Annotated in this window: 236 protein-coding genes and 2 pseudogenes (1 of these 238 only partly in view); 118 read left to right on the top strand and 120 right to left on the bottom strand. The window is 63.5% G+C overall.

Features of this window, described 5'->3' with window-relative positions; all coding sequences use genetic code 11:
• The 3 genes from F600_RS0118700 to F600_RS28945 all read right to left on the bottom strand — a co-directional run.
• Nucleotides 1-626, bottom strand: partial view of a metallopeptidase TldD-related protein gene (locus F600_RS0118700; protein ID WP_018162173.1) — the beginning only. Its footprint begins 721 nt before the window's first position; the window shows 626 of its 1347 coding nt (coding positions 1-626); its start codon is at nt 624-626; its stop codon lies off the left edge, out of view.
• The gene (locus tag F600_RS0118695; RefSeq protein ID WP_018162172.1) at nt 626-2125 is read right to left on the bottom strand and encodes a TldD/PmbA family protein; all 1500 of its coding nucleotides are present in this window, start codon (nt 2123-2125) and stop codon (nt 626-628) included. Before F600_RS0118695 ends, F600_RS0118700 begins: the two co-directional genes overlap by 1 nt.
• 69 nt (nt 2126-2194) lie before the next feature.
• The gene (locus F600_RS28945; RefSeq protein ID WP_018162171.1) at nt 2195-2875 is read right to left on the bottom strand and encodes a hypothetical protein; all 681 of its coding nucleotides are present in this window, start codon (nt 2873-2875) and stop codon (nt 2195-2197) included.
• A 158-nt stretch (nt 2876-3033) separates the two neighbouring features.
• Between F600_RS28945 and F600_RS0118685 the strand changes: the two genes are divergently transcribed.
• From F600_RS0118685 to F600_RS0118675, 3 genes are all read left to right on the top strand, one after another.
• On the top strand, nt 3034-4602 hold the full coding sequence (locus F600_RS0118685) for an amidohydrolase (RefSeq protein ID WP_026306695.1): 1569 nt from the start codon (nt 3034-3036) through the stop codon (nt 4600-4602).
• Nucleotides 4592-6103 carry an apolipoprotein N-acyltransferase gene (gene lnt / locus F600_RS0118680; protein WP_018162169.1) on the top strand — a complete coding sequence of 504 codons (1512 nt, stop codon included), beginning with the start codon at nt 4592-4594 and terminating at the stop codon, nt 6101-6103. Before F600_RS0118685 ends, lnt begins: the two co-directional genes overlap by 11 nt.
• A gap of 76 nt (nt 6104-6179) precedes the next feature.
• On the top strand, nt 6180-6926 hold the full coding sequence (locus tag F600_RS0118675) for a polyprenol monophosphomannose synthase (protein WP_051090873.1): 747 nt from the start codon (nt 6180-6182) through the stop codon (nt 6924-6926).
• Nucleotides 6927-7054: 128 nt separating this feature from the next.
• Here F600_RS0118675 and F600_RS30655 read toward each other — a convergent pair whose 3' ends face one another.
• The gene (locus F600_RS30655) at nt 7055-7630 is read right to left on the bottom strand and encodes a COG4315 family predicted lipoprotein (protein WP_018162167.1); all 576 of its coding nucleotides are present in this window, start codon (nt 7628-7630) and stop codon (nt 7055-7057) included.
• 30 nt (nt 7631-7660) lie between these two features.
• Entirely contained in the window at nt 7661-7999 is a 339-nt protein-coding gene (locus tag F600_RS0118665) for an RNA polymerase-binding protein RbpA (RefSeq protein WP_018162166.1), read from the bottom strand.
• A gap of 201 nt (nt 8000-8200) precedes the next feature.
• Between F600_RS0118665 and F600_RS0118660 the strand changes: the two genes are divergently transcribed.
• Complete coding sequence (locus tag F600_RS0118660; protein WP_018162165.1) at nt 8201-8467, top strand: hypothetical protein; 267 nt, start codon at nt 8201-8203, stop codon at nt 8465-8467.
• A gap of 552 nt (nt 8468-9019) precedes the next feature.
• Here F600_RS0118660 and F600_RS0118650 read toward each other — a convergent pair.
• From F600_RS0118650 to F600_RS0118630, 4 genes are all read right to left on the bottom strand, one after another.
• Entirely contained in the window at nt 9020-9220 is a 201-nt protein-coding gene (locus tag F600_RS0118650; RefSeq protein WP_018162163.1) for a three-helix bundle dimerization domain-containing protein, read from the bottom strand.
• Between the two features lie 107 nt (nt 9221-9327).
• A complete protein-coding gene (locus F600_RS0118645; protein WP_018162162.1) occupies nt 9328-9555 on the bottom strand; it encodes a three-helix bundle dimerization domain-containing protein in 228 nt (75 codons plus the stop codon).
• Nucleotides 9556-9895: 340 nt separating this feature from the next.
• Entirely contained in the window at nt 9896-10336 is a 441-nt protein-coding gene (locus F600_RS0118635; protein WP_018162160.1) for an SRPBCC family protein, read from the bottom strand.
• Nucleotides 10337-10340: 4 nt separating this feature from the next.
• Nucleotides 10341-10688, bottom strand: coding sequence for a GatB/YqeY domain-containing protein (locus F600_RS0118630; RefSeq protein ID WP_051090872.1), 348 nt, complete (start codon nt 10686-10688; stop codon nt 10341-10343).
• Between the two features lie 65 nt (nt 10689-10753).
• Here F600_RS0118630 and F600_RS0118625 point away from each other — a divergent pair, with 65 nt between their 5' ends.
• The 5 genes from F600_RS0118625 to F600_RS28935 all read left to right on the top strand — a co-directional run bounded on the left by F600_RS0118625 (nt 10754) and on the right by F600_RS28935 (nt 16028).
• Nucleotides 10754-12421, top strand: coding sequence for a SulP family inorganic anion transporter (locus tag F600_RS0118625; protein WP_018162158.1), 1668 nt, complete (start codon nt 10754-10756; stop codon nt 12419-12421).
• Nucleotides 12422-12487: 66 nt separating this feature from the next.
• Nucleotides 12488-13855: a ferredoxin reductase family protein gene (locus tag F600_RS0118620; protein ID WP_211220089.1), complete on the top strand. Its 1368-nt coding sequence runs from the start codon at nt 12488-12490 to the stop codon at nt 13853-13855.
• Complete coding sequence (locus F600_RS0118615; protein WP_018162156.1) at nt 13852-14286, top strand: FMN-binding protein; 435 nt, start codon at nt 13852-13854, stop codon at nt 14284-14286. Before F600_RS0118620 ends, F600_RS0118615 begins: the two co-directional genes overlap by 4 nt.
• Entirely contained in the window at nt 14283-15029 is a 747-nt protein-coding gene (locus tag F600_RS0118610) for an FAD:protein FMN transferase (protein WP_018162155.1), read from the top strand. Before F600_RS0118615 ends, F600_RS0118610 begins: the two co-directional genes overlap by 4 nt.
• A gap of 9 nt (nt 15030-15038) precedes the next feature.
• Nucleotides 15039-16028: an adenylate/guanylate cyclase domain-containing protein gene (locus tag F600_RS28935; protein ID WP_018162154.1), complete on the top strand. Its 990-nt coding sequence runs from the start codon at nt 15039-15041 to the stop codon at nt 16026-16028.
• Here F600_RS28935 and F600_RS0118600 read toward each other — a convergent pair whose 3' ends face one another.
• From F600_RS0118600 to F600_RS0118575, 6 genes are all read right to left on the bottom strand, one after another.
• Nucleotides 16029-17294 carry a M23 family metallopeptidase gene (locus F600_RS0118600; protein WP_040631835.1) on the bottom strand — a complete coding sequence of 422 codons (1266 nt, stop codon included), beginning with the start codon at nt 17292-17294 and terminating at the stop codon, nt 16029-16031.
• A 9-nt stretch (nt 17295-17303) separates the two neighbouring features.
• Entirely contained in the window at nt 17304-18173 is an 870-nt protein-coding gene (locus tag F600_RS28930) for a universal stress protein (protein ID WP_018162152.1), read from the bottom strand.
• A 127-nt stretch (nt 18174-18300) separates the two neighbouring features.
• A complete protein-coding gene (locus F600_RS0118590; protein WP_018162151.1) occupies nt 18301-18567 on the bottom strand; it encodes a hypothetical protein in 267 nt (88 codons plus the stop codon).
• 112 nt (nt 18568-18679) lie between these two features.
• On the bottom strand, nt 18680-19288 hold the full coding sequence (locus tag F600_RS28925) for a DUF4389 domain-containing protein (protein WP_245541566.1): 609 nt from the start codon (nt 19286-19288) through the stop codon (nt 18680-18682).
• A 225-nt stretch (nt 19289-19513) separates the two neighbouring features.
• Entirely contained in the window at nt 19514-20242 is a 729-nt protein-coding gene (locus tag F600_RS0118580) for a neutral zinc metallopeptidase (protein ID WP_018162149.1), read from the bottom strand.
• Nucleotides 20243-20332: 90 nt separating this feature from the next.
• Nucleotides 20333-20956: a TetR/AcrR family transcriptional regulator gene (locus F600_RS0118575; protein WP_026306691.1), complete on the bottom strand. Its 624-nt coding sequence runs from the start codon at nt 20954-20956 to the stop codon at nt 20333-20335.
• Nucleotides 20957-21085: 129 nt separating this feature from the next.
• Here F600_RS0118575 and F600_RS0118570 point away from each other — a divergent pair, with 129 nt between their 5' ends.
• On the top strand, nt 21086-21511 hold the full coding sequence (locus F600_RS0118570; RefSeq protein WP_081628950.1) for a pyridoxamine 5'-phosphate oxidase family protein: 426 nt from the start codon (nt 21086-21088) through the stop codon (nt 21509-21511).
• Here F600_RS0118570 and F600_RS0118565 read toward each other — a convergent pair.
• The gene (locus F600_RS0118565) at nt 21508-22353 is read right to left on the bottom strand and encodes a universal stress protein (RefSeq protein WP_018162146.1); all 846 of its coding nucleotides are present in this window, start codon (nt 22351-22353) and stop codon (nt 21508-21510) included. The genes F600_RS0118570 and F600_RS0118565 overlap by 4 nt on opposite strands.
• 125 nt (nt 22354-22478) lie before the next feature.
• Between F600_RS0118565 and F600_RS0118560 the strand changes: the two genes are divergently transcribed.
• Together F600_RS0118560 and F600_RS0118555 are read left to right on the top strand one after the other, a co-directional pair.
• Nucleotides 22479-23456 carry a lysylphosphatidylglycerol synthase transmembrane domain-containing protein gene (locus F600_RS0118560; RefSeq protein ID WP_018162145.1) on the top strand — a complete coding sequence of 326 codons (978 nt, stop codon included), beginning with the start codon at nt 22479-22481 and terminating at the stop codon, nt 23454-23456.
• A gap of 159 nt (nt 23457-23615) precedes the next feature.
• Nucleotides 23616-23984, top strand: a complete 369-nt coding sequence (locus F600_RS0118555; protein WP_018162144.1) for a VOC family protein — start codon at nt 23616-23618, stop codon at nt 23982-23984.
• A gap of 1 nt (nt 23985) precedes the next feature.
• Here F600_RS0118555 and F600_RS0118550 read toward each other — a convergent pair whose 3' ends face one another.
• A complete protein-coding gene (locus F600_RS0118550) occupies nt 23986-24174 on the bottom strand; it encodes a hypothetical protein (protein WP_018162143.1) in 189 nt (62 codons plus the stop codon).
• Between the two features lie 80 nt (nt 24175-24254).
• Here F600_RS0118550 and F600_RS0118545 point away from each other — a divergent pair, with 80 nt between their 5' ends.
• Nucleotides 24255-24890 carry a hypothetical protein gene (locus tag F600_RS0118545; RefSeq protein ID WP_018162142.1) on the top strand — a complete coding sequence of 212 codons (636 nt, stop codon included), beginning with the start codon at nt 24255-24257 and terminating at the stop codon, nt 24888-24890.
• Here F600_RS0118545 and F600_RS0118540 read toward each other — a convergent pair.
• Nucleotides 24887-26215: a DUF1254 domain-containing protein gene (locus tag F600_RS0118540; RefSeq protein ID WP_018162141.1), complete on the bottom strand. Its 1329-nt coding sequence runs from the start codon at nt 26213-26215 to the stop codon at nt 24887-24889. The two genes, F600_RS0118545 and F600_RS0118540, sit on opposite strands and share 4 nt — an antisense overlap.
• A gap of 311 nt (nt 26216-26526) precedes the next feature.
• Here F600_RS0118540 and F600_RS0118535 point away from each other — a divergent pair, with 311 nt between their 5' ends.
• Nucleotides 26527-27591, top strand: a complete 1065-nt coding sequence (locus F600_RS0118535; RefSeq protein ID WP_018162140.1) for an NAD-dependent epimerase/dehydratase family protein — start codon at nt 26527-26529, stop codon at nt 27589-27591.
• On the opposite strand, the gene F600_RS32575 is transcribed toward F600_RS0118535, so the two are convergent.
• A complete protein-coding gene (locus F600_RS32575) occupies nt 27588-29381 on the bottom strand; it encodes a cyclic nucleotide-binding and patatin-like phospholipase domain-containing protein (RefSeq protein ID WP_018162139.1) in 1794 nt (597 codons plus the stop codon). The two genes, F600_RS0118535 and F600_RS32575, sit on opposite strands and share 4 nt — an antisense overlap.
• A gap of 75 nt (nt 29382-29456) precedes the next feature.
• On the opposite strand from F600_RS32575, the gene F600_RS0118525 reads away from it, so the two are divergent.
• Nucleotides 29457-30398, top strand: a complete 942-nt coding sequence (locus F600_RS0118525) for an adenylate/guanylate cyclase domain-containing protein (RefSeq protein WP_018162138.1) — start codon at nt 29457-29459, stop codon at nt 30396-30398.
• On the opposite strand, the gene F600_RS28920 is transcribed toward F600_RS0118525, so the two are convergent.
• Nucleotides 30374-30946 (bottom strand): YceI family protein, encoded by a 573-nt coding sequence (locus tag F600_RS28920; RefSeq protein WP_018162137.1) that lies wholly within the window; start codon nt 30944-30946, stop codon nt 30374-30376. The genes F600_RS0118525 and F600_RS28920 overlap by 25 nt on opposite strands.
• A gap of 52 nt (nt 30947-30998) precedes the next feature.
• Between F600_RS28920 and F600_RS30650 the strand changes: the two genes are divergently transcribed.
• Both F600_RS30650 and F600_RS0118510 read left to right on the top strand, forming a co-directional pair.
• Nucleotides 30999-31751, top strand: coding sequence for an HD domain-containing protein (locus F600_RS30650; protein ID WP_018162136.1), 753 nt, complete (start codon nt 30999-31001; stop codon nt 31749-31751).
• A gap of 46 nt (nt 31752-31797) precedes the next feature.
• On the top strand, nt 31798-32976 hold the full coding sequence (locus F600_RS0118510) for a TDT family transporter (RefSeq protein ID WP_018162135.1): 1179 nt from the start codon (nt 31798-31800) through the stop codon (nt 32974-32976).
• A 3-nt stretch (nt 32977-32979) separates the two neighbouring features.
• Here F600_RS0118510 and F600_RS0118505 read toward each other — a convergent pair whose 3' ends face one another.
• Nucleotides 32980-33756, bottom strand: a complete 777-nt coding sequence (locus F600_RS0118505; RefSeq protein WP_018162134.1) for an enoyl-CoA hydratase-related protein — start codon at nt 33754-33756, stop codon at nt 32980-32982.
• A gap of 187 nt (nt 33757-33943) precedes the next feature.
• On the opposite strand from F600_RS0118505, the gene F600_RS0118500 reads away from it, so the two are divergent.
• The 3 genes from F600_RS0118500 to F600_RS30645 all read left to right on the top strand — a co-directional run bounded on the left by F600_RS0118500 (nt 33944) and on the right by F600_RS30645 (nt 35365).
• Entirely contained in the window at nt 33944-34234 is a 291-nt protein-coding gene (locus F600_RS0118500; protein WP_156024673.1) for a hypothetical protein, read from the top strand.
• Between the two features lie 98 nt (nt 34235-34332).
• Nucleotides 34333-34701 (top strand): helix-turn-helix domain-containing protein, encoded by a 369-nt coding sequence (locus tag F600_RS0118495; RefSeq protein WP_018162132.1) that lies wholly within the window; start codon nt 34333-34335, stop codon nt 34699-34701.
• Nucleotides 34702-34813: 112 nt separating this feature from the next.
• Nucleotides 34814-35365, top strand: coding sequence for an ester cyclase (locus F600_RS30645; RefSeq protein WP_018162131.1), 552 nt, complete (start codon nt 34814-34816; stop codon nt 35363-35365).
• 4 nt (nt 35366-35369) lie between these two features.
• Here F600_RS30645 and F600_RS0118485 read toward each other — a convergent pair whose 3' ends face one another.
• From F600_RS0118485 to F600_RS0118455, 7 genes are all read right to left on the bottom strand, one after another.
• Nucleotides 35370-35570 carry a ferredoxin gene (locus tag F600_RS0118485; protein ID WP_018162130.1) on the bottom strand — a complete coding sequence of 67 codons (201 nt, stop codon included), beginning with the start codon at nt 35568-35570 and terminating at the stop codon, nt 35370-35372.
• The gene (locus F600_RS0118480) at nt 35567-36796 is read right to left on the bottom strand and encodes a cytochrome P450 (RefSeq protein ID WP_018162129.1); all 1230 of its coding nucleotides are present in this window, start codon (nt 36794-36796) and stop codon (nt 35567-35569) included. Before F600_RS0118480 ends, F600_RS0118485 begins: the two co-directional genes overlap by 4 nt.
• 34 nt (nt 36797-36830) lie before the next feature.
• Nucleotides 36831-37538, bottom strand: coding sequence for a RibD family protein (locus F600_RS0118475; protein ID WP_040632036.1), 708 nt, complete (start codon nt 37536-37538; stop codon nt 36831-36833).
• A complete protein-coding gene (locus tag F600_RS0118470) occupies nt 37531-38400 on the bottom strand; it encodes a lysylphosphatidylglycerol synthase transmembrane domain-containing protein (RefSeq protein ID WP_018162127.1) in 870 nt (289 codons plus the stop codon). Before F600_RS0118470 ends, F600_RS0118475 begins: the two co-directional genes overlap by 8 nt.
• Entirely contained in the window at nt 38397-39467 is a 1071-nt protein-coding gene (locus F600_RS0118465; protein WP_018162126.1) for a glycosyltransferase family 4 protein, read from the bottom strand. The genes F600_RS0118470 and F600_RS0118465 overlap by 4 nt, the downstream gene beginning before the upstream one ends.
• A gap of 115 nt (nt 39468-39582) precedes the next feature.
• On the bottom strand, nt 39583-39981 hold the full coding sequence (locus tag F600_RS0118460; RefSeq protein ID WP_018162125.1) for a 6-pyruvoyl trahydropterin synthase family protein: 399 nt from the start codon (nt 39979-39981) through the stop codon (nt 39583-39585).
• Nucleotides 39982-39987: 6 nt separating this feature from the next.
• Complete coding sequence (locus F600_RS0118455; RefSeq protein WP_156024672.1) at nt 39988-40971, bottom strand: zinc-dependent alcohol dehydrogenase; 984 nt, start codon at nt 40969-40971, stop codon at nt 39988-39990.
• Nucleotides 40972-41039: 68 nt separating this feature from the next.
• Between F600_RS0118455 and F600_RS0118450 the strand changes: the two genes are divergently transcribed.
• Nucleotides 41040-41750, top strand: a complete 711-nt coding sequence (locus F600_RS0118450; RefSeq protein WP_018162123.1) for a CDP-alcohol phosphatidyltransferase family protein — start codon at nt 41040-41042, stop codon at nt 41748-41750.
• Here the strand turns inward: F600_RS0118450 and F600_RS0118445 are convergent.
• Nucleotides 41734-42330: a CGNR zinc finger domain-containing protein gene (locus F600_RS0118445; RefSeq protein WP_018162122.1), complete on the bottom strand. Its 597-nt coding sequence runs from the start codon at nt 42328-42330 to the stop codon at nt 41734-41736. The genes F600_RS0118450 and F600_RS0118445 overlap by 17 nt on opposite strands.
• Before the next feature lie 112 nt (nt 42331-42442).
• On the opposite strand from F600_RS0118445, the gene F600_RS0118440 reads away from it, so the two are divergent.
• From F600_RS0118440 to F600_RS32570, 4 genes are read left to right on the top strand one after another with little or no spacing between them, the layout of a single operon-like run.
• Complete coding sequence (locus tag F600_RS0118440; RefSeq protein WP_018162121.1) at nt 42443-42982, top strand: carboxymuconolactone decarboxylase family protein; 540 nt, start codon at nt 42443-42445, stop codon at nt 42980-42982.
• Nucleotides 42983-43001: 19 nt separating this feature from the next.
• The gene (locus F600_RS0118435; protein WP_018162120.1) at nt 43002-43940 is read left to right on the top strand and encodes a pyridoxamine 5'-phosphate oxidase family protein; all 939 of its coding nucleotides are present in this window, start codon (nt 43002-43004) and stop codon (nt 43938-43940) included.
• Nucleotides 43941-43949: 9 nt separating this feature from the next.
• On the top strand, nt 43950-44411 hold the full coding sequence (locus F600_RS0118430) for a nuclear transport factor 2 family protein (RefSeq protein WP_018162119.1): 462 nt from the start codon (nt 43950-43952) through the stop codon (nt 44409-44411).
• Between the two features lie 53 nt (nt 44412-44464).
• Nucleotides 44465-44587, top strand: coding sequence for a hypothetical protein (locus tag F600_RS32570; protein WP_018162118.1), 123 nt, complete (start codon nt 44465-44467; stop codon nt 44585-44587).
• Nucleotides 44588-44599: 12 nt separating this feature from the next.
• On the opposite strand, the gene F600_RS0118420 is transcribed toward F600_RS32570, so the two are convergent.
• Together F600_RS0118420 and F600_RS0118415 are read right to left on the bottom strand one after the other, a co-directional pair.
• Complete coding sequence (locus F600_RS0118420; protein ID WP_018162117.1) at nt 44600-45466, bottom strand: alpha/beta fold hydrolase; 867 nt, start codon at nt 45464-45466, stop codon at nt 44600-44602.
• A gap of 70 nt (nt 45467-45536) precedes the next feature.
• Nucleotides 45537-47237 carry an AMP-binding protein gene (locus tag F600_RS0118415; RefSeq protein ID WP_018162116.1) on the bottom strand — a complete coding sequence of 567 codons (1701 nt, stop codon included), beginning with the start codon at nt 47235-47237 and terminating at the stop codon, nt 45537-45539.
• Between the two features lie 62 nt (nt 47238-47299).
• On the opposite strand from F600_RS0118415, the gene F600_RS0118410 reads away from it, so the two are divergent.
• Entirely contained in the window at nt 47300-48151 is an 852-nt protein-coding gene (locus F600_RS0118410) for a LuxR C-terminal-related transcriptional regulator (RefSeq protein ID WP_018162115.1), read from the top strand.
• 3 nt (nt 48152-48154) lie between these two features.
• Here F600_RS0118410 and F600_RS0118405 read toward each other — a convergent pair whose 3' ends face one another.
• The 3 genes from F600_RS0118405 to F600_RS0118395 all read right to left on the bottom strand — a co-directional run bounded on the left by F600_RS0118405 (nt 48155) and on the right by F600_RS0118395 (nt 51074).
• Nucleotides 48155-48784 (bottom strand): DJ-1/PfpI family protein, encoded by a 630-nt coding sequence (locus F600_RS0118405; protein WP_018162114.1) that lies wholly within the window; start codon nt 48782-48784, stop codon nt 48155-48157.
• 92 nt (nt 48785-48876) lie between these two features.
• On the bottom strand, nt 48877-49986 hold the full coding sequence (locus F600_RS0118400; RefSeq protein WP_018162113.1) for a fatty acid desaturase family protein: 1110 nt from the start codon (nt 49984-49986) through the stop codon (nt 48877-48879).
• An 11-nt stretch (nt 49987-49997) separates the two neighbouring features.
• Nucleotides 49998-51074 (bottom strand): ferredoxin reductase, encoded by a 1077-nt coding sequence (locus tag F600_RS0118395; RefSeq protein ID WP_018162112.1) that lies wholly within the window; start codon nt 51072-51074, stop codon nt 49998-50000.
• 87 nt (nt 51075-51161) lie between these two features.
• Between F600_RS0118395 and F600_RS0118390 the strand changes: the two genes are divergently transcribed.
• The 6 genes from F600_RS0118390 to F600_RS32725 all read left to right on the top strand — a co-directional run bounded on the left by F600_RS0118390 (nt 51162) and on the right by F600_RS32725 (nt 59196).
• Nucleotides 51162-52352, top strand: coding sequence for a PucR family transcriptional regulator (locus F600_RS0118390; RefSeq protein WP_018162111.1), 1191 nt, complete (start codon nt 51162-51164; stop codon nt 52350-52352).
• Nucleotides 52353-52447: 95 nt separating this feature from the next.
• Nucleotides 52448-53839 (top strand): cytochrome P450, encoded by a 1392-nt coding sequence (locus F600_RS0118385; RefSeq protein ID WP_018162110.1) that lies wholly within the window; start codon nt 52448-52450, stop codon nt 53837-53839.
• A gap of 46 nt (nt 53840-53885) precedes the next feature.
• Complete coding sequence (locus F600_RS0118380) at nt 53886-56510, top strand: PEP/pyruvate-binding domain-containing protein (protein ID WP_040632032.1); 2625 nt, start codon at nt 53886-53888, stop codon at nt 56508-56510.
• A gap of 35 nt (nt 56511-56545) precedes the next feature.
• Nucleotides 56546-56917 (top strand): VOC family protein, encoded by a 372-nt coding sequence (locus tag F600_RS0118375; protein ID WP_018162108.1) that lies wholly within the window; start codon nt 56546-56548, stop codon nt 56915-56917.
• Nucleotides 56918-57039: 122 nt separating this feature from the next.
• On the top strand, nt 57040-58344 hold the full coding sequence (locus F600_RS28905) for a condensation domain-containing protein (protein ID WP_018162107.1): 1305 nt from the start codon (nt 57040-57042) through the stop codon (nt 58342-58344).
• Nucleotides 58345-58770: 426 nt separating this feature from the next.
• A complete protein-coding gene (locus tag F600_RS32725) occupies nt 58771-59196 on the top strand; it encodes a DUF4158 domain-containing protein (protein WP_081628913.1) in 426 nt (141 codons plus the stop codon).
• Here the strand turns inward: F600_RS32725 and F600_RS0118365 are convergent.
• Nucleotides 59080-59712 carry a TetR/AcrR family transcriptional regulator gene (locus F600_RS0118365; protein ID WP_018162106.1) on the bottom strand — a complete coding sequence of 211 codons (633 nt, stop codon included), beginning with the start codon at nt 59710-59712 and terminating at the stop codon, nt 59080-59082. The two genes, F600_RS32725 and F600_RS0118365, sit on opposite strands and share 117 nt — an antisense overlap.
• Before the next feature lie 87 nt (nt 59713-59799).
• Here F600_RS0118365 and F600_RS0118360 point away from each other — a divergent pair, with 87 nt between their 5' ends.
• Genes F600_RS0118360 through F600_RS0118350 form a run of 3 tightly spaced genes read left to right on the top strand, consistent with a single transcriptional unit; the run spans nt 59800 to nt 64047 of the window.
• Nucleotides 59800-61350: a 4-hydroxyphenylacetate 3-hydroxylase family protein gene (locus F600_RS0118360; protein WP_018162105.1), complete on the top strand. Its 1551-nt coding sequence runs from the start codon at nt 59800-59802 to the stop codon at nt 61348-61350.
• Nucleotides 61347-62987, top strand: coding sequence for an acyl-CoA dehydrogenase family protein (locus F600_RS0118355; protein ID WP_018162104.1), 1641 nt, complete (start codon nt 61347-61349; stop codon nt 62985-62987). Before F600_RS0118360 ends, F600_RS0118355 begins: the two co-directional genes overlap by 4 nt.
• A gap of 13 nt (nt 62988-63000) precedes the next feature.
• Nucleotides 63001-64047 (top strand): crotonase/enoyl-CoA hydratase family protein, encoded by a 1047-nt coding sequence (locus tag F600_RS0118350; RefSeq protein WP_018162103.1) that lies wholly within the window; start codon nt 63001-63003, stop codon nt 64045-64047.
• Between the two features lie 175 nt (nt 64048-64222).
• On the opposite strand, the pseudogene F600_RS32190 reads toward F600_RS0118350, so the two are convergent.
• A pseudogene (locus F600_RS32190) lies at nt 64223-65056 on the bottom strand (DUF4158 domain-containing protein).
• A gap of 365 nt (nt 65057-65421) precedes the next feature.
• Here F600_RS32190 and F600_RS0118335 point away from each other — a divergent pair.
• Together F600_RS0118335 and F600_RS0118325 are read left to right on the top strand one after the other, a co-directional pair.
• Entirely contained in the window at nt 65422-65973 is a 552-nt protein-coding gene (locus tag F600_RS0118335; RefSeq protein ID WP_018162100.1) for a DUF2231 domain-containing protein, read from the top strand.
• A gap of 462 nt (nt 65974-66435) precedes the next feature.
• Nucleotides 66436-66846, top strand: coding sequence for a VOC family protein (locus tag F600_RS0118325; RefSeq protein WP_018162098.1), 411 nt, complete (start codon nt 66436-66438; stop codon nt 66844-66846).
• Nucleotide 66847: 1 nt separating this feature from the next.
• On the opposite strand, the gene F600_RS0118320 is transcribed toward F600_RS0118325, so the two are convergent.
• From F600_RS0118320 to F600_RS0118305, 4 genes are all read right to left on the bottom strand, one after another.
• Nucleotides 66848-67033, bottom strand: a complete 186-nt coding sequence (locus F600_RS0118320) for a hypothetical protein (RefSeq protein WP_026306682.1) — start codon at nt 67031-67033, stop codon at nt 66848-66850.
• 471 nt (nt 67034-67504) lie between these two features.
• Nucleotides 67505-67975: a hypothetical protein gene (locus F600_RS28900; protein ID WP_018162097.1), complete on the bottom strand. Its 471-nt coding sequence runs from the start codon at nt 67973-67975 to the stop codon at nt 67505-67507.
• The gene (locus F600_RS0118310; RefSeq protein ID WP_026306681.1) at nt 67975-69051 is read right to left on the bottom strand and encodes a molybdopterin-dependent oxidoreductase; all 1077 of its coding nucleotides are present in this window, start codon (nt 69049-69051) and stop codon (nt 67975-67977) included. The genes F600_RS28900 and F600_RS0118310 overlap by 1 nt, the downstream gene beginning before the upstream one ends.
• A complete protein-coding gene (locus F600_RS0118305) occupies nt 69048-69692 on the bottom strand; it encodes a methyltransferase domain-containing protein (protein WP_018162095.1) in 645 nt (214 codons plus the stop codon). Before F600_RS0118305 ends, F600_RS0118310 begins: the two co-directional genes overlap by 4 nt.
• 184 nt (nt 69693-69876) lie before the next feature.
• Here F600_RS0118305 and F600_RS0118300 point away from each other — a divergent pair, with 184 nt between their 5' ends.
• Nucleotides 69877-71187, top strand: a complete 1311-nt coding sequence (locus F600_RS0118300; protein ID WP_026306680.1) for a hypothetical protein — start codon at nt 69877-69879, stop codon at nt 71185-71187.
• A gap of 87 nt (nt 71188-71274) precedes the next feature.
• On the opposite strand, the gene F600_RS0118295 is transcribed toward F600_RS0118300, so the two are convergent.
• The 4 genes from F600_RS0118295 to F600_RS0118275 form a co-directional block, all read right to left on the bottom strand.
• Nucleotides 71275-72558, bottom strand: a complete 1284-nt coding sequence (locus tag F600_RS0118295) for an SAM-dependent methyltransferase (RefSeq protein WP_026306679.1) — start codon at nt 72556-72558, stop codon at nt 71275-71277.
• A gap of 425 nt (nt 72559-72983) precedes the next feature.
• Nucleotides 72984-73628, bottom strand: coding sequence for a fasciclin domain-containing protein (locus F600_RS0118285; RefSeq protein WP_018162091.1), 645 nt, complete (start codon nt 73626-73628; stop codon nt 72984-72986).
• A gap of 153 nt (nt 73629-73781) precedes the next feature.
• Entirely contained in the window at nt 73782-73988 is a 207-nt protein-coding gene (locus F600_RS0118280) for a hypothetical protein (protein WP_026306678.1), read from the bottom strand.
• A gap of 500 nt (nt 73989-74488) precedes the next feature.
• Nucleotides 74489-75958, bottom strand: coding sequence for a molybdopterin-dependent oxidoreductase (locus F600_RS0118275; RefSeq protein WP_060934607.1), 1470 nt, complete (start codon nt 75956-75958; stop codon nt 74489-74491).
• 237 nt (nt 75959-76195) lie between these two features.
• On the opposite strand from F600_RS0118275, the gene sigK reads away from it, so the two are divergent.
• Together sigK and F600_RS0118265 are read left to right on the top strand one after the other, a co-directional pair.
• Nucleotides 76196-76879 (top strand): ECF RNA polymerase sigma factor SigK, encoded by a 684-nt coding sequence (gene sigK, locus F600_RS0118270; RefSeq protein ID WP_245541565.1) that lies wholly within the window; start codon nt 76196-76198, stop codon nt 76877-76879.
• On the top strand, nt 76876-77586 hold the full coding sequence (locus F600_RS0118265) for an anti-sigma factor (protein ID WP_018162087.1): 711 nt from the start codon (nt 76876-76878) through the stop codon (nt 77584-77586). The genes sigK and F600_RS0118265 overlap by 4 nt, the downstream gene beginning before the upstream one ends.
• 70 nt (nt 77587-77656) lie before the next feature.
• Here the strand turns inward: F600_RS0118265 and F600_RS0118260 are convergent, their stop codons facing one another.
• Nucleotides 77657-78523 (bottom strand): cyclopropane mycolic acid synthase family methyltransferase, encoded by an 867-nt coding sequence (locus F600_RS0118260; RefSeq protein ID WP_018162086.1) that lies wholly within the window; start codon nt 78521-78523, stop codon nt 77657-77659.
• Nucleotides 78524-78541: 18 nt separating this feature from the next.
• On the opposite strand from F600_RS0118260, the gene F600_RS31285 reads away from it, so the two are divergent.
• The gene (locus F600_RS31285) at nt 78542-78964 is read left to right on the top strand and encodes an alpha/beta fold hydrolase (protein ID WP_081628911.1); all 423 of its coding nucleotides are present in this window, start codon (nt 78542-78544) and stop codon (nt 78962-78964) included.
• Between the two features lie 393 nt (nt 78965-79357).
• Nucleotides 79358-79582, top strand: coding sequence for a winged helix-turn-helix transcriptional regulator (locus F600_RS28895; protein ID WP_156024670.1), 225 nt, complete (start codon nt 79358-79360; stop codon nt 79580-79582).
• A gap of 17 nt (nt 79583-79599) precedes the next feature.
• Here the strand turns inward: F600_RS28895 and F600_RS31705 are convergent, their stop codons facing one another.
• Complete coding sequence (locus F600_RS31705; RefSeq protein ID WP_018162084.1) at nt 79600-79737, bottom strand: hypothetical protein; 138 nt, start codon at nt 79735-79737, stop codon at nt 79600-79602.
• A gap of 35 nt (nt 79738-79772) precedes the next feature.
• On the opposite strand from F600_RS31705, the gene F600_RS0118240 reads away from it, so the two are divergent.
• Nucleotides 79773-80009 (top strand): type II toxin-antitoxin system Phd/YefM family antitoxin, encoded by a 237-nt coding sequence (locus F600_RS0118240; RefSeq protein WP_018162083.1) that lies wholly within the window; start codon nt 79773-79775, stop codon nt 80007-80009.
• Nucleotides 80006-80416, top strand: coding sequence for a type II toxin-antitoxin system VapC family toxin (locus F600_RS0118235; protein WP_018162082.1), 411 nt, complete (start codon nt 80006-80008; stop codon nt 80414-80416). Before F600_RS0118240 ends, F600_RS0118235 begins: the two co-directional genes overlap by 4 nt.
• Nucleotides 80417-81101: 685 nt before the next feature.
• Here the strand turns inward: F600_RS0118235 and F600_RS0118225 are convergent.
• Together F600_RS0118225 and F600_RS0118220 are read right to left on the bottom strand one after the other, a co-directional pair.
• A complete protein-coding gene (locus F600_RS0118225) occupies nt 81102-81965 on the bottom strand; it encodes a metal-dependent hydrolase (protein ID WP_018162080.1) in 864 nt (287 codons plus the stop codon).
• Nucleotides 81966-82056: 91 nt separating this feature from the next.
• Nucleotides 82057-82353: a putative quinol monooxygenase gene (locus F600_RS0118220; protein WP_018162079.1), complete on the bottom strand. Its 297-nt coding sequence runs from the start codon at nt 82351-82353 to the stop codon at nt 82057-82059.
• A gap of 357 nt (nt 82354-82710) precedes the next feature.
• Between F600_RS0118220 and F600_RS0118215 the strand changes: the two genes are divergently transcribed.
• Nucleotides 82711-84162 carry a wax ester/triacylglycerol synthase domain-containing protein gene (locus F600_RS0118215; RefSeq protein WP_156024669.1) on the top strand — a complete coding sequence of 484 codons (1452 nt, stop codon included), beginning with the start codon at nt 82711-82713 and terminating at the stop codon, nt 84160-84162.
• Here the strand turns inward: F600_RS0118215 and F600_RS0118210 are convergent.
• The gene (locus F600_RS0118210; RefSeq protein ID WP_018162077.1) at nt 84139-85395 is read right to left on the bottom strand and encodes a PucR family transcriptional regulator; all 1257 of its coding nucleotides are present in this window, start codon (nt 85393-85395) and stop codon (nt 84139-84141) included. The genes F600_RS0118215 and F600_RS0118210 overlap by 24 nt on opposite strands.
• 211 nt (nt 85396-85606) lie before the next feature.
• Here F600_RS0118210 and F600_RS0118205 point away from each other — a divergent pair, with 211 nt between their 5' ends.
• From F600_RS0118205 to F600_RS31700, 7 genes are all read left to right on the top strand, one after another.
• Nucleotides 85607-87175 carry an AMP-binding protein gene (locus F600_RS0118205; RefSeq protein WP_370670697.1) on the top strand — a complete coding sequence of 523 codons (1569 nt, stop codon included), beginning with the start codon at nt 85607-85609 and terminating at the stop codon, nt 87173-87175.
• A gap of 51 nt (nt 87176-87226) precedes the next feature.
• Nucleotides 87227-87625 (top strand): SCP2 sterol-binding domain-containing protein, encoded by a 399-nt coding sequence (locus tag F600_RS0118200; RefSeq protein ID WP_018162075.1) that lies wholly within the window; start codon nt 87227-87229, stop codon nt 87623-87625.
• Nucleotides 87622-89142, top strand: coding sequence for an aldehyde dehydrogenase family protein (locus F600_RS0118195; protein WP_018162074.1), 1521 nt, complete (start codon nt 87622-87624; stop codon nt 89140-89142). Before F600_RS0118200 ends, F600_RS0118195 begins: the two co-directional genes overlap by 4 nt.
• On the top strand, nt 89139-90242 hold the full coding sequence (locus F600_RS0118190) for an NAD(P)-dependent alcohol dehydrogenase (protein ID WP_018162073.1): 1104 nt from the start codon (nt 89139-89141) through the stop codon (nt 90240-90242). The genes F600_RS0118195 and F600_RS0118190 overlap by 4 nt, the downstream gene beginning before the upstream one ends.
• The gene (locus tag F600_RS0118185; protein ID WP_018162072.1) at nt 90239-90667 is read left to right on the top strand and encodes an ester cyclase; all 429 of its coding nucleotides are present in this window, start codon (nt 90239-90241) and stop codon (nt 90665-90667) included. The genes F600_RS0118190 and F600_RS0118185 overlap by 4 nt, the downstream gene beginning before the upstream one ends.
• A 198-nt stretch (nt 90668-90865) precedes the next feature.
• Complete coding sequence (locus F600_RS28890) at nt 90866-92425, top strand: carboxylesterase/lipase family protein (protein ID WP_040631828.1); 1560 nt, start codon at nt 90866-90868, stop codon at nt 92423-92425.
• A 213-nt stretch (nt 92426-92638) separates the two neighbouring features.
• Nucleotides 92639-92782, top strand: a complete 144-nt coding sequence (locus F600_RS31700) for a hypothetical protein (protein WP_156024668.1) — start codon at nt 92639-92641, stop codon at nt 92780-92782.
• A 155-nt stretch (nt 92783-92937) separates the two neighbouring features.
• Here F600_RS31700 and F600_RS0118170 read toward each other — a convergent pair whose 3' ends face one another.
• The 7 genes from F600_RS0118170 to F600_RS0118140 all read right to left on the bottom strand — a co-directional run bounded on the left by F600_RS0118170 (nt 92938) and on the right by F600_RS0118140 (nt 99633).
• Nucleotides 92938-93696, bottom strand: coding sequence for an SDR family oxidoreductase (locus F600_RS0118170; RefSeq protein WP_018162070.1), 759 nt, complete (start codon nt 93694-93696; stop codon nt 92938-92940).
• Nucleotides 93697-93707: 11 nt separating this feature from the next.
• On the bottom strand, nt 93708-94925 hold the full coding sequence (locus F600_RS0118165; RefSeq protein WP_018162069.1) for an acetyl-CoA C-acetyltransferase: 1218 nt from the start codon (nt 94923-94925) through the stop codon (nt 93708-93710).
• Nucleotides 94926-94986: 61 nt separating this feature from the next.
• Nucleotides 94987-96459: a class I adenylate-forming enzyme family protein gene (locus tag F600_RS28885; protein WP_040632023.1), complete on the bottom strand. Its 1473-nt coding sequence runs from the start codon at nt 96457-96459 to the stop codon at nt 94987-94989.
• Between the two features lie 51 nt (nt 96460-96510).
• Nucleotides 96511-96948, bottom strand: a complete 438-nt coding sequence (locus tag F600_RS0118155; RefSeq protein WP_018162067.1) for a tautomerase family protein — start codon at nt 96946-96948, stop codon at nt 96511-96513.
• A gap of 56 nt (nt 96949-97004) precedes the next feature.
• Entirely contained in the window at nt 97005-97448 is a 444-nt protein-coding gene (locus tag F600_RS0118150; protein ID WP_026306673.1) for a tautomerase family protein, read from the bottom strand.
• Between the two features lie 12 nt (nt 97449-97460).
• Nucleotides 97461-98411: an alpha/beta hydrolase gene (locus F600_RS0118145; RefSeq protein WP_018162065.1), complete on the bottom strand. Its 951-nt coding sequence runs from the start codon at nt 98409-98411 to the stop codon at nt 97461-97463.
• Between the two features lie 223 nt (nt 98412-98634).
• Complete coding sequence (locus F600_RS0118140) at nt 98635-99633, bottom strand: AraC family transcriptional regulator (RefSeq protein WP_040632021.1); 999 nt, start codon at nt 99631-99633, stop codon at nt 98635-98637.
• A gap of 106 nt (nt 99634-99739) precedes the next feature.
• Here F600_RS0118140 and F600_RS0118135 point away from each other — a divergent pair, with 106 nt between their 5' ends.
• Both F600_RS0118135 and F600_RS0118130 read left to right on the top strand, forming a co-directional pair.
• Entirely contained in the window at nt 99740-100723 is a 984-nt protein-coding gene (locus F600_RS0118135; protein ID WP_026306671.1) for an AraC family transcriptional regulator, read from the top strand.
• Nucleotides 100724-100876: 153 nt separating this feature from the next.
• Complete coding sequence (locus F600_RS0118130; protein ID WP_018162062.1) at nt 100877-101809, top strand: MBL fold metallo-hydrolase; 933 nt, start codon at nt 100877-100879, stop codon at nt 101807-101809.
• 235 nt (nt 101810-102044) lie between these two features.
• Here F600_RS0118130 and F600_RS0118125 read toward each other — a convergent pair whose 3' ends face one another.
• The 6 genes from F600_RS0118125 to F600_RS30640 form a co-directional block, all read right to left on the bottom strand.
• The gene (locus F600_RS0118125; RefSeq protein WP_018162061.1) at nt 102045-102812 is read right to left on the bottom strand and encodes a lipase family alpha/beta hydrolase; all 768 of its coding nucleotides are present in this window, start codon (nt 102810-102812) and stop codon (nt 102045-102047) included.
• Nucleotides 102812-103336 (bottom strand): GNAT family N-acetyltransferase, encoded by a 525-nt coding sequence (locus F600_RS0118120; RefSeq protein WP_018162060.1) that lies wholly within the window; start codon nt 103334-103336, stop codon nt 102812-102814. Before F600_RS0118120 ends, F600_RS0118125 begins: the two co-directional genes overlap by 1 nt.
• Complete coding sequence (locus F600_RS0118115; protein ID WP_018162059.1) at nt 103333-104412, bottom strand: alpha/beta fold hydrolase; 1080 nt, start codon at nt 104410-104412, stop codon at nt 103333-103335. The genes F600_RS0118120 and F600_RS0118115 overlap by 4 nt, the downstream gene beginning before the upstream one ends.
• Nucleotides 104402-104701 carry a hypothetical protein gene (locus F600_RS0118110; protein WP_018162058.1) on the bottom strand — a complete coding sequence of 100 codons (300 nt, stop codon included), beginning with the start codon at nt 104699-104701 and terminating at the stop codon, nt 104402-104404. Before F600_RS0118110 ends, F600_RS0118115 begins: the two co-directional genes overlap by 11 nt.
• A gap of 34 nt (nt 104702-104735) precedes the next feature.
• Entirely contained in the window at nt 104736-105263 is a 528-nt protein-coding gene (locus F600_RS0118105) for a QsdR family transcriptional regulator (protein ID WP_018162057.1), read from the bottom strand.
• Nucleotides 105264-105550: 287 nt separating this feature from the next.
• On the bottom strand, nt 105551-106015 hold the full coding sequence (locus tag F600_RS30640) for a type II toxin-antitoxin system Rv0910 family toxin (protein WP_162141448.1): 465 nt from the start codon (nt 106013-106015) through the stop codon (nt 105551-105553).
• Nucleotides 106016-106118: 103 nt separating this feature from the next.
• On the opposite strand from F600_RS30640, the gene F600_RS0118095 reads away from it, so the two are divergent.
• The 6 genes from F600_RS0118095 to F600_RS0118070 all read left to right on the top strand — a co-directional run bounded on the left by F600_RS0118095 (nt 106119) and on the right by F600_RS0118070 (nt 112669).
• Entirely contained in the window at nt 106119-106829 is a 711-nt protein-coding gene (locus tag F600_RS0118095; RefSeq protein ID WP_018162055.1) for a TetR/AcrR family transcriptional regulator C-terminal domain-containing protein, read from the top strand.
• A gap of 80 nt (nt 106830-106909) precedes the next feature.
• Complete coding sequence (locus F600_RS0118090) at nt 106910-108232, top strand: amidohydrolase family protein (protein ID WP_245541564.1); 1323 nt, start codon at nt 106910-106912, stop codon at nt 108230-108232.
• A 12-nt stretch (nt 108233-108244) separates the two neighbouring features.
• Nucleotides 108245-109066: an alpha/beta fold hydrolase gene (locus tag F600_RS0118085; protein ID WP_018162053.1), complete on the top strand. Its 822-nt coding sequence runs from the start codon at nt 108245-108247 to the stop codon at nt 109064-109066.
• Complete coding sequence (locus tag F600_RS0118080; protein ID WP_018162052.1) at nt 109066-109950, top strand: alpha/beta fold hydrolase; 885 nt, start codon at nt 109066-109068, stop codon at nt 109948-109950. The genes F600_RS0118085 and F600_RS0118080 overlap by 1 nt, the downstream gene beginning before the upstream one ends.
• Nucleotides 109947-111446 (top strand): FAD-dependent monooxygenase, encoded by a 1500-nt coding sequence (locus F600_RS0118075; RefSeq protein WP_018162051.1) that lies wholly within the window; start codon nt 109947-109949, stop codon nt 111444-111446. The genes F600_RS0118080 and F600_RS0118075 overlap by 4 nt, the downstream gene beginning before the upstream one ends.
• Nucleotides 111443-112669, top strand: coding sequence for an MFS transporter (locus F600_RS0118070; RefSeq protein WP_255222402.1), 1227 nt, complete (start codon nt 111443-111445; stop codon nt 112667-112669). Before F600_RS0118075 ends, F600_RS0118070 begins: the two co-directional genes overlap by 4 nt.
• 179 nt (nt 112670-112848) lie before the next feature.
• On the opposite strand, the gene F600_RS28875 is transcribed toward F600_RS0118070, so the two are convergent.
• The 4 genes from F600_RS28875 to F600_RS28860 all read right to left on the bottom strand — a co-directional run bounded on the left by F600_RS28875 (nt 112849) and on the right by F600_RS28860 (nt 117229).
• Nucleotides 112849-114447 carry a phytoene desaturase family protein gene (locus F600_RS28875; protein ID WP_018162049.1) on the bottom strand — a complete coding sequence of 533 codons (1599 nt, stop codon included), beginning with the start codon at nt 114445-114447 and terminating at the stop codon, nt 112849-112851.
• A gap of 2 nt (nt 114448-114449) precedes the next feature.
• Entirely contained in the window at nt 114450-115337 is an 888-nt protein-coding gene (locus tag F600_RS30635) for an oxygenase MpaB family protein (RefSeq protein WP_018162048.1), read from the bottom strand.
• A 141-nt stretch (nt 115338-115478) separates the two neighbouring features.
• The gene (locus tag F600_RS28865) at nt 115479-116075 is read right to left on the bottom strand and encodes a TetR/AcrR family transcriptional regulator (protein WP_162141447.1); all 597 of its coding nucleotides are present in this window, start codon (nt 116073-116075) and stop codon (nt 115479-115481) included.
• Nucleotides 116076-116452: 377 nt separating this feature from the next.
• A complete protein-coding gene (locus F600_RS28860) occupies nt 116453-117229 on the bottom strand; it encodes an alpha/beta fold hydrolase (protein ID WP_040631823.1) in 777 nt (258 codons plus the stop codon).
• A gap of 117 nt (nt 117230-117346) precedes the next feature.
• On the opposite strand from F600_RS28860, the gene F600_RS0118045 reads away from it, so the two are divergent.
• The 3 genes from F600_RS0118045 to F600_RS0118035 all read left to right on the top strand — a co-directional run bounded on the left by F600_RS0118045 (nt 117347) and on the right by F600_RS0118035 (nt 119468).
• Nucleotides 117347-117775, top strand: a complete 429-nt coding sequence (locus tag F600_RS0118045) for a MarR family winged helix-turn-helix transcriptional regulator (RefSeq protein ID WP_018162045.1) — start codon at nt 117347-117349, stop codon at nt 117773-117775.
• A gap of 70 nt (nt 117776-117845) precedes the next feature.
• A complete protein-coding gene (locus F600_RS0118040) occupies nt 117846-118526 on the top strand; it encodes a hypothetical protein (protein WP_018162044.1) in 681 nt (226 codons plus the stop codon).
• 144 nt (nt 118527-118670) lie between these two features.
• Nucleotides 118671-119468 (top strand): SDR family NAD(P)-dependent oxidoreductase, encoded by a 798-nt coding sequence (locus F600_RS0118035; protein WP_018162043.1) that lies wholly within the window; start codon nt 118671-118673, stop codon nt 119466-119468.
• Nucleotides 119469-119622: 154 nt separating this feature from the next.
• Here the strand turns inward: F600_RS0118035 and F600_RS28855 are convergent, their stop codons facing one another.
• Entirely contained in the window at nt 119623-120405 is a 783-nt protein-coding gene (locus F600_RS28855; RefSeq protein ID WP_081628908.1) for an SDR family NAD(P)-dependent oxidoreductase, read from the bottom strand.
• Between the two features lie 18 nt (nt 120406-120423).
• The gene (locus tag F600_RS0118025; protein WP_026306668.1) at nt 120424-121491 is read right to left on the bottom strand and encodes an oxygenase MpaB family protein; all 1068 of its coding nucleotides are present in this window, start codon (nt 121489-121491) and stop codon (nt 120424-120426) included.
• A 324-nt stretch (nt 121492-121815) separates the two neighbouring features.
• On the opposite strand from F600_RS0118025, the gene F600_RS0118020 reads away from it, so the two are divergent.
• The 5 genes from F600_RS0118020 (at nt 121816) to F600_RS0118000 (ending at nt 126600) form a co-directional block, all read left to right on the top strand.
• Complete coding sequence (locus tag F600_RS0118020) at nt 121816-123255, top strand: DUF445 domain-containing protein (protein WP_018162040.1); 1440 nt, start codon at nt 121816-121818, stop codon at nt 123253-123255.
• A 56-nt stretch (nt 123256-123311) separates the two neighbouring features.
• Nucleotides 123312-123941 (top strand): TetR/AcrR family transcriptional regulator, encoded by a 630-nt coding sequence (locus tag F600_RS0118015; RefSeq protein ID WP_026306667.1) that lies wholly within the window; start codon nt 123312-123314, stop codon nt 123939-123941.
• Between the two features lie 45 nt (nt 123942-123986).
• Nucleotides 123987-125087: an oxygenase MpaB family protein gene (locus F600_RS0118010; protein ID WP_245541562.1), complete on the top strand. Its 1101-nt coding sequence runs from the start codon at nt 123987-123989 to the stop codon at nt 125085-125087.
• A gap of 255 nt (nt 125088-125342) precedes the next feature.
• Complete coding sequence (locus tag F600_RS28850) at nt 125343-126329, top strand: alpha/beta fold hydrolase (RefSeq protein ID WP_162141446.1); 987 nt, start codon at nt 125343-125345, stop codon at nt 126327-126329.
• A 64-nt stretch (nt 126330-126393) separates the two neighbouring features.
• On the top strand, nt 126394-126600 hold the full coding sequence (locus F600_RS0118000) for a dodecin (protein ID WP_018162023.1): 207 nt from the start codon (nt 126394-126396) through the stop codon (nt 126598-126600).
• A 30-nt stretch (nt 126601-126630) separates the two neighbouring features.
• On the opposite strand, the gene F600_RS0117995 is transcribed toward F600_RS0118000, so the two are convergent.
• From F600_RS0117995 to F600_RS0117985, 3 genes are all read right to left on the bottom strand, one after another.
• A complete protein-coding gene (locus F600_RS0117995) occupies nt 126631-128241 on the bottom strand; it encodes an AMP-binding protein (RefSeq protein WP_018162036.1) in 1611 nt (536 codons plus the stop codon).
• A gap of 127 nt (nt 128242-128368) precedes the next feature.
• Entirely contained in the window at nt 128369-130933 is a 2565-nt protein-coding gene (locus F600_RS0117990) for a helix-turn-helix transcriptional regulator (RefSeq protein ID WP_081628947.1), read from the bottom strand.
• A 78-nt stretch (nt 130934-131011) separates the two neighbouring features.
• Nucleotides 131012-131878, bottom strand: a complete 867-nt coding sequence (locus tag F600_RS0117985; protein ID WP_018162034.1) for a GNAT family N-acetyltransferase — start codon at nt 131876-131878, stop codon at nt 131012-131014.
• A 363-nt stretch (nt 131879-132241) separates the two neighbouring features.
• Here F600_RS0117985 and F600_RS0117980 point away from each other — a divergent pair, with 363 nt between their 5' ends.
• Nucleotides 132242-132874 (top strand): class I SAM-dependent methyltransferase, encoded by a 633-nt coding sequence (locus F600_RS0117980; protein ID WP_162141445.1) that lies wholly within the window; start codon nt 132242-132244, stop codon nt 132872-132874.
• A 62-nt stretch (nt 132875-132936) separates the two neighbouring features.
• Here F600_RS0117980 and F600_RS0117975 read toward each other — a convergent pair whose 3' ends face one another.
• A complete protein-coding gene (locus F600_RS0117975) occupies nt 132937-133704 on the bottom strand; it encodes an SDR family NAD(P)-dependent oxidoreductase (RefSeq protein WP_026306665.1) in 768 nt (255 codons plus the stop codon).
• A 77-nt stretch (nt 133705-133781) separates the two neighbouring features.
• On the opposite strand from F600_RS0117975, the gene F600_RS30630 reads away from it, so the two are divergent.
• Nucleotides 133782-134381 (top strand): TetR/AcrR family transcriptional regulator, encoded by a 600-nt coding sequence (locus F600_RS30630; RefSeq protein ID WP_018162031.1) that lies wholly within the window; start codon nt 133782-133784, stop codon nt 134379-134381.
• On the opposite strand, the gene F600_RS0117965 is transcribed toward F600_RS30630, so the two are convergent.
• A complete protein-coding gene (locus tag F600_RS0117965) occupies nt 134378-135019 on the bottom strand; it encodes a TetR/AcrR family transcriptional regulator (protein WP_040632007.1) in 642 nt (213 codons plus the stop codon). The two genes, F600_RS30630 and F600_RS0117965, sit on opposite strands and share 4 nt — an antisense overlap.
• Nucleotides 135020-135083: 64 nt before the next feature.
• Between F600_RS0117965 and F600_RS0117960 the strand changes: the two genes are divergently transcribed.
• Nucleotides 135084-136904, top strand: coding sequence for an acyl-CoA dehydrogenase (locus F600_RS0117960; RefSeq protein ID WP_018162029.1), 1821 nt, complete (start codon nt 135084-135086; stop codon nt 136902-136904).
• 90 nt (nt 136905-136994) lie between these two features.
• Here the strand turns inward: F600_RS0117960 and F600_RS0117955 are convergent, their stop codons facing one another.
• A complete protein-coding gene (locus F600_RS0117955) occupies nt 136995-137579 on the bottom strand; it encodes a TetR/AcrR family transcriptional regulator (RefSeq protein WP_026306664.1) in 585 nt (194 codons plus the stop codon).
• A 106-nt stretch (nt 137580-137685) separates the two neighbouring features.
• Here F600_RS0117955 and F600_RS28840 point away from each other — a divergent pair, with 106 nt between their 5' ends.
• The 4 genes from F600_RS28840 to F600_RS0117935 all read left to right on the top strand — a co-directional run bounded on the left by F600_RS28840 (nt 137686) and on the right by F600_RS0117935 (nt 142348).
• Nucleotides 137686-138930: a serine hydrolase domain-containing protein gene (locus F600_RS28840; RefSeq protein ID WP_156024665.1), complete on the top strand. Its 1245-nt coding sequence runs from the start codon at nt 137686-137688 to the stop codon at nt 138928-138930.
• Between the two features lie 93 nt (nt 138931-139023).
• The gene (locus F600_RS0117945) at nt 139024-140184 is read left to right on the top strand and encodes an FAD-dependent monooxygenase (protein WP_018162026.1); all 1161 of its coding nucleotides are present in this window, start codon (nt 139024-139026) and stop codon (nt 140182-140184) included.
• Between the two features lie 36 nt (nt 140185-140220).
• Nucleotides 140221-141873 carry a nuclease-related domain-containing DEAD/DEAH box helicase gene (locus F600_RS0117940; protein WP_040632002.1) on the top strand — a complete coding sequence of 551 codons (1653 nt, stop codon included), beginning with the start codon at nt 140221-140223 and terminating at the stop codon, nt 141871-141873.
• Between the two features lie 37 nt (nt 141874-141910).
• Entirely contained in the window at nt 141911-142348 is a 438-nt protein-coding gene (locus F600_RS0117935) for a VOC family protein (RefSeq protein ID WP_018162024.1), read from the top strand.
• A 15-nt stretch (nt 142349-142363) separates the two neighbouring features.
• Here the strand turns inward: F600_RS0117935 and F600_RS0117930 are convergent, their stop codons facing one another.
• Nucleotides 142364-143722 carry an MFS transporter gene (locus F600_RS0117930; RefSeq protein WP_026306663.1) on the bottom strand — a complete coding sequence of 453 codons (1359 nt, stop codon included), beginning with the start codon at nt 143720-143722 and terminating at the stop codon, nt 142364-142366.
• A 129-nt stretch (nt 143723-143851) separates the two neighbouring features.
• On the opposite strand from F600_RS0117930, the gene F600_RS0117925 reads away from it, so the two are divergent.
• A complete protein-coding gene (locus F600_RS0117925; RefSeq protein WP_018162023.1) occupies nt 143852-144058 on the top strand; it encodes a dodecin in 207 nt (68 codons plus the stop codon).
• 8 nt (nt 144059-144066) lie between these two features.
• Here the strand turns inward: F600_RS0117925 and F600_RS0117920 are convergent, their stop codons facing one another.
• The 3 genes from F600_RS0117920 to F600_RS0117910 form a co-directional block, all read right to left on the bottom strand.
• Complete coding sequence (locus tag F600_RS0117920; RefSeq protein ID WP_018162022.1) at nt 144067-144621, bottom strand: dihydrofolate reductase family protein; 555 nt, start codon at nt 144619-144621, stop codon at nt 144067-144069.
• A 77-nt stretch (nt 144622-144698) separates the two neighbouring features.
• Nucleotides 144699-145142, bottom strand: a complete 444-nt coding sequence (locus F600_RS0117915) for a GNAT family N-acetyltransferase (RefSeq protein WP_018162021.1) — start codon at nt 145140-145142, stop codon at nt 144699-144701.
• A gap of 47 nt (nt 145143-145189) precedes the next feature.
• Nucleotides 145190-145516, bottom strand: a complete 327-nt coding sequence (locus tag F600_RS0117910; protein WP_018162020.1) for a hypothetical protein — start codon at nt 145514-145516, stop codon at nt 145190-145192.
• A gap of 115 nt (nt 145517-145631) precedes the next feature.
• On the opposite strand from F600_RS0117910, the gene nthB reads away from it, so the two are divergent.
• From nthB to F600_RS0117895, 3 genes are read left to right on the top strand one after another with little or no spacing between them, the layout of a single operon-like run.
• On the top strand, nt 145632-146309 hold the full coding sequence (gene nthB, locus F600_RS30625; protein ID WP_018162019.1) for a nitrile hydratase subunit beta: 678 nt from the start codon (nt 145632-145634) through the stop codon (nt 146307-146309).
• The gene (gene nthA / locus F600_RS0117900) at nt 146306-146896 is read left to right on the top strand and encodes a nitrile hydratase subunit alpha (protein WP_018162018.1); all 591 of its coding nucleotides are present in this window, start codon (nt 146306-146308) and stop codon (nt 146894-146896) included. The genes nthB and nthA overlap by 4 nt, the downstream gene beginning before the upstream one ends.
• A complete protein-coding gene (locus tag F600_RS0117895; protein ID WP_018162017.1) occupies nt 146886-147200 on the top strand; it encodes an SH3-like domain-containing protein in 315 nt (104 codons plus the stop codon). The genes nthA and F600_RS0117895 overlap by 11 nt, the downstream gene beginning before the upstream one ends.
• A 45-nt stretch (nt 147201-147245) precedes the next feature.
• On the opposite strand, the gene F600_RS0117890 is transcribed toward F600_RS0117895, so the two are convergent.
• Together F600_RS0117890 and F600_RS0117885 are read right to left on the bottom strand one after the other, a co-directional pair.
• Nucleotides 147246-147947, bottom strand: coding sequence for a hypothetical protein (locus F600_RS0117890; protein ID WP_018162016.1), 702 nt, complete (start codon nt 147945-147947; stop codon nt 147246-147248).
• A gap of 340 nt (nt 147948-148287) precedes the next feature.
• Nucleotides 148288-149229, bottom strand: coding sequence for an alpha/beta fold hydrolase (locus tag F600_RS0117885; RefSeq protein WP_018162015.1), 942 nt, complete (start codon nt 149227-149229; stop codon nt 148288-148290).
• 219 nt (nt 149230-149448) lie between these two features.
• On the opposite strand from F600_RS0117885, the gene F600_RS0117880 reads away from it, so the two are divergent.
• Entirely contained in the window at nt 149449-150246 is a 798-nt protein-coding gene (locus F600_RS0117880) for an SDR family NAD(P)-dependent oxidoreductase (RefSeq protein ID WP_018162014.1), read from the top strand.
• Between the two features lie 164 nt (nt 150247-150410).
• Nucleotides 150411-150953, top strand: a complete 543-nt coding sequence (locus F600_RS0117875; protein WP_018162013.1) for a PucR family transcriptional regulator — start codon at nt 150411-150413, stop codon at nt 150951-150953.
• Between the two features lie 99 nt (nt 150954-151052).
• Here the strand turns inward: F600_RS0117875 and F600_RS0117870 are convergent, their stop codons facing one another.
• The 7 genes and pseudogenes from F600_RS0117870 to F600_RS0117840 all read right to left on the bottom strand — a co-directional run.
• A complete protein-coding gene (locus tag F600_RS0117870; RefSeq protein WP_018162012.1) occupies nt 151053-151682 on the bottom strand; it encodes a VOC family protein in 630 nt (209 codons plus the stop codon).
• A 61-nt stretch (nt 151683-151743) separates the two neighbouring features.
• On the bottom strand, nt 151744-152646 hold the full coding sequence (locus tag F600_RS0117865; protein ID WP_018162011.1) for an AEC family transporter: 903 nt from the start codon (nt 152644-152646) through the stop codon (nt 151744-151746).
• The gene (locus F600_RS0117860; RefSeq protein WP_018162010.1) at nt 152647-154227 is read right to left on the bottom strand and encodes a multicopper oxidase family protein; all 1581 of its coding nucleotides are present in this window, start codon (nt 154225-154227) and stop codon (nt 152647-152649) included.
• 63 nt (nt 154228-154290) lie between these two features.
• Nucleotides 154291-155523: an NAD(P)/FAD-dependent oxidoreductase gene (locus tag F600_RS0117855; protein WP_018162009.1), complete on the bottom strand. Its 1233-nt coding sequence runs from the start codon at nt 155521-155523 to the stop codon at nt 154291-154293.
• Between the two features lie 3 nt (nt 155524-155526).
• Nucleotides 155527-156993 (bottom strand): cytochrome P450, encoded by a 1467-nt coding sequence (locus F600_RS0117850; protein ID WP_018162008.1) that lies wholly within the window; start codon nt 156991-156993, stop codon nt 155527-155529.
• A 36-nt stretch (nt 156994-157029) separates the two neighbouring features.
• Nucleotides 157030-157350: a 2Fe-2S iron-sulfur cluster-binding protein gene (locus F600_RS0117845; protein WP_018162007.1), complete on the bottom strand. Its 321-nt coding sequence runs from the start codon at nt 157348-157350 to the stop codon at nt 157030-157032.
• A 414-nt stretch (nt 157351-157764) separates the two neighbouring features.
• A pseudogene (locus tag F600_RS0117840) lies at nt 157765-159144 on the bottom strand (cytochrome P450); the annotation flags it as partial.
• A 103-nt stretch (nt 159145-159247) separates the two neighbouring features.
• Between F600_RS0117840 and F600_RS0117835 the strand changes: the two are divergent.
• Nucleotides 159248-159880 carry a TetR/AcrR family transcriptional regulator gene (locus F600_RS0117835; protein ID WP_018162005.1) on the top strand — a complete coding sequence of 211 codons (633 nt, stop codon included), beginning with the start codon at nt 159248-159250 and terminating at the stop codon, nt 159878-159880.
• Here the strand turns inward: F600_RS0117835 and F600_RS0117830 are convergent.
• Nucleotides 159818-161143 carry a uracil-xanthine permease family protein gene (locus tag F600_RS0117830; protein WP_018162004.1) on the bottom strand — a complete coding sequence of 442 codons (1326 nt, stop codon included), beginning with the start codon at nt 161141-161143 and terminating at the stop codon, nt 159818-159820. The genes F600_RS0117835 and F600_RS0117830 overlap by 63 nt on opposite strands.
• 127 nt (nt 161144-161270) lie before the next feature.
• On the opposite strand from F600_RS0117830, the gene F600_RS31920 reads away from it, so the two are divergent.
• A complete protein-coding gene (locus F600_RS31920; protein WP_162141437.1) occupies nt 161271-161447 on the top strand; it encodes a hypothetical protein in 177 nt (58 codons plus the stop codon).
• Here F600_RS31920 and F600_RS0117820 read toward each other — a convergent pair.
• Together F600_RS0117820 and F600_RS0117815 are read right to left on the bottom strand one after the other, a co-directional pair.
• Nucleotides 161444-162055, bottom strand: a complete 612-nt coding sequence (locus F600_RS0117820) for an MBL fold metallo-hydrolase (RefSeq protein WP_018162002.1) — start codon at nt 162053-162055, stop codon at nt 161444-161446. The two genes, F600_RS31920 and F600_RS0117820, sit on opposite strands and share 4 nt — an antisense overlap.
• The gene (locus F600_RS0117815; RefSeq protein ID WP_018162001.1) at nt 162052-163200 is read right to left on the bottom strand and encodes an S-(hydroxymethyl)mycothiol dehydrogenase; all 1149 of its coding nucleotides are present in this window, start codon (nt 163198-163200) and stop codon (nt 162052-162054) included. Before F600_RS0117815 ends, F600_RS0117820 begins: the two co-directional genes overlap by 4 nt.
• Before the next feature lie 60 nt (nt 163201-163260).
• Between F600_RS0117815 and F600_RS0117810 the strand changes: the two genes are divergently transcribed.
• Nucleotides 163261-163494 (top strand): hypothetical protein, encoded by a 234-nt coding sequence (locus tag F600_RS0117810; RefSeq protein ID WP_018162000.1) that lies wholly within the window; start codon nt 163261-163263, stop codon nt 163492-163494.
• Nucleotides 163495-163547: 53 nt separating this feature from the next.
• Here F600_RS0117810 and F600_RS0117805 read toward each other — a convergent pair whose 3' ends face one another.
• Entirely contained in the window at nt 163548-165212 is a 1665-nt protein-coding gene (locus F600_RS0117805) for a YhgE/Pip family protein (RefSeq protein WP_018161999.1), read from the bottom strand.
• 548 nt (nt 165213-165760) lie between these two features.
• Between F600_RS0117805 and F600_RS0117800 the strand changes: the two genes are divergently transcribed.
• Together F600_RS0117800 and F600_RS0117795 are read left to right on the top strand one after the other, a co-directional pair.
• The gene (locus F600_RS0117800; RefSeq protein ID WP_018161998.1) at nt 165761-166399 is read left to right on the top strand and encodes a TetR/AcrR family transcriptional regulator; all 639 of its coding nucleotides are present in this window, start codon (nt 165761-165763) and stop codon (nt 166397-166399) included.
• Between the two features lie 283 nt (nt 166400-166682).
• Nucleotides 166683-169016, top strand: coding sequence for an arylsulfatase (locus tag F600_RS0117795; protein WP_040631997.1), 2334 nt, complete (start codon nt 166683-166685; stop codon nt 169014-169016).
• 111 nt (nt 169017-169127) lie between these two features.
• Here the strand turns inward: F600_RS0117795 and F600_RS0117790 are convergent, their stop codons facing one another.
• From F600_RS0117790 to F600_RS0117765, 5 genes are all read right to left on the bottom strand, one after another.
• Nucleotides 169128-169829: an MgtC/SapB family protein gene (locus tag F600_RS0117790; RefSeq protein ID WP_156024664.1), complete on the bottom strand. Its 702-nt coding sequence runs from the start codon at nt 169827-169829 to the stop codon at nt 169128-169130.
• A gap of 88 nt (nt 169830-169917) precedes the next feature.
• Nucleotides 169918-170559 carry a hypothetical protein gene (locus F600_RS0117785; RefSeq protein ID WP_026306658.1) on the bottom strand — a complete coding sequence of 214 codons (642 nt, stop codon included), beginning with the start codon at nt 170557-170559 and terminating at the stop codon, nt 169918-169920.
• Between the two features lie 104 nt (nt 170560-170663).
• On the bottom strand, nt 170664-171362 hold the full coding sequence (locus F600_RS0117780; protein ID WP_026306657.1) for an MgtC/SapB family protein: 699 nt from the start codon (nt 171360-171362) through the stop codon (nt 170664-170666).
• 86 nt (nt 171363-171448) lie between these two features.
• Nucleotides 171449-172864 carry an ABC1 kinase family protein gene (locus F600_RS0117775; protein WP_162141444.1) on the bottom strand — a complete coding sequence of 472 codons (1416 nt, stop codon included), beginning with the start codon at nt 172862-172864 and terminating at the stop codon, nt 171449-171451.
• A gap of 341 nt (nt 172865-173205) precedes the next feature.
• The gene (locus F600_RS0117765) at nt 173206-174810 is read right to left on the bottom strand and encodes an FAD-dependent oxidoreductase (protein WP_018161991.1); all 1605 of its coding nucleotides are present in this window, start codon (nt 174808-174810) and stop codon (nt 173206-173208) included.
• A 145-nt stretch (nt 174811-174955) separates the two neighbouring features.
• Here F600_RS0117765 and F600_RS0117760 point away from each other — a divergent pair, with 145 nt between their 5' ends.
• Genes F600_RS0117760 through F600_RS0117735 form a run of 6 tightly spaced genes read left to right on the top strand, consistent with a single transcriptional unit; the run spans nt 174956 to nt 181294 of the window.
• Nucleotides 174956-176371: a cytochrome P450 gene (locus F600_RS0117760; RefSeq protein ID WP_245541561.1), complete on the top strand. Its 1416-nt coding sequence runs from the start codon at nt 174956-174958 to the stop codon at nt 176369-176371.
• On the top strand, nt 176368-176559 hold the full coding sequence (locus F600_RS0117755; protein ID WP_026306655.1) for a ferredoxin: 192 nt from the start codon (nt 176368-176370) through the stop codon (nt 176557-176559). Before F600_RS0117760 ends, F600_RS0117755 begins: the two co-directional genes overlap by 4 nt.
• A gap of 22 nt (nt 176560-176581) precedes the next feature.
• Nucleotides 176582-177205 (top strand): TetR/AcrR family transcriptional regulator, encoded by a 624-nt coding sequence (locus F600_RS0117750; protein ID WP_026306654.1) that lies wholly within the window; start codon nt 176582-176584, stop codon nt 177203-177205.
• Nucleotides 177202-177843, top strand: a complete 642-nt coding sequence (locus tag F600_RS28825) for a TetR/AcrR family transcriptional regulator (RefSeq protein ID WP_026306653.1) — start codon at nt 177202-177204, stop codon at nt 177841-177843. Before F600_RS0117750 ends, F600_RS28825 begins: the two co-directional genes overlap by 4 nt.
• 20 nt (nt 177844-177863) lie before the next feature.
• A complete protein-coding gene (locus tag F600_RS0117740; RefSeq protein ID WP_018161986.1) occupies nt 177864-179501 on the top strand; it encodes a phytoene desaturase family protein in 1638 nt (545 codons plus the stop codon).
• Entirely contained in the window at nt 179498-181294 is a 1797-nt protein-coding gene (locus tag F600_RS0117735; protein WP_018161985.1) for an acyl-CoA dehydrogenase, read from the top strand. The genes F600_RS0117740 and F600_RS0117735 overlap by 4 nt, the downstream gene beginning before the upstream one ends.
• 6 nt (nt 181295-181300) lie before the next feature.
• Here the strand turns inward: F600_RS0117735 and F600_RS0117730 are convergent, their stop codons facing one another.
• Nucleotides 181301-182299 carry an alpha/beta hydrolase gene (locus F600_RS0117730; protein ID WP_018161984.1) on the bottom strand — a complete coding sequence of 333 codons (999 nt, stop codon included), beginning with the start codon at nt 182297-182299 and terminating at the stop codon, nt 181301-181303.
• A gap of 486 nt (nt 182300-182785) precedes the next feature.
• On the opposite strand from F600_RS0117730, the gene F600_RS32565 reads away from it, so the two are divergent.
• Complete coding sequence (locus tag F600_RS32565; protein ID WP_018161983.1) at nt 182786-183223, top strand: transglycosylase family protein; 438 nt, start codon at nt 182786-182788, stop codon at nt 183221-183223.
• Nucleotides 183224-183349: 126 nt separating this feature from the next.
• Here F600_RS32565 and F600_RS32175 read toward each other — a convergent pair whose 3' ends face one another.
• The 3 genes from F600_RS32175 to F600_RS32720 are packed head-to-tail and all read right to left on the bottom strand — an operon-like array spanning nt 183350 to nt 183938.
• Nucleotides 183350-183529, bottom strand: a complete 180-nt coding sequence (locus F600_RS32175; protein ID WP_211220087.1) for a hypothetical protein — start codon at nt 183527-183529, stop codon at nt 183350-183352.
• Entirely contained in the window at nt 183529-183666 is a 138-nt protein-coding gene (locus F600_RS32030) for a hypothetical protein (RefSeq protein ID WP_169518413.1), read from the bottom strand. Before F600_RS32030 ends, F600_RS32175 begins: the two co-directional genes overlap by 1 nt.
• A 59-nt stretch (nt 183667-183725) precedes the next feature.
• The gene (locus F600_RS32720) at nt 183726-183938 is read right to left on the bottom strand and encodes an RGCVC family protein (RefSeq protein WP_211220086.1); all 213 of its coding nucleotides are present in this window, start codon (nt 183936-183938) and stop codon (nt 183726-183728) included.
• A 142-nt stretch (nt 183939-184080) separates the two neighbouring features.
• On the opposite strand from F600_RS32720, the gene F600_RS0117720 reads away from it, so the two are divergent.
• From F600_RS0117720 to F600_RS0117705, 4 genes are all read left to right on the top strand, one after another.
• A complete protein-coding gene (locus F600_RS0117720; RefSeq protein ID WP_018161981.1) occupies nt 184081-184467 on the top strand; it encodes a PPOX class F420-dependent oxidoreductase in 387 nt (128 codons plus the stop codon).
• Nucleotides 184468-184507: 40 nt separating this feature from the next.
• Nucleotides 184508-184954 (top strand): MaoC family dehydratase, encoded by a 447-nt coding sequence (locus F600_RS0117715; RefSeq protein WP_018161980.1) that lies wholly within the window; start codon nt 184508-184510, stop codon nt 184952-184954.
• Between the two features lie 71 nt (nt 184955-185025).
• Nucleotides 185026-186558 (top strand): L-piperidine-6-carboxylate dehydrogenase, encoded by a 1533-nt coding sequence (gene amaB, locus F600_RS0117710; RefSeq protein WP_018161979.1) that lies wholly within the window; start codon nt 185026-185028, stop codon nt 186556-186558.
• Nucleotides 186555-188726 carry a thiamine pyrophosphate-dependent enzyme gene (locus F600_RS0117705; RefSeq protein WP_018161978.1) on the top strand — a complete coding sequence of 724 codons (2172 nt, stop codon included), beginning with the start codon at nt 186555-186557 and terminating at the stop codon, nt 188724-188726. Before amaB ends, F600_RS0117705 begins: the two co-directional genes overlap by 4 nt.
• Here the strand turns inward: F600_RS0117705 and F600_RS0117700 are convergent.
• Nucleotides 188707-189567, bottom strand: a complete 861-nt coding sequence (locus F600_RS0117700; RefSeq protein WP_040631810.1) for a patatin-like phospholipase family protein — start codon at nt 189565-189567, stop codon at nt 188707-188709. The two genes, F600_RS0117705 and F600_RS0117700, sit on opposite strands and share 20 nt — an antisense overlap.
• 309 nt (nt 189568-189876) lie before the next feature.
• On the opposite strand from F600_RS0117700, the gene F600_RS0117695 reads away from it, so the two are divergent.
• On the top strand, nt 189877-190425 hold the full coding sequence (locus tag F600_RS0117695; protein ID WP_018161976.1) for a hypothetical protein: 549 nt from the start codon (nt 189877-189879) through the stop codon (nt 190423-190425).
• A gap of 61 nt (nt 190426-190486) precedes the next feature.
• A complete protein-coding gene (locus F600_RS0117690; protein WP_018161975.1) occupies nt 190487-190855 on the top strand; it encodes an MmcQ/YjbR family DNA-binding protein in 369 nt (122 codons plus the stop codon).
• 1 nt (nt 190856) lies between these two features.
• On the opposite strand, the gene F600_RS0117685 is transcribed toward F600_RS0117690, so the two are convergent.
• Complete coding sequence (locus F600_RS0117685; protein WP_018161974.1) at nt 190857-191846, bottom strand: GlxA family transcriptional regulator; 990 nt, start codon at nt 191844-191846, stop codon at nt 190857-190859.
• Nucleotides 191847-191979: 133 nt separating this feature from the next.
• On the opposite strand from F600_RS0117685, the gene F600_RS0117680 reads away from it, so the two are divergent.
• Nucleotides 191980-192759, top strand: coding sequence for a DJ-1/PfpI family protein (locus F600_RS0117680; RefSeq protein WP_026306650.1), 780 nt, complete (start codon nt 191980-191982; stop codon nt 192757-192759).
• 28 nt (nt 192760-192787) lie between these two features.
• On the top strand, nt 192788-193453 hold the full coding sequence (locus F600_RS0117675) for an HAD family hydrolase (RefSeq protein ID WP_018161972.1): 666 nt from the start codon (nt 192788-192790) through the stop codon (nt 193451-193453).
• Between the two features lie 8 nt (nt 193454-193461).
• Here the strand turns inward: F600_RS0117675 and F600_RS0117670 are convergent, their stop codons facing one another.
• The 5 genes from F600_RS0117670 to F600_RS0117650 all read right to left on the bottom strand — a co-directional run bounded on the left by F600_RS0117670 (nt 193462) and on the right by F600_RS0117650 (nt 197975).
• Nucleotides 193462-194670, bottom strand: a complete 1209-nt coding sequence (locus F600_RS0117670) for an iron-containing alcohol dehydrogenase (RefSeq protein ID WP_018161971.1) — start codon at nt 194668-194670, stop codon at nt 193462-193464.
• 80 nt (nt 194671-194750) lie between these two features.
• Nucleotides 194751-195758, bottom strand: a complete 1008-nt coding sequence (locus tag F600_RS28810) for an oxygenase MpaB family protein (RefSeq protein WP_018161970.1) — start codon at nt 195756-195758, stop codon at nt 194751-194753.
• Between the two features lie 105 nt (nt 195759-195863).
• Nucleotides 195864-196499, bottom strand: a complete 636-nt coding sequence (locus F600_RS0117660) for an alpha/beta hydrolase (RefSeq protein ID WP_018161969.1) — start codon at nt 196497-196499, stop codon at nt 195864-195866.
• Nucleotides 196500-196508: 9 nt separating this feature from the next.
• On the bottom strand, nt 196509-196931 hold the full coding sequence (locus F600_RS0117655; RefSeq protein WP_018161968.1) for a DUF6069 family protein: 423 nt from the start codon (nt 196929-196931) through the stop codon (nt 196509-196511).
• A gap of 198 nt (nt 196932-197129) precedes the next feature.
• The gene (locus F600_RS0117650) at nt 197130-197975 is read right to left on the bottom strand and encodes a hypothetical protein (protein ID WP_156024662.1); all 846 of its coding nucleotides are present in this window, start codon (nt 197973-197975) and stop codon (nt 197130-197132) included.
• Between the two features lie 109 nt (nt 197976-198084).
• Between F600_RS0117650 and F600_RS28805 the strand changes: the two genes are divergently transcribed.
• From F600_RS28805 to F600_RS0117635, 3 genes are all read left to right on the top strand, one after another.
• A complete protein-coding gene (locus F600_RS28805) occupies nt 198085-198810 on the top strand; it encodes a TetR/AcrR family transcriptional regulator (RefSeq protein ID WP_018161966.1) in 726 nt (241 codons plus the stop codon).
• A gap of 31 nt (nt 198811-198841) precedes the next feature.
• The gene (locus tag F600_RS0117640; RefSeq protein WP_018161965.1) at nt 198842-199780 is read left to right on the top strand and encodes an RNA polymerase subunit sigma-70; all 939 of its coding nucleotides are present in this window, start codon (nt 198842-198844) and stop codon (nt 199778-199780) included.
• Between the two features lie 65 nt (nt 199781-199845).
• Complete coding sequence (locus F600_RS0117635) at nt 199846-200433, top strand: maleylpyruvate isomerase family mycothiol-dependent enzyme (protein ID WP_018161964.1); 588 nt, start codon at nt 199846-199848, stop codon at nt 200431-200433.
• Here the strand turns inward: F600_RS0117635 and F600_RS28800 are convergent.
• Nucleotides 200405-201286, bottom strand: a complete 882-nt coding sequence (locus tag F600_RS28800) for a sterol desaturase family protein (protein ID WP_018161963.1) — start codon at nt 201284-201286, stop codon at nt 200405-200407. The two genes, F600_RS0117635 and F600_RS28800, sit on opposite strands and share 29 nt — an antisense overlap.
• A 180-nt stretch (nt 201287-201466) precedes the next feature.
• On the opposite strand from F600_RS28800, the gene F600_RS0117625 reads away from it, so the two are divergent.
• A complete protein-coding gene (locus F600_RS0117625; RefSeq protein ID WP_018161962.1) occupies nt 201467-203299 on the top strand; it encodes a hypothetical protein in 1833 nt (610 codons plus the stop codon).
• A 42-nt stretch (nt 203300-203341) separates the two neighbouring features.
• On the top strand, nt 203342-204358 hold the full coding sequence (locus tag F600_RS0117620) for an NAD-dependent epimerase/dehydratase family protein (RefSeq protein WP_018161961.1): 1017 nt from the start codon (nt 203342-203344) through the stop codon (nt 204356-204358).
• A gap of 7 nt (nt 204359-204365) precedes the next feature.
• Here F600_RS0117620 and F600_RS0117615 read toward each other — a convergent pair whose 3' ends face one another.
• The 4 genes from F600_RS0117615 to F600_RS0117600 form a co-directional block, all read right to left on the bottom strand.
• Entirely contained in the window at nt 204366-204572 is a 207-nt protein-coding gene (locus tag F600_RS0117615; RefSeq protein WP_018161960.1) for a helix-turn-helix domain-containing protein, read from the bottom strand.
• A 7-nt stretch (nt 204573-204579) separates the two neighbouring features.
• Complete coding sequence (locus F600_RS0117610; RefSeq protein WP_018161959.1) at nt 204580-205059, bottom strand: DUF2975 domain-containing protein; 480 nt, start codon at nt 205057-205059, stop codon at nt 204580-204582.
• Between the two features lie 199 nt (nt 205060-205258).
• Nucleotides 205259-206047 (bottom strand): hypothetical protein, encoded by a 789-nt coding sequence (locus F600_RS0117605; protein ID WP_018161958.1) that lies wholly within the window; start codon nt 206045-206047, stop codon nt 205259-205261.
• Between the two features lie 112 nt (nt 206048-206159).
• Nucleotides 206160-206789: a TetR/AcrR family transcriptional regulator gene (locus F600_RS0117600; protein ID WP_018161957.1), complete on the bottom strand. Its 630-nt coding sequence runs from the start codon at nt 206787-206789 to the stop codon at nt 206160-206162.
• Nucleotides 206790-206890: 101 nt separating this feature from the next.
• Here F600_RS0117600 and F600_RS30620 point away from each other — a divergent pair, with 101 nt between their 5' ends.
• The gene (locus F600_RS30620; protein ID WP_018161956.1) at nt 206891-207406 is read left to right on the top strand and encodes a hypothetical protein; all 516 of its coding nucleotides are present in this window, start codon (nt 206891-206893) and stop codon (nt 207404-207406) included.
• Between the two features lie 2 nt (nt 207407-207408).
• On the top strand, nt 207409-209130 hold the full coding sequence (locus F600_RS0117590) for a GMC family oxidoreductase N-terminal domain-containing protein (RefSeq protein ID WP_018161955.1): 1722 nt from the start codon (nt 207409-207411) through the stop codon (nt 209128-209130).
• On the opposite strand, the gene F600_RS0117585 is transcribed toward F600_RS0117590, so the two are convergent.
• Nucleotides 209131-209472 (bottom strand): hypothetical protein, encoded by a 342-nt coding sequence (locus F600_RS0117585; protein ID WP_156024660.1) that lies wholly within the window; start codon nt 209470-209472, stop codon nt 209131-209133. It lies immediately after the preceding gene.
• Between the two features lie 105 nt (nt 209473-209577).
• Here F600_RS0117585 and F600_RS0117580 point away from each other — a divergent pair, with 105 nt between their 5' ends.
• Nucleotides 209578-210450, top strand: a complete 873-nt coding sequence (locus F600_RS0117580) for an SDR family oxidoreductase (protein WP_018161953.1) — start codon at nt 209578-209580, stop codon at nt 210448-210450.
• A 45-nt stretch (nt 210451-210495) separates the two neighbouring features.
• Nucleotides 210496-210765 carry an Lrp/AsnC family transcriptional regulator gene (locus F600_RS0117575; protein WP_018161952.1) on the top strand — a complete coding sequence of 90 codons (270 nt, stop codon included), beginning with the start codon at nt 210496-210498 and terminating at the stop codon, nt 210763-210765.
• On the opposite strand, the gene F600_RS28790 is transcribed toward F600_RS0117575, so the two are convergent.
• The 3 genes from F600_RS28790 to F600_RS0117560 all read right to left on the bottom strand — a co-directional run bounded on the left by F600_RS28790 (nt 210766) and on the right by F600_RS0117560 (nt 216308).
• Entirely contained in the window at nt 210766-213381 is a 2616-nt protein-coding gene (locus tag F600_RS28790; protein ID WP_040631804.1) for a LuxR C-terminal-related transcriptional regulator, read from the bottom strand.
• 67 nt (nt 213382-213448) lie between these two features.
• Nucleotides 213449-215431 (bottom strand): trypsin-like serine peptidase, encoded by a 1983-nt coding sequence (locus F600_RS0117565; protein WP_018161950.1) that lies wholly within the window; start codon nt 215429-215431, stop codon nt 213449-213451.
• A 37-nt stretch (nt 215432-215468) separates the two neighbouring features.
• Nucleotides 215469-216308: a DNA/RNA non-specific endonuclease gene (locus F600_RS0117560; protein ID WP_018161949.1), complete on the bottom strand. Its 840-nt coding sequence runs from the start codon at nt 216306-216308 to the stop codon at nt 215469-215471.
• A 200-nt stretch (nt 216309-216508) separates the two neighbouring features.
• Between F600_RS0117560 and F600_RS0117555 the strand changes: the two genes are divergently transcribed.
• From F600_RS0117555 to F600_RS0117540, 4 genes are all read left to right on the top strand, one after another.
• Entirely contained in the window at nt 216509-217192 is a 684-nt protein-coding gene (locus F600_RS0117555; RefSeq protein ID WP_051090848.1) for a matrixin family metalloprotease, read from the top strand.
• Nucleotides 217186-217716 carry a hypothetical protein gene (locus F600_RS0117550; protein ID WP_018161947.1) on the top strand — a complete coding sequence of 177 codons (531 nt, stop codon included), beginning with the start codon at nt 217186-217188 and terminating at the stop codon, nt 217714-217716. Before F600_RS0117555 ends, F600_RS0117550 begins: the two co-directional genes overlap by 7 nt.
• Before the next feature lie 125 nt (nt 217717-217841).
• Nucleotides 217842-218765 carry a trypsin-like serine peptidase gene (locus F600_RS0117545; protein WP_018161946.1) on the top strand — a complete coding sequence of 308 codons (924 nt, stop codon included), beginning with the start codon at nt 217842-217844 and terminating at the stop codon, nt 218763-218765.
• The gene (locus F600_RS0117540; protein WP_156024659.1) at nt 218753-219022 is read left to right on the top strand and encodes a carboxypeptidase-like regulatory domain-containing protein; all 270 of its coding nucleotides are present in this window, start codon (nt 218753-218755) and stop codon (nt 219020-219022) included. Before F600_RS0117545 ends, F600_RS0117540 begins: the two co-directional genes overlap by 13 nt.
• Here the strand turns inward: F600_RS0117540 and F600_RS0117535 are convergent.
• Nucleotides 219019-220644 carry a peroxidase family protein gene (locus tag F600_RS0117535; RefSeq protein ID WP_211220085.1) on the bottom strand — a complete coding sequence of 542 codons (1626 nt, stop codon included), beginning with the start codon at nt 220642-220644 and terminating at the stop codon, nt 219019-219021. The two genes, F600_RS0117540 and F600_RS0117535, sit on opposite strands and share 4 nt — an antisense overlap.
• Nucleotides 220645-220934: 290 nt before the next feature.
• On the opposite strand from F600_RS0117535, the gene F600_RS0117530 reads away from it, so the two are divergent.
• From F600_RS0117530 to F600_RS0117520, 3 genes are all read left to right on the top strand, one after another.
• Nucleotides 220935-221141: a hypothetical protein gene (locus tag F600_RS0117530; protein ID WP_018161942.1), complete on the top strand. Its 207-nt coding sequence runs from the start codon at nt 220935-220937 to the stop codon at nt 221139-221141.
• A 91-nt stretch (nt 221142-221232) separates the two neighbouring features.
• A complete protein-coding gene (locus F600_RS0117525; RefSeq protein WP_018161941.1) occupies nt 221233-221754 on the top strand; it encodes an ester cyclase in 522 nt (173 codons plus the stop codon).
• A gap of 99 nt (nt 221755-221853) precedes the next feature.
• Nucleotides 221854-222336 carry a QcrA and Rieske domain-containing protein gene (locus F600_RS0117520; protein ID WP_018161940.1) on the top strand — a complete coding sequence of 161 codons (483 nt, stop codon included), beginning with the start codon at nt 221854-221856 and terminating at the stop codon, nt 222334-222336.
• A gap of 29 nt (nt 222337-222365) precedes the next feature.
• On the opposite strand, the gene F600_RS0117515 is transcribed toward F600_RS0117520, so the two are convergent.
• The gene (locus tag F600_RS0117515; protein ID WP_018161939.1) at nt 222366-222689 is read right to left on the bottom strand and encodes a YciI family protein; all 324 of its coding nucleotides are present in this window, start codon (nt 222687-222689) and stop codon (nt 222366-222368) included.
• Between the two features lie 126 nt (nt 222690-222815).
• On the opposite strand from F600_RS0117515, the gene F600_RS0117510 reads away from it, so the two are divergent.
• The gene (locus tag F600_RS0117510; RefSeq protein WP_040631980.1) at nt 222816-223145 is read left to right on the top strand and encodes a DUF2834 domain-containing protein; all 330 of its coding nucleotides are present in this window, start codon (nt 222816-222818) and stop codon (nt 223143-223145) included.
• Here F600_RS0117510 and F600_RS0117505 read toward each other — a convergent pair.
• Complete coding sequence (locus tag F600_RS0117505; RefSeq protein WP_018161937.1) at nt 223139-223903, bottom strand: hypothetical protein; 765 nt, start codon at nt 223901-223903, stop codon at nt 223139-223141. The genes F600_RS0117510 and F600_RS0117505 overlap by 7 nt on opposite strands.
• 61 nt (nt 223904-223964) lie before the next feature.
• Nucleotides 223965-224840 (bottom strand): LLM class F420-dependent oxidoreductase, encoded by an 876-nt coding sequence (locus tag F600_RS0117500; RefSeq protein ID WP_026306644.1) that lies wholly within the window; start codon nt 224838-224840, stop codon nt 223965-223967.
• Between the last annotated feature and the right edge of the window lie 42 nt (nt 224841-224882).

Genomic DNA, 224882 nt, shown 5'->3' with positions numbered 1-224882 from the left:
AGGTCGACTCGCCGCGTGCACCAATCGAGGCGCTGGGTCAGCTGGGCGAGGAGATCATCGACGTCGACGTCCCGGAAGTCGGCCGTGCCCGCTCCCACCCACGCGCTGGAACCAGTTCTCTTACCGTTGATTTCGATCGATCCGGTGGGCTGTACGTGCGCGCGGCGGAGTCCGGTCGTCGAGCCCAGCCAGGTGTTCACGACCTGGTGATGGGCGAATCCGTACAGTTCGTCGGACGCGGCAAAGCCGGCGGCCAGACCGGGCGTGATCCCGCTGAAAATGTCGATGCTGGTCGTTGCGGGTTCGCTGTCCCAAGCCTCGCCGTCGGCGTCGGGAAGCGGCATCCGATCGGTGGCCGGGGGAGCCGCATTCGCTGCCGCCTCGGCCGCACGCACGACCGCTTCGATGTCGGCGGGATCGACGCTCGTCGAGGTCACGCTCCCGACGCCGCCCTCCGCCGACACCGCGATGACGGTCCATTCGCGACTTTCGGCGATGCCGTTCGTGGTCATCGAGTTGCGGGCCCACCGCAGGGACGCGTCGGTCGAATCGTGAACGATGACCATCGCTTCCGCCGAGCGTGAGTAGGCGAGTGCCCGGTCGACGAGTTCGTGTCCTGGGATCATCACGCTCCTGCCTCCTCGCGTGCGTTGAGAACGTTGACGCCGCGCACAAGCACCGAGGGGCATCCGTGGCTCACTGCAGCGACCTGCCCCGGTTGAGCCTTGCCGCAGTTGAAAGCGCCGCCCAAGCGCCAGGTGCTGGGCCCGCCGACGGCCTCCATCGACCCCCAGAAGTCGGTCGTGGTGGCCTGGTAGGCGACGTCCCGGACCTGACCGGCGAGTTCGCCGTTCCGGATGCGGAAGAACCGCTGCCCGGTGAATTGGAAGTTGTAGCGCTGCATATCGATCGACCAGGAGCGGTCGCCCACGATGTAGAGACCGTCCTCGACTCGGGAGATGAGTTCCGCGGTCGTCGTGTCGCGTTCCGGATCCGGTTGCAGGGAAACGTTCGCCATTCGCTGGATCGGAACGTGGAGCGGTGAGTCGGCGTACGAACAGCCGTTGGATCGGGCAACGCCGAGTCGGGGCGCGAAAGCGCGGTCGAGTTGATAGCCGACGAAGCGGCCATCGCGCACGAGATCCCATTTCTGGCTTGCGACGCCATCGTCGTCGTATCCGACGGACGCGAGGCCGTGTGGTTCGTTGCGGTCGGCGGTGACGGTCATGCATTCCGAGCCGTAGCGCATTGTTCCGAGCTTGTCGGGAGTGGCGAACGACGTCCCGGCGTAGGCCGCTTCGTAGCCGATGGCGCGGTCGTATTCGGTTGCGTGGCCGATGGATTCGTGGATCGTGAGCCACAGGTTGGTGGGATCGATGACGAGGTCGGTGGGTCCGGCGACGACTGTCGGAGCGGCGACCTTCTCCGCGAGCCAGCTGGGGATCTGGGCAAGTTCGCCGTCCCAGTCCCAACCCGTTGTGAGGTACTCCCAGCCGCGCCCGGCGGGTGGTGCGAGCGTCCGCATTGACTCGAACGACCCGCCCGCCACGGTGATTGCGGTGATGTCGGGATGCAGTCGCACGCGTTGCTGAGTGATGCGTGACCCGGCGAGATCGGCGTAGAACGTCTGCTCTTTGACCTGGGAGATTCCGGCGGTGGCATGGTCGACGTCGGGAGTGTCGAGTAGTCGTGAGCTGTAGTCGCGGAGAAGTTCGATCTTGTCGGCGGTGTCCACGGTGAATGGATCGATGTCGTACGGCGATACCCAGCTGACATCCGCGTAGATCGGTTCGTCGGCGAGCGTCACCGGGTCCCGGTTGAGCGGAGACAGTGTGCGGGCCACCTCGCAGGCCTGGCGAGCCACGTCGTGCGCCGCCTCGGCGGACATGCGCGGACTCGCAGCGAATCCCCACGTGCCGTCGACGATGACCCGTACGGCGAATCCGGTGGTCACCGAATCGTTGACGGACTGAACGCGACCGTCTCGCAGCCGAATCGACTGATTGATCAGACGATGCACCCGAACATCGGCATGCGAGGCGCCGAGTGATCGGGCAGTCGACAGGCCGGCATCGGCGATCGCGTCCAAGGGGAGGGCGAGGAAGTCTGCGTCGGGAGTCCGCACGTTGCCCAAACTATCCCCAGAGAGCAGGAAAACCCGCGCGTGGCGCGGGTTTTCCTGCGTTCTGAGAGGCTACGCGGTGAACTGACCGACCGTCGGGACGAGGATCTGGCAGCTCTTGCCCGCCGGCGTCTTGATGCTGCCGAACATGGCGGCCATGATGTGGCCCGAGCCGGTGTTGACGTCCTTGGCGATCATCGGGATGCCGGCGACGTCACCATCGAGCTTTTCGATGCCGTTCTTACCGTTCGACAGGTTGATCCACGCGACTTTGATGTCGGACTGCTTGGGGTCGGCGGCGAACCCCGGTACCGCCTTGAAGAGCACGTGACCGCGGGCGAGGTGCGGAGGCAGCGGCCAGTTCGGGCCACTCATCGCCACGCCGAGCGTGACGCCCATCTTGTCGCCGCCGTCGATGCTGCAGCCGGTGGTGGGCGCCGGGTACATGAACGGCTTCGGGATGCTGATGCCGAATTCCGGATCCACCGGATTTTCGACACCACCGATGGCCGGCTTGATCGCGGAACCGAACAGCTGAGTCACCGCGCTCGTCGCGGCCGGGTCGCCGGCTGATTGATTCAGTAGGGATGTGAAGGGGTTCGATGACACGGGTTGCGTCGTCGCGTCGGGGGCTGCTTGTGCGGCGATCGCACCTGCCACGAAGAGCCCTGCGGTGATGGTGGTGACAGTAGTGATCCGACGGACTGTGCTGAACCTGTCCCGTCGCTTCGCTCGCCCGGTGATACGGCTCATCCTCGACTCCTTTGGGATTAGGGATGTTGACTCGACGATGTTCCGGCCAACTCTCAATGTCAACCTGAGACTTAGGGGCGTTACCGGATCGCTTCCCAAATGGTGTTTCGCGGGTGACCGTTAGCTTGATATGAAGTGAGGTCCGGCACACTTGACCGGTGGCCACACAACTGTTGATCGACGGACGGATATATTCGCCCAGCTCGCCGGGCGCAACCGCCATGGCGGTGACCGATGGCGTGATCGTTTGGCTCGGTTCCGACCGGCCCGGATTGGCACTGCATCCCGACGCGGAGGTCATCCGTCTCGAGGGGGCATTCGTCGCGCCGGCCTTCGTCGACGCACATGTGCACACGACGTCCTTCGGACTTACCCGGACCGGAATCGACCTGTCGGTGGCCCGGAATCGCGAGGAATGCCTGTCGCTGCTCCGCAACGCGGCGTCCGACGTCGTCTGGGCACAAGGTTGGGATGACAGCGCCTGGCCGGACTCGGGACCGTTGACGCAAGCGGAAGTCGACGGCGCGGTGGGGGATCGCGTGGCCTACGTCCCGCGCATCGATGGCCACTCGGCAATCGCCTCGCGCGCCCTGCGGTCGACGGTCGACGGCGACCTCCCCGAGGGCATGCTCACCGCCGATGACCACCATCGTGTCCGAGTGATCGCGCAGACGCTGTTGTCGGTCGAGCAGCGAACCGAGGCACGTACCGCAGCACTCGACCTCGCGGCCTCGCGTGGCGTCGTCTCGGTCCATGAGTGTGGCGGTCCGAAGATCGGGGGATTGATCGATTTCCGCGAGACCCTCACGTTTGACCATGGTGTGAACGTCTACGGACTGTGGGGACAAGCAGTCGAGACGGCGGAGGAAGCACGCATGGTGCTGGCGGAGACGGGGGCGGCGGGGCTCGCGGGGGATCTGTTCGTCGACGGTTCGATCGGTTCGGGGACGGCTGCCTTGAGTGAGCCGTACTCAGACTGCCCGCACTCGACCGGCACGCGATACCTCAGTGACGACGCGGTTCGGCAGCACATCCGGGCCTGCACCGAAGCTTGTGTCCAGGCCGGTTTCCATGCGATCGGAGACGCCGCGATCGGTGCCGTGACCAGGGGTTTCGAAGCGGCGATCGAGGAGTTCGGCAGTGCCGCGGTCGCGGCGTGCCACCACCGGGTCGAGCACGCGGTGATGATCGCGGAGGAGCACATCCGGGTGCTCGCACTCGCCGGTGTCATCGCGAGTGTTCAGCCCGGATTCGAGCACGCATTCGGCGGCGCGAATGGCAGCTACGCGCGACGCATCGGGGCCGATCGAGCGCGAGCAGTGATGCCGTTCGCTCCCATGGTTGCGGCCGGTATTCCGATCGCGATCGGGTCGGATGCGCCGGTCACGCCACTCGATCCGTGGGCGGCAGTGAAAGCCGCGGTCAATCACCGCACGCCTGGTTTCGCGATCTCCCCACGGGCGGCTTTCGGCGGCGCGACGCGCGGCGGATGGCGCGCGGCAGGTGTGCGGGATGGCGTGAGTGGAACGCTCGTGCCCGGAGCGCCGGCGTCGTTCGCGGTATGGGAACCGACCGAGTTGATCGTTTCGACCCCCAAGGACGCCGTGCAGCGTTGGTCGACAGATCCGCGGTCGCTGGTTCCTCCGCTGCCGCCGTTGGGCGCGGATTCAGTCGCACCGCGTTGCCTGCGGACGGTCCGCGCGGGCAGGACGATCTATGCGGCTTGAGTTCATTCCCCAACGCCTCCGGGCGCCGCTGTTGGCGATCCTGGCGGGTGTCCTGCTGTACCTGAGCTTCCCGCCGTACCCGCTGTGGTTCCTCGCTCCGTTCGGGGTCGCGCTGCTGGTTGTCGCCCTGCAGATGGTCGACCGGCTCCGTGCGGGGTTCGGGATCGGATTCCTCGCCGGGTTGGCGTTCTTCCTTCCGTTGCTTCCGTGGACCGGTGTCTACGTCGGACCGGGGCCGTGGATCGCGCTGTCGGTCGCGTGCGCGGTCTACTACGGCCTGTTCGGGCTCCTGAGCCGACTGGTCCTACCACTGCGTGGTTGGCCGGTCTGGATTGCTGCCTGTTGGTCTCTTGCGGAATTCGGGCGGTCGTCCTTCCCGTTCGGCGGATTTCCATGGGGCCGATTGGCGTTCGGCCAGGCCGACGGCTGGCTACTCCCGCTCGCTGCGCTCGGCGGCGCTCCACTCCTGAGCTTCGCCGTGGCGCTCATCGGGGCGTTGGTGGTGTACCTGATTCAGCGCCCTGCTCGGTCTGCGGCCATCATGGCCGTCGCGGGCCTGCTGGCGCCGTTTCTGCTGGCCGGTCTGGCGGTGCTCATGCGTCCGGCCCCGACCGGCCCGACCATCACGGTGGCGGCGATCCAGGGCAGTGTTCCCCGCCTCGGACTCGACTTCAACGCGCAGCGTCGCGCCGTTCTCGACAACCATCTCCGGGAGACCGACAAGTTGGCGGCGGCGGTCCGAGCCGGAACCGCCAGGCACCCGGACATCGTGGTGTGGCCGGAGAACTCGTCGGACATCGACCCGTTCCGGAATCCGGACGCTTATGAGCTGATCAGCGACGAAACCCGGAACATCGATGCACCGATCCTCGTCGGTGCCGTGCTCGTCAACGACAACCTCACAACCTCGAACACGGTCATCGTCTGGGACCCGAAATACGGCCCGCAGGAGCGTCACGACAAGAAGATCATTCAGCCGTTCGGTGAGTACATTCCGTTCCGGTCGTTCTTCGCGTTGTTCTCGGACTACGCCGACAAAGCCGGCAATTTTGTGCCGGGTGATGGCGACGGTGTAGTGCATGCGCGCGGCGTCGCGGTAGGCATCGCGACCTGCTACGAAGTCGTTTTCGACCGTGCCTTCGAGCAGTCCGTGGACAACGGAGCACAGCTGCTCGCGGTACCGACGAACAACGCCACGTTCGGTGACACCGACATGACCTACCAACAGCTCGCGATGTCGAGAGTCCGTGCGGTGGAGCATGATCGGGCTGTGGTGGTCGCCGCAACCAGTGGTGTGAGCGCCGTCATTGCCGCCAATGGCGATGTCATGACACGGTCTGAGCTGTTCGATCCCGCGACACTGATCGCCGACGTGCCTCTGAACACTCACGTCACCCTGGCCAGCCGGCTGGGGCCGACTGTGGAACTTCTGCTGTGCGCCATCGCGATTGGTGCCACGATTTCGGGCACAGCCCAACGGCGGCACGCTTTGCGGGGATAGTCTTCGAGACGAACCGTGAGTGGCTGCGAAGCAAACGGAAGAGGGAAACGTGGACCGCCCCAGCGACAAGACCTTGGTGATCATCCCGACCTATAACGAGCTCGAGAATTTGCCTCTGATCGTCGGTCGACTCCATGCGGCTCTTCCGAACGTCGACGTGCTGGTCGCCGATGACGGCAGCCCGGACGGCACCGGCGACCTGGCCGACAAGCTCGCCGCCGCCGACGAGCGCGGTCGTATCCACGTGATGCACCGCACGGCGAAGGCCGGCCTTGGCGCCGCCTACATCGCCGGGTTCAAGTGGGGCTTCGACAAGGGCTACACCGTGCTCGTCGAGATGGATGCAGACGGCAGCCATGCACCGGAGCAACTCCACCTGCTCCTCGAGGCGGTCGACGAGGGCGCCGACCTCGCTCTCGGGTCGCGCTACATCAAGGGCGGGAAGACCGTGAATTGGCCGTTCAGCCGCCAGTTCATCTCGCGCGGCGGAAACATCTACGCCCGCATCATGCTCGGCGTGAAGATCCGCGACATCACGGGCGGTTTCCGCGCCTTCCGCACGACCTCGCTCCAGCAGGTCGACTTCGACTCGATCGATGCCGTTGGCTACGGATTCCAGATCAGCATGGCCTTCAACTTCTCGCAGATGGGTTTCACCGTCGTCGAGCGTCCGATCACATTCACCGAGCGTGAGATCGGCGAGTCGAAGATGAGTGGCTCGATCGTCAAGGAAGCGATGCTCAAGGTTCCGGTCTGGGGCTGGCAGGCACGCAAGGCCAAGTGGAAGAGCCGCTTCAAGCGTCTCAAGAAGCAGAACGGCTAGTTCGGCCAAGGGTAAGAGTCTCCCGCACGGCGTCTTGTACAAAAGTACACTTTTGTACAAGACAGCTTGCGGGAGACATTGGCTTCCGCAAAGCCTGCCCGACGCGGGGGTGAAGAGGTCGGCCTCCGTCAGCGCGGCTTGATCATCTTGCCGTCGGGGCTGACCAGCCAGAACATCCCCGCGACCCCCTGGCCGTTGATCGAGCCAGGGGAGATGTCGTTGCGGTAGAAGTACACCGGACGGCCATTGACCGTGAGCTGTGGGACTCCGTTGGTGCGATCGTAGATGCCGAGATCGGCGTCGACGCCATCGGCCACCGGAGGCTCAGAGTTCGCGTTCACCGCGGGCCAGTGAATCTCGCACTGGTCGACGCAGGAGCTCGTACCGGTCTTCGGGTCATCGGCGAGGTAGTAGTAGACGGCGCGCCCGGTCGGGGTCACGAGGATGGGTCCCAGTGGCGACTCCATGACGCTCAGGCTCAGCATCTTCGGCAGCGGGATCGAACCGGCGCCGGTTTCTTGCGTGCTCTCCTCGCCAACCACGGGAATCGGTGCCCGCTTGACCTTGGTGGTCGGGGCTGCGCTCGTTGCTTTCGGCGCGTGCGTCGAAGTCGGAATGACCGGTGCGTCGTCGCTGCTGCTGCATGCAGAAAGTGCGGCCGCCACGATGGCGACCGCACTTACGTAATGGGGAGCGCGAACCATGCGCCCTAGATTAGGGCGAAGGTCGAGCGGTTAGCTGCCGCCTCGCCGCTTGCGCAGCAGTTCGAGACGTTCGGCGAGCAGTTCCTCGAGCTCCGGCACGCTACGACGCTCGAGGAGCATGTCCCAGTGCGTACGCGGCGGCTTGACCTTCTTCTGCTCCTGGGTGTTGCCCTCGACGAGGATGCCCTCCATGCCGTTGCGGCATACCCAGGTCGGCGGGATCTCGGCGTCGTCCGCGAAGGGGACGTCGAAGATCAGGCCGTTATCGGTCTTGTACTGCGCGATTCGGCGCGGGGCGAGGTCGTGATCGCGGTCAGTTTCATAGCTGACTGCACCGAGACGACTTCCCCGGAGTACGCGATCTGCCATTCGGCTATCTCCTCTGATGGAAAACTTGCTTCACTGTCTACAACGATAGAAGCCCTTGAATCGTTCCCGGCAGGGAACGGTTGGCCACTAGTTTACCGGCGTGCCGTTGCACTCCCGACGACGGCTGCTATTACGGTTTTGCCCGTGTCTCGCCGACCTCATTCATGCGCCTGGTGCGGGCGTGAAGTAGTCGAGTCCGACATGGGCCGGCGCCGGTTGTACTGCCGGCAATCGTGCCGGCAACGCGCCTACGAACACCGCACGTCGATCAAGGGCACCGCCATCCCGATCGACTCCGTCGTGCTGAGCGCGGACGAAGCGAGCAGCCTCGCCGATCGGGCGTTCGCGGCGCGGTGTGCGGCCGAAGACGTGGCCACGGCGATTCGGGAACGTGCGGATTATTCCGAACTCCTCGAGCTGACTGCGGAACTGGTGTCGCTCGCGCGCGAAGCAGAACGACTCCGATAATCTCCGAACGCCTCGGATAAATTCAGTTCGCTGGTTGACATTTCTACTTGGTGTTTCGAAGATCAACTCAAACTGAGAGAAACCTGATAGTTCGGTGCAAAGTCACTGCGCGTATTTCTGAAATGTTTCAGAACACCGCGGAAATCTTGATTTCGATTCCGCGGACGCGACCGTGATCAAAATTCTGACTCAGACTTCGTGAACCGGAAGATGCACTGTGCGGAGCGATTCGGGGCGGATTCGAATTGGCTTCCACGAGGGCACCTTTGGGTTAGTCGTGGCGAACTGCGGGCCGTGGTCGGCGCAGTGCACTTCGAGGCAGACCGCATCGCCGGGCTGAGTGCTCGGTCTCGGTGCGACCGTCAGATTCAAACGGTCCATAATCTGCGCCCAAAGTCGGGCTTGTTCGCCCTCGGTAACCATGGCTGCAGGCTAGGGCGGTAATAGTCGAACGTCGATAGCCGGACACAAAGATTCAGGAGGAATTCAGGGTGGTTACACGTATTTCTTGGACATCGAGATCTTGATGTTTTAGGCGCCGTTTTATGGGAATCAGGCAGTCGCCAGGTGGGTCAGTTCGCGGGTCGAGAAGCGCTCGACCAGCGCTGGCACCAGGCTGCGCGTGCGGACGTTCCGGAATTTGGCATGCACGGCGGTCACCACGGCGGTGACCGTGGTTTCCGGCAGCTGGGCGTAGTGCTGCTTCAGTCTTTCGATTACGAGGGCCACGTCGCGCTGTTCTTCTCTGGTCACCTGCCGCTCCCGTCTGATCGGTCTCTGTCTGCGGCCAGTCTAACCGATTAGTTGCGCAATTGCGCAAGTGAGAGTCGCGGGTGCGTGTCGGGATGAACCTGCCGGTGTCAGTCCTGGTTCAGTTCGTCGGCTGCGTGCCGCTCGACGAAGAGTGGGACGAAGTCGCGGACACGAGCCGAGTTGTACCGCTCGTGGACCTCCCGGACGGTGGTGACGACGCGATCAGTCGACAGGTGGGAGAAATCGTTCTGCAGGCGTTCGACGACGTTTCCGATCGCGCGTTTCTCTTCATTGGTGATTGCCGCCGGGAAAGACGGTGCGGTTTCGGGCGACATGACTACGACGGTAGGGAGCGAAGGTTAACTCCGACGACTGTTGTGTGACTTCTGACAGTCGGGAATACGCCGATTTGGTGTCGTTAACGGTCTCGCTCCGCGCGCCAACCTGTGAAGTGTCGAAACACATACTTAAGTACGGCGCGTCATGCAGGGTTCCGGGGGTTCCATGTCGCATCGTTCAAACATGGATTTTCTAGTCGACCTCATCACCACCCGGTGGCGGCGGCGCGCTTTCGAACACGCAATGCACATCCACCCCGCCACGCAGTCCAAATTGATTGCCCACAATGCTGACTTCAACCGGCCGCGGGTGGCCGGCTAACTCAAGCCACGGGACTCACCGCGCCTCCAGAATGGACTTCAACTTCTGGAGGTCGTTGGTGTTTGCGCGGCGCATCGCTATTTCCATGAGCCGGCCCATGATCTTTCCGAATCCCGACGGTTCGCCCTGGTTGCGGAGCGTCATCAGAGTCTTTCCGTCGCCGACGGTTGCGAACGTATACGTCGTCTCCATGGGAAACGGCCCGTCCGCGGTCCGCATGACGAACCGGGCGTCGGGAATGACTTCCGCGACCTCGTACGTATAGACGAGCTTCCGGCCGAGGAATTGTGCGGTGAATTCCACGAGCGAGCCCTCGACCGCCGGTTTCGGTGTCTTCCAGTTCACGCCGACGATGTTGACGTACCAGTCGGTGGCATTGTCTGGATCGGACGCGTAGGCGGCGACGACGGAAACCGGACGGTCGATGACGATCTCGGTGAGGACGTTGACGGTCACTCCGTCAGCGTAGGGGCAGGTATCGGTCCAGGACGTCGGACTCCCTGAGGAGCTTTTCCGCATGGTCCATCCGGCCGGCGGCCTGGTACTCCTGCGCAGCCGCTCGACGATCGGCAACCTCGCACTGCAGGATCGTTCGAATGTCGTCCTCGGTGAGGACCTTCCGGGGTGCTTCGGCGGCCCCGAGGGTTCCCGCGAGTTCGATCGCGCTGGCGCGATGGTCGCCGACGGGGACGGATTCCGCGTTGTCGATGGCGGCGATCGCCGAACGCAGGGCCGCCATGGCGGTCTTGTCGCGAGCGCGCATCGCGTCGGTGAGAGCGGTGCGTAGTGCTTGGCGGATTCCGATCATCACACCATTGTTCAATTTGTCCACAAGCTGTCCACCGGATAAACGATTCTGCAGGAGTGCAGGGGATGAGCTTCGCGCCCGGGATCGCGCAGTTTCGCGACTATGACCGCCGGTGGCTGCGTGGCGACCTGATCGGTGGCGTCACGGTCGCTGCGTACCTTGTGCCGCAGGTCATGGCCTACGCCGCGGTGGCGGGAGTGCCGCCGGTCGCGGGACTGTGGGCGGCGTTCGGGCCGCTGATCGTCTACGCCGTGTTCGGCTCGTCCCGGAACCTGTCGGTCGGACCGGAGTCGACCACTGCGCTCATGACGTCGGTCGCCGTCGGTGGCGTCGCGCACGGCGATGGGGAGCGATACGCGACGATCGCGGCGCTCATGGCCGTCATCGTCGGTGTCCTGTGTCTCCTCGCCCGCGTGGTTCGACTCGGGTTCCTCGCTGGTCTGCTCTCGAAGCCGGTTCTCGTCGGATACATGGCCGGAATCGCGCTGATGATGATGTCGAGTCAGCTCGGCAAAATCACCCGCGTCCACGTCGAGGGAGATGGGTTCGTCCCGGAAGTCTCGTCCTTCATCAGCCAGGTCGCGACCGTTCACTGGCCGACGGTCGGGCTGGCGGCCATCGCGTTGACGCTCTTCCTGCTGCTCAGCTGGCGTTGGCCGAAACTGCCCGGTCCGCTCATCGGAATGGTGCTGGCCGCCGCGGTCGTGTGGGTCTTCGGCTTTACCGATAACGGAATCAAGGTGGTCGGTGCGATTCCCGCGGGCCTGCCCGCACCCGGATTCACCGGCGTCGCGTGGTCGGACATACCCGCCCTGATCCTTCCGGCGATCGGCATCACGATCGTCGGCTTCAGCGACAATGTCCTCACCGCACGGGCTTTCGCGCCCAAGGACGCCGCGCCGATCAACGCCAATGCCGAGTTCGCGGCCCTCGGAATGGCCAACATCGCGTCCGGACTGATGCACGGATTCCCGGTCTCATCGAGTGGGAGTCGAACCGCGATCGCGGTCGCGATGGGCAGCCGAACGCAGCTGTACTCGCTGACGGCGATGCTGACGATCGTCGTGGCGCTGACCACGGCACGCGGCGTGTTGGAAGCGTTCCCGACTGCAGCCCTGGGTGCCCTGGTCATTTTCGCCGCGCTGAGATTGATTGAAGTCGGCGAGTTTCGACGCATCGCGAAGTTCCGTCGCGCCGAGTTCGCGATCGCCCTCCTGACGACGTTCGCGGTGCTGGGTCTCGGAGTTCTGTACGGGATCATGACCGCGATCGGGCTCTCGATTCTCGAGCTTCTCCATCGGGTGGCGCGCCCGCACGACGGCATTCTCGGCTACGTGCCCGGGCTCGCCGGAATGCACGACATCGACGACTATCCAGATGCGCGACCGGTCGATGGACTGGTCGTCTATCGCTACGACGCACCGTTGTGCTTCGCGAACGCCGAGGATTTCCGCAGTCGAGCCCTGGCCGCCGTGGATGCGGCGTCGTACCCGGTCAAGTGGTTCGTCATGAATGCCGAGGCGAACGTCGAAGTCGACCTGACGTCGCTGGACATGCTCGACGATCTGCGTCGAGAGCTCAATGAACGAGGCATCACGTTCGCGTTGGCACGCGTGAAACAGGACCTTCGCGAGTCCTTGAAGGCGGCCGGGATGCTCGACCGGATCGACGATTCCTTGATCTTCCCGACACTGCCGACCGCGGTCGAGGCCTTCCATCGCACGGAGGGCTGACCCCTCGGAGCAACCTCACAGGGTTGACACGGCAACGTTCCAGCGCGTGCCCCCAAGGTTGAAGTCATGAATGAATCAGCCTCAATGGACGCGAAGATCCGCTGGATCTGCGTCACCACGCTGTGGGCGGTGATGGCCGCCACGGCTTACTGGTGGGCTGTCGACGGAGGCATTATCGAAATGGGTACGTGGGCCGGTTGGGCCATGTCGACGGGCCGGCTGACCGGCCTGCTCTCGTCGGTTCTGCTACTCGCGCAGGTGCTCATGATTGCGCGCATCCCGTTGGTGGAACGCGCCTTCGGTCAAGACAACCTCGTCTCCAGCCACCGAATTCTGGGCATGTCGTCGATCAGTCTGCTGGTGGCGCACATCGTCCTCATCACCCTCGGCTACGCCGGCGGCGAGATCGGGAATGCGATCGGCGAATTCATCGACCTGACGCTGACCTACCCCGCGATGCTGCTCGCCGTGGCGGGCGCCGTGGCGCTGCTGATGGTCGCGGTCACCAGTGCGCGGGCGGCACGACGCCGGATGCGCTACGAGTCGTGGCACCTTCTCCACCTGTATGCCTACCTCGGTGCCGGACTCGCACTGCCGCACCAACTGTGGACGGGTCAGGAGTTTCTGTCCTCGCCGCGGATCACAGCTCTGTGGTGGGCGGTCTGGGGACTCTCCGCCGCCGCGGTTCTGACCTGGCGCGTGGCCATGCCACTCTGGAAGTCGTTGCGGCACAGCGTCAAGGTCTCGCACGTCGTCAGTGAGGGTCCGGGCGTCACGTCGGTGTACCTCACCGGCCGCAAGCTCGACCGACTCGACGTCGATGCCGGGCAGTTCTTCACGTGGCGGTTCCTGAGCGGGCCGGGATGGTCCCGCGGCAAGCCGTACTCGTTGTCCGCGGCCCCGAGCGCAGACATGCTGCGAATCGGTGTGAAGGCAGTCGGTCCCGCGAGTGCGAGTGTGGCGAACCTGAAGCCGGGGACTCGCGTCGTCTTCGAAGGACCGTTCGGTCGCCTGACCGAGCGCGTTCGGACGCAGCGAAAGGTCGCCTTGATCGGCGCGGGCGTCGGAATGACACCGCTCCGCGCGCTCGCCGAGTCCTTGCCTTATGGCGAGGGGGAGGCCGTGCTGGTGCAGCGCTACTCGGAGCACCCACTGTTCGTGAAGGAGTTCGTGGAACTCGCCAAGCAACGCGGCCTGGGGCTCGTGTGGCTGCCCGGACAGCGTCGATGGTCGGGGTCGATGTTCGGGGCGTACGTCGATCAGCACGACGATGACGCCGCCGCGCTGCGCCGCTTGATCCCGGACATCGCCGAGCGGGACGTCTACCTGTGCGGTCCGCCCGTCTGGACGGACTCAGTCAAGGCCGCTCTCGCTGCGGCCGGCGTTCCGGGCAGCAATGTCCATATCGAATCCTTCGAACTGGTGAGGTCATGAAACGTATTGCACTGTGGCTGTTTTCGACGCTGACGGTGTTGGTTCTGTTGTTCGGCTATCACACGTCGTTGTCGCCGACCGCGTCCACAAACGCGGCGACTGTCGCGTCCGCGCCGGCGGCTTCGGCGGAGAACACCGCGGTGACAAGCGGGGGATCGACCTTCACCGGCGCCGCTGTCGACACCCGCTTCGGTCCGGTCCAGGTGCAGATCACGGTGGCCGACGGGAAGATCACCAACGTCCAGGTTCTGCAGTACCCGTATCAGGACCGCCGCGACCAGGAGATCAACAGCCGCGCGTTGCCGGTCCTCATCGACGAGACGATGAGCGCGCAGTCCGCCGACATCGACATGGTGTCCGGCGCGACTTTCACGTCGAATGGGTACATAGGCTCGCTGCAGTCTGCGATCGATCAGGCGCATCTCGCATGACGACGCACTACGTGGAGCAGATCATGGGGATGCCCGTCACGCTCGCACTGCGCGGTCCGCGGGAGCGCGGATCGGCGGCGCAGACGGTATGGCGGGACGTCGTGTCGTCGCTTCGGGCGGCCGACAAGACGTTCAGCACCTTTCGTCTCGACTCCTGGATTTCGCGGCTCAAGCGCGGCGAAGTCAGCATTCAGGACTGCCCCGCCGATGTTCAGGAAGTGCTCGAACTGGGTGAGCGAGCCCGGCTCGAATCCAAGGGCGCGTTCGACATTCGCTATGCCGGAACGATCGACCCGAGTGGCGTCGTGAAGGGCTGGGCGGTCGAGCGGGCCGCGCGGTGTCTCGAGGGTTTCGGTGCGGATTACTGTCTGTCCGCGGGTGGAGACTTGGTCTGTTGGTCCGACGACGACCCGTGGCGAATCGGGATCGAAAACCCGTTCGCCCCGGAGAAGGTAATGGCGGTCGTCCCGATTCGTGCAGGCGCCGTCGCAACGTCCGGAACGGTTCATCGAGGAGCGCACATCCGCGATCCTCGGACGCGCGATGCGCCGGCCGGGCTCAGCTCGGTGACGGTCATCGGACCGTCGCTGACCTGGGCAGATATCGATGCCACAGCCGCATACGTGCAAGGGTCCGAGGCTCCCCAGTGGCTGGAGACGCGGCCGGGAAGGACCGCGTTCATCGTGTGGGAGGACGGCTCGACGGAGACAGTTTCCGGTCCGGCCGCCGATACCCGCGGCTAGGGTGGACGGATGGATCATGCGGGAATGATCTTGGGGTCTGAACCCAAGTACACGATCGCGGAAGTCGCGGCGCTGGCTGGCGTTCCAGTCGAGCGGGTCGTCGAGATTCGAACCTTGGTGGCGCTGGCCATTCCGACCGCCGACGAGATCGCCTACAACGACGACGACGTTGAAGCAGTTCAAATGCTCACCTTGCTCCGGGAGAGCGGAATCCTCGACGAAGCGACTGAACGCAGCGTCGCCCGCTCTATGGGCCGGTCGCTGGCACGATTAGCGGAGTGGCAGGCCGACCTGGTCTATGACTTCGTGGAATCGAGCGATGGCGGCGTCGACGAGTTGACGGCTATCACGACGCTCATCGAGCCGCTCGAGCGCATTCAGAACATTCTGTGGCGACGACACCTGCTCGATGCCGATGCACGGCGCTCGGGCAACACGGCCGGCGAGGTCGACATGCTCGCGGTCGGCTTCGCGGACGTCGTCGGCTTCACGAGTCTCAGCAGGGGACTCACCCGCCGCCAGCTGAGCGTCTTTCTCGAGAGATTCGAATCAGACGTCGCCGAAACGGTCGGCCGACATGGCGGTCGCATCATCAAGATGATCGGCGACGAAGTGATGTTCGTGGCCGACGAACCGGTGGCCGCCGCGCGCATCGGGCTCGAACTCGCAGCTCGAGAGCGCACCTTCGACGGACGACCGGAACTGCGGGTCGGAGTCGCGTATGGCGCGGTTCTGCGCCAGCTCGGTGACGTGCACGGAACCGTCGTGAACATGGCTGCCCGCCTGACCGCCGTCGCGCGGCCGGGCTCGGTGATGATGGACAACGCCATGGCGACCGCGCTCGAAGGTCACCCGGAGTTCTACGTTCGCGATCTGCGTCGAGTCGACGTCAAGGGTTTCAGTCACCTTCAGCCGTGGCTGCTGCGCCGGCCGAAGCAAGTGGGCGATCCGCCGACCGAGGCGTTCCAGATTCCGCCGGAGCTCCTCGACCGGCGCTGATCAGAACCCGAGTAGGTCGCGGTAAAGCGGCATCTCGTCGGTGCTCGTCGCCTTCTTCACGGCCGGCTCGTACTGAGCGGGCTGACCGGCGATGATCGCGTCGAGGCCCCCGTCCGTCAGCTGAGCCTCGAGCGTGAAGTCGTTGATGACGAACGGTAATCCGTTGGAGGCCAGGGGATCTGGCCCATCCATCACGTGGAAGTGCAGGTGTGGCGCGTCGGTGTTGCCGGAGTTGCCGAGTTTGCCGATGACGTCGCCCTTCGCCAGCTGTTCGCCGACCTTGACCTCGACCCCGTCGCCGGGCATCAGGTGGGCATAGAAGGCATAGCGCCCGTTGCCGAGGTACTGAACGACGTAGTTACCGCCGTACTCGTCGACTTTGAGCCCAGTAGGAGAGGTCCCCGGAACCTGTTCGGGACGATCGTTCTTCACCGCGACAATCGGTCCGTCGGCGACCGCGTGGATATCGTCACCGTGGTAGGCGTAGCTCGCGATGTTGGCCTTGTCGCCGGTGAACAGAAGTCCCTGGTCGTTCAGTTGCACGAAGTCGATGGCGAAGCGCTCAGGGGCGTAGAGGTTGCCGTTGAGCGGACTGAGCGCCGTGCGGTGCGGAGTCGCGGTGGTGCAGCAGCCGTTGCCGTCGACCCAGTGAGTTCCGCGCAGCGGCGATGAGATGACGACCGGATCGATCATCCGCACATGGGTGTCGGCCACGTTCTCGGTCAGCGTCTTCGGGTACAGCGGCTCGGAGGCATTCAGCACTTCGAGTTCGATGGCGTGCGTGATGTCCCGTGGGACATCAGCTTCGGAATTCACCGCGACATCCATCCACACCAACGCGGATTGGCCAGGTCCGAGGACGGCCCCGGGTGGCTTGCTGAATGCCGGCCCGCCGTCGGTAATGCCGCTCGGGGGCTGTGCTCCAAGGACTCGAATCGCGGGGGTCAGGGATTCACCCGAAAGATTCTGCAGCGTCGTGTCCCCGGCCATGGCACGGACCGAATGCACTGCGATCGGCTGGGAAAGGATGTTCAGCATCTGCACCTCATAAGCGAGGTGGAACTTTCCGTCCGTACCCTTCACCGGTTGCGGCGCCGACGGAACAAATGCGGACAGCGGGGTGAATACCGCCTGCGCGGTTTTCGAGGCCGGGTTGTCGGCTTGTTGTTTCCCACCGCCGGAGTTGCCGTCGTTCTGCGAACAACCGCTCAGCGCAACAAACAAAACTGCTGCTGCCGCAATCGCGGCTCCCCGCTGTGTATGCACGAATTCAGACTAAAGAGAGACCGACGCCGTCCTATCGGATTGGTCAATCTGGGGCACGACGACGATCGGGCAAGAGGCGGCGTGAACCAGCGCCTGGCTCGTCGAACCCTCAGTGAGCGCGGAGAACCCGCAACGTCCACGGCTTCCGACTACCACCATTTGAGCGTCCCGCGATTGCTCGATCAGATTGCGCACGGGGCTGTCGGTCGCGACCTGCCGGGCGACTTCGACGTCCGGATATTGTTCGCGCCAACCAGCGAGGGACTCGGCCAGTTCCATTTCATGCGCAATGGCGACGCTCCCGCCGGTGAGGCCGAGCGCGAGTGAATCGCCGTTCGAATTCCGGGCGTGCAGCGTTACCAACGGGACGTCACGCCGGGCGGCCTCGGCGAATGCGAACTCGATGGCACCGGTGCTCGAGCGGGTGCCGTCGATGCCCACCACGACGGGTGAATAGGTTCGCATCTTCACCTCGCCCGGCACGATGGCGACCGGACAGCGGCTCCGCCGGACCAAAGTGGTGGTCGGTGACTCGAGCAAGTGTGCGGGCGCGGCAGAGGAGTGCGATCGTCCGAGAACGAGCAGTCGTGCGCTGCTGGACTCGCGGATCAGTGCCGGCCCCACGGGCCCCGTCAGAATCGCGGTCGTCACCTCGACTGCCCGGATTGCGCCGACCGACTTTTCGACGAAGCGGGCGGCGACGTCGAGGAGTTGCTGGGTGTCCGCCTGGTACCCGGCGTCTCGGACGTTTGGATCGAGGACGGTGACGAGGCGAACGGGTGAACGGTGGAGGGAGGCGTACTCGGCTGCCCAGGCAAGCATCGACCGCGTCGCGGATGATCCGTCGACCGCGGCGACAGTCGGCCCGTTGATCTGCATGTCTTCAGCATCGACCGCGGGCGTTCGGGGACCTAGGGTCCGAGGTCCCGATCGCGGGGACCATCGTCAATGCCAAAGGAGGGGCGGACATTAAGTCCGCCCCTCCAGGTCCCCTGCCCCCGGGGTTCTAGGCTGCCTGTCGTTCGGTGTTGGAAACGAACGTTGGCAGGTGGGTGACGCTGCTGGTCGTTGCTGGCTGTGCGGCGCGGTCCCGCCATTGGGTTATCGCAATCGCGCTGGCCGCCAAGACAATCAGCGCGACGATGCCGACGACGCCGCCCAGCGCAAGGCCGTGCATTCCGGATGCGGCCGCGGTGAGTGTCGTGCCGGTGAGCGCAACGAGCGCCATGACGGCGACGATGGCGATCCAGTTTCCAGTCGGGTTCAGCTTCATGGGTCAGCTCCAGATCAGTCGGGCGAATCTGAAATCGATTTCACTCCGACTGACTGGATCTTCGAAGGGCCGAATGCGGTTGTTCCGAATGGACTTTCGGCCCTAATTCCGACTAACCGAGGTCGCCTGCGGGGGCCGGGCTCGGTGCCGCCGGAGGCTCCGCGGGTCCCATGTCGAGCCGGAACGGCGGGTATTCGTCGGTCATGAGAGCTGCGTAGGCAACCACCCGGTACATCCAGCGGTTGATGCCCATCGCGAAGTCGAAGATCGACTTCGGGAAGTGCTCCTTGAAGAGCAGGATGATCGCGCCGACAAGGACAAGTAGCGTGAGCAATGAGAACCCGACCTGGCCTCCGTACCCCTGCTCATCATCTCCGACGCCCATCGCGAACGTGGCGCCACTGCCGAGCATCGCGCCGAGGATCAGGTAGTGCGGGATCGCGAGCAGCCACCACTTGAAGAGCACCTTCACCCGGGACAGATGCTCGGGGTAGGCGATGTCCAGTTCAGCGGGGTAGTCCGCCGAGTTGAGCGTGAACGGCGGGTACTTGTCCGTGCCAAGGGCGTAGTAGCTGTAGAACGACACCCGCCATCCCCAGCGGAGAACTCCGAGGTTGAAGTCGAAGATTCCGCGCGGGTACTTGCCCGTGAACAGAATCGCGAACCCGGCGACGATCGTCAGGATGAAGAACGCGATGCCCAGAAAGATCAGGATGATCAAGTGGGGGATGATCAGCACCCACTTGACGAGCCAGAGTCATCGAGACAGTGAGCCGTCGAGCTCGCCGGTCAGCCGGACTGGTGAGGACTGTGCTGGAGAACTCATGGAGATTCCTCGAGGAGACGGGTCAGGAGGACATTCCGGTTGGACATGTGTGAGCTGACCGCTGACTCCAATGTAACTGTGTGAATACGGGTTTGGGCATCAGGGATTACCCGGATTTGATCAGCGAGCCGATCTTTGAGCGTTCTTCGAAATCGGGTGCTGATTGACGAACGAATTGCATGCCATAAGTCCGTCGCGCAGTCCTTTCCGGAACGCATTCGCGCGTTCCGCCGGCGTTCCATGATCGCGTCCCGGGCGTTCGGCAGCGCCGATCGAGCGGAGGAATTTCTCGAGGTTCTTCACCTCCGTTTTGTTGATCGACCCTTCGTCCCGAAGGTGGGCCGCGAACGCGCCGGCCACGCAGTCGGCCTGGTTTTCCAGCGCGATCGCCTCGTCGAAGGACTCGGGCTCGGGAATTCCAACGGCATGCTGAATGAGGTGCCCGAATTCGTGGGCGAGGCCGATGACGGGAGCCGCGGCGCCGAACGATACGTAGAAGTCCCACATCTGAGTGAGACCGAGGTAGATACCGTTGTCCGCGGGGCAATAGAAATATGACGTCGCGTCAGCCATCCGGTCGCGAACGAATCCCTCGCAGCCGTCGCTGACCGTCTGTTGATCCTCGATCAGATAAACGGCGCTAGGCGCGAATTCATTCTGTGGATCGATTGTGCCCATGAATTCGCCGACCATGGCGACCGCGATCCGCGCGAAGTCCGCCATTTCCGATCTGGTGTAGCAATGGTCGAGTTCGTCGAGGGGACATGCCTTGACTGCTGTCGCCGATGCCGCACTGCCGCCGATGAGTATCGCTACTGCGAGAAGTCCGGTCGTGATCGCCCGAAACACGTTGCCTCCTGGTCGTCGTTGGGATCGACCAGTTAGACGCGACGAGACTCAGATGGTTTCCGTCAATCGAGAGGTTGTTCGATTGCCGATTCAGATTTCCGACGCCTGGGTGCGCGCCCAGTACACGTACGGCGTGAACAGCTGAGCGAGGGTCTCGGCGGCATCGGTGGAGTCGGCCGGGGGAGTGGCCAGGTAGGAGAGCGAAACGCGAACAACGCCGGTAGCAAGGGTGTCCGCGAGGTTTCCGATCTCGGGCCACCGTTCCCGGTAGATTCGCGCCAGGTTCTGCGCCGCGATCTCGATGAATTGTTCGCCGTGGGTCGTGATCCGGACGACGAGTTCGCGACTGTTCGATTCACCGAGAACATTCCGGACAAGAGGATCGGCGACGACCGTCGTGAAGTAGCGCTCGAATCCGGCTTTGAACGTCTCGAAGACGTCTGGCGAGCTCTCGTGCGCGGCCGCTTCGGTGATGACCGTGCTGGCCAACCGCAGGATGTATGCGTTCATCAGCCCCGTCCGGGACCCGAATTCCTTGTAGATCGTCTGCCGGCTGAGGCCGCATCGCTTCGCGACGTCGCTCACGCTCAGGTTCGCCCAGTCGGTTTCGGTGATCAACTCCTTGACGGCGTCGAGGACGGTCTGTGCGCGCAGTGCAGTGCGCGCGTCGCGGTAGGTCATCGCGTGGGGCGTGTCTGCGTGCGAATTCGTCACGATATTGATTATTCCGTGCCATGCGGCTGCCACTGGACGTTTACCGGGTGGTGTGGATTACGTTGGGTTGCATTGAACGTGACTGGAGGTCCGGTGGTTAATCCGCAGAAGCGCGGTCGGCGCATCGCGATGACCGATCCCGAAAGGGACGCCTACCTCGCTGAGCAGCGAACGTGCCGGGTTGCGACCGTCGGTCCGAAGGGTCTACACGTAACTCCGCTGTGGTTTCTCTGGGACGGCGAGGCTCTCTGGTTGTACTCGCTGACCGGCAGCCAGCGATGGGCAGACATCGTGCGCAGCCCCGCCATTGCGGTCGTCGTCGACGACGGCCACGACTACCTGGAACTTCGCGGCGTCGAGATCACGGGCGAAGCCGAAGTGGTCGGTGAGGCTCCGCGCATCGGCGAAGACGTGCCGGAACTCGTCGCTACCGAAAGTGCGTTCGCGCACAAATACTTCGGAATCGACCAGTTGCCGCTCGACCACAAGCACGGCTGGCTGCGGGTCAAGCCGACGTCGATCCGTAGTTGGGACTTCCGCAAGATCGGCGCCTAGCTAGCAGCCTGCCGGCAGATCATCACCGGGCACGGGCTGTGCCGGAGCAGGTGCTGACTGGTCGAGCCCAGGATCAGCGCAGCGGCACGTCCGCGGCCGTGGCTGCCCACGACGACCAAGCGCGCCTGCTTCGCGGATCCGGATAGAACGTCGCGTGCATCGCCCGCCATCGCCGTGGTGTGCACTTGGACATCCGGATACTTCTCGCTCCACCCCGCGAGGTTCTCGGACAATAGCGCCTCGTGGTTTCCGCGGTCGGCATTGTGACCTGCCTGCACGTCCCAGACATGAACTGCCTCGAGCGACGCCTGGTACCAACTTGCGAACTCGAAGGCGTGAGCGATCGCTGACGTGCTCAGGGGGCTGCCGTCGACGCCGACCACCACGCGTCCGAAACCATGCGCGCCGCGCCACACCACGACCGGACAGGCCGCATGATTGGCGACGAGCGTGGCCGTCGAACCGATCATGAGCGATTCCAGGCTCGCTGTCCGGTGCGCGCCGACCACGACGAGCCGCGCCCTCTGGCTCAGGGAAACGAGCATGAGATCCGCAGGTCCCTGCTTGGAGACGGTGTGGACGACGAGGTCAGGAAACTTTTCGAGCACCCTCGCCGTGGCTTCGTCCAAGCGCTGCGCCGCCAGCGAACTCTCGTCGGGCGTGATCGCATACGCGAGGACTGCGGCATCGCTCAGATAGGCGCCGGGCACCGGAGCGGCGGTGGCCAGAACCAGGGGTGCCTTCATCAGGCTCGCAGTTTCGGCCGCCCACAACGCCGCACGAGTCGAAGTAATTGAGCCATCGATTCCGACGACGATGGACGTCGAATCTACAAGGGTCATACCTCCAGATTGCGCTTTTTTCCAGACTCTGGCGAGGGACCAAGGTCGCTTTCTCAAGAGCCGAAACACTGCATACATCAACGCGTGCCGGGTATTTCGATGGAGGCGAAGGAGCGGCGAAACTGATGGTTGAAACGAATCTGCCGCCGACGGCCGAAGTCGAGGACGCATCGGGTCATCGGCTCCGGTCCTGGCGCGTGGTGATCGTCGCCGGGGCACTTACCTTCGCCGCCTACATGCTGGTCCCGCAATTCGACGAGATCTGGCGCGCGATCGCCTTGCTGGGTGACGGCCATTGGTCGTGGTTGGTGGCCGCGATCGTGGCATCCGGTTTCACCTACGTGGGTGCCGCGCTGACGTTGAAAAGCGCCAGTCCACAGCGAGTGCCTCTAGGGCGCACTGTCGTCGTTGCGGTCGCAACGTCCTTCGCGAATCAATTCGCGCCTTTCGGGTTGGGCGGCGATGCCGTGAACGTTCGGTACCTCGAAAAGACCGGCCAAGATCGTGAGACCGCCGTCGGAGTGGTGGCCGCAACGCTCGGTGCGAGCGTCGTGCTGCACGTCTTCTCGTTGATCCTGGCCGTGGTGTGGCTCGGAGTGTCGGCGACGTTGATTCGGTCTGCGCTGCCGAGTGCCGGGACCGCGGCGATCGTGGTGAGCCTGGCGGTAGTGGCCGTTGTCGCCGTCTGGGTTGTCGCGCGCCGGCGTCCGGATCTCGTGGAGCGCGCCCACGAGGCGGCCGCATCCGTGGGGAACGTGTTGAAGCAGCCTGGGCGGGCGGTGCAGCTTGTCGCAGGTCAGGTGACGCTGATCGTGGCGTACGTTGCGGCACTGGGCTTTTCGCTCTACGCGTTCGGCGCGCACCCCGCCGCGCTTCTCGTTGCCGCGGTTTATCTCGGCGGCACGGCGGTCGGATCGACGGCGCCCACTCCGTCCGGACTGGGCGTTCTGGAAGCGGCGTTGGTGGGTGGACTCGTCGTCGGAGGCGTGGCTACCGGACCCGCGATCGCGGGAGTGCTGACATTCCGGCTTGCCACACTGTGGCTGCCGGCGCTGATCGGTTGGGCGGCCTACCGGATTCTGGTGCGACAGGGATTTCTGTAAGGACGCTGTACAAACCTGGAGTTTCGTACAAAGGCAAATTTCGAAGACTTATCGCCGAGCGCCGGAACGAGCTTCGGCCGAGGCACTCACGAAGGGAATTTGCGCAATGTTCGCGAATCGAGGGAGTGAAGGTCTTCCGGCTCGGGTACTGGTTGGCTCATGGACTGGAAAATCGAGCTCGTCGCACTTCCCGTGACCGACGTCGACCGCGCCAAGAACTTCTACACGAGCATCGGCTTCAACGCCGACCACGACCACACGCCCACTCCCGACATTCGCTTCGTGCAGCTGACGCCGCCGGGCTCGGCGTGCTCGATCGCCATCGGCACCGGCCTCACGCAAGCGCAGCCAGGCAGCGTTGAAGGGTTGCAGATCGTCGTCGCGTCTGCGGATGAGGCGTACGCGCAACTGGTCGCCGCGGGCGCGGAGGCGTCTCCGGTCGTCGACATGGACTGGGGCCGATTCACGTTCTTTGCGGACCCCGACGGCAACAAGTGGGCCGTTCAAGAACTCCCGAAGTGGCGGTGACTCAGAAGGAGTAGTCGCGGAACGTCATGATCGTGCCGACGATCGCGACGGGAACGATGATCACCCAGTGCAGGATATGCACCCATAGCGGACGCGGCTCGCTGTACGCCCAGTAGATCGAGTAGTAGGCGCCGAGGTTCAACAGCACGCCGTAGAACGGGGTGCGTTGTGGATGCTTGCCGAGCTTCATACATGCACCAACGTACTCGGGGTCGTCGGCCAGAAGGCGTATTCACCCACCACGACAAGGTCAGTGCTTACAGTCGAGATATGCCCATCTACCAGAGCATCGGCATCATGATCGGCGCCGTTGCCACTGTTCTGGGGCTACCGCGGCTGGCCGACGACGTGACGAACTCTGCGCGACTCGAGAAGAAGCTCGATCTCATTCAACGACTCGCGGACAACGCCGTACTGCCTGGCGTGAAACACGTTATGACCAACAAGAGCGCCGAATTATCCAAGCGACTGGCGTCGATCTACGCGATCCCCAATGACCGCCGCGTCGTCTTCGACCTCGCGATGGGCATCATGTGGTTGGTCATCGGAACCGTACTCGTGCCCCAGTTGATCGACGACTTCGATTTGCCAGAGTTCGATGGCGTTCGGCCCATCTACTGGGTCGTCGTCTATGCCGGTGTGTGGTTCACGCTCCACGGTTTGATCCGTCATCGAACGGTCAGGTTGAACCGGCGTCTCTATATGGAGCTCGGCGGTCCGATCGATCCGCCGCTCCTCCATGCCCCGCCGCTCCGCCGGCTGTTCACGCGCGGGAAGAGCGCGCTCACACTGGGCGGAGTGCTGAAGACGGCGAAGGACAATTGGCAGTCCAATCCGGGCGTCACCCTGACCGAGCATGTGCGAGCGGTCATCAATGACCTCGAGCAGGGCAGCAAGTTCAGCTAGGCAGGTGCGGCGCCGACGAGGGCTCTCTGCACGATGGGCGGAACCCACCGTCCGTTGAGGGCTTCTGGCTTCGGTGCGTACAAACGCATCGTGATGCCCAACGGGCCGAGGGGTGCGGGAAGCCAGTTGGATACCTGCTGCGGACCAGGATTGCTGTGCTGCAGGTAGAGGTCGAGTGATCCGTCGGCGTTGTACTTCAACTGGTCACGGTCGCCGATCGCGAATCGATTGAGTTCGTTGGCGGCCTGGAATCCTTCCGCGTCGTACATCGTGACCGACCAGAACGCGGCGGCGGGTGGCAGCTGGTCTGCGTCGAAGTGGATGACGTAGTTGTTGTCGCCGGTGATCGGTTGTCCGTTGGCATCGACGTTCAGCACCGGGTAGATAGCGTCCTGCGGTTGGTTTGCACCGAGCCCGATCATGGCCACTACGGCGCGGCGGAAGTACGAGTCTCCGTAAACACCCATGGTTTCCGTCAGCATGGTCCAACCGTGGACGGGGGTAGCGAGCGTCGGTATGGCGGCCATCATGTCCTTGAGGGCTGCGTTCCAGCCCGCCTCGATGTCGGCCCGCTGCGGGGTGTCGAACCGGCTGGCGTTGAACGGTTGTCCGGCGGTGATTCCCAAGCCGGCAAGTCGTGCGAGCTGGGAGAAGTCGGTGGCGTGTGGTGGGTTGACCGACATCAAGTTGGCTCCATAGGCCAGGTAGTCCAACGGTGCCATCCCGTTGACGACCCGCAGTGGGTCGGAGGTGATGTCGTGGTTCGGATCGATCGTGAATTCCGCCGCCGGGCCGACAGGCGTGATTTCGTAGCCGGCCTGCACCGCGTGGACGGCGGGGTAGTCGGCCGGGCCGTTGGTCTGAGTACGACCGATGATCCACACGTAGGGAGTTGGCGCCTTGATGACGGGCAGACCGTCGGGGACGGCACCGCTGTATCCCGGGGGTGTGAGGACGTACTTTTGCGCGGACGTGCCGGTCGTGCGTTTGCCGGGCACCGCGAAGACGTCGGACCACATGTCGAGCATTGGCAGCAGGTAATACCGGTCCGCAGTGTCGGCGGCCTGGACGATTACCGGCCCGTTGGTCAGGTCGAGCCACGCCGATGAGTAGAGCGTGTCGAAGTTGGGCCGGACGACGGCGCGAAAGTCGGCGGCGGGAAATGCCGGCATGTGATGGAACTGGTTCGGCGGCCCGAAGCCCGGTTTGGTTCCGGCTGGCGTGTTGATCTGCTGGAGACGAGTGACATCCATGGTCACCAACGGGTAAAAGTACACCGCCGCTTCGTAACTCAGGGTCGAGAGATCATCGGAAAGCGTGCTCATAGGATTGCCACCTCACCTCACAAAACGGAAACATCCTAGAAATCACGGTACGCAGTAGACGAATCTCGCTGAAGGGGCGAAATCCTCTATTTTTCCTTAGGATTTTTGGTTAGAAGTCAGGATCTATTTGCGATTTCAATTATCCGAACAAGGTCATGAATATCGATTCCGGATGATCTTCGAGCCGGGAAAGAAATTCTCTGAAACCCGAATTCGGGGACCGAACGTTTCGATGCACGCCAGCGGACGTCCCCGGAACGGAACCTGGACGATACAGCGTGCGTTCGCTTCGCCCCGCCTAGTGTGCAGTTATGACTGAGATTGACCCGACGGCTCCTGTTCTGGTCACCGGAGCAAGCGGCTACATCGCCAGCTGGATTGTTCGTTTCCTGCTGGAAGACGGCTACACAGTGCGGGGGACCGTGCGAAACCCGGACCGCGCCGAGAAGCTCACGCATCTGAACAAGCTGAGCGAAGCGCACCCGGGCAAGCTGTCGCTCTTCAAGGCGGACCTGTTGGATGAGGGCAGTTTCGCCGAGGCGATGGACGGGTGCCAGTTGGTCATCCACACGGCGTCGCCGTTTCTCGTCGGTCGTGTCCGGGATCCGTACGAGCAGCTGGTCCGGCCGGCGTTGGAAGGCACGAAGAACGTGCTCGGGACGGTCGATGCCACGAAGTCTGTACGTCGGGTCGTGCTGACCAGCAGCGTGGTGGCCATCTGCGGCGACAACATCGACATGCGCGGCAAAGCGATGTTCGGTGAAGACGACTGGAATTTCTCGAGCAGCGTTGACCATCAGCCGTATCCGTACTCCAAGCTGGTGGCCGAGCGTGCGGCCTGGGAAATCTGCGCGGCGCAGAACCGCTGGGACATGGTGACGATCCATCCGGGTCTGGTGCTCGGTCCGTCGTTGACCACCGCGAGTGCGTCGGGCAGTCACACCACCATGCGTCACTTCGCGGACTTCTCGTTGGCCGTCGGTGCCCCGGATCTCGAGATGGGTGTCGTCGACGTGCGCGACGTCGCTCGCATGCACATCACCGCCGGTTTCCTTCCGACAGCGCATGGCCGGTATATCGCCAATGCCGGCACGCGCAGCATGCTCGAACTCGGTCAGGCGCTTCGCGCGAAGTTCGGGCGGGGTTACCCGTTCCCGTACGTCACGATGCCGAAGTTCATGATCAAGATCGGTGCACCGGTCGCCGGGCTGACGCGGGAATTCGTCGAACAGAACGTCGGCTGGCCTCTTCGATTCGACAACAGTCGCAGTATCGCGGAGTTCGGGATCGACTACCGCCTCCCGGAAGAGTCGGTTGTCGAACACTTTCAGCAGATGATCGACGACGGCCTCGTCCGCGGCCGGGGGAAGCACTAGTTCCGGCGTTCGATGGAAGCCATGGTGTCTCGGTAGCCGATATCGATGATTCGCTCCATTGCCCCCATGTCGAAGGTGTCGAAGCGGCTCACGTCGGGATCGATGAACTGAATATCGCCTCGATTCCGCTCCAGTGCGGCGATCTGCTGGCTGCCCAGACTTGCCGCGCGTTCGAGGATTCGCATGATGTTGGGCAATTTGGGACCGCGATGTCGTCGAAGTCCGAATGGGCGCACGCGGGGGACATCAATCCCGGCACCGCCGACGGACATCGACTTTGTCGCCGACACATTGACGGCGATGATCGAATCGACGCCCGATTCCCGCATCACGTTGGTGGGGCAATTGTTGAGAACACCACCGTCTACCAGCAAATCTTCGCCGTCGACCAGTGGCGGGACAATTCCCGGTATCGACATGCTGGCGAGTACGTAGCGGTGCAATGAGCCGGAACGGTGCACCACCAAACAACTTCGAGTCAGGCTCACCGAGACGCAGAAGTAGGAGCGGGCAAGATCTTGAATCTGACGGTTGCCGAACACGTCCCCCAACGCCCGAGCTGCTCGCCGAGAACTCAGTAGCGCGACAGTGGGAACGGTGAAGCCCCGCATCGGTGAGTGGTCATTCCAAATGATCCGTTGTTGATCGACCATGTCGTCAAAGTCGAATTCGCACGCCCATTGAGCACCTATCAGGGCACCCATGCTGGTTCCACCAATGGCGTCGACCTCGATGCCGGCGTCACGCAGGGCACGGAGCGCGCCGATGTGGGCGAAACCGCGGGCTCCGCCGCCGCTGAGAACCACGCCAGTAGCGGAACCCGTGATGAATCGACCGATCCGGGCCCAGTCGGCCGGGTGAGCGAGCCGTGCGTTGTGATGGCGCCAGAATTTGGCTTGGCGCAGCCAGAGTGGGGAGTTCGCGGACCGCGGTCCTCGACGAACGAGTACCAGTTCTGTCGGTGTCCTATCCGCGACCTGCCGGATCTCGTCGAGTGCGGCCGCCTGCGCTGGGTCGCGGGGGTTGGCATCGTCGGCGGCCACGACCACGAGGCGATCAGCCTGCCGGATGACCTGCGCGGTCCACGGACCGACGGATCCTGCGTCCGCCACGTAGAGAACGAGGGATGCGCTGGCCTCATGGTCCCGGAAGTAGTCGACGCTTCGGGAGTCGAAGCGATAATCACCACGGGCGAGATCGATGCCGGTGTCTCGCGCGAAGTCAGACGATCTGACGATGGGGACATCGCGTTGGATTGCATCTCGGAATTGAGCCGTTGCCGCATCCACGTCCACTCCGGCGAGAACGAGCAGGCCCACCGCTGCCGGTGCGGAATTCCGCTGGCTGCCCCCGCCCGACGCAAGCCAGTTCGCCAGCACATTCATCAGCGCGATCGAGAACTCCGGATGCGTTGCCACGAGAGTCTCGAATTCTGCCTGCGACAGCCGGCCCACGATCGAGTCGCGAACCGCACGCACACTCGCTGACCGCTGGCCGTGGGTCAGCAAGCCGACTTCGCCAACGGTGCTCGAGCGACCCAACTCGCGCAACACGACCTCGTCGCTGGACAGCACGACAAAGCGGCCCGAAATGACGAAGTACATGGAATCCGAGGCTTCTCCGGCACGGATCAGGTACTCGCCGGCGTCGACGGCGTGCCAGGTCAACCGGGAAAGGACAGGTGACGGGTCGAATCCGCCCAGCAGCTCGATTGACGTGATGGCGGCATAGGCATCAGTTAGCTCGGGTGGAATTTCGTGCAAGCCAATGATCTCCGTCCCGGTGGGCACGAATGCTGCTCCGCGAACTGCGCCGATCGAATTGAGTTCGCTTGCGCGCTAATTCAGCTTAGATACGATGGCGAAATGGAGCGGGCGGAAGTGCCAAAGCCGGCGATCGCCGAGTTGCGCTGGGCTGGTCACCGCCGCTCGATCCCGATCAATGATCAGCTTTTCATCGGGCGCGAGTGTCCAGGAGTCGAACGCAGCCGACGTTTCCTGCTCAGCGGCGACAAAATCTCGAGAAACCACTGCGAAATTCGTCTCGATCACGCACATGATCGGGCTTTTCTCATCGACACCTCGACCAACGGCACGTTGCTCGACGGAAAACCCATCGAGCGTGGCGAACTCACAGCACTTCACCCCGGTTCGATAATTCGGATCGGCGAGGAGATATTCGAGTTCCTGTCGACGCGATTTGGTTCGCCGGTCGACGCGAGCGCCGAAGAGACCGCCGCCATGATCCAGGTGCGCCAAATGGTTCTGGTCGTCGGCGACATCATCAATTACTCGGGGATCGCACAGCACACCGATCCGAATCTCATCGCCAGTGGTGTTCAACGCCTGTGGAATGAAGTGGGTGCGATCTTGGAACGGCATGGCGGCACCCTGAACCACTACGCGGGCGACGCCATCTATTCCGTGTGGGATCGGGCAACGGACAAACGGGCGGCTCACAATGCCGTCGACTTCTGTCGCGCCGCGCATCGACGCATCGCCGAACTCGGCACCGGATTGGGCCTCCGGAACCCCGACGGAACGCCCATCACGATGGGTTGGGCAATCGTCGTTGGTCCGGTGGCAGTGACCTCCATGACCCGGCGCAAAACGGTCATCGGCGATACGACGAACTTGGTTTTCCGCCTGTCCGGACTCGCGGGCCGGGAGGGTCGAGCACCGATCGTCGTGTCCGAGCAAGTGCGATTGCTCCTGCCGGATGAACCGGGGTTCGGCGACCCCGAGCGCGTGTTGACGAAAGGTCGGACGGGGACGGAGACCGTCTACCCGATGTCGGTCGGTGACTGATCCTTGGGCCGCGTGACGTCGACCGTGATCGTCACCTTGTCTTCGACCTTCAGAGTCCCACCGAAAAGCGAAAACGGTTTGATGCCGAAGTCTGTCTGGCGGACCTCGGCCTGGCCGGATAGTCGCCAGCAGTCGCCCAGGTCGTCGATGCGAAAGTCAACTGCGCGGCCATGCCGCTTTCCGTGGATCTCGAGCGTGCCCGCGACGCGATAGTCGCCGTTTCCCAGCTTCTCGATCCCGTCGGCATGGAAGCCGATCTCCGGAAATCGCTTGACGCCGAGGGACTTCAGCGCATTCCGCCGGATGATTTTGAGTTCGTGGTGCGACAGAGCCTTCACTCCGCCCTCGCTTCGCGACACCGCCAGCGAACCGACGTCGACGGTCAGATCCGCGCCGGAGGGTTCGCCGTCGGTCACTGCCACAGTTGCCCGCCAAGCGGCCATCGTCAGCGCGAGGCGGTGCCCCATTTTCGCCGCCCGGCCGGCGACTCCGGTGTGAATCTGCAGCTCACCATCGGCTTCGCTCAGCTGCCATTCGGTGCGAGTCATCACCTCGACCGTATCGCGCCACGGCTGAGCGGCATCCGATTACCGTCGGGATATGGAGGTTGGATCGCGCGAGTGGGAGATGGCTGGTGGTCCGGCGTTGTCGCTCACTCAACGGGTGAGTCTGCTCGCTGGCATGGGGGCGGTACTCCTCGAGGACTCCACGGAACGGCTTGCCGCACAATCTCGTGCCTTTCGGACTCCGCGCAAGGTCGAGTTGGGGCGGTGGAGTCCTCCGCAAACCGTGGCCGCCCTCGCCGCGCGGCGGTTCCTGCAGGACAACGCCAGCCCGGAGTTCGTCAACCACTCGCTCCGTTGCTACTGGTTCACGGCGATCGTGTGCGAATTGGCGGGGGCGCGAAAGCAGGTCGACCTCGAAGCGCTGTACGTCGCGATCCTCATGCACGACGTCGGCTTGTTCCTGACACCGCCCGCGACGGACCACTGTTTCAGCGTGACGGGCGCGCGAGAGGCACGACGCATCGCCGCGAAGAGTGGCTGGACAGACGACCGCATCGACCGGATGGCGGCGGCGATCACGTCGAACCTGAATCCGTCCGTACCCGCCAAACGCTTCGGCCCCGAAGCGCACTATTTCCGTCGCGGCGGAATCATCGACGTGCTCGCACAGGGGTGGAAGGTGCACCCCGACAACCTCGAGAGCATCCTTCGGCAGCATCCGCGGGACGGATTCGCTGAGGACACCGATCGGGCGATCAAGGCCGAGGTCGAGCGGAATCCAGGCTGTCGTTTCGCAGTCTTCGGACCGGTGTTCCCCGCGATGGTGCGCCGGATGCGATTCTCGTAGCGACCAAGATCTCCCGCGAATACCCGCGTCGCGCTACCGTTTCCAGATGACGATGTCTCCCACGTCGGGGGCGGATAGACCGGCGAATCTGCCGTGGTTGTTCTCGTCGCTCCAGTCACCCGGGCAGGTTCTCGGCAATCTCGGACCGAACTGGTTCGCCTCGGTGATGGGCACCGGAATCGTCGCGACGGCGGCGGCCACCTTGCCCGTTCGAATTCCCGGTCTCCACGTCTTCGCACGATGCGTGTGGGTGTTCGCGAGTCTGCTGCTTGTCGTGGTGATCGTGGCCGTGATCGCCCACTGGATTCGGTTCCCGACGGTCGCGCGTAGCCACGCATACAACCCGCAGATGGCGCACTTCTATGGCGCGGCACCGATGGCGTTGCTCACCGTCGGAGCCGGATCGCTGCTGGTCGGGAAGGATCTGATCGGCGAACGCGTCGCGGTCGACCTCGACTGGATTCTGTGGAGTGCGGGAACGGTTGGCGGCCTGTTCACGGCCATGACGATCCCGTACCTCATGTTCACGCAGATCAACGTCGAACCCGATGCCGCGTTCGGTGGTTGGTTGATGCCGATCGTCCCGCCGACGGTTTCGGCGGCAACGGGCGCACTCCTGATCCCGCACATCCACACGGTCACCGGTCGACAGACCATGCTGTACGGCTGCTACGCGATGTTCGGGCTGTCGGTGTTCGCGTCGATCATCGTCATCACGATGGTCTGGAGTCGCCTCGCGCATTTCGGCACGTCCGGTACCGCCCGTGTTCCGACGCTGTGGATCGTGCTCGGTCCACTCGGGCAGTCCATCACGGCGGCAGGACTACTCGGCCACAATGCGGCGCTTGCCGTCGAACCGGATATCGCCGATGGCATGGCGGTGTTCTCGATCCTCTACGGCGTTCCGATCTGGGGATTCGCCGTTCTGTGGATCGGCATCGCGCTGTCCTTGACCATTCGAACCGCCCGCCGGGGAATGCCTTTCGCGCTGACGTGGTGGAGCCTGACGTTCCCGGTCGGCACCTTCGTGACCGGTACGACGCAGCTCGCATTGCATACCGGGCTGCCGGCGTTCAAGGTTGCCGCCGTCGTTGCGTATGTCGGACTACTTGCGGCGTGGGGCCTCGTCGCAGTCCGAACGGCGCGTGGTGGATTGCGCGGCAACCTGTTCCTGCCGCCGCCGGCGGGTCCGATCAAGGCGCGAAAGGACCCGCCGCGCGGTTAAGTGTCACCGACTGCTGGGGTACTCCGGCGCGCGCTTGGCGAGAAACGCAGCGACTCCCTCGACCCCGTCGGGGCCGGAAGCGCAGGCCCGAATGGACAAAGTCTCCCGCCGAAGAGCTGTTTCTTCTGAGGGTGTCGCCGTCTCCCGGAAGAGACGCTTGGCCGCGACCTGCGCGGAGCGCGAACCCGACCGCAACGTGCGAACCACCTTCTCGACCGCCGTACCGAGTTCGTCGTCGGGATGGACCTCGCTGACGAATCCCGCTGCTTGCGCATCCTTCGCGGACAACACGGGGTTGAGCAACGCCAGGCGCAGGGCACGGTGCAGCCCGATCGAGGAGATCAGCAGTGAACTGCCACCGTCCGGCGAGAGCCCGATCTTCGTGTACGCGAGCGTGAACTTGGCTGATTCCGCCGCTAAGACGATGTCGGCGCTGGCGGCCAACGCGACTCCCGCGCCCGCTGCCGTGCCGCTGACCACGGAGACGACGATCGCGTTGATGCGGTGCAGTTCGCTGACCTGGCGATGCAGGCTTTCCGCGAGGTCGTCGATCATGTGGTCGACGTCGTCCGTAGCGGCGAACGCCTGGATATCACCGCCGAAGCTGAAGGCTCGTCCCGCCGAGGACAAGACGACGACATGGACATCGTCTGTTCTGGCCTGACGGATTGCGATTCCGAGTTCATCGACGAAGGACTGATTGATCGGATTTCCGCGGTCTGGATCAGAGAACTGGATGTAGGCGACTCGGTCCCGCTGCTCGTATGAAACCTGGCTCATACCCGCGACAGTAGCGACGCCGGACTGTATGGGTCTTTGAGTCCCATGAACTTCGGTTTGTCTAGAGGGTCGCACTGTAAGACCGGTCACATACCCGCCCTGCCTGCTTGACATATCAAGCACGTGCTCATTAACTCGTACATATGCCGCTACCACCGAGGTAGTGGCGACATACAAGGAGATCGACATGACTTTCGTTCAGGACGCAACCGCTCAGGTCAAGGACGCTGCTGCCAAGGGCAACGAGAAGCTGACCGGTCTGGTCGCGCAGCTCAAGGCTCAGGCCACCGAGGCTGCTGACAAGGCGAAGGCTGCCACCGCTGAGTACCGCACCAAGGCTGAGGCCGCTGTCGCTGAGTACCGCACCAAGGCTGAGGCTGCTGCTGCTGACCTCAAGGTCAAGGCAGAAGAGGCTCGCGCTGCGGTTGAGGCTCGTTTCGCCAAGACCACCGAGGTCGTCGCCGAGGCTGCTGAGTAATTCAGCTCCTTAGAGATTGATTTGTCTGGGGGTCGGCGCTTGCGTCGGCCCCCGACACGTCTAATTTGAGCAATGAACCAACACGAGATGCTTGGGACATGACCGACGAACCGAATCCGCAGCACAAGGGCGCGCTGGGCGCTTTCATCCGCCAGCAGCGCGAACTGATGCAGCTGTCACTCCGCGAACTGGCGCGGATGTCGCAGGTCTCCAACGCGTACCTCAGCCAGATCGAGCGCGGACTGCACGAACCGTCCGTTCGCGTCCTTCAAGCCGTATCCGAGGCGCTGGCCGTGCCGGTGGAGGAAATGCTCGCCAACGCCCAGCCCACGGCGTGGGAACCCCTCGCCGACGACGCGGTCGAAGTCGCCATTCGCGCCGACCGCCGGCTGTCGACGGCCCAAAAAGAAGCACTGCTCGCGGTGTACGCAAGTTACATTCGCGCCGCTCAGGCCGAGAACACTTAAACGCCTCGGGTTGGGCGTGATTGCCTCCAGCAGTAACGCCCGGTGTGACAATTGTCGTTAGTCGCTCCATTGGGGTTGAGGCGACACAACTCGACATGCATGAGGGGTCTCGATGCCGATCGATCCTCCAGACGGCGCCGACACCATTACCGACACCGCCTGGCTTCATGCTTTCGAGGACAAAATAATCGAGGCGTGGAATTCCCACGATCCCGATGCGGTTTCCATGCTCTACGCCCCGGATGCGGTGCGAATCGACCCGATGCGCGCCGACCCGATAATCGGCAGGCCCGCGATCCGCGACTACCTCGTCGGCGCCTTTGCGGCATTCCCGGATATCACTTACCGATTTGAAGGCCTTCCAGCGATTACGCCGCAGGGAACATTCGTGTTCACGAGATGGACGGCAGTGGGCACCCACCACGGGCGAATCATGCCGGAGGGGATACCGCCGACAGGTCGACGCGGGGAAATCGTCGGTGTGAACGTCCAGGCATTCCGCGGCGGCCTTCTTTGGCACGACTACAGCTACTTCGACACTGCTGACCTTGGTCGCCAACTTGGGCTCATGCCAGCGCGCGGTTCACGCGCGGAAAAGATGATGATCCGGAGTCGACAGCTGCAAGCGCAACTGCGGAAGTTGCGGCGACTGTCGCCCCGATAGCGGTTCAGGTCGCATCCACAATGCGGATGACCGAGTTCGGGCACAGGCCGGCCGCCCGTATCGCGCGCACGTGCAACTCCGGCGGCGGCTCGCTGTTGAGCAGCACGACCGTGCCATCGTCGTCGGATTGATCGAAGATTTCGGGTGCGGTCAGCGCGCACTGGCCCGCACCGCGGCACCGATCGTGACTGACGTAGATCTTCATCCCGCCGCCTTGGTATCCCAGGTGACCGGAAGAGCGTGGACGCCGTAGACAAACATGTCGTCACGCATCGGGACTTGTTCAGCCGGAACCGCCAGCCGAAGTGTCGGGAAACGCCGGAACAGCGCCGGAAACGCGATCTGCATTTCGACGCGTGCCAGCTGCTGTCCGAGGCACTGGTGCACACCATGACCGAAGGCGACGTGCTGCGAGTGCTCGCGGTTCAGATTCAGAACGTCCGGCTGGTCGAACTGATTCGGGTCGCGGTTCGCCGAGGCGAGCGACATCATGACTGTCTGACCAGCCCGAATGTGTTGACCACGGAAGTCGATGTCCTCTCGGGCAACCCGGACCGTGCCGAAATGGACGATGGTCAGGTATCGCATGAGTTCCTCGACGGCGCGGGCCGTGCCGTTCGCACCGTCGAGCATCGACGGAAGTTGGCCGGGGTTGCACAACAGGGTGTACGTCCCGAGGGCGAGCATGTTCGCCGTGGTTTCGTGCCCAGCGATGAGCAGTAGCCGACTGATGCCGGCCAGTTCCTCGTCCGTGAGGTAGTTGGCTTCCGGATCCTGTTCACCGGCGCGGATCAGTGTCCCGATGAGTGCGTCATCCGGGCTCTTGCGCTTGTCCGCAATGAGGTCCCGGGTGTACTGGCGTAGTGCCTCGATGCCCTCGCGGATCTGGTCTTCGGTCGCATGGATGCTGAGCAGATTGGCCGTCCACCGCTGGAACTGCTCACGGTCTGCGTAGGGCACCCCGAGTAGTTCGCAGATGACCAGGGAGGGGATCGGCCGAGCGAAGTCCGGCACGAGATCCGACGGCGGTCCGGCTGCTCCCATGGCGTCGAGATGCTCGGCGACGATCTCTTCGATCCGCGGAGCGAGGGCATGCATGCGCCGCACCGTGAAGTACCGAGTGAGCATTCGTCGGTAATGCGTGTGCTCCGGGGGATCCATGCTCAGGAGCATCCCGGCCCGGTCCTGGGGCTGGAACTGCGGTCGGCGAATGGGTGAAGACGCGTTCTCGCGGTTCGAGCTGAAGCGGTCGTCCGCGAGTACCGCACGCACGTCGTCGTGGCGAGTGATCAGCCAGCCGGAGGTGCCGTCCGGAAACGCCAGCGGTGTGACCGGTGACTGTTCGCGGAGGTGCTGATACTCCGCCGGCGGATCGAGGGGAGTGGAGCGATGAATCGGCAGTGTCACCGCCGTCAGGTGGGCCGCAGTCATCTCAACCGCCCCCTTTGGTCCAGCATCAAGAGAGTCAGAAGCCAGGGTAGTCCGGTTCACTGAATCGTGTGGAGAGCGCATAGCGCAACAGGACGACATCGCCGATCTGACGCACGTCGGCGAGCGTGGCGCGGTGGTCCGGGTTCCAGGGGAACTGTCCGTCGTCGACGAATCGGCAGCCTCGTGAATCACCCACGAAGAACGGCGCCACGACCAGTTGCAGCTCATCGGCCAGCCCCGCAGTGAGGAACTGGGTGAGGATCGTTCGTCCGCCCTCGACGATCAGCCGGCGAATCCCTCGATCACCCAGGTCGGTGATCAGCCCCTGCATGTCAACGCGTTCGCCGGCGTCGACGACGGTGGCCACCGAGTCGAGGCGCCGGCGAACCTCCGTCGCGCCCGCGCTGGTGCAATAGACGATCTTCTCGGCGTCACCGAGAGTGAAGAAGTTCGCGTCCGCATCCAACTGGCCGTGGCGGGTGACCGTCACCTTCATCGGGGACGGGGGCATTCCGAGTTCGATCCGTCGCGCGCGGCGGTCGGCGGACCGGATCAGCAGCCGCGGGTTGTCGTTGCGAACGGTCGTCGCTCCGACGAGGATCGCATCGCACGACGCCCGAACCTCATCGACCCGGTCGAAGTCGGCGTCGTTGGAGAGTTGCAGGCGGGGAGCGGTTGCGGTGTCGAGGTATCCGTCGATCGACATGCTGCAGCTCAGCAGTGTGTATGGCCGGTCAGCCATGGGCGGATGGTCCTCCGACGAGTTCACCGGATTCCTTCAGTCGTCGATGCGGCATCAGCAGCATGATCGCGCCCGGAAGGGCTGCTGCGATGGCAAACACGCCGAACGCGGTCGAGACCGCCAGCCCCTGTGCACCACCGAGTCCTGCCGCTTCGAATGCCCAAACGGCCGCGCCCTCGCGCGGACCCCAGCCGGCGACGTTGAACGGCAGCGCCGCCGCCACCAATACCAGGAGAGCGAGCGGCAGGAGATGTCCCAATGAGACGCTGACCCCGACCGTGTGGACCGCGAGGACGAAGGTCGCGGCGTAGCCGATCACGGCGCCCATCGAGGCAATCACGACCCCTGGCCAGGCATCCGGGATGTGGCCGAATCGCCACGCCGCGGCAATGATGACGACGATGACAACCGCGACCGCGACCAGCACTGCCGTCGGCACCGGGGACGGCAGAACAGCGAGCACAACGACCGTCAACCAAATCTGCACGACCTGTCCGGCGACTCGTTCCTCTACGACGGCTCGCCCTGCGCGTGCGACGGCGCCGGCGTCCAGGCCGTGTCGGATCGCACGGTGCACATCCCCGAGCACACCCGCGGGGAGCGCGGTATTGAGGAATTGCGATCGGTAGCAGGCGGGAACGGCATCCCGCATATCCAGCTTGAGGTCGAGGCTGCGGGCAACGAGACACCAGCGCCACGCTGCACACACCGTGGTGGCAACGCCGATAGTGACCGCAATGACGATCGACGGGACGGTGACGGACCGTAATCCGGTCAGCAGCGGCCCGACGCCGAGTCGCGCCACGAGAACCGTGAGAATCGCGGCAGTCACGGCCACCTGAATGACGACGCGCAGTTTCATCCGGCGACACCCGCCAACACCGCGGCGACGCGCTCGGTGCTCGAACGCCACGTGGGTAGCGACCGGCGGCGGTCCCGCGCCGCGGCGCGAAGCCGGTGCCGCAACTGCGGATCCTGCAACCAGCGAGCCAGTTCTTCGGACAATGCCTCCGCGTCATTTGGCGCGACCAGCAGGCCGGGTACGGTGCCGTCGTTCGCGGTACCGACCGCCTCCGGTATGCCCCCAACCCGGGTTGCCACCACCGGAATACCTCGGGCCAGGGCCTCGCCGAGGACCATGCCGTACGACTCGACCCTCGACGCGAGCACCACGAGATCGGCAGCGGCGTACTGCTTCGAGAGTGAGTCGCCGGCGAGCGTCCCGACGAAGGTGACTCGATCGGCGACTCGTGAGTTGTCCAACTGGCGACGCAGGTTGTCGACGAACCGGGGCTCGCGATCCAGCGGACCGGCGAAGGTGCAATGCCAGGGCAACTCGGCGATGCGGTCGAGGGCGCTGACCAGCGTGTCGTGTCCCTTGTGCGCGGCGATCGTGGCCACGCAAAGCAGCGCCCGACCGTTCTCGCGGGAGGGCGCGAGTTCGACGGCGTCCGAGCCGGGATGCGCCACGTGCACCCGATCGGCCGACAGGTTGTGCTCCGCGAGCAGTCGATCGCGCGTCCACCGGCTGGTCGTAATGGTTGCCGCGGCTGCGGACAGCACCTCCTGGGCACGGAAGGTGGCGTCGCGCAGATGGCCGGCCATCTCGGCAAGTGGCATGTGCATCAGAACCACGAGCCGCAGGCGTCTGGCCGCCGGTACAAAGACCTCCGGAAGCGCCGAAGCGATGATCCCGTCCACGAGCACTACCGAGTCGTCGGGAATGTCGGCTGTCACGGCGGCAACCGCACTGCCCGCCCGCACGTCGGGCCGCGGCCAGCAGCCCGGAACACGCCAGGTGTGCACCCGCCACCCAATCTCGGCGAGCCCATCCTGGATGCGGAGGTCATAGTGGTTGCCACCGCTCGGCTGAGTTGGGTCGTCGAAACCATCCGGTACCAGCAGATGAACGGTCTGGCTCAGTGTCACTTCCCTCGCTCCGCTCGGGCGTTCGCGGGCCCCAATGGCGTTGCCTTCCCTCCTCGCTCAGGCCGCTCGTACCTCGCAGCCCTCGACTCGTCAGTCCAGACACCGCCGGGCCCGCTCATGGCGTCCGTTCGTAGGATGCCCAGGCCACGTGGGACTCGCGCAGAGTGACCATGATCGCCGACAAATGGCGAGCGCCCTCGCCGAGTTCGCCGGCATGGATTCGGCCAGCCAGCCGATCGGCCACCAGCTTCGCGAGCACCTCGGTCGTGGTGTTCACGCCTGCGAGTGACGGATCGTCATCGAGGTTGCGGTAGGTCAGGTCGGACAGCACGGCGCGCAGCGCGGTCCCGGCGGCGCCGATGTCAACGACGATTCCATCCGAATCGAGTTCGCTCCGGCGGAACGTCGCATCGACGACATAGGTGGCGCCGTGGAGCTGTTGTGCGGGCCCGAACACCTCGCCGCGCAGGCTGTGGGCGATCATCATGTGCTCACGAACGGTCACGCTGAACACGTCGAATCAATCCTTTTCGTAGGTGATCACGTGGCACAGGCCCGGCAAGGAACCGGCCGCGATCTGTGCCATCGTCTCCGGTAAATGATCAAAGTCCGACCTGCCAGTCAGCAAGACGTCGAACGCTTCGTCGCGCAGCAAGTGCAAGGCCAGCCCACGCCGGTCGGCGTGGGTACGGCTCGCGCGCCGAGCCGGCGCGACCCGACCGACCTGGCTGGAACGTATCGCCAACCGCTGCGAATGGAATGCGTGTCCGAGCGGCAACGAGACCTCGGTATCGCCGTACCAGCTCAGTTCGATGACTTCGCCCTCGGTGCGCAGCAGTTGCAAAGCCAGCTGCAGGCCCGAAGCGGTCGCGCTGGCGTGAAAGACGCGATCTTGATCCCGAGGAGCCTCTTTCGGCGTGGCGAATCCGACGCCCAGTGCAGCCGCAACAGTGGCACGAGAGACGTCCACATCGACGAGCGTGACCGAAACTTCGGGAACCCTCGCGAGTAGCCGGGCGACGCAGCAGCCGATCATTCCGGCACCGACGACGGTCACGTGGTCTCCGATCAGCGCCGGCGCGTCCCACAGTGCATTCACCGCCGTTTCGACTGCTCCGGCGAGTACCGCACGTTCGGGCGGTACGTCGTCCGGAACGGCGACCACGTCGGTCGCGGGAACGACGTAGTGAGTCTGATGTGGATAGAGGCAGAACACAGTTCGCCCCAGCAGATCCGCCGTCCCTTCTTCGACAACCCCGACGTTGAGATAGCCGTATTTGACCGGACCCGGAAACTCCCCGTCCTGAAACGGTGCTCGCATCAACGGGTACTGGTCAGCCGGGACTTTGCCGCGGAACACGAGCATCTCGGTGCCCCGGCTGATCCCGCTGAATCGCGTGCGCACCAGTACTTCGCCCTCATTCGCGGGTTCGATCCGGGTGTCTCGGAGTTCTCCGTGCCCGGGCGCGCAGACCCAAAAAGCCCGCGCATCGCCGCTAAACATCATCCCTCCGAACAATTTTCAGTCCTTGGCCCGTACCACCGTGTATACGCCCTTAGTAGGGAGGAAACGTGCCATTGCTGCGACCGTGGGTCCCGATCGGGTTGACCACGCAATTGGCGCTGCTGGCTGTCCTTGCCGGTTTCGTCCACCTGAACGCGTTGGGGTGGCTCGTCGGACTCGCCTCCAGTGCAGTGATCCACATCGTGCTGGCGCGGGCGCTTGGCCGCGACGGTCGCACCGCCCTCGGGCCGGCGAACCGCGTCACACTCGCCCGGGCCATCCTGGCTGGCGGCATCGCGGCCCTCGTCGCAAGCAGGTTCACTTCAGACATCCCGACCGCTTTGATCGTGAGCCTCACCGTGCCCGCCCTGATGCTGGACGCAGTGGACGGCCGGGTCGCACGGCACACCGGATCGGTGTCGGCGACGGGCGCGCGGTTCGACGGGGAGGTCGATGCGTTCCTGATTCTCGTCCTGAGCGTCGAGGTCAGCCGAACATTGGGTGCGTGGGTCCTGGCGATCGGCGCCGCACGCTACGTGCTGTGGGCCGCAGAGTGGGTATGGCCGTGGCTGCGCAAGCCCGTCCCGCCGCGGTACTGGCGCAAGGTGGTCGCGGCGGTACAAGGCATCACCCTCACGGTCGCGATGGCGAACGTGCTGCCCGAGGTACTGAATGTCGTGATGATCGCCGGCGCGTTGGTGCTGCTGGCGGAGTCATTCGGGCATGACGTCATCTGGCTCTTGCGAAAGAGGTCGGAGCGCTCTAACGCTCGGCTCTGACCTTCAGATAGTGCCTGGCGGCACGCGCTCGGTTTCCACACGCAACCGAGCACCATTCTCGACGCGGGTGGGATTTGACGAAATAGAGCACGCAACCGGGGGCGTGACAGGCGCGGAGATTGTTTGCGACATCTCCAGTGAGAGTCTGCATCGAATCTTCGGCGATGAGAGCGAGTCCGGCCCTAACTGGGCGGCGTCCGACATGACGCTGAAGCAGTAAGACGTCACCCGCAAGCGTCAGCGCAGGTGTGGGTAGATCCGTCGCGACGTGATTCACCACGCTCAATGCTCGATCGATGTCCGTCATCGCGGACGACGCCGCTACCCGATTGTCGGATGTCACGTGGCAGGCCAAGCGCCGCAGGGCGTCTCGCAAGTCGCGGGCGGTATCGAGATCGGCTGGTGTGGCACTTTCGCCCCCGCGATCAATGCTCACGATGTCGAGGAATGCGTCGACGTCACCGCTGACCCGGAGTTCATCGTGCACGCCGTCGGTGTCGGCCCAGATCGTGTTCATCAGCCGCACGGGGACCGCTTCGTCGGGAAGCACCCAGATGTGAGTACGCGATGGTTCGGCCATAGAGCGAGTTTATCACGGATGAAAGTACTTGCATCCGTGAGAAGAGTCGTGGTAAACCGTTTCTAACGGATGGCGAACAGATTATCCGTTAGACGAGCTCAGGAGCCTTCTCATGCCGACCACCATCACCCCCATCGAACCCGACAACGCAACCGGCGTGGTCGCTGAATTGCTGACGCAAGTCAAGGAGTCGCTCGGACTGGTTCCGAACATGACGAAGGTCATGGCGAGCAGTCCCGCGCTGCTCAAGAGCTACCTGGCACTCGCCGGGGCCACCGGCAGCGGCAGCCTTGGAGCCGGCGTTCGGGAACGGCTGGCCATCGCCACCGCACAGCTCAATGGCTGCGAATACTGCTTGTCGGCACACACTTTCATCGGCGGCAACATCGCGAAGGTGCCTCCGGCGGAGCTCGCCGCCGCCCGCAACGCCGAGTCATCCGACCCGCATATCGCGGCTCTGCTGACACTGTCGAACGCGATCGCCGCGGACGGTGGCGACGTCTCCGAGGCAGTTATCGCACAGGCACGCGCTGCTGGCGTCACCGACCGAGAGATGGGTGAGGTGGTCGCCAACCTGGCTCTGAACATCCTCACCAACTACTTCAACATTCTGGCCAACGTCGACAACGACTGGCCTGTCGTCTCACTCTGAACGAGCGGACGGGAGGGAAATGACGATGATGACGCACCAGTTCGCCGATGTGGGATTCCATTCCGGCGAGCTGGCGGTCCAGGCCAAAGCCGGAGTAGGTCGCGAGGCCGGGCGATTGGTCGGAATGATGCAGCCCGCTGAACTGCGCGGTGGCATCACCGGATTCCTCGCCAACAGCACGTTCGCGGTCATCACGGCGCGGGACTCTACGGGCCGTTTGTGGGCGTCGCCGCTGACTGGACCACGAGGCTTCCTCGAGGTGACGACCGCGAGCGAGCTCAGGATTCACACGACTCCTCCAGTGGGAGACCCACTCCGCGGACTGCCATCCCAACAACTCGTCGGAATCGTCGTCGTGGAGTTCGCGGCTCGGCGCCGGGTTCGAGTAAACGGGACTCTCATCGATTCCACGGCCAGCACCCTGACGATCAGCGTCGAGCAGGCTTACGGAAATTGTCCCCAGTACATACAGCAACGAGAGCTCGATCGGAGGACCGGAAGCGGTACAACGAGACCTCCAAATCCCTACCGTGACGTCCACCTGCGGCCGCGGGACGTGGCGTTGATCCGTCGGGCGGACACCTTCTTCCTCGGGACGAGCAACCCGGGCCGCGGCACCGATGCCTCGCATCGGGGAGGTCCACCCGGATTCGTCCGCGTCACCGGAGACCAACTGCGGTGGCCGGACTACCCGGGCAACAACATGTTCAATTCGCTCGGCAACCTCGCCGTCAACCGTGAAGCTGCAGTCCTGTTCTGCGACTTCACGACCGGCGAGACCCTCCAGCTGAGCGGCAGCGCCGAGATCGAATGGGGCGACACGGGCCGATCAGGAGATGACGGCCGTACCGGTCGCACCGTCAGTTTCACGTCGCAAGACGTCGTCGCTGGAGATCTCCTTCCCGTCCACGAGACGGCCCACCACCCGTACCCGCGCAACCCTGCGCTGACCGACTGAGGACAGCCCATGACCGAGTCACGCCCGCCGTTCCCGCCGTTCGATGTCTCCACTGCCGCCCAGAAAGTGCAGGCCGCAGAGGACGCCTGGAATACCCGTGATCCCGAAAGAGTGGCACTTGCCTACACTCCGGACTCGATATGGCGAAACCGCGACACCTTCATCACCGGGCGCGCAGACATCATCGAATTCTTGACGGAGAAATGGCAGCGCGAGCACGACTACGCCCTTCGGAAGAGTCTGTGGGGATTCCGCGGCAACCGCATTGCAGTTCGATTCCAGTACGAATGGCATGACGCCCGCCGCCAGTGGTGGCGCAGCTACGGAAACGAACTATGGGAATTCGATCCCAGCGGGCTCATGAGCCGCCGCGAAGCATCCATCAACGACCGGGCGATCACCGCCACAGAGCGACGGATTCTGGGTCCGCGACCCGACTCCGAGCGCGGTGTCGAAATTCCCGTCTGGTGACGTCGACGCCGGCAAGTTGGTTGCGCTCTACCGTTCCGGAGAGCGGATCGTAGGTGCGCGCGCTGAACCGCGAGGCCGACATTCTGAAGTACCGCGCCTTGATCCTGAAGGACACGATCCGGGACGACGCGCGAGAACTCGCCCGTGCCCGCGAGCCTAAGCGGGCTTTCGCCTAACGCCGAGCGAAACTAGCCACGCACTCGCTCCGACAGGAACTCGGCAAGGTGGGTCGTGAAGACGTCATTGTCGTCGCCCGCGACCATGTGCCCGGCGGACACCTCGACTGAGCTTGCGGTCGGGATCAGTTCCAGGAGCTCGGCGGCGCCCTCCGGGGTGACGACGTCAGAGGCTTTGCCGCGGACGAGCAGGGTCGGGACCTGCACACGTCGAGCGGCTTCGTACAGGCGATCCTCGTTCATGTCTCGCTTCGGCTCGTCACTCACGTCGAGGAATCGCGGGTCCCAGTGCCAGTACCAGCGTCCATCCCGGTGTAGCCGAACGTTCTTCCTCAGCCCGTCGAGGTTCTGGGGTCGTTCGCGGTGCGGGTTGTAGGCCTGGACGGCATCGGCGACCTCTTCCAGAGATGCGAAACCGTTCGGCGCGCTCGCCATGAACGCGATGATCTTGTCTCGACCCGCCGCTTCGATTCGTGGCGCGATGTCGACCAGGACAAGACCGGTACTCGTCCCGGGATTCTCACCCTCGGTGACAAGCGAGGTGATTCCACCGAGAGACGCGCCGATCAGCACCGGAGCCTCACCGATTGCGGCGACTACCGACCTGAGATCGCCCGCGAAATCGTCGAGGGCGTAGCGACCGCTCGGCGCCCACTCGCTGTCGCCATGGCCACGGGCATCCAAGGTGATGGCTTCCCAACCGCTCTCTGCCATGCGTCGCGCGGTGCGCCCCCATGAGTGCCGCGTCTGCCCGCCGCCGTGCAGAAAGAGCACAGTGCCGAGCTTCGGCACGGTTTTCGTTGGCCAGCGGTCGGCGGCGAGCCGAAGACCGTCATGGCCCAGAAAAGTCTCCGGCACCGGCTCGATGTGGGAAGTCATACTTCGCAGCCTTGCACGTCCGGCCGTGGTTGTGCGAAGTGCATTCCTCGTCGGCGACATATCTCACCCGTCATACACGTGCCGCGAGCTCAGAGAATTGGTCATCGCGCCACTCACTTTCGAGCCGGATACCGACCGCCTCGACTTCACGTTTTCGCAATTCGACGCGGCGGATTTTGCCCGACACGGTCTTGGGCAGCTCGAAGAACTCCACTCGCCGAACCCGCAGGAACGGTGCGAGGTTCTGTCGTGCGTGTTGCAGGATCGCGAACGCGGTCGCGCTCGTCGGTTCCCAGCCTGCGGCGAGCGCGACGTAGGCCTTCGGTACGGCGAGCCGGACGTCGTCGGGAGCTGGTACGACGGCTGCTTCCGCGACGGCCGGGTGCTCAATGAGGACGCTCTCCAGTTCGAACGGCGACACCTTGTAGTCCGAGGATTTGAAGACATCGTCGGTGCGCCCGATGTAGGTGATGTAGCCGTCTTCGTCCCGCCTCGCAACGTCACCGGTGTGGTAGTAGCCGTTGGCCATCGCCGCCGCAGCTTTTTCGGGGTCACCTTCGTATCCGGTCATGAGTCCGACTGGACGCCGGGACAGGTCGAGGCAGATCTCGCCCTCGTCGGCCTGCTCGCCGGTGATCGGGTCGACGAGCACGACCGGTACGCCCGGCAGCGGCCGACCCATCGAACCCGGCTTTAGCGGTGCGCCGGGCGTGTTGCCGATCTGTGCAGTGGTCTCCGTCTGGCCGAACCCGTCCCGGATCGTCCGGCCCCACCGCGCCCGGACCTGGTCGATGACCTCGGGATTGAGCGGCTCACCAGCAGAGATCAGTTCGCGTAACCGGCCTGGACCACCGGACAGATCGGCCTGGATGAGCATGCGCCACACGGTCGGCGGAGCACAGAACGTCGTGACGCCCGCCTCGCGGATGTGCTGCATCAGAGTGGCCGCGTCGAAACGGCTGTAGTTGAAGACGAAGATCGTCGCCTCGGCGATCCACGGTGCGAAGAAGCAGCTCCAGGCGTGCTTCGCCCAGCCCGGTGAGCTGATGTTCAGGTGGACGTCACCCGGCTGGATGCCCTGCCACGCCAACGTCGACAGATGACCGACCGGGTAGGAGACCTGGGTGTGGCGCACGAGCTTCGGCCGGCTCGTCGTGCCGGAGGTGAAGTAGAGCAACAGTGGATCGGTCGGAGCGGTTGTCGCGGTGAATCGTCGCGGACTCTCGATCGAGTAAGCGTCACGGTATGACGACCAGCCCTCGGGTGCCTGGCCGACACAGATTCGCGCATAGCCGCCCGGGACCGCATCGAACTTTTCGGCGTCGGTGCTGTTCGCGATGACGAACTTTGCTCCGGTGCGCTCGACCCGATCGGTCAGATCGGCAGCGCCGAGAGCCATTGTCGTCGGCATGATGACCGCGCCGAGCTTCATGACGGCGAGCATTGATTCCCACAGCTCGACCTGATTGCCGAGCATCACCATCACGGGGTCGCCCTTGTGCACACCCTGGTCGGACAGCCAATGGGCGACCTGATCGGAGCGATGAGCCATCTCGGCGTAGGAGTACTTCGCCTGTGATCCATCCTCTTCGACGAGCCACAATGCTGTGCGGTCGTTGTCGCGTGCGATGGCGTCGAACCAGTCCGTCGCCCAGTTGAACGTCAGGCCCAGTTCGGGCCATTCGAACTCTCTGACGGCCCGCGTGTAGTCCTCGCGCAGTTCCAGCAGACAGTCGCGAGATGCGCGATAACGGGTTGTGTTCGAAACCATGCGAACAGAGTGCAGTAGGTCACACCTGCGCACTACCCCCGAAAGTGGGTAGTGTCGCAATCATGGGCCTGACCTCGCCATATCGGCCGGACGACCGGGATGCATTGCGCGCCGCGCTGCGGTTTGCGCAGTCACGTGCGCAGCTCGCTGTCGTGTTCGGTGGCCAGGTTCTCGGCGGCGCCTTGAAGCTCACCGACCTCGTCGGGAACCGCACGAATCACCTCCGCGGGTTGACCGTCCCGTCCGGTACGGGCCTGGGTGGCCGGGCGGTCGCCGACGGTCGACTGACCGTGGTCCACGACTACCTGCTGGATCAGGGGATCACGCACGACTATGACGGGCCGGTGCGGGCCGAGGGGCTTCGTTCCGTCGTCGCGGTTCCGGTGCGAGTCCGTGATCAGGTCCGGGCGGTCATCTACGGCGCTGTGCGACAGGCGACCCCGGTCGGCGATCGCGGGACCGAGGTCCTGCTCGAGGCGGCACGGGGGTTGAGCACAGAGCTCACCATCCGCGATGAAGTCGACCGTCGCGTCGCGATGGCGGATTCGATGGCGAGTGACCGGGTTCCGCTCAGCGATCCAGCAGCGTTGGAGGAAGTCCGTGCCGTCCATGCCGAACTTCGCTCGATTGCGAATTCGACAGCGGACCCGGTGTTGCGTGCGCAGCTCGAACACTCCGCTGGCCGGCTTGCCGGGGTCGGTGCAACCCAGTCGCCGAGCGTTCACTTGTCGGCTCGCGAGACGGACGTTCTTTCCTACGCCGCGCTAGGGTGCACCAACAGTGAAATTGCCGAGCGCTTGTCACTGCAGCCGGAAACCGTGAAGAGCTATCTGAAGAGTGCGATGCGTAAGTTCGACTCGCACACTCGTCACGAAGCAGTCGTGGCCGCACGGCGGCAGGGCCTCTTGCCGTGAGGCTTACGGCTTGATGAGACCGTGGATCTCCGCGTAGGGGTCCCAAGAGGAGTCATCGTGAGTCTCGAGCTCGATCGTGTTGGTGACGGCCCGCACGACGTCGTCACCATGAAGACGACGAATCAGCGCTGCGGTCATGTCGATTCCGGCGGCCACTCCGGAAGATGTCCAACGGTTGCGATCCTCCACCCAACGCGCCACCGGCACCCATGTGACGGTCGTGCCATAGGCGCTGGCCCAGACGAAGTTCCGTTTGTTTGATGTCGCCCGGTAGCCGTCCAGCAGTCCGGCCGCCGCCAAGACTGCCGACCCGGTGCATACCGCGGTGATGAACTCGGCGTCGCGCACGAAGTCAACGAGCCAAGCGAGGAACTCCGCGTCGTTCGCGAGCTTGCGAGTACCCATTCCACCCGGAACGAGAATGATGTCGCCGGGTGTCGCGTCGTGGTAGCCGTACTGGGCGATGACGTCGACACCGCCGTTGCTCGTCACTGTGCCGGCAGTGGGTCCCACCAGCTCAACGCGGAAATGCTGCGGCAGGTACTTGAGCAGGGTTTGCGGTCCAAACACATCCAGCAGCTCGAAATCGTCGAAGATGATCATCGAGACCCGGCGCGGTGAGTGCTCACTCATGTCAGGAAACTAGCAGCGCGGTAGGTGCGACATGCGGATACGCATGTCGCACCTGCGTCTACCTACTGGTCGACTGGGTGGCCGACCCTCGGTTATGCGGCGACGAGGTGGCGGGTAGGCCGGCTCACCAGGTTGTTCGGCAGCGACAGCTTGAAGATCTTCTTCCACGCTGACGCGACCTGCTTGACCAGCGGACCGCTCGTGTAGGTCAGGCCGTAGCGCTCGAACAGCTCTTGAACCTTCGGAGCGATCTCCTGGTACCGGTTGCTCGGCAGGTCCGGGAAGACATGGTGTTCGATCTGGAACGACAGGTTGCCCGTCATCAGATGAAGGAATGGGCTTCCGGTGATGTTGGCCGACCCCATCATCTGCCGGAGGTACCAATCGCCACGGGTTTCGCCTTCGATCGACGCCTTCTCGAAGGTCTCGACACCTTCGGGGAAGTGGCCGCACATGATGACCGAGTGGGTCCACCAGTTCCGTGCGACGTTCGCGATGAGGTTCGCGCAGAGAGTCGTGGGCGCCGACGGCCCGGACAGGATCGGATGAACGACATAGTCCTTCATGACCTGCTTGCGGATCTTGCCGAGCACCCCGCGAGCCTGCGCGCGGAAGACATCCTTGTCCTTGCGACCGGCGACGTACTTGCCGATCTCGAGGTCATAGGCCGCGATGCCGTACTGGAACACACATGCGTTGATGAAGTTCCAGAGTGGCTGGGCCAGGTACATCGGCTTCCAACGCTGGTCCTCGTCGACGCGCATGATGCCGTAGCCGAGGTCGTGGTCCTTGCCGAGCACGTTGGTGTAGGTGTGGTGCAGCTCGTTGTGCGAGTGCTTCCACATCGACGCGGGAGAGGCACTGTCCCACTCATAGGTCGTCGAGTGGATGTCCGGATCGCGCATCCAGTCCCACTGCCCGTGCATGACGTTGTGCCCGATCTCCATGTTCTCCAGGATCTTCGAGATCGTCAGTCCGGCCGTTCCCACGACGAAGGCCGGCGGGAAGAGGGAAACGAGAAGTACTGCACGGCTGGCGAATTCGAGCTTGCGCTGAGCGTCGATCAGGTTCCGGATGTAAGCGGCATCGCGATCGCCGCGACTGGCGATCACTTGCTCTCGGATCGCGTCGAGTTCACGGCCGAGGTTTTCGATGTCGTCGGGGGTGAGGTGGGCGGCTGGGTGGTTGAGTACGGCGGTCATGTTCGTGGTCCTTAGAGTTCGATGTCGCACGGCCCGGAGGCGGCGCTGATACAGGTTTGAATGAGGACGCCATCGCCGGGTGCGGCGCTGGTGATCTGGCCGTCGCGCAGGTCCCGAACGGTTCCCTCGCGTAGCGGCACCACGCATCCGTGGCAGATGCCGATCCGGCAGCCGGACGGCATGATGACTCCGGCTTCTTCGCCCGCGTCAAGCAGCGACTGGCTGCCGTCGGCCTCGACGGTCTTGCCGGATCGGGCGAATGTGACCGCGCCACCGTCGCCGGTCACTGCGACGCTCGTGCGGAATCGCTCAGTGTGGAGACGGCTGGCGTCGTCCCAGTGTTCTTCGAGCGCGTCGAGAAACGCGCCCGGACCACAGGCCCAGGTCTCACGGTCGGCGTAGTCGGGGACCAGTTCCTCGAGTTCCTCCGGAGTGAGCCGCCCGTCGATAGTGGTGTGCCGCTCGATCAGGCGGATCTTGCCGTGACGCGCGCGGGCGAGCATGCGGAGCTCGCCGCCGAAGATGGCGTCGGACTTGGTGGGTGAGCTGTGGACGACGATGACGTCATCGAGCTGGTCAAGGTGGTTCCGAAGCATTCCCATAACGGGGGTTATGCCACTTCCGGCGGTGACGAACAGCGCCTTCTCTGTTCCCGTGTTGAGGGTGAAGTCGCCGGTCGCCTGCTCGAGCTGCACGACCGTTCCCGGCGTTGCACGGCGGACGAGGTAGTTGCTGACCTTGCCGCCGTCGATCGCCTTCACCGTGATGGAGATGTCGCGCGTCGTGGTTTCGCTGGTGAGGCTGTAGGTCCGCCACAGGCGGACGCCGTCGACGTCGACACCGATCCGGACGTACTGGCCGGGGATGTGCCCCTTCCAGCTGCGTCCTGGGGTGATCACGACAGTCACCGCGTCACGTGTTTCGGGACGGATTTCGACGATCCGGCCGCGGAGCTTCGCTGTGGTTCGAAGCGGGTCGATCAGGTCGAGGTAGTCAGAGGGGACCAGGGGCGTGGCGATCGATTCACCGATTCGTGCCGCCCACCGGCGGAGCCGATCTGTCGGCAGCGGTCCAAGCGTTGTGGTCATATTTCAACAATGGCTTGCGCGAGGATACAAAGTCTTGTCGAATTGGAGTGAACGACTAGGTCACATTTATCAGATTTGGATAAAACGATGACTGACCCAGATTTTCGCGCGCTCGACTTGGACGCCGGAGTCATTGCCGCGCTTCTGGAGCGACTGCCAGCACTCGCGGAGCACTGCGTCGCGGCAGTGACCGCCGACGTGCCTTCCTACACCGACGCGTTCGCCGGCCCCATGGGCAAGACAATCGAACGTGCGGTTGAGTTCTCCATCGGCGGATTCCTGCGCCTGGCCGCCCTCCGTGACCAGGCCGATCCGAGCGAGCCGGTGGCCTTGGCCGTCCAAGGAGCGTACGAACTCGGTCGTGGTGAGGCGCGTGCCGGGCGATCGATGGATGCCTTGCTGGCGGCTTACCGCGTCGGTGCGCGGGCGTCGTGGCGCGAAATGTCCGCGATCGCCTTCGATCATGGCTTGTCTGCAGACAAAATGGCCCGCTTCGCCGACCTGGTCTTCGCCTTTATCGACAAGTTGTCCGCGGCAAGCCTGAGTGGGCATGCGGACGAACTCGCCAAGACCGGCATGGTGCGCGAACGGTATCTCGAGCGATTGGCACGGCATCTGCTGGCCGGAGATTCCGTCGAGGTGGTCGCAGCTGCCATCGAGCACGCGACCTGGACTCCGCCGGAGACGCTCACTGCAGTGCTTCTTCCGGTCGCACGAGCTCGGCAAGCGCTGACCCATCTGCAACCCTCGACCTTGCAGGTGACCGAGGACCTGCCTGGCGTCGATGTGGAGCAGAATCTGGCGGTGCTGCTGGTTCCGGACGCGCATGACCGTGGCCGCGAACAGCTCCTGCGAACATTGCAGGGGAGAGGCGCGGTCGTCGGCCCGGTCCGACCGTGGGACGGCGTCCGCACGTCGTATCTCCGTGCACTCCGGGGTCTTGCCCTCACGCGGGAAGAACCGCAGCACACCATCGACACCGATCGGCACCTTGTTGAGCTTGTGCTGTCTGCGGATAACGATGCGCTGGCTGACCTCCGACGGGTGGCGCTGGCGCCCCTGACTCAGGTGCGGGAAGCCTCCGCGGACCGTCTCCAGGAAACGTTGCGATCGTGGCTGCTCAACCACGGACAGCGGGATCGGGTCGCGGCTGAACTGTTCGTCCACCCGCAGACAGTCCGCTACCGCCTTAACCAGCTACGCGAAGTATTCGGGGACCAACTGGACGATCCGCAGAAGATCCTGGAGCTCACGATCGCGCTGGGAACGGCGGTTTGATCGATCTCGGGACGACTGGCAATCCGCACTCCTACATTGAATTCGGGAGATGCAATCCAGACATTTCTTCAAGCCATGGCAAGGCAGGCGGATATATGAGCGTGCTCGACACAGTGGTCAACAAGGTGCAGGCAACCGTCCCGATCCAGTTGCAAGTCCGCGCCGCGTCGCTGTACAACAAGGCGAAACGAACCGCGATCAAGAGTTCCCGGCCGCCAGTCTTCACCGAAGCGCCAATCCCCGACGTCGCAGACGTCAAGCTCTCGGACATCGACATGAGCAACCCATTCATGTACCGGCAGGGACAGTGGCAGTCCTACTTCAAACGTCTGCGGGATGAGGCGCCGGCGCATTTCCAGCCGAAGAGCGTTTTCGGTCCGTTCTGGTCGATAACGCGATATGCGGACATCCTCAAGATCGACCAGGACTACAACACGTACTCGGCCGAACCGTACATCACGCTGGGCAGCATGCCGGATGGCCTGAATATCGAGATGTTCATCGCGATGGACCCTCCCGAGCACAATGTGCAGCGCCGGTCCGTGCAGACCGTGGTGGCGCCCAAGAACCTCAAAGAAATGGAAAAGCTGATCCGGGTCCGCACGCAGGAGGTGCTCGACAGCCTGCCGGTCGGTGAGCCCTTCGACTGGGTGGACAAGGTGTCGAAAGAGCTGACCTCGCGCATGCTCGCGACCCTGCTGGACTGGCCGTACGAAGATCGGCGCAACCTCGCGGAGCTGTCCGACCTGGCGTCGGGTTATTCCGGCGCGACGGGCGGCGACTCCGACATCGACGAGATTTTCGAAGCCGCGGTCGAGATGTCCCAAGAGGCGGTCAACCTCTGGCACGACAAGGCTGCGCGCATCAAGGCCGGTGAGGCCCCTGGAATCGACCTGATCAGCCTGATGCTCTCGAACAAGAGCACCAAAGACATGATCAACCGCCCGATGGAGTTTCTCGGCAATCTCGTTCTGCTGGTTGTCGGTGGCAACGACACCACCCGCAATTCCATGTCCGGCGGGGTGGTGGCGCTGAATGAGAACCCGGCGGAGTTCGCGAAACTCAAGGCCAATCCAGAGTTGATCCCCAACCTCGTGTCCGAGATCATCCGGTGGCAGACGCCGCTGGCGTACATGCGCCGGGTTGCCAACAAAGACGTGGAACTACACGGACAGCGCATTCGTAAAGGCGACCAGCTCGTCATGTGGTACCCCTCGGGCAACCGCGACGAGCGTCAGTTCGAGCGGCCCGACGAACTCATCGTCGATCGGGAGAATGCAAGCAGCCACACGGCGTTCGGCACCGGTCTGCATAAGTGCATGGGAAACAAGCTCGCTGAGCTGCAGTTGCAGATCCTTTGGGAGGAGTTGCTGCCGCGGTTCGAGGACATCAAGGTGGTTTCGGAGCCGGAGCTCATTCAGTCCAACTTCGTTCGGGGCATCACGAAAATGATGGTCACGGTCACGAAGAAGGAGCCGTCCGCGTAATTCATCGAGTGTTGAGTTTTCTCGGCAACACGCTTAACGTTGGGTGATGAACAGCGGTTTCGTCGTTGCCTTGGACAGTCTCGATGCGGCGGCTCTGCCTCTCGCCGGCGGCAAGGCGGCGAATCTCGGCGAGCTTCTGCGCGCGGGCTTCGACGTGCCGGGCGGATTCGCCGTCACCACCGATGCCTACTCGAAGGTGGCCAGCGGGCTCGACGAGGTGATTGGCAGTTCAGGCGGCGGCGACCTCGCCGGCACCGCCCGGACTGCACTGCTCGCAGCGGCGATTCCGGCGGACGTCGCGCTTGCGATTTGCTCGGCTTACGCGGAACTTGGCGACGACATACCCGTCGCAGTGCGGTCGTCGGCCACGGCCGAGGATCTGCCGACCGCTAGCTTTGCGGGCCAACAAGACACATTCCTCAATGTCGTTGGCGCTGAGAATGTGCTCGACGCCGTGCGTCGCTGTTGGTCATCTTTGTGGACCGACCGGGCCGTGAGCTACCGCGAGACCGTTGGCATCGACCATTCCGCCGTGCGGTTGGCAGTTGTCGTGCAACAGATGGTCGATGCGAAGGTCGCGGGGGTGCTGTTCACTGCGGATCCGGTGACGGGTCGGCGCACGTACAGCGTGATCGACGCGAGCCCTGGGCTAGGGGAGTCCGTCGTCTCGGGAGCCGTCAACCCGGATCACTTCGTGGTCGCGGATGGAGGTGACATCGTCGACCGGCGGCTCGGCGACAAGAAAGTCGTGGTCCGAGCGTTGCCCGGGGGCGGGACAGAGACGGTGACCGGAGTGGGTGTCACTGAGCCGGCGCTCGACGACGTCACCGTACGTGAGTTGGCGCTGCTCGGCCGCCAGGTGGAGGCCCATTTCGGCGCACCCCAGGACATCGAGTGGGCGCTTGACGGCGATGGGTGCCTGTGGCTCACGCAGTCTCGTCCGATCACCACGCTGTACCCGGTGCCCGTGTCGACTCGGCCCGGTCCCCGCGTGTTCTTCAACGGCAGCCTCGCACAAGGACTCACGCGACCCATCACGCCGATGGGACTGTCGGCTTTCCGGGCGATCGCGGCAACGCCGGCCCGAGAGGTGTTCGGCATTCCCGGCGTGGACCCGCTCCTCGGACCGCCGGCATTCCTGCCCACGGGCGCTCGCGCTTTCATCGACATCACCGCGGCGGTACGAAGCCGACCCGGCCGGGCGCTGGCCATCCGAATGCTCGGTGTCATGGAGGCTCGGTCGGCGGCTGTCCTGCGGGACCTTGGTGCGGAACCCGAATTCGCAATTGGAAAGGGAACTGTGGCGCCGTTTCTTCGGGGAGTTGCGCGGGCCATGGTCAAGTACCGCGTTCCGATTCTGGTGGCGAAGTCGCTGGCCAAGCCGGAGGCCGGGCGAGCTCAGGTGGCGAAGATCGGGCGCGATCTGAGGTCCCACCTGGTCATACCGGCTTCCGCTACGGCCCAGGAACGCCTGGACCATGTGCAAGAAGTCCTTTCCGGTGCGTTTCCGATTCTTCCCCGGACCGGGCCGGTCGCCTTCGCGGGTTTCCTCGCATTCGCGGCTGCCCGCAAGTTCGTGGGCTCGGGCCTCGATGGCGTCGAGTGGCATGAGGTGATGCGTTCGCTGCCGCACAACAGCACCACGGAAATGGACCTGACACTGTGGCGCCTGGCTACTCGACTGCGTGAAGACCCAGAGTCGGCGCGGGCCCTGCACGACGGGGAGCCTGCCGAACTCGCCGCGAAATATCTGCGTGGCGAACTCCCGACCATCGCGCAGGAGGAGTTGCGCGCATTCCTCCGCGAGCACGGCCACCGGGCAATTGCCGAGATCGACGTCGGCATGCCGAGATGGCGCGACGATCCGACGTACGTCCTCGGAGTGCTCGCCAACTATTTGCGCCTCGACGACCCCGAGCGCGAGCCGGACGCGCTGTTCAGCCGCGGTGCGGCCGCGGCAGAGGCCGCGGTGGCAGACGTCGTCGCACGGGTGCAGAGTCGCTCGAAGGTGCGCGCACGCGCCGTTCGATTCGCACTGGGACGGGTGCGCGAGCTCGCGGGAATGCGCGAAGAACACAAGGACCTGCTCATCCTGCTGCTCGCGCATGTACGTGAACAGCTCGGTCTCGTGGGCCGCGCGCTCGCCGAACGTGACCTGCTCGAGGAGGCGGACGACGTGTTCTTCCTCGAGCTTGTCGAGGTGCGCGCCGCGCTCGCCGGCGCGGACCATCGGGCGGCGGTCGCCGCACGCCGGGAGGAATACGCCCGCGAGCTTAAGCGTCGGCATGTGCCGCGAGTGTTGCTGTCGGATGGAACCGAGCCCGAAGCTGTGGCGGCTGCACCCCTTGCGGGCGACGGCTTGATCGGTACACCGGCCTCCGCCGGGACGGTCACGGCCCGGGCGCGTGTCGTGCTCGACCCGGTCGGGGCCTACCTGGAACCGGGGGAGATCCTGGTGGCTCCGTCAACCGATCCGGGTTGGACGCCCCTGTTTCTCACCGCAGGCGGACTCGTCATGGAGATGGGTGGCGCGAACTCGCACGGTGCGGTCGTCGCGCGGGAGTACGGGATTCCGGCCGTGGTCGGAGCCGCGGACGCGACTCGACGCATCGAAACCGGCCAGGAGATCACGGTTGACGGTGCGAGCGGTCTGGTGCGTTTCGGTCGCTGAGTCACGTTGTCTGGCCGCGGGCTTAGTCTAGGTTCATGCTCGCCGACGGGTCCGTCACCGCCTTCGTACCGACGTCAAACCTCGAACGTGCGCAAGAGTTCTTCGTGGGGCTGCTGGGCCTTGACCTGTCGTACTCCGATTCGTTTGCGTGCGTGGTCCGCAGCGGGGCTGTCACCGTTCGGGTGACACTGGTGCCGGACTTTCGTCCACAGCAGTTCACCGTCCTCGGCTGGGAAGTCGCCGACGTTCACGCGGTAATCGCGGAATTGACCGAGCGCGGGATCTCGTTCCTGCGCTTCGACGGGATGGCGCAAGACGAGGCCGGCGTCTGGACCGCACCAAGTGGCGCTCAGGTTGCGTGGTTCCACGATCCCGACGGCAACACGCTTTCGGTCACTCAGCACTGAGCCAGACGCAGCGGTCCGGTGGCGCTATTCGGAGAAACCACGCCGCTCGTCGGTCTATACCGCTATGACATGAAGAGATAAGCCTCGAACCCAGGCCACACTTGGGAGGATCTGTGACCACCATGGGCACGCGGGAAGCACGCCTCGACACCCTTGACGAGCTGTACTTGCACTTCGGCACCGAGGCCGAACCCTGGAGTGTGCATTTGGAGATTCGAGTCGCTGGCTCGCTGGATGCCAACCGGGTCAAGGCCGCCGTCCGGGCAGCCATGCGAACCCACCCGCTGGCACGCGCCCGTCTCGCGCCGTGGCGACCGACAGATGTCCACTATCACTGGCTGGTACCGGAAGACACCGACGCGGACCCGGTCACGGCGGTCGAGTGCGCAGACGACGCAGCCGTAGCGGCTGCACGGAGCGCCCTGCAGAGCCATGCGCCCGACCTCAGCACGGACGCGCCTTTCGAAGTCGTCGTCGCCCATGCACCGGGCGGCGACTATCTGATGCTGAACCTGCATCACGGTGCCGGAGACGGTCTGTCCGCCTTCCGGCTGATGAATTCGATCATTCGGGTGTACGCGGGGGAGCCGGACCCCGTTCCGGAACTGGACCCATTGGTCGCTCGAAAGGTGCGATCGCTCATTGGGGCCAAGTCGTTGTTGGACCGGATCACTCGGGCGAAGTCCCTCGCCGAACACCTGCTCACCAGCGTCAAAGAACCGGCTCGTGTCGCACCGGTCAATGGAACGGATGCCGGCGGGTACAGCTTTTCCCTGCTGCATCTCGACCCGGCAACCAGCAAGGCCGTGATGGCCAAGCGTCCCGAGGGTGCCACCGTCAATGACCTGTTGCTCGGCGGCTTGGCGGTCACGATCAATCGCTGGAACCGCGAGCACGGCCACCCGAACGGTCGTATTGCGCTGATGATGCCAGTGAACCTACGTCCGGCTGAATGGCAGTACGAGGTGCTCGGCAACTTCGCGTCATACGTAACCGTTCAGATCGACGAGAACGCACAAACCGACCTGGTCACCGCGGCGCGGGCCGCGGCGGAGGGAACTGCCAAGATCAAGTCGAGCCGCACGCAGGGCTTGATCGTGGATCTGCTCGAGCTGCCCAACGCCTTGCCTGCTGGTCTGAAACGACACTTACCGGCGAAGAAGCCGGTCGTCGGGGAACGAATCGTCGACACCGCAGTGCTGTCGAATCTGGGTCGAATGCCGGCGGCTCCGTCGCTCGGCGGTGACGCCGGCTCAGTCACTGAGTTGTGGTTCTCACCGCCGGGCCACATGCCCTTGGGAACGTGCGTGGGTGCGGTTTCGGTGGCCGGATCGATGTTCCTGACCGTTCGGTACCGGCATGCGCAGTTCGACTCGGCGGCGGCTGCCGCCTTCACTGACCTCTATAAGCGGGTGTTGACGGAGTGAGCTGATCTGCAAAGCCGCGGCACCTTCAGCGGATTCACAGGACGCACGTCGCACAGTGGACTCAGACCAGTCCAGCGACCGCCGACGAATCAGATGGAGCAGGCAATGCGAATCCGAATTTTCGACTATTGGTTGACGCTTTCCGGAAGGCTCCACGCCTTCGCGATTGAAGTAGCGGGCCCATAGGGGATTGATGGGCAACAGCTAAATTCTCTGATGGCCTCGACTGGACACTCCGGTCGGGGCCATCGGCCTATTTAGGCCCATCCGTAGTTTCCAGCGAAACAACGATTCCGGACTCGGCCCGTGACCAACGATCTTGCGAAACTGGCGCTAACGGCTTTTGAATCGGCTGCGCGCCGTGATTCATGACGGATGCCGCGTGTGTTGACCGCGCATGTCCGAGGGCGACGATGAGAAGAGTTTCTGACCGCGAAGCAGATCGCGGTATACGGCTGTTACGGCGGGGAGCCCTCGGCTGAGGAGTTGGAGCGGTTCTTCAACCTCGATGACGAGGACCGCAAGCTCATCGGCAAGCGTCGGGGCGAGGCCAACCGAGTGGGATTCAAGCTGCAATTGACGACGGTGTGCTACCTGGGCACTTTCCTCGACGATCCGCTGGATGTCCCCTCGGCCGTGCGCGATGAGATCGCGACCCAGCTCGGCATCGAGTCACATTCTTCGGTTGGCGACTCGACCTGGAAGGCTCATCCAGCAACTCGATCGGGGGAAGTGTTACCCGGATTCCGGGGTGTTGCCTCGGGCGAGACGCTCGCACAGGTGGGTACGCATCATCGCGCGTGCGTCACCACCGAACAAGGCGAGCCGTTTGGTGTGGGCCAGCAGGAGTAGTCCGGATGCGTGGGCGAGCACATCGGCGGTCACGACCCGGGCTCGATCGGCGCCCGCGCCGTCATCGAGAACGGCGACGCGGAGTGGTTCCAGGGTAGCGAGCAGCTTCGTGTTGAGCTCGGCGTTGAGATCCACGGACAGTCCTTGCGGATGGATACCGCCGCGGAACAGATAGAACCCCAAGTCCAGGTCACGGGGGTTGGTGTCATAGAAATCGAAGAACGCCAAGCCCGCGGCAACGAACCGCTGCGCCGGGGTTCCGGTGGCGACGGCCGCTTCGGTCGCAGCCTTGAGCCGCTCCAAGGATTCACCCAGCGCGGCAGCGTAGATATGTTCCTTGCTCGGGAAGTACGCGTAGATCGCGCCTGGGGTGTATCCGGCGGCCTTGGCGATCATCCGCATGCTCGCCCCCTGCAGCCCTTCGGCCTCGAACACGGCGCGGGCGGCGTCAAGGATGATCGTGCGTTTGTGCTCGGCCACCGTCTCGCGACGTTCGGCGCGCCCGGAATCATTCATCGGCCCCTCTTTCCTGATCGGTCCACACACGCTACATTCCTATCACTGTTCATTCTACTGAACACTGTTTAGGAGACTATTGTGTTGATGTCTGCCGCCGAGTACCGCGAATCGTTGCGCGCCTATAAGCCTCGAGTGTTCGTCGACGGTCAGGTGGTGGACAGCGTCGCCGACAGCCCTGCGCTCGCGCCGGGGATCGCGGCGATCGGGGTGACCTACGACCTCGCCCTGCAACCGCAGTACGCGCAGATGATGACCGCCACCAACGCTGCGGGGCAGACGGTGAACCGGATGATCCACATCGACGAAACAGCGGCCGATCTGCTCTCGAAGCTGGAGGCGGTCCGGTCGGTGTGCCAGGAATCCGGATGCGCGCAAAGGTATTTGAGCCACGACGCGCTCACCGCCTTGCATCAGGGGACCTTCTCCGCTGATGCCGAACACGGCACCGACTACCACCAGCACTTCGCGGCGTATCTGGAACGGGTGCAGGCCCAGGACCTCACGCTGGGGGTTGCGATGACCGACGCCAAGGGTGATCGCGCCAAGAAGCCTGGACAACAGGCGAACACGGATGCGTACGTCCACATCACGCAACGCCGCCCGAACGGGATCGTGATCCGCGGTACCAAGGCCATCGTCACCGGCGCACCGTACGTGCACGAGTTCCTGGTGATGCCATGCCGCACCATGACACCCGAGGACGCCGACTTCGCCGTGGCGTGCGCGGTGCCGATCGACGCCCCCGGCATTACCATCGTCGCCCGCCCCGCCGGACGACCCGGCGAAAAGGCGGCCACGTTCTCCGCCCGCTACGGTCAATCCACTGCGGTGGTCATCTTCGACGACGTCTTCGTCCCCTGGGACCACGTGTTCATGGCCGGTGAGACCGAGGCGGCCGGGTTCTTGACCACCACCTACGCCACCCACCACCGCCATTCCTGCATCGGTGCTCGGGCTGGTTTCGGGGATCTGCTCATCGGTGCGGGGGCGTTGATGATCGACGCCAATGGCCTCGATCCGGCACGGCACTCCCATATCCGGGATCAGATGGTCGAGTTGATCACCATGGTCGAAGGGTTCTACGCCTGCGGGGTCGCCGCCTCCACCTACGCCACCGAACACCCCTCTGGCACGGTGATCCCCGACGCGGTGTTCGCCAACATCGGGAAACTGTTGCTGGCCAACCAGATCTACGACATGCACCGGGTCGCGCACTACGTCTCCGGCGGACTCATCGTCGCCCTGCCCGGCCCCGACGAGGACCACAACCCGGAAACGGCGGCGGCGCTCGACACGGTCCTCGGCGGACGTAGCGACATTCCCACAAGTAAGCGTCTCGCCGTGAGCCGGATGGTGGAAGACCTCACCGCCTCCTACCAAGGTGGCTGGTATTCGATCATCTCCCTGCACGGGGGCGGTTCCCCGGAGGCGATGAAACGTGAAATCTGGCGCAACTATCCGATTCCCGAGAAGACCCAACTGGTGGAGAACCTGCTCGACCGCGGAGTGTCCGGCAACCGGCCGCTCTCCTCGCGTCAGCCCGGCAAATGCTGCGCCACCGGCTGTCAACCACCCGCGCTCACCGCACCCCCCGCCGAGACCACCAGCGCCGCGGCAGCGAGCAGCTGTCTGTGACCACAGTGCCGTACGCGACCCACCGGGTGTACAACCAGGTGAACGACCTCGTCGACATTGACGCCTTCGACGGCGATCGGGTCGCCTCCTTCGCCCTCAATCATTACGGTGCCGGGTGGGCAGCCGACCGGGCCCGCGCCCTCGCCACGACAGTGTGGAGCGCCGACACGCAGCAGGCCGCACGTCTGTCGCACCGGTACCCGCCGGAGCTGCGCACGGTCGACCGCACCGGGCACCGTCTCGACATCGTTGACTTCCACCCCGCCTATCACCAGCTGATGCGGACCGCCTACCGCGCCGGCGTGCACGCCCTGCCCTGGGCGACGACGCACTCCGGTGGTCACACCGCGCGGGCAGTGCTGTCGTATCTATGGAACCAGGTCGACGGCGGCACCGCGTGTCCGACCGGGATGACCTACGCTGCCGTGCCGATCCTGCAATCCCAACCCGGTCTCGAGGTGTGGGCGGAGAAGACGGCCGCCCTGGATTACGACCCCACCTTTGCGCCGGTCCAACTGAAGACCTCAGCGCATATCGGGTTCGCGATGACCGAGAAACAGGGCGGATCCGACCTACGCGCCAACCAAACCACCGCTGTTCCCGCGACCGGTTCGCGAGGACCGGGCGAGGCGTACCTGCTGACCGGGCACAAATGGTTCTTCTCGGTCCCGATGAGCGACGCCTTCTTCACCCTCGCCCATACCGAGGCGGGGCCGTCGTGTTTCTTCGTCCCGCGGTTCACCCCAGACGGACACCCCAACACGTTCCAATTGCAACGACTCAAGGACAAGCTGGGCAACCGCAACAACGCGTCCAGTGAAATCGAATACCGCGACACCTGGGGGATTCTGGTCGGCGAGGAAGGCCGCGGCATTTCCACGATCCTGGAATCGGCCGATCTGACCCGTCTGGACTTCGCCGTCGGCTCCGCCGGGCTGATCCGCGCTGCACTGTCCCAAGCGCTGAACCATGCAACTGTCCGCTGCGCGTTCGGGTCCCCGCTCGTCGAACTGCCGGTGATGGCCGACGTCCTCGCGGATCTGGCGTTGGAATGGGCGGGCGCGGCACATCTCGGGTTCCGGTTGGCCGCAACCGCGGACTCCGACACCGAAGACGACCGACTGCTGTCCCGGTTGCTGACCCCGGTCGCGAAGTTCTGGAACTGCAAACGCGCCCCGGTCGTCGTCGCCGAAGCACTCGAATGCCTCGGCGGCAACGGCTACATCGAAGAACACCACATGCCGCGCTACTACCGCGAAGCACCCTTGAACGCAATTTGGGAGGGCACCTCGAACATGATGGTCACCGACGTGCAACGCGTCCTGGTCAAGGAACCGAAGGCGTTGGAACCATATCTCGACGAAGTCCGCCTCGCCGTCGGAAACGACCCACGCCTCGACGCGACACTCACCGACCTCGAACTCGCCGCCACCACCCCCGACCGTCTCACCGGGCGCCGGCTCGTGGCCACGATGGCGCTCGCTCTGCAGGGCTCGTTACTGATCCGCCACGCCCCCGGCGCTGTGGCCGACGCGTTCTGCGCGTCGCGCCTCGGCGGGGACTGGGCACCCACGTTCGGCACCCTGCCTCGTGGTGTCGACGCCGCTGGCGTTCTCGACTACGCCCGACTCGGATAGGAGTTACACCTTGTTGGAGAACACCACTACTGACACTGACGCATCGGCGGCATGGCGGGCCGGTTGGACCGACGGCGATGATTCCCTGTTCGCCGCTCGCCCGACTCCCACCCACGATCACTGCCACGACAACGACCGCAACCGATACCGGACGTTGACCTACGAGGTGACCGGCCGCATCGCCCGGATCATCTTCAACCGACCCGAGCAGGGCAATTCGATCACCTGGGACACCCCCACCGAACTCGCCGGCGCCGTGGAACGCGCCGACCTCGACCCCCGGGTGCATGTCATCGTGGTCTCCGGGCGCGGAAAAGGATTCTGTGGCGGCTACGATCTGTCTACCTTCGGAGAAAACGGGTTCGGCCCCGAGCGGGGTGTCGATCCCGACACCCATCCCGCCGCCGGTACCGTGCTCGATCCGGTCGTGCAGGCCCGCAACCACACTCCGGACACCACCTGGGATCCGATGCTCGACTACGCGATGATGAGCCGCTTCAACCGCGGCTTCGCGAGCCTGCTGCATGCGAACAAGCCGACCGTGGCGAAATTGCACGGCTTCGCTGTGGCGGGCGGCACCGACATCGCCTTGTATGCCGATCAGATCATCTGCGCTGACGACACCAAGATCGGCTACCCACCGACCAGGGTCTGGGGCATCCCCGCCGCTGGGATGTGGGCGCACCGCCTCGGCGATCAACGCGCGAAACGACTCCTGCTCACCGGGGACTGTCTGTCCGGCGCACAGGCCGCCGACTGGGGCCTGGCGGTGGAATCCGTCCCGACCGCCGAGCTCGATCAGCGCACAGAGGATCTGTTGGAGCGGATCGCGGCGATGCCGATCAACCAGCTGATGATGGTCAAACTCGCCCTCAACAGTTCGTTGGTGACCCAGGGGGTCGCGAACTCGACGATGATTAGCACGGTCTTCGACGGCATCTCCCGGCACACCCGCGAGGGATACGCCTTTCAGCAACACGCCACCACCGCCGGGTTCCGTGACGCGGTCCGAGAACGTGACGAGCCGTTCGGCGACTACAAACGCACCCAGTTCCAGTGACATACCGAGTATCTGCCGTCTACATTTCACCGCGTCTGCGGGTGAATCATCGACGCTCGACCACGGTCTATACGACCGGTGCCATGGCGCAATGGAAGCTCGGAAGTCGAGTCTTCGAATCCGAACCGGCGTGACGTCACAGCATTCGGTCCGTGTTCATCTACCGATTGGGAACTCACGTGCCCATCAGGATCGGATAGCGACGTTCCGGCTCGCGCCGCGACAGCGCCTGCGCGGTCAACCGGCGACCCAACCCGGCCAGGAAGCGACGACGCTCCGCAGGCAGCATCGACAGATCCAGCGTGTGCGCATCGAGCCGACGCAGGACTGCCAGCTTCTCCACCTCCGCCTTCACCGCGCCCGGGCTCGTACTGGTGGGACCGGCACCTAACCAGTTCAACGGGGTGCGCCCGATTTCGGGATCGACCTCAAGTAACGCATCGAGCTCGGCCCGCCGCCGCGGGTCGAGCAGATGCGCCACCACGGTCCACGTCTCGGCCCGTGCCCGGGTCCGCGCCGTCGCGACATGTTCGAGCACATGCACCACACCCGGATGCACCACCCGTCCCGAGGACAAGTAGTCGCAGCCGAGCCGGAACAGCAGCTTCGGGGAATCGTGCTCCATCGCCCGCGCGAACAGGAACTCATCGAGCTCCTTCCAACCCGGAGCATCGATGCTGCGCCAGCCGCTGAAGCGCTGGATCTCACGCAGGTGATCAGTACGGGTCTGCTCACGCACCGCATAGCCAGTCAACTAAGCCGCAGGGACGCCGACCCGCTCGGCCAGCCGACCGACCACAGCCTTAGGCGCGGTACGTACATCGTCGGGCACGAACCCCAGCCACGGCAGCGTGCACAGCTGCACGGCAGCGCCCAAAACGTTTGCTGGCCCACGGAATTGACGTACAAATGTCTCGTCCGGTTCGGTCAGACTGAAGTAGCGGATTAACTCCGCGCGAGTGATCTCCGGAAAGCTTCGCAGCCTCGCCAACTCCTGTTCGGAGAACACATCGCGCGTCGCCACCCCAGGTCACCCCGCAGTCCCTGACCGTCAAAGCGCCAGCATCGTACGACCGCCACTGGCTCTGTCTACGGAATCGTTGTTTTTTCGCTGGAAACTACGGTTTGGCCATTTAGCCGGCACCGAGTGCAGAACGTGGGCACGGGTGTGGATTTACCCTGTCGCGCGAGAAGGTCGTGGTCTATTAATCGGCGCTCCGGCAGCGGTGGGCAACGACCTCTCGACGAAACGTCACAGTGACAAATCTGTAGCCCGGGCTCGACTCGGCGCCGGGCGGGGGGCTGAACTTGCGGAGGGCCGACGTGTCAGTCTTGAGCGGGTTTGCCGCAGGGACCCACGGGTACGACCAAACAATGAATCTCAGTGACACGTTCCGACCGCTGGAAGAGTTAGCGGCGCTCGATCCGGTGAGTGACCTGATCCAACGGCGCTGGCGAAAGATCCTCGACGGCCGCGCAGCCGGGACGATACTCCGCGGCGAGTGGCTCGGGCATGCCGCGCATCCGGCGCTGGTCGCCGTTCCGATCGGTGCGTGGACCGGAGCGATCGTGCTCGACCGCAGCGGCGAACCGAGGGCGGCACGGCGAATGATCGGCCTCGGCTTGGCGTCGCTCCCGGCGGTCATCACGACCGGGTGGGCCGACTGGTCGACGCTGGACGGACGGCAGCGCCGAGTGGGACTCGTGCATGCAGCAACGAATGCTGCTGGAGTTGCGTTGTTCCTCACGTCCTACCTTCGTCGCAGAACTGGCGCCGACGAGACGTCGCGGTGGCTCGGTCTTCTTGGTTGGAGCGCGGTCGGGCTCGGTGGCGCGATCGGTGGGCACTTGGTCTTCAACCAGGGCGCGCGCGTTGCGCAGCGGCCGAATACCGCGGAGGCGGTTGTCGAATACAACGTGGCGTGAACGTGCTTCAATCCTTCTTTCCGTCACTGTGACGTAAAGAGGCTTGCCGGATGCGTGGGAGCACCAGTGCCTTGCCGGCGAAGCTACCGTCGTCGAACGTGCGATGGCGACGATCGCACGGCTAGTGCCCGAGAGTGATCTATGAACCATGGCGGGTGGACCGAACCACGCACGACAGCTCGGAATGCGTGGCCGGTGATGATGTGCGTAGACGTCGCGTGCGTTCCGGATCGCTTGGATCGAATCCCCTGGTCAGGTAAATACCGATAATCGACACTATGTTAAGTAGTAGCTTGGTTATTCGCAGAAGCCCAGCACCGGCACGAGAATCCGGATCACCCAGCCGAACCGCCACTCGCTGACATTCTCTTCGATGGCCATGCCGCGTCTCATCGTCGCGAAGAACATGAATTTGCTTCTTTATTGTGTCTGCTTCGCTGGTGAGCCCTCTATCGTCGGTCCATGACCACTCGACTGAACCCCTACCTCAGCTTCGCGGGTGATGCCTCGGCCGCCCTGGCGTTCTACCAGGGCGTGTTCGGCGGCGATCTCACGATCAACCACTTCGGCGACTTCGGCACCGACGACCACGGCATGGGAGACCAGGTCATGCACGGTCAGCTGGAAACAGCGTCTGGCCTCACGCTGATGGCCGCCGACATGCTGCCGGGCGAGACGTTGCGGCCCGGGAACAACCTCGCGGTCAGCCTCGGCGGGGACGACGCCGAGGAGCTGCGCGGCTACTGGCAGGCGCTGTCGGACGGAGGGACCGTGACGGTCGAGCTGGCCACCCAGCCGTGGGGCGACGAGTTCGGGATGTGCGTCGACCGGTTCGGGACCTCGTGGCTGGTCAACATTGCCGGGGGCGGCTGACCTACCCGATCCGCGCTGCGCCCGGTCGGCGATGCCGCAGCCGGCGGCAGTCCCCTTCCGCTCGAACCTCGTCACCGGCCGCTCGGCCCAGCGATCGACCACGCCACCCTCGAAGGCCCGGCTCGGCATCGAACACCCGCACCATCTGCTCGGCGTAGTCGGCCCAGTCGGTGGCCAGCCGCCACACGCCCCCCCCGGACGGAGGCGACTCGCCGCGAGGGCCGCGAAGGGTGGGGTGACCAGCCGGCCCCCCGATCGAGCGGATCGCGGCCGACGTACGTCGGATCGAAGGTCGCGACCTGAAACTCTCCAAGTCCTGCTCGGCGCAGCATTTAGCTAGCCTGTAAGAAGGACCATGTATCCGTGATTGTTGCGACGACTGCTGGAATCTGCCCCGTAGACAGTGACGGAAGCGCCCGCTTCGTCGCACGGTCGGCACCAACGCGCGGTTCGGGTTTCGGCACATTGGGTGATTGGCACCCTACTTCGTAGCCGAAAAAGTGGAGATTGAAGCCGCACACGAGATTCTTCGTCGCGGACACGAATCGATAGAACGCGTCGCCCGTCGTGGCCGTTCCGAACAGCGCGAATCAGAAAACTCATCACTTCGCACTATTGGGTATCGACTTGCGACAAGGCTGCGCCGGCGGGCACAGAACTAATGTGCCGAGGTACCGGTAGCGAGGACGGCACGCCTCTTCAGATTCAACATGGACCGGATCAACTGAACAACGATGCCGGCGGTCCACACGATGGCCAGAGCCACGCCTACTCCGAGTACGTAGTTTCGGTCCAGCACCGTCGGGTTCGGCAGCGACTTCTCCCGCGGGAGCACTGGAATTGCGAGCACCATCAGAACCACCGAAAGAAATCCGCACACTGATACCCACACCGGCAGACGCCGCAGGACCAAAAACCACACCGCCAGACAGATCGGCGCGAATACGCCATCGTGCAGCGCAATTCCACCGCCGAACCAAATCGCCGCCGACAACAGGTCGGCAATCGGTCGATCCAGCGCTGACATCACGCCGAAGGCGATCGCGCCGACTCCCACGAGACCGAGCAGTCCGCGCAAAACCACAGTTCGGTCCAACTCGGCACGACGCCTCGCGATTCCCACTGACATCACAACACCTCGATCCGAGACAGCCACTTGGTTTGCAGGACGCCTGGTCTAGCGGGTGCAATCAAGCGACAGGGATACCCGTGGTCGAGATCGAGAACCTTTCCGTTCAACCGCAATGCCACCAACGTGATCGGGTCATCGGCGAAGTTCGCCGGCAATGTCGTCGAACGATACAGACCGCCACGTTCGAGGGAGGTCACCCGGACGTCGCGTCCGCGGGGTGCGCCAACCGAGTCGAGCAACGAACGGATCGGCACACCCTCCCAGTTGGCAGACGCACTCCAGCCCTCGACGCACGCTATCGGGAGACTTGCCTTGGTCTGCGCCATCGTCTGAAGTTCAATTCGGGTGAATGCCCGCGCGACGTCACCGCTGACCACAGCCAGTTGATAATCCGACGCCTGCGCAGTGTCGGTGACTCCGGCCGCGATCGCAGTTCTGTTCACTGGCAGGTCCTGTGGGCCCTCGCCACTGCGCGGAGCGATTACCGAGACTTTCCGCAATGCTGGAATCGACTGGCCGGCCACGGCAACCGCCGCAACTCCCGCACCGATCCATGCGGTCCGAAGGACGGTCCGCCGCCGGGAATCGGTTTGACGCTCGCCCAGCGCGTCGCGGATGATCGGGATCTTGACCGCAATGTGGATCAGCAACGCGCCCACCGCAACCCAGGCCACGGCGTAGTGAATCGGCGGAAAGAAGAATCCCCAGGGATACCACTGGGCGGCATTCTGGATGCCGGTCACGAGTTCGAAGATCATCGCCCCGACGAGTATCGCGATACTGCCGCGCTCGGCGGCATGTACCGGAGACTTGATGATGGGCCGCTCGAACAACTTAGGGAACACTGACCAGAGCTTGACGAGCAACAACGGAACACTCGCCACGCCGGTGATGACGTGTGCGCCCTGGGTGACCCGGTACAGCCACACCGGATGCGCGGGCCAATAAAACCAGCCCGGCGGATTCTGAATCCAATGCGACAGCAGCCCCGTGGTGAAACACACCGCAATGGCGATGCCTAGGACCGTCCCCACGCGCGAAGCAATCGCGGGACCCCGGACTGTAGTACTCATGCTGCACGCTCCAGAACTGCAAGATGTCGTCCGGAATCGGACAACTGATCGACCACGCTCAAGCCGGACTTGGCTGCGAGCTCGCGGGCAGCGTCGAGTCCGGCGCGCGCCCACGGAAACCACGGACTCGCGACGGTACTGGTCTCGAGGCGAATCGCCCGGACGCCGCAGGCCACACCGGGTGAGTCGAACTCGACCATTGCGGTGCCGTTGGGGCCGAGCAACTCGCTGACGCGGTTCAGCAGCCGGTAGGGGTTGGCCCCTATACCGATGTTGCCGTCCATCAACAACACGTGATGCCAGCGGCCATCACCCGGCAACTCCCCGAAGAGGTCTCGGTGTAGGACCGTGCCCCCGCGGTTCCGCGCAAGGTTCACGGCCAGCCGCGACGAATCGACACCGAGTGCCGGAGTCCCCCGCGCACTCAGCCACGCGACGAATCGGCCCGGTCCGCAGCCCAGATCAATCGTCGGACCGGTGCACAAGCCCAGCACTGACGAGTCGAAGGGGCCGATTAGCTGACCGCTCCACACGTCGACCGGCAATCGATCCATCGACCCGTCCGCGCCCCGTATCCACACCGGTTCACCGCTGAGCGCCCGCTCGTACACCTCGATCGTCTGTACCTGATGCACGGTCACGCCCCGTTCACTAACGAGCCGCGAGGTGCGAATGTGAAAGTCGGCACTGCTTGTCCCATGGTCCGAACGTTAGGACCGGCGGCCCAAGTTTGACCCCTCCAATCCGCTGACTAAACCATGACGTCATCGGCGCGGGTCCCATGACCTGCGTCAATGGCTTCGCGAGCCCTATAACGTCGGAAACATGACGGATGGAGCTAGCCAGGCACCACCCCGCAACCGGACGCGGGCGGACTACCTGTTCGCCGCATTTGGATTGGGGTTGGTTGCGGCGGCGGCAGCAGTTGGCCTCGTCGGCGGCAAACACTTCCGCGACAAGAACTACGTCCACGCTGCCCCTATCTTCGGCGACTGGCTGCCGCATGTCGGCTGGGGAACGGTTCCCGCAGTCCTTCTTGCGGTTGCAGTCGTTCTGTGGGGACCGGATATCGCCCAGAGGTTGCGGTGGCGGCATCTAATGCCAGCCGCCTGGGCCGGTTACCTTGCCTGGACGGTGAGCCTTGTTTTCGTCGATTCGTCGCAACGCGGGTTCGGTGCGCCGTTTGCCGACCCGAACGAATACCTCCACGACATCCCGCGTATCACGAGCATGGGGGAAGCGCTGCGGGAGTTCAGCAGCCGAATTCTCGACTTCCAACCGGAGTCGTGGACAACCCACGTATCGGGTCACCCACCAGGCGCCTTCCTCACGTTTGTCGTCCTCGACCGACTGGGCTTGTCCGGTACATCATGGGCCGGCGTGTTTGTCGTCCTCACGGGCAGCACAGCGGTGATGGCTGTCTTGGTGACCTTCCGCGCTCTCGGTGACGAGTCGTGGGCACGCGCCGCTGTGCCGTTTCTCGTACTCTCGCCGCTCGCCATTTGGGTAGGTACGTCCGCGGATGGTTGGTTCATGGCTGTCACTGCGTGGGGAATCGCCCTACTCGCAGTTGCCGCTACCTCTGGCCGCTTGGTGGCCGGGCTGGGCGCTGGCGTTCTGCTCGGCTTCGGGATTTATCTGAACTACGGGTTGGTCCTGATGGGCATTCCGGCCGTCGCGGTGTTGTGGTCGACCCGGAACTGGCGACCGATCGTCCCGGCCGTTGTCGGTGCCCTAGCTGTGGCGGCAGCGTTTACATGCAGTGGCTTCTGGTGGTTAGACGGGATGAATCTCGTCGTCGAACGCTATTACCAAGGCATCGCGACCCGCCGTCCGTTCAGCTATTGGGTGTGGGCGAACCTGGCCGCCACGGTGTGCGTGGTCGGTGTGGGCGCGGTGGGCGGCCTTCACCGACTACGCCCGAAGGGCGCCGGACTACTGCCGATTGCCGCTGGTGTGGCGATCCTCGGCGCCGATCTGAGTGCGTTGTCCAAAGCCGAAACGGAGCGAATCTGGCTCTCGTTCACGGTATGGCTGCTGCTCGCCGTCGCGTTGCTACCCAAACCACGCAGGTGGCTCGTCGCGCAGGCCGTCGGCGCATTGTTGATCAATCATCTCCTGCTGACCCATTGGTGACCGGATATGATCGTTCTCCCCGATCGTCGGGGTGAGCACCCCCACGACCAGCGCGCTCGCGGCAGAACTAGCGGCGAGACTTGGAGGTCACCGCAGACGCCATTGCGCGATGGGGGCAGCCGTACCGCCGGGCTTGACCGCGAGAATCTGGTCCACACCCATCCGGCCTTGTGCGAACGCGAGTGATCCACCGATGAGGTAGAGACGCCACACGCGGGCAACTTGTTCCCCGACCAAGTCCACGACCTGGTCCCAGTTGGTGTTGAACGTGTCGTACCACGCATCTGCCGTGCGTGCGTAATGCTCGCGCAGTGCGTGGACGTCCCGCACCTCGAGGCCGGCATCTTCGATCATGGCGACGGTCTCCCCGACCGGTCGCATGTGCATGTCCGGTGCGATGAACGCTTCGACGAACGGGCCCCCGCCGGGCTTGTTTCGCCGGGACATCTGCTGGATGAGGACCCGTCCGCCGGGTGTGAGCAGTTCCGCGATCCGGCTGGTGAACATCGGATAGTTCCCGGCGCCGACGTGCTCGCCCATTTCGATCGCGGTGATCGAGTTGAACTGGCCGCCCGGAATGTCGCGGTAGTCCTGTCGTCGTACCTCTACACGGTCGCCAAGTCCACGCCTGGCCACTTGTGCGGCGACATATTGGTATTGCTGTTCCGACAAGGTGACCGCCAGGACCTTTGCTCCGTAGCGCTGTGCGGCGTGCAGGGTCAGCGATCCCCAGCCGCAGCCGATATCGAGATGGCGAGTGCCGGGGCGTAGTCCGAGCTTGTCGCAGATGAGGTCGAATTTGTCGGCTTGTGCGTCAGCCAGGGTGTAGCCAGGGGCGTCCGAGCGCCAGTATGCACAGGAGTAGGCCATCGACTCGTCGAGGATGAGCGCATAGAACTCGTTAGACAGGTCGTAGTGGTGGGCGATCGCGGCGGCATCACGCCGTTTGCTGTGCAAGCGGCCGCGAAGGTTTGCTTGGCTGTCAGGTGCGGCGGGGCGTGGTCCGATGACGCGCCATCTGGCCAGTGCGGCCAGACCGCGGACGATCTGGACCGGTGACACTCCTTGTTTGCCGGTCGAGGTGTCGCGGGCCCGGCGGATGAGGCGCAGACTCGCACGCAGGTCGCTGTCGCAGTCGATCTCCCCGAGGACATAGGCCTGGGCGAGTGCGAGCTCCGGGGATGCCCAGAGCAGCCGTCGCAGCGCCTGGCGGTCGCGGATGGTCAGCAACGGCGCCACGGCGGGACCTACCACAGATCCGTCCCAGGCTTGGATGCGGAGGGGCAGACAACCGCCGAAGCTGGGCGCGACCAGGGCAGCAATTTTACCTGCCGCGGAGATGGGTACGGGCTTGGGCGTCGTTGTCGTCATGTGCTGGACTCCAAGAGGTACTGCTGGGCGTTGAGGTAGCCGGACGCGAAACCGGCACGGGCGTAGCAGAGGTAGAAGCGCCACATCGCACCGAACGTATCGTCGAGACCGAGCGCTGCGCGCGTGTCCCGGCTGGACGCGAAGCGCTGGTCCCACCGGCGAAGCGTGGTTGCCTAGTGTGAACCAAAGCCGGACGCCGTGGTGCGGATATGGAGAGCCAGGCTGAGCCCGCAAAGTGGGAGTAGCCGGACGATGCCGTTTTCGGTGGGCGACCCAGACAGGTCAGCGGCCTGCGACCGCGCCCCGGCGTACGTCCGCCTTGTTGGACGTGACGACGTTGGGGCGTTCGAGAGTGTGGAAGCCCGGCTGGCCGGTCTCAAGTGTTGACCAGCCGGGCACCGCCAAACTGCTTAGGTCGGGGATGACTAGGCAGCCGGCGGCATGAGGACGGTGTCGATCATGTACACCGTGGCGTTGGCGGTGTGGACACCACCGCAGACCACACCCGAGTTGCCGTTGACCTCGAGCGTGCTGACAGGGCCGGCGACCTTGAGCTTGCCGCCCTGCACTGTGGCGTGTTCACCGGCGACCTGGTTGGGCGTGAGCTGTCCGGCAACCACGTGGTAGGTCAGGATCTTGGTCAGCAGGTCCGAGTCGGTCTTGAGCTTGTCGATCGTGGCCGCGGGAAGCTTGGCGAACGCATCGTCGGTCGGTGCGAACACTGTGAACTGACCGTTGTTGAGCGTGTCGATGAGATTGACGTTGGGGTTGAGCTTGCCCGACAGCGCCTTGGTGAGGGTCGTCAGGATCGGGTTGTTGGACGCAGCGACGGTGACCGGGTCCTGGGCCATGCCAGCCACCGAGCCCGAACCAGACGGGACTTTCTTCGCGTAGTCGCCGCAACCGGGGCCGACCAGGTCAGCGGCCGGATCGGCCACCGCGGTCGTGGTTACCGCGGCCTTCGACGTGTCGGTGGTCGAGCCGTTGTTGCTCGAGCACGCCGTCAACCCGACGGCGGATACGGTGGCGATGCCGGCGAGGAAGAGGGCGCCGTTTCTACGAATTGGCATGAGATGAACTCCTTGTCGTGGGACTTGCGTCGCATCGCCTCGCGATGTCACAAGTGGGATGTCCTGAGGGGTTCGGTGCCCCGATGCGGGCGGATGGGTCCAATGGCCAATCTCTTAACGGACCTGCTGACCAAGCACGATGCCCACGGACGGCTACGCCGCGGTGCCGATCAGGTTCATTGCGCGGCGGTGGGCATTGGCGGCGAGTGTGCGTTCACGCTCTTGATCACATCCGCCCTCGACCGCCAATTGCTCGTGTAGTCGAGCCTTGGCCTCTAGCCAGCCAGCGACTTCTTCGTTGCTCGCTCCGACCGTCGGGCGGGACATTGACAAGGTCGCCATTTCGATCAGCACGTTCATTGCCATTCCCTCCGGGCCAGAAGCGACACTGCAACGCACGTGCCACGCCGAGGTTTGTGAATCAGCGTATTAACGGTGGTCCGGGCGTTACTCAGTGCGATCGGACGTGAAGGAGGATGATCACCCAGCGGAGGCGCCGCCTCATCGGAGGTGGCGTGAGTTCTCGTGCGCAGGGTCCGGGCGGGGGCGTATGGCTCGGTTCCCATTCCGATGACGACGGTTTGATGCTCCATGACTGGCCCAACTTCTGGGTCGCAACGTTTCGCGACTCTCTACCCGCAAGTTCGGAGCGAGCACCGCAGCGGATGGAACAGAGTCAACATTGGTTCGAAACAAGTGTGAAAACCCGGCTGGTTCAGCGGCAGTCGCCGCAGCCGGACTGCACTGGCCGGGGGCGTCGTCGGCTGCACAGCGCATTACCCAGCCGACGTGGCCCCGGACCGTCGCGTGCTTATCGGCAACGTCCGGCCCGCCGTCAACTGGCCCCGCGGGGACGGCTGTCAGCGTGCGGTGAATACCCTGCTGGGCCAGCCCGTGGCACCGTCGGGCATCGGCTCGGCGCGCTGCTCGGTTTGGGTCGCCCCGGTGGAATCGGTGGCACGTGCCCGGACGGTGTGGTTCCCGGGACCAAGGTCCCACGTGATGCGCCACTGACGCCACGTGTCGTTGCTGTAGCTGCCGGCCAGCTCGGCTACCCGCCAGTCGCTGCCGTCGACCTGGACCTCGACTTTGGTAATGCCCCGTGTCTGGGCCCATGCCAGCCCCGCGATCACCACGGCACCGCTATCGACGGTGGCGAACGATGCCGGGACGTCGACACGGGCCGCGGTTTTGATCGGAGCCTTGGCAGACCAGCCCCGGGTCGTCCAGTAGCCGTTTGCGCGGTCGAAGCGAGTCACCTCCAGGTCGATGACCCATTTAGTGGCCGACACATAGCCATACAGCCCCGGGACGATCAATCGAGCGGGGTAACCATGCTCGATCGGCAATGGTTCGCCGTTCATCGCCACGGCCAGCAAAGCGTCGCGATCATCGGTCAACACCTCGACCGGGGTGCCTGCGGAGAATCCGTCGGAACTGCTCGACAGCACCATGTCGGCACTCTTTTGCACACCGGCTTCAGCGAGCAGATCCCTGATCAGGTAGCCGGTCCAGCGCGCCGTCCCCAGCAGGTTTCCGCCGATCGGATTGGAGACACACGTCAGAGTGATGATTCGCTCGACAGCTTCGCGGCGACGGAGGTCAGCAAAATTCAGGACGAGCTGCCGGTCGACCATGCCATGAATACGCAGCTCCCAATCGGCCTCGGCGACCGCAGGAATCGTGAGGGCAGTGTCGACACGGTAGAAGTCCCGGTTCGCGGTGACGAACGGCGTGATCCCGGGTACATCGAGTGTGACTGCCGGCACGACGGGTTTCGCGGGTCGCAACGGCGTGGGAACGAGGAACCGCGCACGATCGGCGGCAACCGAAAGGATCTTGTCAGTGATGATCTTCCCGGCCGCAAACGCGGCCGCCGCCGCTGCGGTAGCGATGGCGAAGAACTTGACGAAGTCGCGGCGAGATTCCCCAAGCGTCGGAGAGGTGCTCGGTTGCGAGCGGGAGTATCGCGTCAGCAATCGAAGTGTTGCGATGCCCGCGACCACACCCGCGACGGTAGGTACGACGTATCCGATGCCCGCGCCCGGACGTACCAGGGCCGCAGCGGCCACGCCCAGACCTAGGAGCGCGAACAGGGTTGTCCCGATGGGTCGGCGGCCCTCAAGCCGGCCAGCGAGCAGGCCGAATATGAAGATACCGACGCCGATGCTCGAGAACAGGATCAGCTTGTCGTTGCTCCCGAAGTTGCTGATGATCGCTTCACGCACCGCCGGCGGAGTGAGATCGATGATCGTGTTGCCCACGACCAGCAGCGGTGACGACAGTGGAGTGATCAGTACAGAGACCAGTTGGCCCACCGCAAGAACCATCGCCGCGGCCACGACACCGCCGGCCGAGCCAGCCAATAATTGGGTTCGGGGAACATGCGCCCGCGTAGATTCAGCGGCCACGGCGACCTCGCTCGGGGCTAGTTGGATATGCGACTACCTCTTTAGTTCGATGCCGACGCATGCGCGGATGGGTCAGGCAACTCGTGTCGAGGACCCATCCATTGCCGCTACGTCTCCGAACTCTGGGTGTTCAATTACTCGTCCCCGGAGAAGCTCATGTCGGCCGCCTTGCAAGTCTCGGTTCTGTCGCTGATGAGCGACCATGGACCCGACTTCGCCGACGGTGACTATCCCGAGCACGGGCCCTCCTGTGAGGCGCCCGACGACTTAAGGGTGCGTAGGCGCGAGGTCGAGGCCAAAAACTTGGCCGCACTTGTACTTCGATGTGCCGGTGGTGACCGGGGTTCCTTTGCAGCGCTCTATGACGCCACCAATGCCCGCATCTACGGCATGGTTCTGCGTATCCTCCGGAACCCCGCCTTCAGCGAAGAAACAATGCAGGAGATCTACCTAGAAATCTGGAATTCTGCTGGCCAGTTCGACCCATCCCGCGGGTCGCCGATGGCGTGGATGGCCACGCTGGCGCACCGGCGTGCAATCGACCGCGTCCGGTCTGAGCAGGCTAGCCGCACCCGTGACTCGACCTACCACGCACAATCGCGGACCACCGACCACGATGTCGTCGCCGAGACAGTTGCAGACTCGATGGAAGCTGCTGTCGTTGTGCGGTGCCTGGAAACGCTCACGCTCAAACAACGCGAAGCCATCAATATCGCGTACTACCAGGGGCTGTCCTATCGCGAGGTCGCCGATCAGCTCCGTACCTCGCTTCCCACGATCAAGTCCCGTATCCGCGACGGCTTGATCGGACTTCAGAAATGCTTGGGCGTGACACGATGACTTCACACGGGGACCCCGACAGCCCGTCCAACCTGCTCGACCTCGCCTATCTCTATGCTATCGACGCCATCGACAACGACGAGAGACTCGCCACCGAGCATCGACTGCCACACGCTGACACCTCGACCAAGCAGGCGTTCGAGCAGATCGTTCGCGACGTTCACGAAACCATGGCACTAGTCACTACGGCCGAAGCAAGAAGACCGCGTCCCCAGCTGCGCACCTCGATCCTGTCCGCGATCAATCGCCAACAAACCGGACAACGGGAAAGCAATCACTGGGTTCGCAGGGTCGCTCTCAGCGTGGCCGCGGTATTCGCGCTTCTTGTCGGGTCCGGTATTGCGATCAACCTCTACGCTCACCGGCCGGTCCCGGACACCATCGCCGGTGCTGTCCAAACCGCAGCCGATCGACGCGACATCACAGTCGAACTAACCGGCGGCGGAACAATGACCGTCACCTACTCGCCCAAACTCGGGCAGGGAGTCGTGGCGCTCAACGGTGTCGCGCAAGCCCCTGATGGGCGGACCTACCAGCTGTGGCTGCTCAAGTCCGGCGCTCATCCAGCGGGCCTACCCAAACCCGGCACACCCACGACGATGACAGGGCTGACTGCCGGTTCAGCGGTCGCTATCACCATCGAAGCAGCCGGCGGCGCGCCACAACCCTCCATGACCCCACTGGCCGTTGCGACTCTGGCTGCCTAACTTTGTCCGCTGAGTGCGGCCTTCTTAGTGCGCTGTCGCGGGGCATGCAGCCGAGGCCGCGGTTTGCGGTCTAGTCCCGAACCGCCAGGCTAAATTGCATGACATCGATGAATCCATCGCGAAACAGCTCGGCACAGCCGGTCAAGTAGCGCATATACGTGTCGTAGGTCCCTTCAGACGCGATACGGATCGCGTCGTCCCTGCGCTCCCGCAATGCTGCCGCCCAGCAATCGAGTGTCCTCGCGTAGTGCGGCCGCAGAGGTTGGATGCGCCCAACACTGAATCCGCTCTCCTCCGCCATCGTGATGACTCGATGTGGAGTTGGCAGTTCCCCTCCTGGGAAGATCTCGGTGGCGATAAAGCGCGCAAAGGCGAAGAATTCACGGTCGAGTTTGAGGCCCTTGGCGCGGATGACGTCGCGTTCGTTCAGGACGATGGTTTGCAGCAACATTCGTCCGTGCGGTGCCAAGATTGTGCGGCAGCGATCGAAGAAGGCCTTATGCCGGTCGTACCGGAAGTGCTCGAATGCTCCGATCGAGACGATCCGATCGACCGGTTCGTCAAACTCCTCCCAGCCCTGCAGTCGAACCTCGCTGCCCCAAGCATTCGGACTGGCAGCGAGCAGGCCCTCCACATGGTCTTTCTGATTCCGGCTCAAGGTCAGACCGGTGACGTGGGCACCGTACTTGTCGATGGCCCGGAGCGTCGTGGAACCCCAGCCGCACCCGATGTCGAGCAGTCTCATTCCAGGCGTGAGATCGCATTTGTCGAGAGCAAGATCGACTTTGGCGCGTTGCGCCCGCGCGAGTGTGTAACCCTCGTTTTCGAAGAAGGCGCAACTGTAGGTTCGGCTCTCGTCGAGGAAGAGAGCGAAGAATTCGTCGGACAAGTCGTAGTGCGCTTGGACGTTTTCGTAGTGCGGGGTGAGTTCGGACACGAAGACTCCAGTCGTTGAATGTCGCAGGGGGCACTTTGTGTTCGGGGCAACTGTCCACGTGGATTGGAAGCACTCGGCGACGTGTACGTCGTGCATCAAGTCCGGTACCGGTTCCGCGGCTGGAATTCACCTGAACTGCCGGCGCTCAGTGACGTGCATCAGGCGATGCGCGCACACCCCGACATCCCGATCGTCCTCCTTGGGCACTCGATGGGCGGCCGGGTCGCCGCCCACATCAGCGCACGAATGGAGGTACCCGGAATCGTCGCGCTTGCTCCCCGGTGGCCCGACCGGGACGGTCGCAACGACGAAAGTGGCACGATCTCGTGTGCGAATCCGTCAACGAAATATTCGCCGCGTACCATTATTCGGTCCAAACAAAATGCACAGGACCCCGTTAGGCGACAACCGAGAGGCGCTCGACAAAACGTCGCTTGGTAGAAATCTCTGTGCGACCTTGCCTTGCGAACTTCACGTCAGGGGAAAGTCGCCGAGATGAGGATCACGGCAAGCAATCCGGTCCACCCCTCGCCGCCGAACAGCATGCGTAAATGCACGATAATGCTGGATTTGAGGAGCAAGACATGACTCAGGGGACCCGTCAGTTTCTGACGATGGCTGTGCGCCTTGCGGCAGCACTATGCGTGCCCACGTTCGGATGGCTTTGGCTCATTGTGTCGCAACTGTAGTTTTGGAGCTCCGACAGAAAGAGCCACAGCGTAGCGGTATTGATTACGGTGACCCGCCCCGCCTGCCTGGTCGGTGGTAGAGAGCAGCCCAACTGTGGGTGTCGATGCTCGACTCGTCGAACTAGGTCAGTCCGACGCGGCTCGCGTGACTTCATTGGAAGTCGATTGGCTGCTGGGTCGGCGGTGGACCGCCCGCATTGTCATGGTCATGCTCGAACACGACGGCACGATGCGCTTCACCGAACTCATCGACGCCGTACCCGGGTTATCGAAACGCCTCCTGACCGAGCGTCTCACCGAACTTGAGACCGCCGGACTCGTCGACCGCCACGTACCACAGAGCGACCAGTCGCCGTCAGCTACGCACTAACACCAACCGGAGCGGCACTAGAGGCCACCTTCCGAGAACTCCGCGCCTGAACGGAGATCCGGTTCGGCCGTGAAGATCAACGCCGAGGTGACCTCGTCGGCCTCGCGGGCGATCTGCCGGAATACCGCGACCTGCAGGGCTTGGACTAGTAGCACTAGTCCGACTACTCTTTTGGAGCTAAAATAATTCTATGAAGACGGTCAGCAGCACCGAGGCCAAGACACGGCTCAATGCCCTCCTTGCCGAAGTGGAGGCCACGGGACAACCGGTGACGATCACCAGCCACGGCCGGCCAGTGGCCATCCTGTCGCCGTCAGTACCGTCGCCCCGCATGTTCGGCCAACTCGCGGGCAAGATCCAGATTCCCGATGACTTCGACGCGCCACTCGAGGCGGACGACCTCGACCTTGGGGAAGGCCGCTCGTGATCGCCCGCACCGTCCTCCTCGACACCAACGCTCTGCTGTGGCTGGCCGTCGCACCAGAGAAGCTTTCGGGCGAAGCACGGGACATTCTGGCCTCGCCCTCGACTGAGCTTGTGGTGTCCGCGGCCTCCGCATGGGAGGTCGCGATCAAGACTCACGCCGGCAAGCTGCCCGGTGGACAATCACTGCTGTCGGTCTGGGACGAGACGATGGCCAGTATCCGCGCGGAGACGATCCCGATCGAAGCTGCTGACGCGATCATGGCGGGCGCACTCCCCTGGCCCCATCGCGACGCATTCGACCGGATGCTCATCACCCAGGCCGCCCGTCGCGCCCTCACCCTCGCGAGCAGCGATCCAGCCGTCCTCGCCGGAGCGCTCTCGCCCACCATTGACACTCGCGCCAACTAAGCAGGATGGCGTCTTCCAACGGCGTGGCCGGCTTCCGCGTGGTCGTGCAGCTTCCGCTACCGCCAAAGACCAGGCCAATGCGATTGCAGAAGGCCGGAGATCGAGGACGCGAACGTCACGCAAGCAGGGACAAACTCTTGCCCTCGAGGAAGAGTTGCGTCGTAGAGCACCGCCCAATCCAGTCGTCGGGGCTCGAGAGCGGTGAAAATGGTTTTGAGGGTGGCCAGCGCGCGGTCTCGTCCATGGCCGTCTTGTGCAGACTCGACGTGCTCGACAATCGATGAACCAGCACGATGAACGCACGCGACGTACAGCGCCTTCTCCACAACGAGTGGCGAACCGCAATCGAGGAATCACCGCAATTCGGCGCCATCCTCGATCGCCGCATCACGACAGAAGCCGTGGTGTGCCTGGGCCAGATTCGCGGATGGGCCCGATCTTGGAGCCACATCGCCGAGCTTCAAGCAATCAGCTCGAAGCAGCCCTGCGGGCCGTGGATACAGTGCTCAACGCTACCGACTCAACCGACTGCTATCGAAGCCGCGCCGGATGCACAGTTGTCGCTGGTAAAAGGCACGAGCGTCTCCGTGAAGGATCGTGCTTAATTAATGCATATTCGGTCGCAAAGATCCTGGGAGCCACTATCGCGCTGGGCGCAGTAGTGCGGTGGACCAGATCCATCTACTCATCGCAGGTGATCGGCAAGCGTTCCGTGCTCGCCGAACAATTCGACCTTCCACTGTTCGATGAGGTTGGTCGCGTCCCAGTCGTCTGGGTGGAATCCGCGACGGTTGTAGGACCGCAGTCGCTGCCAGACATGACGCTTGAGGAATGGATTGTGACGGAGGGCGGCGAGGCTACGAATGAGGGTCCGGGGGTTGTACGTTGCGCGATCGCGGAGCATCGATAGCGCGGTGTGGCCAACCACTTCGAGGATGAAGATCACCGTCGTCGTCCGCATGATCCATATCCGCAGCCATTCCCAGCCTGCTGCCGCACGGTAGACGTCGAATGCCACAGCCTTATGCTCGGATTCCTCGAGCGCATGCCACAGAAGCAGATTCCGGACCTCGGTATTACCGAGCAGGCGCTGCGCGTCGGGGTCTTCTAGCAGAACCTCTGCGAAGGTAGCTGTGTAGTGCTCGAGTGCGGCGGTCACGCCCACGCGCCGCCGCCGAGTGTTTAGTTTTTCGACCAGACGGAGCAGGCGCCGCACGTGACGGTCGACTTTCATGCTGCGGTAACCCATCTGGCCCAGTCGCTCGTTCAGGACGCGGTGTTCGCGACCGTGAGTGACTTCCTGACCGATAAACCCCGCTACCTGAGCCTTCAGTTCCGGGTCCGTGACCCGGTCTCTGAGATCACGAACCGACCGAACGAAGAAGTCCTCACCCTCTGGAAACATGCCGGACAGGACCGCGACGGCATGGCTCATCACTAGATCGCCGTCGACGAAGTGCTGAAACCGGGATCCGATTGGGTAGTCGAACTGGAGCCGGCGAACTTTCACATCACGGTGTTTGGCCTGGTACGGCCTCGATTCGGCCATACCGATACGCTACGCCCGGCTGTCGAACGCGACTAGCACGCCTACCAGGTATAGAACGACAGATTTCGAACAGCCTGTTTCAGGCCGCGGTTCAGACCTTGTTGGCGAGCACGTCGAGTTCGCTGATTTCAGGCGGGGTCGCGAAGAGTTCGTCGGCGCGTGCGCCGAGGGCCTTGCCGACTGGTCCATTGAGGTGTGTTGCGCGGGCGTCTTGGTCCGGGAATGCGTCGATGATGCCGAACGTCGAGGGGCCGAACCGTACCGCGAACCAGGGCTTGGTGCCAGGTTCCTGCTCGACGAGAGGGAGCGCAGATAGGAGGAATTCCACGACCGCGTCTTCCTGGCCGGGTTTAGCTTCGAGTTTGACGAGAAGGGCCTTGGTGGCCATGTGGGTCCTCTGTTCTGATGTGTGTGTCCAGCCTCACACTGTTGAACGGTGATAGCAAGCAGTCGCCCGAACTCACATCGAAATCAATGGATTTATCTGGGCCCGAAACCTGACATCGATGAATGGATCGCTGCCGGGCCGACGGCTACCGAAGCGGAAGACGGCTTGATCGCCACTCGTGATCACCCGTTTGTGCTTCAGCCCAACGGCTGGCCGAATGCTTGGCGTGTGGCCCATTGTTCGCCCATCGACCCGGCCATAAATTAGTCCACGAAACAAGCCGCCCAGCGAATTAAACGGCTGGTGAACTCACATTCCGCTTCCGACAAGCACCCTCGAAAATCGTAAGGAATCCCCGTGAACGCCCCTACGACGAATCCGACCGCTCGAGCCGGAGGGAACGCGATGAAGAAGCGGATGGCTCTACTTGACGGTGGTTTCATTCGGATGGATCGAACCGAATCCCCCCAGCATGGGACCGTAACGATCGTCTTCCGCATTCCCGACGGCTCCGACGACGGCTTTCCGCTTCGGCTCGCCGACACAATGCGCCAGCATGCGGCCACGGGAGCTCGATTCAACTGGGTGCTGTCGACAGATTTCGTGGACAACCTGTTCCCCGCATGGAAGATTGTCTCGCCGAACGAGATCGATCTCGACTTTCACTTCCGAGTGGCCCGAGTGAGCGCTCCGGGCGGCGAAACCGAGTTCGCGGAGATCGTCTCGCGCATCAGCGCAGTTCCGCTGGACATGTCCCGCCCCGCCTGGGAAGTTCACCTGATCACGGAACTCTCGGATCGGCGATTCGCCATTCTGCTCAAGATGCATCACGCAATCGTCGACGGCATGACGATCCTGCAGACGATGATCGAGTGGCTGTCCGCCGACCCGGCCGCGACTGATACGCCGCCGCTGTGGGCGTTCGGCGTTCCAGACGTGCCGGCGACCGCGGCGGCCACCGAACCGAACTCGCGTGGTGCGCTCGCGTCGATTCGCGACGCCGCGTCGTCCCTCGCAGCTGTCGCCGGCGCCGCGAAAGCAACGATCAACGCGGCGCGCCACCGGCGCAACGACGGATTGCACGCACCGTACGCAGTTCCGAAAATGGCATTCAACAAGACGATCACGCCCGACCGCAGTATCTCGATGACAGTGCTCGACCAGTCCAAATTCAAAGCTGTGGCAAGCGATATCGGGGGGACGCTCAACGACGCGGTAGGGGTCGTTCTCGGAACGGCATTGCGCCGGTACCTCGCCGATGTCGACGAGCGACCCGATCGCAGTCTCGTAGCCGGAGTATTGACGTCGCTGCGCACCGCGGTGGAAACGACAGCCGGCGGCAACGTCATCAGCTTCATTTTCGCCGACCTCGCGACGGATACCGACGACATCGCAGATCGGGCACAGCGAGTGGTGCGATCGACGCGGGCGGGCAAGGAGCACTTGCTCGGATTGGGCAAGAACGCCATGCGCTACAGCATGATGATGCTCCTGCCGTACATAGTCGCCAACATCACCGGCACCGGGCATCGAATGCCCCTGTACAACATCGCTGTGTCCAATTTGCCAGGGTCGAGGGGGCCGCTGTACCTGAATGGCGCCGCCGCAGAAGCGATGCACCCGACGACGATCATCTACAACGGTGCGGCCGTCGTCCTCGTGATCATCAGCTGGAACGGCAAGCTGTGTTTCACGTTCAACTCGTGCCCTACTGCCGTGCCCAGGTCCGACAGGTTGGGCGCATACCTCGCGGATGCAATCGCCACCATCGAGGGCTCGTCAGTGTCAACCTCCCTGCGGGGAGACTAGGCCGGCCAGCATCACTGCGGCGCGCAGCCGCAGTGAGCCGGCATCTTCTTCGCCGGTCGACTCGAGCACCTTGCGCACCCGATACGTCACCGTGTTGCGATGCACGTGTAGGCGCGCGGCCGCGCGGTTGAGGCTCAGCCCTTCCTGCTGATAAACGGCGATAGTCTCGAGCAGTTGATCGGCGTCATCGCGGTCGAGGACGTCACCGAGGGTGCTCGCGACGAACTTTCGCGCGTGTGCGGGGTCCGCGCTGAGCAGCGCTGCGACCGCGACATCGCGATAGTGGGTGCACGCCGGCACCACCCGGGCGAGCTGCGCGACGCGGTGTGCGTGTTTTGCCTGCTCATGCGATTGGCGGAAACCGGCGATCCCGGTGGCGGGATCGCCGAAAGCTACGTGAATTCCGCGGTCGAGGTCCGGACGGACAGACCTGTTCGGAGCCTGCCACTCGCCGAGCCAACCGTGCAGAACGCCCCGCGCGGCTGGGACCACAATCGCATTTCCGGTGTAGCCGAGCTGATCGACTACCTCGGCGGCTGCGCGGGAGAGCTGCGCTCCGAGTTCATCGTCGTGGCCCTCCGCCCAGAGGACGAAGCCGAGGTGCCACCGGTCCAACCGATACCGCAGCCGCGAGCCCGCCGCGTGTGCATCGACCACGTCTCCGCGCAGAATTCGGCGCAACTCAGCTTCGGCGATGCTCTGGTCGCGGCGTAGTAACCGCTCCCGCTCGGCTTGATGGACCGCGACGATCGGGTTGATGACTGCTTCGAGGTAGCTGATGACATATGCCCAGGTGGCCGCCGACGTCTCCGCTTGCAACGTGGCGTCGCGGGCCTGCACGCTGAGTTCGCGCACCCAGATCTGCCACAGCCCAGCGTGCCCCAGCCGGTAGACCTTCAACAGAACCTCGACCGGATAGCCCTGCGCGGCGACCTCTCTCGACCACTCGATCGCTTCCGGCGGCACGATTGCCGTGCTCGGATCGGCCCATGTGCCGAGCATCCCGCGCAGCAGCGTCATGTACGCGTCGATCGTCCGATCCAGGCCCTCCAACAGTTCTCGGGGAGCACTGGCGAGCTCGGGAATTTCGACGAGGATCTGCGCGGCGACCGCCCAGCGGACTTCGTCCAGATGGTCAGCCATGCCAGCGGTCACTTCCGCGGCTAGGCGCCGGCCTTGCGGGCTCAGCTGGCCGTACAGCATTCGGAAGTCGGCCTGATAACCGCTCGTCATTGCCCCAGCGTAAACCCGTTTGTGCTTCAGCCCAAAGGGTGGTCGGATGCTTGGCTTTTGGCCCATTGTTCGCGCATCGACCCGGAAATAAATTGGGCCACGAACTAAGACGCGCAACGAATCACGCCGACGAATTCACGCGCGGCTTCTGACAAGAGCCGTCGATCTTCGTAAGGAATTTCCCGTGAATGCTCCCGCGACGGCCCCTGCCATCACCACACCGCTCGAGCGCGGATCGAACGAACTGCTGATCGAATTCGTCGATCGCTGGGCGACTGCGACGCCGGACGACCTCGCGGTCCGGTACGGCTCGAGCGCGTGGACGTGGGCACAGTGGCGCGAGCGGATTGGCCGCCTGTCGGGGGCGCTTGCAGCCGCCGGCATCGGACGCGGAGATCGCGTCGCGTATCTCGACAAGAACCACCCCGCCTGTCTTGAAGTCGTCTTCGCCGCGTCGTCCGTCGGTGCCGCCGTCGCGATTCTGAACTGGCGGCTCGCCGAGGATGAACTCGCTTACGCACTGAGCGACAGCGGAGCCCGAATCCTATTCGTGGGCAAGGAATTTGCAACCGCTGCCGGTGCGGCGCTCGATGGCGAAACTGCGCCGCCACGCACGATTGTCGTCGCCAAAACGGGTGGCGACGAATACGAAGCATTCTTGTCTGCCAGCGAACCCGTCTCCGCGGCGCCCGATATCGCAGTGACCGATGCGGCCCTGGTGATTTACAGCTCGGGAACCACCGGCCGGCCAAAGGGCGTGGTGCTGAGCCAACAAGCGCTCGTGGCCCACACGCGCAACGTCGGCCCACTCTTCAAGTTTGAAACCGGTGACGTGAACCTGGTGGCGATGCCGCTGTTCCACGTCGGTGGTATCTGCTACGCGTTCTTCGGAATTCGCGCGGGCGCCTCCAGCATCATGACCCGGACCGCAGACGCCGCGACCTTGATTCGTGCACTCGCTTCTGGTGTGACGCACACGTTCTTTGTGCCACCGGTGATCAATGGCTTCCTCGGCGCCGGGGAGGCCGGGGTCGCCGCTCTCGCCGGGCTGAAGCGACTCGGCTACGGCGCATCTCCGATGCCACTTCCCCTGTTGCGCGAGGCACTCGAGACCTGGCCCGATATCGAGTTCGTGCAGGTCTACGGCCAGACGGAGCTCTCCGGCGTGGCCGTCACGCTGTCGCCCGCCGATCACCGCGACGTATCGCGTCCGCAGTTGCTCGTCTCGGCCGGCAAGCCGGTACCCGGCACCGAACTACGCGTCACCGACGTCACGACCGGCGAAACGGTGGAGACCGGCGAGCAGGGCGAACTGTGGTTCCGGACCGAACAAGCGATGACTGAATACCTCAATCGGCCGGATGCGACCGCTGAAACGATCACAGCCGACGGCTGGGTGCGCTCCGGTGACGTCGGCCGCGTCGACGCGCAGGGGTACGTCTATGTCGAGGACCGTCTCAAGGACCTGATCATCACCGGCGGGGAGAACGTTTACGGCCCTGAGGTCGAACGCGTGCTCATCGAGCACCCCGCGATCGTCGACGCCGCGATCATCGGTGTGCCCGACGACCATTGGGGTGAATCGGTCAAGGCGATCGTGGTGACCGGCAGACCCACCACGGCGGACGACGTGATCGCGTTCTGCCGCGACCGCCTTGCCGGGTACAAGTGCCCGCGCACGGTCGATTTTCTCTTGGAGCTTCCCCGCAATGCGAGCGGAAAAATCCTCAAGCGCGAACTCCGCAAGCAGTTCTGGGCCGGTCGCAATCGCGACATCTGAGCCAATTCATCGACATCCCAACAATTCACATCAATGAGGAAGGCAACTCCCATGACCTATTTCGCCGATGCCGCAGAGGTCTACAAGTATCTCGGCGGCGCTTTTCGCACCGCGAACACAACCCCCGGCGCGGGTGAGCAGCTGCGCGCCGCCGACATCGTGCTGCGTCTCGATTACACCTCCCCCGAATCGTCACTGACCGTCGTGCTGAAAGAGCCCGCCATCGAGGTCGTCGAGGGTGATTCGGACCTCACGCCGGACGTACGCATGTCGATGTCGGCCGACAACGCCAATATGTTCTGGCGAGGCGAGTACAACGTCGCTGTCGGGCTGGCGAAGGGCGAGGTCAAGGCCAAGGGTCCGGTGTCGAAGATTCTGAAGCTGATTCCGGCCGCAAAGCCAGTCTTCCCGCTGTACCGCGACCTCGTTTCGGACAAGGACGCGTCATGACTCAGGTCCCGCACTACCCGATGTACATCGACGGCGAATGGGTCGATACGGCTCAGTGCTTCGAGATCATCAATCCGGCGACGGATGAACTCGTCGCCACCAACGCCAAGGGCACCGTCTCCAATGCCGACCGCGCCGTCGCGGCCGCATTGCGCGCCCACGAACGCGGCGATTGGCGCAACACTCCCCCCGAACAGCGCGCGGCGATCATGTCGCGCATCGTCGATCGGCTCAACGAGAAGATGGATGATCTTGTCGACCTTCACATCGCGGAGAACGGCGTCACCCGCAAGCAGGCAATGGCTTTCCACGTCGGGTACTCGATCTCGCATCTGCAGTACTTCGCCGACCTTGCGCGCACCTACGAGTTCGAGCGGACCGGGCCGGTCTTGAGCTATCCGACCGCCGCGGTCGGTGTGGTCCGGCGCGAACCGGTCGGCGTCGTCGCCGGCATCGTGCCGTGGAATTTCCCGTTGTTGCTCGCGGTGTGGAAGCTGGGACCGGCATTGGCGGCCGGCAACTGCGTCGTCCTCAAGCCCGACGAGAAGACGCCACTGACCCTGCTCGAACTTGCCAAGGCGGCCGACGAAGCAGGGCTGCCGCGAGGTGTCCTGAACATCGTCACCGGCCCCGGCGAAACCGTCGGCGCTCGCCTCGCCGCACATCCGGACGTGCGAAAAGTCGCGTTCACCGGCTCGACTGCGGTCGGCAAGGAGATCAGCAAACTCGCCTCGGAGAACGTCAAGAAGGTCACCCTCGAACTCGGCGGCAAGGGGCCGAATATCGTCCTCGAAGATGCCGACATCGAACAGGCCGTCGACGGCGCTCTGTTCGCGTTCTGTCTCTACTCCGGGCAGGCGTGCGAATCAGGCACTCGCCTGTTGTTGCCGGAGTCGCGCTACGACGAGTTCATGGCCCGACTGACCGCCCGTGCAGCACAGATTCGCGTCGGCGATCCGAACGACTTCGACACCGACATGGGCCCGATCATCTCGAGCGAACAGAAGCAGCGCATCGAGTACTACATCGAACTCGGTCAGAAGGAAGGCGCGACGCTGGCCTTCGGCGGAAAGCCGCTCACCGGTGAACCATTCGAGCGCGGCAACTGGGTGGGTCCGACAATTCTCGGCAACGTCGACAACTCGATGAAGGTCGCCCAGGAGGAGATCTTCGGGCCGGTTCTCGTGGTCATCAAATACAAGACTGTCGCCGAAGCGATCGCCATCGCCAACGACACCGAGTACGGGCTGTCTGCGGGTGTGTGGGGTGAGGACATCGACGCGGCGCTCGACGTCGCCCGGCAGATCGAAGCCGGAACCGTGTGGATCAACGACTGGCACATGGTCAACGCCCTCTACCCATTCGGTGGGTACAAGCAGAGCGGCAACGGTCGTGAGCTCGGCCCACACGCGCTCGACGAATACACCGAGCAGAAGTTCGTGCACATCGATCTCGCCCGCAAGCGAGAGAACAAGGTGTTCGACATGATGCTGCCCGAGTACGGAGCCGGAGCATGAAATCAGCGCTGCTGCGGGAGTACGGCGGCCCGTTGACTATTGAAGATGTCGAGCCGAACGGCCTCCAGTCCGACGAGGTGCTGGTCCGGATCGTCGGTGTCGGGCTGTGCCACACGGATCTCACCGCACTCAAAGGTGATGTGCCGCTTCCCCTTCCGGCCGTGCTCGGCCATGAGGGCGCCGGCGTGGTCGAGGCGGTGGGTGACGGGGTGTCGACCCTCGCAGTGGGTGATCACGTCGTGCTGAGCTTCGATTCCTGTCGCGAGTGCGCGGCCTGCACCTCGGGACATCCCGCGTACTGCCAACTGTTTGCCGCGATGAACTACTTCGGCACCCGCCTGGACGGTAGCCCGACGATGCAGCAGGGTTCGGACGACGTCCACGGCAGTTGGTTCGGGCAATCGTCCTTCGGCACGCACGCGATCGCCAGCGTCCGCAACGCGGTCAAAGTCGACAAGGACCTTCCGCTGGAACTGCTCGGACCGCTCGGGTGCGGACTGCTCACCGGAGCCGGTGCGGTGCTTAACGTTCTGCGGCCACAACCCGGCCAGAGCATCGGCGTGTGGGGGCTCGGGACCGTCGGCCTCGCTGCCGTGATGGCTGCCAAGGCGGCCGGCTGCGAAACGATCGTTGCCGTCGACATGAACTCCGATCGTCTCGCCATCGCCAAGGAGTTCGGTGCCACACACGTTTTCGACCCCACCGAGCACACCGATCTCGTATGGGAAATCAGCGAACACGCCGGCGGTCTCGACTACACCGTCGAAGCGGTCGGCCTGGGTTCGGTGATCCGGCAGGCGCTGGAAACGCTGCGCTCCCCCGGCACCTGCGCCACGCTCGGACTTCAGAAGTTGGAGAACGAGATCACGGTCGACCAGGGCCACCTCCTGATCGGGCGGACGCTTACCGGTGTCATCGAAGGTGACGCAGACCCACACACGTTTATTCCGAAGTTGATCGAACTCTGGCGCGCGGGCAAGTTCCCGTTCGACAAGCTGATCCAGACGTTCCCGCTGGACAAGATCAACGACGCCATCGACAGCTTCCGCTCGGGACAGGTGGTCAAGCCCGTCCTACTTACTGGTGAGGAACCACAATGAGTTCGAACAGAAAAGAATTCGTCGTCGACTTCTTCAAGCACGTCGACGCATTCGACTTCGAATGGATGCAGAAGAATCTGACGACCGATTGCCGCATCGAAGCACCCGGTTTCAGTGAGACCGGCGCGGAAATCGTTGCCATCTGGATGGCTGGTTTCTTCGCCAGCTTTCCCGATCTGAAGCATCGACCGCATCAGATCATCGCGACCGACGCCCATGCAGCAATGCTCGTGCACGTCACCGGTACGCACACCGAAAATCTCGGCTTGCCGAACGGCGCCGTCGTCCCGCCCACTGGGCGGCCTCTCGACATCACGCTCGGCGAATTCTGGCAGTTCACCGACGGCAAAGTCAGTGAATACCGTGTGATCTACGACCAGTTGGATTTTCTCACCCAACTCGGGCTGCTCGAGCAGCCGGCCTGACCGCGATCAGCATTTCTCGGTGGGTCGTTCACTCAGTGGGGTCGTTCACATGACCCCACTGCCGAGAACCATCCGAACAATCGCACTAGAGCCGTCCGCGACGGTGACCACTTAAGTCGTCAACGTCACCAAGGCCTACATCACCCAGGCAATGCGGGCAAAGTCGTCCTCAAAATAACCACAACGAACGGTACCGCCATGAAAGTCTCTCCCGCCAAAGTCACGGTCGCCACTGCAGAGGGCGTTGTGGCGGGTGTCCGCAGTAAAAGGAGGAACCACCGCGGCACCGTCAGCTGGAAAGGCATTCCTTTCGCGGCACCTCCGATCGGAGAAAACCGATTCCGCGCACCCCAACCCGTCAAACCCTGGACTGGGATTCTCGACTGTTCAGACTTTGGCAATGCAGGAATCCAGTCGAAACGCCTCGCACGAGTCAGCCCTACGCGCGTTCACCCAACGAGCGAGGATTGCTTGACGTTAAACGTTTTTGCGCCCGAGGGAACTCGGGCTGCCGACGATAAACCCGTCATGGTCTTCATTCATGGCGGGGGCCATATCTTCGGAACGACAGCAACTCCTCTATTCGACGGTTCGTTGTTGGCCCGTGCTCAAAATGTCGTCGTCGTCACAATTCAATACCGATTTGGGCCATTCGGTTTCCTGGACTTCAGTTCATACTCCGCTGATAACGCCTTCGTGAGCAACGCCGGAATGCGTGATCAAGTTGAGGCACTGAGGTGGGTGCAGAGAAATATCGCAGCCTTCGGCGGTGATCCCGACAACGTGACGATTTTCGGTGAAAGCGCGGGAGCTACCGATGTATTGGCCCTGCTTTCCGCGCCAGCAGCTCACGGCCTGTTTGCGCGCGCCATCGCAGAGAGCCCAGCCAGCGAGATGATCGTCAGCAAGAAGAACGCGGCTGTCTATGCCGACGAGTTTCTCAGGATTCTTCGTGATCCCACACATCAGCCGTTCGTCTCCTCGGGCCGGGAGAAGTCGACCATCAGCCCTGAGGAGGCACAGAAGCTGCTTGCGGAAGCCTCTAGTGCTGAGGTTCTCGCTGCCGGCGCGCGTCTCATGTCTTTCATGCGAGATGCGCCCGCACCTGATTGGAACCCCTTCGCCCCCCAGGTTGACGGCGACTGCCTTCCCGCCACGCTGATTCAGGCTGCGCAGACACAACGAACCGCACCAGTTCCTCTGATTATCGGAACCAATTCCCATGAGGGAACTATCTTTTCGAGGTTCTGGGATATTCTTCCGGGCGCTGACCGGGTTCTTCGTGGAATCAGCGATCCCGAGCGTCGGGATGCGCTCTCAGCACTGTACGACGGCGGAGCAGAGGGTCGTGTACAGCTGAGCGCGGACGGTTCCTTCTTGGAACCGGCGACAGTCTTCGCGGAGGGACACAGTTCTCACGCGCCGACATTCGTCTATCGATTCGATTACCACCCGCCGTTGTTTAGAAAGTCGAAACTCGGCGCCGCACACGGTACGGAACTCTTTGCAGTTTTCGGCACATATCAAACGAGGATCGGCGCCGCCCTCGCTGCCGGTGACCGACAGTCGGCCAAGCGAATCACCACCCAAGTCCAACAGAAGTGGGGGGACTTCGCTCGAGGAGGGCAACCTGGAGCTTATTGGCCAAGCTACAAAGTCCGCGAGCGCAATGTTCTTGTGATCGACCACATCACCAGGGTCGAATCCGATCCTGAAGCAGAACGACGGCGCGCATGGAACATGGCGAGAAGTGGTTAAGCCGCATCAGCCCGCTGACGACGACAGCACCGACTGCGGATCGCATAAGCTTCTCCCTGACGCATGAGCCGACTGAGATTGTGCACCATCGCCCGGAAGCGCCGAGCGACGAAACATCGGGTCCGTTGTCGGGACATCCTCGGATCTAGTCAAACCACTAACCGAAGGTCCGCGACCCCGAGGAGACCGGCACGGTCCGCCAGTCCGTCGGAGATGCCAAACGACGGTCCGCCGCTGCACTTCCAGCATTCCTGCGGGGCGGAGTACCACCCAGTCCTCGCGTGCAAGGCGTGCGGTCAGGTCATCCGGCCGGGCGAGGTCAATGTCGTCGACGCCCCGTCGGGTCACCTAAGCTAGGACTGAGCCTGTGGGTGGTCGAGGTAGGTACTTCGAGAGAACCCGACGATCACCGCCGTGCCGCCACCGTGAGATCGATCAGGCCTACGAGAGCAGCGCGGCGCGCGCCGGGGGGCCGAACGAGATCGAGGTCCGCATTCACGTCCCGCATCGACTTACTCACCTACGCCGGAGAGGCTGACTCCGCCGTCGACGACGATGGTCTGTCCGGTGAGCCACGCGGCGTCGTCGGAGAGCAGGAACGCGACGGCGCTGCCGATGTCTTCCGGTACGCCGAGTCGCTTAAGGGGGTACGCCGCGGTGACCGCGTCCTCGCGGCCCTCATACAGCTTGGTGGCGAACCGCGTCTTGACCACTCCCGGAGCGACCCCGTTGATCCGGATGTGCGGGCCGAGCTCGACCGCCATCAACTCGGTGAGCGAATTCAGCATCGCCTTGCTGGCGCCGTAGAACCCGATGCCCGGCGCCGTGCGGATGCTGGACAGTGACGAGACGTTGACGATCGCGCCCCCGTTCTCCTTCATCCAGGCCCGGTGGACCTGCTGGACCCAGGAGACCGCGGCGATGCAGTTGACCTCGACGATCTTGCGAGCAGCCGTCAGGTCGAGGTCGACGAGCGGCCCGTACACGGGGTTGATCCCCGTGTTGTTGACCAGGAAGTCGATGCTGCCGAAGGTCTCGATCGCCTGCCGCACCGTCTCGGCCTGGTGATCCGCGTCGTCGGCGCGGCCCGCGACGGCGAGCGCCACGTCCGGCCCGCCGAGGTGGGCGACCGCTTCGTCCAACGCCTCTTTTTTGCGCGCGGTGATGACCACGCGGGCCCCGTCCGCGACCAGCCGCTCGGCGATGGCGAGCCCGATGCCGCGGCTCGCCCCGGTGACGATTGCGGTTTTGCCCTCGAAACGCTTGCTCATGTCGGTTCCTGTCAGCTCAGTCGTTCGATGACCATGGCCATGCCCATACCGCCGCCGACGCACATGGACTCGACGCCGAACTGCTTGTCATGCCACTGCAGCGAGTTGATGAGCGTGGCGGCGATGCGGGCTCCGGTCATGCCGAACGGGTGGCCGACGGCAATTGCGCCGCCGTTGACGTTGAGTTTGTCGAGCGGGATGCCGAGCTGCTGCGCGGATCCGAGGGCCTGGACAGCGAACGCTTCGTTGATCTCGAACAGGTCGATGTCGGCCAGACCCATCCCCGCATTGCGCAGCGCGGCCGGGATAGCCTCGACCGGCCCAAGGCCCATGATCTCCGGGGAGAGGGCAGTAACTGCCGTGGAGACGATCCTCGCCAGCGGCGTGAGCCGCAGCTCCTTGGCCTTCGTGTCGCTCATGACCACCAGCGCGGCAGCGCCGTCGTTGAGCGGGCACGCGTTGCCCGCGGTCACCGTGCCATCGGGGCGAAAGGCCGGCCTGAGCTGGCTGATGCCCTCGATCGTCGTGCCGGGTCGCGGGCCGTCGTCGGCGGAGACGACCGTGCCGTCGGGCAGCGTGACCGGCACGATCTCGCGGGCCCAGAAGCCTTCCTCGATCCGCTGACAAGCAAGGTTCTGACTACGGACGCTGAACTCATCCTGTTCCTGTCGCGACATGCCCAGGATCTGTGCGACGTTCTCGGCCGTTTGACCCATCGCGATGTACAGGTCGGGCAGTTCCCCAGTGGTCCGCGGGTCGACCCATGATTCGGCACCGCCGCCGGCGCGCTTGTCGCTGAGCGCCTGTGAGTCGGCGAAGGCGGGGTTCTGGCCTTCGGGGTTGTCAGCAAGTCCGTTGAAGAATCGGCTCACCGTCTCGACACCTGCCGAGATGTAGGCGTGGCCCTCGCCCGCTTTGATGGCATGGAAGGCCATCCGCGTCGTCTGCAGGCTGCTCGAGCAGTACCGGTTGACCGTAACGCCGGGCAGGTGATCCATCCCGCTCAACACCGCGACCGCACGGCCCAGGTTGTAGCCCGACTCTCCCGCCGGCTGCCCGACGCCCAGGATCAGGTCGGCCACCTGGGCCGGGTCGAGCTCGGGCACCTTTTCCAGCGCTGCATGGACCATCTGGACGGCGAGCTCGTCAGGACGAATGTCTTTCAGCGAGCCCTTGACGGCGCGGCCGATGGGCGAGCGAGCGGTGGATACGATTACGGCTTCGGGCATGGGAGTGCCGCCTTTCTAGGTAATAAGTGCGTGCTTCGGTCGGTACAAATTCAGGCTGGCGTCAGTTCGCCCCGACCACGCTGACGGTGTTTGCGGCAATGTGGCGCAGCGCGACCTTGTCCGGCTTCCCCACCGGGTTCTTCGGCAGTTCCTCGACAAGTGTGATGACCTCAGGCACTTTGACTTTGGCCAGATTGCGACGGCAGTGACCGGCGAGAGCGTCGACGTCGAGCACCGCGCCGGGGTATGGCTGCACGTAAGCAACCGGTACCTCACCGAGGATCTCGTGGGGGCGTCCGACGACCGCGGCATCCAGGACACCGTCGATGGCGGTCAACACTGACTCGATTTCCTTGGGGTAGATGTTCTCTCCCCCGCGGATGATCATGTCCTTGATGCGTCCGACGATGCGCAGGTACCCGTCGTCATCCAGTACTCCCACATCGCCGGTGTGCAGCCACCCGTCCACGATGGTCTGCGCGGTGACCTCGGGCAGGTTGAGGTAGCCGCGCATGACGACGGGGCCCGAGATCACTATCTCGCCGCGCTCACCCCTGGGCAGGATCTGCCCGGTGGGAGACATGATTTCGATGCGCTGACCGCTCATCGCCGGTCCTACTGTGCCGAGCTTTCGAGGGCCATGTAGCGGATTCACCGTCGAGGCGCAGGTGGCTTCGGTCAAGCCATAGCCCTCGACGATCACGATCCCGAACCGTTCTTCAGCGCGGGTCACCAGCTCCTCGGAGAGCGGTGCTGCACCGCACCCGGCAAAACGGAGCGATGAAGTATCGGGCTGAACGTCGTCAGGCAAAGCGACCAGCATCGAGAGAATGGAGGGCACCGCCGAGAAGTATGTCGGTCGCAGCTTCTCCACCTGCTCGAAGAACCGGCTCACCGAGAACTTGCCCACGATGCTCGTCTGTGCACCAACGCGAAATGGGCTGAGCGTGCCGACCATGAGCGCGTTGACGTGAAACAGCGGAAGAATCAACAGGCTGTGATCCTGCGGCGTAATTTCCATGTGCTCGACAAAACCTGACGTCATCGCATCGATATTGGCGTGATCGAGCATCACGCCCTTCGGTTGTCCCGTCGACCCGCTGGTGTAGATCAGCAACGCCACATCGTCTTTGGTCAAAGTGACGGGCTTGGGGCCAGGCCCCGGCCCCGCGAGTTCATCGACGTGAATGACGGGACGGCCGCCGGTCGGTGACTCCCGCGTCTCGTTGATGATGAGATGAGCCCGGCAATCGTTTATCTGGAAGCCAGCCTCAGTGGCGGTGAGTGCGGGATTGACCGGCGTCGCAATCCCTCCCAGCCGCCACGCGGCGAGGATCGCCACCACCAGCTCAACGCGGTTGGGCAACATCACTGCCAAAACACTTCCGTGGCCGAAGCCGTGCGCCGCCAGCTGGCCCGCGACCGCGGCCGACCAGGCGTCAAGTTGCCCATACGTCAGCGCCACGGCGTCATCGCGCAGCGCCGGCGCCGACCGATCCCGCTCAGACATCCAAGGTAGATAAGCGAAAGTCATGATGCTCGAGTGCTCCAATTTGTATTGACGTCGACTCCGCGCCGCCGTCAATCAGCCGGCGTCGGCCAGTTCGTAGGGGCTGGGCGCGTTGTCCCTGGCCCACTTCTTTTCGGCTTCTGATTCCGGCCGAGGCGGTTTGATCCCATCAACCCGCCACAGGTCGATCGGCGTCTCGTCGAGGTGGATTTCGGTGTGCAACCCACGGTCGGTGGTGAACGGGGCGAACCGTTCGCTCAACATGGACATGCACAGTTCTCTGATTGCTGGATCGTCCATCTGCCGTGCGATGTGATCGACCACCACGCGCACGAAATCGTTCACCGGCTGGCCACCGACCCACATCGAATCGACGGGATACTCGTCGAAACGTACGACCACGTAAAACTTGGGCAATGCGACGGTATCCACGTAGAACTGCGTGATGATCTCGGTGAGGTTCTTCTTGTCTTCAGTGCTGTACACACCCGCAGGGGCGTGAACGATCCACATAGGCATGTCTGTTTTCGCTTTCAGTGAGGTGACGATGGGCGTGCAGGCGCCGCCAGTTAGCCGGCGTCGGTCAATTCGTAGGGGCTGGGTGCGTTATCTTCGGCCCACTTCTTCTCGGCTTCCGAGAACGGCGGAGGCGGCTTCAGCCCATCCACGCGCCACAGATCCAACGGCGTCTCATCGATGTGGAATTCCGTGTGCAAGCCACGGTCGGTGGTGAACGGCGCCAGCGCCGCAGCGCCCATGTTCATGGCGAGCTCCCGGAACGCCGGGTCGTCCATCTGGCGAGCGATGTGATCGACCACAAAGCGCACGAAATCGTTTACCGGCTTGCCACCGACCCACATTGCATCGCGGGGGTACTCGTCGAAGCGAACCACCACATAGAACCGCGGCAGGCCAACGGAATCCACGTAGATCTGCGTGAGGACCTCGGTGAGGTTCTTCTTGTCTTCAGTGCTGTAGACACCCTCGGGCGCGTGCACAATCCACATTGGCATGTGCTTTTCCTTTCAGTGATGTGACAACTGGCGTGCCGGCGGCGTCGCGCCGGCAGCTTCGATTCCGATGAGGTGCTCCACAAAGTGGTCGCGTGCGGCCGCAGAGGAAATGGCCAGGCCCTCGCCCGCATAGAGCCCGAAGTGTCCGCCTTCGGTGATCAGCAACCGCTTGGGCTCCCGCGCCGTGCTGAAGGCCTCGAACGCGAATTCGTGCGGGGCGCACACGTCGGTTCTGGCGATGATCATCAGCAGCGGAGTCGGGGAAATGCGATGGACGAAGGACCGCGGCGAAAACTCCGAAATGAGATCAAAGCTGCGCGCTGTGAGCTCGTTCTTCCACCTCGGGGCGCGTGCCGCGGCGGTGGTGCTGAACCACTGCCAGGCTTCGGGATCCGGCATCATGGACGGTGCCATCGGGTCTGGGTCAACTGCGGGAAGAGTCGCCGGCTCACCGCCGGCGAACCGATTCGCCCGGTCGGCGTCGAGGTTGTCCAGCAGGTGCCCGAGCAGATCCGGCCGCACCATATAGCGCGCGGTGTCGTACCCGTCGATGAACGGTACCTGGGACACCACTGCCTTGACCCTGCGGTCGATGGCCGCCACGGCAAGGACCAGGCCGCCCGAGAAGCTCGAACCCCAGACCCCGACACGCTCGGAGTCCACGTCGGGACGACTGATCGCGTAGGAGATGGCGTCTCGATAGCCACGATATTGCGCGACCGGATCCACCTCTTGGCGAGGAGTCCCGTCGCTCGCTCCAAAGTTCCGGTGATCGTAGACCAGAACATTCAGGCCGGCAGCTGCGAATACTTCCGCATAGTCCGCCAAGCACATTTCTTTGACCGCCGAGAGGCCGTGTGCCATGACGACAACCGGGGCCGGGCCGGAAGTGCGCTGTGCAGCAAAGAACCATCCACGGAGCGTCACATCTCCAGTGCTGAACTCGACGTCTTCGGGGCTCATGATTCTCCAGTTCGAAATGCGAAATACTCTCGCGGTGGTGTGCGATTGGATTCGTCGGCCGCACGTTCTCTGAACTGTGGCCTTGACCATTTCGACGCTAATCAGGCGAGGTCCGCCGCAATAGAACGCTTCTGACGTCCAGTGGGATCGCTCTGCCAACGTGCGTTGCAGAGTCCGGCGCGGACAGGAAAGTTATCCGCGGTCGTGCATCATTCGAGGCGACTCAGCCTTCATCAGGACGACGGCGTAGCTGCGAGGGTGACGTCTTGAACCACCTGCGGACCGCTCGAGTGAAGCTGGACTGTTCGTGCATTCCGACTCGCGTCGCGATCTGCGAGAACGACAATTGCGTTGTCGTAATGAGTTTCAGAGTTTGATCTTGTCGTATCTCATCAACGATGTGGTTGAAGGAAGTGCCCTCTGCGGACAGGATCCGTTGCAGCGTACGCGGGTGCAACTTCAGCAGACGCGAGACTTTCGACAAGTCAGGGGTAGCGAAGCCAAGTTGGTCGGCGACAATCTCAGCCACCAGGTCGGAGACTGGTAAGCCTTTGTGGCCGAAGTGGGTTTCCAGGTAGTCGATCGCCATGTCGCGGAGCAGGTCGTTGCCTCCGCTGACCGGTGCCGCGAGCAACTGGCGCGGTACTCGCAGGACGGCGCTCGTGCTGCCGAACGTGACCGGCGCCGCAAAGAAATCCCGGTAAGCCGCTTCGGGCGCCAGAGGCGGATGCGGAAGTTGCACGGTTCTGAGCCCGTATGGCACTGCACCGTTGATCAGTAAAAAGATGCGATGAACGATCGCGATGCCGTAGTCGATGCTTTGCGGGGAACTGCCCAGTCGGTAGCGAAGCCCGATCATCTCCGGGTTGTCCAACGGATCGGCGATCGGTTCGAGGGACAGAGCCGGGCTGTGAACGAACAGATAGCGTCTTGCGCACTCGAGCGCTTCCCCAATCGTTCGCGAATTCTCGATCGCGACCGCGACCGGGCCCATGAAGTCCAGGTCTTGCTGGGCCGCCATGCGCAATCCGAAGTCTGGGACCGCCAACCGCGACGCCGCGCCTTCGAGGAGTCTCTCGACTATCCCGACGCTGACGAAGGTGTCCTGCCCAGCGACAGTCCTCTCATCCAAACCGCACGCGCTAAGTAATTCGGGACCCGAGCCGCCCAACTCATCGACGAGAGTGGCAAACCCTCGCAAAGCCGTGGCCCGAATGGGCACCTCGCTGTCGCGCACAGACAAATCCTTGTCGTCTTGGGACAAGTAAACGCCAATTTCGGCGAGGAAACTAGAGGAAGACACCAGCAACCCCGGCAGGAGGCAGGCCGTGACGCCAGCTCTAGCAACCTTGGCCCGTTCGGACCGCGCTGCGCTGGAAGAGCATGACTTTCACTGGCGGGCAGCCGTTCGTGACCGCTTGGTCAGCATGGAACTGCGCCGCACGGAGTGGATCGGAGACTGCGGCTCTTTCCGGACCCGCGATCTCGGCGATCTTCTCATCACCGATTGGGAGTGCCCACCGGTAGAGGGAGTTCGAGGCAACAGTCTGGCACGTCGCGACGATGACGCCGTGCTGGTGATCACCGCCTCCGCGGGCGAACAACTCATCGAAATCGCGGGTCAGACGGTTGTGCTTCGGCCCGGAGCGGTTGTGATCACCACTACCCGGGCCACGGGGACCTTCGTCATCCCCGACCACCTGACAAAACGAACGATCAGAGTGCCCATGACTGCGCTCGCTTCGTTCGACACGGGTAGCCGCGTACCCGATTGTCTGGTCCTGGACACAACCGAGAATCCGTTGGCCAAGATCCTGCAGGACTTCCTCAGTGGCGTCGACAGCCACTACGGCCGCATGTCGCCGGTAGAGACCGAGACCGCGCGCAACGCTCTTCTGACTGTCATCGCCGGGATGATCCAGGCAAGTCGGCTCCCCGATCTCGGCGGGGGTGAGCTTTTGCCACTGCTCCGGCGACAGCTAGAGACGTGGATCAGGAATCACCTTTCAGACGGTGCCATCAGGGTCCAGGAACTCGCGGCTGCGCACAATGTCGCACCCAGAACCGTCCACCGCGCATTCGAAGCAACCGGCGACACCGTCGGAGCGGTCGTCCGAAAGTACCGCCTGGCCGCCGCGAGAGATGACCTCGTGCACTCGAATCTTTCGATCGCGGCGATTGCCCACCGCTGGGGATTCTGCGATGCAAGCCACCTCGGCCGAGAATTCCGACGTCATCTGTCCTTGTCGCCCGGCGACTACCGCGAAGCACATGGGACTCCTCGGAGTTCAGAAGTAGGCATCGCCATTTAGAGAGTCGCCCACCGTGGCGCTTCCGTACCACTCATGGGCATAGCTGTTCTATTCGACCAAAGACGCTGGTTCGTACCGTGAATTTGTCGCTGCAGTACAACGTGTACGGCCTCAGGCGACTACTGACCGCCCCGCATTATCTGGAGGTACTCCGTGGAGACCGCAACCTATTCGTCCGCCAATACCTCGACGGGATCGTCGACGGACGCTCCGCCGATCCGCGCAACTGTGTTCGTCGGTCGCTGGCCGAACATTCCCGTCGTCGAGGTTCCGGGGATTCCCTCGGGCACCTTCTCGCCAACCACCGCGACCTTGGTGACCGGGGCGACGGAGGCGGTTCTGATCGACGCCCTGTACCTCAAAGATGACGTTCGCGACCTCGGAGATCTCATCGAGCGCACCGGCAAGCAGCTCACGACGATTTACATCACCCACGCGCACCAGGATCACTACCTCGGGTTCGGTCCCCTCCTCGAGCGGTTTCCGAGTGCGAAGTGTGTGGCGCTGCCGCATGTGATCGAGGAGATCAAGGAAACCATGGACCTGCAGACCGAGCAGTGGAAGATGATGTTCGGCGACTCCTGCGTAACGGCCGGGCCGGTGCCTGAACCGCTGGAGGACCACACGCTTTTCGTCGACGGTTCGCCGGTCAAGATCATCGAGGTCAAGCAGGCTGACGTCCATCCCACGACCATCGTCCACATTCCCGACATCGATGTCGTGGTGGCCGGCGACTCCGTCTACAACGAGATCCACCCGATGCTCGGATTGTCTACGCCGGCAGAATGGCAGGACTGGCTCGAGACGGTCGACCTCGTGGAGAGCCTCCAGCCTCGGATGATCGTGGCCGGCCACCGCAGGCCCGACGGAGACGACTATGCGATCGAGCGGATGATTGCGCAGACCCGCTCGTACATCAAGGATTTCGCGGCCGCATACGAGGTCGCAGAGGATGCCGACGCGCTGGTCTCCGCCATGACGGCGAAGTACCCGTATCACGGCAATCTCTGGACCCTGCAGTTCTCAGCGATCGGCGCAATGATGCAGCGCGGAGTTGGTGCGTCAGCGGCGAGCGAGTCCCGGTAAACCATCCCGCTGTCTTCGTCGACCACTCTCAGCGACAACCGGCGACTGAGCGACAGCCACCTGCCGTCTCATAATCCGCGAGCAAAACGATTCGGTGCTCTACCAACGACCTCACGTCAGTATTTCGATGAGATCGCCGGTGGAGCACCGAATCGTCGACCACGAGACCGAGAGATGATCGAGCCATCCGGCGGGCTTAGTTCATCGTGATGACGACTGTGCCGTCGACTGCCGTTCAGCGTGTCGGGAACGCGGAACGAAACATTCGCGGACTCCGGAAAGGTGCCCACTGGCCGGGCTTCTGGGCGAGCCGGTCGGCCACGACATAGAGAACGGCTGGATGTTGCCCGAAGCCGAGATGGCTCGATCGCACCTCGACGTTTTCGGAGTTTTCGGCGGGCTCATCGAGGCAGGCACTCCACGGAACGAAGCCATCGAGTCGGCTGTATACCGACGTCGCGGGGACGAGCAGCGGGCCGAGTCCGTCTTCCAGGGGCAAGTTGAGGTCCTCGACGTGCCGCTTTCGCCATAGGTTGTAGAGCCAATGTGCATTGCTGTGCGCATGGTCGCGGAGCCGAATCGGGCTCCCCAACGTGATGACTTGACGAACCGACTCCGGTGTTGCGCGCGCAAGTCGACGGGCGAAGATGCCGCCGAGGCTCCAGCCGATGATCGAGATCGGCTGACCGTTGTTTCGCGCCCTGATGTCGGCGAGCCGATCGGGCATGCCGTCGACGATCTTTGCGGTCAGTCCTAAGTTGGTGCCGAGCTTCCACCGGTAGGTTCGGTAGCCCTGTTGGCGCAGGAAGCGCCGCAGAACGGTAGTGGACAGGTCGCTGGCCCCGAGTCCTGGCAGGACGAGCACTGGGTGTCCGTCGCCGCGTGGCGCGCGGGACAGGATCGGCCACGTAAGGGCGAGTGAACTCGCCTCGGCCAGCGACCGCGCGTAGTCCGTCGACCATAGGGCGAGATTGGGCGCCGCTTCGGTACTCATGTGCGCCATCAGGACATCAGAGCGTCGGCCATCCCGACCCCGTCGATTGCGGACCAGTTCTCGTCGACGTTGTGTGCCAGCACCAGCAGGTCGTGCAGCTGTCCCTCGCGATCCCGGATGTGGTCGCGCAACAACGCCTCACCGCTGAATCCGAGACCGGAGAACATTTCGATCGCGCGCTGTTGGTCTACGGCGAGCTCGACGACGACCTTCCTGATGCCGGCACTGAACGCCTCGGTGAGGGCGTGTTGTGCGAGTGCGCGGCCACGCCCGGATCCGCGGCGTTTTGGATCGACCACCAGGCGCAGCTCGCCGACGTGGCTCGACCAGCCCGGCAGTCGCTCGACCGCGACATAGCCGGCCGCAACGGAGCCGTCGGTGTCGATCCACCGCAGGGACTGTCCGGCGAGGGCGGTGATACCGGCGGTGTCGGATAGGTCCTCGCGAATGAAGGTCAGGTCTCGGTCGGACAGTTTGCCGAAGAACGCGATGACTGCATCGATATTGACGGAGGTGATGGGTGAGATGGTCATGACAGCGGCTCGCTTCGTTTTTGCAGGAAATCGATGAGCTTGGGAATCGTTTTTCGATGCGCCGATCTGCCGACGACAAGACCGACGTGCCCGCCGTCCATGCGCAGTGTCTCCTTCTGGGCCGAGCCGACCAAGTCGGTGACCGGCGCCGACGCAGCTTCAGGGATGATGGTGTCGCGGGTCCCCAAGACCGCAAGGAAAGGCACCGTGATCTCGGACAGGCTCACGCGGTCGCCGCCGAGTTCGAGCCGGCCGTTCATCAGTGCATTGTCGCGAATGAGCATGTTGGCGGTCTGCCGCGCCGCGGCACCTGGGAACGGGATGTGATCGGTGGCCCAGCCGTTCATCAACTGGTGGGCGGTGACGAACTCGTCGCGCCACATCTGGTCGAGCAGATTCACGTAGTTCGTGATGTCGCCCATGGGCGCCAAGGTTCGAAAGCTCTGCGCAATGACCTGGGGCGGGATATTGCCGTTGTCGTCCAGGGCCTTCTCGACATCGAACTCCGTCCGCCCGATTACATCGACAAGCGCACCGAGTTGACTGAAATCGACCGGGCACGCGACCACCGTGAGCGACTGAATCGGGGACGTCGGGTTGTGTGCCGCGTGCATCAATGTCAGTACCCCGCCGAAGCAGTAGCCCAGCAGATTCACTTCGGGCACGTTGGCCCGCCGCCGTACCTGCGCGATCGCGGCGGGAATCGCCAGATCGACATAGTCCTCGAGACGGTTGGCCGCATCGCGCTCGTCCGGAGTTCCCCAATCGAGCATGTAGACGTCAAAACCCGCACTGACCAGCGCCTCGATCAGGCTGTTCCCGGTCGCGAGGTCGAGGATGTTGCTGCGGCTGACCAGACTCGGAATGATCAACAGCGGCGGGGTGAAGCGGACCGCATCGTTGCGGTAATGCCAGAGTTCGGCTCGGCCGAACGTCCAGACCACGTCCTTGGGTGACTGTCCGGTCTTGGGCTTGGAAATACCGGTCGCTAGCCTGATGCCGTTTCGCGCGCGCAGCGCGTTGCGCTCTATCTCGCGCCGCACGCGTTCGAGTGTCGAGACCTGCTCAGTGGGCATTGTCGCGGTCCTCGAGGAACCTGGACAGTTGCAGCCGCAGGATGCGCATCTCGTGGTCGAGGTCGCCGATCTGCCGACGCAGCCGTTTGACGTCCGTGCCCGCGGGGAGGTTGAGCGCGTGAAGGATGCGCGCATTTACTCCGTCGATCGCATGTCCAACGGCGGTCTGGGCCTCGCTAATGACGGCAGCGACCTGAGTGAACGAGGGGTTTGCGAGGACATCCTGAAGGCGAGGCTCGAGACGAGTCTGGACCGCGCCATACGCCTCAATCAAGGAGGGAATCTTCACGCCCGTACCTCCCGGTCAGCGGCGTGCATCGTCGTCAGCGCAGCAGCGCGTTCACCGCTTGCGCGACCTTGCTGCTGTCCGGAGTCTCGCCGGTGATCATGTCCGCATAAATGAAGGTCTCGGAGATCCGCACGATCAGGTACGCAGAATCGTGCAGCGAAAGCGGCAGGGCCAGTCGACCGGCGTTGACCTCGCGATCGAGCAGCTCCTCCAATTCCGCGGTCAAACGAGACTGGAAGGTCGTGGAGTTGGTCGTGAGGATGCGCAATGCGCGTTCGGGCTCGCTGTGTACCCACTTGCCGAAGAACTCGGAGTCGATGACTGCCTGCGAGAAGTGCCCCATGGTGGCCGCGACGAAGGCTCCCCCGTGGCCGCTGCTCTTCCGCTGGGCTTTCTGGAAGGTCGGTTTCGTGACGGACCATACGACTTCCGACAGGAGTTCGTCGCGCCCGCCAACCCAGCGAAACAGCGTCGCACGGCTGACTCCCAGCGTCGCCGCGAGTTCCTGCATCTCGATCCGCCGGCCCTCGACGAACAACTGCCGTGCGATTTTGAAGGCCATCAGGGGACTGGGAGGCCTCGGCGTTTCTGCCAGTTGTCGGGCGAGCGGAGTCTCTCGCATTGAGTCTCCCCTGCCTGTCGCATAGACGGACTGCCATGGTGCTGCCAGCTCTCACCGCTGCACCAGATTACGTGCCGAGGCATGGCCGCAGGACAGCTCTGCCGCGCACCGCGTGAAACGTTTTACAATCTGTTGCACTACTGCAGCGTATCGCAGATTGTCTCAGAACCCAACGTCAGTCGCGTGAGTATGCCGAAATGCGCAACTTGCGCGGCGTGCCGGGTCCATCAGGCCTCGACGGATTCGCCGAGTTTCCGGAGCGATTTGGTGAGTGCACCCGTGAGGGACTTTTTGAACATCGAACCCATGGGACCGTCGATCATGCCGCCGTCGACGCTCGCTACGAAGTCGACGTTCGTCGAGTCGTCGGTACCCGACAGCGTGATCGTCAGTGCCAGCTTTACGCCGGCGCGGGTAATACCACTCAGTTCGATGCGCTGCGGTGGGGCTACTTTCTCAAACGTCCAGTCGATGGTGATCGGCATATTGATGACCGTCGCGGTCGCGGTGGCTTTCTCACCCTCGGTCGCCGGCTCGGGAACGTCGGACTTCCAGGACTTGTGGATCACCAACCAGTCGCTCCACCGCGTTGGGTTGCCGAGAAACTCCCAGACCTTTTCCGGGCTCGTCGGATAGCTGGAATTCGCTTCGACCGTTCGCACGGCTTTCTCCTTGCTGTCGTCGTGGCTCACCTGGGCGAGCATTATGGTTACAGCGTAGCCATAATAATTCACAGGTCAAGAGGTGTCGAAAAGTTATGGATACGATGTAACCGATACCGCGCTCGTGGAGAGAATGATTCGTGTGACCCCAACGGCAGATCGGCCTTCCACTTCCCCGAAAAGTCCGCGTTCGGCGGGGCGACCGCCCGTTCCGCTGGAGCGCATCATTGCGACGGCCCTCGAGCTCCTTGATGAAGAGGGTGCGGGCGCTCTGTCGCTGCGGAGCTTGGCGCAGCGACTCGGCTCCGGTACGGCCACGCTCTACCGCCATTTCGAGAGCCGCACCGATCTGGTTGCTGCGGTCGTCGATCGCATCATCGGCGAGGTCGAACTCGACCCTGCGCTGTTTGAGTCGGTGAACTGGCGGCAGGCATGCGAAGCGGTGGCCACGGCGATGTTCGAGGTGTTGTGCCGTCATCGAAATGCGGCACCGCTGCTCGCGGAGCACATTCCGATTGGAGAAAATGCGCTTCGGCTGCGCGAGCGTGGCCTGGCGGTGCTGCTGGCAGCCGGTTTCGGTCCGCGAGATGCGGTAACCGCGTATGCCACCGTGGCTCGCCACGTCATCGGTTTCGCGCTACAGCTCGGCCGCGACAGCACGGCGGAGCGTGCGGAAGCCGACCACGTTTCGGCTCTCATTCATCGACTCGATCCAACGCTGTTCCCTGCCACGATCGCGGTGGCGGACTCGATGCCGGTGCCGCTCGAGGAGGAATTCGCCTTCGGGCTCCAGCTCATCTTGGCCGGACTGGCGCAACGGCGTGAAGGTCGTCTCACCTCCTGACCGACCGCGACCATTGACCTCTTTGCTCGATTATGGATACAGTGTATCCATAATCGAAAGTTCGTTGCAGGAGGTGCGCGTTGGCCGATCTATTACTGCTCCGCGGTGGAGTAGTGCTCACCATGGACCCGGACATCGGCGACCTCGCCATCGGTGATGTCCTCATCGAAGACGGCAGGATCGCGGCCGTAGGCCAGAACCTCGTCGCGACCGGCGCAGATACGGTGGACTGCAGCGGAAAGATCGTGATCCCGGGTTTTGTGAACTCGCATCACCACATGTTTCAGACCGCGCTGCGGTCCTACTGGTCCGACGGCTTGGAGCTCGACTACTTCATGCAGTCGCGCTTCGGCAGTGAGGCGCTGTTCCACCAGTACTCCCCCGATGACGTCTACTGGGGTGAACTCGGGGGCGCGCTCGAGAACCTTGCCGCCGGGACGACGACCGTGGTCGACACGTCGCAGTGTTCCTACACTCCGGAGCACACCGACGCTGCGTTGGACGGCATCCGGCGATCTGGCATCCGGTGTGTATTCAGCTACTCGCCCGTCTTCGGCGACCATGAGGCCCACCCCGCGTACGCCCACCCGGAGGACATCGGGCGGATTGTCGATGCCGCCGGCGATAGCGGTCTGGTGAGTCTGGCGTTGGGTTACCACGTCGATGAGGATCTGTTCCGACTTGCCCGCGATCTCGACTTGCCGGTATTCGCGCACGTCAACGATGCGAACTGGGGACGAGTGCTCGAGGAGTTCGAGAGCGACGGACTTCTCGGACCATTGATCACGTACATCCATTGCCTCGACTTGGCGGATTCAAGCTGGAAGGCGATCGCGCGCACCGGTGGCAAGGTTTCGGTCTCCTCGATTGCCGAACAGACTCTGGCGATGGGGCACCCGGCGCTCCAGGCGGCCCTCTCTCACGGTGTACCGGTCTCGTTCGGTACCGATGCCGTCAGCATCGCTCCGGTCGATTTCTTCTCGCAGATGCGAGCGGCGTTCTGCCTGCAACGCGGTGCGATTCGTACGTCCGGGGAGTCGACCCCACTTCCGCTCTCGACTCGCGAAACCTTGCGAATCGCGACGTTGGGTGGTGCGCAAGCAGCGCACCTTGATCATCTCGTCGGGTCGCTCACCCCAGGTAAGCGCGCCGACGTCGTCGTGCTGAATGCACGCGCTCTCAACGCGGGTCCCGTACTGAACGCTCCGGGCGCGGTGGTGCACATGATGGACACCAGCAACGTCGAAACGGTGCTCGTCGACGGCCGAATCGTGAAGTCCGATGGCCGATTGATCGACGTCGACACCGACCATGTGCTCGACAAACTCGCCGCGTCCGCCGAGGGCCTGCTGAGCCGCTCGGGCGCCCGGAACATCTTCCTTACCTCCTGCCGGCACGGATAGCGAGCAGCCGCGATGAAACTGACTGACACCACTTCGAACTTTGCGCAGCTGGACGGCATGAACGTTCACTTCACCCGTGCTGGCAGCGGACCCTTCATCGTGCTGTTACATGGCAGCGGGGCATCGCTCCACATCTTCGACGACATTACGCAGCGTCTGATCACACGCTTCGAAGTCATCCGAATCGACCTGCCAGGATTCGGGGTGACCGGTCCCCGACCCGACCGCGATTACTCAATGGGCGCCTACGTGTCGATGCTCTGGAAGTTTCTCGATGCCCACGTGCCTGGCGAGTTCATTCTGGCCGGACACTCGTTCGGCGGCCAGATCGCCTGGACCTACGCCCTCATGCAGCCGGCTCGGCTCCGTGGTCTGGTTCTCATGAACGCGACCGGATATCCGGACAAAACTGTGCCACTGATCATGCGACTGGCCCGAGTGCCGTTGCTCCGACCGGTGATTCGGCGCCTGGGATCACGGGGTGCCACTGCCCGCAACCTGTCTGGACTCGTCGGCCCTGGTTCGACAGCCGTGGACGACGTGATGGTGGACCGGGTGCATTTTCTCACCTCGAGCCCTGGTGGCCGTGACACCTTCATCGACTTCGCCAACACCGATCAGCCGGACCGTTCAGCAGAGATCGGGCACATCACCACTCCCACACTGGTGCTGAGCAGCGACCTCGTCGACGGCCAACACTTCGCGCGGGACATCCCCGGCAGCCGTGATGTAAGACTTCCTGGAATCGGTCATCTCATGCCGGCGGAAGCCCCACGAGTCGTCAGCGATGCGATAGACGACTTCGCCAGCAACCTCGCCTTCGGGGAGGCGTGATGCGCTACTTCGTCGCCCGCGGCGAGTCGCGATCACTGGACGCCGCTGCGCGTGCCGGGCAACGCGGCGCGTTTGCCGTTCTCTCCGATGGCACCACTCATTACGACCTGGCCGGCCCGGCCGATGGGCCGCTGGTGGTTTTCGTCCCCGGTCTCACGATTCCACTGACGTTCTGGGACGACGTCACTCATCGTCTCCATGACAAGGGGTTCCGTACCCTCACCTACACCGCCTACGGCCGCGGCTACTCCGATCGCGTCCACGGCCGCTACGACCGAGGGCTGTTCGTACGTCAGCTCGACGACCTCATCCGGCACCTCGAAGTGACCAATATCCACCTGGTGGCGTCGTCAATGGGTGCGCTTATTGCGCTGGCCTACACCGCCGCGTCGTCGGCTAAGGTCTCGTCGCTCACCCTGAGCGGACCGGCGGGCCTTTCCGCCGAGCGGAATCCGATCGCGCTGCTGCCCGACAGTGGTCCGATCACACCGCTACTCGGAAAGTACCTGCTGCGAAACAACCTGCTCGGTCACCTGGCACACAACGTGCAGACCGCAGAGGACGCGGAACGGCTGCGATCGATCGTCCTCCAAGGATTCCAGTTCGAGGGGTCCATGTATGCACTTATGTCTACGCTCAAACACTTTCCGCTCGTCGGCCAAGACGATCTGTTCGACGCCGCCCGACGTCACCTTCCACCGACGCTGCTGATCTGGGGTTCGAACGACCAGGTCACGCCAGCGGACGGCTACCCACGCGCGGTCGAACTCCTTCGCCCACGGCGTGCCGAACTCATCGACGACTGCGGACATATGGCCTCCTTCGAGCGGCCCACGCAGTTCACCAACACCCTTGCAAGCTTTCTCACGGAGATATCGAAATGACTGACAACCTCGACGTTCTCATCGTCGGCGCCGGACCGACCGGCCTGACCCTCGCCTGTGACCTCGTCCGACGCGGCCTGAACATCCGAATCATCGACCACGCGGAAACCGGCTTTCCCGGATCGCGCGCCAAAGGCGTCCAGCCCCGCACCCTCGAGGTCTTTCACGACCTCGGAGTGCTGGACGACCTCGTCGAGCACTCGACCACCTACCCTCTGCTCGGCCTGCACATCGGCCCGCTCACGATTCCCTGGACGATGATGGGCCGGCACCGCGCGACCGAGGATGTCCCCTACCCCAACACTCTTCTCGTTCCGCAGTACGACACCGACGCTTGCCTGCGCCGCCGTCTCGACGCCCTGGGGGGACACGTCGAATACCGCACGCGACTGACGTCGTGCACTGACGACGGCACCGGCGTCACGGCAGTGATCGATGGCCCCAACGGTCCAGAAACCGTCCATGCACGCTTTCTGTTCGGTGCCGACGGCGGCTCGAGCCGGGTACGCCAACAGGCCGGCATCCCCTTCGTCGGCGAAACCGACGAGAGCGACAAAATGATCGTCGCTGACGTGCTCGTGGACGGGCTTGGGCCCAACCGCTGGCACATCTGGCCACGAAACGGTGGTCGATTCATGGCGCTGTGTCCCCTGCCGGACGGCAAGTTCCAACTCATGCTGCGCCTCAAGCACAGCGAAAGCGCCGAACTCGAGCCTGGAGCGATCGAGCGCCTGGTTCAGCAAGCCGCGGAAAATGCCGGTCTGCAAATCCGCAAAATCTACTGGTCTTCGGTCTTCCGGCCGAACGTGCGGCTCGCCGAGCACTATCGGTCGGGAAACATCTTCCTTGCCGGTGACGCCGCGCATGTGCACACGCCAGCCGGCGCCCAGGGACTCAACACCGGCGTCCAAGATGCCTACAACCTCGGCTGGAAGCTCGGCCAGGTGATCGCCGGCGCACCCGAAGCCCTCCTCGACAGCTATGAGGCCGAGCGCCGCCCGGTCGCAGCGCGAGTGCTCGGCCTTTCCAGCGCGCTTTACCAGGGACTCACCGACCGTCCGCTCGCCGCGGCCAAACGCGGCGACGAAGAGCGTCAGCTACTCCTCAACTACCGAGGGGGACCACTCGCGGCCGAGCCATCGGACCGCGCGGTACAGACCGGTGACCGCGCTCCGGACGCCAAGTACCGGGATATCGACGGTCAGTCCGGGCGCTTGTTCGACCGATTCCGTGGCCCGCACTTCACCCTCGTGGCGATCGGGGATGCGGCTATTGCCGGGGCCGCCACGACCGACTGGCCTGCGGGTGGCGCGAGTTTGCACACGGTCAGGATTCCGACCAGTGCCGCACGCGGGTTGCAGCGGATCTACGGGATCGAGGGCCCGGCGCAGATTCTCGTCCGGCCGGACGGCTACATCGCCTACATCGCCACCGGCGATTGGGAGTCGGCTCTCAAGGCAAGGGCGCATGGTCTCGCGCCCCGGATCACCGCGTGAGCGGCACGGGCGACCGTCGGCACTCTCGCGGAGGCTTTTGGCTGGTTGTCTTCGCCTTTGCGGTGGTGATGGCGAGTACCACGATCCCGACCCCGCTTTACGCGCTGTATTCCGCCAAGCTGGGGTTCGGAGTGCTCACCTCGACAGTCATCTTCGCGGTGTACGCGGCGGGGGTCGTCGCGGCCCTGATCATCTGCGGACGCTGGTCCGATGTGGTGGGGCGACGGCCCATGCTGATCGTTGGAGTCATTTTGTCGGTGGCCAGCGCGCTCGCGTTCGTCACCGCCGGGCCGGTATGGCAACTCATGGTCGGACGCGTCCTGTCTGGTTTGGCGGCCGGAATCTATGTCGGCACAGCGACCGCAGCGGTCATCGAATTCGCACCCGAATCCTGGCGGCACCGCGCGCCCGCGATTGCGACCGCAGCCAACATCGGCGGTCTGGGATTGGGACCGCTGGTGACCGGTGTCATGGCGCAATACGGACGTGCACCGTTGGAGTCGCCGTTCGTCGCGGACCTTATTCTGCTCGCCGTCGCCGGTATTGGCCTGTGGTCGCTCATCGAGCCCGTGCACCGGACCGCCGTTGGGCGCTTATCGATTCAGCCGCTCGCCGTCCCCCGTGCGCTTCGCGGAGAGTTCCTCCGCACTTCAATCGCTGCGGCCGCCGGCTTCGCCGTAATCGGCTCCTTCACGGCGATCGCACCGGCGTTTGTGTCGACAATCCTTGGGATCGACAACCATGCCGTCGCGGGCGGTGTGGCGGCGACCGTATTCCTGTTCTCGGCCGTCAGTCAACTTGTCGGACGCCGCCTCCCGACCCATGGTGCCCTGATCGGCGGCTGCGCGATTTTGGTCGTCGGCGTGCTGTCGCTCGTCGCCGCACTCACCTTGCGGTCGATCGAGTTGATGTTGCTCGGTGCTGCGGTCAGCGGTATCGGGCAGGGTCTTTCGTTCAGCAAGGGACTCGCGTCCTTGATCGCAGCGGCACCGACCGATAAGCGAGCCGAAGTCAGCTCCGCCTACTTCGTCGTTGCCTACCTGGCGATTTCGTTCCCGATCGTCGCTCAGGGGTTCACTGCGAGCAGATGGGGACTCTATGCCGCCGGGCTCGCGCTCAACATCATCGTCGCGTTGTTGGCCGTGCTCTCGCTCGTGTGGACGGTCATCGTCAGCCGTGACGCGCAAACTGGGCAATCCATGAGCTCTCAGCGAACCCGTTGACATCTACCTCCGACGAACAGGGCCACAAGCTCGTGTTCTCGCCGCCCAGTTCTCAACGGGCAAACGCACCCATCCTGGCGGCCGCATCCTGGACGAGCGCCTGCTGAGTACTGTGCCGGCGATCATCTGCGAGCAATCCTCGACATTCCGCTTGACGCGATGACTGCGTGCGAACGTGATCACCAACGCCCGGCGTGCATCACGGGCGTCGGGCGCAGGGCCTGGCCGATGACGTGGCGCAGTGACGGTGACGCATGTCGGTCCGAATTCCAGGTCACCGGTGCGGTACGTCCGAGCGTTTTCACGATCAGTTCCGCGCATTCCATCGCACTGTCGGCGGCGAGTTCGGTGCCGACGCCGCGTCCGCCTGCGCCGTCGCCGGCGAGGTACAGGCCCTTGACGGGCGTGGTGATCGACGGTCGCTTGTCGCCGACCTGTCCGGGGATTTGCGCGGTCGAAATCGCCGGCCCGTATTCCTTCCCGAGCCAGTGCTCCATCCAGCTCGTGGTGGTGCGGTCGATGAACAAGATCTCCTCGTCGAGGCCGGGGATGATCCGGCGCATCGTGTTCAGCAACGCCTCCTCCCATAGGGGTGCAGCGTCCTTGAGCGCGACGTCCGTGGTTGGGGCAAGGCTGCACACCGTGAGCAGTTGATGACCTTCCGGTGCGAGCGTGGCATCGAAGTTGGTCGGTATCGGGCAGTAGAAGGACACGAGGTCGGGGACCCGCCCGTCGTCTGCTTCGGCGAACAGCTGCCGCATTCCGTCGGCGTCGACCGACAGCAGGTCCGATGTTGCACCGACCGCACCCATGAGACAACCCGCGTCGACCAGCCGACGCTTGAGCGCGATCTTGAGCTGGACAGCGATGTACGAACCCACGTTTGTCTCCGCGGCCTCGACATAGCTGTCCGGGAACACGCCTGGCTCGCACAGGTGCAACGCGGTGGTGCGCAGGCTCGAGGTCGACACGACAATGTCGGCGTCGATGGACGTTCCGTCAGTCAGCTGAACGCCGCGAACCTTGCCATCCTCGATGAGGATCCGCTGCACGCCGGCGTTGGTGCGGATGTCCGCACCCGCCTGCTCGGCGATCCGGCAATACGTGAGCGGAATCGCCTTGGTGCCGCCCTTGGGATAACTCAGCCAGTTGTCACGAGCCATCCGTTGGAACGCGTAGATCGACTCACCCGCCGATGCTTTCCAGGGCTCGACCACGAAGTAGAGCCCGAGCAGGAACATCAGTAGCGCCTGCAGTCGCGGGTTCTCGGTGAACTGGGTGATGTATTCCTCGGCGGTGCGGTCGTTCCACGAATCGACCTCCACCTCGCCCATGCGCATCATGTCGGCGAACATGCGGGCAGCCGCAACCGTGTCCAGCGGACCGAGGTTGGCTGCGCGCGCTGCCTTCCAGGCGAACTCCGGGAAGCGGTGCGCCTGCGACGGGATAGGCACCGATTGGACCTGGCCTGAGGCATCGCGGGCGGGGTATCGGATTTCGGCGATGTCATGGGTGCGGCGGAACTCGATCGCGTCCGGATGTCCCGCACGGCGCAGCACCTCACCGAGGGGACCGCGTGCGCCGCGGGTGAACATGTGCGTGCTGAAGTCGATCTGGAAACCGTTCTTCTCATAGCCCGCACACGCGCCACCGAGGTAGCGGTTCTTCTCCAGCAGAGTGACGGGAATTCCTGCCGTTGCCAGGAGTGCCGTCAGCGATGTACCGCCGATACCAGCGCCAATGACTACAACGCGTGGTTGTGTCTGTGGTGTATTCATGATCAATTCCGTTCGCTACGCGACTGTTGAATGCCGCGATAGGCACGTGGGTAGTAGCGCAGCTGTTCCGGCAGAACCGTGAACACAGTCCGAACGATGGTGGCGTATGCCGCGAATTCGACGGCGTCGGCTGCGGTCCAGCTCAAGCCGACCTTTCGCCGCGCCGGCTCAGGCAGGGTGGCCGTGGTGATGTTCCTCATGAGGTGGAGAACTGGAACCCGAGCGACTCGCCAGGCAGTCTGCCCGAGCGGCCAACCGGGCGGCATTGGCGCATCATCGAGGATCGCCAGGGTTGTGGTTGGAACGATTCCGGGCTCGAGCCGGTCCACGATCTTGCGCTCGTAGTACGCGTAGAACGCCTCGATGTCTGCAGGCATCTGGTCGACAAGTAGGCCGAGGCCAAGGCCGACATAGCGCCATTCCTTGTAGAACTCGCGACGTTCAGCGTCCGTCAGTGGCGTGCCGAACATGTCCTGAACTCGTGTCGCCGCGTCGTAGATGGTCGCCCACACCCCCATGTAGCCGTCGGGGTCCATCGCGTGGTACTCGCGGCCTTTGTCGTCGACGCCCTTGATGTTCTTGTGCGCGGCACGGATGCGACGGCCGGTCTCGGCCGCGTCCTCACCGTCGTAGACCGATCCAAGGATCGGCATCAACGAGCCGAACAGACGCTCCCACGGCTTGGACGCGTAGATCGAATGCTGGTGCACACCGGCGTTCACGATCGGGTGCAAACCCTGCATGATCAGGCCCGATGCGAGCACCAGAGTCAGTCGATAGTCGCCGACGATTCGGAACGCGATGGACTCGTGGTCCAGTGGTCGCGTCCGATCCCGGACTGCGGCGGAAAGCGCACGGTCCTGCGAGCTCGGCACTGAGTTGATCGACATTGATTCACCTCACTGTGAATGGCGATAGGACAATTTCCATCACCGTGTCCCATAGGACGGTATCAGCGATATCGTCCTATGAGAAGGGTCTGGTGTTCCCGGACACGGCAGTTCGTCGATTCCAAGAAATCGGACGCAGCCTTACGGCTCTGACCTCACCAAGGGCATGAACGTGCGCTTGGCGTAGGCGCGCAGCGCCTCCTCGTCGTCGAGATCGACAACACTCTCGCGGTTGTAGACGAATGACATCGCGAGGCGCACGGCAGTTTCGGCGCGCTCTCGCCGCAGTTCCGGCGACATCACCGACGGGAAGAACTGCTCGATTCGTTGGGCGAGGAAGTTTGTGGCGGTACTGACGATCGAGCCCCCGCCGATCGACAGGTGCGGCAGCAGCCACTGCGGATTGGTCAACAGGAGTTCGCCCAAGAGGGCACTTCCCCGAATGAACTCGATGGTGAAGACGAGAGCATCCGCGACAATGTCGGCGACATCGCCGCGCTCGCGGCCGAGCGCATCCAGGACGTCGAGGTACCGGTTGAGTTCGCGTAGCAACGCCGCGTCGATCAATTCCGCTTTACTGCCGAAGTACCGGTAGACGCCCGAACGTGCGAGCTGAGATGTCCGGGCCACGTCCTCCATCGACGTCTTGCCAATGCCCTTGGTGGCGAAACACTCCATTGCCGCATCGAGAATTCGTTCCGCGACCGCGTCGCCACCCCGCACCTGTTCCGCAGTCATCAGCCCAATCATCGCGTCTCGACCGCTCCTCTTGCTCGCCCACTGCGACGACACGCTGACCATGGGACGAGTTAAATAATACCGTCCCATAGGACATATTCGTGATAGTTGTCCTGAAGACGGGCTCGCCGCGCCCTACTGCCCCACCGACTCCCGACCCGCGCCCAAAGCCGGAACTGGTCCCTCCGGGGCCGAGCCCCGATTCAGTCAATCCGTCGGCGCCTGACAAAGATCCTGAGCATCGGCTTCAGCGCGGCGACGGCGACAGTCCCGCACCTGCAGAGCCTGGCGACCGGGAGGGTGACGCGCTCAACGAACTCCGATCACTGCTCGGGTGAATCGGCTGCCTTCCCGGATATTCGACGACCGGTGCGCGACTAGTTCGAATCCGATTCAGCTGCTTTGATCGCGGCTCGAATGATTTCTGCGCACCGGTTCGGGTCGTCGATCATCGGGACGTGACCGACTCCGGGAATCACGAAGTATTGAGCGCCTGGAATCCGCTGCTGCGCGATCGCGCCGTTCACGGCCGGTGGGAACAGTCTGTCCTTTTCGGACCACGCCAACGTGATGGGACACGGGAGCGTCTTCATCGGTTCGACGTTCTCGGGCGTGGTGAATAGGCCTGCGGCGGCTGGGCAGTCAACAAGATCGTTGATGATCGTGAGTGCTTGAGCGTGGCTGAGTCGGTCACCATGCTCAGCGATGTCGCGCAGCATCAACTTGCGGGCAGCCGGCAACCAGGTGGCCACCGGCGCGACAGGCTTCGCCAGCTCCGCGAGCCGCTTGGCGTGGATCAAAGTGTTCGTTGCACCCAGTTCGTCGTCCGTACCGCGATCCCAAAACCCGGCTGGCGACAAGGCGCATACCGATCGCGCTCTCCCCCGCCGGGCGAGCTCGATAGCCATCCACCCGCCCATGGAGTTTCCCGCCATGTGCACGCGCGATAGCCCGCGATCATCGAGAAGTTTCTCCGTCACGTCGACCAGCTGCTTGATCGTTGCCGCACCCGCAAGTGTGGGACCGCCGCGATGCCCTGCGGCGGTCGGAACGATGAGATCGAACTCGTCCGCCAGTAGTGGCGCGACCTCGTCCCACGTCGCCGCGGACATCGTCACCCCATGTAGAAGCAGTAAAGGAGGCTTGGCGGGCATCGGAGGTTCTCCCTAGTTGTTGGTATCCGCGCCGATCTCCTCATGAGGCCGCGCCGGAAGGTGATATAAGCTTGTAGGCAAACAGTGTTTGTTGTCAATCGCTTAACGGAGTCTGGGATGACGGAGTTTGGTAGAGAGCTTGGTCCGCTGAAACGTGCCCTCACGCGGGCGGCGCGTGCGGCCGCGCAGCTGCCTGACATTCCAGAGGCTCAGATCGAGGTACTGCGCCTTCTTGAAGAGCGTTCCTTCACAACCAATGAACTTGCAGTAACTCTTCAACTGGCACGGTCGACAGTAAGCAATCTTCTCAGCGCGATGCAGCGGGCAGGTCTTGTGGAGCTGCTCCGAAGGAGCGATGACAAACGAATTGTTTCTGTGGTTGCCAGTGCGAAGGCGATTGAACTTCTCGCCGCCTATGACATCCAGGTCGAACAGGTTCTCGCTGGTGCCCTAGAGCGATTGACCGCGCGGGAGCGGCAGGCCGTACACAACGTCGGACCGGTTATGCGCCGACTGGTGAAGCTTCTGCAAAACCCGCAAGCCTGAACGCTTCGCCACACCACCCGGCGCGAATCCATATACGCCGCCGAGGCGCGCCAGGGGTAGCGTCCTAGGGGTGACGACCTTCGTCCAGGAGTTCGTTCAGCTGCGCGCGGACGTCATAGTGCGCTGGACAGCCTGCTGGGATCGCATTGATGAATGCGAGGCAAAGCTGCCGCCGGAAACTACGTCCGTGTACACGGACTTTCCGGCGTTCTCGCTCGATAGCTATTCGGGCGGGGAGCTGGCAGCGGGTGCGCGATTGTTCGACGCGCCGTCCGGCAGGGGCAGCGGCTACCGATTCGAGCTCGATGGTTCCGGTCGCCCGCTTCGTGTGCGATCCGAGCACGCGCGAAACGGGGTGTCCTGGGATGGCATCTATCGTTACGCGCCGACCGAGGTGGAGAACATCGAGTGGTGTCTCGAGACAGGTGTCCCCTGTCGGTATGAGCGGTTACTGCTTGACGACGACATAGTGATCGCCCATCAACGCCTCGTCGTGAACGGTGGCGGATATTCACCTGCATGGTGGTCCGCGTCGCGCTCCCAGGTGATCGACGAGATCCTCGGCAACGACCACAACCATGTCATCTTCTTGTGGCGGTATCCCGTCCAGGAGGGCGTGACAATGCGTGGTGAGGAATGCCATAACACCGATGAGGGCGCCCATCGCGCAACACTTGAATACGCCTACGCGCCCGACGGAAAGCTACAGAGCATCGTTCAGCACAGGCCGGCTGCTGTGCACCTCCATTAGTCCCCGACCTTGCCCACGCGCTGTGCCGCCCGGAGCCAACTGGTTGGTCCGTTGCGTATCCCCTAGCCTTCGGGCCGGGAGTCAAGCCTGATGGTGGGCAGCGCGCGAGGCGATCTCCAGTATCTTCGACGGCATGGAGCGCATATGACCGCCAATCCCCGTACCGCACTGGTGACCGGTGCCTCGGCCGGAATCGGGAGCGCCTTCGCCCGGCACCTCGCGGCGCAGGGATATGCGCTGTTGCTGGTAGCCCGACGCGCGGATCGCCTGAACGAGCTCGCTGCGGAACTGACAGCCGCGCACCAAGTCCGCTGCGATGTGTTCGCCGCCGATCTGACGGATCCGGCTGCCCCGGCCGCAATCGTGAATCACGCAATTGCGCAAGGCATCGAGATCGATGTGCTGATCAATAATGCTGGACTGTCGGGCAAGTCTGCGTTCATCGAAACTCCTTGGGAGACATTGGCGGCAGAGATCCAGTTGATGGTCACCGCGCCGACCGAGCTGATGCATCGCACCGCCGGTGGCATGCGGGAGCGAGGCTGGGGCCGGATCGTGAACCTTTCCTCCCTGGCGGCGTTCTCGCCCCCCGGGGCCAGCCTCTTGTACACCGGCATCAAGAGCTATGTAGCGCTCGCATCCCAGTCGTTGGACATGGAACTGAAGCCGCAAGGAGTGCACGTCACGGCTCTGTGCCCGGGCTTCACCCATAGCGAATTCCACGACGTGATGGGGACGCGAGCGAGCGCTTCGAAACTTCCCGGCATCCTGTGGCAGGAGCCGGAGGAGGTCGTGCGCGAAGGCTGGAACGCGGTCATGGCCGGCAAGCCAGTGTGCATACCGGGGACCGTTAACAAGATCGCCGCGTCCGGGATGCGACCGCTGCCGGTTGGCTTGCAATACATGTTGGGCCGCAAGTTCAACCCGTTCAAAAACGGCTGACGTCCTTCACTAGCCAGCGCAGGTCCCTGTCAGCCGATCTGACGAGACTTTTCAGTGGTCGCGAATGCGTATTCGAGCACGAGATCCCGCCCATACGGGCGCAGCGTTCACGACACGAATGTTGCGAACGCTGCGCCGGCTGCATGAGAACGGCTCAAGGCCTCATCGAGCGCTCGAACATGGCGAGCTTGACCCCGGTCGGCGTGAGGCTTCCGCCAAACGTCAAGAGGCGAACCGCCAGTCCGGGCACCGCGAGGCGATGGCCCCGGTCGAGCGACTTGATGCCGTACTTAGCGACCGCCGCGGGCGAGCGCCAGAGCAGTCGCGGCATTGCTTTCTCGATCGGCTGGTCCCCCGCCACCTCCCAGAAATCGGTCTTCACCGGTCCCGGGCAGAGTGCGGTGACGGTAATCCCCTCACGTCGCACCTCTGCACTCAGCGCTTGGCTGAACGCGACGGTGTGCGCTTTGGCTGCGGAGTAGCCGGTCGACCACGGCATCGGCTGCAGCCCCGCGGTCGATGCCACGTTGAGGATCGCTCCCTGGTGACGCTCGACCATGCCCGGCAGGAACGCGGAGGTCAGTGCGACAGGTGCTTCCACAAGCACTCGCACCTGCTCGACCTCGCGGTCCGCGTCGGACGAGACGTAGCGACCGCCCGTCGCGAATCCCGCGCTATTGACGAGTACGTCGACGTGGCGACCGTTGCGATGCACCTTCTCGATGAGTTTTGCACGATCGGCGGCGTCGGCCAGGTCGCAGGCGATGACGTCGGCGGTCACCCCGTGCTTCGCGGAAATCTCGTCGGCCAGGCTCTGGAGCAACTCCTCGCGACGCGCGACCAGCGTGACGTTGTGGCCGCGGTGAGCGAGCTCGCGGCGATGGCCGTACCGATGCCTGCTGAGGCTCCAGTGACCAGCGCAGTGAACTGCGGAGATGGTGTTGGGATAGCCACGTCAGCCGACCTTTCCCAGGTACGCCTCGGACTCGGTGATTACCGAGTCACTCGGTGCCACGCCCTCGAGGAGCACGCGGTTGCGCTGCTTCGCGCGCAGCTCGTGGTGTGCCTCGGAGGGCTTGACGTATCCATAGCGCTCACGCGCCTCGGCGGGAGTGATCACGACCGGGTCGACCGGCTCCACGTTGCGCAGCACCGGCGCGAACACGGCTTCGGTGCCGGGCGAGAGCACAGAGAGAACCAGCAACGACAGGCGCGGGTGGCTCAGCACCTTCATGCTGATCTTCATCACCGGCGTCACCGCCAGGTCGACGAGCTTGCCCTGCCGTAGGCCGGCCATCTTGCGCATCCACTGCGGCATCGTCGCGATGGTCGCCCAGCGCATCACCATATTCACGACCCACACCGCGGGCGTGGCGACCGCCGGCATCGGCGGGAACATGACCTCTGCGTCGAGCAGGTGATCCATCGTCGACTGCGCGGCGATGCTGCCCGCAAGCTTCGGACGCATGGACTCGAAGTACTGACGGACCCCTTCACGGGTCCGAGGGACATCGGCAGGGTCGCACGTCTGGAGCTCGGCCGCGATCGCGCACTCTTCCCAGTACTGGTTCTCCTCCGCCTCCGAGAGCCGGCCGGGGCCGAACCGCTCGTACGAATAGAGGATCGAGTGCCACGCGGTCATGTGGATCCACAGCTGCGAGTGCGGGTCGTTGGCGTCGTACACGTTGCCGGTCAGCGGGTCGATGCCGACCGCCTTGGAATGAACCTTGACCAGGATGTCCGACAGCTTCATCGCCCGGGCGGAGTCACCGAAGGCGACGGTGCCGAAATACGTCAGGGTGCGGTCGTAGCGGGCGCGGGGCCGGTAGCGGATCGCCTGGGTGGCATCGACCGCGGCGACGAGCGCCGGGTCGAGCTCCTCGACGGTCACCGCTCGCTGGAACCCGATCGTGAGGGACGTCGGGTAGCGCCAGACCTTCCACGTGACCGAGTCGGGACCAAAGAACCCGTAGTCGGCGGCCGGAGCCACCGCGGTCTTCCGTGAGCTCGAAGCTACAGACATTGCATTCTCCTTTGAAAGCGTTGTCTTCGAAGGTAGAGGAGTTCGACAGATTAGTACATTGGTGTACTAATTGGCGCTCATCACACTTGTGACCTGCGGATTGCGGTTCTCGTCCGGCGGCGGAACTCCTCGAGGTGGCATGAGACGTTGGGGTGCGAGCGGCAAACCCGCAGGTTAGTGGACCGGGTCGAACGGCATTCGCGTCACGCCAAAACATACATCCGTGTACTAATAACGTACACATGTGTCGGAAATGGAGCGACGGAAGTCACTGTCGGCTCGATCGCAGGTGCGACGGCTTGGCACGGATAAGGAAGGTGTCCCATGAGTTCGGTCACGGCGGCGGGATTGTTCGGTCTACTCGATTGGGAGGAAATCACCGGTCAGTCGAAGTTCGTGGTCGACATCGTCTCGATCCCACTGTTCTCGGCATTCGCCGGACTCATCACCAACTGGACCGGCGTCATCATGCTGTTCGCGCCCGCCAGGTTCACCGGCTTCTACATGCCGGGTGCGCAGATGATCTTTCCGTTCCTGCCACGAAAGCTTCAGATCCTGCCGATCTGGGCACCCGGTGGAATCGTCGGTTTCCAGGGGTTCATCCCGGCCCGCGCCGACAAGATGGCGTCGCTCGTCACCGATAACGCCGTAGCGAAGATCGGTTCAGCGCAGGACTTCTTTATGGAGATGAACCCCAAGGGAATCTCTGAGCAGATCGCCCGGATCGCAATGCCCCAGGTGCCGGCGATGGTGGACGAGATCATGAAGCAGGAAAACGGTCAACTGTGGCGGGACATGCCGCCGCAGGGCAAGAAGATGCTCCACGACCGGATCCAGAAGGAATTTCCCACGATCTGCGATCGCGCGTTCGAGTTCATCGGAGACAACTTCAACAACCTCATCAACATCAAGCTTCTGGTTGTCGGCTATCTGCGCAAACGGCCCGAACTGATGAAGGACATCATCTACGGCCTCGGTGCACCCGAATTGAAGTTCATGGTCCGGATCGGACTGCTCGGCGGTCCGATGGGTGTCATCCTCGCGCTGTGGTTGTCCTTCATCCACTACACCGGGCCAGACGCCAAACAGGCGCATGAAGCCGATCCCGGCGCGGCCTACTTCGGATTCCTCCCGCACTGGCTCGACGTCACGCTCCATTTCCTGCCGGTCTGGATCTGGGTGCTCGGTGGTGCCGCGCTCGTCGGAGTCATCGTCAACGTCATCGCGATCAAGGTCGTCTTCGAGCCCTCCACACCGCAACCCCGGTACAAGTACCCGTGGCGGGTCGCCAAGTTTGCCAAGCGCCAGCACGAAGCCGCCGAGAGCCTCGCACACGCCATCGCGTACCAAGTCGTCACTCTCGAAGTGATCGCACGGGAAATGTTCGACGGACCCAACGGCGACAAGACACGTGAAGTCATCGCGACGTTCCTCAAGGTCGAGGTCAATCGTATGCTCGGCCCGCTTCTGCCGCTGGCGCGCATGGGCTCAGGAAGCAAAGAGTTCGACGCCACTCTGGAATACGCGGGTGCCACCCTGGCGATGGAGATGCAGCCGTGGCTCGTCGACGACCTCGAGTTCAACCGGGAAACCGCGGCAAAGATCAAGACCCTCTGCACAGAGAAGCTGCGGGAGCTCCCCCCTGATGAGTTTGTCGAGATGCTCTACGTTGCGATCGAACAAGACGCGTGGCTGCTGTACGCGCATGGCGGACTTCTCGGAATTCTCGTGGGCGCCGTGCACATCCTGATCTTCGGCACCTAATCCCTTCCGGTGCGGCTGCGGTGCCAAAATTGTTCGGCCGTGTATTATTTCCGTTCATGAATGCACAAAAGCCTGTGCACAGGGCCCGTGCGGCGCACCTTGGGCCGGAGCGTCGCCGCCCAGCCGTACTCGATGCTGCGTTGGAGATTGCGGTTGAGCAGGGGGTCGCCGCCGTGACTATGGGCGCGATCGCGGATCGACTCCAGGTCGCGCGAACGGTCGTATATGCCTGTTTCCCCGATCGCGTGACGCTGCTGACGGCCCTGATCGAACGTGAAGAAGAGGCACTCATCCTGGGCGCGTTGGGAGCACTTCCCCGCGGCCGTGCCAAGGCAGACGAAGCCGTGTTCATCGAAGGTTTCCAGGCACTGCTCACTGTCATCTCCGAACGGCCGAACACCTGGCGGATCCTGATGGACGCCACGCCGGACCAGGCCGTCGCAGATCGATTCAAGTGGGGACGAGCCGCGATCGGCACCCATTTCGCGCGACTGTTGCGACCAACCCTCGCCTACTGGGGAACGGTCGACCCAGAACTGAAGCTTCCGATTCTCGTGGAGCAGTTCATGTCGATCTGTGAAGGGGCTGTTCGATCGATGCTCAACGACTCAAAACATGAGTGGACACCCATGACGCTCGGTGCCTTCGTCGGCGCGTCCACCTACCGGGCTTTTCGTCACGCCTAAGGCCTCAACCAGCCATAACTCCGCAGAAACGATATGGAGACGTCAATGCTGACGAATATGATTCTCGCGCTCTTCCGCTCCCTGAAGCTGGAGGTCGCGCCCATAGAGGCCCAACCCATGGCCGACTACGGATACTTCGGACCCGGCTCCGTTGCCTGGAAGGTCTGGGGCAATGGCACTACCGCCGTCACCGGGATTCAGCGTGCCGTGGTGATCGAGGAACTCGACCCGAACCTCATCGCGGCAGTGGACGTCACGGGCGCCAACTATGACCGCCCCAAGACGCGCTACGACCGCACCGTCCGCTACTTCGCCGCGGTGGCTTTCGCCGACTCCGAGACGGTCGCCAAGATGGCGGACGTGCTGGTGAAGGTGCATTCGAAGGCGATCGGAATCGAGCCGATCAGTGGCAACAAGTACGACGCAAACAATCCGGAGTCGCAGTTGTGGATTCTCCTCACCGGCTGGCACTCCGTCCTCACGGCTTACGAAATGTATGGCGGCGGAAAGCTGACTCCCGAGGAGGAAAGGCAGTACTGGGAAGATTGCGCGCGTGCCGCGGAGTTCCAGACGTGTGACCCGGCGGACGTTCCCCGCTCCAGCGAAGGCGTACGCGAATACTTCGACCGCATGCGCCCGCGCCTCGCGGCGAGCGAGGCGGCCCAGTCGATGATGGACCATCTGCTCAACGCCAAGATCGTGCTGCCGGAGCTTCCGACCGCGGTGCAGCCAGCGGTTGAGGCACTGAACTGGATCATCCGCGCGGGAGCAATCGCCACCATGCCTCGCTGGATGCGGAAACTGAGCGGGTTCGACCAGCCGGTAGCCGTTGATGTCATGGTCAAGCCGGTACTTCGGACGCTCTACAAAATGATCGACAGCGACCCACAGCTTCAGCTGGCCATCGTGGGAATCATTGCGCCGTCAGCCGTTCCGGTTCTCGCGCCGTACCTTCTCGGCGTCCAGCCTCGGTCGACGGAAGTACTCACGCCCGGAGAAGGACGACGCCGGTACGGCTTCGACAAGCCCGTGCAAGCACACCTCGCGCTTCGTGCGAAGCAGCACGCACGAGTTTTCGCTGACGGCTTGGCGCCCAGCGACGCCGGACTCATCGAGTCCCAGGCGCTACTCGGACGCCTCGGCTGAGGCTAGCGGGTCAGTACTCGGAAATACCGAATCGCTTCGACGTCGGGCCCCCGACGACTTGCTCGTCGACATACTCCCAGCGCACGGGTGCTTGGCGGGCCCGCAGGTGGGTAATCACCGAGGGACATCGGCTCGCCGGGCTGGCTCGTGGCGCGAGCCCCAACCCGTGTTGCCGACTAAGCAATCGATCATTGCCGATCCGATGCAAAGGCGCGTGGTGGGATGTGTGCAGAGTCAGTTCAGGGACGACGCTGGGTGACTGCCTGGCCGGCGGACGTGGCCGGGAACATCAGGGATCGTTTGCGGGGCGGTAGCCACACCGAGCTCGAGGAAATCCGGCGGACCGGTCGGGGCGGACGCGTACATCACGTGACCCTCGGCGACGGCGCGACGTTGCACGCGGAGATCGACGGATCGTCCCCAAGCGCGGTGACAGTGATCTTCTGCCACGGTTACACGCTGAATCTGACCAGTTGGCGCGAGCAACGCGGGCCGATCGCGGATTCGTCCGTTCAACGGGTGTTCTATGACCAGCGCGGATTCGGCATGTCGGAGTCGGCCGCGGTGGAGCCGGCGACGATGGAGCTGCTCGCAGAAGATCTTCATCGCGTGATCGAGGACTGCGCTCCCTCCGGTTCTGTGATCTTGGTCGGACACAGCATGGGAGCGATGGTCATTCAGGCGCTCGCCGGACTCCATCCGGAGTTGTTCGGGCCACGCGTCGTGTCCGCGGTCCTCATCGCCACCGCGGTTCGCGGTCGCGACCTCACGCTGGGGTTGCCTTCGGGCCTGGTCCGCCAAGTGACCAAGGTGGCACCGGGCCTTCTGCGTCTGCTCGGGCTTCGTCCCGAGATCGTGCGTGCGGTTGGGCTCGCCCCGTATCTGGAGATCGGTCGCTTGTTCCATGCCCGGTCGGCCGCGCTCGACACCCGGCGCATCTTTGCTGCGATGGTTTCGGCGAATTCTATGAACGCGCTCGCGAACTATCTGCCTGCCATCACCGGGTACGACACTACCGCCGCGCTGCCCGCGTTGTCCGGTGCACAGGTGATCGTCGTCGCCGGCGAGAAGGACGTCACCACCACGGTGGCGCTCAATCGAGCGGTCGCAGAAGCGATCCCGGAGTCTGAATTCGTTGTGGTTGCCAACAGCGGGCACATGGTCCCACTCGAGCAGCCCGAAGTTCTGAACAATCTTCTGCGGAAGGTCATCGCGGCGAGTGCAGCCCGACCGAGAAGCTAATCGCTCAGCACACTCCCTGAGTCATTCTGCTCGGCGACCCCGCCCGACGTGGAAACGTGGAGCTATGAGCGAACATGTTTACCGCAAGACTGAGGTCGTCGGGTCCTCCACATCTGGAATCGATGCAGCAATCACCAACGCCGTCACCAAAGCGAGCGAGACCATCCGCAACCTCGAATGGTTCGAAGTCGCCGAGATCCGCGGGCACATCGAGAACGGTGCGGTGGTCCACACACAGGTGACACTGAAGATCGGATTCCGTATGGAATAGCCGGTATCGGCTGCGTACGCGAGGACGCGATCAACGACCCATCGAAATCAGCTGATCCCGAAGCTTGAACTTCTGAATCTTGCCGGAGCCGGTCAGGGGAAATCCGTCGACATACTCCCAGCGCACGGGTGTCTTGTAGGCGGCCAGGTGCTGACGGCAGTAGTTATGGAGCTCTTCTGAGGTCACCTCGACATCTGGACTCCGCCGGATGACCGCTGCGACGATCTCGCCCCAGAGGTCGTCCGGCAGCCCCACGACGGCCACGTCCGCGACGGCGGGGTGCGCGAACAGCAGGTCCTCGATCTCGCGCGGATAGATGTTCTCCCCGCCGCGAATGATCATGTCCTTGATTCGTCCCTCGATCCGCACGTAGCCCTGCTCATCCATCGCGGCCACGTCGCCGGTGTGGTACCAACCGTCGGCGTCGATGGCAGAGGCCGTCGCCGCCGGGTTGTCGTGATATCCGCGCATCACCAGATAACCACGTGCGCACAACTCCCCGAGTTGGCCGACGGGGACGGTGTCACCCGTTGCGGGGTCACACACTCTCACCTCAGTCTGCGGCAGCGCTCGACCGACCGTCTCTGCCCGGGTCCGTTCATCGTCGTCAAGCGCGACCTGGGTGAGCAGCGGTGAGCACTCGGTCGTGCCGAACACGATGCTGAACGTGACGGCGAGCTCGCGCTCCACCTGGCGAACGAGATCCGCCGGAACGAGCGAACCACCGCTCACCACCACTTTGAGCGACGAAAGATCGCGCGGATTGGCGCGCTGAGCAGCCATGAGGGCGATCAGCATCGTCGGCACGCCGCCCATGCCGGTCGCCCGCTCGGCTTCGCAGATATCGAGGACGGCGTTGGGATCGAACGCATAGATCGGCACAAGAGTTGCGCCTGTTCCCGCCATGCCGAGCACGCCCATGACGCATCCGGCTGTGTGAAACAAGGGCATCGGACTGAGGTAGACGTCTCCTGCCCGTACGCCCGCGCGCTCGGCGAAGAACCGTCCGTTGTTCACGATGCCGCGGTGATGCAGCGCCGCGCCCTTGGGAAAGCCCGTCGTCCCCGATGTGTACTGGATCTGCGCGACGTCACTCGGCTGCACGTTGGGCAGATCGACGCCAGCCGGGGCTGCCTCGAGGAATGCGTCCCAGTCGCTGAAGAGCACCACCTCGCGCAAGGTGGGCACCTGCGAGCGGATCTCCTGCAGGTACTGCAACATCGGACTGCGGAATGATTCCGTCAGGAAGATCCCGGACGCCCCCGACTGATTGAGCACATACGCCAGTTCAGAAGGCCGGTACGCGGGGTTGACTGTGACCAGAACAATCCCCGCCAGGCCGGCACCGAATTCGAGGATGACCCACTCCGGAGTATTCGGCGCCCACACGGCCAGCCGTTCACCCGGAGCAAACCGTGTGAGGAGACCGGCTGCTGCACGCTCAGCGTCGGCGAGGAGTTCGCGGTACGTCCAGCTCGACCGCGTGCCGTCTGGTCGATGGGCGACGAGGGCGGTGGCGTCCGGCGTTTTCGCGGCGGTGTCCCGAAGCACTCCACCGACGGTCGTGTCGATGACGTCCGACGATTCATCCGCGGGCCAGTGCGAGACGGTCAGTAATTGCGGCGCGGATCCAATCGTCATGACGTCCCCCGGGTCTGCGGATGTGCGTATTCGAGGGACCGTAGAACCTAATGGAAAAACATTCAATCGGAACGAACGAAGGCGAGCCAATTGTCGGATTCTCGCCCTCCGTCCAAACGGTCCTCGGTCATCGAGGCAGCAGCGCGGCCAATTCGTCCCGAGTGGTCGTACCGGTTTTAGTCAGCGCACGGTGAATGTGGTTTTCCACGGTGCGATGAGACAGGGTGAGCCGCTCGCCGATTGCCCGATTCGACAGCCCCTGGCCGATCAGCATCGCGATCTCGCGCTCCCGATCAGTCAGTGGCAGCTCGCTAGCACCCTCTCGAAGCGCTGGAGTGGCCGCGCCGGTGCGTTGAGCAAGCGCATCGGCGCGCGCCGCACTGCCCAAAGCCGATCCGCGACGGCCCTGGCTTCGGAAGGCGATTGCGGCGTGCGCGGCGGAATCAAGGGCAGCGATGATATCGCCTGTGCCCTCGAATTCCTCAGAAACTGCTGCCAGCTCGACGCCGTCGGACGATGTCAGCGCCGCAGCGAACCGTGCCGCGAGCACGACGCGAGGTCCCTCGGTGAGGTCTTCGAGTTCGTGCAGACGCGCCGCGCATGACCGATCACCGAATTGCGCAGCCGTCTGAAGACACACCACCTCTGCTGCGAACTGGAGGTTTGCACGTGCGGCTTCGGCGCCCGATCTCGCCGTTGCGATCGCCTCCGTGATCGCGCCCTGGCTTGCCGCTAGCCACGCGCAGGCAAGGCGACGTTCATAGTCGACGTACCGCCAGGTCGCAGCCTGCTGCGGGTCGAGCCGGGACAGCCAGGCTGCGGCTTGATCCGACGAACCTCGCATCGCCAGCGCCATCGCGAGGGGCAGTTGGTACCGGTATGCGACATGACTCGTCTCCCCCGCCGACAGCAACTCGACAACCGGTTGCAGGAGCGAGCACGCGGAACGGAGGTCGCCGGCAGTCAATGCGGCACAGCCGCCCACCGCGGCGTTAAGTAGTGCGGCGGCTCCGGGCATGTCGGATGCGAACTGTTCGAGCCCCTGTGCGACATCGGATGCTTCGGATACACGACCGGCCAGCCCGAGCGCGGCGACATGGCTGTCCGCCACGACAAACCGCATGTGCGGTGCATCGTAGGTCTCGTTCACGAGCGAGTAGGCGGTCTCCGCAGCGGCGATCGCTTCGGTGGTTCGCCCGCCACCCCCCGACGCAATAGTCCGAGCGAACGCTGTCTCAACGCCAATGATGTTCGGAAGCTCTTCCAGAGAGAGGGATTTCGATGCCGACGTCGCCTCTGTGCAGTTGCCCATCGCTGCCCAGTAGACCGTCAGAAATGCCTGAATACAGGCGTGGTCTTCTAGCGGAAGGAGGTTCGACGCATCGTTGATGAGTTGTTTTGCCCCGGCGGGATCGCAAAGCGCCCACAGCCGATTGCTGGCCCGCAAGAAAGCCAATCTCGCTTGTCCGGCGGTCGTGAGTGTCGTGATGTCAACCGCGCCGAGGACCGCGTCGGCCTCGTGACCGCGGGCCAGCCATCCCAGCGCGTGTGCGCGAATGAAACTGGCGTCGGCACCCGCTCCGGCCCGGATGGCGATGTCCGCAAGACGCTCAGCCAACGGAAGATCAGCAAGCCACAGCGCACCCTGGGCAGCACGGACGAACAGGTCCGGATCGGGAGTGATCTCGGCGTCGAGACTCAAGGTGGCGCGGCGAACCGCCATCCGCATGTCTGTGCCGTCATCGAAGGCGGCAAGCTCGGCAGCAACCCGGCCACGTAGGCGCGCAAAGCGCATCGAAGAACCGCGAGCGCGGCGAACCTCACCGTAAAGCGGATGCGCCAATCGCACCTGAACGCGGCTGCCGTCCCGTTCGAGCACGAGAAGACCGCGCGACTCGGCCTCCTCGACAGCCTGCGGGTCGGCGATGTTCGTCAGTGACGCCAGGTCGATGGGCTCACCCACGGCAACGACATCGATGACATCGCCAGCCGAGGCGGACAGTGCGCCGATCCGGGATTCGATGAGCTCGGCCAGGCTGTGCGGCACATTCGCGTTGCCTGTCCATCGCCAGTAGCCGTGCTGTTGGGCCAGCCGTCCGTCCGCGACTTCCTGCTCAACGATGGTTCGGAGGTACAACGCGTTGCCGTGGGTGAGTGTCCAGAGTCGCCGGGCCGCATCGGGATCCAATGCGCCGCCCAGTGTCGTTGACACCAGTCGCGACGTCTCCTCCCGGGACAGGGCTGACACGTCGAGGCGATCGAACCGGCCACCCCGCCAGATAGCCTGCACGGCCGGTGGAATCGGTTCCCCATCGCGAATCGTCAGTATTACTTTGGCGGCGCCGCGTTCGACGATCTGGTGGACGACGAATGTCGACAGGTCATCGAGCAGGTAGGCATCGTCGATGCAGACGATGGGTGGGACGCCGGTCGGCGATGACACCAGCGCGTTGATCACTTCGCGAATGACGTGCGGAGTGTCTGTCGCAGTCGCGGACGTCCATGGCGCGAACACACCTAACGGCAGTCCGCGGGCTACGGAGGTCGCGGCGGCCCACCGCGTTTCGCGTCCTCTTGAAGCTTCCGCGGCCAGCGCTTCGCGGGCGATGCGCGACTTTCCGACACCGGCGGCGCCGAATATGACGATCCCGGCGACATCAGGGGTTGACAATGCGGCCTGCACGGACCGCATTTTGTCGGTGCGGCCGATGAGCGGCCACGTCAATCGCACCGATACAGCCTAAGAGGCCACGCGTTGAGAACGTGCCGTTCAGTAGACGATTGACGGCAGCCATGCACCCTGAGGTGCGGGGTAATCGCCAATTGTCATCAAGGTCGATTGCTGAACGATCCGGAGTCCGGAGTTCAGGCACCACTGCATCAGTTCGGTGTTGCGAGACGGCACCAGAAAACCCAGTCCGAGATACATCTCCGCCGATTGGAGCAGCGCGATGATGTCTGCGTTGCTTTCGCCGACGGCGTGCCACCCGTATCCGAGCCCGGTGGCGTACCCGGTGATTCGGCCTGAGGACTCGACAACTTGCGCCATGCCGAGCCCGGTCCAGGCCGCGAGTTCGTCGGACCGGTCATAGCCGTGGACGCGTCGGCAGAGCGCGTTGCACTCGTTCAAGTCGACGCCTGTTGCGGGGCGCACTGTCTGCGACGGGTTGGCGCTGCGTGGAACAGTCCCGTTGAACACCGAAAGCGGTTCACGGACTTCGAAGCCGAGCTTGGCATAGAGCGAAAATGAGCGGTAGTTGTAGGCCGTCTGCACCAAGCGGACGCCGGCGGCCTGGCGGTCTCGCTCGCGGTCGAGAAGCCCCTGCATCAGCAGACGGCCGACACCGCCGGCGTCTTGCGCGACCGGATCGACGGTGACCGGCCCGATTCCGACAACGGCTCCGCGTTCGTCGGCGAAGGCGCTGCCGATGATGTCATCGTCCCGGACCGCCACGAGCGCGAAAGTGCCATCAGTTGCGAGCGCCGACGCCATGTGGAAGTCGCAGAACTCTCTGGTTTGCGGTTCGATCGGAAAGCCGTGCGTGGTGGCGATGTTCTCGAATGCATCGAACATGATGCGGGCGCACTGAGCCGCGTCGTTCGGGGTGGCTGTTCGAACCATGATTTCGTTGGACATGAGCACTATCGTGCGCTCAGGTTTCTCTGGGCAGTTGAGTGTCTGGCCACTCAACTTCTCTCGGTCGCTCATCGTGATCTGGCGGCGTGCCCGCAGCCTGCCCGAGAAAGAACGCTTTGCGCAGGAAGCAACGCGCCTGCTGGGTTTCCAGCCGCGCAGTGAGCGGAGTCAGCATCGTTTGCACACCTCAGGTCCAGCGAAAGTTCCCAAGCGACGCGCTGCGGCTCCCACTACGGTCGTTTTGTGAGTCAGGCCTGGAGACAAGCGGGAGTCGGCGGCGCCTACCGACACATGCGCCCGTCCTATCCAGCGCGAATGCCGTCACTACTGGCACACATCCTGAACCTCACTTCGTCGTCGACCGTGCTCGACATCGGGTCGGGCCCCAGTCAGGTCGGAGCATCGGTCGCATCGGTCGTGCGCATGGTCGTGGCAATAGACGTCTCGGCCGCCATGCTGACCGGACTCACCAACGAGTCCGCGAACGTCTATCCCTTGGCGTCCCGCGCAGAGAAACTGGCGGTGAGAAACGAGTGTGCCGACGCGGCCATTGTCGCCAACGCCTTTCACTGGTTCGACGCGGACCTTGCCGTTGCCGAGTTCGCACGCGTACTGCGCCGCAGCGCTGTGCTCGCAGTTGTCTGGTATCGCCCACAAGGACATCTGTACGACCAACTGGTCGAAGCCGCGTCGCCCTGGCGAGACATAACCCCCCAGGTAACGGCCTCATCTGAGCGCTTTCTCCACAACGAGTGGCAAGCCGCAATCGATCAATCACCGCACTTCGGCACCATCCGCGATCGCCGCATCACGACAGAAGCCGTGATGAGCCGGGACCAGATTCGTGGATGGGTCCAGTCTTGGAGCCACATTTCCATGCTCGAAGGCGATCAGCTGGGGGCAGCCATGAAATCCGTGGATGCCGTTCTGAAAGAAGCGGACGGCTCGCTGGTCATTCCCCATACGCTCGATCTTCACTGGTCTGCGCGAAGGTAATCGGCCATAAAAGGAGCCACAGGTGTAGCGATCGACGGCTCACCGTTCATGATTTGCCATCGCTATTTCGGCGCCACCAGCTGTCGCGTGATCCGAATGACCGTTCGGCGAGGCAGGAAGCGCGGGATCGACGCCGAGAGGGTGTTCACAACCCCGGAAACGACCGATGGTTGAGTCGAGTGTTCGATTGCTCGAAATGCGGTGGCGACCACCTGCTCGGGCGTCTGCTTCTTCCCCACGCTCGCGGATTCGCCTGCCACGTCGAAGAATTCAGTCGCCGTCGCGCCAGGGCATAGCGCCATGACCCGAACGTTCGTACCCTCGAGTTCGCCCCAGAGTGCTTCCGTGAACGACAGCACGAACGCCTTGGTCGCGCCGTAGACGGCCATGTACGGAATTGGTTGAAATGCTGCCGTTGACGCTATGTTCACGATCAACCCGTCGTTCTTTTCGACCATCGATGACAGTGCCGCCTGTGTCAGCTGGACGACTGCTCCAACGTTGACGGCGATTTCCCGGTCCATTCGAGCCGGATCGTTCTGTCCGAAAGCCCCGTGCGTGGCGAACCCCGCGTTATTTATCAAGATGTCGATTCCTGCGACGTGTTCCGTCAGCGCTGCGACCGCCTCAGGGTTCGCGAGGTCGGCCGGAATGATCCGTGCCTGGACTCCGTACTTGCCGGTCAAGTGATCCGCTGCTTCCTGGAGGCGGTCCTGTCGGCGCGCGACGAGAACAAGATCCGCTCCTCGGCTCGCGAGCGCATCGGCGAAGGCCGCGCCGATTCCGCTGCTCGCCCCGGTGATCATGGCCGTTTTGCCATCGAATCGCATGTAGCTTCCCCTAACTGAACAGCTGTTCATATATGCTTTACTGAACATGTGTTCACTGAAGTTGTCAAGGAGAGATCGTGACCGAAGCTCGTCGGCGAAACTCACGAGGTAGCGGCCCAGAACTGCGTCGCGAACTTCTGGACGCAGCCATCGAAGCGCTGCTCGAACCGCAGCCGCTTCCACTCCCCTCGCTGCGCGCGATCGCCCGAAAATGCGGCGTATCGGCCTCTGCGGTGTACATGCACTTTCCGTCACAGGATGCACTCGAGCTCACCATTGCCACCGAGTTGTTCGAACAGTTGAGGCAACACCTAGATGCTGGGGACATATACGGGGCACCGCCTCGAGAACGGTTGTATGCGCTGACAACTGCGTTCGTCGGATGGGCCCTGAAACACCCTGGCGCCTATCAGATGCTGTTCGAACGGGCTGATCCGCACGTTGAATCGGGAACAGGCCCAGGTCTCGATTTGCTGGATCGAGTCGCCGATCTACTTCAGACCGGCGACGACGCTGCCCGCAGGCTCATCGCGATGCGCATTTGGGCGGGACTGCACGGTGTTGCGTCCCTTCACATTCACAAACAGAGTGCACCGTGGCAGGAGACGCCTCTGGATGCGGCGTGGAGCATTGTTGCTTCACAGTTCGATTCAGCCCAGAATCAGCGCCTCGGTTAGGCCCCGCGCAGCGCTCGGTAGACAGCGTTGCCGATCAGGTCGGCGAGCCCGGCGCTGGTCCAGGTGTTGTCCGCGCGGAGCATGATGCGGACCGCCCCTTCCGCTGCGGAAACGAAGTGTTCAACGAGGACCGGCAGTTTCCGGTCGAGATCCTCGGTCCCCCACGCGCGAAGGGTTGGGCGGAGCAGTTTGCTGTAGTGGCCGGCAACGGCCTCGTGAGTGCGTCGGAGCATCGCGGCGACTGCGGGGTCCGGATCGGTTGCCGACGCGAAGATCAGCCGCCAGGAGTCGGGTTTCTCGGAAACCATCCCCAGCACGGTTTCGAAGCCGGAGACGAAGTCGCTTGCCGTCGCCTGTACGTGCTTGCCGGACAGCGCCTCGATACTGAGCGAGGTTACGTTCTGCTCCGCACGACGCAGTAGCGCGTCGATCAACTCCGCGCGGTCGGTGAAGCACGCGTACGCGGAGGGTCGTGCGACGCCGACACGTTCGGCGACACCGCTGATGGTTACTGCCCCAACGCCGGCTTCGACGGCGATCGACAGGGCCGCGTCGAGCAATTGGGTCCGGCGAAGTTCTTTGCTCAAATGTTCGGCCCGGACACGCGCGGCAGGTTGCTTGACGCTTTGTACAGGCATGAACAATCATTCTACCCGGTCAGTCTTTATACAGATCTGTACAAACTGCGCTGGAGGTGCCCGGATGGGCCATTACCGTTCAAACGTCCGCGACTTGGAATTCAATCTGTTCGAGGTTCTCGGACTTGGCACTGTGCTCGATTCGGGTGCATACGGCGATCTCGACGCCGCGACACTGAAAGAGATTCTCGGTGAGGTCGCGCGGCTGGCCGAGGGGCCGCTCGCGGCTTCCTTCGCCGACTGCGACCGGAACCCACCGCGATTCCTCCCCGCCGAGCACACGATCACGGTGTCGGATGCGCTCCGGAACAGCGTTGCTGCGCTTAAGGATTCCGGTTGGTGGCGAATCGGGATGTCCGAAGAGATTGGCGGAATGCCCGCGCCCGCGCCGGCGATGTGGGCCGTCAACGAAATGCTCGCCTGCTCGAACCCGGCAGTGCAGTGGTACTTCAACCCGGTCATGTCGCAGGTCCTGGCGCTGGTCGGTACCGAACAGCAGAAGCGTTGGGCGCGAATTGGTTTGGATCGGGGCTGGCTGGGCACGATGGCGCTGACCGAACCGGACGCTGGCTCCGACGTCGGGTCCGGGCGTACCAAGGCCATCGCGCAGCCTGACGGCACGTGGCATATCGAAGGCGTCAAGCGGTTCATCTCCGGCGGCGACGTTGGCGACACTGCAGAGAACGTGTTCCATCTCGTGTTGGCCCGTCCGGAAGGTGCAGGTCCGGGAACCAAAGGCTTGAGCCTCTTCTACGTCCCGAAGTTCCTGTTCGATCCGGACACACTCGACCTGCAGCAGCGAAACGGCGTCTTCGTGACGGGGCTCGAAGACAAGATGGGTATCAAAGCATCCCCTACCTGCGAACTGACCTTCGGAGCGACCGACATCCCGGCCGTCGGATACTTGGTGGGCGATGCCCACAACGGCATCGCCCAGATGTTCAAGGCCATCGAATACGCGCGGATGATGGTGGGAATCAAGTCGTCTGGAACGCTGTCGTCGGCCTATCACCATGCCCGTGACTATGCGAAAGACAGACTCCAGGGCGCAGACCTGACCAAGGCCGCGGACAAGGCCGCGCCGCGCGTGCCGATCCTGCGGCACCCCGATGTACGACGAAGCCTGATGCTGCAGAAGGCGTACGCCGAAGGGCTGCGCGCCCTTTACATGTACGCCGCGGTGTATTCCTATGATCCCGGGATTGAGCTGGTTGACGGAGTGGATGCCCAGTTGGCGGCCCGCGTCAACGATCTGCTCCTGCCGATCGTCAAAGGCGTTGGGTCCGAGAAGTCCTTCCAGTGGATCAACGAGAGCCTGCAGACTCTCGGCGGATCTGGATTCCTGAAGGACTACCCCATCGAGCAATATGTTCGCGACACCCGGATTGACTCGCTCTATGAAGGAACGACCGCAATTCAGTCGCTCGACTTCATCTTCCGCAAGATCGTGCGCGACCGTGGAGTTGCGCTCGGTCACGTCGCGGGCGAGATCTCAGCGTTCATCGACAACCTCACCGGCGACCGGCTCAAGGTCGAACGCGAGCTGCTGCAGGCCGCTTTGTCTGACGTTCAGTCGATGACCGGCACACTCACGACGTATCTGTTTGCTTCGCAACAGAATCCGAGCGAGCTGTACAAGGTCGGACTCGTGTCCGTCGCGTACTTGCACGCAGTCGGCGATCTCCTCATTGCATGGCGGCTGCTCGTGCAAGCCAACATTGCCGGTGCCGCCCTCGACGCCGGTCGTGACGACTCCTTCTACCGCGGCAAGCGCGCGGCGGCTTCGTTCTTCGCCAAGACAATCCTGCCGACGATCTCGGCGACCCGCACCATCGTCGAGAACGTTGACACTGATCTGATGGACATCGCCGACGACACGTTCTGACACCTCGCCTATCGCCGGCCAAGTCTTGCAGGCAAGGACTGGCCGGCGATCGAGGCCACTTACCACTCGGGGACTTCGTGGTTACGTCCGCTACCTTTCGATGCGGCTACGTAAGCCGGTCCAAACGGCATCGAGCACGTACTGCGCTGCGATCTCGGGCGTCACGTCCGGTCGGTCGAGTCGCCAGCGGCCGATTTGCTCGCATGCGCCGATGACGACGAGCGCATATGCGTACGGCTCGCGTTCATCGCGCGCATCGCCGTAAGCGCTCATCATCATCGCGGTGAAGTTTGCTTGCTGCTGACGAAGCGCTTCTACCTCGGGCAGGGCTTGGAGGTCACGCTCCTGATTCACCAGCTTCCAGGCCTGCGCGTTCTCGTCGGCGTATTCGAAGAAGACGATGAGGCTCCGCCGTAGCACGTCCTCCGGGCCAGTCGCTCCTTCGATCGCAGTTTGGGTAGCTTCGAGCAGCCCGGCGCGAGCCCGTCCGAGCAATGCCGAGAGAACGCCTGCTTTCGAGCCGAAGTAGTCGTAGATCACGGGCTTTGTCACGCCTACTCGCGCAGCGAGTTCATCCATCGTCGCTTGCCGGAATCCGGTCTCGACAAACAACTGCTCGGCGACGTCGAGGATCTGCGCTTCCCGATCGGCGCGGGTCATTCGACGTTTGGTCACGTGACCAAGGTTACCGCAAGTAACCTACCGTCAGTAAGTTACTTGCAGTAGGTTAGCTACTGCAGCGGGTCCGCAAGTGGATTTCGCCCGACGTCTGGACTTGAAGATGACTACCCTCGACAAGGTTGTCGCGGCCTCCCCTCTCGGTGTTCGGGTCCGGGTTCCGCTCCGCTTGGGCAGCGTGACCACGCGTGGTGTCGAGACGCCGCCCGCTGAGCTGGGCCTGTCGGCGAGTGCGGTCAATCGGGCCTGGACAGCGGTTGAAGCCTTGTATCGGACCGGGTTGCACCCCGGCATGAGCCTTGTCGTTCGGCATCGTGGCCAGGTCGTTATCGATCGTGCGATCGGCCACCAGCGTCTGGACTCCGACGAGTTGATGACCACCGATGTCCCGGCCTGCCTCTTTTCGTGCTCGAAATCTGTTACGGCGCTGATCATTCACGGACTCGCCGAATCAGGCACCCTCGACCTCGACGATCGGGTGGCGAAGTACATTCCCGAGTTCGCGCAGAATGGCAAGCAGGATGTCACGATCCGGGCGCTGCTCACCCATCGCGCCGGGCTGGCAAAGCTGCCGTTCCACAACCCGGACCCGTCGTTCCTCTTCGACACCGAAGCAGTGCTGGAAACGCTATATGCCGCTCCGCTGTCCAACGCCGGACGGCAGGGGTATCACGCCGCGACTGCAGGCTATCTCCTCGGTGAGGTTGCTCGGCGAGCGTCCGGTCGGGACCTGCCTGATCTGCTCCGGACGATCATCACCGACCCGCTCGACATACCTAACTTGACTTTCGGCGTACCGGACGAGCGGCGTGACCAGGTGGCGCTGAGCTACTCCACCGGGCCGAAACGCCTTCCCCCGGTTACCTCACTGCTGAAGCGACTCCTTGGGGTGTCGCCGGAAATCATTGCGCCTGAGTTGAATACCGATTTGGGGATGTCGACTGTCATCCCCGCCGTGAATGTCTTCGCGAGCGCGCACGATGCCAATCGAATATTCGAGATGCTCCGCAGCGGCGGAACTTGGAACGGCCGTCAGGTGTTGGCCAGTGAGACGGTGGCGCAGGCGATTGTCCCCGCCGGTCCTCTCGTGTTCGACGATACGCTCCCCGCTCCGATCCGCTTCTCCCCCGGGTTCATGCTCGGCGAACGAATCGCGAGCTTGTACGGTTTCGGCACGCCCAGTGCTTTCGGCCATCTCGGGTTCATGAACATCGTGTGCTGGGCAGATCCGTCCCGCGAACTGTCGGTGGCATTCATCAACACGGGAAAGTCGGCATCGCCGGAGTCTTTCATGGGGATGTTTGCGGTGACATCGGCAATCAGCGCGGCGTTTCCTGTTGTCGACTAGGTGTGATGTGAGCGTTTTTTGGAGTCGAGTGTCGCATGCGAGGTCCCCCGTTCGTTGATCTGATGAACGAACAAGAACAACCAAGGGGGCCTAGTGAACGACGTACGAGTATTGGTGGCGGGCGCAAGCGTTGCTGGTCCGGCCCTGGCACATCAGTTGCACCAGTTCGGCGCTGACGTCACCGTCGTTGAACGTGCGGACGCACTTCGCCCTGGCGGCCAGGCGGTTGATGCGCGAGGGATCGCCAAGGACGTCATCCGACGGATGGGCCTCGACGCGGCGATACGCGCAGCATGCACCCACACCCTCGGTGCCCACACCGTCGATGCGGATGGCAACGTCCTCGAAACTGTGCGCGCGGACGACGGCGACGGTGACGGGTACATCGCTGAAATCGAGATCCTGCGGGGCGATCTCTCTCAGGTCCTTTACGACGCGACCCGGGATGACGTCGAGTTCATCTTCGGCGATCGGATTCGTTCGCTCACGCAGGACTCGGACGGAGTGGACGTCACCTTCGAGAGCGGGCGCGCACGCCGTTTCGACCTTGTCATCGGCGCGGACGGCTTGCACTCCTCGCTGCGGACGATGGTGTTCGGGCCGCGTGAGCAGTACGTCCGCCACCTCGGCCATGTGCTCTCTTTCTTTACGGTGCCGAATGAATTCGGACTGGACGGCTGGGCGATCGAGTATTCCGAATCCGGCCGAACCGCTGGGTTACGACCGATTCCGGACGCGTCCCGGGCCATCGCCATGCTGTCCTTTCCCGCTGCGGACTTCGACATCGACTACCGGGATGTCGATGCGCTGAAGCGTCTGCTGCGGGCGCGTATGGACGACTTCGGGTGGTTGACTCCGCGCATCCTAGGGCATTTGGAGCACACGCCGGACTTCTACCTCGACCAGGTGGCACAAGTCGTGATGCAGCGGTGGTCGTCAGGTCGTGTGGGCCTGCTCGGCGACGCAGCGTTCTGTTCGTCGCCATTCTCCGGACAAGGAACGGGGCTCGCGTTGGTTGGTGCCTATGTGCTCGCCGGAGAACTTGCTGCAGCTGACTGGGATCCGACGGTCGGCTTTGCGAGGTACGAGACGCGGATGCGGCCGTTCGTCGAGGCCAACCAGGAAATCGGCCGCCTCAACGTACGCAGCCGCAACGCTGAGCCAGGGACCTCACCGGAGGAATGGGACATGAGCCTCATCGATCGCGCGCTCAACGGGATTGAACTACCCGAGTACCCGCGAATCGGAAACTGATCATTCTCTGACGAGTGCAAGGTCATGCTGAGTGTCATGCCGCGCCTGATCCCCGAGCAGCCGACATTCGTCACCGAATCCGAACGCGTTGTGTGGGAACAACTCCGGAAAGACCTCAGAGACGACGACGTCGTGATCGCGAATTTGCGGTTGACGGACGAAACCAAGGATCACGAGATCGACCTGATCGTCTTGATGCCTGAAGTCGGGATCTGCGTGCTTGAAGTCAAGGGCAGCGGTATCACCTACGACAACGGTTGGTGGATGCGGACACCGGGGCAATCGCGTCCCGTCTACCCCGTCGATCAGGCTGCAGACGGGAAGTACGCGGTTCGCACGTTCACCGAGAATGACCGACGCTGGGGTAGCCGCGGCCGAGTCAACTGGACCCATTCTGTAGTGACCCCGTTCACCGAGTTCGGCACGAACTTCACTCTCCCGGACCTGCCGCGTTCGGCACTGCATGATCGCGGCGACCAACCGGATCTCGTGGGCCGGATACGACAGCACACCTTCCGATACCGGCAGGACGCGCGGCCGCCAAGTAGCGACGACGTCGACGCGATCGTCGACATTCTCACCGGAAATTGGAGCGGGTACGACCAGTCGGCCGAAGCTGAGGAACGCGCCGCGACGGCAAACCGTCTGACCCAGGAACAGGCGTCGATCCTGCAGGTCACGAGGCTGTTGAACCGGATCGAAGTGCGCGGCGGCGCGGGCAGTGGCAAGACCGTCCTGGCCCTCGAGCAGGCTCGGCAACTCACCTCGGGCCGCAACGACCGGCCCGCCCAACGCGTCGCGTTGCTGTGCTATTCGCTCGGACTCGCCGCTCACCTCAAGCGCGTTGTCGCGACCTGGCCGCGGCGCCAGCGCCCTGCCTTCGTCGGAAACTTCCATGAGTTCGGGATGCAATGGGGCGCGCCGGATTACGCAGATCGAACGAACAGTCGATTCTGGGACATTGAACTTCCCGAGACCATGGCCGACCTGGCCCACGCCCTGCCGGACGGCCACCGGTACGACGCCGTGATCGTCGACGAAGCCCAAGATTTCGCCGACCTGTGGTGGAATCCGGTCCTGGCCGCATTGCGCGACGAAGAACGCAGCGGCGTCTACGTGTACTCCGATGAGAACCAGCGAATCTTTGCCCGCTACGGGCGCCCGCCTGTCGACCTCATCCCCCTCGTCCTGGACCACAATCTGCGAAATACAAAGCAGATCTGCGAAGTCTTCAGTCCGATGGCGCCCAGCCGCATGTACGCCCGTGGCGGACACGGCCCAGCTGTCCAATTCGTCGCGACGACGCCAGAGGGCGCCATCGACCGGGCGGACGAGGAGATCGACCGACTACTCGATGAAGGCTGGAAGGAAGAACACCTGTGCCTGTTGACCACAGGTGCGCGCCATCCCGAACAGGTCAGCAGGACCGATCACTCCGGCCAGCAGGGCTACTGGGAAACGTACTGGGATCCGGAACAAGTCTTCTACGGTCACGTCCTCGGGTGCAAAGGACTCGAACGCAAAGTCGTCGTGCTGTGCGTCAACGAGGACACCGTGCGAGACCGCGGGCGCGAACGACTCTACGTCGGCATGTCGCGGGCGACGGACCTGTTGGTGGTCGTCGGTGCCCCCGAAGTAATCCGCGCGACCGGTGGACCCGAGGTCGCAACGAGGCTGGGGATCGCGTGAGGTACTCCCCCTTCGTGACTCCGGCTAATGTCCAACTGTGGCCATCAAACTCGAGAATGTCGGCATCGCAGTCCGTGACCTCGAAGAGGCGATCGCGTTCTTCACTGACCTTGGATTGTCCGTTCTCGGCCGTGCGACGGTGAGTGGCGAATGGACCGAGACGGCAGTTGGCTTGGACGGCAATCACGCCAAGATCGCGATGCTCCAGACCCCGGACGGCAAAGGCCGCCTCGAGCTCTTCGAGTACATCCACCCGGACGCGATCGAGACCGAGCCCACGCGACCGAATGAAATCGGCATGCATCGCGTGGCGTTTTCCGTCGACGACCTGGACGCGACGCTCGCAATCGCCGCGAAGCATGGTTGTCACCCGCTGCGCGGGGTGGCGACGTACGAAGACGTGTACAAGCTGACCTACGTCCGCGGTCCCAGCGGGATCATCGTGATGCTCGCGGAGGAGTTGAAGCGGAGCTGACCGCGCCCGATCGATTCATGCGGTGCGTCGATGTTCGTTGCAGTTGAGGTCGTGCTGCAGGTGCAGAAGGTTGCCGCGAAACAGCCCGTCGAACAGGCCCAATCGAGAGGTTGTCGGCGATAGGTCAATCGCGTTGACGCCACGTTGACGTACGACGAGAGCCGTCATGCTGGCGATCAGGGCCATTGCCCCCGCCACGCCGAGCGCTCCCCACACGTCTCGCACGTCGGCAAATCGGCCGAGAAAGACGCCTCCGATCGGCATGGCAAGCGTGTAGATGATCGCGTAATTGGAGAACACCGGACCTTCCATTCCGGGGTCCACCTGCGTTTGAACAATCGCCGTGAGCACTGCCTGCGCGAGTGAGAACAGCAGTCCGAAAGGCACCAGTGCAAGAAGCACAACGAACCACAGTGGGACACCGAGGAGATGGTCTCCGAAGACGCCGAGCACGATGAGGGTGAGGCCGGCGATCAGGAAGGTTCCGAACAGGATCGTCATCCGGCTGAGGCGTTGACGGAGGCGGCCGACAATCGCCGCGAGCCCAACGGCACCCACCGCCACTGCGCCGGTGACGATCCCGAGGGTTGCTTCGCCGGACAGAGCATCCGCGACGGCCGGCAGTAGTTGGGCAATCGGTGCGACAAACAGCCCGAGAATTGCCGTCTGGACGAAGACCACGGCGATTGCGGGCTTGCTACGCACATATCGCACAATCGCGCGCAGTCCGACGCGCTCCGTCGGGGTCGTGTCGCGCTCCGACACTCGTGCGCTGACGATGAACAGGATGAACGCCACGTAGCTGACGGCGTTGAGCAGCAGGAGCACCCACGGACCGGAGACGCTGAGAATGATGCCTCCGACCACCCCACCGACGAATGTCGCGCCGCTGGCATATGCACTCAGCGAAGCGTTCGCCTGGTCGAGCGCCTCGCTTGGCACGATGTCCCGCTCGAACTGCATCCACGCGGGATAGTCGAATGCGGCGACGGCACCAAGGACCACGCTCGAGGCCAATAGCAGCGGAATCGTCAGATCGCCCGCGAACGCCAACGCAGCCATCGCCAGATACAGGACGAGCTTGACGACATTGCACAACAGGAGCAATCGTCGGTGGCTCGATCGAGCGGCGACCCGGCCGGCGAAGGTGCCGAGCAGCGCGGTGGGCAGGCTGAACGCGGCGGATACCAGCACGGTATGGATGACTGATTTCGAGTCGTTGTAGGACAGAAACGCGACGGCGAGCACGGCCATTGTCGACCCGATTGCCGAACACAATTCGGCGGTGATGAGTGCCCGCACGTGCGGAAGTGAGCGGAAGACCTTGTCGCTCATGGTGGGCGTGGTCTGGCCTTGGTCGAGTTCGTTCTGCATACGCTGAATCCAGTTCACCGATCCCGGTCGCACGGTTCATATGCCTGGTTTGAGCATATTGCCGTCCTCGTGAATCCCCTCCCGATTCATTCGGCTCGGTGGCCTGGCTCGAAGTGGAAACCTGGAGCTATGAGCGAGCATGTTTACCGCAAGACCGAGGTCGTCGGGTCATCGACATCCGGAATCGATGCAGCGATCACCAACGCTGTCACCAAGGCGAGCGAGACCATCCGCAACCTCGAATGGTTCGAAGTCGCCGAAATCCGCGGGCACATCGAGAACGGTGCGGTGGTCCACACCCAGGTGACGCTGAAGATCGGATTCCGAATGGAGTGACCGACCGTCTAGGTAGCGGGCCGGTACCGGACCAGCACGGTGTCGTCGGGCAGCTTCCCGACTCCGAGCAGCGTCAGATTCATCGTCGTGCCCAGGGCGAAATACGGCTTGCCCCCGCCGATCACGACCGGCCGCTGGTAGATGTGGTACTCGTCGACTAGGCCCAAGCGAGACATCGTCTCGACGAGTGTGGGACCTTCGACGCTGATCACACCTTCGGTGGACGCGACGATCCGGCGCAACTCCGCATCCACGTCCGCTGAGACCAGGGTGGCGTTCGGGCCGACCTCGGTGAGTGTCGTCGACACTACGACTTTGGGCGTCGCGCGCCAGACGGCCGCGAATTCCTCTTCGACGGCGCTGCGGTTCGAATCTTCAGTGTCCCAGTACCGCATGTCTGAGTACACGAGCCGACCGTACAAACTGAGCGCGGCGGAACGCTGGAGCTCATTGAAGTACTGCATCAGCTCATCGCTGGGCGGCGGGGCCTCGAAAGGCCCTCCGGACGCGCCCGAGACATATCCGTCGACCGACGTGTTCATGGCGAAGATCACTCGTCCCATGGCGTCAACGATAGGCCTGGGGCACAGCGAGTTTCGGTGAGTCAGGCATCTGATCTCGAGGTGATCACGCGCGCTCGCTAGTCGAAATCCCAGGAATAGATCGAACCTGGCTCGATCGCCGACGGGTTGAGAGACTGGTACAACTTCTTCGCCGGATCGCGGAAGTCGTCGGTGCCGAGCCACAAGCTTTCGGCATCCAGATCGCGCGCAATATCGAGCGCTGCTTCCATCAGCTTTTTCGCAACCCCGCGGCGACGAAAGTCCTCGGCGGTATCCACCTCGTCGACGTAGACATATCGCTTGCCGCTCGGGTGCAGGTACGCGAAGCCGTGCAGCGCGCCGACGAGACGGTCGTCATGGTGAATCGTCAGATAGATCGCGTCGTCGTTTGTCAGGAATTGCTGCAGAGATGCTTCGGTGAAGGGGTCGCCGATTTCCATCGCGGCGCCGTTGACCTGCTCGGCGATCAGGGCAAGATCGCCGTCGCCGGCCGTGAGGCGACGGACGGTCCACGCAGACATACGGAAAGGCTACGCAACCAGTCCCTGATACCGGCTCCGATGTCGGATCAGGCCTTTTCCTCGGCTGGCTCGGAGTCCAATTCTGACTCTGGCTCCGGCTCCGCGGCTGGCTCGGAGGCCGCAGACTCGCGGCCTGCTCGCGCAGTCTCGACGATCTCGCGCGCCGACTCATCGTCGAGATCGAGTCCGGACTTCTCCTTGTACTCCTTCTGGACGAATCTGGCGGCGTCGTCCGCCGGCCGTTCTAGCGGCACTTGAAGGTTCTGCTCAATGGGGTCGTCGTCGTGCTGGTCGTCGTCTTGGTCAGCGCCAGCCCGTTGGGCCTGCTCATCCAAGTTCTGAACCGCGTCCGGTGAAAACTCGTATTCCTTCACTGCATTCTCCTGGTGAGTCGATTGCAGTAGCGATACCCGTTGGTGGTGGGCTCTACCAGGAAGGAGCAGCAGCGGAACGGTGTACTGAACCTCTGCCCGGCGATATTCTCCGGATATGCCAGACGTGCATGACCTCGGCGGCAAGCGCGAACACTTCGGTCCGATCGGGCACACGACCAGCGAGCCGCCATTCCGTGCGGAATGGGAGCGCCGCGTGTTCGGGATGAGCGCGGTGATCCAGACGCTGGGTCTCTTCGGGCGGAATTTCGACAACGGGCGCGCCACCGTGGAGCAGATGTCGCCCCAGGAGTACGCCGGGCCGTACTACACACACTGGCTGTATTCCACTGAGCGGATGCTCGCCAAATACATCTCGGGCGAGCGACGGGTGCCAGCCGTGAAGGCTGCGGTAACGGCCCGAGTCGTGCGAGTCCTTATGAGCCGGCCGACACTGCCGGGATGGGTCAACACGCAGGTGATGCCTCGCATGTTCGGCAGCGCGAAGCCGGCCAAGCATCCACCGCGATTCGCGGTTGGTGACGCTGTGCGGGTGAGAGCCAGACGGACTGAGGGACATACCCGGCAGCCGGGATACGTGACGGGTCGACTCGGCCGAATCAGTGAGCACCGGGGCGCCGCCATTTTCGCTGACGAGCACGTCCGGACCGGTTCCACGGCCGCCGAGCACCTGTACACGGTTGCCTTTGACGGCGCGGAGTTGTGGGGCGAGAAGGCCGAGCCCAACACCGAGGTTCGTATCGAGCTGTTCGAGCCCTATTTGGAGCGAGCATGAGCGAGCCCGATCCCATCGCCGTCCGGGTTGAGGCCCTCGAGTCAATCCTCACCGAGCGCGGACTCATCGACCCGAAGGCGGTCGACACGGTCATCGCCCACTACGAGAAAGACGTCGGCCCGCTCAATGGAGCGAAGGTCGTGGCTCGCGCCTGGACCGACGACGCGTTCCGCGAACGCCTCCTGGCCAACGGCACGAAAGCGGTCGCTGAGTTCGGCTTCGGCGGCGGCGAGGGCGCAGACATCCGCGTGCTGGCGAACACCGACGACGTCCACAACGTCGTGGTGTGCACGCTCTGCTCGTGCTACCCGTGGCCGGTGCTCGGCCTGCCGCCGAACTGGTACAAATCGGAGGCCTATCGCTCGCGGATGGTGGCCGAGCCGCGGACTGTTCTCGCCGAATTGGGGCTCGCACTTGACGAGTCAGTCCACATTCGCGTGTGGGACAGCTCGGCCGAGGCTCGGTACATGGTCCTGCCACAGCGACCGACCGGCACCGATGACTTGTCGGCCGACCAGCTGGCCCCGCTCGTCACCCGCGACTCGATGATCGGTGTCGCTCAAGCACTTTCGCCCCATGAGCGCTGAGGCCATGCTCGACGTCGACGGCCCGGCAGCTCCCCCGCGGTCGAACGGCGAATTGGTGTTCGCCGCGCCGTGGCAGCGTCGCCTGTTCGGCGTCACGATGGTGCTGACGCAGCGCATATTCGGGTACGAGGACTTCCGGCAGCACCTCATCGAGCGCGTCCGCGAGAACCCCGAGCGCGACTACTGGGAGAGCTGGGCGTTGGCCGTTGAGGACGCGCTTGCCGGCGCTTGTGCGCTCGATCGCGGCACCCTCGACGAGCGCCATCGCGCGTTCTTGGCGCGTCCGCACGGACACGACCACTGACGTTCAACCGCCGTCACGTTCGAAGTCGGCTAGGTCTAGCGGACCTCATTTCCCGGGCTGGGCGACGGATTCCGGAAGTTGAACGGACCATGTGTACGTCGCGTCCGCGGCGCTGCTGGCGCTGATCGGGCCGATGTTCTCGACGAGGTGCGCCTCGACGCGATCCCGCCGAATCCGGCCCGAGTCCATGTCCTCTCCGTCGAGCATGTAGGGCGCCACGACAAGTATTTCGTCGTCCTCGAGCCCGTCGAACTCCCCGCTGACGTTGGCAGTGGAAGTGTGTTTCGGCAGCACCGCGGCGTTTGCCGACTGACCTCCAGCGAGAGTCGCAGGGTCCCGTAGGGGCGGTTGGCCGAGGTTGTACTTCTCGCCGATCTGCTTGAAGCTGTCGAAGACGACCTCCAGCATCCGCCAAGGCCACGATGACTCTGGGAGTTCGCGCAGTTCAGGCCACAGCACGTACGAGACGGCCGACAACTTTCCTTTGCGGAGGCGAAGTTCGAGCCGTTCTGCTCCGGGACCGTTGCATGTGCAGTCATCGGGGAAGTGCTCAATGCAGTTTTCGTCCCGGAAATGAACTGAATAGTCGATAACGGCGACCTTGGAATCGGCCAACCATCGCTGACCGTCAATGGCTCGGGCGGCAACGTCTCTGGCCCAGTGCGCCGCATCGGCGGCGGACTGAGGTGCGTCGAGCTCTCGGCCCGTACCGCCCGTGAGCCACTGGAAGGCGTACTCGTCCCACATCTTTCCCCCATTTTAAGATTGCCGAATACGGAGCCGTGCCCATCATGACCGATACGCGACATGTTTGCGGCGGTGTTGCCAGGGTTACCGCCTCAGCAGATTCGAAACCTTCACCGGTGCGCAGGCTGGCGCATCCTCGCCGTTGTTCGGGCCCGGACGGGCTAGGCCCAACGATTCAGTGGCCTGACAGAGTCGTCGCCGACATATATCGATGACAGCGCCGTGAGAGCACTGCTCCGTTGGAGCTTCGGAAGGTCCATCGCAGTCGTGTCGCGAGTGGGCCGTCAGTGGAGACGAGTCGCAGAATCACGCCGATCCGTGCGTTCCGCGGAACGCACGGTCACGCGGTGCTTTGACGCGCGCCGGCCTCGGTGAGGTCGCGGAGTTGCGCAGTCACCGCTTCGGGACATTCGATCGGCGCGCAATGGCCGCCCGGCAGCTCGACCAGTCCAAGCGAATTCGGAAGCAGCGCTTCGATTCGGCGCGAGTTGACGATCGGGATCAAGCGGTCGTTTGTCGAGCCGATGACGAGCGTCGGTGCCGTGAGGTTGCCCGCGTAGAACCGGTCGTAACGGATGGCGGGAAGTACGCGCACGAACGCGCCACGGGTACGCGGCGAAGTCGACAACACCAACTCCTGCAGCAGTGCCCGTTCCGCGCGGCCGGCATGTTGATCGAGCGCGAGATACCCGACGGCTTGCATGCTCAGCGGAAATCTCGCCGGGACCGGCACGCCACCGAGCAGCCACGTGGCACCGCGGGCGAGCGTCGCCCGTGGGGATGCGAGTACCTCAGGTAGCTGGATGACGTCGACTTCACGAATGATGTCACCGGGTGTGGTGTTGATGAGCGCCAGCGCGTCCGCCGAGCGAGCGACGCTGCGCGGGTATCGATTCGCCCAGGTGTACAAGGCGATTCCGCCCATGGAATGACCGGCGATGACGGCCTTCTCGCCGTGTCGCAGGGTGGCGCGGAGGACGGCCTCGATGTCATCGCCGAGTGCGCTCGTGATCATCCGCGACGTTCGGGGAATCTCGCTTCGTCCGTGCCCCCGGTGGTCGAACGCAATCACGCGGAACTGTGTGGACAGCGCCGTGATCTGGTGGGCCCAGAAGAGCGTGCTGCAACAGATTCCGTGCGACAGCACGATCGGATATCCGTCTTCGGGGCCGAACACCTCGGTGTGGAGTCGCGTGCCGTCCGCCGATCGAACATCGACCACACGACCCCGCGGTGGAGAGGAATACAGCGCGAAGTTCGGGTCGTCCTTCAGCTTCAACACTGATGCCCGGCTGAGCGACCGCCACGATGTAAAAGAGTCGGTCGTCGACATGGCGGTGCCTCTCAGCGGCGAGCATTTGTGAGTAGAAACTTTACGAGTCTCAATTCACTTATGCTGCGATGTTCGCTAGAGGTAGCAGGAGCTTAACAACACGGGTTTGAACTGTTCGTGGGACGCAAGGGGTGGGACCCCCAGTAGCTTCGACGGTATGGAGCGCATATGACCGCCAATTCCCGTACCGCGCTGGTAACCGGTGCCTCGGCCGGAATCGGGACCGCCTTCGCCCGGCACCTTGCGGCTCAGGGATACTCGCTGTTGCTGGTAGCGCGCCGCGCGGATCGTCTAAACGACCTCGCTGCAGAACTAAGGGACACACACGCGGTCCGCTGTGACGTCTTCGCCGCGGACCTCACTGATCCAGCCGCTCCGGCCGCAATCGTGGATCACGCAACCCTGCAAGGCATTCAGATCGATGTGCTGATCAATAACGCTGGACTGTCGGGGAATACCGCATTCACCGAGACCCCCTGGCCGACACTGGCTGGCGAGATCCAGCTGATGGTCACCGCGCCGACCGAACTGATGCATCGCACAGCGGGTGGAATGCGCGAGCGAGGCTGGGGTCGAATCGTGAACCTGTCGTCTCTGGCGGCGTTCTCGCCCCCGGGGGCCAGCCTCCTGTACACCGGCATCAAGAGCTACGTAGCCCTCGTCTCCCAGTCGCTGGACATGGAGCTCAAACCGCACGGCGTACATGTCACTGCACTGTGCCCGGGCTTCACCCACAGCGAATTCCACGACGTGATGGGAACACGAGACACCGCGTCGAAGCTTCCCGGCATCCTGTGGCAGGAGCCGGACGAGGTTGTACGCGAGGGCTGGAACGCGGTGATGGCCGGCAAGCCAGTATGCATACCAGGGACCGTGAACAAGATCGTCGCGTCTGGCGTACGACCGCTGCCGGTCCGTTTGCAGTACGTCCTCGGCCGCACGCTCAACCCGTTCAAGAACGGCTGACGTCTGACTTCACGGTGCGCACCGGCCTATCAATCCAGGTCAAAGGCATGATGAAACGCTGTCGTCAAGGACTCTTCCTGGTCGGGAAGGAAGAACCCGATTTGTCGGCCCAGTGCTGAAACCGCGGAATTCTCTTCGGGACCCTCGGCCCGGCCGCGATCCGCATGCAGATCGAAAGCTACGGACTCGCCTACGACCGCGAGTACTTCGCGGTCCGCGCACGGCCGACGACTGCGATGCCCGTGCGCGATCTCGAACGCGTACTGGACCTGCTACCCGGGAGCGGTCGGCCGCGTGGGCTCGCGGCACTCGTCGATGGGGATCTCGTCGGGTTCGTCGATCACGCCCCGCCCGCGGAGATCGGCGTGGCCGTTGGGCTCGGGCCGGCCGTGGTTGCAGACACCGAAGTCGGTGCCGAGTTGGTCGCTCGGTACCTATCTCCCCTCGGCGGCGGCGATGCAGCCGACGCCCTGTTGGATACCGTCCGCGCGTACTTCGCGAACGACATGCGCATCGACCGGACGGCAGAAGTACTGGTCATGCACCCGAACTCCGTGCGCTACCGACTTACCCGATTCGAAACACTCACCGGAGCGAACCTGCGAGATGTCGCCGGCGCGCTCGAGATCTGGTGGGCGCTCAAGCGCGCCGAACTGGACGGAATGTCCGGGAACGGGCGGGCTAAGCCGAACGATTCAGTGGCCTGACAACGTCGCCAGCGAGATATATCGATGGCGACGCCGTGGGAGCATCGTTCCGTTGCGGCCCCGGTACGTCCGTCGACTACCCCGCGCCGGCGGACGCGCTCAGCGCTTACCCGACTGCTCCGAAACCATGTACGCGGCGTACCACTCGGGCCAGTCGTCGTCGCGGTGACCGAGGGTCTTCTCGTATTCACCGTGCGCTTGCTCCGCCCGCCGGAACGCGGCCGCAAGATCGCTCGCCGACGCGAAGGTCGTCGCCGCGGAGTCGATCCGACCCTCGATGCGCGCGGTGATCTCTTGCAACAGCCAGCCGTTTCCGTCGGGATCATGGAACGAAGCGAACGAGCGATAGCTGCCGCGCTCGGGATCCGGACCGCTGACGCGTACGCGACCGAATAGGTAGGGCTCATCCGTACCGGCGTACACACCCTCGCTGTGGAACACCTCGCTGACCGCGACTCCGCGATCGATCAACTCATTCCGCGCGGCTTCGATGTCGGAGACGACGAGGTAGAGACCCTGGGCCGAGCCGGGAGCAGCGGGAGTGACGTCGTTGCCGAAGATGACTGAGCACGCCGAACCCGGCGGTGTGCACTGGACGACGCGGAAAGCCTTGCCGTCGTTGAAGTCTGCGTCGAGTCGCCATCCGAGGCGCGCGTAGAACTCCTTCGCGCGGTCGACGTCGGACACGGGGACGATGACGATTTCGAACTTCATGTCGACCGGACTCATCGCGGCCTCCCTGCTGTTGGCGTTGATGCTTTCTTCTGCCTACTGCGGATGCTTCGCACGGTCAATAGGCCAGCAACGACCACCACGCCCACGCGGTCAGCAATGCCAGGGGGACACCGATTCCGATGAGGAGGGCAACCAGGTCGGGTTCGAGATCATGGTCGATGGCAACGATGCTGGCGCCCAGGGACGGTGGCATCGCAGCCTCGAGAATCGCCACCTTGGCCACCGGGTCATGAACGCTGTCGAACATCGCGTAAACGAGGACGATCACCGCCGGGGCTACCAACAGCCGAAACGTCAGGCCCGTGCTGAGCGCTCCGAGCCGACCGGATATCCGATTCACCCGCAAGGCATAACCGACCGCCGCCAATGCGATTGGTGTGAGGGTCTGCGCCAGGGTGTCGAAGACTTCAGTGACCCATTCGGGCCGCGCGAGGTGATTGGTGGCGAGCGCGACCAGGATTGCGATGAACGGAGGGAACGTCACGATCCGGCGCACGACGGCACGCCAGTCGAAATGACCTGCGCTCGCGACGGTTGCGATGGCGATGCCCACCACGGACAGCGCGAGATAAGACCCGAAGAGATCGATTACTACGCCGAGACCGAGCCACTGTTGGCCGGCTAAGGCCGCAATCATCGGCAGACCGACGAACGCGGTGTTGCCCCAACCCGCGACGAGAATCAGTGCGCCGGCGCGCTGTCGTGACCAATGCAGTGCGCGGGACAGCGGAATGATCAGGGCGCACGCCACCGCGACGCAGATCCACGGGACGGCTGCGGCGAGCCACCAGTCGCGGTCAATCGACAGACCGTGCACGCTACTGAGCGCGGTCGCCGGGAGCGCGACGTTGATAACCCAGCCGCCGAAGACCTTGGTCGCCGATTCCGGGAGCCGTCCGCTCAGTCGCAGAATCACGCCGATCGCCAGGCTCAGCAGGATCAGGGCTATCTGCTGCATTTAGCGGTTGACCTCGATGGCTTCCATCATTCCAAGATCCTCATGCGCCACGACATGGCAGTGCTGCGGGAACTTGCCGATGAAGTCCGCGAAATTCGTCTCGAAGGTGAATGAGTCGCCGATATCGCCGGTCAGCACGAAGGTGTCGCGCCACAGCGGTTTGTCGAGAGTCTTTCCGTTGATCTTCGTGACCTTGAAGGGATTGACATGGATATGCGCGACGTGCGGACTCCACGGCGCCCCCGGATAGAGCGTGTTGACGACGGTCCACTCCTCGGCGGTGCCCAGTTTCGGCTGGTAGGGCTCGTTCGCCGGGTCGTACGGAATGCCGTTGATTCCGAACGTCAAGAACGCCGGATTCGGCGACCGCAACTCCACGGTGTACGCGACGGTGCGGCTCCGGGCGATGGGCCAGATCGGCGGGTTGTAGGCGGGCAGTGTCGTCGGCAGATTCAGCGACGGTCCCTCGCCGACGATCTTCAGCGTGACCATGGTCCGGACCTTGTGGTCGCCCATGTGCGGCATGGTTTCGGCCGTGGTCGGCGCTGGGCTTTCCGTCGTGTGATGCATGTGCGGATTCGGCAAGCCGGGAGTGACCAAGAGGGCGTACGTCCCGGGTGTGCCCGCTTTCACGAGCACATCGCAGCGATTTGCCGCCGACAGCATGATGCTGCTCGTCGGCTCCGGCGCTTCGAGTGTGAGGCCGTCCAACGCCACGACATTCAGGGAGTGGCCTTCGAGTTCGAGAGCCATGAACTCCGCCTGCGCGGCATTGACGAAGCGCCAGCGCTGTACTTCACCCGGGTACATGGTCACGGTCGGCGCCGTTTGGCCGTTGACGGTGTAGAGGACCTGGTCCTGGGGAAAGAAAAGGTTCGTTCCGGATGGATACGGATTCGGGTCGAGCAGTTCGAAATCCTTGCTGAGCTCAAGTGCTTGAAGGACCATCACCTGCTCTTTCGCGGCCGCAATCTCGGGCACTTTGTCGACCGCGCCACGGACAATGATGGCGCCAGCCATTCCACCCCGGATCTGCTGCGCCACTCCCCCGTGCTTATGCGGGTGGTACCAGAACAGTCCTCCGGTGTGATCCTGCGGAATTGCTATGTCGTAGCGCTGAGTTCCGCCGGGTGACACGGCAAGAAAGGCGTTGTCGCCATTGCCCAGTGGCGACACATGCATGCCATGGGTGTGGAGGTTGGTTGTCGTCCACGCGTGCGGGCGGGACATGTCGAGGGGTTCACTGGCATGGGTGCTGTCGAGCTCGGGCAAATTGTTGACCAGTTCGATCTTCAGCGTGTCTCCCGCGCTCACCTCCCACGTTCGACCTGGCAGGACGCCGTCGTACGTGTAGGTCTTGACCGGCTTCGCAGCGCCCACATCAACTGTGGCTGCTTTCGCCGTCAAGGTCAGCGCGAGAGTTCCGCTGGTGCTGCGCATGACTTCCGGCAACCGCATCTCGTCGCCGCGATCCGCCGGCGGGCCGCCACCAGCGCACGCGGCGACGGATTCCGCAGCGAAAAGTCCCGCAGCGGCGCCGAATCCGTAGCGAATGGCGGCTCTACGGCTGATCGGCTGCATGCCTGATTATGGGCTGGTCAGACCCACGAGCAGCACGATATTGCGAGTGCAGCGGACCGTCCGTCACACCTTGCTAGACAGCGCCGCCTTCAGCAGATCGCTGAGCGAGCTCTCCGGATCGGCCAGTTGGCTCTGATCGACCGGCATCCGCTCGCCAATGACGCGGCGCGCGAACATGAACTCCTTCGGGTGATTGACGCAGTCTGCCGCAATCATCTCGCCCTGCTTGAAGTAGAAGCAGGCGAAGCTGCGACCAGAGTCGGGATCTCCGCGGAGCACTACTTCGTCGTAGCCCTCGTTGAGGCCTGCGATCTGCAGTTTCAGTTCGTATTGGTCCGACCAGAACCAGGGCAGGGCGGTGATCGCCTTCGCCTTGTTGCAGATCGTTGCAGCGGCGGCCTTTGCCTGTTCGCCGGCGCTGGGCACCGACTCGAGTCGAAGTTGGCGGTCGTATCGAGGAACGACGTGGTTCGCGCAGTCTCCCGCGGCCACGATGTCCGGGTCACTGGTCTGCCCGTGGGCATCGATGATGATGCCGTTGTCAACCGCAAGGCCGGCGGCCTCCGCGAGTTCAGTGTTGGGTACGACCCCGATTCCGATGATCACCAGGTCGGCGTCGATGACCTCGCCGTCCGCGAGACGTACGCCGCGCACCCGCTCGTCGCCCTCGATCGCCGAGATCGAAACGCCGGTACGCAGGTCGACGCCCTCCTCGCGATGAACGCGACTGTAGAACGTGGACACCTCCGGCGCCGTGACGCGCTGCAACACCCGCTCCGCGCTTTCCAGAACGGTGACCTGGACACCGAGCTTCCGCAGGGAGGCGGCTGTCTCGAGGCCGATGTAGCCCGCGCCGATGATGACGACGCGGCGAGCGCCGGCGAGTCCCTCCCGGATGGCTTCGATATCGGCCGCATCGCGCAGATAGTGCACGCCGGCCAACTCGGCACCCGCGATGGGTAGACGACGTGGCCGAGCGCCCAGACAGAGAGCGAGTTTGTCGTAACTGACTTCCTCGCCGTCGCTCAACGTCACCGAATGTGCTTGCCGGTTGATGCTCGCGACGCGCCCCACCCGGAAACTGATGTCGTTCTTGGCGTAGAACTCCGCCGGGCGGATCAGCAGGTCATCGATAGTCGTCTTGCCCGCGAGGTAGGTCTTGGACAAGGGCGGCCGATGGTACGGCAGGGCCGGCTCATCACCGATGACCAGGATTTCGCCTGTCCAGCCGTCCTGACGCAGGTTGGCACTGAGCTGTGCGCCAGCATGGCTGGCACCGATGATGAGCACGCGCATGGGCTAGACCTGTTCCATCTCGGTCTCGACCGCCGGGCTCTCAACGGGTGCCTGCTTCTTGGTGAGCTCGACCATCAACGTCGAGTAGCCACGCACGAAGGTCGACTGCACGATCTCCGGCTCTTCGAGGACCTTGATGTCGTCGAAACGCTCGAGCAGCTCTTCCCACAGGATGCGCAGCTGCATCTCGGCCAGGCGATTGCCCATGCAACGGTGAATGCCGAAGCCGAACGCAATGTGGTTACGCGCATTCTTGCGGTCGATGATCAGCTGTTCCGGGTTCTCGAAGTGGCGCTCGTCCCGGTTGGCCGAGGAGTACCACATGATGAGCTTCTCGCCCTTCTTGATCTCCTGACCACCGACAACGGTGTCTTCCTTGGCCCGACGCGCCATGTAGGCGAGCGGCGTCTGCCAGCGGATGATCTCCGAAACCATGTTCGGGATCAGCTTCGGGTTGTCCTTGAGCTTGGCGAACTGATCCGGCCACTTGTTCAGCGCGTACACGCCACCCGACATCGAGTTACGGGTCGTGTCGTTGCCACCGACGATCAGCAGCACCGCGTTTCCGAGGAACTCCATCGGGCGTTCATCGATGAGGTTCCGCGTCGCCGGGTCGGCCAGCATGAGGCTGATCAGATCGAAGCCCAGCGGCTGGCCGGCTTCGAAACGCGCCTTCTTCTCGTTCCACAGGCGCAGGAACTTCGTCAGTAGCGGAACCGCCAGGGAGAACGTCTCATCGAGGTCGGACTCGCCACCGGTCGCACCCGGCACACCCGATGCCAGGTCCGAAATCTCCGTGAGCTCTCGACGATCCTCGTACGGGTAGTCCAGCAGGGTCGCCAGCATGCGACCGGTCAGTTCAATCGAGACCTTGTCAACCCAGTTGAACGGCTCGCCAACCGGAAGTCCGTCGAGCACCTCGCGGACGCGAGAGCGGATCAGGCTCTCCATCTCCTTGAGGTTCTTCGGCGCCACGACTCCCTGTACGGCGTTTCGCTGCTCATCATGCTGCGGCGGGTCCATCGCGATGAACATCCGGATGTCGAAGCCGGCCGGCATCTTGCCCATGATGATGTACGGCTCCGCGGAGAACACGTGGTGGTTCTTGTCCATCGCGAGGATGTCCTCGTAGCGAGTGACCGACCAGAACGGGCCGAACGGCGCCTTGTTCTGGAAGTGCACCGGCGACTCGTCCCGCAGACGCTTGAAGTGCGACTCCCACTGCCCCTGGCGATACAGGAACGGGTTTCCCATGTCGATCTCGTCGAGCGGGATGGTCGCGCCGTCAGGAATTGCTGATTCGACGAATTTCGGCGACCGCTCCCGCTTGTCTACGACCCGGCGCGCACGGTTGTACACGTGCGCTCCACGGATCAGCATGTCGATCGGGACGATCTGCTCGACCTTCGACCGGACCGGACCGACGACGCTCTTCTGGAGATTCTTCTGAACTGCACCGATTACGTTCATTTCGCCTACCTCGTCGTAGCTCGTGAGTGTCCGGGACTACATCTGGAATTCGGGAAGCTTGACGGCCATGCCGTCCAACGCTGCGCAGACCTTGATCTGGCAGGAGAGCCGCGAGGTCGTTTCGCGCTCGGGGGTCATGTCCAGCATCTGGACTTCTTCGTCGCTCTGCTCACCGGTCTTGTCGAACCACTGGTCCTCGAGAATGACGTGGCACGTCCCGCACGCGGCCTCGCCGCCGCAGTCGCCGTCGATGCCCGCAATTCCGTTGTTGGTTGCGATCTGCATGAGCGACTGACCCTCGACGATGTCGGCTTCGTGCTTTTCGCCGTCGTACGAGATGAAGGTGACGGTTCCCATTTCCCTGCCTTCGGTAGCCGAGGCAAAGGGGGGTCCCTGTCAGCCATATTGCCTCGTTGAACATGGCCGGACGCTCTGCGTTGTACTAGAGCTTTACAAAGCCTGACATATGTCGAATGGTTTGACAACTATGGCCCACGTGTCCAACGGGCCGAGTTGGGCGGGTTCGGCCGCGAGTACAGCGTGCTCTCGGGACCTTCGAGACCATGGGCAATTGATCGCACTCAACCCAGTCGAATATCCAAAAGATGTTTGTGCCAACGACAAACGACCTCCCGCGCGAGATGCGCGGGAGGTCGTTCCGGGTGTTCACGGTCCGCCGTGGTGTGTGGCGGGCATTACCTCGATCTTCGTCGAATTCGGAGGCCGAATGGCGCGACCTTAGGCCGTCGCCTCGGTCGCCGGCTCCTTCCGGGTGAGCTTGACCATCATCTTCGTGTATCCCTTCACGAAGTTGGACTGCGCGTATTCCGGCTTCCCCACGACCTCGATGTCCTCGAAGCGCGCGAGCAGCTCCTCCCACAGGATCTTCAGCTGCAACTCCGCGAGGCGGCTACCCATGCAGCGGTGGATGCCGATGCCGAACGAGATGTGGTGGCGGGCATTGGGGCGGCCGATGATGAAGTCGTCTGGATTCTGGAACTTGCGCTCGTCCCGGTTGCCCGACACGTACCACATGACGACCTTGTCGCCCTTCTTGATCTTCTGCCCGTTGATCACGGTGTCTTCCTTGGCGACGCGGCGCATGTACGCCAGCGGCGTCTGCCAGCGGATGATCTCGTTGACCATCTTGGGAATGAGTGAGTGGTCTGCCTTGAGCTTGGCGAACTCCTCCGGGAACTGGTTCAGGGCCAGCACACCGCCACTCATCGAATTACGCGTGGTGTCGTTGCCGCCCACGATGAGCAGGATGAGGTTGCCGAGGAACTCCATCGGGCGATGGATCAGGTCCTTCGTGTCCTCAGATTTCTGCATAAGGGTGATCAGGTCGAACCCAGGCGCCTCGCCCGCCGCCAAACGCGCGGCCTTGTCGTGCCAGAGGGCGCTGAAGCTCTTTGCCATGTCTGCGATGCCCGTGAACATCTCGTCGGCGTCGTTCGTGCCGCCCGCCGCCGAGGCGCTACCGCCGGCCAGGTCGGACCAGTACACCAACTTGCGGCGCTGCTCGTAAGGGAAGTCGAGCAGGGTTGCGAGCATGCGTGAGGTCAGCTCGACGGAGACGTTGTCCACCCAGTCGAACGGCTCGTCGACGGGAAGATTGTCGAGCACCTCTGCCACGCGTGAGCGGATGAGGGACTCCATCTCCTGGAGGTTCTGCGGGGCGACCACGCCCTGCACGGCTCCGCGCTGCTCCTCATGCCGCGGCGGGTCCATGGCGATGAACATTTCGACGCTCAGGCCCTCGGGCGGTTCACCGATCACGATCTGCGGCTCGGCGGAGAACACGTCGTGGCCGCGGTCGACCTCGACGATGTCCGCGTAGCGAGTGATCGACCAGAACGGGCCGAACGGGCTGTTCGCCTGGTAGTGCACCGGGGCCTCGTCACGCAGGCGCTTGAAGTACGACTGCCAACGTCCCTGCCGGAACATGAACGGGTTGCTGACGTCGATCTTGTCCAGCGGCACGTCGGCGGCATCCGGAATCGGCCGTTCGACGAAGACTGGGGTCGGGTCGCCGAACACCATCTTCTTCACCTTCTGGAACAGGTGGACGCCCTGAATCTGGCGCTCGATCGGGATGGTTGCCTGCGCCTTCGCCTGAGCCTTGTTGAGGACTTGATCGAGGACGTTCATGGGTTTCGCCTGCCTTGTGGTGATCTGAGTTCCTGGTTCAAACTAGGAACTGAGTAGTTCCTAGAACAGTAAGCGAGGTCACAAGATGTGTCAAGATTGTCGAGTGAACGATCCTGTCGCTGTTGTCCGCCCGTTCAAGGGCGTGAGCGCGGCGGACCGGGTGCGCCAGCGTCGGGATGCCCTGCTGGACGCAGGCCTCAGCGCGCTCGCGGAGGGAACTCGAAGTTCGGTCACGATCGACGACGTCATTGCCCGCGCGGGCGTATCAAAACGCTATTTCTACGAGCACTTCCGCACGCGGAACGACCTATTCGTCGCCCTTGGCGAACGGCTTGTCGAGCAGGTCACTGCAGCTGCCGCGACGACCTTGGCGTCCTCGACCCCCGACTTGCTCAGCCGGGTACAAGAAGCGGTTGGAAGCGTTGTGTCCGTTCTGATCTCAGATCCACGCAATGCGCGACTCTTCCTGGACATGATGGGCGGCGACCAGCTCACGGTCGGCCGGGCAGAGCACTCGATTGCCACGATGCTCATCGACGCCATCGTTCCGACCATGGAGGTCTCGGAAAAAGAGCGCACTCGCCTCGACATGGCCGCCCTGATCGTCATCGTTGGGGGCGCGCAGGCCGTGAGCGATTGGCTGGACGGACGAGTCGCATTGTCGCGAGACGAGCTACTCGACGAGATCGTTCGTTTGGTGGCCGCGGCGATCCGGACCGTTCGCCCCGACCTCTGACGAATGTTCACGTCGCGCCAGGCGTGCGATCGGATACCCGATGAGGATGCCGACCGAACCCCAGACGATGCCACCTAGTTCCACATTCCCGACGGTCAGAGTCAGGTTGCCGATTCCGGCCACGACGGCTGCGGCAGCCACTGTCAGGTTCACGGGATCCCCGAGGTCGACGCGGGCATCCATCCAGATCCGCACGCCGAGAAGTCCGATGAGCCCGTACAACAGGAGCGTCGCTCCCCCGATCACGCCGTCGGGGATGGTGAACACCAAGGCGCCGAACTTCGGCGAGAACGACAACGCAATCGCAGTTGCCGCCGCGACCCAGTAGGCGGCGGTTGAGTAGACCTTCGTCGCCGCCATGACCCCGATGTTCTCGGCGTATGTCGTGGTTCCGGAGCCGCCTCCGAACCCCGCGAGAGTGGTGGCGATTCCGTCTGCGACGAGCGCGGTACCGGCGAGGCTGTCGAGCGACTTTCCGGTGATCGTTGCCACGGCCTTCACATGCCCCACGTTCTCCGCCACCAGCACGACGACCACCGGAAGCGCGAGCAAGATCGTCGGCAGATGGAATGCCGGCGCGCGGAATTCCGGTAGTCCGATCCAATCTGCGCTGTGCATCGCGGCAAGACGTTCGTGCGACAGTCCGCCGGTGACGGCGGCGAAGACCCACCCCACCACAGACCCGACCAGGATGCTGAGACGACCGAGCAATCCGCGGGAAAGCACCGTCACCAGCAGAATTGCCCCGAGGGTGATCGCTGCGATAAGCGGCTGCTTCTCGAATGAGCCAGTTGCCGCGGGCGCGAGGTTGAGGCCGATCAGCGCCACGATCGCGCCGGTGACAATCGGCGGCATCGTCGCGTCGAGAACGCGCGGACCTGCCGCCCGAACCGCGAACCCGATCGCGACCAGCACAATCCCGACTGCGGCGACAGCTCCGAGTTGGGCCGCGGGTCCGGCGGCAGACGACGCGGTGAGCGGGGCGATGAAGGCGAACGACGATCCGAGGTAACTGGGCACCCGGCCGTGGGTGATGAGCAGGAACAGTGCGGTGCCGATACCCGAGAAGAACAGGGTCGTGGTCACCGGAAAGTGCGTGATGGTCGGGACAAGCAAGGTCGCGCCGAACATCGCGATCACATGCTGCATGCCGATTCCCACGGTCCGCGGCCAACTCAGCCGCTGGTCCGGCGCCACGAATGAACCCGTTGGAATCGACTTTCCGTCTCCGGCGATGCTCCAGCGCGGAATTCGCACGATCACACAACGAACAGTATCGAGCGAACTGCTCCGAGCTATCACGGATGGAGATTCAGTGAACGCCACGATGGGTGGAGTGCGCGCGCGAACAAGGCTTTTCGTAGAGGGAACAGCAAGCTCGGAGGCCACGATGAAACCGCGACGGCTAGCAAAATCGAGCGCACTCATACAGGCCGAGCGGGACGCTTTCGCGAGCCAATTCTGGTTCTTGCCGGCCAATGACCCGCGCGTTCAGCGGCGCATCGCGGAGCACGATCGCCAGGAGTTGGACGTCGGCGGTGACGAACCAGGTGGCGCGGCTACCTAGTCGAGAATCGCCCGTTCCGCGCCGATCGTCGTGTCCTCGCCGTGGCCGGTGTGCACGACCGTCTCCGGTGGAAGGGCGAATAGCACAGATCGGATCGAAGCCTCGATCGTCGGGCGGTCGCTGAACGATCGACCCGTCGCACCTGGCCCGCCGTGAAACAGGGTGTCGCCGGTGAAGACGGCTCCGAGTTCTGGCGCATACAGGCACACCGCGCCAGGTGCATGACCTGGCGTGTGCAGCACCGTCAGCGAGGTACCGCCTACCTGGATCGTCTGCCCGTCGGATAGGTCTGCATCCCAACCGATTTCGGTGCCGTGGGTCAACTCCCACAGCGGCCGGTCCGCGGGGTGCAGCAGGATCGGGGCCGCCGTCTGCTCACGCAATGCAGGTGCGACACGGACATGGTCGTCGTGAGCATGTGTGCAGACGATCGCCTTGACCACCCGATCACCGACCGCGGCCAGGATGGCGTCAACCGAGTGCGGCGCGTCGATGACGATGCACTCCTCGTCGTCGCCGACTATCCACACGTTGTTGTCGACGTCGAACGTCTGACCGTCGAGACTGAACGTTCCGGAGGTGACGGCATGGTCGATACGCGCGGTCACTCGAACACGACCACCGAGCGCAGGACGTTGCCGTGATGCATTCGTTCGAACGCGGCCTCGACGTCGCCGATCGCGATCTCCTCGGTGACGAACGCGTCGAGGTCGAGGCGGCCCTGTCGATAGAGTTCGACGAGCATCGGAAAGTCGCGGCTCGGCAAGCAATCGCCATACCAGCTCGACTTCAGGGTGCCGCCGCGGCTGAACAGGTCGATGAGCGGCAGGTCCGGGACCTTCATGTCTGGTCTCGGAACCCCCACGAGCACTGCCGTGCCGGCGAGGTCGCGCGCATAGAACGCCTGCTTCCAGGTCTCCGGCCGCCCGACAGCTTCGATGACGACGTCCGCACCCTCTGCACCGGCGTACGTCTGCGCGCATATCTCGCGGATGGCGTCGACCGGATCGGTCGTGCTCGAGTCGACGGTGTGCGTGGCGCCCAGTTTCTTGGCGGCCTCCAGCTTTGCGGCGTCGATGTCGACCGCGATGATCGGGCTCGCGCCCGCCAAGGCTGCACCCGCCACGGCGGCGACTCCGACTCCCCCACATCCGATGACCGCAACTGATTTGCCGCGGGTCGCGCCGCCGGTGTTCATCGCTGCGCCGAGCCCAGCCATGACACCGCATCCGAGCAGCCCGACCGCGGCGGGCCGGGCCTCTGGATCGACTTTCGTGCACTGGCCAGCGGCCACCAGGGTCTTCTCCGCAAACGCACCGATCCCGAGCGCAGGCGAGAGCTCTGTTCCGTCTTCGAGGGTCATCTTCTGGGCGGCGTTGAACGTCGAGAAGCAGTACTGGGGCTGACCGCGACGACAGGCCCGACAGTTCCCGCAAACGGCGCGCCAGTTCAGGACCACGAAGTCGCCCGGCGCGACGCCTGTGACGTCGTCACCCACGCTCTCGACAACTCCGGCGGCCTCATGACCCAGCAGGAACGGAAAATCGTCGTTGATGCCACCCTCGCGGTAATGCAGGTCGGTGTGGCAAACACCGCAGGCCTGCACTTTCACCAGCGCTTCGCCGGGTCCAGGGTCGGGCACGTTGATCGTGACAAGTTCTACGGGCGCGTCCTTGGTGCGTGCGATGACGGCCTTTACCTGCTGCACGGTTTCTCCTCGCTCGTGGATGAGTCCCGTTGTCGAGTCTGGCATCTCGCGTGGCGTCCGTCACGTCGCCTACCGGCACACCGATTTCCGATACGTTCGGAGGTGATGACTGATCACGACGATTTGTTGATCGCGGATGACGAACCGCTGCGACGCCCGCACAAGCACCGAGTGGTGGCGTGGGTGATGTTCGGACTCATGTTCGTCGGACCGCTCGTGACGCTCGTCAGCGTCCTTCAACTCGCACCCTTGCTGCTGGTGACGGTCAGCCTTCTCGGTGCCGCGACGATCATCTATTTCGCGCCTCGACGGTCAAGCGAACGCCCTTCCGACGAATAGCGCTGCCCGACCCCACCCAATCGGGCGGAGTCGGGCAGCGTCAATCGACTCGTCTAGCCGACGACAATCACCTCACCGCGTGCGGTGCCGTCAGTTGCCAATTCGGTCAGGCGAGACTCGTACCGGCTCCGCGCCTTGCGGACAGCGACCAGGTTGATTGCCGCCGCTGCTCCCGCGATCGCGGCGATCGCCACGAGCGAGATCACGAGCCCGGGAGCGCCGTTGAAGGCGGAGATCATGCCGTCCCGCACAACGCTCATCGGGGTCACGTAGTGCAACCACCGAAGCGGTGCCGGCAACGTTTCGACCATCCACACGCCGCCGAAGGCAAACAGCTGAAGCATTCCCCAGGAGAGCGCGGTGAGCGCGCCGCCTGCGTAGCCAAACAGCGTGAACAGCACTGATGTCAGCGCAACGTTCATCAGGGTTGCGACCGTCGTGACGGCCACCACGGCGAGGTAGCTGTGCGGGTTCGGGTGCGGAGTCAGGCTCAGCCAGATGGCACTTCCGATGACGCCCACCGACACGAGGCTGATCAGCGAGACCGCCCGCGCACGCTGCAGGACTTGCCGTACCGTCAGCGGCTCGTGGTTGCCGGTGAGGTAGCGGCGTGCCCGGAAGGACATGAACACCACGATGACGGCGAGCAGGGACGCCAGTTCGAGCATCAGGGGTTCGGCACCAGGTCCGGCGAACTGCGCTCGCGCAATGAACTTCGCATCTCCCTTGACCGGTGTGGCCAGAAGCTTCGCCAGGCTGTCGCGCGTCTGCTTGTCGCTGAGATCGGGAACCTGCTTGGCCCCGTCTCCCAGACCGGTGGCGAGCTGGGTCGCGCCATCGTCGGCCAGCGCCATTCCGTCGGTGAGCTTGTTGACTCCGCCGCGGTATTCCTTGTTCGGGTCCAGCAGCTGGTTGGCGATCTCGCGGCTGCCAGCCTGAAGACGCTGTAGGCCATCGAGAAGATCCACGAGTTCCTTGACTCCCGGCGGCTGGATCGGCATTGCCTTGAGCTGCTGCACGAGGGCGATCATCGGCGGGCTGTTGGCCCAGCCCACCAGCTGCTCGATACCGTCCGCCACCTGACGTGCGCCGTCACCGAGCTGATCGGTTCCGGCCTGCAACTGTCTCATTCCGTCGGCCAGTTGGTGCGTGCCATCCGCGAGCTGACCGGAACCGTCGGCCGCTCGCTTCAAGCCCGAACCGAGCTTGTCAACGCCGTCGACCATCTTGCCGACAGCACTGCTCGACACCCCCTCGAGAACGGCGGCGTTGATGCGACTCATCGCCACGTCACCGATCTGCGAAGCCTTGATCGTGTTGTTGTCGTTGTAGACCACGGTGATGAGCGCGGGGGCGGCCGTCGACTTACCGATCAGGCCCAGGGTCGTGCTGAATTCCTTGGGAATCTTGATCACGAAGTAGTAGTGACCGCTGGCCAGTCCCGCCATGGCGGTGCGCTCATCGGTCGCCTCGAACCCGAGCGCTTGCGAGTCGACGAGGTTCTTGGTGACCTCGGCGCCGGCGCTGACCCGATCATCGCCCGAGCCGAACGGCTGGTCTTGGTTCACGATCGCGACCGGCATCTGGTTCACCAGCTTGGTCGGGTCCCACATCACCCACATGTAGACCGCGGAGAACGCGAGTGGGGCGGTGACCAGAACCGCGAGGATCAATCGGAAGATTCGCGACCGTTGGACGCGACTGGGCTCGGTTTTCATGATCGAGCCCTCCGATCAAGCGTTTGCTCCGGCATGACGACGTTCCTTCCGTAGGTTGGTGGGGCGGGTCACAACCACCCTGTCGCCGTGATTTCTATTACGTAACTTACGGAATGTAAAGTTAGGGCGGCGCATTGCTGATCTTGAGAGCGCTGATTTTCAACAGCGGGCGGGCGGTCGCAGGGGCCATCAAATGCGACTTTGAGGTCGAAAGATGTTCGTGTGCAATAGAGTTCAAAAGTAGTAGACAAGCCAACCGATCGATGACATATCCCACACGACAAACTTGGGCGAAAGTTACGGTCTAGATGGTTCCGGAGCGGGCGTTTCCGCCCCACTGCGAACGGTTGGTCAGACGGCCAGGCATGATCGAGGTGCCAGACTCGTTGATCTATACGGTCCGTAACAACGGTTGAGGCCGAGAAGCCCTCACTTTGCGCGCTGGACAGGCAGTTTCGACTCAGGTACCTAAATTGCCAACCCAGTCAACGTGTTTCGCAAGTTACTATCTGTAGCTACGAGCATCCGGCTTTACCTAGGGAGAATGCGTGACTACGGCCCAGTCGGACGCTCCGCGTCGTAAGCGCCTCACCGCGTATCAGCGCGAGCAGCAGATCCTCGACGTTGCCGAGAACCTGTTCGCCGAGCGTGGTCTGGAGGGCGTCACGCTCGAGGACATCGCCAAGGCTGCGGGAGTCACCCGCCCGATCATCTACCAGTACCACGGCTCTCGAGAGGGAGTGTTCCTCGCGTGTGCCCGCCGCGCTCGTACCGAACTCGATGAAGCGGTGCGCATTTCGTTGCAGAAGGCCGGGCCGGAGCTGACTGAACGCATCGAGGCCGGCGGCAGTCCATACTTCGATCTCATCAAGCGCAGTCCGCAGCGCTGGGCACTTGTCTTCTCCGCGTCGGCGGGTCTCAACGCCGAAGTCGCCACAGAACTGGCGCTGCTGAAAACCCGAACGACCGACCGTATCGCTACGGCTGTCCGAGAAACCGCACCCGCGTTGGGAGTGGAGCAGGCGCACGCACTTGCCTATGCGATCTCGGGTATCTCAGAGCAGCTTGGCCGATGGTGGTTCCAAAACCCGCGAGTCCCCAGAAAGCGCGTTCTCGAGTACTACCGGACATTCGTCCTCGGGGCGGCCACGGCAGCGCTGGCGGCTTTCGCTCCCGAACCGGGTTAGGTCATCACGGGCGATCGTTGAATTCGCCAAGAACGAATATGTAGCTGCTGCGACGGAAATCAACAGTCGCAATGAATTAATACTCCCTCGCCCAGAGTTACCAAATTGTCAGGAAAAGGTCGATGTTGTTTCGACCAAATCCGGGCCGGAATCTGTTTGTCCCCAGTTATTTCCAAGAGTAGCGTCGAATTCGGGAGTCCTGCACGGGGGGCGAGCGATGGAAAAGTCGGCGCAAAGCAACGGTGAAGCAAAAAACGTCGGTGCAGCGCCGACAAAACCCGACATGAGTCGGCATGTTCTGCCGATTCCCGATCGCCAACACGTCGGTCTGACGACCTACGATGCCCGGGACCCGAATACCAAGTATCCGCCGATAACGACACTGCGTCCGCCGCCGGAGGCGCCAAATATTCTCGTCGTTCTCCTCGATGACGTTGGTTTCGGCGCGTCGTCCGCCTTCGGAGGCCCGTGCAATACCCCGGTGGCCGATCGGTTGGCGGCCGGCGGCGTGAAGCTGAATCGCTTTCACACGACGGCGCTGTGCTCACCAACCCGGCAGGCAATGCTCACTGGGCGCAATCACCATTCGGTGGGCATGGGCGGCGTCACAGAAATCGCGACCTCCGCGCCCGGCAACTGCAGCGTCCGCCCCAAGAACAAGGCACCCATCGCCGAAACGCTGAAACTCAACGGGTATTCGACAGCCCAGTTCGGTAAGTGCCATGAGGTGCCGGTGTGGGAGGTATCGCCGGTCGGACCGTTCAATCAGTGGCCTACTGGATCGGGTTTCGAGTACTTCTATGGCTTTATCGGAGGTGAGGCGAACCAGTACTACCCAGGGCTTTTCGAGGGCACCGCACCGGTCGAACCACACAAGTCGCCGGAGGAGGGTTACACGCTCACCGAGGACCTTGCCGAGCACGCGATCACGTGGGTCCGTCAGCAGAAGGCACTCGCCCCAGACAAGCCGTTCTTCATGTACTTCGCGCCTGGCGCAACGCATGCACCGCACCACGTGCCCAAGGAATGGTCGGACAAGTATCGCGGAAAGTTCGGCGACGGTTGGGATGCGCAACGGGAGCAGATCTTTGCGCGTCAGAAGGAACTCGGTGTCATCCCCGCAGACGCCGAGTTGACAAAACGCCACGCCGAGATTCCCGCCTGGGACGACATGCCGGCCGATCTCAAGCCGGTGCTGGCGCGTCAGATGGAGATCTACGCCGGGTTCCTGGAACAGGTAGATCACGAGGTTGGACGCATAGTCGACTCCATCGCCGATCTCGGCGTGCTCGAGAACACCCTGATTATCTACATCATCGGCGACAACGGCGCCTCGGCGGAGGGCACTCCCAACGGTTGCTTCAACGAAATGGTCACGCTCAACGGCATGAGCGGCATCGAATCCACCGAGTTCCTACTGTCCAAGATCGACGATTTCGGCACCCCGAATGCCTACAACCACTACGCCGTGGGGTGGGCACACGCCATGTGCACGCCGTACCAGTGGACCAAGCAGGTCGCCTCGCACTGGGGCGGCACGCGCAACGGCACCATCGTGCACTGGCCGAAGGGTTTCACCGATCGCGGGGTGACGCGCAATCACTTCCACCACGTGATCGACGTCGCACCCACACTGCTGGAGGCTGCCGGACTGCCCGCGCCGTTGTTCGTCAACGGTATCCAGCAGGCGCCGATCGAGGGATTCAGCATGCTCGCCATGCTCCGCGACGGCAGCGCCCCCGAAAACCATCAAGTGCAGTACTTCGAGATCATGGGCAACCGCGGTGTGTATCACCAAGGCTGGACCGCTGTGACAAAACACCGCACACCGTGGTTGTTCGACGCCCATCCCTTCGCCGAGGACATCTGGGAGCTCTATGCCCCAGACGACTGGACTCAGTCCCGCAACCTCGCCAAGGAAAACCCGGAGAAGCTGGCGGAGCTCCAGCGGTTGTGGCTGATTGAGGCAGTGAAGTACAACGTGGTGCCTCTCGATGACCGATCGGTAGAACGCTTCGACGCCGGCTTGGCTGGTCGGCCCAGCCTGATCCAGGGTCATTCGCAGTTACTGTTCGCTGGCATGCGGGTCAGCGAGAACTGCGTCGTGAATGTGAAGAACAAGTCGCACTCGTTGACAGCCAGTGTGGTTGTGCCGGAAACCGGCGCCAGCGGGGTGCTTATCACCCAGGGTGGTAGCACTGGGGGCTGGACGTTCTACGTGCACGACAACCGAGCCAAGTACTGTTACAACTTCTTTGGCATCGAGCACTACTTCATCACCGCCGACAAGCCACTCACACCCGGCGCGCATCAGGTCCGCATGGAGTTCACCTACGACGGCGGCGGATTAGCCAAAGGCGGTGACGTGACCCTCTACTACGATGGCCAGGCAGTCGGCTCCGGCCGCGTCGAACAGACCCAACCTTTGGTCTACTCGTGCGACGAGGCTTGCGATGTCGGAGCCGACACCGGATCGCCTTGCTCGCCCGACTACGGCCCGACCGGTCAGCAATTCACCGGCGAGATTGCGTGGGTGCAGATCGATGTTGGGCAAGCCGACAACGACCATCTGATCGGGCCGGAGGAGCGATTCAACATCGCAATGGCGCACCAGTGACGACTGTCGCTACTCGTCGGGTTCCCGGCGTTCAGCTCTCCATCTCCGAGGATGACGCGGCCAACGAAGTCGACCCCGCCGTCGATCGATTAGAGCCGCGCCGCTGTTCCCTTACAGCGCCGTCCAGCTCACCGATCTGACTGCGGGGTCGGCACTCAGCGTGCGGTCAGCGGCTTCCATCACCGTGTCGTCACGAGCAGTTGCCGACAGCTCTATGCGGAGCGCAATCTCATTCGAGTTCGTCGTCACCATTGCTCGCACCGCCTTGAGTTGGAAGTGCGAGTGTGTCAGCGCCGGACTCAGCAAACTCCTCACGTGCCCCTCGGCATCGGATCCGCACACGACGTCGAACTGGTAATCCGCAGGCGGCATCTCGCGGGAGAACTTGGAACGGGAGCGGTCCATTCGCCCAGCCAGCGGGGACAGAAATAGGTTCCCGAGCACGATGACCGCGGCACCGGTGATCGCCTCACGCCACATCCACGCCCCGGCGAACGCTCCCACCGACGCCGTGGCCCACATGGTTGCCGCGGTGTTCAGCCCCGTCACCGCCGAACCCTGCCGCATGATCACGCCGGCGCCGAGAAACCCGACGCCGGAGACGATCGACGCCGGAATCTTCGAGGTGTCGTGCTGTCCTGAGTGAAATGTGTAGGCGCTGAGAATGAGAAACAGCGCGGCGCCCATGCAGATCAACGCCATCGTCTGCAGCCCCGCTGCCCGTGCCCGCCACTGTCGTTCGATGCCGATGATGATCCCCAACACCGTGGCCAGCCCGACGCGGATCAACAAGTCCAAGCCGGGCATGGTCATGACAGAGATGTTCTCTCGGCGACGTTGTCTCGGCAGCACGACACGCATGGCAGAACCGAAAGTGGCCAGGACTAAGGCGTCATCACATTCAGTCGATTCGAGCCCGAATCTCCTCGAATACCCCTGCGCGGGCGAGGATCAGACCACTGACAACGAGCACCCAGACCGGAAATGCCATGGCGGCCCACATATTCAAGTCGCTGACAACCAGCAGAGTCAGCGCGGCCAGATAACTCAGGGCGACCAGCCAACGTGGCATCAGGCCGGTCTTGAGCCAGATCGCGGCCAGCGACATCATGAACACCGCTGCCATCCGAAGCGCATAGGTCTTGCTGGTCGACAGCACGAACATCTTGCCGAACTCGATGACATCTCGGTGCGCTGCAGGATCGGTCATGGCCTTATTGCTGGCGACCAGGGCGGCGAGGGCCGCGGTCGCGACAAACATCATCGCCAAGAACAGGAACCCGCTACCGAGGAACACCGAGGCAAAGAAGCGGTCCTCGTAGCGGCCGAGCCCGTCGCGCACGACCGCGATGAACCACAGAAAGCTGATGCCCGCAAACGGCATCAGGATGGTCGCGGTCGTGATGCCGCCGCTTCCCTGGTCGAGCCACGTCGTCGAATCGTCAATACCCTCAGGCATTCTGGTTCGAATCAAGATGATCGTGGCACCGAACAGGAGCGCGAACGCCACGCCCGCGAGCGCTGCCGCTCGCGGAGTCTTCAATTGGCGTAGGGAACCTTGGTCTGTGGGAGACCCGCCCGAGAATGCCGACACCTGTCGATCTTCGCAAGTCCCCGCTCGGCGAACAGGGATTTCACCGGGTCGGCCTAATTACTCCCCGTGGTCCAGCTCACCGATCTGACCGCGGGGTCAACGCTCAGCGTGCGGATGGCGTCTTCCATCACCGCGTCGTCACGGGCAGCCGCTGACAGTTCAATCCGGAGCGCAATTTCATTCGGGTTCGTGGTCGCCGTTGCGCGCATCGAACTGAGTTGGAAGTTCGATCGCGTCAGTGCGGGAGTGAGCAACGTCCTCACGTTTGGTTCGGCATCCGATGTGCACACCACTTCGAACACGTAATCCGCGGGCGGTATCTCGCGCCCCGCCCTCGTTCGGGCGCGGTCCATCCGCGTGGCCAGCGGGTGCAGGAACGTATTGCCGACAACGATGATCGCGGCGCCGGTGATGGCCTCACGCCACATCCACGCCCCGGCGAGTGCGCCCACCGCGGCGGTCGCCCACAGCGTTGCCGCCGTGTTCAGTCCGGTTACCGAGAAACCCTGCTTCATGATGACGCCGGCGCCGAGAAAGCCGACACCGGTGACGATCTGCGCGGCCACCTGTGTGGGGTTCGGTTCCGGGCGAAATGTGTAGGCGCCGAGAATCAGAAACAGTGCGGCGCCCATGCAGACCAATGCCATCGTCTGCAGTCCCGCGACCCGTGCCCGCCACTGTCGTTCGATGCCGATGATGATCCCGAGGACAGTCGCCAACCCGACGCGGATCAACAGCTCCAAGCCGGGCATGGTCATGTCAGAGATGTTCTCTCGGCCACGTTGGCGGGGCAGCGCGACACGCGTACCGCGGCCAAAATGGCTACTCGGTGCCGGTCTTACCGCTTCTGTGCAGTCAGCACGGTGCGGGTGATGACACCGCCGGCGACGAGCCCAGCCGCCACCGGAACCCAGCCACGGGATGGCTTCCGGCGAGGAGCTGCTGGTACCTGGTCGAGAAGACTGCCCTGACCCAACTTGTCCGCGGCCTCCAAGAGCATGTCCGGGAGATCGAGGGCCAAGCCGAGGAAATCGATGCGCTCCTCCTTCCACATCGACCGCACGCTCGACGGCGACGGCAACAGCGCGTTGCGGAGTTCGGGCAAGACGGGGCGCAGCAAAGCGGCCAATTCCAGTTCGGGCCGCACGATCCGGACCGTCGACTCCAGCGTCACCATCGCGCGGCACAGCAGCATCAGGTCACGGGGAAAAACGATCCCGTACGAGGCGCCGAGCGCGAGGTCGCGCAAGAGAAGCTGAGCGGCCGTCATGCCACTGTCGCCGCGGTACCACTCCTCGACGATTTCGGCGACGCCGTCCCGGAATCCCCTTGGATCGGCCCCCGGGCGCAGCGTGCACACCCGCAGCAGCTGTGTCCCGACGGCGTTGAAGTCGCCGCTGACGAGTGCCAGCAGCATGAGTCCCATACGACGGCGCTGCCGGTAGTCGAGTCGACCGAACATTCCGAAATCGAGTAGGCACAACCGGTCTCCGGGCAGAAACAGGATGTTGCCGGGATGCGGGTCAGCGTGAAACACGCCGTCGGTGAAGAACTGCCGGATCATCCACCTCGCGCCCGCGTTCAGCACCTCATCCGGGTTGATGCCAGCGCGGGCCAGGTCGGCTTCGGGAGCCGGTTCCAGGCCGTCGATGAAGTCAGTGACGAGCACACGTGCGGTACTCAGCGTGCGGTGCACGGCGGGCACGACGACGTGGTGGTCAGACCCGGCATTGCGCCGAATCTCTTCAGAGACTGCGGCCTCCCGCCGGAAGTCGAGTTCGCGCGTGGTGTAGGTGGCGAGCTCGTCGACTGCGTCCGTCGGTACGAAGCCGATGGAACGCGAAACATGTGCATCGAACTTGCGGGCCACCCACCGCAGTAAGGCCAGGTCCCGGGCGACCAAGTCCGCTACCTCCGGGCGCTGCACCTTGACGGCAACCACGCGGCCGTCAAACAGTGTCGCGCGGTGCACCTGGGAAAGCGACGCCGAGGCGAACGGTTCGTGTTCGAAGTCGGCGAACAGCGTGCTCAGGGGCTTCCCGAGTTCGGTTTCGACGATCTTCTCCGCGACGGTGCCGTCGAAGGGCTGAACATGAGCGTGCAACCTCATGAGCGCGTGCGCGTACGGCAGCGGTAGGTAGTCGGGCCGCAACGCCAGCATCTGCCCCAGCTTGACGAACGTCGGTCCGAGTTGTTCCAGCAGCACCCCGAAGCGCTCCGCAACGGGTGTTCGAGTGTCCGATGAGCTTCGCACTGGGTGAATCCGGCGGCGCAGTGCAGGCGGCATTGCAGCGAACCGCATTCGCGCACGCGGAGAGCGTCTTTGAGCCAATCGGCTTCGTTGGACCACAGGATCCGGGAGATCTGTGCCGCGCGTGACACGCGAGCTCCGTAGCCGACGCGGGGCGTCACCGAGTACCGCGCTCATGCTGCGACGGGATCGGCTCCGCCGCGGGTGTGGGAATGGTCCGCATGTATTCCCGCCCTCTCTTGGGCGATGAGTTCGTGTTACCAATCTCGCCCGTCGAGCCAGCGGTTACTAGGGGCCAAAGCCTCTCCGGCTCCGGACCGTTCGTCGCTTCCACAGCGCTACTGTCACCGTCGGCGTGCCGTTTCGAGTAGTTCGGCAACCGTCGTCAACTTCACTCTCGGCCGCTGCGCGGCGCGACCGAGTTCGCGTTCGTGCTGATCGATCGCACGCCAGCCAGCACGGTCGACGATTTGTGGCTGTCGGCTGTCCAGGAGCGTGCGCAATCCGGCACGGTCGCGCGGCGGAGCCTGCAGGACGCCGGAAGCGAAATCAGCGAGCAGTGCCTCGACCGTCTCTTTCGCGTCGATTCGGTTGGACCCGATGACTCCGCGCGGTCCCCGCTTGATCCAGCCGGTCACGTAGGCACCCGGAACGGTCTCGACGCGACCGTTGGCATTGGGCACAAGGCCCCGGCTGTCGTCGAACGGCAGCCCCTTGATGGGCTCACCTCGGTACCCGACCGACCGCAAGACCAGGGACGCCGAGAGGGTCTCGGTCTCGCCGGTCGGGCGAGCCACGCCCTCAATCAGTTCGTTGTGGGCTATTTCCAGGGCTGCAACGTGGTCGCCGCCGGTCAACGCAACGGGCGAGGCCAAGTATCGGAACACGATGCGCTTGCGATCCGCACCCGCCGACTTGGCCGCGTACTCGCGTGCGAGTTGGACTTTGAGCGGCTCGTCCCGGCCGGGACGTTCGAGTTGCCCGGGGTCGATGATGACATCGACGCCGGGCAAGTAGCTCAACGCGAGGAACTCCGGCGTCGAGTACGCAGCCTGCTCCGGGCCACGTCGGCCGAGGACGACCACCTCGCGTATCTTGCTGTCGCGCAATGCCTTCAACGCATGGTCGGCAATGTCGGTGCGCGCCAGTTCATCCGGATCGAGGGTCAGGATGCGAGCGACGTCGAGAGCGACATTGCCGTTTCCGATGATGACTGCACGCTCGCCGGAAAAGTCAAAGGTGCGGTCCACGTAGTCCGGGTGACCGTTGTACCAGGCGACGAATTCCGTCGCGGAGTGGCTGCCCGGCAGGTCCTCCCCCGGAATGCCGAGGTGCCGGTCGGTGCTGGCGCCCACGGCGTAGATGACCGCATGGCAGTGGCCGAGCAGTTCCTCGTGCGAAACATGCTGGCCGACCTCCACATTCAGATGGAGTTCGACGTGATTCAACACGGACTCGAACACGTCCGCTACGCCCTTGGTAGACGGATGGTCTGGCGCGACCCCGGCGCGGATCAGGCCCAACGGGGTGGGCAGGCGATCGAGCATCTCGATTTCCACGTCCGCCCGGGAACGCAATTCCTGAGCGGCGTAGCAGCCTGCTGGCCCAGCGCCCACGATTGCCACTCGCAGCGTGCCCAGTTCGCGCGACAGCCGAGCGGGCGGCTTGATGTGCTTCATCTCGATCTCGAGGGGGTGCCGCTGGAAATAGTCGGCGTTGATGTCGAGGTAGCGCTCGTTGGGAACCGTCAGTTCGTACTCGGGGAAGATTGCGTCGACCGGGCAGGCGTCCACGCAGGCACCGCAATCGATACAGGTCTCGGGATCGATGTAGAGCATCTCGGTCGTCGCGAATTCGGGGTCATCCGGGGTGGGCCGAATGCAATCGACCGGGCACTCGCCGACACAACTCGCGTCGTTGCAGCAACTCTGAGTGATGACGTAGGCCATGCTCGTGCCCCTTCGCACCGTCGCGAATCTCCAAGATTCTTCTAGTGTGCACCAATTGACCGCACCTGCCACCAAACCGTAATCTTGTGGCGTATGCCACAGGCATGTGCCACCAATTGGTGGTCTCGGCGTCGCAGGAGCCGCTATGAACGTTCGTTTGGGAGCTCGTGTCCAGCACGTGGCTGCTGTGATGGCCGAGAAGTACCCAACGCGGAGGGTGCCGTTGGCTGCGCCACCCGCGGGGAGCGGGCTTCGTCCGGTCATGGGCGCCTACGGTCCACCGGGTGTCGGCTATAGCTTCAACGCGCTGGATGGCGCGATCGGATTCTTCCGGCATCGCTACGAGCAATACGGCGACGTCCAGTGGTTCGGGATGTTCGGGCAACGGGTCGTGGCAGTCAGTGGACCGGACGCCCTGCAAGCCGTTCTGATGGACCGCGACCACGTCTTCTCCGCCAAAGAAGGCTACGGATACTTCATCGGGCCGTTTTTCAAGGGCGGCATGCTGCTCCGCGACTCGGACGAGCACCTCTACCACCGGCGAATCATGCAGCAGGCCTTCACCCGACCACGTCTCGTCGGCTATCTCGGGCTGACGAACCCGGGCATTGCGCGCGCCCTCGACCGATGGACGCCGCGGCGGGACTTCCGCATCTACGACCGGGTGAAGCATCTGCTGCTCGATCTTGCCGCGGAAGTATTCATGGGCACCGAACTCGGCGCTCGGTCAGACCTGCTCGGGAAGGCATTTGAAGAAGCGGTCGAGGGAGGTCAGGCGATCATCCGCGCCAACGTGCCGGGTGGGACGTGGGCACGGGGTCTGCATGGTCGGCGAATACTCGCGAATTACTTCGAGCGCGAGATCCCGGCCAAACGGTCCAGTCCCGGCGACGACCTGTTCAGCACGTTGTGCCACATCACGAGCGAGGAAGGGCATGCGTTCACCGATCAAGACGTCATCGATCACATGATCTTCCTCATGATGGCGGCCCACGACACGACCTCGATCACGACGTCGATGCTTGCCTACTACCTCGCCGTCCACCCGGAATGGCAGGAGCGGCTCCGTGCGGAGTCGGTTGCGTTGGGCAAGGAGACGCTCGATTTCGATGATCTCGACCGCTTGCCGAGCCTCGACCTCGCATTCAAGGAGACTCTGCGAATCCATGCCCCGGTCGGGCAGTTTCTACGAAAGACGCTGAGGGACACGGAGATCTGCGGCCACTTCGTCCCCGCCGACACGCTCGTTATCGGCGTTCCCTATCAGTCCATGCGAATCGATGAGTGGTGGCCCGACCCGGACACCTTTGATCCCGGTCGCTTTGCACCGGATCGTCGTGAGGATCAGGTTCATCGAATGGCGTGGCTTCCGTTCGGCGGTGGCGCGCACAAGTGCATCGGACTGTATTTCGGCGGCATGCAGGTCAAGTCGATCATGCACCAGATGCTCCTGCGTTTCCGGTGGAGTGTCCGTGACGGCTACACGGTGCCGCTCGGCTGGGGAACGGGGCCCACGCCGTTGGACGGAGTTCCGATTCGCCTCGAAAGGCTGCCGCGATGAACATCAGAGTGGATCGAAACCGGTGCGAGGGACACGCAATGTGCGTTTCGTTGGTGCCGGAGATTTTCGATGTCGGCGACGACGGCAAGGTTCGATTACTGACCGAGACGGTCGAAGCCAGCCAGGTGGCTGATGCTCAGCTCGCGGTCGACAGTTGCCCGGTCCAAGCGCTGCGGCTGACCGACTAGGTGTGTTTGGGATGATGATCCAGTGACCAGAGCGCAGACGTGGGGCGGGCGCACGACATCCGAGAGACGGGCTGACCGCCGGTCCCGGCTGCTCGAAACGGCCACTGACATGTGGTGCGAAGGCGGCTGGGCAGCGGTCACGATGCGTGGAGTGTGTGCTCGCGCCGGCCTGAATGACCGGTACTTCTATGAAAATTTCGAAGACCGCGATGCGCTGCTCGCCGCGATCTGGGACGGCGTTCGCGACGAAACCGCAGCTGCGATCATCTCGGATGTCCAGCACACTCCCCCTGGTCAGCCGCTCGAAATGATCCGGCGCACCGTGGAAACGGCGGTGAATTCGTTCGCGGTCAATCCACGGCGGGCCGTGATTCTGTTCGGGGATCATGCCGGAAGTGAACTGCTCGAACACCGCCGTCATGAACTCATCATCACCATGACCGACATCGGCGTCGCGGCCGTTGGGCCGTACCTGCGTGCGGGTGTCGACATCAGCGAATTTCGGCGGTCGGTGATCATGACGATCGGCGGCTTCCAGGAACTCGTCATGGCCTGGCGGCGCGGTGCGGTCGATGCCAGTACGGAAGAGATCATCACGCAGGCCACCCGGTTCTTCACTCTCGTGGGCAAGAACTATCTCCAATGACTGAACGGGACTCGCGTCGCACCCAACTCATCGAGGCCGCTGCCCGGCTGGTTTCTCGCGGTGGCGTGGCGGCATTAAGTGCTCGAAACGTGGCCGCCGAGGCGGGGATGTCGACCAAGCCGGTCTATTCGGCGTTCGGGTCGATGGAGGCGTTGCTTCGGGCCGTGGTCACCGAAGGGTTTGACCGGCTGGAACAAAGAATCGTGATCGGACCGTCGGCGGATCCACTCGCGGATATCGCGACCCTGACAGCCGGCTATCTGGAGTTCGCCCGCACCGAACCAGCGCTCTACGCCGTCATGTTCGGAATTTCGTCGTTCGGGCAAGCGCCGGCGATCCCGCGCGCCGAGCTCGTCCCGGATCGACAGCGAACGTTCGACCGGATCACCGACAACTTCCAGCGGGCCATCGATCAGGGGCGAATTCAATCCACGCGAGCCTCGACGCTGGCGTATCGCTGGTGGGTCATCGTCCATGGGTTCGCCACCTTGGAGTCGGCGGAATTCATCGGCCGCGAGCGTGGCGGTGAACGTGTTCTCGAGCCTCTGCTGGTGAGTTTGTTCGTCGGTGAGGGTGACGACGCGGAGCGGGCGCGCGAGTCGGTCGCGGCCGGCGTGGCCTCTAGCGCCTTGCGGTAACAGTCGTTACCCTGACGTGGGTGAGCGACTTTGACGTCATCGTCGTCGGTGCCGGTCCGGGTGGACTGAGCACTGCGGCCTATCTGGCGACCAATGGCAAGCGGGTCCTTGTTCTCGAGGCGAACCAGGTCGTCGGAGGTAGTACGCAGGTCTTCCGCCGCGCCGGCAACAAGTACGAATTCGACGTCGGCACGCATTACATCGGCGATTGCCACCAGGGCGGAAAGGTCGACACCGTCCTGCGCGGCCTGGCCTTGGACGGTCGCATCGAATTTCTACGACAGCAGCCGGACGGGCACTGCCACGTCATGATCCCCGGCACGACATTCCGCACTCCGACGGGCTGGGATACCTATCTCGCCAGGCTCGTCGAGGCCTTTCCCGACGAGGAAGCAAGTCTGCGCCGATGTGTCGGGGTCCTCGGCAGCTTGACCAACCAGAAGAAGGGCTGGACCTTCCTGCGCTGGGGACTGCGTCCGATCACCAAACTGTTTGCCGCGTGCGGACTTTCCGCCGACGCCCAAGCAGTCATCCTCGGGGAGAACGGTGACTACACCTGGGCTCCGTCGCGGACTCCGGCCGTTTTCCACGCGAACTTTCTCGATCACTACCTCATGGCGGGTGCCTACTATCCGCGCGGCGGTGGTCAGGTCATGGCTGGTCATCTCGTCGACGTCATCCAGTCGCACGGCAGCACTGTGCGCACCAAAGCACGGGTAGCGAAGATCCTCATTCGGGATGGCAAGGCGGCGGGCGTTCGTCTCGCCTCCGGTGAGGAAATCAGTGCAGCCACGGTCGTTTCGAACGCTGACTACATCCGCACGTGGCGGGATCTGGTCGGCGACGAGCACTTGACGCGAAGGCTGCGCCGGCGCCTCCCCCGACTGGAGATGACGCTGCCGATGTTCACGGTCTACGTCGCGCTCGATGTCGACCTGCGCGAGCGTGATCTTCCGCCGCTGGCCTGGATCTGGCCGGACGTGGACAACGACGGCTACTACCGCAAAGTCGCTGCGGGCGAGGTTCCCGAGCGGATGCCCGTCGGCGTGAGCTGCCCGACCGCCAAAGACGACCGCGGGACACATTCGGCTCCCCCGGGCTACTCGACGCTCGAACTCGTCTCGTGGGCGCCGCCGCAATACGCCACCTGGAATGTCTCCACCGGTCCGGCAGATGGCGGACACTACAGCCAGGACGAGAAGTACCTCGCACTGAAACACCAGCTCACCGAGGCCGTGCTCGAGACGACGACGGCCCTCATCCCCGACCTGCGCGAGCGAATGGTGTTCTGCGAGGCGTCCACTCCCATCACGCAGGAACGATTCACCCTCTCGACGGGCGGGACCTGCTACGGACTCGCACCGAAACTCAGCCAACTCGGTCCATTCCGACCGGACGTCACCACGCATATCCCCGGCCTGTATCTGACCGGTGGCAGTACGCGGTTCATGTTCGGAATCGCGGCCACCTTGTACGGCGGGATTCGCACCGCTTCGGCGGTACTCGGCCGCGATCTGGAGAGCGAAATCCGCGCTGGAGTCGTGTTTGCGAATGAAGAGCTTCTGACCGCGGGTGGCGAAGATTGGGATCCGCTCGTCGCGTCGAAACCGAGCTCACCCATCAAACGCCGGCCTCGCCGCGATCGGAGTCACACATGAGTTCATCGATTCTTTCCGCCCGCGACCTCGAGTTCCTTCTCTACGAATGGCTTGACGTCGAGAAGCTCAGCGAGCGTCCGCGGTTTGCCGCGCATTCGCGTGACACCTATGACGCGCTCCTCGAACTGTCAGAGCGCCTCGCGACGGACCATTTTGCCTCCCATTACCGCGCGGGTGACGAACACGAACCACAGTTCGACGGCACGAACATCACGCTGATCCCGCAGATCGGCGCGGCCATCGAGCAATTCGCCAAGGCAGACCTCATGGCGCTGCCCTTCGACGAAGAGGTCGGCGGAATGCAGGTTCCGCGCACCGTCAACGCTGCGGCCCTGGCGTGGTTCAGTGCCGCGAACTGGGGAACGTTCGTCTACCCGGCCCTGACCATCGCGAACGTCGGCCTGCTCCTCGAACACGGCAGCGCCGAACACATCGCGCGATTCGTCATCCCGATGCTCAAGGGCCGGTTCCACGGCACGATGGCACTTTCTGAGGCGCACGCCGGCTCGAGCCTGGCCGACATCAAGACGAGGGCTATTCCGGATTCGGACGATACGTTCCGAATCTTCGGTTCGAAGATGTGGATTTCGGGCGGCGACCATGACATGGGCGAGAACATCGTTCATCTCGTCCTGGCGAAACTGCCCGGTGCGCCCGCCGGGAGCAAGGGCATTTATCTGTTCATCGTTCCGAAGTACCTCGTCAACGCGGACGGCTCGATCGGCGAACGGAATGACGTCGTCATTTCGGGAATCAATCACAAGCTCGGGTCGCGGGCCGCGGTCAACACCGCGCCGGTGTTCGGTGACGGCGCGTTCCGGCCGGGTGGTAAGGCGGGCGCGGTCGGATACCTCGTAGGCGAACCGCACCGCGGCTTGGCCTGCATGTTCCACATGATGAACACCATGCGGCTCTCGGTATGCATCGGCGCGGCAGCCACTGCCTACACCGCTTATCTGAAGTCACTGGACTACGCGCGAAATCGTCCACAGGGCCGCCCGCTGACTGACTCGGACCCGACAAAGCCCCAGGTCCCGATCACCGCGCACGCGGACGTCCGGCGGATGCTGCTCGCGCAGAAGTCGTACGCCGAAGGCGGGATGGCGCTTGCGCTCTACTGCAACCGGCTCCTCGACGACCAGAACACCGCGCCGACCGACGCCGAACGCGCGGCGGCGGGAACCCTACTCGATGTGCTGACCCCGATCGCCAAGTCGTGGCCCTCACAGTGGGGCCAGGTCGGCAATGACCTTGCGATTCAGGTCCTCGGTGGAGCCGGATACACGCGCGACTACGACATCGAGGCGCACTGGCGTGACCAACGGCTGAACTCGATCCACGAGGGTACGCACGGTATTCAGGCGCTGGACCTGCTCGGGCGCAAAGTGCTTGGGACCCGCGGCGCGGGGCTGATGGCGTTGGCTGGAAAGATCGGCGAAACGACGCAGCGTGCAACTGCCATGGGTGGCGAAGCCGCCGGATTCGCCACCGATCTGGCAGATGCGGTCGAGCGACTGGGAACTGTCACGATGACCCTCGCGGGGCTCGGTGACGCCGACAAGACCATGGCCAACGCGACGACGTACCTCGAAGCCACAGGTCACATCGTCGTTTCCTGGCTGTGGCTCGAGCAGTTCCTGGCTACCGGGGACAAGCCAGGCGACTTCTATGAAGGCAAACGGCACGCGACGCGGTACTTCTTCCGGTGCGAGCTGCCAAAGGTCGGACCGATGCTCGATCTGCTCGCATCGGCCGACACCACGGCATTGGATATGCGCGACAGTTGGTTCTGAGGACTGTCAGGCCGTCTGCTGGCGCGCGTTCGCGGCGAACGTCGCTTCGACGAACTGTGTGACCTCGACGAGAGCACGAGCAGCCTCGGGGACGATCGACGCCGCCGCCTGGAAGACGTGGATTTGGTTGTGCCACACCTGGAGTTGATGCGGTACGCCGGCCTTGGCCAACTCGTTCGCCATCAGCTCGGCGTCGGGGTACAGCAGTTCAGTCGAGCTGACTTGAATGAGCGAGGGCGAAAGCCCGGTCAGGTCTTCATCGATCGGAAGGCGGCGGGTCTCGGGTTCGGCGCAACGACGCATCACAAACCCGTGGAACGCAAGCGCGAAGCGCTGGGTGAAGAGGGCGTCGGTGCGAGCGCTCGGCGCATCGAGTTTCACGAACAGGTCGAGGTCGACGACCGGCGCCATGGACACGATCGCTCCGGGCATCGGCAGACCCTGCTCGCGAGCGACCAAGGCTGTCATGAACACCAGGTACGCACCAGCGGAGTCGCCCATGAAGGCGATTTTTTCGGGGGGTACGCCCTGGGCCAACGCGTAGCGGTAAGCATCCACGCAGTCTTCGACGCCGTCGGTGATCGTGTGTTTCGGCAGCATTCGGTAGTCGACCGCGAGTACCTCGGAGTGAAGCGATGCGGCGAGCTTCGAAATCAGCTGGCGATGCAGGTAGCGGCCGCCGACGATGAAAGCGCCGCCGTGCATATAAATGACATGGCGATCGCTGAGCACGTTCTCCGGACGGGTTATTTCCGCGGAACAGTTGGGAAGCGATACCGAACGATGCGTGGTGCCGCGGGTCAGACGCAGTAGACGCCCGAGATGATCGACGGCCTGGTACGGCCAGGGCAGATGGGGCGCGAGCGCCCAGATGTTGATCGCCGGTCGGACGGTGTTCCGGAGGGTCGCCGCGAGAACGCGCGATTGAATACTGCCTCCGGTGAACTCGACTCGGTTGACTCGGCGCTCGTTGGACAGGGTGCGAACCTCGGATGTGGCGACCACGTTGTAGCCCTCCTGATCAGGTCGACCTCGTCCGAGGCCGGGACAGCGTCAGTGCAGTCCTATCTCCTACTTCGAGTATCTCGCTCAGCCTCCGCAATGTCTGGCATTGCGGAGAAGAAATGTTTCGTCGATCTTTGGCGCGCGTCACAAATGGTTGCGATCGTCGACTGTGGCGGGTGGCGCGCACCACATTCGGGTTGTGACGCCGTTCATGCGGAGCACCCGAAGTAATTGATCAACATTTATCGAAAAGTGCTCTGACCTGCACTTATATGAATTCTGTGGCGCGGTTCACTAAATCCGGCGGGCAATTTTCGTATCGAACAGACGTCGAATTCTGGTAAATTAATTCTCGTTCCGAAAACAAAAGTTCTTAACTTCGGACGCACCGGATCGGCGCTGATCGACCTGTCCCCCGACCGGTACCCAACCCTAATGGGACAGGCCGACTGAATCCGTCGAGCGGCGAGAGGAAATTTTTTCCCCATGGCCGACCTCCAGATTTCGACCACCCGCATGTTCGTCCTCGTTGGCGCGATGTCCGCACTCGCTGCCGCCCCGATCGGCGTTGCCATGGCTTCGGAGCCGGCCCCGGCCGTAGCCACCACGATTGCTGCAGTGCCTGCTCCGGCTCCGGCTCCGGTCATCGTGCCGGCCGCTGTCGTCGACGCGCCGGAATACACCGGACCCCACAACTGGGACGGTGTAGCACAGTGTGAGGCCGGTGGCAACTGGGCCATCAACACTGGCAACGGCTACTACGGTGGTCTCCAGTTCGACCTCAGCACCTGGAACGCGTACGGCGGTGGCCAGTACGCCGAGCGTCCGGACCTTGCTTCGCGCAACGCCCAGATCGCGATCGCCGAGAAGGTTTTCGCCGCTCAGGGTGCCGGCGCCTGGCCGACCTGTGGCTCGAACCTCTGATCGCAGCCTTGAACACGAAAGTCCCCTGCACTACGTGCGGGGGACTTTCGTGTGCGGACAGCCGAAAACTTGGCGATTCGGACTCTGCGGGCAGGATCTGAAACGAATCGCCAATGTGGTCCGGATCTATACCGACCCGTCCGAGGCCCTGGATGGCCCGGCTTGGATGCCGAGCATCGTCAAGAAGTACATGCATTCTTCAGCGGACTCACTGTGGCCTGCGACGACATGTCGAGCCAGACCGTGCGTGATCGCTTCCAGTTCCTCGGGACTCTGCGAGGGCCCGTCGGCTTCTGCGCGGTGCATCACTTCTTCTTACTGAGCTTGGTGACAACGTCCTCTGGGGCCGAAGGCTTCTTGGCATCGCGCTTTTCGGCACGCTTTTCTTTGATCGATTTTCCGGAGCCCAGCGATTTTGAGCCTCGGGGGGATTTGTCGGACATGACCGTCCTCACCTTGGGAACCTGAACGGTCCCGATAGCCTCAGCCTACCCGCTTACGCTTAGGCGCCGGTCGTCGACCGATAGCGGACGTAGTACGGCCCCGGCGCCTGCTCGCCAACGCAAATGCAACGCCGCTCGAATTTCTGTTCCGCTGTTGTCGCGCAAAAATGCAGTCCAATGGGGCCGTGAGCCTCGGGTCCATGCGCGCAGACGGGACACGCCGCGGCAGTTTCGGTCGTTGATGTGGCTGGCCGGGATTCGTTCGAATCCATCGTGGCGCTCGATTCTGAATTGTCGAGGACGGGGTAATGGCGAGTTGCCGATACATCAACGTCCTAGACACCTTCTACCGTACGCGGCCGGAACTTCGAGATGGGCATCGAAGTCGTCGACGGCAGGGGTGATAATTGCCAAATGACCTCAGATTGGGACGTCGTCGGCAAATCCAGCTACGTGGCATTTACGAGTTACCGCAAGGACGGGACGCCGGTGTCGACGCCGGTATGGATCGCCCCCGCCGACGGAAAGCTGTACTTCCTCTCCGAGACCGACACGTTCAAGGTCAAGCGGGTTCGCCGCAATTCCGACGTCACATTGCAGCCGTGCGATGCGCGCGGAAAGGTGAAGGCCGGCACGCCGGTCGTCCAGGGGTCGGCGCGGCTGCTCGACTACACGGACAGTCCCCGCATCCGAAAGCTCATCAACCGCAAATATTGGCTGCTCGGCCCGGTGATCGGCTTGGTCGCCACGTTGACGACCAAGCCGGAGAGCCGGACGCCGATCGAGATCTCGCCGCGCTGACGCCGCTCGTCATGAAAGTCAACGATCGGATGGCGGCACCGTGACGAAACCCCTGTGGCTCGAAGACATCAATGTCGGCGACCGTTTCACGACCGGCACCTACGAGGTGACCGCCAAGGCGATCTATGAGTTCGCCGACGAGTGGGATCCGCAACCGTTCCATCTCAGTGAGCAAGCTGCGGAAGAGACCTTCTTCAACGGTCTCGCCGCGAGTGGATGGCACACGGCGGCCATAACCATGAAGTTGCTGGTCGGCGACGTCCCGATCGCGACCGGCATTATCGGCGCTTCGATCCAACTCGCCTGGCCGAGTCCGACCCGCCCAGGGGATGTCCTTCACGTCGAGTTGGAAGTCACCGACGTGCGCCGGTCGAAGTCGAATCCCGACCGCGGATTCCTCACGACGACATACAAGACCATCAATCAACACGGCGAGGTCCGCCAGCAGGCCACCGGCAATCTTCTGGTCTTCACGCGACCGGAATAGGCGTGACTGGCGCCGAGCGCCTGCACGGACGACCATGAAGGGGAACCGGTCATTCGCCCAGGAGGCCCGAAATGGCCACTTCCGTCGCCCTGCCGACCACGGACGAACTGCGCACGATCGCCCGCAACAGCCTGCATCGTTGCGGCGTCACGACCGCTACTAGGTCGAGCAAGACGGTCCTGGCCCGCACACCGATTACCGGTGACGACCTCTTCGAGTTTCCGGCGGGAGACGCGGCGGACGTTGCGGCCGCCATCGATGCCGCGCACGAGGCCTTCCTGCGGTGGCGAATCGTTCCGGGGCCGATCCGCGGAGCGCTCATCAAGAGGTTCGGGCAGTTGCTCGTTGAGCACAAGCAGGACATCGCGGATCTGATCACGATCGAAGTCGGCAAGATCCGGTCCGAAGCCCTCGGCGAGGCCCAGGAGATGATCGATATCTGCGACTTTGCGGTCGGGCTCTCGCGTCAACTCGAGGGGAGAACGATGCCTTCGGAGCGGCCGGGACACCGCCTGATGGAAACCTGGCACCCCCTCGGCGTCGTCGGTGTCATCTCTGCCTTCAATTTTCCGGCTGCGGTCTGGTCGTGGAATCTCGCGCTGGCCATTGTGTGCGGTGACTCCGTGGTGTGGAAGCCGGCGCAGGTCGCGACCCTGACTGCGGCCGCATGTTCGGCCCTCTTCGAGCGTGCTGCCGCCGAATCCGGTGCGCCGGAGAACCTGAATGTCCTTGTCCCGGTGTCCGCCGCCGACGCGCACGTCCTGATCGACAGCCCGAAGGTGCCGCTGATCAGTGCAACCGGCTCGGAACGGATGGGCGGAGAGATCGCCCCGCGGATCGCGGCGCGATTCGGGCGGATGATCCTCGAACTCGGTGGCAATAATGCGGTGGTTGTCGCACCGTCTGCGGATCTGGATCTCGCGACGCGCGGCATCGTCTTCGCCGCCGCCGGAACTGCGGGTCAGCGCTGCACGACGTTGCGGCGGGTGATTGTCCACGAGTCGATCGCGGACGAACTCGTTGGCCGGATCTCGCAGGTCTACGGACGGCTGCCGATCGGTGACCCCTTCGCGGACGGCACGCTCGTCGGCCCCCTGATCGATGGCAATGCCTACGCCAACATGGTCAAGGCTCTGGACAGTGCAGTCGCTGAAGGTGGCGAGATCCTTGCCGGCGGAGTGCGGCACGAGAGCAACGAGTCTTCGTTCTACGTCGAGCCGGCGATTGTGCGGATGCCCGCGCAGTCCGCGATTGTCCACCGCGAAACGTTCGCGCCGATCCTGTACGTGCTTACCTACCGAACCCTCGACGAAGCAATTGCGCTGCACAACGCCGTTCCGCAAGGGCTGTCTTCGGGGATCTTCACCACCGACCAGCGTGAAGCCGAGCGCTTCATGGCGGCAGACGGTTCCGACTGCGGCATTGTCAACGTCAACATCGGGACCTCGGGCGCGGAAATCGGAGGCGCGTTCGGTGGCGAGAAGACGACCGGTGGGGGCCGGGAATCGGGTTCGGACGCGTGGCGCGGGTACATGCGTCGCGCCACGAACACGATCAACTATTCCGGCGAACTCCCCCTCGCGCAGGGCGTGAACTTCGGATGACCGCCGAGCCGATCGATGAGTACTTCACCACGACGATTGGCGCCATCGACGAACCGCCGCGGACGACCCGTGATCTGGTTGAAGCAGGATGCGCCCTGCCTGCGCGACAACTGCTCAGCCTGTTCGATGCCCAGGTCAGCAGCCGGCATCTCGATCTTGCGGCACGTTGGCTGCGGGAACAGGACAAAGGTTTTTACACGATCGGCTCGTCGGGTCACGAAGGAAATGCCGCGATCGCCGCGGCCTTGAGACCCACCGACCCGGCGCTGCTCCACTATCGGTCCGGTGGCTTCTTTCTCGCTCGTGCGGCGCAGGTCCAGGGCGGCAGCGACCCGTTGCGAGACGTCCTACTCGGGCTCGTCGCGGCCGCCGACGAGCCGATCGCGGGTGGTCGGCACAAGGTCTTCGGCCGATTCGATCTCAACGTCATTCCACAGACCTCGACGGTTGCGTCGCACCTGCCGCGCGCGGTCGGGGTGGCGTTCTCGATCGACCGCGCCGCCAAACTCGGGGTGCGGTGCGCGTGGCCGGCCGATGCCATCGTCGTGTGCAGTTTCGGAGACGCGTCGGTGAACCATTCGACCGCGCTCGGAGCAATAAACACTGCAATTCACACGGCTTACCAGGGCGTACCGCTCCCCCTCCTGCTCGTGTGTGAGGACAACGGGATCGGAGTCAGCACCAAAACCCCAACGGGGTGGATCGCCTCGAACTTCGCACTCCGCGATGGTCTCGCGTACTTCGCGGCGGACGGATCCGACGTGTGCGACACCTATTCGACGGCTTTGAACGCAGCCGAATGGGTTCGTACACAACGCAAGCCGGCGTTTCTTCACCTGCGAACCGTCCGGCTGATGGGCCACGCGGGTTCGGACTACGAGGCCGCGTACCGCAGTCGTGCGGACATCACCGCAGACTATGACCGCGATCCGGTCTTGTGTACCGCGCGACGACTGATCGAATCCGGACATCTAACCTCGAAGGAGGTTCTCACTCGCTACGAGGACGTTCGCGCGAGGGTACGGACGATTGCCGAGCAGGTAGGCGCATCACCGCAGTTGAGCGACGCAGCGGCGGTAATGAGGCCACTCACAGACGCGACCGTGGAAGCGACGGCAGCGAAGCCCCGATTGCCACACAACCCGACGCCGGGACCGCCGTTGACAGTTGCCTCGGCGATCAACCGCGCCCTGCAGGAGGTCCTCGCCGAATATCCCGAGGCGCTGATCTTCGGGGAGGATGTGGCACGCAAAGGCGGCGTTTACGGAGTCACGCGTGGGCTGATGAAGAAGGCTGGGGCAGCGCGGGTCTTCGACACGCTGCTCGACGAGCAGGCGATTCTCGGGCTTGCGCTCGGCGCAGGTGTTTCCGGATTACTGCCGATTGCGGAGATCCAATACCTGGCGTTCCTTCACAATGCCGCGGACCAAATCCGCGGCGAGGCTGCGACTCTGCAGTTCTTCTCGAACCGGCAATACCGAAATCCCCTCGTGGTTCGAATTCCCGGCTATGGCTACCAGAAGGGGTTCGGCGGTCACTTCCACAACGACAACGCGATCGCCGCCCTGCGGGACATCCCGGGAATCGTCATCGCTTCGCCGGCCCGTCCAGACGACGCGGCCGCGATGCTGCATCAGTGCGTGGCGGCCGCACAGACGGCCGGAGTTCCGTGCGTCTTTCTCGAGCCGATCGCGCTCTACCAAACGCGCGATCTCTATTCCTATGGCGACGGTGAATGGCTGGCTCCCTACCCGGTCGACCCGGCGCCGATCGGTGAGGCCCGAACCTATGGGGACGGGCCTGACCTCACGATCCTTACCTTCGGCAACGGCCTTCGGATGAGCCTTCGAGTCGCTCGCCGACTTGCGGAACGGGACATCCGCACACGAGTCGGCGATTTGCGGTGGCTGGCTCCCCTGCCGGTCGCGGACATCCTCCGGGAGGCGAACGCGACCAGCCGCGTGCTAGTCGTAGATGAAACCCGCAGATCAGGCGGTGTTTCCGAGGGCGTGATCGCAGCCCTTGTCGACGGCGGCTACCACGGTTCGCTCGCCCGCGTCTGCAGCGAGGACAGTTTCATTCCGCTGGGTGATGCCGCTCGGCACGTCCTGTTGTCGGAGGAAGCTATCGAAGCGGCGGCGATCGCGCTCACGTCCAGAACTCGGTGAGCTCCTCCGCGCGGGCTCGACCTTGGTCGTGTCCGGCTTGAGCCGCGGCCGCCCGCAGCGACAGATCCATCGCGTTGACTCCGAACATGTGCTCGGAGTCGCTGTCCGGGAAGATCGTCTCGACCCTGCTACCACCCGCACGCAATTCGTCGATCTGCGTCTCCAGATGCAGACCCCACTCGAACGGGGTCCGCGACCTGCCGCCGAATGGTGACAACACGAGGATGCGCTCATATCCGGCTGCCAGATCGGCATTGTCGGCGTTGGCCCGGTAACCGCCGTCGATGTATCGATGGTGACCGATCCGGTACGCGAAGCCACTGGAACAGCTGGCGGCCACGGCGTCCACCAGGTCAACCCCGCTGTCTCGATCGAAGACGACGGGTTCGCCGGAGTCGGCATCGACCGCGGTGAGGTGCACCGTCTGATCCGGCCAGAACTGGCTGGGGAGCCGCGGCCCGACAACCGCCCGCCACTGCGCGGAACGATCCGGAATCTCGAGTGCCGCCGCGCCCAGTCTGCGACGCATGTCAGCGGCATCCGTGGCGGAGGCAATGAGTCGGGCGGTTCGCTCCATCTGGTCGGTCACCGCCTGTGGAACGCTTCCAGCCCGTTGCGACGCAACCGGGGCAAGAGTCGCAGTGAACAGGTCGGACGGGCTGGCGCTGGTGATTTGAGCAGCGGCCGTGGCGCCGGCTGACGTACCGATGACGAGGTCGGCGGTGGTGACATCGAGGCCACCATCGAACAGACCGGCAATGACGCCGATCAACCAGGCGTTGCCGGTCGATCCGCCGCCGCCGAGGACCAACGCTGTACGGGAGTGAAGTGAAGAATTCATTTTCGTAGCCTTTGAGAGTGCATGCAGCGCTCCCCGCGACAGCTACGTCAGTCGCGCGATCGTGAACTCAAAGGAGCGCCCAGAGTGGACAGAGTATGCACGGGGCTCACCTCCTCGAGTCGTTTCACGTCGGCGACCAGAGTACCGCGTGGTGGCGACTGGCGCCTCTGAGTATTGAGCCGTCGAGAGTCGAGTACCTGCTACTCACGTCCGGCGGTCGTTCGGCTGCGACGGTAGCCATGCGAGCCGAGGCGACTCGCTTCCACTCCGGCGATCTGCGGATCGCAGCGATACCGAGGAGAACCCACAATGTCTGCAGCACTTCAATCCGACACGTCGCCGTCAGTCGTCGCTGACGTGACCATCTCGGAGCACCACACCCTTCAGGTCGTCACCTTCGCGCCGGGAATAACCGGGGTCATCGAGACCGGTCGCGTCGGCGATATCCCATTTCCCGAGGTGGGCGCTGCGCCTGACGCCACCGAAGCCGAAGCCGGGAAACCTCCGGCCGACTACAAGCCGTCCGCGGCCGAGACGACCGACGAACAGACTTGGTTCCGCAACACGTACGGTTCAGGTGCACAAGCATTTGTCCAGGGCTGGGACTGGGCGTACGCGCAAACCGGAAGGCCGGTCGTCAACGGTAGCGGCATCGCGTTTGTCGGCAGCGAAGGATCGACCAACGCGAACTTCCGATTCCTGTGGTGGAACAACGGCACCTGGGTCGAGTTCTGGAACGCGATTATCGTGCCTGGCCACTGGGTGTCCAACACCGTCACCGGCAACAACCATTACATCCGTTGGGAGCTCAACGGCGCAGGTCCGAACACTCAGGTGAGTCTCGCTGCGCATTACTAGAGCAGCAGGATGTCGATTCCGCTCGCTCAGTGGGCGGAATCGACCAACGCCTCGGCTTACGATGACGATCGTGGCGGTTATCGACGACCTTCGACCGCTCGGTGCCGGGTTGGAACGCTCGTACGAGGTGTACGTGCGCGGACGTTTGAAGTTTCGCGTCAATCAGATTGTGTACGTGGCGTTTTCGCTCGATGAGACGGTGATGGGTTTCGCCTTCCCCAAGGATGAGCGCGCAGCGTTGGTGGCCGCCGAACCGCACAAGTTCCGGCTGCCTCGGCCGTCCGATCTGCGATTCAACTGGGTTGTCGCCATTCTTGCGGAGCTTGACCGGACCGAAGCACGCGAACTCGTCGTCGATGCGTGGCGCATGGTGGTGCCTCAGAAGGTTTCTCGCGCGTACGACCTGGCACATCCCGACGGACCGGGCTGACCTACGACGCAGTTCGCTGGAAATGCTGGCGGTACGAACCCGGCGTCGTGCCCGTACGCCTGACGAACGCCCGATGCAGTGTCTCCGGTCGTCCGAACCCGACCCGTTCCGCGACGACCGGAATGAGCAAATCCGACGTCTCCAGGAGCGATTTGGCGGCCTCGACGCGCAGTGCCTCGACCAGCCCACCGGGTGTCACACCGACCTCGTGGCGGAACACTCGCGCGAAGTTCCGAGGGCTCATTCCGACGCGCCCCGCGAGGGCTTCGACGCTGAGGTCATCGTCGAGGTTGTTCGGTAGCCAACGCTGAAGTTCGACGATTGAAGGCGTCCGCGCCGGCTGGTTACGCATATGCACGCTGAACTGCGACTGACCGCCGGGTCGGCGCACGAAAACCACCAGCCAACCGGCCACCACGTGGGCCAGCTGCGCGCCGAAGTCGTCCTCCACCAACGCGAGCGCGACGTCGATGCCGGCGGTCACACCGGCCGAGGTCCAGCGGTCCCGGTCGTGCACATAGATTCGGTCTGGTTGCACGGTGACGTGTGGATGCTCGGCCCGCATGCGCTCGCACGAGGCCCAGTGCGTCGTGGCGTGATAGCCGTCGAGCAGTCCGGCTCGGGCCAACGCGAGCGACCCGGTACACACCGACGTGGTGCGCCGAGCGTGTTCTGAAATGCGCCGAATATGGTCCAAAGCCGCTGTGTCGCTGGTGAACCGGTCAACTCCGAGGCCGCCGACAACGAGCAGCGTGTCGGTGTCGGCGCGTTCGGCGGCGGCGTGTATCGAAGTGTCGACGCCAATGGTGATCCCGCTGTCGACGCGAATGGGCCGGCCATCGGGTGAGGCCAGAACGAGTCGATAGTTGGGCGCGGCGCCCAGCAGGGACGCGGCCCGAAACACGTCGGCTGGGCCGGCGAGGTCGAGAAGTGCGCAGCCATCGAACACAACGATCGTGACGATGCGTTCCGTCAGGTGTTTCGCAGGCACAGAGCAATTGTCGACGAACGCATCTGGCGCGTCTGCAGCGTGGCTGAAATCGTCAGTTTCTTGTCATTGCTGCCACGGGGTCTGGCGCTGACGATTGATTCGAGAACATCCGCAGATGCGTGAGGAGTCGACAATGCAGATCGCGATCGTCGTTTATCCAGGAATGACCGCCTTGGACATCGTGGGACCGTACGAGGTCCTGCGTTTCATCCCAGGTGCGCAGATTCGGTTCGTCTGGAAGGAAGCCGGCCCGGTCATTGCGGATACCGGGGTCTTCGCACTCGCCGCGACGCATTCGTTCGACGAAACCCCAGCTCCCGACGTGGTGCTGATCGGCGGGTCTGGCACGGCGACCGGAATCACTGCCAAGGATCCCGCGGTTCGCGAGTGGTTGCAAAAGGTCCACCAGACCACCCAGTGGACTGCGTCGGTGTGCACTGGTTCGGTCATCCTCGCGAGTGCCGGCCTACTGGACGGCAAGCCGGCAACCACGCACTGGGCGAACCTGCACGCGCTGGAGGCCCGCGGCGCGGTGGCGGTGCGTGACCAGCGGATTGTGCACAGCGGCAAGATCGTCACCGGCGCCGGAGTGTCTGCCGGAATCGACTTGGCGCTCTGGCTGGTCGGCAAAATCGCAGGTGACGACGTGGCCCGAGCGGCGCAGCTCATCATTGAATACGATCCTCAGCCGCCGTATGACAGTGGCAACACCGCGAAAGCTGACGCCGCAACGATGCGTAAGGTCGCCGCCATCGTGTCTCGAGAAGGGGCAGATGCCGTCGCCAACGAGCGCACGGCTTTCCTCCGTGAGCTGATCGCTCAGTCTCAACTGGCGTGGGGTGCAGCGGTGCAGAAGGCGCGCAATCGTCGGAGGTTGCTGTCGCGTCGTCCGCGCGAGGTTGCTTCGGTGTGAGGGCCGCACGGTCGGGTAGCCGACAAGGATGACCAACTCGACGATCGGCATCCTCGACATCGACGGCACACTCGTTGACTCGAACTATCAGCATGCTCTGGCCTGGTACCGAGCATTTCGGAGGTTGGGCGAGACCTTTCCGATCTGGCGACTCCATCGGCTGATCGGTATGGGTGGCGACCAACTGGTCACCGCGATTGGTGGCGAGGACCTCGAGCGGAGGCTTGGCGACAAAGTTCGGAAGCTGCAGACCGAGGAGGTCGACCCCCTTCTCGACGAGATGGCAACGCTCCCCGGTGCCCGCGACCTGTTGATTGCGATCAAGAAGCGCGGCCACCGGCTGGTGTTGGCAAGCGCGGCGAAGGAGCACCACGTCGAGGCGTTCTTGGACAAGCTGGACGCTCGCGAGATCGCCGATGCCTGGACGAGCAGCGCCGATGTCGAGGCGTCCAAGCCTGCCCCAGACCTTTTGCACGTCGCGCTGAAGAAGCTCGGGGTGCCGTCCGATGCGTCGAGCGTGATGATCGGAGACTCCGTGTGGGACATCGAGGCCGCAAAGAACGCCGGCATGCCCGCTATCGCGGTTCGCTCCGGCGGCTTCGGGGATGACGAACTCGAGAAAGCGGGTGCCATCGCGATATATGACACCCCGCGCGACCTGCTGACGGCGCTGGACGACACGCCCCTGGCGTGACCCGCTGCCTAGACCGGGAGCATGTCCCGAACCATCGATTCCGTTTCGGCCTTATCCATGTAGACCGGAACCGCGTAGTTCCAGTGCGTCTCGTCCATCGCGCGTTCAACGATCTGCGGGATGTCGGAGACCTGGAGCTTGTCGAGCTGAGTTGGAATGCCGAACTCCACGTTCAACGCGCGGACCTTGGCGATGAACGCGTCGGCGAGCGCGGCCTCGTCAGTGCCTTCGATTCCGCTGACGCGTGCCAAGTCCGCGAGACGTGCCTGGTGGACCGGCCGATACAGATCGAGAACACGCGGCAGGATGATCGCGTTCAGGTACCCGTGCGGCAAGTGATACAGGGCGCCGAAGTTGTGCGAGATCGAGTGCACCCAGCCGATCCCCGCAGTCGTGATCGCGACGCCGGCCTTATAGGCGGCGATCGCCATGCGCTGGCGCGCCTCGAGGTTGTTGCCGTTCTTCACGACCTCCGGCAGGTTCTCCATGATCAGCTTCGTCGCCGCGAGTGCCTCGGCGTCCGTTTTCTCGGTCGCGTTGACCGACAGATAGGCCTCGATGGAGTGCGTCAACGCGTCCATGCCGGTCGCAATCGTTCCCGGAGCCGGGAGGCCCGTCATCAGTGCCCCGTCCAGCGCCGCCGCCTGCGGCACGAGCTTGGGGTCCATGACGACGAACTTGCGGGAATTCGCCGGGTCCGAGATGACTGCGCCGATCGTGGCTTCGGAGCCCGTTCCAGCCGTGGTCGGAACGGCATAGAGCGGGAGCGGCGGAATGATCACGCGCATGAGTCCGCCCATGAGGGCGACACTGTGCGGGTTCCGGGCACGCGCGGCGATCATCTTGGCCGCGTCGATGGACGAGCCGCCGCCGACCGCGAGAACTGCGGCACAGCCGTTTTCCTTCAGAACCGCGAGTCCCGCCTCGACCTGCTCGATCGCCGGGTCAGGCAGGACACCGGTGTACAGGGAAACGGCGACGCCTCCCGATTCGAGCCTGTCGATCATGGGTGCAAGCATCCCGATCTTCAGAAGAAACTCGTCGCTGACCAGGAGAAGCTTCGTCACGCCGGTCCCGACGATGTGGTCGCACAATTGCAGCGATGAGCCCGGTCCGGTGAACAATTCGGGCTGCCGGAAGTCGAGGATTTTCGCCGCGACTTTCATCCCGAACTGAAGCTGCTTGAAAGCGAAGACCTGGATCGGGTGCGGAATCATTGCTTCTCCCCTGGCGTGCAATGTGCGAGTCATCGCGAATCGTAGCGCCGCCCGTTTGGACTGGGTGTCCGGTTTCCGCTCTATCGGTGTCCCAATGGGCACACGCCGACAGGTGCGTGGCCGGCTTCCACGCCACGGGCGACGGTGAAGGTGTAGCCGTCGGCTGGCGCACCGACGCGCTGGTACCGCGCATCGTTGGCCACATCGTGTTGGTACCCCATCGCTTGGAGATCCGGATTGTCGCCAAACCTGCTGAAATCCTTGACCCACGTGCTCGACAGGTTGACCCGTCGCGCGTTCTCGCTGGCGAGAATGACCTTCGTGATAGCACGAATCGAACTCGTTACGCCGGGCAGGAGTCGTGGAGCGCCGAGCATGCTTCGGTACTGCTTCGGTAGACCGGCCGTCAGAACCTGACCGCCGAGCGCCTTACTCGGTCCGGGAAACCACGCTTCGAACGCCTTGATCTGGCCGCGATACAGCTCGGCGGCTTCCGTTGTGTAGCGCGAGTGCCTGCTCTCGAACGCGACCACCCACGGCTCGACCTCGTCATACGACGACCAGATGCCCTCGAGCCCCATCATTCGACCGATGGCGGCCCACAGGTGAAAACGTGCGTCGTTCTCGACCGTGGTAAAGAAGTTCGCTGCGCCAAGATCGCGGGCCCACCGCTCAGGCTCGATGATCATCAGGCCAAGGATGTGAAGTTGTAGGTTGTTCCCCACGCCGCGCACGTCGTGGTGGATCTGCTGGATCCGGTCGACGACTCGCTGCATTTCCTCGCTGTGTGGGCCATGTCGATACAACAGTCCGAAGAAGGCCAACGTGTCGCGGTCGCGGTTTTCCGGAGCGTTCACGTAGCCGCCGGCGCGGTGCGTGACGATTGCCTCGGCTGGGTGCGTCACGCCGCGCGCAAAACCAGACGCATAAGCCATCTGAGCGAACATTGGCGGCGTCAGAACCTCGAGCGACAGATGCGTGATCTCGGCACAGTCGGCAACGGGGTCAAGTCCGGCGATGATCTCGCGAACCTCGGCAGCGGTGACGGTCCGGTCTTCCCAAAGCTCTGGGCGACGCAACGTGTACATAGAACTTCCTAGCGCTATAACGGTGATATAGCACTAGTTTGCTGACGCCGTCCGCGAGTGTCAGCGATGCACGTCACCGGCTTCAGGTGAGGTGGCTCCCAGTTCTCATGCCACGTAGCCGGCCAGAATCCTCGCCAGCTCAACCGGCTGGCTCAGGTTCGCGCAGTGCCCGGCATCGACCTCTTCCGGGTTGACGATTCCGAGCCTCGAGGCCGCGACGTGCCGTTGCAGATCGGGTGCGATGAATCCGTCTTGTGTCGTCACAATGAACCGCGCTGGGATCGCCGGCGGGGAGCTGGATGGCCAGGGCGAAGCTGCGAGCTTCGCGCTGGTCGGGCGCTCCCTGGCCATCGATTCGGCCGCCAAATCCGCCGGTACGTCGTGGTAGAAGGGGTCCGCACTGCCCATCGACGTCCAACCGACATGGTCGAACCATTCATCTGCGGTCTCTCCTGGCTGCGGCACCAGACCCGCCACGAAAACCTGAAGCCGCGCATTCAGGCGGGCCGCCACCAGTGGGACGAAGAACCCGCCGGCGGAGTGCCCGACCACGACAACGTCATCGGCGGTTCCCACCTCGGTGGCGACGGCCTCGACGCAGTCGTCCCAGGTCGCGTCGTCGTGGTCGGTGTGAAGGTCCGGTGCTACCGCCTCATGGCCTCGGTCTCGCAGTTCGCGCTGCACCAGGTGCCACGCCCAACCGCCATCGCCGGAACCATGAATCAACGCGAAGGTCGTCATGCGACCGGTCTACCGGGAATGTGCGATCCGCGCAGCGATGACCGGGATGACGATCGCGGCCGCAACGATGTGCGTGAGCATCAGAGTGAGCTTGGTTTCGACGGCGGCGTTCACGATCGCATCCGGAACGAGCGACAACGCGGTCAATGCGACGGTCGTGCGCACCCATGCGCGGCGCGGATTGGCCGCCCACTGACGGAGGCCGGCAGCGATGACGAGGCCGAGAACGGTCAGCATCAGAGTCGCGGTGGCGAAGCCGGGGACCGGAATCTCCTGGCCGTCGATCGCGAGCGAAATGCCTGCGGCATGGGCGATGGCGGCAACGGCCGTAGTCGCGGCTGCGGCTCCCACGGTCGCCACTGCAGCCGGGCGCCAGAAGGCACGGTCGGTGCTGGTCGACGTCGTGGATGCGGTGAAAGCGGTGGTGGTCATGAGGTCCTCCTGGGTGGTGGGGCAGCCGTTTGCTGCCTCTCACCACTTCGACGAACGAGACTCACCAAATACGACAAGTGGTCCGAAACTTTTTTCGCCAATTACTTCACCGCTCGGCCGGGTCGAGAGTCTCTGCCGGGGGGTTGTACAACTGAGGAGTTTCGTACAAGGCGCTCCGGGCGAGACATTCGACCGGATTCAGTCGTTGTGGCTGAGCTCCTCGGGCACCAATGTCACTTTCAGCGTCCGGGTTTCGAACCCGTCCCAGTAGGTGATCCGGTCGACGTCAAGTCGAACAGTGCCACCACTGACGGTCGCCCGCCCACGCAGGACAATGCCGCGTTGCTGGGTCGGCCGCTCGTGTACCGGCTCGTCGAGCGTCACGCAGGCCGAGACAGATTCACCGTCAAGGTTGTCGAGGAGCCCGGGAGGGGCCGTCGCGGTCATGGTCGACGGCTCCCAGGCCACCGGCATCGCCAGAAGCTTGTCGGGCGACGCGACGCCCAGAATGCCCGATGCGTTGTTGATCAGTGCTGCCATTCCCGGCGGCAGGTCGCCGAGGTCGAGGCGGGTTTCGACGACGGGAACGCCGGTGCCGCGGTCATAGACAAAGTCGGTCGCCGTCACGTCGTCGGGCCGAAGTTCGGTGAGGACCTGGTCATACGGCAGGGTCCGCGTGACCGCAGTCAGGGTGTCGCGGATGAATCCGAGCGCGTGCTTGGGGTTTCGCACGGTCCAGGAGGCGAGGCCCGCACCGATTGCGGGCACGGTCGGAAGTGCGGCGAGTGCACCCAACGGATCTAGCGGGCTCAGCATGCGAGCTTGTCCGGTGTAGATGGCGGTGCCGGTGGACCCGGGAACGACCCACGTGGTCGCGGGCCGGCGCGACAGGATCTTCGCCTTCAGTGACTTCCGGTTGCTGAGGTACCAGAGGCTTGTGCCGGAGGCGCCGTAGAGCACCGGCGTGATGACTGGCCCAGATTTGGTGCCGATCGTCACGTAGGCCAACGTGCCACTGTCGATGGGGCTGTTCGCGCAGGTCATGGTTCCTCCAGCCGGCTCCTGGGAACCGCGGCGCATCGTCGACGCCGAATGAAGCCGGTTGACCTCAATGTGACAGCCAGCCACCTTAATTGCAATAGCATTCTAAATAATGAATGAGGTTGGAGACAGCAATCACAGCCCGCCGCGCCCGGCGACGCGGCGCCGAACCCGTTCGCGCGCTGCTCTTCTTGATGCCGCTGAGCAGGTGTTCATCGAAGGCCGGGTCGCGACGTTGAAAGTCGAGGAACTCGCCGAGCGTGCGGGCGTATCGGTCGGCACGATCTATACGCAGTTCGGGAGCAAAGATGGCGTGTTCCTGGCGCTCGCCGAGCGTGCGTTGGACACGGCAGCCGCCTACCTGGCGGAGGCGTTTGCCGTCGCCGAGTCTCCGCTGGAACAGGTCGCGGCCACCGGGGCGGCTTACCTGCAGTTGCTGCTCGACAATCCGGTTCTCGCTCGATACTTCGTCACCGATCCGCTATCTCTCGCCGGGCAGAGCGACGAAGTCCGCGCGCGCATCGAAGGTCGTGCGCAGGAGCTGATCGACGCGGTCGCGTCCGGTATCCAGGCAGCGATCGATGCCGGCCAAGCGCAGCCGATGGATTCGAAGCTCATGGCCAATTTCCTGTTGGCTTCCTGGAATGGCGTCATTGCCGCGACTCAACGTCCCGATGCGCTTGCACTGTCGATCCAGACTGCCCAGGACTGCATCGAACAAGCGCGCCGATTCCTGCTCGACGGCATGAGCACACCCGAGTATCGGGACTCACGTGGTCATTCCAAGGCGCGACTGCTGGATGTTCCGCGGCCAGTTACCGGGGACGTCCTGCCCTGACGTACGCACACCCTTCTGGCAGGCTTGCGGTGTGACGACGGTTGGTATCGACGAGTTGGAAGCCCTGCGGCTTCCGCTCACCCGGTACTGCTATCGAATTCTTGGTTCTGCCGCTGACACCGACGATGCGGTGCAGGAGACGATCATCCGCGCCAACGCTCGACTGCACGAGCATGACGCGGCGCGCGCCAAGCTGACGACCTGGGTGCATCGGATCGCGACCAATATCTGCATCGACATGTTGCGTGGCGCGGACCGCCGGGCGCTGCCGATGGATCTCGGACCGGCGGCGAGCAGCGCTGATATCGGGGTTCCTCTCCCGGAGAGTCGTTGGGTTGACCCGATGCCGGGCACGCGGCTCTTCGGTACTGCCGATCCGGCCGACACTCTCGTCGAGCGGGAGTCCGTGCGGATTGCGTTCGTGGCTCTGCTGCAGCGACTTCCACCTCGGCAGCGGGTTGTGCTCGTCCTCCGAGACGTCTTGGCCTATTCGGCGCAGGAATGCGCCGACATGACCGATTCGACGGTCGCGTCCGTCAACAGCGCACTGCAGCGTGCGCGTGCCACGCTCGACAGCAATCGTTTGCAACCGCTGGATGACTTCGACTCGTCCCAGCAGGAGTTGCTTGACCGATACGTCGCAGCCTTCGTGAACCACGATCTAGCAGCGATGGTCGAGGTTCTCCGGGATGACGCGGTGACCTCGATGCCACCGTTCGCCTGGTGGCTGCGCGGCGGCGTGGCGATCGCTCAGTTGGTGACGTCCAGCGACGCCTGTGCCGGAGACCGATTGCTCCCGACCAACGTCAACGGCTGCCCCGGCTTCGGGCAGTACCGCCCCGACAACGGGGTGCTCCGACCATTCGCCCTGATCGCCATCGAGTGCCGCGAGGGACAGATCGCCGAGATTGTGACGTTCCTCGGGACTGGCGACCGCTTCGCCGAATTCGGGCTGCCAATTTCGCTCTGACCGATGAGTTTCTGTCGTGCGGTTCGTACAACGAATGACAACCGCACCACGAGGAGACCACGAACATGTCCGAAGAAGACCGAATCATCAGCGAAATCCGTTCCGAGCGAGCACGTCTCGTTGCCTTGCTCGAGACCCTGACGCCCGAGCAATGGAACACGCCGTCATTGTGTGACGGATGGACGGTGAGCGAGGTGGTCGCACACATGACCATGCCGTTCCGCACCAAACCCCTGCACTTTGCGACGGGGATGGCGCGTGCCCGGTTCGACTTCAACCGCTATGCCGATCGAGACGCTCGTCGCTTTGCCGAGTCAACGACGACCGCTGAGCTCGTCGAGTTGCTTCGCCGCAATATCGATCATCCGTGGTCTCCGCCGGGTGGAGGACGAGTCGGAGCGCTGAGCCATGACGTGATCCATGGCCTCGACTTCACTGAGCCGCTGGGACTCCCCGAGGCACCGGCCGAGCGAATTGCGTTGGTACTCCAGAACTCGACGCAGCGTAGTCAGGACTTCTTCGGCGTGGACCTCGGCGGACGGCGCCTGGTCGCGACGGATGCCGAGGTCTCGTTCGGTTCGGGAGTTGATGTCGAGATGTCGGCGAAGGACATCCTGTTGACGATTACGGGGAGGTCTTCTGCGGTTGGTTAGGGTCCCCCATTGCCTGCCGCCCCGGCGGCCCGAAGATGCAATGCAGTCGATCGCGCCAGTTGGTCGCTGACCGGACATCGCGGTAGATCTGCCGGTACGCGCCGTATTCGAGCGTCAGCACGTTGTACGTATTGACCGGTTTCGTCAATCCATAGGTTGGTCGTTGGCGTTCGGGCTGGAAGCTGCCGAACATTCGGTCCCAGATGATCAGAATGCCGGCGTAATTCTTGTCCAGATACTCCGGGTCGGAACCGTGGTGAACGCGATGGTGTGACGGCGTATTGAAGATGAATTCGATCGGGCGCGGAAGCTTGCCGATCAGCTCGGTGTGAATCCAGAACTGGTAGATCAGGTTGAATCCGAACGAGACGTACAGCGTCCACGGCGCGAAGCCCAAAAGCGGCAGCGGCAGCCAGAAGATGGCCTCCGACCACGGATTCCATTTCTGCCGCAACGCCGTGCCGAGGTTCATGTACTCGCTCGAGTGGTGCGACTGATGTGCCGCCCATCCGATGTTCACGCGATGGACGAATCGGTGGTTCCAGTAGTAGAAGAAATCGAGTCCGACCAGCACACCGACCCAGTACCACCACGTTCCGGTGTCGAGGTGCCACGGTGCGATCCAGACATAGACCGCCGAGAACAGGAAGAACGACGCGATCTTGAACAGAGTCAGGAACAGGATCGACCCGACGCCCATGCTCAGCGAGGCGCGAGCGTCTTTGAACTCGTAGCCGGTCTTGTCTTTGTGGTCGCCCCAGGCGAGCGCGGCGATTTCGATTCCAAGCGCGAGGAGAAAGAAAGGGATCGCATAGGTCACCGGGTTTTGCAGTGGATCGAGAAGGTCGTCCATCGCCCCTCGCACGTCCGATGAATGAGAATGCAATCCACATTCTACGTCGGCGCCTCAAGCGCTCAATGTGCGTAGGTCTCGCGCCGAATATGAGTAGTCGGTACTGATTTCCCAGCCCCCGAAAACGCCGAATCTGAAGTCGGAAGTACCCGTTGTGCGCTGGATCGTTGAGGGATCGACATGGCCATTTCCCAACACCCGGGTTCGGCGGGGAGCAGTGCGGATCAAGTGCAGCTCCTCGCCCACTACCTCGCGCGCGTGCTGCCGCAGAAGGTCGACGGGCACCGTGCGTTCGCTGACATCGACGACAAGCGACTGCTCCCGCCTGGCTTCGTGTTCGGGGCGCGAATGCTCCGATTCGAGGAGAGCGCGTGGCAGGAACTCGCCAGCATCTTCAAGCAGCATCCTCGTCTCTTCGAGCAATTGTTCTCGCTGAACAACGATGAAGTGGAGACCGAAGAGGAACTGCTGCGATTCGACCTTTTCGCCAATGCGTTGGGCTCGTGTGTCGAGGCCGCGCACCCACCGGCATTGTTAGCGCTCGCCTCGCTTATCGAAGCGCACGCGCCCGAGTTCCTGGAACAGGCGAATCGCCACGGACTCATCGCCACTGTCCGGTCTGGATCGGCATGGGAACGCTGGGCGGCGGCGATCATCACCGCGGTGGTCGCCGGAATGCCAATCGTCGTATCGGTGGTCATGGCGGATGGATTTCTCGCGTGTGCACTGAAAGTCTTCGCGGTCCTGTGTCTGTCGTTTCTTCCCGGCTGGCTGTTCATCCGATTCCTGGGCCAGCGCGCGGGCGCATTGTGGAGCGAATACGTCCTCCACCTGCATCGACTGGGATGGGATCGGACCGAGTACCTGCCGCGCCCACCGCGCAGTTCCTGCTTCTTCCTGGAATGGCTGGACTCCGGCGGCTATCTGACCGAACGTCAGGGGCGGACCATCTATCAGCTGAAGTTCGATGCGTACTACGGAAAGTCGGTATCGGAAACCTTCGCGCGATCGCTCGCGGGCACGCCGAAGAACGGCGACTACTCCCTCCACGGCGACACCCTGTTCCCCGTATTCATGGCGACCGCGGTGATGGCCGTGGGGTGGAGCGTGGTGGTCCACAAGGTCAATTTCATCGATCGGGTTGCCGCGCCCGAATTGTTCGACATGCTGAAATTCGCGTTCATCGGGGCGTATATCTTCACGGCCCAGGACCTGCTCCGGCGGTTCTTTCAGAGCGACTTGCGGGCGAGCGCTTATGTCAGCGCGGTCCTGCGAATCTTTGTGGCTCTGGTGACCACCACAGCGATCTACGAGGCGTTCCGGGCGACCGCGTGGTCAGAGGGACAGTGGGAGCTCGTGGCGGCTTTCGTGGCCGGCATCTTTCCGGTCATCTTCCTCAAGGCGCTGTACCGACTGGCAGCGCGAACTCTCGCGGGTGTGAACCTGATCCCGGACGAGCGGCTACCGCTCTATCAGCTCGACGGTTTGAACGTGTGGTACCAAAACCGGTTCATCGAACTCGGTATCGAGGACATCCAGAACATGGCGTCCATGAAACTGGTCGACGTCATGTTGCACACCAGAGCTCCGGTGGAACGTCTCGTGGACTGGCTCGACCAATCCCTGCTGTATGTGCGGCTCGACAGCCCGGACGATCGTGCGGCGTTGCGCCGGTTCGGTATCCGGACGGCGACCGATCTGCTGAAAGCTTTTCCGCCCGATCAGGTCGATCCGCGGAGAGGCGTCTCCCCGGTTGGTGCCTTCGAACATCTGGGGAGTCTCGGCAACGACTTCGACGTCGAACGCCTGCGAACACTCGTGCGGATTCTCCACGAAGACGATCGGCTCGCCCCGATCTGGAACTGGCAGAAGCGCGGTGTGCAGACAAAGGTCTTGCCTTACCTGTCGAGAAGTGAATCCGATCCGGACGCCAACAACGTCTCGGAGTTCTCGCAGATGCTCAGCCGGCACCACACGGCGACGGGAGACGCAGAAGGGCAAGAGGCGGGCTAGGTTTCGCCTTCCCACCGCCCCCGATCTGCGAGGATCGGCCTCATGAAGGTCATGGTCACGGGTGCGACCGGTTTTGTCGGATCGCACGCCACCGCCGCGCTCATGCGGGCCGGACACGAGGTGCGACTGCTGGTACGGCGCCCTGACCAGGTGCCGCGCTCCTTTGCGCCCTTTGGAATCGTCCCCACCGACCTCGTGGTCGGAGACATTCTCGACGAGGCGGCGGTCGCCAGCGCCTTGGACGGGTGCGACGCGGTGCTGCACTCGGCTGCGATCTATTCGCTCAACGCTGCCGATGCAGAGGTCATGGGGAATACCAACGTTGCCGCCGCCCAGGTGGTTCTCGGCGCCGCGGTCGCCCGCAAACTCGACCCGATCCTGCACATCTCGAGCACCGTTGCGCTGACGCGCTTCGGTGGCACCGACTCGTCGCTTCCGCTCGGCGATGTCACGCTGCCCTATTCGCGATCGAAGGTCGAGTCCGAGAAGGTCGCTCGCGCCTTTCAGGACCAGGGCGCACCGGTGGTGACCGTTTATCCCGGAACCGTGTACGGGCCGGACGACCCGTACAACGGTGAGCAGACCGAGCGGGTCAAATGGATTCTGCGCGGTGCACTTGGGGCGTTCCCCCAGGGGGCCGCGCACGCGGTCGACGTTCGCGAGGTTGCCGCCGTCATCGCTGCGGCGATGGAACCGGGACTGGGTCCGCGGCGATTGGTTGTTCCGGGCACGCATGTCGACGGTGACGTGCTGTTCGCCGCGGTCAACGCCGCGACCGGACGGCGTCTTCGGCACCTGAAACTGCCGACTCCCGTCGCCCGAACGGTGGTCAAGACCATCGCTGCGGTGCAGCCTCGGATTCCCGGCGACTGGCATTACCCGGCTGACCTCGAGGCGGTCGAACTGTCGGTCCGGGACACCGACTTCACCGGCCTTTTCGACGAGACACTCGGTGTCCGGGCCCGGCCGTTCGTCAACACGATCGCCGACCAGATCGCGTGGATGGCCCGGGCTGGGCGCATCCCGGAACGGCACGCCGGAGTGCTCGCCGGCCGGTGACCCGGTTTCAATCCTTCTTGTACTCCAGGATGTCGCCGGGCTGACAGTCCAGCGCTTCGCAGATCGCTTCCAAGGTCGAGAACCGGATCGCTTTGGCCTTGCCGTTCTTCAGAACGGAAATGTTGGCGATGGTGATTCCGACTCGTTCGGCCAGCTCGGTCACGCTCATTTTCCGCTTGGCCAACATGACGTCGATGTTGATGATCATTGCCATGGCGGCCTCACACCGTCAGATCGTTTTCGGACTTCAGGTCCACGCCGTTCTGCAAGATGCGCTGGAACATGTTCGCGGCGGCTGCGATGACGGTCGAGATGAAGGCGATGAGGACTCCGATGAAGACTCCGCCCGCTTTGTCGTCCGACGTGGTGTTCAAGAAGATGTAGACCTCGAAACAGGCGGCGAACCCGATCACGGCGATCCCGCAGAACTTGATGGTTCGCAGCGCCTTCACCGCCTGCGGCGTGAACATTTCGTTGCGGCCGGCATATCCGATCACCTTGATCGCCTGGTAGACCGCGAAGAAGACGGGGATCGAGGCGATGTATGCGCACATGAGGAAGGGATCGTGGAAGTAGATCTCGAACGTCGTCGCGTGGGCGTTCCGACCCTCGAGGTGCGGCTCCCACAGCATGAGGGCGAGGGTGCCCAGGCCGAGGAGCGCGATGACGACCTGCAGGAAGGTTGCTGAGCCTTTGTTCATGCGGCAAACGTATGGTCGAGGTTTATCGTTTGTCAATAAATAGCTATCGATAGTCGGCTGTGTCACTAGCGCTACGGCAGGGCCCGGGTGTCCGCTCGCGCCTGCGAGCCCAAGACGGAAACGGCCGAACGACCTGACACCCTCGCCATCAACAAATATTGATAGCGAGGGTGTCAGGTCGATTTGCTGCTGGGCGACCTCAGCAGTTCGCGTTGAAGTACTTCTGCAGGTCTCCGGGAACGCCGTCGTGCTTCGCGGTGCTCAGGCATGTCGTTGACGGCAGTGCCGTGTAGGTAACCCATCGGTCGCCTTGGACGCGCAGGATGCGGGTGTTGTCGCCCGGCCCGTTCTCGCAGCTGTCATTGGGGCCGCACGCTTCGCTGACCAATGCCCACGAACCATCGCAGTGGGCAATGGTGATGGTGCTTGCGCCCATGGCGTTGGAGAGCGCGTCGCCATTGCAAGGATCGCTGAGCCCGCGCTGCAAATGGAGGTCGGCTTCTTCGGCGTCGCCGCCGTTGACGAGGTAGGCCGCGGCTCTGGTCGACTCGACGCGAGAAAACCCGGCCGGGACCGTTGCCGCCACCGACCAGCAGCCGAGCGGCACTGAGGTGAACACGACATTGCCGTTCCCGTCGGTGCGATCCTGCAGTGATTTCAGGTACCCATCGACCGCCGGCAGCTCATGGTCGCTCGGGTCGCACGCAGGTACGAGGAATGCTTTCACCTCGATGTTGCCGAGGCGCGACCCTTCGAGGTCGGACACATGGACCACGATGGTGCCGGTCTCGACCGGGCTGCTCATTGTGTTGTCGACGGTCTCAACGTTCGTCGCGGGAGCCGAAGGGCTCGCGGTCGTGGCGCTCGAGGCGGTGGTCTTTGACGACGAAGTCGCGTTTCCGGACATGCTGGTTCCGGCATTCGAGCACGCGACGGTCAGTGATGCCATGCCCGCGACGAGAAGTACGGCGGACTTGGTGATGTTCATTTTCGGTGTTCCTTCAGTGCTGCTTTCAAGGTCAACTTCGACGCTACGGCGCATGTCGCGCTGCTGGCAGCCCACCTAGGGGGTGGTAAATGCACACCTTCGAGAGGGCGGTTCAGTCGCTCTCGCGTGCTGCGATCCCGTCGTACATCAGTCGCTGAATCGCGTCGCTGAACCTCGTTCGGACGGCTGCGTCGGGGGTCTGCATGTCCTGTAAGACGACCGCGATCATCGCGCCGTTGATGGCCTTCGCGGTGTACTCGATGTCGAGATCTGCGCGCAGATAGCCGAGGCCCACGCCGTGGTGGAGATACGCCGCGGTCATCGACGCCATGCCGTCGAGCATCTCGGAGACGCGACCGCGCAGGGCGTCGTCGACGGTCATCGCCTCGAACAACAGAACGCGCGGAATTCGCGGATCGTCGCTGAGGATCGACACCAGCGAGTCGCCGATTCGGGCCACCTGCTGGCGGTACTCCCCCAGTGTCCGGGCGCCTACCGGGTCGTTCTCCTCGGACATCGCCACAACGATTCGGCGGGCCACGTCCGCGACGACATGGTCGATGATGTCCCGCTTGTTCTCGAAGTAGCGATAGAACGTGCCGTGCCCGATGCCGAGCGTCGCGGCGATATCCGCGATGCCGGTGTTGTGGTAGCCCGCCGTCGCGAAGGCCTCGAACGCAGCATCGATGATGTCGCGTTTGAGTTCGTCTTTCTTCAGTTGCCGCCGATTGATCCCCGTCACACTTTCGGATGATACCTGGTTCTAATACGGAATGAGATGTCAGTATTTGACACAGCGTTCCGATATCGAGACCTCGGAACCCCACGAAAGCAGGAGGCGTCATGCCCACCAACAAGCCATTCACCCTCGACGACCTGTCGTCGATGAGTTTCGAAGAACTCGACTCTCTCTACCGCTCCGGTTCGGTGCCGGCCGACCTCGCCGTACTCGACAACAAGCCGAAGGGCCGCATGCTGTCGGTGCGTGGCGTCGACAAGACGCCGCTGTCGGCGCTGGTCAAGATGGCAGCCAAGCTGCCGCTCTTCCCGTGGGACGGAAAGTCGCTGCAGGCCGACGACACGAAGAGTGGCCAGGGCATCAACCGGATCCAGCTCGGACTCTCCATGAACTGGTTCCCGTTCCGGACCCGCATCCAGCCGTCGGTCGTCGACGGCCAAGACACTATCGTTCTCGACTACGAGCAGCCCGGTAACCCCTGGTTCGTTCGCCAGATCCATGACGAACTCCGCGAAGTATCGCCCGGTATGTTCCTCGGCCCGGCAATGTGGAAGCGAGGCGAAAACACTCCGGCAAACGTGCTGTGGTTCGCACTCGACGCCACCGGGACGGAGCAGTAACAATGACCACCGCCGAGAGACTCGCGAGCGCGCCCGACGCACTGGCGTCCGAGTACGACGTCGTCATCATCGGATCGGGCTACGGTGGCGCGATCACCGCAGCCCGGCTCGGAATCGCCAACGATGCCGCGCAGGCGAACCTGCGCATCGCGATCCTGGAACAAGGAGACGAGCACCCGACGGGCGCATTTCCCGAGTCCCAGGAATCCGCAATTGCCAAGGTCCGCTCGACGATAAATCCGCTGGGCATCTTCCAAGTCGACCGAAACGCCGATGTGGATGTCATCCGAGCCAGCGGACTCGGCGGCACGTCTTTGATGAACTTCAACGTGGCCATCGTTCCGGACCGCGAAGTGTTCCTCGCGTCGTGGCCGAAGCCGTTCCGCGAGGCGGTCGAGCGGGATCCGAACGGGATCGGTGAGCTGCAGACCTACTTCGACCGGGCCGCATCCATGATGGGTGCCAACAAGTTTGCCGAGGGCGAGGATCTGGCCAGGGTCGAGGTGTTCTCGGAGATCGCGAAAAACGCGGGAGTCAAGGCACAGCCTCTGAACATCACCGTCAACAAGGAGGAGCGCGTCACTCGCTACGGAGTGCAGCGCAAGCCCTGCCCGATGCACGGCAACGACGGTACCGGCGACAACTCGTTCTCCAAGAACACCTTGATGACCAACTACCTGCCGATGGCGCACCACTTCGGCGTCGAAATGCACACGCGCATCGAGGTTGACCAGGTTGCCGAACTGTCGGATGGGCGATGGAAGGTCACGGGCGTCCGCAGGTCGGGAAACCGCGGCACCACGACGACCCCGTTCGAGCTCAGATCGAAACGCGTCGTCCTCGCCGCGGGAACGATGGGCACCAATGCCATCCTGATGCGCTCGCAGAAGAACGGGCTCAATGTGTCACCGCGATTGGGCAAGAACTTCAGTGGAAACGGCGACAGCTTCGGGATCGCGTACAACACCGACCGGCGCACGGACACTCAAGCGTGGTCGACGACCGAGGGTGGCCAGCGCGCCCAACTCAAGTGCGGACCGAGCATCACCTCAGTGATGCGCTTCGGGGCGGACCAGGCGGATCTTCGTAAGCGGTTCACGGTCGAAGACCTTTCGATCCCCCGCGCGCTAGTCGACGTCTTCCGAGTCGGGTTGATGGGACTTGCGACGGTCAAATATCCGGACCTTCGTCCCGCGAAGGTGAACCGCTGGCGCAAGGACGTTCAATGGAATGAGGACGGCGCGATGAACCACTCGCTGGGCTTCCTCATCATGGTCCACGACAACTCCGACGGCGAACTCGTCCTCAAGGACGACGGAACTGCGGGAATCGACTGGCCCGGCGCACCGACCGAGCGGATGTACAAGGATGTCGACGCGGTTCTCAAGCCGGCGGTCGAGGCGATCGGCGGTACCTACATCAAGAATCCCTGGTGGGCGAACACCATGTTCGGCAACCATTTGATCACCGCTCACCCGATTGGTGGCTGCACCACTGCCGACAATGTGGACGGCGGCGTCGTCGACCATGCCGGGCGGGTCTTCCGGAAGGATGGCACGGTCAACGACGGGCTGTACGTCATCGACGGTTCCGTTGTTCCGCGCGCGGTCGGCGTCAACCCATTCCTGACGATCTCGATGTTCGCGGAGCGGGCGGCCGATGAACTGCGCGCGGAAATGGGCCTGCCGTTGTACGACGCGGCGCGGGAAGCGGACGACCGCTAGTTACTTGCGGCGGGACGAGCTGTTCAGGGCGAGCGGTGCCGTCGCGGTGCGCAGCATGCCCATCGCGGCGTCGCCGATCCAGTCCTGAAGCGGCGTGCCGGTCTCGGCGACCTTCGCTTCGATCTTGGCGATGAGTTCGAAGTCGACCGTGTCGGTATCGGCGGTCATCTGCTGGATGATGCCGAAAGCGCCGTCCGAAACGGTGTTCGCGATCTTTCGAGCCATGATCACGGTCTGCGCAAGAGCGCCGATGACGATCTTCTGCGCAACCCGCTCGAGTTCAGCGGCGAGGAGATCCAATGCCGCAAGATCGGAACTTTGGGTACGGACCTCGATATTCATGTCTTCCAGCATGCCGAACGCGCTGCCGAACCACCATGCGGAACGCCCTACCGGGATGCTCGCTGTAAGCGATGTCTCATCGGTCGGGATGATAAGCATGATGCTATGACCAATGACTGGCGGACGCGGCTCACGGAGTTCACCGCGCTGACCTTGCAACGGCCCCCGGCCGTACCGCGACTATTGCGCCGGTCCGACAGCGACATCGTGGATCTGACAGGCAAGCGCGTCCTCATCACCGGCTCCTCGGCCGGGATTGGTGCAGCCGCTGCCGTGAAGTTCGCTGAACTCGGAGCACACGTCGTGGTGGTCGCGCGGAGGCAGGACCTGCTCGATGCACTGGTCAGCCAGATCACGGCTACGGGTGGTTCGGCGACCGCCTACTCCTGCGACCTCGGCGATCTGACTGCCATCGATGAACTCGTCGCTCGCGTCGAGAGCGACCATGGCGGCGTCGACATTCTCATCAACAATGCGGCTCATTCGATCCGTCGGCCGTTGGCCGAGTCTCTCGATCGCTGGCACGACGTCGAGCGCATGATCACCTTGAACTATTACGCTCCCCTGCGGTTGATGCGCGGCTTCGCGCCCGGAATGCGCGAGCGCGGCGACGGTCACATCATCAACGTCGCCACCTGGGGTGTCCTCATGGAGTCGCCGCCGCTGTTTGGTGTCTACAACGCATCGAAGGCCGCGCTGTCGTCGATCAGCCGGATTGCGGAAACGGAGTGGTTCCGGTTCGGCGTGCACTCGACGACGATTTTCTACCCGCTGGTCAAAACCGCCATGTCGGCGCCCACCCGCGCGTTCGAGAAGCGGACGGGACTCAGCGCCGAGGAAGCTGCGGACTGGATGGTGACCGCCGCGCAAACCCGGCCGATCCGAATCGCACCCCGCATCGGGCTGGCCGCGCACGCGATCAACAGTTTCCGACCCGCCGCAATCGACGGGTTCATGAAACGACGGCTGTCCAAGTGACCCGCGAATAGAGTTGAGCCACACCCCAAAGGGAGGCACCCGACAGTGATCACCGCCATCGTCCTGATCAAAGCCAACGTGCACCGGATTCCGGAGACCGCGCAAGCCGTGGCGAACATCGAGGGCGTCACGGAGGTGTGGTCGTGCGCCGGCGACATCGATCTCATCGCCAAGGTCTGGGTGCGGAACCACGAGAACATCGCCGCGATCGTCACCGATGGCATCAACCGGCTCGCGGGTGTGGAGTCGACGTCGACGCACATCGCGTTCCGTCAGTATTCGGCCGCCGATCTCGACGCGGGCTTCGACAGCTGACTAGGGCCGAGGGGCCGATGCGTCGACCCTTTCCTGTCGGATCACCTTCGCGAGACCGTCGCGATCGGCGACGTCGAGTTTGAAGCAGGCCCGGTAGACGTGGCCTTCGACCGTACGCACCGACAGCGTCAGGCGATTCGCGATCTGTCGATTGGTCAGGTCGGCGGCCACCAAGGTCGCGATTTCCAGTTCACGTGCGGTGAGTGGCAGCGGATGTGCGGCGGATCGAATCGCCGGCGTGGCGGCACCGCCGCATAAGGCCGCGAGTCGCGTGGCGCGTCCGCCGGATTCTGCAAGGCGCTGACGGTCACCGGTTTGGTCGTGCCTGGCCGCGGCTTGCGCGGCCGCATCGGCGGCCGACAACAGGGCACCCACCGTTTCGAATTCCCGGCTGACCGCATCAAGGGCTGCGCCGTCCGAGGCGGCCACGGCCGCCGCGTGCCGCGCCTGGATCTTAACGAGCTTGCCGTCGACAACCTCGGCCAACTGCGCAAGCCGACCAGCTACGGCACGATCTCCGAAGCGAGCCGCGGAATGCAGTGCGTCTGCTTCGGCGGCAAGCTGTCCGGAGTTGCGTGCCTTTTCCGCGGCTCTGCGCGCAATGTCGATGGCGCGTTGTGGTGCGTCCTCGGCCGCAGCGGCCCACGCCCGCGCCAACATGAGGTGCGGTTCGTGGATAGCCATGTGTCCGCCGGTGTGTGCCTGCGTCTCCGCCAACACACGTGCGGAATCGTCCGCACGCCCGAGCCCCGCATATGCCTTCGCCAACAAGATCATCGCGGGCAAACGCCACGGCAGCGGCACCTCGGCCGACATCGCGGCAAGAGCCTGTTCGATGAGTGCGACAACCTCGGCGAGATGGCCCCTGCCCAAGGCCACGGTGCCGGCGATCCCCTTCGAGATCGCCCACGCGACGGCCTGTCCGGCCGACGAGAAGACGGCGTACTCGGCGGCCTTGGCGTCGGCGCGGTCCAGTTCGCCGATCGTGGTGAGCGCCAAGACTTCGCCGTAGCGGATCATGACGCGGATCATTCCGTCCGTTGCGCGCTGTTCGGTGCGGCACCGGTCGGCGATCGCTTCGAATTCGCCACCTCGCCCCGCGACCGGCAGCGCCAGGCCCGCACCGTACGCGGCCCACTCGATGGCCTGTTTCGGTGACTGCGGGTCCGCGAGCACCGCCTCTGCTTCGGCGAGACCTTGACTGAACTTGTTCTCGTGCACCCGCATTGCCGATGCGACGCCGTCCACGACCAGACGCAGGCTGGGGTGACGTACCTTCTCCCGCAGTTGCGCCAGAATCGAGTCAGCGCGCTCCACCGCACCCATCGACCAGAACACGTTGGCGACCCGAGTCAAACCCCAGCGCACCAATTCCAGCTCATTGAGTGCATCAGAACCGAAGGCCGCCAGCGTTTCGTCGGCCTGGTTGGGATGGCCTTGCCACAGCAGCGCACGGGACAGGAGTTCCGCGGCCGCCAAGCCTCCCCCGCGCTCGAGCGCACCGCGCGCGATGGCTTCGCCGGATTCGAGGTTCGAGAGCGATATCGCGTCTTTGGCTGCGGTGACGAGCAGTTGGGTGTCGGGAGTCTGATCGCTGCGTAGGTAGAGCTCGGCGAGCCGGATCCGCCCGCCGGGTGTGCCACTCTCCCGATCGCGCAGCGAACGAACGAGCTGGCCGCGGATCTTGCGGGCCGAGACCGTGCCGGTGCGGGATCGGATCACGTCGCCGATCAACGGGTGACTGAAGCGGGCATCGATGCGGCGTCCGTCGTCGATCAGGCGAATCAAGCCGTGCAGTTCCGCAGTGTCGACCGCTTCCTCACCGGCGAGTTCACACAACACGTCGATGTTCAGCGGCTCACAGAACGCCAACAACCGCAGCGCGGACTCGGCTTTGCCGATCCCCAGGATGCGTTCCTCGAGGAGTGCCGTCAGGCCCGACGTGACGACGGTTTCGCCACGCAACTGCCAGACGCCGCCGACCTCGGTCAGTCGCCCGGCATCGAGTCCACCTTCGACAAGATGCCGGATGAAGAGTGCATTCCCACCTGACGACTCCCAGATCACGTCGGCACTCAAACCCTCGAGCTGCCCACCGAGGACGGATTCGATGAGCTCTACGCTTTGCTCCTTCGTGAACGGCTGCAGCTCGATTCGCTTGAGGTGACCGTCTTTCCACATCGCGGTGATCGCGTCCGGTACCGGTTCACCGCTGCGAACGGTGGCGACGATGCGCGCGGCGCGATCGATGGCGACCTGATGCAGGAGAGTCGCGGAGAGATCGTCCACCAGCTGGGCGTCGTCGACGACGATGAGGCTATGCCCGTCGGCGACGACGGCGTTGCGAGCGGCCGCGACCAAAGCCGCCGGATCCCGGGAACCCGTCGACTCCAACAAGTGTGCGAAAACTCCGAGCGGAATGCTGCGAGCGCACTCGGTGCCCGCGACCCAGAGCGGCTTGGGCGACAAGGATTGGGTGACCGCGCGCGCCAAAGCAGTTTTGCCGACGCCGGGAGGGCCAACGAGCATGACTCCGCACGCGGTGCCGTCGGTGAGGGCCGACCGCATTGTTCTCGCCTCAGACGGCCGTTCAATCCACTGCCACCTGGCGGCCATGAATTTGATACTAAACCGCCAGGTCGCCGCCTGAATCTTTAATTGTCGTGGCGCTCCGGACTGTCCATCATTTGATCAGACCTTCGTGGATCGTCTCGGCGACCTCCGGGTGCGCAAGGTACTCCGCGATGTCATGAGCATGGGCCTTCGGGTTCTCGACGTTCATCTCGAGCAGGTTCGGACCCCAGGACTTCCGGAGCGGGCATCCGATGGCAATCGGATCGCCCGCATACCACGTGTTCAGCCACTTGCCGACGCGGCTGGGCCGGGTCGGACCGTGGATCAGCAGCTTCTTGTACACCGCGTCGAGTCCCAACGGACTGCCCGCGGTCACCATGAGCGTCACCTCGACGTTGCTGGACAGCCGGGTCAGGAGGTCCATCGCGACGACCGTGCCGAGACTGTGGCTGACGAGGACGATCGGCCCGGACGATGGAAGGTCGGCGGCAACGGTGTCGAGGACATTCTCGCGGGTCTCCTCGTTGTCGAGATAGGCCGCAACGTCTTTGAAGATCGTCTCGATGATCGCGTCGTCCAGGCCGCTGCGGGCCGCGAGCCAGGCCAACTGTGTGCGTATTTTGCTCACCACGCCACTGCCAAACGATCCGAGGCTTTCGGGTGCCTCGACTTCGCCGTCCGGCGGCATTCCGGCGTTCTCGGCGGCCTCCGCGATCATCTGGGCGAACAGGCCGCCTGAGCCGAGGTCATCGGTGATCGATTCCTTCGCCCCGAGATCTTCGACAAGCCGATCGCCATAAAACGGAAAGTAGATGTCCGCCGGCTCGACCGTACTCACGCCGGCGAGCGTGAGTCCCTTGTTCAAACCTGCTGTCCACGCGCGCCGGAGCAGTTCGGGGTCGTGTCCCTGCTGACTCCGGCCGTGGATGAAGACCATGCTGCGCTTCCCGCCGAACGCACCCGGCCGGGCACTGACGCCGGAAAGAATGGGCGCGGGGACCTTCTCGGTGGCGGGCTGGGGTTCGGTAGCGGGCGCTGGTGCGGCGGCGGGCGTGGCGGCGACCCGGGCCTGCCGTCCGAGTTCCGCGAGGATGTCTTGCTGTGTCGGCGTCAGGTTCCGGTCGGCCAGGTTTTTGAGGATCACGCTCACCCGCGCGCCCTCGTTGGCCGCCCACTCGATGGCGTCCTCGCCGTCCCCCGGCTGCCATACCTTGCCGTCCTTACGCAGGACACGGCCTTGATCGTCCTTCTTCTTCACGCCCGCGTGATGGAGCGCCACCACTTCCCACTGATCATTGAAGACCGGTGAGCCGGAGTTCCCCGGCAGGGTGTCGGCCGTGTAGTGCAGGAATTCGTCGAGTTGAGCCTCGAGTCGGTTGTCGCGGATCGAGATTTCCTTGAACCGTCCCATCGGGTGGCCGATGATGTTCATCGCTTCGCCGATCACGATCTTGCCCGTCTGCGCGATCAGCGGATTGAACCAGCCGACGACCTGACCCGCGGTTGTGCCATCGTCGCGCGGCGCCACCAGGACGAGCGTGTAATCGAGGTGCTTGTCCGTCACGAAGAACGTGTCCGGGTCCAGCCGAAATCGCGTGCACGCGGCCGGCGCATTGTCGACGCCAATCTCGGCGCCGAATTCGATCACCGCAGTCCCGGCGGTCACCACGTCCGGCAGCACGTGGTTGTTCGTGAGCAGCAACCGCGGCGACACCAGCGAACCGGTGCCCTGGGGAGTCTCGCCACCGTTGGCGGACAATGAAATTCGAGCGACCGCCGAGGCAGCACGGGTGCCGCGGGGAAGGAAGCTGACCGGCTGTGATTCGTTTGCCGCGCCGATGATGCGCTCAAGCGCGGCATCCGCGTCGAGTTCCTCGCGGCCGACGTCGATCACCGCCTGGGCCGGAATCTCGCCGTTCTTCAGGAGTCGGGTGGCCCGGGCGACGATCTGGTCGTGCGTGTCCACGACTGTGTGTCCGGCCTTGTTTCGCCGTACTTCGGTCGCGGCTCGCTGTGATTCGGACTGGGCGTATCGCCGCGTGGCGGCGTCCACCTGGTCGCCCCGCGACATCGTGAAGTCGTCGATGGTCATGGTGTTGCTCCATATGTCTCGAGTGCCCGTGGTCTTCTCACCAGCGGATGTCGGAGAGGCTGTTGAGCGGCGGGCGCGGCCCGAATGCCTCGACCTCAGCGAAGGTGTCGGCGACTCGGATCTCCGTGGCGAACTGCAGTCCAGTGCGCTGTTCGACCTCGCCGACCGCGACCTGGTAGACCCGGAATTCGTCGAGTGCGAAGGCCTCGAGTTCGTCGAGATTCTGGGTGAGGACGAAGGCGCGCGCCTTGAGGGTGCCGCCTTCCGCGAAAACGATGATCTTGAAGAATTCCCGCGGGATCTTCGTGCCTCGATAGACGCGGTCATCGTCGTGGAAGATCGGTCCGCCGAAAACGGAAATCCGTAGATTCTGGACATCGACCTCGTCGAACACCGCGTTCTCCAACTCGCCCCACAGGCCTTGCTTCGCGCTCTGGTTGAAGTCATCCATCTGCGGAGTGATGTTCGTGTAGTAAAACGAGTCCGTGTTCGCGCGGTCGGCTTCCGGGAGCGGTCCCCACAGGAGGTCCGCACGACGCGCGATATGTCCACGATCGACGCGGTTGTTGCTGTAAAGCTCGTTTCCGGTCTGGAATTCGGCCGGAATTCGCGGGTCCTTCGTGAACGGTATTCCGGCGCGGTTGAGCTTCTTGAGGTTGCCGCCGTCGATGTTCCAGGCGACCCACCGCGGAAATCGTCGCGTCTTCGACAGCGCGAGCGAGAAATGCGTGTAAGGAATCACTTCGGACCCGTCGAGGGCGAAGGTGTCCGCGTGCAGTGCCACGTCGAGGCTCGGCACGTCGAGCGGGGTGGAGAGAAACAGCGGGTCGAAGCCCGTCTGGGCGAGTTCGCAGTCGGGGAGCGTCTGAGTGAGCATGCGTCGGACGTTAGGACCGTATAAACGGTCAGCGCGCGGGTAGCTCACTACGCGAATTTCGAGCGCCCGGTACTTAATCCTTGGGCTGACGGCGGTGTCGGAATTTCGGGTAGTCCGCTACTCACGGCAGCCGAACATTCCGTCGCGATCCTTGTGAATACCCGGGCACCGCGCTCGGATGTCCGAAAGGGGAAGTCGCAATGTCAGAGAACGAACGCCATTTCTGTGTAGTGGTCGACGCGCCATTGGCGCCGGATACCGAGGCCGCATTATTGCTGGGCACCAAGTGGAAAAAGGGTCAGGAAATCACTGTCCGCTTCCTGGAAGGTGCGCCGGACCTCAAGCGTCGCGTTCGAGAGGTAGCCGAGCAGTGGACGGGCGAGAAGATGGCGAATCTGACACTGAAGTTCGTCGAGAAGGGGCCCGCGGACATCCGGATTGCCTTCGTGCAGGGCAACGGCTCGTGGTCGTACCTCGGCACCGTGTGCCAGCAGATTCCGGCCAACCAGCCGACGATGAATTACGGCTGGCTTACGCCGACCTCGTCCGACGATGAAGTGCGTCGTGTTGTGCTCCACGAATTCGGTCATGCGCTCGGCCTCATCCACGAACACCAGAACCCGAACCAGCCCATCAAGTGGAACCGCGCTGCGGTGATCGCCGACCTGTCCGGACCGCCGAACAACTGGAGTCCAGCGACGATCGAGAACAATATGTTCAAGAAGTACGACCCGAGCGACCTCGCGAGCACCCCCGTCGACGCCGAGTCGATCATGATGTACCCGATTCCGAAGTCGTGGACTCTCGACGGATTCTCCGCCGGCATGAATCGCGCACTCTCCCCCACCGACGTCGAGTTGATCAGGGCGCAGTACCCATGGTGACGTCGAACAAGACGACGTTCGAATACCCCATCGTGGGCGGGTTGCGGATATCGCTCCAGCGATACCTGCAGCCCGCCTGCGGCGGTATCGACGCCTTGCCACACAGCTGTGGTGCCTTACCGATGCTCGTGACCTCGCACGGGCTGCTGGCACCGTGCCCGGACGGGGAGGCGTTCTGGGTGGGACTTGTTGCAGCTCGCGGGGTTTCGTGGACCGTGCGCGTTGAGGCATCGACGTTGATCGGCGCCAGCGCCGGGGCCGAACGCGCGCACGTTCCGCCCGCGTGCGGCGTCCCAGGTATTCCGCGTGATGACACCTCGTGGTGGCCATTCACCACGTGTCCGGTCGTGCAGAGCGCGCCGGCCTGCCGGTCGCTGGCGATCCATGCCCGCCGGGGCGACTGGGGCGCGTCCGGCGCGGTCTGCGTCGAGCTCGTCGACGCCGAAGAGTTCGAATCCCTGGCCGGGAAGCCGGTTCCCCGCCTCGATACACAGGCCGCTTACGGCGGCTGGCGGCTGCCGTGACCACACCTGAGTAGTCGCGTCCGGAAACTGACGTAGACCGCTACGCAGGCCCTCGGATGAGGTCGAAAACCAGTCTTGAGCTGGATCAACCACCGCCGCCCAGCGGCCCGCCCGAAGGAGAGTCAATGAACAGCGTCGACGAGAAACTCGATGAACACACCCCGGTGTCCAGTGTTGCGAAGGAAGTATCAACCGCGGTCGAGCAGGAGGGAAACGTCGGCTCCGCGAGCGGCGTATCCGACGCCGACGGCGGAATCGAAAACGTACCGGGATACTCGCTCCCCCAGGCCCAGGTCCTGACCGAAACCGCCGCCGTTGAACTCCACTCGCTGCCCGACATCGCCTGGGCTTCCTTCGGCGAGCCGATCGACGCCGAGGCCGTGATCGGCACCGACGACCGGGTGCAGATCACCAACACGAGCGTCTACCCGTGGCGGGCACACGCATCACTGCTCATCACCGCCGCCGACGGCTCGCAGTGGATCGGAACGGGCTGGTTCCTCGGACCACACACGCTGGGTACCGCTGGCCACGTCGTCTTCATCAAGAACAGCGGGGTACCCGGACGCGACGGATGGGTGAGGTCGATCCAGGTCATGCCGGGCCGCAACGGCAACCAGCTGCCCTACGGATCGGTGACAGCATCGAACTTCCATTCCGTTCTGGGCTGGACCCGCGACGGGGACCAGAACTACGACTACGGCGCGATCGTCCTGGGCTCGGACCTGGGAAGTCAGACGGGCTGGCTTGGTTTCGGTGCGTACGACGACGCCACGATTCAGGGATCGACTGCGAACATCTCTGGCTACCCGGGTGACAAGCCGGCGGGCACGCAGTGGTACCACGGCAGCCGCGTGACGTCGGTCAATGCGCAGAAGGTCTTCTATGAAACCGACAGCTTCGGCGGGCAGAGCGGCAGTGCCGTCTACCGCATTGTCGGGCAGGACCGCTACGCCTTCGCGGTGCACACGTATGGCGGGGCGACGTCGAACTCGGGTACGCGCATCAACAACGCGGTCTTCAACAACCTGGTGGCGTGGAGAGCATGACGGCTGCCGGTCATCCGGTGATCTCTGGGGAGGTCGTGTCCGACGATGGTTTCGTCGTCGGCGCGGCCGTCCTGTTCGCACACGCGCCCTTCCCGACGCCCGATATCGCGGCGCTGACCGACGACCGCGGACGATTCCGGCTACCGAGTGTAGGCAGCGGGCATTACTGCATTGCCGTGAACGCGGCCGGTTCTGCGTTGGTGCGCCACGAATTCGACGTGGCGGCCGACGACGTGTGGGTGACCGTCCGAATCTAGTTGCCGCGCTGCCAGTCGTTGCGCGTCATGCTGACGTAGTAGTGCTCACCGTCTTTGACGTTCCGGTTCAGGATGTCGGACAGCGTGTGCGTTTGGTGGATGATCTCCCAGCCGACGTCGGAGAAGGTCTCTCGTTTGTAGACTCTCGGCGCCAGCAGTGGGTTGGTCAATGCCTGCGAGAACGCGTCGAGGGCCACCATGCGACCAATCAAGGGTGGAAGGGCCGAGTTGACTTTCCGGTCCTCGGCAAACAGGCCTGGATAGAACTCGATGGCGTGGGCGTTCCCATAGATCCTGCTCAGCGCTTCCTGGATCGCGGGGTCGCTGGATATCTGGTCGAAATCGTCCACCGGCGGGAAACCGCAGTTCGCTCGGTAGTCGTTGTAACTGCCGAGTTGGACGAACCTGCCCTGCGCGACGCTGGCCGCCTCGATGAACAGCAGGTCTTCGTCGGTGTTGAAAAGGCCGATTTCGCCGGCAGGTTGGTTCGAGAAGTCTTCGAAGAGTGGTCCGAGCCCGCGCTTCAAGAGGATGTCGTTGTTGAACACCGTCTCCTTCGCGGCAATGGCCTTGCCTTCGACCTTGATGACCGACGGAATGAGGCTGTGCCACCGATAGAGAAGGTTGAATTCGACGGCCATCCAATTCTCTCGGAACCAGGTCATCCGAGCCAGGCTTGCCGTGTCGAGGGAGAACTTGAAATGGAACGGCGAGATGTGGTTGATGTACTCGCCGATGACGATCTTGATCAACAGCACGATCAGGATGTTGCGCGCCGTTTGGAACAGGCGCTCATCGTCCCACTCGCTATCGCCGTGGTGTGCCGTCGCCAATTCCCCGGCGATGCGGTTGTGTTCCCGAAAGAACAGGACGCTCATCATGGCGTAGCCGACCTGGGTGTTCGCCCGGTCGCCGCCGAGGGCGAAGAGTCCTGGGATGTGTTTGTCTTCGCACATCTCGAGCCGCAACACGTCGAGATCGCGGAATGCCCGGACTCGCTTTCCGTTCGGCATGCACAGTCGCGGTGGGAATTCTTCCGGCGCATGCGTATCCGGGTCTGCCAAGAGGCGGCCGCCGCGGCCCTCGCGGAGTAAGCCGGTGACCGATCGTTTGATGCCGTACAGCTGGCAGAGGTCGATCTGGTGGTTCGAGGTGTTCTTGCGGTAATCCCTGGGTTCGGTCCGATCGCTGCGCAGAAATCCGTCCGTGAACCATTGCGCGAAAGTGGCGAAGAGCAGCGTCGATTTCGGGCATAGCCGCGTTTGCTCACCGCGCCGGAACAACTCGGTGACCCGGGTCAGTTCCGGCAGATCGCCGGCCGGCTTGGGCTTGAGGTGCCGCCCATCGAATGTCCGATCGGTGAGCGAGTCCCACGACGTGTACGGCGCCATGGTGCTCAAGGGCTCCGGGCGCGGCGGAATCTTGAGAACTGCGGTGTTGATGAGAAATCGATTCATCCACCGATTTGTCGGCCCGAATTTCTGGATGACCCACCAAAAGAGCCGGAAATGCGTCATCACATAGAACTCTGCCCGATTTCGACGGCCGTCCTTTGAGATGTCCCGGTTCGGCGACGCCGATCCCGCGCCGCCTACCTCGAACGTATTCATGGGCAACCGCATTTCGCGCTCCTCGCATCCGTTGACCGGATTTCAGGCAATGGCCTGTACGGAGGTCCAGCACGAAGATCACTTCTCGGCCGCGGCCTGAGCTTCTTTGCTGGACTGGACTTTACGCCTCGCGCTGAGGGTCGGAAGGGGTATTTCCACCCGGTCTGAACTGTATTGAGTTCGCATGACAAAGCAGTTGAGTATTGCGAAGCGTGAGGTTGCGTAGTGCCCTACTCGCGCGCGTTCGAACCACGCGGCGCACGCTGATTGAACGATAAAGAACTGCCCCGAGGAGGGCCGCCATGAACGTCTTGCTGGAAATGACCGCCCTTTCGCTGGCACGTCCGACGTTTGATGCGAGTTCCACCGAAATTGCCGCCTGGTTCGAGGCGAAGGCGTGCTTCCACGACCATCTCGCCGGCGAAGGCGGACCCGATGCCGAGCACGAGCGCGCGTTGGCAACGAGCGCGCGGCGGCGATCGCTGGTGTTAATGGGTGGCGCGGCGTAGGAGTGGGTGGGCGATTTTCGCTGAACAGCAGCCAAAATCGCTGACACAAGCGTCAAATTCACCACGTGCCTGACGAGGTGAGGATGCCACGATGTTGACCCCGGAAATCCGTGCTGCTCGCGAGAAGGTCGTGCTCGACCACTTCCACGACGAAGTTCGCCAAGACTGGGACGCCACGCTGTCGACGTTCCCGCACCCGCACTACGAGATCATCCCGTTGATGAAGGTCCACGATGGTGACCGGGAAGTCCGGGATTACTACCACGACACCCGCGTTGCGTTCCCGGACCAGGACCACGAGATCATCGCGCTGCGGCACAGCGACGACGCCGTCATCGTCGAGTTCTGGCTGCTCGGGACGCACCAGGGCTTCTTCGGCGCGATTCCACCGACGGGCAACCGTTTTCGGGTTCGGATGACGGCCTACTTCATCTTCGATGCCGACGAAAACCTCGTGTGCGAACGCATCTACTTCGACACTCTGACGTGGATGCGGCAACTGCTGTCGGGCATCAACCTGAAGAACCCGAAGAACTGGCCGTTCGTCCTTCGGGCGGTGCGCGGCGCGATGGCACAGACCTCGAGCGAGCCCGATCCCCGACTGACGCACTGATTGACAGCGAACCGTTACCGGTAGGTCAGCGGTTTCCGTAGGTGCTGCGGCCATACTGGGCCATTGGAGGATCAGTGACCTGGGAAGGGATGCCCACCAATGCCCGATGAAACTCAGATCTCGCGGCGCGGCGTTGTCCTCGGCGCCGGAGTCGCAGCCGGTGCGCTGACGATCGCGGCGTGCGGCGGGCCGGACGTCACGTACTCGCAGGGATCGAAGACGACCGCTGAGTCGACCTCAGCGTCGCCTTCGACCGCGGAGGAGACCACTGCCCAGGCGGCCCCCAACCCGGCGGAATCTGTGCGCGCGGATGAACTGGCCAAGACGTCGGACGTTCCGGACGGCGGTGCTGTCCTCGTCGGCGGGGTCCTCATCACCCAGGAGACCAAAGGCTCCTACCGAGCCTTCAATCCGGTGTGCACACACCGCGGATGCGCCGTGGAGACCGCCGGCTCGATGATCGCCTGCCCGTGCCACGGCAGCCTGTTCAGCCTCGACGGCAGCGTCGTCAACGGTCCGGCCATGAGTCCACTCCGTCCGATCGCGATCAAGGTCGCGGGCGACTCCATCGTTCGCGCATAGTCTTTCGTCGCCCGAGACCTCGAACCTGATCACAGGAACGGTCGTACCTCGACCTTCCGGTTGCAGCACTTCGACCCCTCGGCGCCCAATTTGAGTGCGATGTCGAGGTCGTCGGCTTCAATGATCCAGAATCCGGCGAGATACTCTTTCGACTCCACGAACGGGCCGTCGGTGAAGACGACTTCTGCACCCCGGTTGTCGATGACGGTGGCCGGTTCAGGTGATCCGAGGCCGCCGGCGAAGACCCAATAGCCCTCAGTCTGAAGTTTGCTGTTGAACACGTCGATCGCAGCGTCTTCAACCGGGGTCGAGGGTCCCGTGCCGTCGTCGATCACGGAAAGCATGAACTGCATCGTTTTCTCCTTTGTCGGGCCACCGTTGTGTGGCGCTCATCTTGACTACGAACAGCAATGGCTCAGTGCGACAACAGCCCACCAACTTTCTTCCAGAAGTTTCCCGGAACGGCCTACGTTCATGACATGAACCGATCACTGCTGATACCGGTGTACGCAGCTCTGGCGTTGGGTGCCTTGATTGCGACGTGGACCTTCAACATCGCCCACATCGCACATGGTGGATCGGCGTCCGACTTCTTCACTGACGGCTACGTGAACTACGTGTCCAGTTCCCTCACCAATGACCTGCTGTTCGTGGCGGTGGCCGCGATTGTGTTCATGGTCGTCGATGCGCGGCGCACCGGCGTTCGATACGTGTGGGTGTACGTCGTGCTGTCGTTCGCGATTGCGATCAGCGTGATGTTTCCGCTGTATCTGATCGCCCGGGAGCGTGCGTTGGCGGCGAGTCAGTAGAAGCGCAGCCCACGCTGTCGAACGATGAACACCGCGGCGATTGTGCCCGCGATCCAGAAGGCGAGTCCGCCTCCGATGGTCACCAGGGCGTGCCCGCCCATTGACAGTTGGTGCATGAGTTCGCGTGGCAGCAAACGGGGCTCGCCGTCGAGCGGTCGAATCAAGTAGTACAGGACGTACGGCAGCGCCAGGTGGGCCAGCCACGGCACGGTGGCGTGTAGCTGACGGCGTTCTGCCCAACGCTGTTTGAGCGAGCGAGGCGCGACCGTCAGCAGCACTGACACCACGTTCCCGACGCCCATCCACGCCAGGATCGGCAGGCACACGAGAGGCAGGGTGACCGCGAGGCGATCGGGTGATTCATGTGCGATGGTCATTCCCGCGGTGAGCAGCAGCGTGGGAATTCCGACGATGACCAGCAGCGTCAGATTCTTGACGAGGAGGATTCCGCCGATCCCCTCGCCTTCGCGTAGTCGATTGCTCAGTCGTTCCGCATCGAGTCCGAGCACGTTGGTCGTGGTGACGTCCGCGAGCACGAAAGTCGCGAAGTAGGTACCGACGAGGACGACCCAGTCACGATGGCTGTGGCCGGTCAGCGGTGAGATGACGAGCCAACCGATCGACAGCACGACGTTCGCCACGACGCCTTCGAGCCAGCGGCGCGGAGGGCGGAAAGACCACGTAATCTCGCCCGCGACCCGGTTGGCGAGTGGACGCGCCTGCGGCGCGTCAACTCGTTCGAGGGTCGACGTTGTCATGTCACCAGTGGACAACGCCTAGCTGTGAGAACGCTGGAAGCCGGGTCTGAACTTCCTCGGTCTAACCGAGCTCCGCCAGACGCGGCACGACCGGTGCGACACTTTCGATCCAGGCCGCTGGACTTCCCGACCGCGGTGCAAGCATCACCATGTGAACGCCGAGATCGGCGTACGGCTGCATGTTTCGCACGAATTCATCGTGGCTGTCCGGGGACGATAGTGCGGCCCGCGCGAGAATCGTGACGCGGATATCGCCGAAGTCCCGGCCCACGTCGTCGCAGTGCGAGCGTAAGACGTCGAGCTTGTGTTCGACGTCGGCCGGTGCGGCCGCAAACAGGTTGCACGCGTCGCCGTATTGCGCGACGAGACGCAACGTCTTTCGCTCTCCGCTGCCACCGATCATCACTGGTGGACGTCGGATCGGCTGCGGGGAACACAGCGTTTCGGCGAGTTGGTAGTACTGGCCTTCGTACGGACCGTTGTTCTCCGGGTCCCACATTTGTGCGCAAATCTGCAGGGCCTCTTCCAGCCGCGAAAAGCGTTCTTTGAGAGGGGGAAACGGAACTCCCAAACCAACGTGCTCGCGCTCGAACCAGGCTGCGCCAAGACCCAGATTCGCCCGCCCGCCAGACAGGACATCGAGCGTCGTGACGATCTTGGCCAGCAAGGCAGGCGGCCGATAGGTGACGCCCGTGACCAGGAGACCGAGTTCGATCTGACTGGTGTGCGCCGCCAGGTATCCGAGCGTCGTGTAGCCCTCGAGCATGTAGGCGTCAGCGGGTAAACCCATCGGCTCGATTTGGAAATAGTGGTCCATGAAGGACAGCCACTTGGCCCCGATGTCCTCGGCCGCTCGGCCAATTCGCGCGAGTTCGGGCGCGATCGTCGGAACTCCGCCATCGAAGTTGAAAATCGGAATGTGGAAGCCCAGATCCATCGACATTCCCGTCGCTCGTAGCTGGCTCGGACCGTCTTCCCC

It is taken from the genome of Smaragdicoccus niigatensis DSM 44881 = NBRC 103563, from assembly GCF_000380645.1.
GTDB lineage: Bacteria > Actinomycetota > Actinomycetes > Mycobacteriales > Mycobacteriaceae > Smaragdicoccus > Smaragdicoccus niigatensis.
This window is presented reverse-complemented; position numbering and strand designations above follow the sequence as displayed.

Coding starts and splice junctions, on each gene's coding strand:
- F600_RS28945 (WP_018162171.1), bottom strand. CDS start 2,875: ATGAGCCGTATCACCGGGCGAGCGAAGCGACGGGACAGGTTCAGCACA.
- lnt (WP_018162169.1), top strand. CDS start 4,592: ATGCGGCTTGAGTTCATTCCCCAACGCCTCCGGGCGCCGCTGTTGGCG.
- F600_RS30655 (WP_018162167.1), bottom strand. CDS start 7,630: ATGGTTCGCGCTCCCCATTACGTAAGTGCGGTCGCCATCGTGGCGGCC.
- F600_RS0118665 (WP_018162166.1), bottom strand. CDS start 7,999: ATGGCAGATCGCGTACTCCGGGGAAGTCGTCTCGGTGCAGTCAGCTAT.
- F600_RS0118660 (WP_018162165.1), top strand. CDS start 8,201: ATGGGCCGGCGCCGGTTGTACTGCCGGCAATCGTGCCGGCAACGCGCC.
- F600_RS0118645 (WP_018162162.1), bottom strand. CDS start 9,555: ATGTCGCCCGAAACCGCACCGTCTTTCCCGGCGGCAATCACCAATGAA.
- F600_RS0118630 (WP_051090872.1), bottom strand. CDS start 10,688: ATGATCGGAATCCGCCAAGCACTACGCACCGCTCTCACCGACGCGATG.
- F600_RS0118625 (WP_018162158.1), top strand. CDS start 10,754: ATGAGCTTCGCGCCCGGGATCGCGCAGTTTCGCGACTATGACCGCCGG.
- F600_RS0118620 (WP_211220089.1), top strand. CDS start 12,488: ATGAATGAATCAGCCTCAATGGACGCGAAGATCCGCTGGATCTGCGTC.
- F600_RS0118615 (WP_018162156.1), top strand. CDS start 13,852: ATGAAACGTATTGCACTGTGGCTGTTTTCGACGCTGACGGTGTTGGTT.
- F600_RS0118610 (WP_018162155.1), top strand. CDS start 14,283: ATGACGACGCACTACGTGGAGCAGATCATGGGGATGCCCGTCACGCTC.
- F600_RS28935 (WP_018162154.1), top strand. CDS start 15,039: ATGGATCATGCGGGAATGATCTTGGGGTCTGAACCCAAGTACACGATC.
- F600_RS28930 (WP_018162152.1), bottom strand. CDS start 18,173: ATGCAGATCAACGGGCCGACTGTCGCCGCGGTCGACGGATCATCCGCG.
- F600_RS0118590 (WP_018162151.1), bottom strand. CDS start 18,567: ATGAAGCTGAACCCGACTGGAAACTGGATCGCCATCGTCGCCGTCATG.
- F600_RS0118570 (WP_081628950.1), top strand. CDS start 21,086: ATGACCGATCCCGAAAGGGACGCCTACCTCGCTGAGCAGCGAACGTGC.
- F600_RS0118565 (WP_018162146.1), bottom strand. CDS start 22,353: ATGACCCTTGTAGATTCGACGTCCATCGTCGTCGGAATCGATGGCTCA.
- F600_RS0118560 (WP_018162145.1), top strand. CDS start 22,479: ATGGTTGAAACGAATCTGCCGCCGACGGCCGAAGTCGAGGACGCATCG.
- F600_RS0118555 (WP_018162144.1), top strand. CDS start 23,616: ATGGACTGGAAAATCGAGCTCGTCGCACTTCCCGTGACCGACGTCGAC.
- F600_RS0118550 (WP_018162143.1), bottom strand. CDS start 24,174: ATGAAGCTCGGCAAGCATCCACAACGCACCCCGTTCTACGGCGTGCTG.
- F600_RS0118545 (WP_018162142.1), top strand. CDS start 24,255: ATGCCCATCTACCAGAGCATCGGCATCATGATCGGCGCCGTTGCCACT.
- F600_RS0118540 (WP_018162141.1), bottom strand. CDS start 26,215: ATGAGCACGCTTTCCGATGATCTCTCGACCCTGAGTTACGAAGCGGCG.
- F600_RS0118535 (WP_018162140.1), top strand. CDS start 26,527: ATGACTGAGATTGACCCGACGGCTCCTGTTCTGGTCACCGGAGCAAGC.
- F600_RS0118525 (WP_018162138.1), top strand. CDS start 29,457: ATGGAGCGGGCGGAAGTGCCAAAGCCGGCGATCGCCGAGTTGCGCTGG.
- F600_RS28920 (WP_018162137.1), bottom strand. CDS start 30,946: ATGACTCGCACCGAATGGCAGCTGAGCGAAGCCGATGGTGAGCTGCAG.
- F600_RS30650 (WP_018162136.1), top strand. CDS start 30,999: ATGGAGGTTGGATCGCGCGAGTGGGAGATGGCTGGTGGTCCGGCGTTG.
- F600_RS0118510 (WP_018162135.1), top strand. CDS start 31,798: ATGACGATGTCTCCCACGTCGGGGGCGGATAGACCGGCGAATCTGCCG.
- F600_RS0118505 (WP_018162134.1), bottom strand. CDS start 33,756: ATGAGCCAGGTTTCATACGAGCAGCGGGACCGAGTCGCCTACATCCAG.
- F600_RS0118500 (WP_156024673.1), top strand. CDS start 33,944: ATGACTTTCGTTCAGGACGCAACCGCTCAGGTCAAGGACGCTGCTGCC.
- F600_RS0118495 (WP_018162132.1), top strand. CDS start 34,333: ATGACCGACGAACCGAATCCGCAGCACAAGGGCGCGCTGGGCGCTTTC.
- F600_RS30645 (WP_018162131.1), top strand. CDS start 34,814: ATGCCGATCGATCCTCCAGACGGCGCCGACACCATTACCGACACCGCC.
- F600_RS0118485 (WP_018162130.1), bottom strand. CDS start 35,570: ATGAAGATCTACGTCAGTCACGATCGGTGCCGCGGTGCGGGCCAGTGC.
- F600_RS0118480 (WP_018162129.1), bottom strand. CDS start 36,796: ATGACTGCGGCCCACCTGACGGCGGTGACACTGCCGATTCATCGCTCC.
- F600_RS0118475 (WP_040632036.1), bottom strand. CDS start 37,538: ATGGCTGACCGGCCATACACACTGCTGAGCTGCAGCATGTCGATCGAC.
- F600_RS0118470 (WP_018162127.1), bottom strand. CDS start 38,400: ATGAAACTGCGCGTCGTCATTCAGGTGGCCGTGACTGCCGCGATTCTC.
- F600_RS0118455 (WP_156024672.1), bottom strand. CDS start 40,971: ATGTTTAGCGGCGATGCGCGGGCTTTTTGGGTCTGCGCGCCCGGGCAC.
- F600_RS0118445 (WP_018162122.1), bottom strand. CDS start 42,330: ATGGCCGAACCATCGCGTACTCACATCTGGGTGCTTCCCGACGAAGCG.
- F600_RS0118440 (WP_018162121.1), top strand. CDS start 42,443: ATGCCGACCACCATCACCCCCATCGAACCCGACAACGCAACCGGCGTG.
- F600_RS0118435 (WP_018162120.1), top strand. CDS start 43,002: ATGACGATGATGACGCACCAGTTCGCCGATGTGGGATTCCATTCCGGC.
- F600_RS0118430 (WP_018162119.1), top strand. CDS start 43,950: ATGACCGAGTCACGCCCGCCGTTCCCGCCGTTCGATGTCTCCACTGCC.
- F600_RS0118420 (WP_018162117.1), bottom strand. CDS start 45,466: ATGACTTCCCACATCGAGCCGGTGCCGGAGACTTTTCTGGGCCATGAC.
- F600_RS0118415 (WP_018162116.1), bottom strand. CDS start 47,237: ATGGTTTCGAACACAACCCGTTATCGCGCATCTCGCGACTGTCTGCTG.
- F600_RS0118410 (WP_018162115.1), top strand. CDS start 47,300: ATGGGCCTGACCTCGCCATATCGGCCGGACGACCGGGATGCATTGCGC.
- F600_RS0118405 (WP_018162114.1), bottom strand. CDS start 48,784: ATGAGTGAGCACTCACCGCGCCGGGTCTCGATGATCATCTTCGACGAT.
- F600_RS0118400 (WP_018162113.1), bottom strand. CDS start 49,986: ATGACCGCCGTACTCAACCACCCAGCCGCCCACCTCACCCCCGACGAC.
- F600_RS0118395 (WP_018162112.1), bottom strand. CDS start 51,074: ATGACCACAACGCTTGGACCGCTGCCGACAGATCGGCTCCGCCGGTGG.
- F600_RS0118390 (WP_018162111.1), top strand. CDS start 51,162: ATGACTGACCCAGATTTTCGCGCGCTCGACTTGGACGCCGGAGTCATT.
- F600_RS0118385 (WP_018162110.1), top strand. CDS start 52,448: ATGAGCGTGCTCGACACAGTGGTCAACAAGGTGCAGGCAACCGTCCCG.
- F600_RS0118380 (WP_040632032.1), top strand. CDS start 53,886: ATGAACAGCGGTTTCGTCGTTGCCTTGGACAGTCTCGATGCGGCGGCT.
- F600_RS0118375 (WP_018162108.1), top strand. CDS start 56,546: ATGCTCGCCGACGGGTCCGTCACCGCCTTCGTACCGACGTCAAACCTC.
- F600_RS28905 (WP_018162107.1), top strand. CDS start 57,040: ATGGGCACGCGGGAAGCACGCCTCGACACCCTTGACGAGCTGTACTTG.
- F600_RS0118365 (WP_018162106.1), bottom strand. CDS start 59,712: ATGAATGATTCCGGGCGCGCCGAACGTCGCGAGACGGTGGCCGAGCAC.
- F600_RS0118360 (WP_018162105.1), top strand. CDS start 59,800: ATGTCTGCCGCCGAGTACCGCGAATCGTTGCGCGCCTATAAGCCTCGA.
- F600_RS0118335 (WP_018162100.1), top strand. CDS start 65,422: ATGAATCTCAGTGACACGTTCCGACCGCTGGAAGAGTTAGCGGCGCTC.
- F600_RS0118325 (WP_018162098.1), top strand. CDS start 66,436: ATGACCACTCGACTGAACCCCTACCTCAGCTTCGCGGGTGATGCCTCG.
- F600_RS28900 (WP_018162097.1), bottom strand. CDS start 67,975: ATGTCAGTGGGAATCGCGAGGCGTCGTGCCGAGTTGGACCGAACTGTG.
- F600_RS0118310 (WP_026306681.1), bottom strand. CDS start 69,051: ATGAGTACTACAGTCCGGGGTCCCGCGATTGCTTCGCGCGTGGGGACG.
- F600_RS0118300 (WP_026306680.1), top strand. CDS start 69,877: ATGACGGATGGAGCTAGCCAGGCACCACCCCGCAACCGGACGCGGGCG.
- F600_RS0118295 (WP_026306679.1), bottom strand. CDS start 72,558: ATGACGACAACGACGCCCAAGCCCGTACCCATCTCCGCGGCAGGTAAA.
- F600_RS0118285 (WP_018162091.1), bottom strand. CDS start 73,628: ATGCCAATTCGTAGAAACGGCGCCCTCTTCCTCGCCGGCATCGCCACC.
- F600_RS0118280 (WP_026306678.1), bottom strand. CDS start 73,988: ATGAACGTGCTGATCGAAATGGCGACCTTGTCAATGTCCCGCCCGACG.
- F600_RS0118275 (WP_060934607.1), bottom strand. CDS start 75,958: ATGGTTCTTGCGGTGGGCCAACTGGTCTCTGTACTGATCACTCCACTG.
- sigK (WP_245541565.1), top strand. CDS start 76,196: ATGTCGGCCGCCTTGCAAGTCTCGGTTCTGTCGCTGATGAGCGACCAT.
- F600_RS0118265 (WP_018162087.1), top strand. CDS start 76,876: ATGACTTCACACGGGGACCCCGACAGCCCGTCCAACCTGCTCGACCTC.
- F600_RS31285 (WP_081628911.1), top strand. CDS start 78,542: ATGTCGCAGGGGGCACTTTGTGTTCGGGGCAACTGTCCACGTGGATTG.
- F600_RS0118240 (WP_018162083.1), top strand. CDS start 79,773: ATGAAGACGGTCAGCAGCACCGAGGCCAAGACACGGCTCAATGCCCTC.
- F600_RS0118225 (WP_018162080.1), bottom strand. CDS start 81,965: ATGGCCGAATCGAGGCCGTACCAGGCCAAACACCGTGATGTGAAAGTT.
- F600_RS0118220 (WP_018162079.1), bottom strand. CDS start 82,353: ATGGCCACCAAGGCCCTTCTCGTCAAACTCGAAGCTAAACCCGGCCAG.
- F600_RS0118210 (WP_018162077.1), bottom strand. CDS start 85,395: ATGACGAGCGGTTATCAGGCCGACTTCCGAATGCTGTACGGCCAGCTG.
- F600_RS0118200 (WP_018162075.1), top strand. CDS start 87,227: ATGACCTATTTCGCCGATGCCGCAGAGGTCTACAAGTATCTCGGCGGC.
- F600_RS0118195 (WP_018162074.1), top strand. CDS start 87,622: ATGACTCAGGTCCCGCACTACCCGATGTACATCGACGGCGAATGGGTC.
- F600_RS0118190 (WP_018162073.1), top strand. CDS start 89,139: ATGAAATCAGCGCTGCTGCGGGAGTACGGCGGCCCGTTGACTATTGAA.
- F600_RS0118185 (WP_018162072.1), top strand. CDS start 90,239: ATGAGTTCGAACAGAAAAGAATTCGTCGTCGACTTCTTCAAGCACGTC.
- F600_RS28890 (WP_040631828.1), top strand. CDS start 90,866: ATGAAAGTCTCTCCCGCCAAAGTCACGGTCGCCACTGCAGAGGGCGTT.
- F600_RS31700 (WP_156024668.1), top strand. CDS start 92,639: ATGCCAAACGACGGTCCGCCGCTGCACTTCCAGCATTCCTGCGGGGCG.
- F600_RS0118170 (WP_018162070.1), bottom strand. CDS start 93,696: ATGAGCAAGCGTTTCGAGGGCAAAACCGCAATCGTCACCGGGGCGAGC.
- F600_RS0118165 (WP_018162069.1), bottom strand. CDS start 94,925: ATGCCCGAAGCCGTAATCGTATCCACCGCTCGCTCGCCCATCGGCCGC.
- F600_RS28885 (WP_040632023.1), bottom strand. CDS start 96,459: ATGACTTTCGCTTATCTACCTTGGATGTCTGAGCGGGATCGGTCGGCG.
- F600_RS0118155 (WP_018162067.1), bottom strand. CDS start 96,948: ATGTGGATCGTTCACGCCCCTGCGGGTGTGTACAGCACTGAAGACAAG.
- F600_RS0118150 (WP_026306673.1), bottom strand. CDS start 97,448: ATGCCAATGTGGATTGTGCACGCGCCCGAGGGTGTCTACAGCACTGAA.
- F600_RS0118145 (WP_018162065.1), bottom strand. CDS start 98,411: ATGAGCCCCGAAGACGTCGAGTTCAGCACTGGAGATGTGACGCTCCGT.
- F600_RS0118125 (WP_018162061.1), bottom strand. CDS start 102,812: ATGGCGCACATGAGTACCGAAGCGGCGCCCAATCTCGCCCTATGGTCG.
- F600_RS0118120 (WP_018162060.1), bottom strand. CDS start 103,336: ATGACCATCTCACCCATCACCTCCGTCAATATCGATGCAGTCATCGCG.
- F600_RS0118115 (WP_018162059.1), bottom strand. CDS start 104,412: ATGCCCACTGAGCAGGTCTCGACACTCGAACGCGTGCGGCGCGAGATA.
- F600_RS0118105 (WP_018162057.1), bottom strand. CDS start 105,263: ATGGCCTTCAAAATCGCACGGCAGTTGTTCGTCGAGGGCCGGCGGATC.
- F600_RS0118095 (WP_018162055.1), top strand. CDS start 106,119: ATGATTCGTGTGACCCCAACGGCAGATCGGCCTTCCACTTCCCCGAAA.
- F600_RS0118085 (WP_018162053.1), top strand. CDS start 108,245: ATGAAACTGACTGACACCACTTCGAACTTTGCGCAGCTGGACGGCATG.
- F600_RS0118080 (WP_018162052.1), top strand. CDS start 109,066: ATGCGCTACTTCGTCGCCCGCGGCGAGTCGCGATCACTGGACGCCGCT.
- F600_RS0118075 (WP_018162051.1), top strand. CDS start 109,947: ATGACTGACAACCTCGACGTTCTCATCGTCGGCGCCGGACCGACCGGC.
- F600_RS28875 (WP_018162049.1), bottom strand. CDS start 114,447: ATGAATACACCACAGACACAACCACGCGTTGTAGTCATTGGCGCTGGT.
- F600_RS30635 (WP_018162048.1), bottom strand. CDS start 115,337: ATGTCGATCAACTCAGTGCCGAGCTCGCAGGACCGTGCGCTTTCCGCC.
- F600_RS28865 (WP_162141447.1), bottom strand. CDS start 116,075: ATGACTGCGGAACAGGTGCGGGGTGGCGACGCGGTCGCGGAACGAATT.
- F600_RS28860 (WP_040631823.1), bottom strand. CDS start 117,229: ATGCCCGCCAAGCCTCCTTTACTGCTTCTACATGGGGTGACGATGTCC.
- F600_RS0118045 (WP_018162045.1), top strand. CDS start 117,347: ATGACGGAGTTTGGTAGAGAGCTTGGTCCGCTGAAACGTGCCCTCACG.
- F600_RS0118035 (WP_018162043.1), top strand. CDS start 118,671: ATGACCGCCAATCCCCGTACCGCACTGGTGACCGGTGCCTCGGCCGGA.
- F600_RS0118025 (WP_026306668.1), bottom strand. CDS start 121,491: ATGTCTGTAGCTTCGAGCTCACGGAAGACCGCGGTGGCTCCGGCCGCC.
- F600_RS0118020 (WP_018162040.1), top strand. CDS start 121,816: ATGAGTTCGGTCACGGCGGCGGGATTGTTCGGTCTACTCGATTGGGAG.
- F600_RS0118015 (WP_026306667.1), top strand. CDS start 123,312: ATGAATGCACAAAAGCCTGTGCACAGGGCCCGTGCGGCGCACCTTGGG.
- F600_RS0118010 (WP_245541562.1), top strand. CDS start 123,987: ATGCTGACGAATATGATTCTCGCGCTCTTCCGCTCCCTGAAGCTGGAG.
- F600_RS0118000 (WP_018162023.1), top strand. CDS start 126,394: ATGAGCGAACATGTTTACCGCAAGACTGAGGTCGTCGGGTCCTCCACA.
- F600_RS0117995 (WP_018162036.1), bottom strand. CDS start 128,241: ATGACGATTGGATCCGCGCCGCAATTACTGACCGTCTCGCACTGGCCC.
- F600_RS0117990 (WP_081628947.1), bottom strand. CDS start 130,933: ATGCGGTCCGTGCAGGCCGCATTGTCAACCCCTGATGTCGCCGGGATC.
- F600_RS0117985 (WP_018162034.1), bottom strand. CDS start 131,878: ATGTCCAACGAAATCATGGTTCGAACAGCCACCCCGAACGACGCGGCT.
- F600_RS0117975 (WP_026306665.1), bottom strand. CDS start 133,704: ATGCGATTCGATGGCAAAACGGCCATGATCACCGGGGCGAGCAGCGGA.
- F600_RS0117965 (WP_040632007.1), bottom strand. CDS start 135,019: ATGCCTGTACAAAGCGTCAAGCAACCTGCCGCGCGTGTCCGGGCCGAA.
- F600_RS0117960 (WP_018162029.1), top strand. CDS start 135,084: ATGGGCCATTACCGTTCAAACGTCCGCGACTTGGAATTCAATCTGTTC.
- F600_RS28840 (WP_156024665.1), top strand. CDS start 137,686: ATGACTACCCTCGACAAGGTTGTCGCGGCCTCCCCTCTCGGTGTTCGG.
- F600_RS0117940 (WP_040632002.1), top strand. CDS start 140,221: ATGCCGCGCCTGATCCCCGAGCAGCCGACATTCGTCACCGAATCCGAA.
- F600_RS0117930 (WP_026306663.1), bottom strand. CDS start 143,722: ATGCAGAACGAACTCGACCAAGGCCAGACCACGCCCACCATGAGCGAC.
- F600_RS0117925 (WP_018162023.1), top strand. CDS start 143,852: ATGAGCGAGCATGTTTACCGCAAGACCGAGGTCGTCGGGTCATCGACA.
- F600_RS0117920 (WP_018162022.1), bottom strand. CDS start 144,621: ATGGGACGAGTGATCTTCGCCATGAACACGTCGGTCGACGGATATGTC.
- F600_RS0117915 (WP_018162021.1), bottom strand. CDS start 145,142: ATGTCTGCGTGGACCGTCCGTCGCCTCACGGCCGGCGACGGCGATCTT.
- nthB (WP_018162019.1), top strand. CDS start 145,632: ATGCCAGACGTGCATGACCTCGGCGGCAAGCGCGAACACTTCGGTCCG.
- nthA (WP_018162018.1), top strand. CDS start 146,306: ATGAGCGAGCCCGATCCCATCGCCGTCCGGGTTGAGGCCCTCGAGTCA.
- F600_RS0117895 (WP_018162017.1), top strand. CDS start 146,886: ATGAGCGCTGAGGCCATGCTCGACGTCGACGGCCCGGCAGCTCCCCCG.
- F600_RS0117890 (WP_018162016.1), bottom strand. CDS start 147,947: ATGTGGGACGAGTACGCCTTCCAGTGGCTCACGGGCGGTACGGGCCGA.
- F600_RS0117880 (WP_018162014.1), top strand. CDS start 149,449: ATGACCGCCAATTCCCGTACCGCGCTGGTAACCGGTGCCTCGGCCGGA.
- F600_RS0117875 (WP_018162013.1), top strand. CDS start 150,411: ATGCAGATCGAAAGCTACGGACTCGCCTACGACCGCGAGTACTTCGCG.
- F600_RS0117870 (WP_018162012.1), bottom strand. CDS start 151,682: ATGAGTCCGGTCGACATGAAGTTCGAAATCGTCATCGTCCCCGTGTCC.
- F600_RS0117865 (WP_018162011.1), bottom strand. CDS start 152,646: ATGCAGCAGATAGCCCTGATCCTGCTGAGCCTGGCGATCGGCGTGATT.
- F600_RS0117860 (WP_018162010.1), bottom strand. CDS start 154,227: ATGCAGCCGATCAGCCGTAGAGCCGCCATTCGCTACGGATTCGGCGCC.
- F600_RS0117855 (WP_018162009.1), bottom strand. CDS start 155,523: ATGCGCGTGCTCATCATCGGTGCCAGCCATGCTGGCGCACAGCTCAGT.
- F600_RS0117850 (WP_018162008.1), bottom strand. CDS start 156,993: ATGAACGTAATCGGTGCAGTTCAGAAGAATCTCCAGAAGAGCGTCGTC.
- F600_RS0117845 (WP_018162007.1), bottom strand. CDS start 157,350: ATGGGAACCGTCACCTTCATCTCGTACGACGGCGAAAAGCACGAAGCC.
- F600_RS31920 (WP_162141437.1), top strand. CDS start 161,271: ATGAAACCGCGACGGCTAGCAAAATCGAGCGCACTCATACAGGCCGAG.
- F600_RS0117815 (WP_018162001.1), bottom strand. CDS start 163,200: ATGCCAGACTCGACAACGGGACTCATCCACGAGCGAGGAGAAACCGTG.
- F600_RS0117810 (WP_018162000.1), top strand. CDS start 163,261: ATGACTGATCACGACGATTTGTTGATCGCGGATGACGAACCGCTGCGA.
- F600_RS0117805 (WP_018161999.1), bottom strand. CDS start 165,212: ATGAAAACCGAGCCCAGTCGCGTCCAACGGTCGCGAATCTTCCGATTG.
- F600_RS0117795 (WP_040631997.1), top strand. CDS start 166,683: ATGAGTCGGCATGTTCTGCCGATTCCCGATCGCCAACACGTCGGTCTG.
- F600_RS0117790 (WP_156024664.1), bottom strand. CDS start 169,829: ATGACCATGCCCGGCTTGGACTTGTTGATCCGCGTCGGGCTGGCCACG.
- F600_RS0117780 (WP_026306657.1), bottom strand. CDS start 171,362: ATGCCCGGCTTGGAGCTGTTGATCCGCGTCGGGTTGGCGACTGTCCTC.
- F600_RS0117765 (WP_018161991.1), bottom strand. CDS start 174,810: ATGGCCTACGTCATCACTCAGAGTTGCTGCAACGACGCGAGTTGTGTC.
- F600_RS0117760 (WP_245541561.1), top strand. CDS start 174,956: ATGAACGTTCGTTTGGGAGCTCGTGTCCAGCACGTGGCTGCTGTGATG.
- F600_RS0117755 (WP_026306655.1), top strand. CDS start 176,368: ATGAACATCAGAGTGGATCGAAACCGGTGCGAGGGACACGCAATGTGC.
- F600_RS28825 (WP_026306653.1), top strand. CDS start 177,202: ATGACTGAACGGGACTCGCGTCGCACCCAACTCATCGAGGCCGCTGCC.
- F600_RS0117735 (WP_018161985.1), top strand. CDS start 179,498: ATGAGTTCATCGATTCTTTCCGCCCGCGACCTCGAGTTCCTTCTCTAC.
- F600_RS32565 (WP_018161983.1), top strand. CDS start 182,786: ATGGCCGACCTCCAGATTTCGACCACCCGCATGTTCGTCCTCGTTGGC.
- F600_RS32175 (WP_211220087.1), bottom strand. CDS start 183,529: ATGCACCGCGCAGAAGCCGACGGGCCCTCGCAGAGTCCCGAGGAACTG.
- F600_RS32030 (WP_169518413.1), bottom strand. CDS start 183,666: ATGTCCGACAAATCCCCCCGAGGCTCAAAATCGCTGGGCTCCGGAAAA.
- F600_RS32720 (WP_211220086.1), bottom strand. CDS start 183,938: ATGGATTCGAACGAATCCCGGCCAGCCACATCAACGACCGAAACTGCC.
- F600_RS0117720 (WP_018161981.1), top strand. CDS start 184,081: ATGACCTCAGATTGGGACGTCGTCGGCAAATCCAGCTACGTGGCATTT.
- amaB (WP_018161979.1), top strand. CDS start 185,026: ATGGCCACTTCCGTCGCCCTGCCGACCACGGACGAACTGCGCACGATC.
- F600_RS0117705 (WP_018161978.1), top strand. CDS start 186,555: ATGACCGCCGAGCCGATCGATGAGTACTTCACCACGACGATTGGCGCC.
- F600_RS0117700 (WP_040631810.1), bottom strand. CDS start 189,567: ATGAATTCTTCACTTCACTCCCGTACAGCGTTGGTCCTCGGCGGCGGC.
- F600_RS0117695 (WP_018161976.1), top strand. CDS start 189,877: ATGTCTGCAGCACTTCAATCCGACACGTCGCCGTCAGTCGTCGCTGAC.
- F600_RS0117690 (WP_018161975.1), top strand. CDS start 190,487: ATGACGATCGTGGCGGTTATCGACGACCTTCGACCGCTCGGTGCCGGG.
- F600_RS0117680 (WP_026306650.1), top strand. CDS start 191,980: ATGCAGATCGCGATCGTCGTTTATCCAGGAATGACCGCCTTGGACATC.
- F600_RS0117675 (WP_018161972.1), top strand. CDS start 192,788: ATGACCAACTCGACGATCGGCATCCTCGACATCGACGGCACACTCGTT.
- F600_RS0117670 (WP_018161971.1), bottom strand. CDS start 194,670: ATGATTCCGCACCCGATCCAGGTCTTCGCTTTCAAGCAGCTTCAGTTC.
- F600_RS28810 (WP_018161970.1), bottom strand. CDS start 195,758: ATGTACACGTTGCGTCGCCCAGAGCTTTGGGAAGACCGGACCGTCACC.
- F600_RS0117660 (WP_018161969.1), bottom strand. CDS start 196,499: ATGACGACCTTCGCGTTGATTCATGGTTCCGGCGATGGCGGTTGGGCG.
- F600_RS0117655 (WP_018161968.1), bottom strand. CDS start 196,931: ATGACCACCACCGCTTTCACCGCATCCACGACGTCGACCAGCACCGAC.
- F600_RS0117650 (WP_156024662.1), bottom strand. CDS start 197,975: ATGACCTGCGCGAACAGCCCCATCGACAGTGGCACGTTGGCCTACGTG.
- F600_RS28805 (WP_018161966.1), top strand. CDS start 198,085: ATGAATGAGGTTGGAGACAGCAATCACAGCCCGCCGCGCCCGGCGACG.
- F600_RS0117635 (WP_018161964.1), top strand. CDS start 199,846: ATGTCCGAAGAAGACCGAATCATCAGCGAAATCCGTTCCGAGCGAGCA.
- F600_RS28800 (WP_018161963.1), bottom strand. CDS start 201,286: ATGGACGACCTTCTCGATCCACTGCAAAACCCGGTGACCTATGCGATC.
- F600_RS0117625 (WP_018161962.1), top strand. CDS start 201,467: ATGGCCATTTCCCAACACCCGGGTTCGGCGGGGAGCAGTGCGGATCAA.
- F600_RS0117620 (WP_018161961.1), top strand. CDS start 203,342: ATGAAGGTCATGGTCACGGGTGCGACCGGTTTTGTCGGATCGCACGCC.
- F600_RS0117615 (WP_018161960.1), bottom strand. CDS start 204,572: ATGGCAATGATCATCAACATCGACGTCATGTTGGCCAAGCGGAAAATG.
- F600_RS0117610 (WP_018161959.1), bottom strand. CDS start 205,059: ATGAACAAAGGCTCAGCAACCTTCCTGCAGGTCGTCATCGCGCTCCTC.
- F600_RS0117605 (WP_018161958.1), bottom strand. CDS start 206,047: ATGAACATCACCAAGTCCGCCGTACTTCTCGTCGCGGGCATGGCATCA.
- F600_RS30620 (WP_018161956.1), top strand. CDS start 206,891: ATGCCCACCAACAAGCCATTCACCCTCGACGACCTGTCGTCGATGAGT.
- F600_RS0117590 (WP_018161955.1), top strand. CDS start 207,409: ATGACCACCGCCGAGAGACTCGCGAGCGCGCCCGACGCACTGGCGTCC.
- F600_RS0117585 (WP_156024660.1), bottom strand. CDS start 209,472: ATGAATATCGAGGTCCGTACCCAAAGTTCCGATCTTGCGGCATTGGAT.
- F600_RS0117580 (WP_018161953.1), top strand. CDS start 209,578: ATGACCAATGACTGGCGGACGCGGCTCACGGAGTTCACCGCGCTGACC.
- F600_RS28790 (WP_040631804.1), bottom strand. CDS start 213,381: ATGGCCGCCAGGTGGCAGTGGATTGAACGGCCGTCTGAGGCGAGAACA.
- F600_RS0117565 (WP_018161950.1), bottom strand. CDS start 215,431: ATGACCATCGACGACTTCACGATGTCGCGGGGCGACCAGGTGGACGCC.
- F600_RS0117560 (WP_018161949.1), bottom strand. CDS start 216,308: ATGCTCACTCAGACGCTCCCCGACTGCGAACTCGCCCAGACGGGCTTC.
- F600_RS0117555 (WP_051090848.1), top strand. CDS start 216,509: ATGTCAGAGAACGAACGCCATTTCTGTGTAGTGGTCGACGCGCCATTG.
- F600_RS0117550 (WP_018161947.1), top strand. CDS start 217,186: ATGGTGACGTCGAACAAGACGACGTTCGAATACCCCATCGTGGGCGGG.
- F600_RS0117545 (WP_018161946.1), top strand. CDS start 217,842: ATGAACAGCGTCGACGAGAAACTCGATGAACACACCCCGGTGTCCAGT.
- F600_RS0117535 (WP_211220085.1), bottom strand. CDS start 220,644: ATGCGGTTGCCCATGAATACGTTCGAGGTAGGCGGCGCGGGATCGGCG.
- F600_RS0117530 (WP_018161942.1), top strand. CDS start 220,935: ATGAACGTCTTGCTGGAAATGACCGCCCTTTCGCTGGCACGTCCGACG.
- F600_RS0117525 (WP_018161941.1), top strand. CDS start 221,233: ATGTTGACCCCGGAAATCCGTGCTGCTCGCGAGAAGGTCGTGCTCGAC.
- F600_RS0117520 (WP_018161940.1), top strand. CDS start 221,854: ATGCCCGATGAAACTCAGATCTCGCGGCGCGGCGTTGTCCTCGGCGCC.
- F600_RS0117515 (WP_018161939.1), bottom strand. CDS start 222,689: ATGCAGTTCATGCTTTCCGTGATCGACGACGGCACGGGACCCTCGACC.
- F600_RS0117510 (WP_040631980.1), top strand. CDS start 222,816: ATGAACCGATCACTGCTGATACCGGTGTACGCAGCTCTGGCGTTGGGT.
- F600_RS0117505 (WP_018161937.1), bottom strand. CDS start 223,903: ATGACAACGTCGACCCTCGAACGAGTTGACGCGCCGCAGGCGCGTCCA.
- F600_RS0117500 (WP_026306644.1), bottom strand. CDS start 224,840: ATGGATCTGGGCTTCCACATTCCGATTTTCAACTTCGATGGCGGAGTT.